We start from the raw sequence: 165,539 nt of genomic DNA, 5'->3' as shown, positions 1-165,539 counted from the left end.
GACCTCTTCAGTTATCGATCATCGCCACGCCGTGACCTCACCAGGCCCACGCCCACTTACGAAACACGGGCTAGTCGACCACTGGGTGTGGGACAGCTGGTACGCGCGGGACGACACCGGCCTCTGGCACGTGTTCTTCCTGCGCGCCTCCCGCGCCCTGCACGACCCGCACCGCCGCCACCGCCGCGCCTCGATCGGCCACGCCGTGTCGACGGACCTGCGCGCGTGGCAACTGGTCGCCGATGCCGTGGTCCCCGCCGACGCGCCGGCCTGGGACGACCTGGCGACCTGGACCGGGTGCACGGTGCGCGGCCCGGACGGGCAGTGGTACCTGTACTACACCGGAGTCTCCCGCGTCGAGGACGGGCTCGTCCAACGGATCGGTCTGGCCGTCTCCGACGACCTGACCACCTGGCACCGACACGGTTCCGAGCCGGTCGTGCAGGCCGACCCGACGTGGTACGAGCTGCTCGACACCGATCTGTGGTACGAGCAGGCGTGGCGTGATCCCTGGGTCTTCCCCGACCCGGACGGCGACGGCTGGCACATGCTCATCACGGCACGCGCCGGCACGGGTGCGGCGGCCACGCGGGGCGTCGTCGGTCACGCCACCTCCCCCGACCTGCTCACCTGGACCGTCCGGCCGCCGCTGTCGACGCCGGCGGGGTTCGGTCATCTGGAGGTCCCCCAGGTCGCGGTCGTCGACGGGCAGCCCCTGCTGCTGTTCTCCGCCGACACGACCGCCAGCGCCCGGCGCGACGACCACCGGATCTGGGTGGCGACCGGGCCGAGCGTCCGCGGCCCGTGGGACATCGGGGCCGCCCGGCCGGTCACCCACCCGCACCTGTACGCGCCCCGGCTGGTCCCCGGACCGACCGGCGACTGGTCTCTCATCGGCTTCCTCGACCACGTCGACGGGACGTTCGTCGGTGAACTCACCGATCCCATCCCGGTGCGCTACCACGCGTCGACCGGGCTGACCGTCGACGCGACGGCGGCGGTCGCCGCGACCTGACGCGCGGACGGTTCTGCGAACCCGGTCGTCGGCGCGGCGGGCATTGATCCCACCCGACGACACAGGTCCGGGCCGGGACGACGTCGCCCCGGCCCGGACCGGTCCGGTACTGCCGCTAGCGCTGGGTCCAGCGCTGGTTGTTGGCCCCGGTGCAGGACCAGAGGAGCACCGTGGTGCCGTTTGCGGTCCCGTTGTTGTTGACGTCGAGGCAGAGGCCGGACTGCGCCCCGCTGATCGTGCCGTTCGAGTTGAGGGTCCACCGCTGGTTGGCCCCGCCGTTGCAGTCCCAGATCTGGACCTTGGTGCCGGCCGTGGCGTTGGTCGGCGCGTCCAGGCACTTGCCGAGCGACTGGAGGGTCTGCCCGTTGGCCGTCCAGCGTTGGTTGGCGGCCCCGTTGCAGTCCCAGATCACCGGCTGGGTGCCGTTGGTGGTGTTGCTCGCCGGGATGTCCAGGCAGCGGTTCGACGCCACGCTGGCGAGCGCGAAGGACGTGCTCGGGGGCGGGGTGGTGGTGGGCGGCGGGGTGGTGTTGCCGCCGCCGCTGACCCGGTACACCACCGTGCCGTGCGCCGGGACGCTGGCCGAGATGGTGCCGGTGCTGGTGGTGGTGGCGTTGCTCCATGCCTCCACCAGGGTGAAGGAGCTGCCGGACTTGCCGACGGCGGCGGCCGTGGTGGAGATCGTCGTCGTGGAGCCGCCCTGGTTGAACAGGGCGACGGCGACGTCACCGTTGGCCAGCCGCTTGGCGAGCACGCGGCGGGTGCCGTCGAACGAGACCTGGCTGCCCTGCAACCCGAGGGTGTCCTGGTTGATGGCGATCAGGTTGGCGTTCTTGAGGATGGTCTGCGTCGCGGAGTTCATGTTGCGCACGTCGTTGCCGGCGATCAGCGGCGACGCCATGATCGCCCACATGGCGAAGTGGCTGCGCATCTCGGTGTCGTTCATGCCGCCCCGGCCGACCTCCATCATGTCCGGGTCGGTGAACGAACCCGGTCGCGCGTAGGGCGCCAGGGGGACGGTGACGTTGATGATGTTCTGGATGCCCATCGGGTAGCCGTTGGTCTGCCCGGTGTCCCACGCGTTGGTGATGTCCTCGGTGGTCCGCCAGATGTTCGCCACGTCGCCCCAGTTGCGCTGCGGGCCGGTCTTGGCGTGGATGCTGTTGGGGTTGATGCTGTAGAGGATCGGCCGGCCGGTCGCAGCCAGCGCGTCACGCATCTTGGCGAACGTGGTGACCTGATCGTTGATGCTGCCGTTCGGCGAGCACCAGTCGTACTTGAGGTAGTCGACGCCCCAGGCGGCGAACTGCCGGGCGTCCTGCGCCTCGTGGCCCTGGCTGCCGGTCGCGCCGGGGTAGCTGTTGAAGTACTGGGCGCAGGTCTTGTCGACAGGCACCTGGTAGAGGCCGAACTTCAGCCCGCGGGCGTGCAGGTAGTCGCCGAGCGCCTTCATCCCGCTGGGAAAGCGGGTCGGGTCGCCCTGGAGGTTGCCGGAGCTGTCGCGGTTCGGGTTGAACCAGCAGTCGTCGACCACGACGTACTGGTAGCCCAGATCGCGCATGCCGTTGCTGACCATCGCGTCGGCCGTCTGCCGGATCAGCCCCTCGTTGATGTTGCACCCGAAGGAGTTCCAACTGTTCCAGCCCATGGGGGGCGTCCGGGCGACGCCGTTCTCCAGTGCCTGTGCCCCCGGGGCGCGCAGGCCCACGAGGGCGGCAGCCACGAGCAGTCCGGCCGCCGCTGCCCGCCCCCAGTGCCAGGCTCGGACGTTTCGCTTCATACGGGAGCATCCCTTCGTGATGCCGTCCACCAGGGACAGCGGCCCGGATGAGGCGGGCGCCATGATGTCTACGAGCCCACTGTTAGCGTTAACAGCCGACGCCGGTCATATTACGGAGCCGTTACGTTGAATTCAACTACTTCCATGTCTTGCCGTACGGCTCCCCTACGACCACAGGGGCGGCACCCGGTCGCGTGACCGGACACCGCCCCTGCCGGCGAGCCGTCAACCGGCCACCGCGCGTCGACGCTCAGGCATCGACGCGACGGTGTCGCAGTCGACGAGCGGGATCGCTAGAACTGCGAGAAGAACCGCCACACCTCACCCTTGGTCCAGGTCGTGATGCCGCTCTCGGCGTACGTGCCGTCCACCGGCCCCGGCATGTGGCCGTTGTCGAACGCCGCCCACTGCACCGGATATCCGGCTCGGCAGCCGGAGTAGGCGGTGGTGATGTGGGTGCGGCTGCCCGAGGCCGGCTCCCGCGGGCTCTGCGCGGTGCAGCCGTTGTTGCGCACGAACGTGTCCCGCAACGACCGCCCCGAGGAGATGTTGAGCACCGAGTCGGTGATGCCGTGCAGACCGAAGTACGCGATGGGCTGGGTGCCGCCGCTGCACCCGCTGAGCTGGGCGCCGCTGAAGACCGCCACCGCCCGGAACACATTCGCCCGCGCACACGCCAGCGCGTAGCTCATGCCCCCGCCGTAGCTGAAGCCGAGCGCGAACCGCTGCGCCGTGTTGACGCAGAGGCTGCCCTCGATCAACCGGATCATGTCGTCGACGAAGGTGATGTCCTCGCCACCGGAGTTGGCCCAGCCGTTGCCGAGACCCTGCGGCGCGACGAGGATCGCCGTGTTGTTCGACTGCTCCTGCTGCCCGTAGTAGGACCACGGCGTTCCGCTCGTGCCACCCGAGTTGACCTCGGCCGCGGTGCCGCCCCGCCAGTGGAACGCGAAGATCAGCCGGTAGCGGGTGCCGTTGTTGTAGTTGGCGGGAACCCGCAGGATGAAGCTGCGGCTCTTGCCGTTGCTCTGGATCGTGTGGGTGCCGCTGGCCAGCGTGGGGCTCTTGCCGCATCCTCCACCGGTGCCGGTGTCACCCGACACCTTGGCCAGTTGCCACTGCTGGTTGGCACCGCCCGTGTCGGCGTACTGGACGACGTTGGCGCCGTCGGCGGTCGAGGCGCCCTGGACCTCCACGGCCTTGCCGCTCTGCCGACCGATCAGCCGCACGTTGCCGGCGTCGGAGTCGGCCAGCCGGAACTGCTGGTTGGAGGCGTTGTTGTCGGTCCACTGCACGATCGCCGCCCCGTCGGCGGTCGACGCGCCGGTGACGTCGAGGACCTTCCCGGAGAGCCGCGACTTCAACCGGTAGAAGCCGCCGCCGGAATCCACGAACTGCCACTGCTGGTTGGTGCCGTTGTTGCGCGTCCACTGGGAGATCCGCGCGCCGTCGTTGGTGGCCTGGCCGTACACGTCCAACGCCTTGCCGCTGTTGCGGTTGACCAGGACGTACCAGGCGTTGGTGTCCACCGTCGCCGCGGCCGCGGGCGTCGCGTTCACCGCGACGAGGGTGCCGGCGGCGAGCACTGTGGCCGCCGCGGCGGCCAGTCCCGACCGCCAGCGACGCCGCAGTGGGGCGGCGGATTGAACCGCACCGTTGGATTCCATGAACTCACTCCCTTGCTGGGGTACACCCGCGGGGACGGGGGGTGACCTGTTCGGGTTAGCGTTAACACAGCCGCTGGTCGATGACCGGCGGCAATGGGTGGGCCCCGGCCAGTCCGCGGCCCGCCGCCGGGACGCCCCGGCCGGGGTGCGGCCGGCCGGGGCGAACCAGTTGTCAGCTGCGCAACTGCCACTGCTGGTTGGTGCCGCCGCTGCAGGCCCAGAGGATGAGCTTGGTGCCGTTCGCCGTCGCGGCGCCGTTGGCGTCCAGGCAGAGGCCCGACTGCACGCCGGTGATCGTGCCGTTGGAGTTGACGTTCCACTGCTGGTTGGTGCCGCCGTTGCAGTCCCAGATCACGACCTTCGTGCCGTTGACCGTGCCCTGGCCGGAGGCGTCCAGGCACTTGCTGCCGTAGACCATCAGCTGCCGGCTCGCGGTCTGGGTCCACCGCTGGTTGGCGGCGCCACTGATGCAGTCCCAGAGCTGGGCCTGCGTGCCGTTTGTGGTGCTGGAGTTGCCGATCTCGGCGCAGCGACCCGACTGGACGCCGACGAGCTGCGCGCCCTGCGGGTTGGGGTCGGGGTTGCCGCCGCTCTGCACGCCTGCGGAGTTGATTACCGTCTGCGCGCCGGACGGCCAGTTGCCGTTCGAGACCGTGGTGTTGCTGTTGACCACGTTGCCGCGGTCGCCGTTCGTCACGTTCGTGCTGCCGTTTGTCGACCAGTTGTTGGTGACAGTGAAGTTGCCCATGTTCTCGGCGTAGAAGTAGTTGGCGGTGGCCCAGGTGCCGGTGGACGAGAACACGTTGTTGCGGGCGGTGTAGTAGCGCGAGCCCTCGTCGAAGTAGAGGCCGAACCAGCCGTTGGTCCGCAGGCAGTAGTTCTGGGTGATGGACCCGCCGGGGTTCGCCGACAGCGTGTAGATGCACCCGCCGTCGGTCATCTGCTGCATGACGTCGTGGACGTAGTTGCCGACGACCTGGTTGTTGGCGGCGGTGGTCGCCGTCGAGTAGCGGGGCTGGTAGTTGTACAGGCCACGGTTCGCGTAGTGCTGGCTACCGCCCGCGTCGTTGGCACCCCAGCCGTAGCCGACCGACATGCCGGTGTACGGCATGTTGTACACCTCGTTGTGCGAGACCAGCGAGGTGTTCACGTAGGTGGTCAGGATCGAGACCACGCCGCGGTACTCCAGGCCGAGATCGTGCACCCGGTTGTTGCTGATCGTGACGTTCCGGTTGACCATCCGCTGGTCGCTGGGGTGGTGGGCGTCGGCGCGCACGCCACCGACCACGACGCCGCCGGCCGAGTTACGGGCGATCTCGGAGCGGGTGACAGTGATGTTGTTGACCCCGAGGCCGACACCGCTGGCGTGGGCGTTGGCGTCGTTGCCGATACCGATGGCCGTCTGCCCCAGATTGACGAACTGGGAGTCGCTGAAGGCGATGGTGTTGGCGGCGGAGACCTGCACGGCGGCCGGCATCTGGGCCCAGCTCGGGCGGGTCGCCTCGAACAGCGGGCAGCCCTCCTGGCAGGAGGTCAACGCGTCGGACGGACGGGCCCAGGTGCCGACGATGTGGGCACCGGTCTGCTGGTCGGCGAAACCGTTGCTGCCGCTCGGGCCGAGCCAGCTGGTGCCGGTGAAGGTGATCCCGCTGAACGAGATGTGGTGCGCCGGCGCGTCCAAGGTGCCGCCGACGTTGACCAGGGACTGCAGCTGCGGCAGCTCCACGCTCACGGAGCTCATGTTCTGCCCGGAGAGGGGGATGTAGTTGAGCTGGCCGCTGCCGGGGTTGAGGTACCACTCTCCCGGGGAGTCGAGGAACTCGTACGCGTTGGCCAGGTAGAACGGTCCGGCCCGGTGCGGGCGGGACAGGGTGTCGAAGCCGAACGTGTTGTTGTTCCAGGCCGGCTGCTGCATGGTCAGGAAGTTGCCGCTGATGCTCTGCACCGGCGAGTACCTGTCGGTGAACGAGCCGACGCTCTCCACCTCGACCCGGTTCTGGTTGCCGACGTTGTTGAGGTAGCTCAGCGCGCTGTTGCTGAACCGCATGCCCGACGTGGTGAAGGTGAAGTCGGACCGGTTCACGGCCGTGCGCGCCCGGGTGGCGATGGCGCCGTTGACGTAGAGCTGACGGCTGTCGAGCCCGGCCGGGACGCTGGCCCGCCAGATGTTCTTGCCGGAGTCGACGAGGGACCAGCCGGTGACCGCCCGGGCGCCGCTGATCGTCGGGCGGGCCGAGGCCGCGGCCCGCCAGATCACCTGGTAGCCGTTGTTACCGGAGTCGGCGGCGGTCAGCCGGAACGGCGCCGCGAGCCGGTACACGCCGTCGGCCAGCTCCACCACGATGTCGCCGGACATGGTGCTGTTGAGCGACCGCACGGCAGTCTGCGCGGCGGTCAACGAGCACGGCTGGGCGGACGTACAGGTGGTGCCGGTGCCGGTGGGGGAGGCGTAGAGGGTGGTGGTCGCCGCGAGGGCCGGGGACGCCGAGGCGGTCACGGCGACCAGAGCGGTCACCGCCGCCGCGGCGCCGCCGGCCAAAAGCCTGCGGGCTGCGGGAAGGAAGCGAACGGACACGGGACGGTCTCCTGACACTGTGGGGGTGGTGGTGGGGGACGCCTCAACGAGGCGGGCTTGGTGGAGGGGCGTTAGCGCTAACACCACTGTCGAGCCGGGTCATGCGACGACCTTCCGCAGATGGTGCAGGCCGTCGAGGGCGAGGCGGTCCTGCGTGGGCGCCAGGGGACGCCAGATCGACGCCGCGGTCGCGATGGTCTCGTTGTCGGCCGTGAACGACTCGATGCAGACCGCACCCCGGTAACCAGTGCCCCGCAGGGCGGTGAAGAAGCGGGGCCAGTCGAAGTGATCCGTGCCCGGGGCGCCACGGTCGGTGCCGCTGACCTGGACGTGCTTGATGTGCGGGCCGGCCAGCGCGAGGGCGGCGTAGGGATCGGCCTCCTCGATGTTCATGTGATACGTGTCGATCATGATGCCGACGTTCGCGGGTAGGCCGTCGATCAGATCGATGGTCTGCTCGATGGTGTTGACCACGCTCGTCTCGTAGCGGTTCAACGCCTCGACACCGATGCTCACGCCGCACTCCCCGGCCCGCTCGGCCACCGGCGTCAGGGCCCGCCGAAAGTCGGTGTAACACGCCGCACGCGCCGCCGGCGACATCCGCCAGGTGCGGCCGACCGCGGCGTACACCGGGCCGCCGACACACGGCGCGCCCACGGCCGCCGCGCTCGCCACACACCCCATGAGGTACGCGACTGTCGACTCGACGACGGCCGGCGGAGCGTCCACCAGATCCCGGCCGGGCGGGGTGACCGCGCAGACACCGGCCGCGACGAGGCCGTGCGCGGCCAGCAGGTCCCGGGTGCGTGCCGGGTCCCAGTCGCCGGGCTGCTCGATCGGCAGCTCGACCGCGTCGAAGCCGAACGAGGCGATCCGCGGGATCAGCTCGGCGAGGGCCTCGTCGTCGACCGGCGAGGCCCACACCCAGGGGTTGACGCCGATGACGTACACCGCGAACCTACTTCCAGCGCTGCGGGTAGCCGGGCAGGTCGGTGCAGCCGCACATCGCGTAGTGCAGCGGCGGCATGCTCGCGTCGAGGTACTGGTCCAGGTTGTCCTGGGTGATCGTCGGCTGCGGCAGCTTCCACGGGTTGGACACCTGGGCACCGTCGAGAATGCTCAGCGCGGCGATGATCGGCGTCCGCCACTGGTACGTCGGGTAGGTAGGCGCGATGGCGGTGAGCTTCTTGTCCTTCCACAGCTTCAGGAAGTCGAGCTGGTCCTCGCCGTTCATCGGCGGGACCGGCTTGCCGGCGTCCTGGAACGCCTCGACCGCCGCCACGGCGACCGCTCCGGCGTCCATCCAGACTCCGTCGATCGTGCCGTACCGCTGGATGTAGTCGTTCACGATCTTCTTGGTCTTGGCGGGGTCGCCGTCGGTGAACTCGACCCCGACGACGTCGACCTTCGCCTTGTCCAGGGCGATCTTCGCAGCCGACCAGCGGGTCTCCAGCACGTCGACGCCGGGCAGGATGCGCAGGGCCAGCAGCTTTCCGCCGGGCTTCATCTTCTGGCTGACGAACTCAGCGCCCACGTGGCCGAAGCCGTAGCCGCCCACCGGGTTGATGAAGGTAACCGGGCAGGTGGTGTTGACCCCCCGGTCGAAGACGACCACCGGAAGGCCCGCCTGGCAGGCGGCCTCGACCGCCGGGGTGAGCGTGGCGGTGGTGTTCGGCGAGACGATGAGGGCGTCGCACTTCTTGCCGAGCAGGTCGTTGATGTCGGCGATCTGCTTCTGGTCCTTGCCCTCGGCGTCGACGTGCACGAACTCGCTGATCCGGCTCTTCTGCGCCTCGACCTCGGCCTGCATCGTCTTGAACCCGACCTGCCGCCAGGGGTTGTTCAGCGCCGCGTTGGAGAAGCAGATCTTGTGCTTGCCGGACTTCTTGAACTTCGCGGTGTCCACCATCTTCGGGTTGAGCACCTGCTCCCACGGCTTGTCGGCCGGGCCCGTCGGGGCGGCGTCGAGCAGCGCCAGCTCGTTGTCGTAGTCGGCCTGCACGAAGAACTTGGACTGCTCCCCGGTGCCCGATCCGGCCTGCGCGGAGGCGCTGCCGGAGGGGGAAGCGGTCGGCTCGTCGGTGGCGCAGCCGGCGAGCACCAGGACACTCACCGCGGCGAGGGCGGTCATGGATCGTCTCATCGAATCACCTTTATCGGGAGGAGGAGGAACGCAGGGACGAGACCGCCACGGCGAGCAGGATGATCACGCCCTGGACGGTGGATCTGAGGGCGCCGGAGACGCCTGTGAAGTTCATCAGCGCGAAGAGCGTCTCGAGGGACAGGGCGCCGAGCATCGCCCCGACGACCGAGCCGCGACCACCGCCGAGGGCGACCCCACCGAGCACGACCGCGGTGATCGCCCCGAACTCCAGGCCGACACCGGCCTGGAACGACACGCCGCTGTACCCGCCCAGGAGGATCGCCGCTACCGCCGCCGCGAGACCGCTGAGCATGAACGCGATCGTCTTGGTACGCGCGACCCGTACGCCGCTCAGCTCGGCGGTGCGCGGATTGTCACCGACGGCGACAAGCGTGCGGCCGAAGTCGGAGCGCGTCAGCACGACGGCGATCGCGGCGACGACGACCAGAACGAGCAGCGCGTACGGGATCCGGCCCAGCAGCGGCACGTCCTCGATGGCCCGCCGACCGAAGCGGCGGAACTCCTCGGAGAGCCCGCCCTTCGGAGCGCCGTCGGACCACAGGTACACGGCGCCGACGAGGATCAGGAACATGCCGAGAGTGGTGATGAAGGACGGCACCCGCAGCAGCGTGGTGACCAGGCCGTTTACCAATCCGACGAGCGCACCACCGGCGAGCAGCAGCACGACCACCGGCCAGGTGCGTGACGGGTCGCTGTCGATGAGCCGCGCGGCGACGACAACCTGTGCCGTGACCAGGGAGCCGACGGAGAGGTCGAACTCCCCGCAGACGATCACGAAGTACTGACCTGCCGCGAGCAGGATGATCGGTGCGGAGCGTCCGAGGAACGACATCAGCGACGGTGGCGCGAGGAAGTCGGGCTGGACGAACGCGACGAGGATCAGCAGAACCGCCAGGAGCGCCACGATCGGCGCGATCCCGTCGGTGCGGATCCGCAGCGGCAGCGGACGACGTTCGGCGACCCGCATGTCAGGACCCCGCCTTTCGCATGGCCCGTCGGGCGTAGACGGCGACCGCGGCGATGATGATCACGCCGCGGATCACCTGCTTGAAGAACGCGTCCACCTCGAGCTGGTTGAAGACCGCGTCGATGCTGGCGAGCAGCAGGACGCCGCCGACCGTGCCGAGGACTCCCCCGCGCCCGCCGGCGAGAGCGGTGCCGCCGAGGACCACCGCGGCGATCGACTCCAGGTCGTAGAGCCCCTCGGTGCCCACCCGTGGGGCGCCGGAGCCGAGTCGACTGGCCAGGTAGACACCGGCCAGGCCGGCGCAGAGGGAACACAGCATGTGAGCCGTGATGAGGACCCGGTCGTTACGGACGCCGGAGAGCCGGGCGACCTCCGGATCGCCGCCGACGGCGACCAGATGATGGCCGAAGCGGGTCCGCGACAGGGCGAACCAGGCCGCCGCGGTCACCGCGAGCAGCAGCAGGAAGGACACCGGGAGCGGACCGATCCGCTGGTAGCCGAGAATCCGCACGAGAGCCGGAGCGCTCTCGCCGGCCGGGCCGTCGTAGCCGTTGTCGAGGTAGCCCTTGAGCAGCAGCCCGACGCCGAGGGTCGCGATGAACGCGTTGATCCGCAGCTTGGTGACAAGAAACCCGTTGAGCAGCCCGACGGCCGCGCTGACCGCGAGCGCCAGCCCGATCGCCGGGAGCACCGCGCCGTCGCTGCCGTTCATCGCCTCTGCCGCCACGAGGGTGCTCAGGCTGATCACGAACGCCACCGACAGGTCGAGCGAACCGCCGAGGATGACCAGGGTCTGCCCGACGGCGACGAGCCCGAGGCCGGCGGCGACGTGCAGCAGGCTCACCGTCGTCGACTGGTTGAAGAGCTGGCCTCCGTCGAGCAGAACGACCAGCCAGCCGATGACGAGAGTGAGGGCCAGGGCCACGAACACACCCGGTACGGCGCGTTTGGCTGGCCGAAGCGACAGGGCGGTCACGCTGAACCCTCTTTCGTTCGCGACTGCGGGGCTCGCAAAACCGGCTCACTCCTCACGCTCACCGCGCCACCTTCCGTTCGCGACTGCGGGGCTCGCAAAACCGGCTCACTCCTCGCGCTCACGCGGCGGCCTCCCGGACGGCGCCGACGGCGAGGGCGACGACGTCCTCCTCGGTCGCGCCGGCCGGCAGCTCGCCCGCGATCCGGCCGTCACGCAGAACGACGATCCGATCGCTCATGCCGAGCAGCTCCGGCAACTCCGACGAGATCATCAGTACGGCAGCCCCGTCGCTGGCGAGGCGGCGGACGAGATCGTGGATGGCCGACTTCGCGCCCACGTCGATGCCCCGGGTCGGCTCGTCGAAGAGCAGGATCCGTGGTGTCAGCGCGAGCCACCGGGCCAGGACGACCTTCTGCTGGTTGCCGCCGGAGAGGAAGCGGATCTCCTGGTCGTCGCCGGCGGCGCGGACCTCCACGGCATCGAGCAGTTCACGCACCCGCGCGGTGCGGGCGGCGCGACCGGACCGCGCCGCGAACACCGCCCGGCTGGCGAGCAGCGCGTTGTCCAGCACCGACTGCCGGGCCACGATGCCCTCACCCTTGCGGTCCTCGGTGACGTACGCGATGCCGGCCCGCATCGCGGCGCGCGGCGAGCGCAGCCGCACCGGTTCGCCGTCGACCTCGACGTCGCCGGTCGTGAACGGGGCCACCCCGAAGAGCGCACGGGCCAGCGCCGACCGGCCGGAACCCTGCAGGCCGCCGACGCCGAGCACCTCGCCGGCGCGCAACTCGAGATCCACCGCGCGCAGTTTCCGGTTGCCCCCGCCCCGGACGGTGAGGCGCACCGGTCCACGGTCGTCGGGGCCCGCCCGGTCGGGGTAGTAGCTGGAGAGCTCGCGGCCGACCATGTGCCGCACCAGCTCGTCCGAGGTGGTCTGCGCGGTGTCCACGGTGGTCACCCGGCGTCCGTCCTTGAGGACGGTGATCCGGCTGGACAGGTCGAAGACCTCCGTGAGCCGGTGCGAGACGTAGAGCAGGCCGATGCCGCGTTCCTGTAGCCGGCGTACCAGCCCGTAGAGCAGCTCGACCTCCTGGTCCGCCAGCGCGGCGGTCGGCTCGTCCATGATGAGCAGCCGCGCGTCCAGGGCGAGCGCCTTGGCAATCTCGACGACCTGTTGCTGGGCGACGCCGAGCCGCCCCACCCGGGAGTCGGCCGGCAGCGCGGTCTCCCCGATCGAGGCCAGCAGGCGTCGGGTGCGCTCCAGCATCTCGCGACGGTCGACCAGCCCGCGCCGGACCGGCTCGTGGCCCAGGTAGACGTTCTCCGCGACGGTGCGCTCGGGCAGCAGGTTGAACTCCTGGTGGATGATGCCGACGCCGGCTCGCTGCGCGTCGCGGGGGCCGTGGAACGCGCGGGGTTGACCTGCGAACTCGACGGTGCCCTCGTCCGGGGTGTACGCACCCGAAACGATCTTCATGAGGGTCGACTTCCCGGCGCCGTTCTCACCGACGACGGCGTGCACCTCGCCCGGGGCCACATCGAGGTCGACATCGCCGAGGACGCGCACGCCCAGAAAGGATTTGCCGATGCCCCGCAGGGCCAGCAGCGGTGCCGGTTGTGGATCTGCCATCCCGATAGCCCTTACACATAGTAGTCATCGACAAGATCCGTACACCGGCCGGTAGGCCGTCGAACGCACTGAGCGACGCACTTTCGCAGGTCCCTGCAGAACTTGCGTTTTTATGGTGCAAACATTTCCTTGACATCGAGGAAACATCACACGTATGAAGATAGATGTTTGGATCCGGCTCCGCAATCCTCGATCTGCGGCGACTGCCAGGCCCGGCACTCGATCGGCTCGGGTGGCGGCTTGGTCGAGTGGAGCCCGGTCACCCCTACTGGGGAGTAACATCAGGCGCTCGACCGTTACATTGACACCGATTGATGGATAGCTCATCCTGACCTCGCAGACCATGGACGAACACACAGCCCACGTCACGCTGCGTGACGTCCTGCGGGGCTGACTGCCGTTTCGGCGGACGGCATGACGACCGCGACCAGCACACCCGCGGCCCCCGCGCGTCCAGGCACAACCTGGCGCGTGTCGGACCCGTGCTCGCAAACGGAGTTGCCCGCCCAGACCTAGGAGACGGCATGCGTCGCCCCACCATGATCGTAGGAATAATCGCCGGCCTGTTACTGGCCCTCGGCCTGGCCCCACCGGCGTCCGCCGCACCGGCCTTCCGTGCCCTGCTGTTCACCAAGACCGTCGGCTACCGGCACGACTCGATCCCGGCCGGAATCTCGATGGTGCAGCAGCAGGCGGCCGCTAACAACTTCGAGGTGGTGGCGACCGAGGACGCGAGCGTCTTCACGCCCGCCAACCTCGCCACCTTCGACGTCATCATCATGCTCCAGACCTCCGGCATGGTCTGGACCTCGGCCGCCCAACGCCAGGCCGTGGAGGGCTACCTCGCCAGCGGCAAGGGCATCGTCGGCATTCACAACGCCCTGGACATGGGCATCGAGGGTGAGTACCCCTGGTGGGACCAGACCCTCAACGGCGGCGCCCACATGCCCGAGCACTCCCCCGGCGTGCTGCCCGGCACCGCCATCGTCGCCGACAAGCAGCACCCGTCGACGACAGGTCTGCCGGACCGCTGGAACCGCAGCGAGGAGTGGTACAACTTCGACTCCAACCCGCGCGGCAACGTGCACGTCCTGGTGACCGCCGACGAGCGCACGTACAACCCGGGCTCGCGGGCGATGGGCCCGGACCACCCGATCTCGTGGTGCCGTAACGCCGGCGGCGGCCGGGTGTGGGCCACCGCGATGGGCCACGCGAGCGAGTCGTACAGCGAGACGAACTTCCGCAACCACGTCCTCGGTGGCATCAAGTGGGCCGCCGGCAACCAGCCCGGCGACTGTGGCGGGACCGTCTGGAGTAACTTCGAGAAGCGCACCCTGGACGACAACACCGCCGACCCGATGGCGCTGGCCGTGCTGCCCGACGGCCGCGTGCTCTACGTCCAGCGCGGCGGACAGATCAAGATCTTCAAGCCGAGCACGAACAGCACCGTCACCGCCGCCACGTTGAGCGTCTACACCGGCGGTGAGGACGGCCTCACCGGCGTCGCGATAGACCCGGCGTTCGCCAGCAACGGGTACGTGTACGTCTACCACTCGCCGGCGAGCAGCACTACCGACGTCAACCGGGTCTCCCGCTACACGCTCACCGGGGACACCCTGAACCTGTCCACCGAGGCCCGGATCATCGACATCCCGGCGTACCGTGACCGGACCTTCGCCGAGCCCGGCCACACCGGCGGCTACATCGAGTTCGGTCCGGACGGCAACCTCTACATCGGCACCGGCGACGACACCCCGCCCAACCTCGACCCCAACTGGCAGGGCTACGCCCCGCTGGACTGGCGGTCGGGCAAGGCCAACCTGGACGCCGCCCGATCGGCCGGCAACACCAACGACCTGCGCGGCAAGCTGCTGCGCATCAAGCCGTCGGCCACCGGTGGCTACACCATCCCGACGGGCAACCTCTACCCCCAGGGCACCGCGCAGACCCGACCCGAGGTCTACGCCATGGGCTTCCGCAACCCGTTCCGCTTCTCGATCGACGCGGCCACCGGCTGGGTCTACCTCGCCGACTACGGCCCCGACCGCAACCCGCCGACGACCAACCGCGGTCCCGAGGGGCTCGTCGAGCTCAACGTGATCAAGGCGGCCGGCAACTACGGCTGGCCGTTCTGCCACGGCAACAACCAGCCGTACGCGCCGTTCAACCCGGACACCGGCGTCGTCGGGGCGAAGTTCAACTGCAACGCCCCGGTCAACAACTCGCCCAACAACACCGGTCTGGTCAACCTCAAGCCGATCGTCTCGCCCAACATCTGGTACGGCTACCCCGCGTCGACGACCTTCCCGGAGCTGGGCTCCGGCGGGTCGGCGCCGATGGGTGGGCCGGTCTACCGCTACAACGCGGCGAACCCGTCGGCGACGAAGTTCCCGGCCTACTACGACGGCGTGCACTTCTTCTACGAGTGGTCGCGCAACTACATCAAGGAGACGCACTTCGACTCGTCGACGGCTGTCACCCGGACCAACTCGTTCCTGCCCGGTGGCAACTTCAACAAGCCGATGGACATGGAGTTCGGCCCGGACGGCTCGCTCTACCTGCTGGAGTGGGGCTCCAACTTCGGCGGCGGCAACAACGACTCCGGGCTCTACCGCATCGACTACATCCAGGGTGGACGCTCACCGATCGCGAAGGCCGTCGGCACGCCCACCAGCGGCAGTTCCCCGCTGACCGTCCAGTTCAGCAGCGCCGGCACGGCGGACCCGGACGCCGGCAACACCCTCAGCTACCAGTGGACCTTCGGTGACGGCGGTACGTCCACGGCAGCCAACCCGGCGCACACCTACACCACCAACGGCAACTACACGGCGCAGCTGAAGGTCACCGACAACACCGGCAGGACCGGCTTCGCCAACGTGCAGATCACCGTCGGCAACACCGCCCCGGTCGTCACCATCAACGTGCCGCCCAACGGCGGCATGCTGAACTTCGGCGACAAGGTCTCGTACACGGTCAGTGTCTCCGACCCCGGCGGCGCGGCCATCGACTGCTCGAAGGTGCTCGTCAACCCGGCTCTCGGCCACGACGACCACGCGCACGAGACCACTGAGTACCCGGGCTGCTCGGGCACCATCTCCACCGACCTGCTCGGCGGACACCCCGAAGGCGCGAACCTGTACTACGTGCTCAACGCCCGCTACACCGACGACGGTGGCTCGGGCGGGGCGGCGCCGCTGACCGGCTACGCGACGGCGATCCTGCAGCCCAAGCACAAGCAGGCCGAGTACTTCAGCAGCCAGTCCGGCGTCCGGGTCGTCGACCAGGCCGCCGCGGAGAGCGGCAAGCGCGTCGGTGACATCTCCAACAACGACTGGGTGGCGTTCAACCCGATGAGCCTGTCGGGCATCAGCAACGTCAGCTACCGGCTGTCGTCGCCGAGCGGTGGAGGTTCCATCGAGCTGCGGGCCGACTCGCCGACCGGCACCCTGCTGGCCACCACGACGGTGCCCAGCACCGGCGGCTGGGACAACTACCAGTCCACGTCCCCGGTTTCCGTGGCGGCCCTGTCCGGGACGCACACGCTCTACATGGTGTTCAAGGGCTCCACGTCCAACTGGTTCGACCTCGACGCGTTCACCTTCGGTGGCAACGGCGTGGGGGTCCCCAGCACCGGCGGTGGCGGGATCGCCGGCCGGACCTGGACCGTCGCGGCGCAGCACAGCGGCAAGCTGATCGACGTCAGCGGCAACTCCACCGCCGACGGCGCCCAGGTCGTGCAGTGGGCGGCCACCGGCGGCAACAACCAGAAGTGGCAGGCGGTGGATGCCGGCAACGGCGCCGTCTACCTCAAGGCGGTGCACAGCGGCAAGTGCCTCGACGTCGTCGGCGGCTCCACCGCACAGGGCGCCTTCCTGCAACACAGCACCTGCACCAACTCCAACCAGCAGAAGTTCACCGTGACGGCGACCGGCACCACAGGTGTCTACACGGTCAAGAGCGCGCTCAGCGGGCTCTGCCTCGATGTCAACGGCGCCTCGACCGCCGACGGGGCCCGGCTGCTGCAGTGGGGCTGCCACAGCGCCACCAACCAGCAGTGGCGGTTCACCGCGGTCTAGCGATCAGGCCGTAGCTCCGAAAGGGCGCCGGCCACCCGATCCAAGAGGATCGGGTGGCCGGCGCACCGCGTTCACCTGCGTGTCGTCAACCGCCGAGCAGCCCGGCGTCGCGCAGCGCCGCCCAGAGCTGGTCCGGCACCTCCGCGTCCGACCGGCGCAGGGTCTCGGTCACCTGGGCGGCGTCGCGCAGGCCGACCACTGTCGAGACCACTGTCGGATGCCGACGGACGAACGCCAGCGCCGCCTGCGGCAGCGTGACGCCGTACGCCGCACAGATCGCCGCGATCCGTCGGGCCCGCTCGATCAGCTCCGGTGGCGCCTGCTCATAGTTGTAGACCGCGTCGGCCGGCGGTTGGTCACGCGCCAGCAGGCCCGAGTTGTAGACCCCGGCGATCACCACGCCGACCCCACGGGCCTGCGCGGCGGGCAACAGGTCGTCGAGCGCGCCCTGTTCGAGAAGGGTGTAGCGGCCGGCGCACATGACCACGTCGATGTCGGTCTCCTCGACGAACCGGGCCAGCATCGCCGACTGGTTCATGCCGGCCCCGATCGCGCCGATGACGCCCTGGTCGCGCAGCTCCACCAGCGCGGGTACCGCCTCGGTCGCCGCCTGCTCCCAGTGCTCGTCCGGGTCGTGCAGGTACACCACGTCCACGCGGTCCAGGCCGGTGCGTTCCAGGCTGGCCTCCAACGACCGGCGTACGCCGTCGCGGCTGAAGTCCCAGACCCGCCGGTGGTCGGCCGGCACGTCGAAGCCCTCCGAGTCACGCTCACCCGCGGTCTCCGGCGAGGGTACGAGCAACCGCCCGACCTTCGTCGACACCACGTACTCGTCGCGGGGCCGGGACCGCAGCGCGGCGCCCAACCGCCGTTCGGACAGGCCGAGGCCGTAGTGCGGCGCGGTGTCGAAGTACCGGATGCCGGCGTCCCAGGCGGTGTCGACGGCCCCGGCGAACTCCTCACCCGACGTCGCCCGGTACAGGCTGCCGCCCTGCGCGGCGCCGAAGCCCAGCGCGGTGAGGCGGACCTCCGGCCGGCGGTGCAGCGCCCGGCCCATCATGACGCCTCCAGCCGGTACGCCCGGTGGGCGGTTTCCCGCCAGATCGCCGCCTGCTCCGCGTCGCCGAGTGACTCCACCAGGTCGGCGAGCACCCTGACCCACCGGGTGTAGGAGCTGGCGAGCAGGCACACCGGCCAGTCCGAGCCGAACATGAGCCGGTCCGGGCCGAACACGGCGAGCGCGTGGTCGACGGCGGGCCGCAGGTCGTCGGCCGTCCAGGACGGCCCGTCCACCTCGGTCACCAGACCGGAGAGCTTCGCGGTGACGTTCGGTTCGGCGGCGAGCGACCGCAGGTGGGCCGGCCAGTCGCCGAGGCCCCCCGCGCCGAGCGCCGGCTTGCCGAGGTGGTCCAGGACGAACGACACCTCGGGCAGGTCGCGGACGAGCCGGGTGGCCGCCGGCAGTTGGTGGTCGCGGACCAGCAGGTCGTAGGCGAGGCCGGCCGCGCCGACCGCCGCGATGCCCCGCCGGACGTCGCGACGGTCGAGGTACGCCGGGTCGGCTTCGGACTGGACGAGGTGGCGGATGCTGACCAACCGCTCCCCGCCACGTGCCGCGCGGAGCCGGTCGATGCGCTCGTCGATGTCGTCGGCGGTGAGGTTCACCCAGCCGACGACCCCGCTGATGAGCGGGTCGTCGGCCGCGATGCCCAGCAGGTGCTCCGTCTCCGCCACGGAGGCGATGGACTGCACGACGACGGTCTCGGTGACCCCGGCGGCCCGTGCCGCCGGGGCGAGATCCGCCGGGGTGAAGTCGTTGTCGATCGCCGCCATCGTGTCCGGGTCGATCCAGGGTTGCGGGTGCCGCGCACGGACCCAGAGGTGGTGGTGCGCGTCGACGATGCCGGGGCGCCCGGCCGGCGAGGTCTGCGTCATCGGCCCAACCAGCCGCCGTCGACGGGTAGGACGGTGCCGTGCACGTAGTCCGAGGCCGCGGCGGCCAGGAACACGGTGGCGCCGGCCAGGTCGTCGGCGCGTCCCCACCGGCCGGCCGGGATCCGGCCCAGGATCGCGTCGTTGCGCGCGGCGTCGTCACGCAGCGCCTGCGTGTTGTCGGTGGCGATGTAGCCGGGCGCGATCGCGTTGACGTTCACCCCTCGGCCCGCCCACTCGTTGGACAGGGCCTTGGTCAGCCCGGCGAGGCCGGACTTCGCCGCGGTGTAGCTCGCGACGTTGATGCCGCCCTGGAAGCTCAGCAGCGAGGCGGTGAAAATGATCTTGCCGCGACCGCGGTCGACCATCTTCCGGCCGATCTCCCGGCTCAACACGAACTGGCTGGACAGGTTCACCTGCAACACCCGGTCCCACATCTCGTCCGGGTGCTCGGCGGCCGGCGCCCGGGCGATAGTGCCACCGTTGTTCACGAGGATGTCCACCGGCGCCACCGCCTCGGCCTCCTCGGCCAGCCGGTACACCGCGGCCCGGTCGCCCAGGTCCGTCCGGAAACCGGTGAACCGGCGACCGGCCGCCTCGACCCTCCGCTGCACCTCACTGCCCTCGGGCTCCAACTGCGCCGACACCCCGATGATGTCCGCGCCGGCCAGCGCCAGGGCCTCGGCCATCCCCAGGCCGATCCCCCGCCGGGCGCCGGTCACCAGCGCGGTACGTCCCGTCAGGTCGAACAGGGCGCTCATCGGCCCTCCTCCCGCCAGTCGAGCAGCACCTTCATGACGCCGCCGCCACCCTCCAGAGCCGTGAACGCGTCGGTGACGCCCTCCACGGAAAGCACTCGGGAGATCAGTTCCTGGGTCGGAATGACGCCCGCGGCGACCAGCCGGATCGCCTCCTCCACGTCCTCGCGCTGGTACAGCCGCGCGCCCAGCAACTCCAACTCCCGCCAGAAGAACCGGTGCAGGTTCACCGGACGCGGCTGCGGGTGGATCGCCACCATGACCAGCCGACCCCGGGTGGTCAGCACGTCCACGGCCGTGCCGACCCCGGCGGCGGAACCGGACACCTCGAACGCGACGTCCGCGCCCGCGCCCCCGGTCCGCTCGTTGACGAGCGCGACCACATCTGTCGGCCCCGGGTCCACGGCCTCGATCCCGACCCCCGACGCGACCCCGCGCCGGAAACCGTCCGGTTCGACGAGCAGGACCTCCGCCCCCCGTGCTCGGGCGACGGCGGCGATGAGGACCCCCACCGGGCCGCCGCCGACGACGACCACGTGCTCTCCGGAGGCCACCTTCGCCCGGCCGACGTCGTGCACCGCGACCGCGACCGGCTCGACGAGCGCCGCCTGGTCCAACGGCAGGTCGTCGGGGAGCGGGAGCACCAACTCGGCCGGCACGGTCCACGACGACTGCATCGCGCCGGGCGAGTCGATGCCGAGGAAGTTCATGGCGTGGCAGATGTGCGAGTTGCCACGGCGGCACGCCGGGCACTGGCCGCAGGCTCGGGTCGGCATCACGGTGACGGGCTGCCCGACGGTCAGGCCGCTGACGCCGTCGCCAAGCGCGGCGACCCGGCCGGACATCTCGTGCCCGATCACCGCCGACGCACCCACCCGCGCGTCCATGTCGCCGTGGAAGATGTGCAGGTCCGTGCCGCAGATCCCGGTGTACGCCACCGCGATCCGCACCTGGCCGGGGCCCGGCGGTTCGGGGGCACGGTCCTCGATCCCGAGATCACGCGCACCCCGGTAGACAACTGCCTTCACTGCTGCTCCGTCTCAACGTCGTTGGTTCGTGCGGTGCCCACGACCATGGGCGCACTGCCGCGCGGCGCACCCGAGGTCCGCGGTCGTGGGCTCACCTGAAGAAGCTGAAGCTGAATGCGGCGGCCCTCGTGCGGGGCGTGTGCCAGGACGGCCAGAGCTGCCTCCCTTGTGTCGGCGACACGGACACCGTAATCATCCGACCAATTTTGGTCCAGTCGTCGGCGCGCTCGGGCGGTCTCAGTGCCGCAGGGGCGCCACGTCGTTCTGCGCACCGACGGCATCGGCGAGCAGGGCCTCGACCCGTACCGGTGGGACGGTGGGCGTCTGGTCGGCCACCGCCAGCAGGCGTTTGCCCGCCCGCTCCGGTCGGACGTTCGGGCTGTGGGCGGCGGGGCTGCCGGCTCGGTGTCCCGCGGCCGCGATCGCCACCTCGTCGATCCGGATGCCCAGGCCGGGCGTGTCGCCGAGGATGAACGCGCCGTCCTCGATGTGCAGGTCGAGGCCGATGCCGGCCGGCGGACGCAGATCCTGTAGCTCGCTGACCAGGTGGTTCGGCACCGAGGTGGCGGCGTGCAGCAGCCCGACCGGGATGTTGCCGATGGGGCTGACCGGCAGGTCGTGGGCATGCGCCAGGGCCGCCACCCGCAGGAAGTGGGTGACACCCCAGACGGCTGCCATCTGGACGATGTCGACAGCGCCCGCCCCGATCAGCGGACGGTACTGCTCCAGGCCGGTGAGGTTCTCGCCGGTCGCGACCGACGCTCGGATGCCCCGGCCGACGGCGGCCAGACCCTCGGCGTCCCAGCGGCGGACCGGCTCCTCGATCCAGATCAGGTCGAGGGTGCGTTCCAGCTCGGCCACGTGCCGGACCGCCTGCTTGCGTGACCACGCCTCGTTGACGTCGAGCATCAGACCGGGCCGCCGGCCGTGACCCGCCTCGGTGAGCACGTCCCGCACCAGGCCGAGCCGGTGCCGGTCCCGCTCGATGTCGAGGCCGCCCTTGAGCTTCGCGGCGCGCAGGCCGTACCCGGCGTAGATCTCGTACTCCGCGACGAGCTCGTCGTCGGTCAGACCGATGTCGAGCCCGGACGCGTAGGCGGGGACACGCCGGTCCCGCCCGCCGAGCAGCCGCCAGAGCGGCTCGCCTGCCAACTGCGCCTTGATGTCCCACAGGGCCGTGTCCAGTGCGCCGATCGTCCCGAACACCGGACCGCCGTGACCGGCCTTGAAGGTGTGCCGGAGCATCCGGTCGTACAGGGTGGTCACCGCGCGGGGATCTTCTCCCTCGATGGCCGGGAAGATCTTCTCGATCTCCACGTGCGGGCCCAAGCCGACGCCGCTGATCCCGCCGTCGGTCTCGACGATGGTGATCGGCACCGTCGTGACGCCGTCGGGGAACACGCCGTTGGCGTCGCCGACGGGCCGGCCCCACTCCTGGACCGTGGTGAGGGTTCGATACCCGGTGATACGCATGTCAGCCTTTCGTGGAACCAGCGGCGACGCCGTCGGCGATCTGGCGCTGAAGGAACAGGTAGACCGCCAGGACGGGGATCGCGGCGATGAGCACCCCGGAGGCGAACGTGGGAATGTCCTCGGAGTACTGCCCCCGCAGCGAGGTCACCCCGACCATCAGGGTGCGGTGGTCGGCCGACGGCATCAGCAGCAGCGAGATCAGCACGTCGTTCCAGCAGAACAGCGTGTTGAGGATGCCGACCGAGAGCAGCGCCGGAGCACCCAGCGGCAGCATGATCCGCCGGTAGACGCCGTACACGGTGTTGCCGTCGATCCGGGCCGCGTCGACGATCTCCGCCGGGATGGTCTTGTAGTAGCTGGTCATCAGGAAGACCGTGAAGGGCAGGAACTGCGCGACGTACGCGAGGATCAGACCCGGGTACGTGTCGACGAGGCCGCTGTCCGCCATGACCCGGGCCAGCGGCACCATGATGACCTGGAAGGGGATGAAGAGCGCCGCGAGGCAGCCGATGAACAGCGCGTTCGAGCCCCGGAAGCGCAGTTGGCTCAGCGCGAAGCCGGCCATCGACCCGAACAGCAGCAGCAGGAACACCGAGCACGCCACCACGACGATCGAGTTGGTCGCGTACCGGCCCATGCCGACGCTTGTCCACGCGGTGGTGATGTTCTCGAAGCGCAGCGAGTCCGCCAGTGAGAACCGGTCGAGAATGTACTCCCGGCGGGTCTTCATGGCGACGTTCGCGGTGAACAGCAGCGGGTAGATCGTCGCGAGCGCGAGGAGTCCCATCGGGATCACGAGCAGCCATCTGCCCAGTCGGACGCGGGACATCAGTCTTCCCTCCCCGCTCGTCGGAGCAGCTTGAGTTGCAACAGCCCGACGACGAGCATGATGACGAAGAGGACGGTGGACGCGGCCGACGCGAGCGCCGGCCGGTTCATCTGCCCCTGCTGGATCCAGATGTAGTACTCCGGCAGGTACGTCGAACCCTCCGGGCCGCCACTGGTCATGACGTAGAGCAGGCCGAACATGGACGTCAGCATCCCGATCATCGTGGTCACGAAGACGAACTGGATGGTGCGGGTGAGGCTGGGGATGATCACGTGCCAGATGACCTGGGTCAGGGACGCGCCATCCACCCGGGCGGCGTCCAGCAGCGCGGAGTCCAGGGTCGCGAAGCCCGCGAGGAACACGACCAGGGCCATGCCGAAGGTCGCCCACACGTGTACGCCGACGACCGCGAACATGGCGACGTCCGGGTCACCGAGCCAGTCCACCGGGCCGATGCCGACCGCGCCGAGAATGCTGTTGACCGGGCCGTCGAACGAGAGCAGCAGGTTGAAGATCGCGCCGACGATGACCGGGGACAACACGGCCGGGAAGAAGTAGACGCTGCGGTAGAACCGGTGGCCGGGGACGCGCAGGTAGATGAAGGTGGCGAGCAGACCCGGGATGGCCACCGCCACCGGCAGGAGCAGCACCAGCAGCCCCACGTTGCGAAGGGCGCCCTGGAACAGCGGGTCCTGCAACAGGTCGACGTAGTTGTCGAAGCCGACCACCGCCCCGTCGCGGTCGCCGTCACCGGTGAAGGAGAAGTTGACGCCGAGCAGCAGCGGGTACAGCCGTAGCAGCACGAGGATCAGGACGGCCGGGGCGACAAGCACGAAGGGCGCGAGCATCTCGGCGCGACGGCCGCCGGCCATGCGCCGGGGAACGGCACGGCGGCCCGACGGCGGTGGTACGGGCGGGACCCCGCCGGCCCGCCCGGCCGAAGCCGAGCGGACCGACGGGAGCGAGTTACCGATCGACACGATCAGCCCGCCGTGTCCGCGGCGGCCATCTGCTTCACGACCGCGTCGACACTGATCGAACCGCTGAGCAGCTGCTGGGAGAGCCTGCCCATCAGGTCGAGCGCCTTCGAGGAGAGCGCCACGTGCGGCGCCGGCTTGCCGGTCTTGAGCGCGCCGACGATCGTGGTGACGGCCGGCCCGGACTGCGACACGTCGATGGTCGTGTCGGCGGTGATCGCGCCGGCGTTGGCGTAGAACGCCTTCAGGGCGTCGGTGGAGGTCAGCGAGCGCACCAGGTCGGCGGCCACCTTCGGGTCCTTGGTCCACTTGGCGACCGCGTAACCGATACCACCGTCGTACGGCAGGCTCGGGGTGGCGCCACTGGTCACCGCCGGGGCCATCATGACGCCGAGCTTCTCCGGCGTGATGAACTCGTTGAAGTCCTTCCAGTGCCCGATGTCGGACATCAGACCGATGATGTGGGCGGCCTTACCGGACTGGAAGACGGCGAAGGCGTCGTTGAACATCGCGGTGGAGTTGGCCCCGTCGTTGTTCAGCTTGGCGGTGCCGGTCTCCTTCCACAGCTCGAAGATCTTCTTCACGTTCGGCGAGTTCCAGTCGCGCTTGCCGGCGATCCAGTTGTCGTACTCCTGCGGGGTGAGGACACCCGACGCCATGGCCGACAGGAAGAACTGGATGCCGATGCCCTCCTTGTTGCCCTGGGCGAAGCACTTGGCGCCTGTCTTCTGGGTGATGGTGGCGCAGTTGGCGACGAACTCCTGCCACGTCGTGGCAGGCTTCGCCGGGTCGAGGCCGGCCCGCTCGTAGAGCGCCTTGTTGTAGTAGATCGGGTGGCCCTGCAGGGTCACCGGAGCGGCGTAGGTCTTGCCGCCCTTGGCGAACGCCTCCCAGCCGGCCAGCCGCTGCCGGTCCTCGGCCACGTACTCGTCGAGCGGCTGGAGCGAGTCCACCCGGTCGCGGATCTGGCCACCACCGTTGAACAGGATGACGTCCGGACCCTTGCCCGACTGGATGGCCGCACCCAGCAACGTGTAGTACTGATCGAACGGCTGGGCCACAAATTCGACCTCGACGTCCTTATGCTTCTTGGCGAAGTCCGCCTTGGCCTTCTCCACGTACTGCGCGGAGCTGGCCTCTCCGGACTTCCAGTCCCACACGACCAGCTTCTTGGCCGAGCCTCCGGACGACGAACCCGAACCTGTCGCGCTTCCACAGCCAGCCAGGGCCAGCCCTGCAACGAGGACCGCGGCCCACACTGCTCGTTGCTTCATCGTTGCTCACCTTCATATGGGGAGTGGCCGAGAACCGGCCGTCGATGCAAGATTGACGAGAACGTAACTCGTATGACGTCTGACGTCAACGGTTGCCCTTACACTGGGGCGGACTCGTGGGCCCGCTCCCGCGGCTACGCGGAGGTGAACGTGACGACATCGAACCAGTCGACCGTCAACGGCACGACGGCACCGACCTGGGCCCGTCGCCCGACCAACCTGGCCCAGGCGATCACCGCCGAGCTGGTGACCCGGATCGTGCAGGGAGTGCACCGCTCGGGCACACCGCTACCCCCCGAGCCGGTGCTCTGCGAGACCTTCTCGGTGAGCCGGACGGTCATCCGGGAAGCGGTCAAGATCCTTCAGGAGAAGGGGCTCGTGCAGGTCCGCCAGGGCAGCGGCACAATGGTCACCTCGCCCTCGGCGTGGGACATGCTCGACGAGCTCGTCCTCGCGGCCACCATCGCCGTGGACGACACCCTGGCGATCCTCGACGATCTGGTGGTCACCCGGCGGGTGTTGGAGTCCGACATGGCCAACGTGGCCGCACGACTCGCCGACCCGGAGACCATCGACCGGCTGCGCGCCCAGGTCGACCGGATGGACGAGCTGGTGGACGACCACGTCACCTACCACGAGCACGACCGCGCCTTCCACGACACCGTGATGCAGGCGTCCGGGAACCGCATCGCCCGGGGCGTCGTCCGGTCCCTGGAGAGTCAGGTAGTCAACACGGCGCGGTACATGGGAAAGACCGAACGGGCCCTGTGCGTGGCATCGAACCAGGGGCATCGGCGCATCTTCGAGCGCATCGCCGCCCACGACCCCGACGGCGCGGCGCAGGCGATGTTCACGCACATCACCGAGGCGTGGCTCGTCCGGCGCAGCGGGCCGGGCAGCCCGACGCGGCTGCAGCGCTGACGACCCGGCACCCAGGCGCTCACGACCTGGCCACGTGCCGCGCCCAACCCGGAGGCGACCGGCCCGCGACGACGACGTGGAAATCCAGATCCGTCCATCGCTTGAGAATGTTAGCGATAACAGACTACCCTCAGGCCGCAGAGGCGAAGGGCACGCTTCACCGCTCCACTCGATCCGCCGAGGTCGATGGAGTCGCGCATGACCAACGCCCGCTGGTGGGTGTCCGGGCCTCCCTCAGGGACGTTGACCACCGCCGTTGAAAAACGGCGGGCCGCCGCGCGCGGGAGCCGTGGTGGACGCCCGATCCCTCCTGCCGTTCCCACGGGACGGCCACCACCGAGGTCCAGAAGCGACAGGCGACGACACGCGGCACCTTGCCGGCGAGACCGGCGAACCGTGCCCGCCCGTCGTGACCCATCCTGGAGGTACCGATGCACCCCGCACCGCCACCACGGACGACGAACCGGCTCCGACGCGGCCTCGCCTGGCTCGTGAGCATGCTGCTCATCTCGACGCTGGCGCCGGCCACGCCCGCCCACGCGGACAACCCCATCGTCCAGCACATCTACACCGCCGACCCGGCTCCCCTGGTGCACGACGGACGGGTCTACCTCTACACCGGCCACGACGAGGACGGCTCGACGTACTTCACCATGAAGGACTGGCGGGTGTGGTCGTCGGCCGACATGGTCAACTGGACCGACCACGGCTCACCCCTGAGCCTCAACACCTTCAGCTGGGCGAGCGCCAACGCCTGGGCCGGCCAGGTCATCGCCCGCAACGGCAAGTTCTACTGGTACGTGCCGGTGACCGCCCGGGCGACCAACTCGATGGCCATCGGCGTCGCGGTCTCCGACAGCCCCACCGGGCCGTTCCGCGACGCCATCGGCCGGCCGCTGGTGGGCAACGGCGAGATCGACCCCACCGTCTTCATCGACGACGACGGCCAGGCGTACCTGTACTGGGGCAACCCGAACCTCTGGTACGTCCGGCTGAACGCGGACATGATCTCCTACAGCGGCAGCGCCACCAAGATCCCGCTCACCACCGCCGGGTTCGGCACCCGGACGGGGAACGCGAGCCGGCCGACCCTCTACGAAGAGGGCCCGTGGGTCTACAAGCGCAACGGCCTGTACTACAACGTGTTCGCGGCGGAGTGCTGCTCCGAGTTCATCGGTTACTCGACCGCACCCGGCCCGACCGGGCCCTGGACCTACCGAGGGACGATCATGCCTCGCCAGGGGGCCAGCTTCACCAACCACGCCGGAGTCATCGACTTCAACGGCGGCTCGTACTTCTTCTACCACAACGGGGCGTTGCCCGGCGGCAGCGGCTACACCCGCTCGGTGGCCGTGGAGAAGTTCACCTACAACACCAACGGCACCTTCCCGACGATCACCATGACCACGACGGGCGCGCCCCAGATCGGCACCCTGAACCCGTACGGGCGGCAGGAGGCCGAGACCATCGCCTGGGGCTCCGGCATCGAGACCGAGCCGGCAAGCGAGGGCGGGATGAACGTCGGGTTCATCGGGAACGGGGACTACATCAAGGTCAAGGGCGTGGGATTCGGTACGGGCGCGACGTCCTTCTCGGCCCGGGTCGCCTCGGCCACGTCCGGTGGCACGATCGAACTGCGCCTCGGCAGCCCCACCGGCACCCGGGTGGGCAGCTGCGCGGTGCCGGGCACCGGCGGATGGCAGACGTGGCAGACCGTCTCCTGCCCGGTCAGCGGCGCGACCGGCACCCAGGACCTCTACCTGCGCTTCACCGGCGGCAGCGGCAACCTGTTCAACCTCAACTGGTGGCAGTTCCAGGCCGGGGGCACCACGACGCCCACCCCGACCCCCACCGCGACGTCGTCGCCCACCCCGACGCCGACGCCCACTCCGACGACGACCCCGACGTCCACTCCCACCCCGACGCCTACGGTCCCGGCCGGGCAGTCCTGCGCGGTGACCAACACGGTGGTCAACACCTGGCAGGGCGGATTCGAGGGGCGGCTGACGGTCACCAACTCCGGGGCCTCCTCGCTGAGCGGATGGCGGGTCACCTTCACCCTTCCCAGTGGGCAGACGGTGTCGCAGGTCTGGAACGGCGCTCTCACCCAGACGGGCAGCCAGGTGACAGTCGCGAACGCCGCCTACAACGGGCAGCTCGCGCCGGGTACGTCGACCACCGCGGGCTACCTGAGCACGAGCGCCACCAGCACCCCTCCGACCATCACCCCGACCTGCTCCCCCGCCTGACAGTCACCCACCCCCAAGAACACCCCCGCCCCACCCCCACCTCGCCCGTCGCCGACGTTGATCATGAAGTTGGTGCCCCTGACACGCCGATAGGGAGCAACGACCTCCTGGTCGACGGGGTGGGGAGGGGGTGGGGTGGGGGGTCCTCCTAGAAGTCGTCGTCGAAGGCCACCGTCCCGGTCACCCCCACCTGGTACGCCGACACCCGCCGCTCGAAGAAGTTGGACAGCTCCTGCACGTCCTGCAACTCCATGAAGGCGAACGGGTTCGCCGACCCGTAGTGCGGTGCGATCCCGAGCTGGACGAGACGGCGGTCGGCGACGTGCTGGAGATACTCCCGCATGTCCGCGAGGGTGAGACCGGGCACGCCCTGACCCACCAGGTCCTCGGCGAACTGGACCTCACACTCGACCGCTTCGGTGAGCATCTGGCGGACCTGGTCGGCGAGATCGTCGTCGAACAGGTCGGGCTCCTCGGCGCGCACGGTGTCCACCACGTCGAACGCGAACGCCATGTGCATCGACTCGTCGCGGAAGACCCAGTTGGTGCCGGAGGCCAGGCCGTGCAGCAGGCCGCGGGAGCGCAGGAAGTAGACGTACGCGAACGCGCCGTAGAAGAACAATCCCTCGATGCAGGCGGCGAAGCAGATGAGGTTGAGCAGGAACGCGCGCCTGTCGTCGGAGGTCCGCAGCTCCCGCAACTCCCCCAGCGAGTCGATCCAGCGGAAGCAGAACTCGGCCTTGCGGCGGATCGAGGGGATGTTCTCGATCGCGGCGAAGGCGGCGAACCGCTCGGTCTCGTCGGGCACGTACGTGTCGAGCAGGTTGAGGTAGAACTGGACGTGCACGGCCTCCTCGAACAGCTGCCGGGACAGGTAGAGGCGGCCCTCCGGGCTGTTGACGTGCTGGTAGAGGTTGAGCACCAGGTTGTTGGCGACGATCGTGTCACCGGTGGCGAAGAACGCCACGAGGCGGCTGACCAGGTGCCGCTCGGCCGGCGACAGCCGGTCCAGGTCGGCGAGGTCGGCGTGCAGGTCGACCTCCTCGACCGTCCAGGTGTTGCGGATCGCGGCACGGAACCGGTCGAAGAAGTGCGGGTAGCGCATCGGGCGGAGGGTGAGATCCATCCCGGGGTCGAGCAGCATGTGTGTGGTCCTCGTGTCGGTGGTGGCGTCGGGAGAGGTCACTGGCACGCCTCACACGACTCGGGGTTCTCCAGCGAGCAGGCCAGCGCCTCGGCGTCGGCGGTGACGGCGACGGGTGCGACGGCGCTGACGGTGGCCTGCTGGATCCGCGTGGCGGGGCGCGAGCGCAGGTAGTACGTGGTCTTCAGCCCGGTCTTCCAGGCGTACAGGTACATCGAGGAGAGCTTGCCGATGGTGGGCGAGGCCAGGAACAGGTTCAGCGACTGGGACTGGTCGATGAACGGCGCGCGGGCGGCGGCCAGGTCGATGAGCGCCCGCTGCGGCAGCTCCCACGCGGTGCGGAACAGCTCCCGCACGTCGGCCGGCAGCTCCGTGACGGCCTGCACCGACCCCTCCGCGCGGCGAATCGCCGAACGGATCTGCTCGGTCCACAGGCCACGCGCCTTCAGCTCGCCGACCAGGGCCGTGTTGACCTGGAGGAACTCCCCGGACAGGGTCTCGCGCTTGAACAGGTTGGACACCTGCGGCTCGACGCACTCGTAACAACCGGCGATCGAGGCGATCGTCGCGGTCGGCGCGACCGCCACCAGCAGGGAGTTGCGCAGCCCGTACGCCCCGACCCGCTCGCGCAGCGCGGCCCAGCGCGCGGTCTGCGTACCCTCGACACCCCACAGGTCGGGCTGGAGCTGGCCCCGCGCGACGCGGGTCTGCGCGTACGCCGGGTGCGCGCCGAAGTCGCGCGCCAGGTCGGCGGAGGTCTCCAGCGCGGTCAGGTACAGCTCCTCGCTGATCCGGGTGGACAGCTCCCGCGCGGCAGGCGAGTCGAACGGCATCCGCAGCGCGAAGAACACGTCCTGCAGGCCCATCAACCCGAGCCCGACCGGCCGCCAGCGGGGGTTGCTCGCCGCCGCCTGCGGAGTCGGGTAGTAGTTGATGTCGATGACGCGGTCGAGGAGCGTCACAGCCGTCCGGACCGTGGCGCGCAGCCGTTCCCAGTCGATGCCGCTCCCGGTCAGGTGGGCGGCCACGTTCACCGAGCCGAGGTTGCACACCGCGGTCTCGGCGTCGCTGGACACCTCGACGATCTCGGTGCACAGGTTGGACAGGTGCACCACGTTGCCCGGCTCGGCGGTCTGGTTGCACAGCCGGTTGGCCGCGTCCTTGAAGGTCATCCACCCGTTGCCGGTCTGGGCCAGGGTCCGCATCATCTTCCCGTACAGCTCCCGCGCAGGCACCTGCCGCACGAAGCGGCCCTGCGCCTCGGCCGCCCGGTACGCGGCGTCGAACCGCTCCCCCCACAGGTCGGGCAGCTCGGGCACCTCGTCCGGGTCGAACAACGACCACACCTCGTCCGCCTCGACCCGGCGCATGAACTCGTCCGGTATCCAGTTGGCCAGGTTCAGGTTGTGGGTACGCCTGGCGTCCTCGCCGGTGTTGTCCCGCAGCTGGAGGAACTCCTCGATGTCCGGGTGCCACGGCTCCAGGTAGACGCAGGCCGCGCCCTTGCGTCGACCGCCCTGGTTGACCGCCGCGACGCTCGCGTCCAGGGTGCGCAGCCACGGCACGATCCCGTTGGACTGGCCGTTGGTGCCGCGGATCAGCGCACCCCGGGACCGGACCCGGGAGTACGCGATGCCGATGCCACCGGCGAACTTGGACAGGTTGGCGACCTGGGCGTAGCGCGCGTAGATCGAGTCCAGCTCGTCGCGCGGCGAGTCGACGAGGTAGCACGAGGACATCTGGGTGTGCCGGGTGCCGGAGTTGAACAGCGTCGGTGAGCTGGGCAGGTAGGCCAGGCTGGACATGAGCCGGTAGAAGTCCACCGCCTCGTCCGGCGTACGGGACAGGCCGCAGGCCACCCGCAGCAGCCAGTACTGCGGGGTCTCCAGCACCAGCCGGCTGGTGGGGTGGCGCAGCAGGTACCGGTCGTAGACCGTGCGCAGGCCGAAGTACTCGAAACGACGGTCGCCGTCGGTGTCGACGGCGTCGTCGAACGTGCCGGCGTGCGCGGCGACGAACGCGGCGGTCTCGTCTCCGATCAGGCCCTCGGCGTGGCCGGCCCGGATCGCCGCGCTGAACGAGGTGACGCCCTGCCGGCGTACCTCCCGCTCGACGTGGCTGGCCAGCAGCCGGGCGGCGAGGCGCGAGTACTGCGGCTCCGTACCGATCATCTCGGCCGCGGTCTGGATGGTCAGCCGGTCCAGCTCGGCCGTCGTCGCGCCGTCGTACAGGCCGCTGATCGTACGGGTCGCCACCCGTAGCGGGTCGACGTCGGGCAGGTCGTCGGCCCAGCGCTCGACCGTGGTGACGAGCCTGCGCACGTCCACCGGCTCGCTGCCGCCGTCGCGTTCGCGGACCTGCGTCGGCGTACGCCCCAGGGCCGTGTCGCCGTCGGCCGGGGTCACCTCGGTAACTGTCACCACTCACTCCTCGCGAGTTTGAGGACCTGATGGCCCTCGGCACGAGGCGACCGACACCGGCGGACGCCATGCCGACGGCGGCGCGGATCCGCAAGGCGTCGGCCGTCCCACGCGGCCTCGGACCACCGCCCACCCGGATGCGGGTACGCGGCGCGCTGGCAGGTCTTCGGACTCGCGGGCACGACCGGGGTCGCCCGGTCTCCTACTGGCCGTCGCTTCCCAGGCCAGATGGCGGCCCAGTGCTGATGACGGCTGTCGTTCCCACTCACCGCTGCGGGGCAGTCCCGGAATTCCACCGGGTTCCCTCTTGCCTCGGCCATCCCTGGAATGAGTGGCCGAACCAGCTGCGGTCGACACCATATATAGGGGCGACAGGGTTTGTCACACCCCACATGTCGGGGCCGGGCGTGTCGCGGCCGCCGGCGACGGCCATCGTCGATCCGGTCGACGCCCGCGGACGAGCGGCCGTGGGCAGCGTCGCGATCGGACTTCGCCGCCGGCTTGACCGAGGAGAACCGGCACCGATACGGTCGACCCACTATCTGCGGCGACGCGAGGGAAGCCGGTGAGAATCCGGCGCGGTCGCGCCACTGTGAGCGGTCCCCGACCCGGGGGCCGCGAGCCAGGACGCTCGGTCGTCCGCAGCCTTGCGATGGGGACGCGTCATCCCCGAGGAGGTTCGTGCACACATGTCCAGTTCCACTTCCAGCCAGCCGCTGGTGCACCCCGCTGTCCCGACCCGTCTCCTGTGGACGGTCCTGGCCACCGTCGCCGTGCTCACCCTGCTGGCCTATCTTGTCGCCTTCGACCAGGGCGCCGTCTCGCGCAGCGGGATGTACCTGCACGAGCTGATGCACGACGGCCGGCACCTGCTCGGTGTCCCGTGCCACTGACCGGCACCGCACCCACGTTCGTCACGGTTCTCCTGCGCGGGCTGCTCGCCGGCCTGGTGGCCGGCCTGCTCGCCGGAACGTTCGCCTTCGTCGTCGGCGAACCCCACGTCGAGGCGGCCATCGCCATCGAGGAGGCGGCGACACACGCCGAACCCGCCGCCGGTGGGCACCAACACGACGAGGACGCCCTGGTCAGCAGGAACGGTCAGCGCGGCGGGCTGTTCCTGGCCACGGCCCTGTTCGGCGCCGCGATGGGTGGCCTGCTGGCCACGGCGTACGTCCTGCTGACCCGGCGGCGGCGGACCCCTGACGACGGACGGTCCGGGCTGCTCCTGGCCGGCGGCGCGCTGCTCGGCGCGGTGATCGTGCCGTTCCTCAAGTACCCGCCGAACCCCCCGGCCGTCGGCGACCCGGCCACCATCAACCAGCGCACGGTCACCTACCTGCTGCTGGTGGTCCTCGGCCTGGTGGCGGTCTGGTCCGGTTCGCTGGGCTACCGGTCGGTCGGCGCACAGGCGCCGGTGTGGCTGCGCGCCGCGGCGGCGGTCGGCGGTTTCCTGCTGGTCACCGGCGTGGCCTACGTGGTGCTGCCGTCGTTCCAGGAGGTACCGGGTGACTTCCCCGCCACGCTGCTGTGGAGCTTCCGGCTCGCCTCCCTCGGCACCCAGGTGGTGCTGTGGACCGGGATCGGCCTGCTCTTCGCAGCTCTGATGCACCGGCAGCGCGCGGTCGCCGACGCACAACCGGCCGGGTGAGCGCCACCAGCCTGCGGCTGGTCGCCCACGGTCACACCGCCGCCCTGCGGCGAGCCCGGTTCGGCGGGGACGACGGACTGGACGAGGGTGGCCGGCGCGCCGCCCTCGCCCTGTCCGGGCTGGCCCGGCGGACGTCGTCGGGCAATACCGACGCCTGCCTGTCCAGCCCCGCGGCGGCGGCCGTCCAGACCGCGTACGCCCTCGGCCTCGCGCCCGCCGTCGAGACGTCGCTTGCCGACTGCGACTACGGCGACTGGACCGGCCGGTCGCTGGAGGAGATCGCCGCCGCGCGGCCTGACGCCCTCCACGAATGGATGTCCACCCCGGACGCCGCGCCGCACGGGGGCGAGTCCGTGGCCGACCTGCGCGAGCGCGTCGGCCGGTGGCTCGACGGCCAGCGCGGCCTCGGCCGACGGGTCACCGCCGTCACCCACCCGCTCGTGATCCGGGTGGCGGTCGTGCACGCCCTGGACCTGCCGCTGGCGACGTACCGGCAGCTGGACGTGGAGCCGCTGGCGATCGTCCGGCTCACCGACCAAGGCCGACGGTGGCAGCTCCGGCTGAGCGCGCCACCGCAACCCGCGGCGGCGACACCGCCGAACGGGTGACGAGGGCCGGGAGCGGCCCCTGTAGAGCTGCCCGACGGACCTGGCGGACGGACCGACGAGCGGATGAGCCCGTGAGCGATATACCGCAGAGGTATGAATATGACTCTGCGGTATATCGGCTGAGGGCGACAGTACGTGCCGGCGTCGCATCGGCCACGCCACAGTGAGGCACGCACCCTGCGCCACACACGCCGGCCGGCGCGTCCCGGGTGGACGCCCCGGGCGTACGACGCTCAGCGACCGCCCGCGGCCAGCTCGGCCAGCATCCCCTCGCAACTGCGGACGACCACCTCCGCGCCCCGGCGCTGGGCCAGCGGGAGGAGCGGGTCCTCGGCCCGGTCCCGCCACCGCCTCTGGGCGTCGGCGGCGACCTCCCAGAGCCGCCGCACTGTCGCCTCGTGCTCGATGCCGAGCCGCGCGGCCAGACCCACCCCGTCACCGCCGACCAGCCGCTGCGCCTCGGCGGCCAACTCGGCGTCGAAACCGAGGCGGGCGTTGCGCAGCGCCACCAGCAGGCGCAGTTCCCGGAACTCGTGTGCGCCCGCCAGGATCTGCTCGATCGCGCCGACCAGCTCGTCGGCGCCCCGCACCGGCTCGGCCCGCACCAGGGCCTCCACGGCCGCCAGCGCCGAGCGTGCCTTGAGGGTGTCGCGACGATCGACGAAACATCGGGTCATCGACTCCCGCAGCTCGGTGAGCCCGCTGCGCCGGATCAGCTCGGCCGACAGGGTCACCCGGGTGTCGAACCCGCCGCGGACCAGGGTCGTCGCGAGCCGGATCCCGAAGAGCCCGATCCGGTCCAGCAGACCGGCGCGCACCTCCGAGTCCAGGTGCACCGGAAGCTCGCCACGGACGAAGCGGTCGGCGGAGAGCAGGTGGGTCTCCAACTCGGCACGGGACACCCCGGCCAGCGTCGCGAGCGCGGCGACGTCGGACTCGTTCAACATCCGGCCCGCGAGACCGACCGTCCCGCTGCACGCCACCACGTTCACGACCAGCGCGCCCACCCGGGGATCGCGGTGGTGCCGGCGGGCCAGCTGGCGGGCGGTGAGCAGCCCGTCGATCCGGCCGCCACCCACCTCGTCCGCCCGGGACAACACCATGATCACGTTCACCGGGGCGGCCTGCCCGACGACACTGTCCCGAGCGGACTCCAACACCCGCAGGTCACTGTCGCGGCCGTCGCGGGTCAGGAACAGCACCGCGTCCGAGTCCCGCAGGACGCGATCCAGCACCGGCGCGTGGCCCTGCTCGTCGACAGCGGCGAGCGCCGGGGTGTCGATGAGCGTCACCTGCCGCAGTGCCCGCGTCGGCCACCGCACCACGATGTCGCGCACCTCCCCGACCCGCCAGCCCAGATCCACCCGCATCCCGGTCGCCGACTTGACCACCGTCAGCTCCTGCGGCGGCTGGCCGACGGGGTAGGCGGTGGCGTGCGGCGAAGGGCCGTCCTCGTACCAGGTGAAGACGCCGTCCGCGCCCTCGACCGGCGCGACCTCCTCCCCCATCAACGCGTTCAGCACCGTCGACTTGCCGGCACGCCACGGGCCGGCCACCGCGATCCGCAGCGGCTGCTCCAACCGCGCCACCTGGTGCCGCAACCGCCCCACCGCCCGCGCGTCGTGCTGGTAGAGGTCCATGGCCCGGTGCAGCAGCCCCCACGCCGCCTCGTCCAACCGCACCCCGACCGTCATGCCCCCGGCTCCAGCAGCACCGGGGTGGCGCGGGTGGCGGTCAACTGCTGGGACTGCTCGTAGAGCGCGGCCAGGCGGGTCATCTTCAGCCGGATCTCCCGCTGCCGCTGCTCGCGCAGGGCGACATCGGTGTCCGCCTCCTGCTTCGCACTGCGAAACGACTGCACGATGGCCTCCTGCAACTCCTCGGTCAGCCCCGTGAAGTGGTCGCGCAGCATCCGCTGCACCTGGCGGGTGGCGTCGCGGCAGTCCCGGACCATCCGGACGAAGAACTCGTCGACATGCCGTTGGATGGCCGTCTTGACGGTCGCCTGCCGGCGGCGCAGCAACTGCTTGCCCTCGTCGCGGATGCTCTTGCCGCCGAAGAGCGCGCCGATGCCGACCGAGACCGGGTTGATCATCGGCATTCCGGCAAGCGTCGTCGCGAGACCGAACATCAGCATGCCGCCGTACGAGCCCTTCATGCCGGTGAACAACTTCTGACCCGTGGTGAACCTGTCGATCCGCGGCCGTTCCAGGTCCGGCAGCCGGTCGCCGAGATCGTCCGGCATCGTCATCGACCAGGGTGGCAGCACGTCGTGGCCGTACCTGTCGAAGGTGGCGGCCACCCGACGTGCGATCCAGTCGCAGCGCTGGACCAGCCACTCGTGGTTGGCCTCCGCGGCCTCGACGAGGCTGCGCTCCAGCCAGTCGGCGAAGGTGTCCCAGGCGGTGAGGGGATCGGCCGTGTCGAACGCCTCGTCCACGGCACGCAGGATCTGCCGGGTCCGGTCGCGCAGGTCGTACTCGATGTCGGAGAGCAGGTCGGCCATCTCGTCGGCGAGCGTGTTCTGCCAACGGGTCGAGCAGCGGCGCAGCTCGTCGACCTCCCGTTGGGCCGCGTGCAGCCGCGAGATCGGTCCGGACTGCTCCTCGGCCTCCTGCGTCGCCAGCTCGGCGCGCAACGGTGCGGCCAGTTGCTCCACCACCGTACGGGCCACCGCCTGCACCGACGCCCGCGCCAGGTGGTCGGCCTTGCCGGTCAGGTCCCGCTGCAGGCGGGCGATGAGCGCCGGAAACCCGGACTCGGCGTTGAGGCCGCGATCGTCGGTCGCCGCCGCGCGCAACCGCAGGGTCGCCGACACCGGGATCAGCGGCGCCGCGACGCCGGCGTCGGCGAGGTGCTGCCGGTTGCGCTCGGCCACCGCACGCCAGTCCGCCACGAGATCGGTCTTGCTCTGCACCACCACCACGTTCGGCTGCGAGCGCGTGACGTGCAGCAGCATGTCCAGCTCGGCGACCGAGAGTTCCCTTGTCGAGTCGGAGACCAGCAGCACGGCGTCCGCGCGGGTGCAGGCGGCCACCTCCGCGGCCCCGCCGAGCGCCGCGACCTGGTCGGTGCCGGGAGTGTCCACAAGCACCAGTCCGGCGGCGAGCATCGCGCGGGGCAGGCCGACCTCGACGTACGCCGGACCGCCGCCCGGCCGACGCCCGACGGTGCCGGACACCCCGGCCGCGACCTGGTCGAGCGCCAGGGGGGTCCGCTCGACGAGCGTCGCGGCCGGGGTGCCCGCGGGCCGTCCCGACACCGGCGGCGCCTGGACCACGACCGCGCAGGCGGCCTCGGCGTGCTGCACCACTGTCGGCAGGAGCGTGGTACGACCGTCGCCGACCGGGCAGGCCGGCGCGTTGATGATCGCGTTGATGAGCTGGCTCTTGCCCTGGTTCGGCTCGCCGACGACCAGGACGCGCAGCTTCGGGTCCAGCAGTTGGGCACGCTTCTGTCGGACCGTCTGGAGCAGGTCGCCGCGACCGTGTGTGTTGCACGTCCGGGCGATCTCGTCCAGTACGTCCAACCAGATCCCCGCCATCACCGCACCAAGTGTGCGGATTTCGGCTCAATTATCAAGAGGGACCGGAAGGGAACCCGGGAAGGGCCGGGCCGCCCGAGGCGACCCGGCCCCCGCTCCCGACGAGAATCCCCGTCAGAGCAGACCGCCGGTGAGGCCCAGCAGCCCGTGGTCCGACGAGGCGGGCCCCCCGTCGTGCACGTCGCCGGTCACACCGTCGGTGACCCCTCCGGTCACGTCACCGACCGTGCCGGTGACACCGGGGAGGAGACTGTCCACGTGGTGCGTGACGCCGCCCACCACGGACGGGACGTCGACCGGCGGCACCACACCGCCGACGGCGCCGTCGGTGAGGCCCAGACCACCCAGGGTGTCGTGGACGCCGAGGGAGCCGACGATGCCGTCGACCTGACCGTGCGCGTCGGAGAGGACACCGCCGGTCAGGTGGCCGTCGAGCAGACCCGGGTCGGCGCTGCCGAGCAGGCCGGTCGGGTCGCCGACCGTGCCGGTCACGTCACCGAGCACCGGGTCGGCGATGCCGTCGACCGGCTGCACCACGTCCGCGTCGAGGGTGTGCGCCACGTCGGCCACACCGGTCAGGTCGGTGTCGAAGCCGCTCGGGCCGACGCCCAGGCCGACGCCCGGAAGCACCGTCACCCCGGCGGCGACGGTCGTCGGGTCGACGGCGATGGCCCCGAGCACACCGGCCTTGACGTCCACTCCTGCGGGCGAACTGGTGACGCTGATCTGCTGCGCCACGCTCTGCAACTGGCCGACCACATCGGTCGTGTCGGTCACCAGCGAATCGAACCCGAGCTGCCCGACGGCCGGGACCAGCGGCGCGAGACCCTGCCCCGGCGCGTAGTCGACCACCAGCGGCACCACGTCCTGCACGTCGGCGGCGGTGATGTCGCTGAGCCCCGCGGCGTGCAGCGCGCCCTCCGGGTCGAGGTCGAAGGCCGACCGCGCGTCCGGGTTGGTCAGCAGGTCGAGCACGAAGTCGTGCAGGGTCTGTTGCGAGTCCATGTGCCGGTTCTCCTCGGATTGGCGTCGGCGACCGTCGTACGTCGACAGTGACGCTATTGCGGGGGGCCGAGGCCGGACATCGGGGCTCGGCCCGCATCCGATCCCGCCGCGTTAGGGCCTTGATCGGCTCCACCGTTAGGGGGACTGGGGGAAACCGTCCCGGCCAGATTAGGGTCCCGACCAGGGAGCGATCTCTGGTACGAACGTAGGAGCCCGCGGGTTTCGCCGGGGGCGGGTCGCCGGGCAGCGCCGACGCCATCGCCACCAGAGGGCCAACTCGCGGAAAGAGAAGAGACGGATGCCGTACGTCCTGGGGATCGACATCGGAAGCACCAACACCGCCGCCGCCGTCGCACGGCGTGACGGCCGGACCTGGACGCGCCCGGAAACCGTCCCGCTGAACGCCGGCTCGCCTCTCGTACCGTCGGTGCTGCACCTCGCCGAGGACGGCGCGCTGCACATCGGCGGGCCCGCCACCGACGACGGCAGCCGCACCACGAGGGACTTCGTCCGCCGCATCGGCGACGACGTGCCCCTGCTGCTCGGGGGCGAGCCGTGCGCGCCGCAGACGCTCACGGCGGAGCTGGCCGCATGGGTGGTGGAGCAGGTGGACGCGGCCGAGGGCGGCCCGGCCGAGGCGGTCGTGCTCAGCCACCCGGCGGGCTGGCAGCCGTACCGGCGGGAGCTGCTGCGCCGGGCTCTCGTCGACCTCGGGCTGCGCGGCGTCACCCTGCTGCCCCGTACGGTCACGGTCGCCGAGAGCCACGCCACCCGCGGATTCGCGGGGACCACTGCCGCCGTCTACGCGCTGGGCGGCGCCAGTTTCGAGGCGGCTCTGGTCCGGCGCACCTCGCGTGGCACCTACGAGAGCTTCGGCACCCCGCAGGGCCTCGACCCGATCGGCGGCGCCGACTTCGACGAACTGCTGGCCGGCCACGTACGCACCGTGCTGTCCCGGGAGCTGGCCGCCACCGGCCGTCGGGAACACCACGCCGCCCTGCGCGGGCTGCCGGCCGAGTGCGACAGGGTCAAGCGGGCGCTGACCGTCGAGCTGGCCGCCGACGTGGTGTTGAGCCTGCCGACCGGCACGGCGCGGATACCGGTGACCCGCGCCCAGTTCGAGGCCATGATCCGCCCGACCGTGCAGGCCACCGTCGACCTCCTCCTGCGCACCGTGCACAGTGCCGGCCTGACACCGACGCAGCTCGACGGCGTCCTGCTCGCCGGCGGTTCGGCCCGCATCCCGCTGGTCACCGAGCTGATCACCGCGGCGCTTCCGATCCCGGTCGAGGTGGAGCCGGACGCGCAGCTGACCGCCGCCACCGGGGCGGCGAGCGCGGCCTGCCAGGTGGTGTCGCCCCGCCCCCGGCCCCCGGCGCCGGTGCGCGACCCGACGCCGGTCAACGGCGTCGGTCGGGCCACCATCCCGGCGTCGCGCCGGCCCCGGGACCGCACCACCGATCCGGGCGATCCGCCACCGCGCCCTCCGGTCCGGATCCTGCCCCTCGACCTGCCAAAGGCGTCCCGCCTGGCACTGACGCTCAGCCGGGGACGCGAAGGATGACCACAATGATCATGAAAAACGTCGTCGAGTCCCGGCTGGTGCTCGGCCGAGCGTCCCAGGCCCTGCTGGACCGGGTCGCCGACGATCCGACCGGCCCGCTCGTCGTCGGTCTGGCCGGTCCGGCGGGCCACGGCAAGACCACGCTGCTCGCCGAGTTGACGCGCGTCCAGCAACGGGCCGGGGGCACCGTGCGGACGGGCGTCCCGGTGCCGGGCGATCCCGTCGACGAGGCCGAGTTGCTGCTTGTCGACGACGCGCACCTGCTCGACGACGAGCGGGTCGGCGTCCTGCTGGGCCTGGTCGCCACCCGTCGGCACCGGCTGGTCGTCGCCCACCGGCCCTGGCCCCGGTCGGCGGCGCTCACCGAGCTGACCGACGCGCTGCGCCGCGACGGGCAGGCCGTGCTGCTCGGCCCGTTCGGTCGCGAGCAGACCGCGGCACACCTCGCCGCCGCGCCCGAGCTGGCCCACCGTGGCGATCTGATCGACTTCGTACACACGCAGACCGGTGGTGTCCCCCGCGACGTCGAGCGGTTGACCCGTGGTCTGCGCGCGGCCCCGAGCCTGACCGGCGTCCCGGCCGAACCGCCCCGGTCCGTGATCGGAGAATTCGCGCCGGAGCTGGAGATCCAGCCCACCGCCGTACGACGGCTACTGCTCGCGGTCGCGGCCGGCGTACCGCTGCCGGTGGCCATGCTCGGCCCGCTGCTCGACCAGGAACCGGAGGCGGTCGACGAGCTGATCGCCACGACCCGGGCGGCGGGGCTGATCGGCGCCGACGGCAGGCTCACCCCTATCGTGCGGCGGGCCGTCACCACGCTCAGCCCGGCCACCGAACGCAGCGAGGTCTGGCGTCGCCTCACCGAGTTGCAGCTCGCCCGGGGCGGCCCGGTGCTACCGCTGGTGCGCTCGCTGCTCGCGGTGGGCGTACTCGCCGACTGCCCGGCCCCGACGCTCGCCGCGGCGGCGCAGGAGGCGCTGGCCGACGAGCCGGCCTTCGCCGCCGACCTGTTCGCCGCCGCCACCGCGGCCGGGCACCCCACGAGCGCCCGGCAGGCTCTCGCCGCCGCGCTCGCCGGCAACCTCGACGACGCGCTGCGCCTCGCGGACCGGCTGCTGGCCGCCACCGACCCGACGGACCGTGCCGACGCCGCAGTGGTGGCCGCGACCGCTCTGGCGCACCGCGGCCACACCGGCCGCAGCGTCGAGCTGTACCGGTGGTCCGGCACCACCTCGTCGGTGGCGTTCGCCACCGTCGGCGGGCTCGCCACCGGCGACCTGACCGCAGCCGGGCCGGAGGTGGACGAGTCCCCCGGCGAACCGCCCACCCTGCACGCCAGCGCCGCCCGGCTGATGGCCGAGGGGGTACGCGAGAGCGTCACCGGCACGCCGAGCGCGGCGCTCTCCGCGCTCGTACAGGCCGCCGCCCTGCTGGAGCCGGACGGTCGGGCGGCGCTCCTGCCGGACAGTCCGGCCGCGCTGGCCGCCCTGACCGCTGTGCACTCCGGCGAGCTGGACATCGCCGAGCGGGTCCTGCTCCGGGCGGAGGCGGCAGGCGTCGGCGGTCCCCTGATGGCCCGCCGCCATCGGCTGTTGCAGGCCTGGATCCTGATGGTCCGGGGCCAGACGGCCGCGGCGGCCGAACGCCTCGCCACGGTGACCGCCGACGAGCGGCCGTTGGAGTCACGTGACCTGCTCTTCGCCGCCGCGCTGCGGATGGGCATCGGCCGGCGCACCAGCGACCTGGCCGCCCTCAAGCGGGGCTGGGGCCAGGCCCTCGAGGCGGTGGTTCGCCATCCCGTCGACCTGTTCACGCTGCTGCCGCTTGGCGAACTCGCCATCGCGGGCGCCCGGCTGGGCGACGCGGCACGACTGGCGCCGTACCTGCGGGAGGGCCGGGAGCTGCTCGAACGACTCGGCGCCCCGACACTGTGGAGCGTCCCGCTGCACTGGAGCGGCTTGCACGCGGCCATCCTGAGCGGTGAGCCGACGGCCGCCGACGACCACGTCGCCGCGCTGCTGGCCGCCGCGGACCACAGCCGCTACGCCGCGGTGGTCGCCGCGGCCGCCGAGAGCTGGGTCGAGGTGCTGCGCGGCGTGGTCGATCCGGTGCGGGTGGAGGCCGCCGCCCGTGGGCTGCACGACAGCGGCTTGTGCTGGGACGGCGCGCGCCTCGCCGGGCAGGCCGCGATCCGCACCTCGGACCGGCGGGCGATGACCACCCTGCTGGAGTGTGCCCGGGTGCTCCAGGGCCGGCCGGCCACCGCCGCCGGTGGGCCACGACCGACAGCCGGCGAGAGCACCCCGCAGGCGACCGACGCCATCGCCGCCCCCACCCAGCAGGGGCTCAGCGACCGGGAGTACGAGGTCGCCGAGCTGGTGCTGGCGGGGCTGACCTACCGGGAGATCGGCGATCGGCTCTTCATCTCGGCGAAGACCGTGGAGCACCACGTGGCCCGTATGCGCAACCGGTTGAACTGCGCCAACCGCGCGGAGCTGCTGGCGCTGCTGCGGACAGTCGTCGCCGACCGGGCCAGCGACACCGCCGGGCAGCCGTGGCCGCAGCGGTCGGCGCGATGAGCCGGCCGAACCACGGGCCGCGGCGGCCCGGGCGGAGCGCGCCGTGACGCGCACCGACGAACGACGGCTGCGGGTCCGGCTCGTCGCCGCGGCGGCGGTGCTGCTCACGCTCTGGTCGTACGCGGCCTACCTGACCGGTCAGGACGCCGTCGACCTGCTGCGGGTGCGGACCCTTGCCGACACCCTGGGCCAGCCCATCGACCGGCTGATCCTCAGCCTGCAGACCGAGCGCCGGCTGACCGCCGAGTCGCTGGCCGGCTCGGCGCGGGCGCGGACCGCGCTGGCCGGGGTCCGAGAGGTCACCGACCGGGCCGCGACGGAGGTTCGAGCTTTCCCGGCCGGCCGCGATCCGCGCCTGCTCAGCGCGGGGGCGGTGCGCGACCGGGCCGAGGCGCTCGTCCGGCGGTTGAACGGGCTCGGCGCCGTCCGGTCCCAGGTGGACGCCGGTTACCTCGACCGCGCCGGGGCGATCGACGGGTACGACCAGCTCGTTGACGCCGCCTTCGACGTGTACGGGCCGGAGTGGGGCGCGTACGAGAGCAGGCTGGCTGTCGAGAACCGCGCGGTGATCGCACTGGCCCGCGCCCGCGAGCTGCTCACCCGGGAGGACACCCTGGTCACCGCCGCCGTCGAGAGCGGTCGGCTCAGCGACGGGGAGCGGCGCCGGCTGGTCGAGCTGGTGACCACCCAGCGGTACGCCCGCGCCGAGGCGGCCGCCGGCCTGCCGGCCGGCGGCCGGGACGCGCACCAGCGGCTCGCGGCGGGCCCGGAGTTCGCGGGTCTGCGCGCCGTGGAGGACACGCTGCTGCGGTCGGACCGGGCTGACGCGCTGCGCGGCATCAGCGCGGCGGCCTGGCGGGCGGCGGCGGACGCCGCGCTCGGCGCGCTGCACGAGCTGGTGACGACCACGGCCCGGGGCAGCGTCGAACGGGCGACGCCGGGCGCCGCGGTGATCGTCGGGCGGACCGGCGCGGTGGTGGGGCTCGGGCTGATCGCCGTGCTGGCGGTGCTGCTTGGCGGGGCCGCCACCGTGCGCCGCCTGACCGACAAGCGGACCCGCTCGGAGTCCCGCCCGAGCCGGCCCGAACCAGACGCTACGGCCCTGCCGGCCCCACCCGCCGACGCGCACCCACCCGGCGACCAGGCCGGCGGTGGCCCGACCGGCGGCGGCCACACGGACGGCGGGACGCTCGAGGACCATCGCCTGGGGGAGCTGTTTCTGCGGGTCACCCGGCGCAACCAGGTCCTGCTCCGCGACCAGCTCGACCTGCTGGACGCGATGCAGCGGCGGGAGCGCAGCGCCGAGGAGGCCGACGAGCTGTTCCAGCTCGACCACCTCACCACCCGCATCCGCCGCAACGTGGAGAAGGTGATCACCCTCGCCGGCGCGACCCCGGCCCGCCGCTGGCGACGCCCGGTCCCCCTGCTCGACGTCACGCGCGGCGCGATCGCCGAGGTGCCGGAATACCACCGCGTCCTGGTCGCGCCGCACTGGCCGTGGTCCCTCGCCGGGCCAGCCGTCACGGACGTCGTGCACCTGCTGGCCGAGCTGATCGAGAACGCCCTGACCTTCTCGGCCACGGACACCACCGTCCGGGTCGCCGGTGAGCACCGGCCGCACGGCTGCGCGGTCGTGGTGGTCGACGACGGTCCCGGCCTCGACGCGACCACGCTGGGCGCGGTCAACCACCTGCTCACCAGCCCGCCGACCCGTCCACCCGCCGACGCCACGGGGTTGCACACCGTCGCCCTGCTGGCCGCCCGCTGCGGCGCCCGGGTCACGGTGCGGCCGAGTCGGCGCGGTGGGACGGCCGCGATCGTGGACCTGCCTGCCGAGCTGGTCACGGTGACCGGCGGCCCGGCCGGGGCGGTCCCCCGGCCCGCGTACTCCCCGGCCCGCAACCGACCCGCCGGGCCCGACGCGCCCGGGGTGGGCGGGGCGGGCGGCGCTGGCGAGCTGCCGATGCGGGTCCGCCAGTCCGGGTCCGCCGGGCCCGCGTCCGGGCCCACCGGCCCAGAACCCGGCAGCACCGGCCCCGACACCATCGAACTGCCGGTCACGAGAGCAACGAGGAGACATCGATGACGCATGCAGTGGTCGCCGCGGACAGCCTGACCGGCGCGCTGGACCGCCTGGTCGACCGGGTACACGGGGCGGAGTTCGCCGTGGTGCTCTCACCGGACGGGCTCCCGCTCGGCGGCTCCCGGCAGGTCGAGGCGAAGCTGGCCGACCAGATCTCCGGCATCGTCGCCGGGCTGCTGGCGTTGGGGCTCGCCGCCACCCGGACCTGCGACGCGGGCGGCCTCCGGCAGATCGTGGTGCAGATGTCGCGGGCGTTCCTGTTCGTCGCCACCATCGGAAACGGGACCATCCTCACCGTCCGGATCGCCGGTGACGAGATCGAGGTGGGCGACATGGCGTACGAGGTCGCGCTCTTCGTGGGGCAGGCCGAGCGGCACCTGCCGATCACCCTGGTCCCTGCCTCCGCGGCGAGAAGCGGGGACTCTGGTGCACAGCGCCGGCTCCAGTGACGAGGCGTGGTACGACGACGACGCCGGCCCGGTGGCGCGTCCGTACACGATGACCGGTGGGCGTACCGCACCCGAGCGGGGCCGGTTCGACCTCATCTCGCTCGTCGTCGCGCGGCGGGCGGCCGCACCGCCCACGGCGCTCTTCCCCGAACAGGCGCGGATCGTCGAGCTGTGTCACCATCCAGTGTCGGTGGCCGAGGTCAGCGCCGAGCTGGACCTGCCCCTGGGCACCGTCCGGGTGCTCCTCGGTGACCTGCTCGACGCGGGTCTGGTCGAGACGCACGAACCGCCGACGCTGGCGGAACTGCCGTCGCAGGAGCTGCTCGAGTCGATACTCGTCGGGCTACGCGCCCTGTGACGGGTCGGGTGCCGCCGCGACCCAGCGGTCGCGGTGGACGTCCGGGGATGAACTGAAGGGGAGAGGCAGTGCCGGCAACACCGCCGCAGCCACGACGTACTGTGGCGATCATTCTGCTGGACCGGATCGTGGCCGCCGCCGCAGCCGTACGGCGGGTGGTCACCGGCCGGGCCGACGTGTCGCGGGCCACCTGGATCGCCGTGCTCGCGGCGCTCGGGGTGGTGGTAGCGACGGTGATCTCCGTCATCGGTGTGGTGCGTACGCCGGAGCGTCTGGCACCGGTGACCCTCGACCCTCCCCCGTCGGTGGACCAGTTGGGCACTCCCGAGGCCGGTACGCCCCGGGGGCAGGCGAAGTCGGCGGCCAGCAGCCCGACCACGTCCGCATCGCCGCCGGTAAGCGCGGCCCCGCCGCCCGCCCCGCCGCCGACAAGCGCGCCGGCCGCGACCCTCTCGTCGGCGCCGCCGACCCCGGCCGCGCTGAGCGCCGCCTTCGCCATCGAGGACAAGGCCCTGCTCAGCTACGGTGCCGCCGTGACCGTCACCAATCCGGGGCCGTCGCCGGTGGCGCGGTGGACGCTGGCCGTCACACTGCCCCGGGAGTCGTTGCGGGTCAGCGCGGTGCAGGGCGCGCAGGCCACGCAGGACGGCGCGGTGTGGACGTTCGTGCCGGACGGGAGCGCCGGGCAGGTGCCGGGCAGCGCCTCGGTCCGGGTGACGTTCCGGGTCAACGGCGCGGCGGTCGGCGCGACGCCCACGGCGTGCACGATCGACGGGGTCGCCTGCGGCGGGCTGCCGGACTGAGCGCGGCCCGGCCCCGGTGGCGCGCGTCGCGCATGCTGGAGGGGTGATTCGCTTCGTCCTGAACGTCCTGTGGCTCGTCTTCGGTGGCGGCCTCGTGCTGGCGATCGGCTACGGCTTCGCCGCGCTGGTCTGCTTCGTCCTGGTCGTCACCATCCCGTTCGGCGTCGCCTCGCTGCGCCTCGCCGTCTACTCGCTGTGGCCCTTCGGTCGCACCCTGGTGCCCAAGCCGGGCGCGGGCGTCGGCTCCGGGCTGGCGAACGTGTTGTGGGTGGTGCTGGCGGGCTGGTGGCTCGCCCTGTCGCACATCCTCGCGGGCATCGCGCTCTGCGTCACGATCATCGGAATCCCCTTCGGCATCGCCAACTTCAAGCTCGTCCCGGCCGCGTTCTGGCCGCTGGGTCGGGAGGTCGTGGACGCGCCGTGAGGTGTCGCCGGGTCGCCCACGCCGTCGCAGGCGACCCGGTCCGGGCCACCGGGGTCGATAGTGGACAATCCCGGGTGTCACCACACCGACGAACCCCTCGACAGGAGCCTGCCATGGCCGGCCCGGACGCCGAACTCACCGCGACGCTGCAGCCCGAGGTGCCGCACGCGGCGCGGATCTGGAACTACTGGATGGGCGGCAAGGACAACTTCCAGTCCGATCGGGCGGCCGGTGACGCGGTGGCCGAGGTCTACCCGGAGATCGTGCTGATGGCGCAGCAGTCCCGGGGCTTTCTGGTGCGGGCCGTGCGGCACCTGGCCGCCGAGGTGGGCATCCGGCAGTTCCTGGACATCGGCACGGGTCTGCCCACCATGCAGAACACCCACGCGGTCGCCCAGGGCGTCACCCCCGACGCGCGGATCGTCTACGTCGACAACGACCCGATGGTCCTCGTGCACGCCCGCGCGCTGCTGGCCAGCACGACCACCGAGGGCGTCACCACGTACGTGCCGGCCGACTACCACGACCCGGAGAGGATCCTCGCCGAGGCGGCGCGGACCCTGGACTTCGACAAGCCGATCGCGGTGATGTTCATGGGTGTGCTGGGGTACGAGCCGGACCTGGAGGTGGTGCGCTCGATCGTCGGGCGGACGATGGACGCGACCCCGTCCGGCAGCCACCTGGTGCTCTGGGACGGCACCAACACCAGCCCGGCGGTGGTCTCCGGCGCGCAGCGGTTGGCCGAGAACGGTGGTGTGCCGTACATCCTGCGCAGCCCGGAGGACCTGGCCGGTTGCTTCTCCGGGCTGACGATGGTGGAGCCCGGCCTCGTGCCGATCCCCCTGTGGCGCCCGGACGACGCCGACGCGGTGGGGATCGACGCCTACGGCGCCGTGGCCCGCAAACCCTGACGGGCGCGGGCCACGGCCGGTTGACCGGTCAGCGGTTGCAGGCCAACGTCAGCCCGTCGGGCACCGCGCTGGTGGTCACGAGCAGACCGAACGTCGTCACGCCACCAGGCGCGACTGTGCCGTTGTAGGAGGCGTTGCGGACCGTGACATCGGCGCCGGCGGTCTCGGCGACGCCGCGCCAGACCGTCTGGATGCGCTCGTCGCCGGCCCACCGCCAGGAGACGCTCCACCGGTCCAGCGTCTGCGTCCCGGTGCTGCGCACCGTGACCGTGGCGACGAAGCCGGTGCCCCAGTGGGAGTCGATGGTGGCCGTCGCCCGGCACGCCGCCAGCGGGGCGGTCCGGACCGTCGCGATCACGTACGGGTCCCGCCGGCCCTCCGCGTCGGTGAACCGGTACCAGTACTCGGTGTCGGGCGTCAGCTTGTCGATGGTGAGCACCCCGTTGCGCTCGGGCCCGGTGACGGCCTGGGCCACCGGCGCCTGCCACTGTTGGGCGTCCTCCCGGCTGGCGAAGAGGCTGACGGTCATCGGCGGGTCGTAGCCGCAGGGCGGGCGGAAAAAGATCGAGTACGACAGCGTCACGCTCGTGGTGGTCACCGCGGTCACCGAGGCACCGATCGGTAGGGCCGGCGGGCAGGTCGGGGTCGGTGACGGCGACAGGGTGGGCGTGGGCGTGACCGCCGGCGCCGGTGCCGGTGCCGGTGCGGCCTCGGCGATGCCTGTCGTGCCGGCCCAGCCGGCCAGCGCCATGGTCGTGGCAGCCAGGAAGATGCGGAGCATCGGTACCTCCGGGGAAACCGTCGCCGTCGCGGTCGAGGATGGGCGACCGACCGTACGGGGCCGGAGTGCGGCGGCCGCCCGACGGCGATCGGCATGCGGCCGCTGACGGGGACTGCCCGGCGCGGATGGGTGTGGCCACCTCGCGCGTCCCCGCATCCGGAGAGGATTGGGCGCGCTGGCTCCCGAGCGCGACCGACCACAGCATCGCATTCGACAAGCATCAATACAAGCTCGTCAGTCGGTGGGGGCCGGCGGCACCGGCTCGTCGGACGCGAACCCGTCGAAAAGCGGCTGCCCGCTCGTCGCCGCAGGGACACGTACCAGGCCCCTGAACCGACGATCATCCATCGTGGCCTGTCAATTCGACGCGGGAGAGCACACCATGCGCGACAGATTCACCACGAACCGGCGAACCCGGGTGGCGAGGGCACTGACCGCGGCTGCCGCCGTGTCGGCGCTGGCGGTCGCCCCACTCGCGGCGCCGGCACCCGCCACCGCCGCCGTCAGCCGGGCCGAGCTGGCCCTGCGCTGGGCGCCCGTCCACTACCAGGACGTCGACGCCACAGGCGCCCACGCCCTGGGCGGTCAGTCCGACTACGTCACCGCCGTGGACTTCGACGGCAACCTGAACGGGCGCGACAACTGGGACCGCGCCGGTGCTTCCGGCACCTCGCTCGCCGCGCACGTGTACTACTCCGTCGTGGAGACGAGCACGCACTGGTACCTCACCTACCTGTTCTTCCACCCCCGGGACTGGACCGACCACCCGTTCTTCGAGACCGAGCACGAGAACGACGGCGAGGGCGTCCTCTTCGCGGTCGAGCGCGACGGCTCCCCGTACGGCGTCCTGCGCGGCGCGGTCACCGTCGCGCACAGCGACTTCTACTCGTACGCGCCGGCCGGCAGCACCTGGACCAGCGGCCGGGAGAGCGTCGACGGCACCCTGCAGTTCCAGACCTCGCCGCACGACTCGTTTGCGCATCCGGTGACCGCGCAGGAGGCGCAGGGGCACGGCCTGAAGGCATATCCGCAGTACGCCATCAACGGCGACGGCCTGGTCTACTACCCGTCCACTGTCGCCGAGACGCCGAGCAGCGGCGACGACCGCGACGTGCGGTACCAACTCGTCGACATCTTCGCCGCCGGGGGTCTGTGGGCGCAGCGGGCCAACGCGAACCTGTTCGCCGGCCTGGGCACGTTCGCCGGCGACACCTCCGGCGACTGCGGCTCGGGCACGTGGAGCTGCTCGGCGAACTCCGCGAACGCGCCGTGGGGCTGGGACGACGGCAACGACGTACCCGCCCGCGGTGAGCTGGCCAGCGATCCGGCGAAGCTGTCCGCCGAGTACTTCACGGTCCCGGCCGGGCTGGCGCGCAGCTACAGCTACAACCCGTACGCCGGGGCCGCCGCCGCGCTGGCCGAGGCGGCCAGGACTGCTGCGCCGACAGTCGACTGACCAGCGGGCGAGGTGCGCGGCCGGTCGGATCGCACCGGCCGCGCACCGGCTCGCGAGCCGTCGTCGGGGCGGGCGCGCGGGTCGCGCCGCGCCACGCCGGCACGTAGCCTGCGCGGATGCGACACACTCTCGCACCGGGCGACGAGACCCTGCACGGCCACTTCTCCCCCGACCTTGCGCCGGCGCTCACCATCGACTCCGGCGACACCGTCACCTACCGCACCCTGGACTGCTGGTGGTCGGCCGGCCCGTACCCCGGCGGGCCGAACCGGGACCGGCCCCGGGCACCGCAGTACCAGCCCGACGACGGGCACGCGTTGATCGGGCCGGTCGCGGTCCGCGGTGCGCGCGCCGGCCAGACCCTGGCGGTACGCATCGACGCGATCGTCCCGGCCACCTGGGGAACGACTGTGGCCGGTGGGTGGCCGAGCGGGTTCAACAAGCGCTACGGCGTCGAGACCGACGGCGTGGTGCACGCCTGGGAGCTGGACCCGGTGGCGCTGACCGGCCGCAACCAGCACGGCCACACGGTGGCGCTGCGCCCGTTCATGGGGGTGCTCGGCATGCCGCCCGCCGAGCCGGGACGGCACTCGACCATCCCGCCCCGGCCCTGCGGCGGCAACCTGGACTGCAAGGAGCTGACCGCCGGCAGCACCCTGCTGCTGCCGATCCCTGTCGACGGGGCGCTGTTCTCGGTCGGGGACGGGCACGCCGCGCAGGGCGACGGCGAGGTCGGCGGTACGGCGATCGAGTGCCCGATGGACGAGGTGACGCTGACCTTCGACGTCCGCGACGACTTCCCGGTCACCGGCCCGGTGGCCCGTACCGCCGACGCCTGGCTGACGCTGGGCGTGGGCGCGTCCCTCGACGAGGCGACGTTCCTGGCGCTTGAGGAGATGCTGACCCTGCTGCAACGGCTGCACGGCCTCAGCCGACCGGACGCGGTGGCGCTGGCAAGCGTCGTCGTCGACGTACGGGTCACCCAGATCGTCAACCAGACGGTCGGCGCGCACGCGGTCCTGCGCGACGACGCGCTGCGCTGAGCCGCGCTCAGCGCAGCTTGCGGGCGGTGAACCTCGCGGGCGGCTCGGCTATCGCATCCTGCGCCGCGATCAGCTGGATCTCCCGGGTGCCCGCCGCGAGTGTCGCCTCGAGGACGGCGAAGACGGAGGAGATGGTGCGCTCCAACGCCGTCGCCGGCGAGCCGGAGGTCCACAGGTGCGCCAGGTACAGCGCCGCGGTGACGTCGCCTCCGCCGTTCGGGTTGATCGGCAGCAGCGGGGTGGTCACCGCCCAGGCACCCTCGTCGGAGACCGCCACCACCTCCAGCGAGCCCGCCGGCACGTCGCCGTGCAGCACGCTGGTGACCAGGACGTGCCGCGGCCCGGTGGCGCGTACGACGTCGACGGCGTCCAGCACCTCCGCCAGCGAGGACGTCGTGCGGCCGGCGAGGAAGTCCAGCTCGAAGTGGTTCGGCGTGATGATGTCGGCGCGTGGCACGACTGTGTCGCGCAGGTACTCCGGGATGCCGGGCCGGACGAACATGCCGCGACCGAGGTCGCCCATCACCGGGTCGCAGCAGTACACCGCGGCCGGGTTGGCGGCCTTGACCTGGGCCACGGCATCCAGGATCACGGCGCCCATCGCCGGATCACCCTGGTAGCCCGACAGCACCGCGTCGGCGGCACCGAGGACCCCCCGATCGGCGATCCCCGCGATCACCTCCGCCACGTCGGCGGCCGGCAGCAACGGCCCACGCCACGCGCCGTACCCGGTGTGGTTGGAGAAGTGGACCGTCAGGACGGGCCAGACTTCGTGCCCGAGTCGCTGGAGGGGGAAGACGGCTGCCGAGTTGCCGACGTGGCCGTAGGCGACCGACGACTGGATGGACAGGATCTGCACCGACCCATCATGGCCGCCGCCGCCGAGGCGGAACGCGCGGCCCGCCGAATCTGTCGGCTGGCCCACTCCGGCCCCGCGGCGGTGACCCTTTCGCACGGCGGGATCGCCGGCCGGCCGCAGCGCGCCGCGCCGCGTCGGGCCGGAGGCCGGTGCACGCGCGGGCGGCCCGGACCGTGGTGGTCCGGGCCGCCCGAGGTCGTACGGTCAGCGGTCGTCAGCCGCCGAGGCTCGCCGCGGCCGAGGCGATCGACGAGGCGAAGTAGCTCACCTGGGTGTAGACGCCCGGGTAGTTGGGTCGGGCGCAGCCGTTGCCCCAGCTGACGATGCCGACCTGGATCCACGCGTTGGTGGCGTCGCGGCGGAACATCGGGCCGCCCGAGTCGCCCTGGCAGGTGTCCGTACCGCCGCTGGAGTAGCCGGCGCAGATCTCCTCGGCGGGGATGAGGTCGCCGCCGTAGTTGGAGTTGCAGGTGGAGTCGCTGACGAACGGCACGGTGGCCTTGAGCAGGTACCGCTGCTGGCCGCCGCCCTCGCGCGCCGCGCCCCAGCCGGCGATGGTGAAGGTGCCGCTGTCGTACGCGGTGGTGGTGGCGATCTTCAACGTGCTCAACCCGGTCACGGGGGTGGCCAGGCGGATCAGCGCCCAGTCCTTTCCGGCGCCGTTGTAGCCGGGAGCGCGGTAGACGTAGTTGGACCGGACGGTGATCCGGCTGGACGACTGGAGGTCGACCGTCCCGAGCGTGGCGGTGATGCTGGTGTTGGTGCCGGTCGAGCCCACGCAGTGCGCCGCGGTGAGCACCAGCCGGGAGCTGTAGAGGGCCCCGCCGCACCCCATCGAGAGCCGCACCATGAACGGGAACTCACCCTGCGCGGCGCGGGTGCCGCCGACGACGTTCGGAGTGACGGGGCTGTCGGCCGCGGCGGCGGGCGCCGCGAGGGTGAGGCTGGCCGCAGCCAGCGCGGCGGCCACCAGGCCGGTGAGGGTACGCCAGCGAACCATGCATTCCTCCGCATCCAGACGGTACGCCTCGTGAGCGCACCTCGATTCGAGATAGCGATCATCATATTGAGACGCATGGATGTTGCGGGTCATCCCCGCTGGGTCGTATCCCCGCGTTATGGGGCCGAGGCGTCGTCGTCGCGCCGGCCACGCCGATCCGCACGACGGCCACGGGCGACGCCGACGGCCAGGAGGCTGACCACCGCGGCAGCCAGTTGCAGCGCGGCGCCAAGCAGATCGACAAGGCTGGAAAGGGCGCTGGTGTCGGGGACAAGGTCCATCGCGGCCTCCGGGTTACGACCCACCATCCGCGCTCCGCGGAGGGTTTCCCCCGGGCCCGGCCGTATCGACGGGCGCCTCAGTCATTATGGCAGCGCCCGACGACCAGGGGAACCGGCAGCCGTGGCCGGCGAGAAGCGCGGTCAGTCCCGCCACTCCTTGGCGAGCAGCTCGTAGGAGCTGACCCGGTCGGCGTGCGCGTGCGTGATCGTGGTGATCAGCAGTTCGTCTGCGGCCGTGACGTCCCGCAGGGTCCGCAGTCGCTCGGTGACCGTGCCCGGCGATCCGACGAACTGCGTGTCGACCCGATCGGCGACGAGTGCGCGGTCGTCCTCGGTCCAGGGCAGCGCGGCGACCTGTTCCGGGCTGGGGAACGGAATCGCGCCCTCGCCACTGCGGATGCTGCGTACCCATGGCCCGTACGGCGCGGCGAGACGGCGCGCGGCCTCGTCGGTCTCGGCCACCACCACGTCGGCGGAGACCATCACGTACGGCTGCGCCAACACCGCCGAGGGGCGGAACGCGGCCCGGTAGCCGGCGACCGCGTCGAGCACGGAGGAGGGGCTGACGTGGTAGTTGGCGGCGAAGGGCAGGCCCAGCGCGCCGGCGAGTTGTGCGCTCTCCCCGCCGCTGCTGCCCAACAGCCACACCCGCAGGTCGGCGCCCTCCCCCGGAACGGCGTGCGCGTCCAGGCCGTCGGCGTCGGTGTAGTCGCCGCGCAGCAGGGCCAGGAGGTCGGCCACCTGGTCGGCGAAGGCCGGCGGTTGCGCGCCCGGCTGGTGCAGCAGCGCGCTGCTCAGGGCGAAGCGTGGGGAGGCGAGCACGCTGGCGTAGGAGAACGGCTGCGGAATCAGCAGTCCGTCGACCACCCGGGCCTCGGCCTGCGGCGGCGGGGCGGCCGCGGCGAGTTCCCGGGCGGCCTCCACCCGCCGCTGGCCGGACCGGCCCAGGCCGAGGTCGATCCTTCCCGGATAGAGGGCGGCGAGGGTGCCGAACTCCTCGACCACCGACAGCGCGGTGCGGTGGCCGACCTGCACCGCGCCAGAGCCGACGCGGAGCACGCTGGTGGCCGCGGCCACCTGTCCGATGAGCACGGCCGGCGCGGAACTGGCCACGCCTGCGGCGAGATGGTGCTCGGCCAGCCAGTAGCGGTGGTAGCCGGACTGCTCGGTCCGACCGGCCAGGTCGACTGTGTTGCGCAACGCGTCGGCGACGGTGCCGCCGGAGGGAACCGGGGAGAGATCGAGAACGGACAGAGGGGTCGCTGACATGGTGGTCCCCGTTTCTGGTCAGGCCGTCGCGCCGGCGGTCACCGGCGCGCGGAAGGGGCGGCTGGGGATCTCCCGGCGCAGCACCGGTGCCACCTCGGCCTGGAAAAGCTCCAGGCTCTCCCGGTGCTGCTTGTCGGTCAGCCCGTCGTGGTCGGCCTGGAGGTGGATGACCTCGTGGCCGAACTGCTCGTGGTAGCGCAGCACCTTGTCGATGATCTGCTGTGGGCTCCCCACAAGCATCGAGCTGCGCTCGATGGCGTCGGACAGGGTGGGGAAGACCGGCGGGACGCCGAGCCGGCGGAACGCGGCGAGCCGGGCGTCGAAGATCGGCCGGTACCTCTCGACCGCCTCCTGCGACGTGCGCGCCACGTGGAACCCCGCGGTGCCGGCGCCGACGAGGGCGTCGGCCGGATCGTGGCCGTAGTGGACCCACCGCTCCCGGTAGTGACGGATCAGCTCGGCGTAGGGCTCGATGGGGTTGGTGACGTTGGCGGAGAAGATCGGGTCGCCGTAGCGGGCGGCGAGGTCGACCGATTCCCTGCTGGTGGCACTGCCGTGCCAGACCCGGATGGGCTGTTGCAGCGGGCGGGGCCAGGTCTCGGCGTCGGTCAGCGACGGGCGGTACGTCCCGGACCACGTCACCTTCTCCTCCCGCCAGAGCCGACGGAACAGCTCGTACCCCTCCCGGTTGCGGTCCCACTGGTCGTCGGCGGTGACGTGGAAGAGCTGGGCCTGCGCGGCGCCGTTGCCCTTGCCGATGATCAGTTCGAGCCGCCCGTCGGAGAGGTGGTCGAGGGTGGCGTAGTCCTCGTAGGCGCGTACCGGGTCGAGCAGGCTGAGGGTGGTGACCGCGGTGAACAGCCGGATCGTGGCGGTCCGGGCCGCGATGTGGCTCAGCACGACCGGCGGCGAGGAGGAGATGAAGGGGCGTTCGTGCCGCTCGCCGACTCCGTACCCGTCGAAGCCGAGTTCCTCGGCGAGAACGGCGGTGTCGACCACCTCCCGGAACCGTTCGGTGGTGCTCCTGCGCTGGCCGGTGACCGGGTCGGGCAAATGGGTGATCAGGGTTATCAGCAGGAACTTCATGCGGCGACCGTCACTTTCGGCGACAGGGTCAGGGGCGGGCGCACCGCCAGGGCGAAGCAGCGCGAGTACGGCAGGGCGTCGTACGGGGCGAAGACCGGGATCGGGTGGTAACCCGCCCGCTCGTACCGGCGGACCGCGTCGGGCTGGCGGTCACCGGTCTGCAGCACGATCCGTGCCGCGCCGAGCTGGCCGGCGGCCTCGCGGACCGCGTCGAGCAGGATCGCGGCGACTCCGTGCCCCCGGTGGGCGGGCAGCACGTACATCCGTTTGAGTTCCAGGTCGGGGCCGTGCCAGCGCAACGCGGCGTGCCCGACCGGCGTGGCGTCGACGGTGTACGCCACACCCGTCCAGGCCACCGAGGTCGGGGCGAGCACCTGGGTGTCCGGCAGGTGGATCGGGTCGTCGGGACGGTCGGCGTACCGGTGGCGCAGTTCCGCGGTCATCGCCGCGCGCAGGGCGGCGGCGTCCGGGTCGCCCCAGCGTCGCCGGCACACGGCGACCGGCGGGGTCACGCCGCACCGACCGGGTTGACCGGGCGGGCGGGGCCGAGGCCGAGGTGGTCACGCAGGGTGGTGCCGGCGTACTCGGCGCGGAACACGCCGCGCTCCTGCAACAGCGGGACGACCTGGTCGACGAACTCGTCGAGACCGGCCGGGGTCAGGTGCGGCACCAGGATGAAACCGTCGGCGGCGTCGGACTGCACGAAGTGGTTCATCCGTTCGGCGACCTGCCTCGCGGTGCCGACGAACGACTGCCGGCCGGTGACCTCGATGATCAGGTCGCGGATGCCAAGCCCCTTCTCCTCGGCCAGGGCCCGCCACTGCCGGGCGGTGGCGACCGGGTCGGGGTACATGCCGGCCCGGCCCCTGCTGATGGTGCCGGCCGTGACGTCCGGGTCCTCGGCGGGCAGCGGGCCGTCGGGGTCGTACCCGGACAGGTCCCGGTTCCACAGCTGCTCCAGCAGCAGGATCGCGGTCTGCGGGCTGACCTGCTGGCGGCGGATGTGGTGGGCGCGTTCCTGCGCCTCGGCGTCGGTGTCGCCGAGGACGAATGTCACCCCTGGAATGATCTTCAACTGGTCGGGGTGACGGCCGTACCAGGCCAGCCGGGACTTCACGTCCCGGTAGAACTCCTGGCCGGCCTCCAGGGTGCCGTGTCGGGAGAAGATCGCATCGGCGCTGGACGCGGCGAACTCGCGCCCGTCGGGAGAGTCGCCGGCCTGCAGGATCACCGGGTGCACCTGCGGGCTGCGCGGAACGGTGAAGTGCCCGGCGATGTCGAACTGGTCGCCGTGGTGGGCGAAGGCGCCCGGATCGGCGTCGGCGACGTACCGGCCACCGTCGCGGTCCCCCACGATCGCCTCCGCCGGCCACGACTCCCACAGCGTCCGGGCGGTACGCACGAACTCGGCGGCCCGCTCGTAGCGCAGCGACCGGTCGAGGTAGCCGCCCCGGCGGAAGTTCTCCCCGGTGAACGCGTCGGAGGTGGTGACGACGTTCCAGGCGGCCCGCCCGCCAGAGAGGTGGTCGAGGCTGGCCAACTGGCGGGCCAGCTCGTACGGCTCCCGGAAGGTGGTGTTGAGCGTGCCGGCCAAGCCCAGGTGGGTGGTGACCGCGGCGAGGGCGGCGAGCAGGGTCAACGTGTCCGGGCGGCCGACCACGTCCAGGTCGTGGATGCGGCCCCGCTGTTCGCGCAGCCGCAGCCCCTCGGCGAGGAAGAAGAAGTCGAACTTGCCGCGCTCGGCCGTGCGGGCCAGGTGGACGAAGGAGGAGAAGTCGATGTGGCTGCCGGAGCCCGGATCGCTCCAGACGGTGGTGTTGTTCACGCCGGGAAAGTGCGCGGCCAGGATGATCTGCTTGGGCATGGCGGTCTCCAGACTCAGGCGGTCGCGGTGGCGGCGTAGCGGCTGGCCGGTCGGGTCAGGCCGAGCAGGCCACGCAGCGTCCCGCCCGGATAGCCGGTGCGGAACAGACCCCGTTCGCGCAGCGCCGGCACCAGTGCCCGGGTGATCGCGGTCAGATCGTCGGGGAGGACTGCCGGCCGCAGCCGGAAACCGTCCACTCCGGCCCGGTGCCACTCGACCAGCAGGTCGACCAACTGCCCCGGGGTACCGGAGAAGAAGGCCGCGTCCGACGTGAACTCCGCGCCGAGCAGGTCGTCGAGGCGGGTCCTGCGCTGGCGGGCCAGCGCCGGCGTCTCGTCGAGCAGCACGACCAGGTCGGCGAGGACGCGCAGCGGTGGCTCGCTGCGACCGACGGTCTCCTCGGCCGCCCGGACCTCCCCGACGATGGCGGCAGCGTGCTCGGGGTCGGTAGGGGTGACGAAGACGACGTCGGCGTGCCGGGCGGCGAAGGCGTACGGCACCGACGAGTGGGCCAGCGCGGCGACCACCGGCTGTCCCTGTGGTGACCGGGGCACGATGGAGGGCCCCTTGACCGAGAACCACCGCCCGGTGAAGTCGACGTAGTGCAGCCGGTCCCGGTCCACGAAGCGGCCGGTCGCCACGTCCCGGATCTCGGCGTCGTCCTGCCAACTGTCCCAGAGTCGGCGGACCACCTCCACCGCGTCGCCGGCCTCGGCGATGAGGTCCCCGATGAGCCGTAGCGTCTCCGGTTCGTCGAGCCGGGACGGGTCCAGCACGGGGATCTCGCGGCGGCCGAAGTGCCCGGCTTCGGCTCGCCGGGCCGAGACCCGGGGCCGCCAACCGGCCCGCCCACCGCTGATGTGGTCAAGCGTGGCCACGGCCGTCGACAGGTGGAACGGTTCGGTGTGGGTGGTGCTGGTGGTCGGGACCAGCCCGATGTGCCGCGTCAACGGGGCAACCCGCGCGGCGATCTGCACCGCGTCGAGACGCCCCCGGAGCTGATCGGCGCGGCCGTCCGGGCCGTCGGGCCGCGACGACTGAAGGTCGAGGCTGTCCTCGATGGTCAGCAGGTCCAGGGTGGCCTTCTCGGCCTCGCCGGCGAGCGCCGCCCAGTAGCGGGCGGTCAACGGCGCGGACGCTCCGGCGCGCGAGAGCCGCCAGGCGGCCGGGTGCCAGCCCAGGCCGTCCAGTGCCACGGCCAGATGCAGGGTCTTCTCGGTCATGGGCGTACCTCCTGCGGTCGGCCGGCCGTGACGAGCGTGGGCAACGCGTCGAGCAGGGACCGGGTGTAGTCATGTCGGGGGTAGGTGAAGACGTCGCCGACCGGTCCCTGCTCGACCACCGCGCCGTCGTGCATGACCAGCACGCGGTCGCTGAGGTGGTGGACCACGCCCAGGTCGTGGGAGATGAAGAGCAGAGCCGTGCCGTCGGTGGCCCGCAGATCGGCCAGCAGGTCGAGGACCTGGGCCTGGACCGAGACGTCGAGCGCGGAGACCGGTTCGTCGCACACGATCAGGGTGGGTCGCGGGGCGATCGCGCGGGCGATGGCGACCCGCTGCCGCTGCCCGCCGGAGAGCTGCCGGGGGTGCCGGTCGAGCAGGTCCGGTCCGAGGCCGACGCGACGCAGCAGGTCGACGACACGGTCGCGGCGATCGCCGCGACCGACGTCGGGGTCGAGGTTCTCCCCGACGACCTGGGCGACGCGGTAGCGCGGGTCGAAGGAGCTCAGGGGGTCCTGGGAGATCAGTTGCAGCCGGCGGCGCAACGGGCGACGGACCCGCTCGGGCACCTGCGACCACGGCGCCCCCTCGAAGGTGACGGTGCCGGAGTCGGCGGCCAGGAGACCGGCGACGATCCGGGCCACGGTGCTCTTACCCGACCCGGACTCCCCCACCAGCCCCAACGTCTCGCCCCGCGCGATGGAGAAGGAGACGTCACGCACGACCGTGTGCTCGCCGTACCTCCTGGTCAGCCCGACCGCGTCGAGCAGCGTGTCGTCCGGGCGGACGTCGGGACGGGCGGGCAGCGCCTCCCGGCGCGCGACGCCGCCGTCGCGCCCGACCGCGGCGGCCGCGAGTCGGTGCCCGCGCGACGACGCCGAGGGCACCGCCGCCAGCAACTGCCTGGTGTACGGATGCGCCGGCGACCGCAGCAGCCGTGCGGTGGGGCCGTGCTCGACGATCCGACCGTCGCGCATGACGAGCACCCGGTCGGCGACCTGGGCGACCACCGCCAGGTCATGGCTGATCAGCAGCAGGCTGACCCCGGCGGCCCGTCGCTCGGCGAGCAGCCGCAGGATCTGCGCCTGCACGGTGACGTCCAGCGCGGTGGTCGGCTCGTCGGCGATCAGCAGGGCCGGTTCCCCGGCGATCGCCGAGGCGATAAGCGCCCGCTGTCGCAGCCCGCCGGAGAGTTGGTGCGGATACTGCCGGGCACGGCGCTCCGGCTCCGGGAGGTGGACCTCGTCGAGCAGGTGAGTGACCCGGCCGGCCCGTTCGCGGCGGCCGACGATGCCGTGGGTGGTGAGCACCTCGCCGATCTCGGCCCCCACGGTGCGCAGCGGGTCGAGGGAGACCAACGCGTCCTGCAGGACGAGCCCGGCCAGCCGTCCGCGTACCCGCCGCCAGTCCCGTGCGCGGTGGCCACGGACATCCTCGCCGGCGAGGTCGAGCCGGGCGGCGCGGACTGTCGCGCCGGGGCCGGCGAGGCCGACGAGGGTACGGGCGGTGACGCTCTTGCCGGACCCGGACTCGCCGACGATGGCCACGCACTCACCGCGCTCGACGGTGAGGCTGATCCCCCGGACCGCCGCGACCCGCCCGGTGGGGGTGTCGAAGTCGACGTGCAGGTCCTCGACCGCGAGCAGGGGGGCCATCAGCGCTGCCGCCCGTCGAAGCGGGTCTGCCAGTGTCGGCCGACGACTGTCAACGCCACCACTGTCGCGGTGACCGCGACGCCGGGCAGGACGGTGATCCACCAGGCCACCTGGAGGTAGTTGCGTCCCTCGGAGAGCATCGCGCCCCACTCCGGCGACGGTGGCTGTGGACCCATGCCGAGGAAGCTGAGCCCCGCGGCGATCATGATCGCTTCGCCGAGCCCGATCACCGCGAGAACCGGCACCGGGCCGATCACGTTGGGCAGGACGTGCCGCGCCACCAGCCGGGGTCGGGACAGACCGAAGGTGACTGCCTCTTCGACGTACGCGGCGCGGCGGACGAGCAGTGTCTGACCACGTACCACCCGGGCGTGGTGCGGCAGGGTGGCGACGCCGATGGCGATGATCAGGCTGACGGTGCCCGGCCCGGCGACGGCGATGAACAGCAGCGCCAGGAGCAGGATCGGAAAGGCCGAGATGGCGTCGAAGGCGCGGCTGAGGGTCTCGTCGGCGAGCCGGTGGGTGAGGCCGGCGAGCAGACCGAGCAGCACACCGCCGGTGACCGCGATGGCCGTGCCCGCCAATCCGATGGTGAGCGAGTGCCCGGCGCCGTGCACGACGCGGGTCCACACGTCACGTCCGAGGTGGTCGGTGCCGAGCCAGTGCGCGGCGCTCGGCGCTTCGAGCACCCCCAGCGGGTCCGCGGCCAGCGGGTCACCGGGCGCCAGGACCGCCGGCCAGACCGCGGCGACCACGAGCAGGATCAGGTACGCCCCGGCGGCGAGCAGCCCGGGTCGCCACCGGCGCCGGCGGACGGTCGGGGCGGGCGTGGCGGACGGGTGGGGGGTGTGCGCCTCGGTGGTTGTCGGGGCCAGGGTGACTGTCATCGGGTCAGCTCCTTCTCAGGCGCGGGTCGACCAGCAGGTACGTCAGGTCCGCGATGGTGTTGACCGCGACGTAGACGGCGGCGGACAGGGTGACCACCGCCAGCACCACCGGCATGTCCTTGCTGGTCACCGCCGTGAGGGTGACCTGGCCGAGGCCGGGTCGGCCGAAGACCTGCTCGACGATGACCGCGCCGCCGAGCAGGATGCCGAAGAGCCAGCCGGCCAGGGTGACGGCCGGCAGCAGCGCGTGCCGCAACGCGTGGCGCAGGAGCACCGTTCGTTCCCGTACGCCCCGGGACCGGGCGGTCAGCACGAACGGCTCGTCGAGCGCCCGGTCGAGCCCGTCGCGGAGCACCTGGGCGAGCAGTCCGGCGATGGGCAGCGCCAGGGTGACAGCGGGCAGCACCAGCGCGCCGACGCCCCGGTCGCCGGAGACCGGAAAGAGTCCGAGCCGGAACGACAGCACGCTGAGCAGCACGATGCCGATCAGGAAGGACGGGGTGGAGACCAGCAGCAGTTCGACGCCGGAGCTGGCCCGCCGCAGCCAGGGACGGCGGTCCCCGGCGGTCGCGACGGCGAGGACGAGGGCGAGCAGCACCCCGAGGCCCGCGGCGGCGAGGGCGAGGGTGAGGGTGGGTGCGAGCTGTTCGCCGATCACCTCGACGACGGGCCGTTGCAGCAGGTAGGAGCGGCCCAGGTCGCCGCCGGCGAGCCGCCGCAGGTAGTCGAGGTACTGGACGACTGCGGGCCGGTCCAGGCTCCACTCGGCGATGATCTCGGCGCGGATCTGGGGGGTGTCCGCCCCGTCGCCGACGATCGTGTCCACTGTGTCTCCGGGCGCGACAAGCAGGGCCAGGTACGCGGCGGTGGCGGCGGCCCAGAGGACTACCAGTCCGGCGGCTAGCCGGCGAGCCGCCGCGCGCAGGGGTGAGCTCAACATGTCACCTGCCGATCCACAGGTCGTACGCGCTGGCGGGAACCCCGGCGGTGGGCTCGAAGCGGACCCCGCCGACGCTGGTGCTGGCCGCGATCTGGTCGGCCGGCGCGTAGAGCGGTAGCACCAGGGCCTGCTCGGCGACGACCCGCTGCTGGAGCTGCGCGTAGATGCCGGCCCGCTTCGTCGCGTCGCCGGTGGCCTGACCGGATTCCAGGAGCTGGTCGATGCGAGGATCGTTGGCCCGGGTGCGGTTGATGCCGCCCTTCGAGTGCAGCAGCAGGTTCAGCGCGGCTCCGGCGTCGGTGTCGGCCCGCGAGTTGTCGAAGACCTCGTACTCGTTGCGCTCGAACGCCTGGGTGGCGGTGCCCTGGTCGACAAGTGCGATCTTCAGGTCGATGCCGGCGCTCTGCTTCACGGCGGCCTGCACAGCCTGGGCGAGGACATCGCGGCGGTCGCGGACGTACGGGGCGGCCTGCACCAGCCGTACGGTCAGCCGCCGGCCGTCGCGCACGCGGAAGCCGTCCGCGTCACGCGTCGACCAGCCGGCCTGGTCGAGCAGGGCGTTGGCCTTGGCGACGTCGCCGCCGTACCCGCCGTCGAGGCTCTTGTCGTAGAGCGGGCTGGACGGGCTGACCACGCTCCAGGCGCGGGTGGCGGTGTCGCGGTAGACCGACCGAAGCACGGTGTCGACGTCGACGGCCTCCCGGAACGCCTGCCGGACCCGCAGGTCGTTGAAGGGCGCGTGCGAGGTGTTGAAGTAGTACGAGTAGGCGGAGCCGGAATTCAGCTCCCGGGTGAGGCGCAGCGTCCGGTTGGCGGTGACCAGGGGCTGGTCGGTGGCGGGCACGCCCTCGACGAGCTGCACCTGGCGGGAGGTGAGGGCGCCGACGCGGACCGCCGACTCCTTGAGGAACCGGTAGGTGATCTCGTCGAGGTAGGCGGGGCCGGTGTGGGTAGCGGTCGGCGGCGCCCAGTCGTAGCGGGGGTTGCGGCGGTAGTGCAACTCCTGGCCGGGGACGTAGCGGTCCAGCACGAACGGTCCGGTGCCGACGACGTCGACGCCGCCGGCCTTGAGGTTCTTCGCCTCGCGCAGCGACTTCGGCGAGACCTGGGCGCCCTGCGGGGAGGCGAGGAAGTCGAGGATGAGCACGTCGGGGGTGGTGAGGGTGAGTCGTACGGTGCGCGGGTCGACCACCTCGACGGCCTTGAGGTTGCGCAGCTGCACGGCGGCGACGCCAGGCGCGTACCCGGGCTCGCGGAGTTTGTCGATGTTGGCCTTGACGGCTGCCGCGTCCAGCGGCGTCCCGTCGGTGAAGGTCACCCCGTCGCGCAGCGTCAGGGTGTACGACAAACCGTCCGCGGCGGCCTGCCAGCCGGTGGCCAGCCAGGGCACCAGCTTCCCCTGCTTGTCGTACGTGAGCAGGGACTCGAAGGTGTTCCAGACCAGGAGGCGGGCCTTGGCCTGGGCGTACTGGTGGGGGTTGAGGGTGATCGGCTCGGTCTCCACGGCCCAGGTGAGAGTGCCCCCGGAACGGGGCTCGCCGGCCGCCTCGGCGGCGGGGGCGGTGCCGGTGGAGCAGCCGGCGAGGACGGCGAGCAGCGGGGCGAGGGTGGCGGCGGCGATGGTTCGCAGACGGCGCGCGGGCATGGCGGGGTCTCCTGTCCAGGCAGGCGGATTCGGGTACGCCGACACCCGGCCCTCGAACGCATGGCGGGCCGGTCAGGGGTGTCGGTGCGGATGGCGCGGCGGTCGGCTCGGCGGTGAGCCCCACCTCGGCGGCCGGGGTGGCGGGCCGGGTACGGGCGAGGGTGCCGGGTCAGGCCAGACAGGAACTCGACCACACCCGACCGAAGTCGATGTGGCCGCGGATCGTCAGCCGCAGCTCGCTGGACATGAGCTGAGTCCACCGGCAGCGCCCGGGTGGTGTCAACGAATCGGTCGATGGATGTCGGCTATCGCACGTGGCAGCGTCGATTCGTTGACGCAATGCCTACTAAAGCTATAGGATTTACAGGGATTGTGTCCGGTGGGCCGGCCCGGACCCGCACGCAAGCCGGGACCGGCCCACCGGGCAGCCGTCCGACGTCGGGTTCAGTCCAGATCGAGCAGGATCTTTCCCGGCACCCGACGCTCCCGCAGCGCGCCGACCGCCTCCCCGAGGCGCTGCCACGAGCCACGCCAGCCGATGGGCGCCCGCAGCACTCCCCGAGCCACGAGGTCCACCAGCAGCGCCAGATCCGCCGCCGGCGCCGACGTGTCGCCGAAGGACCGCAGTGTTCGCGCGGCACCCGGGGCGAAGGTCGAGTTCACCGGGAAGACGGCCGGCGCACCGGATGCCCAGCCGATGCTGTGCAGCACCCCACCGGGCGCCAGCAGACCCCACGCGGTCACCAACTGGGCGCCGCCCACGGTCTCCAGCACCACGTCGACGGGCGCGACGCCGCCATCGAGGCCGACGATCACCTCGTCGGCGCCGAGCGCGGCCAGTCCCTCGCCCCGCGCCGCCGAGCCGACCGCCGCGAGCACGTACGCGCCGGCGTGCCGGCCGAGCTGGACCGCCACCCGGCCCACTCCTCCGGACGCGCCGGTGACCAGCACCCGGCGGCCGCGCAGCGGGCCGGACGCCCGCAGCGTGCGCAACGCGGTGAGGCCGACCATCGGCAGCGCGGCCACCTCGGCCAGGTCGACGGCGGGGGGAACCACCGCGACGCTGTCCACCTCGAACACCGCGCGCTGCGCCCAGGCGCCCGGCCCGAAGGCGAGCACGCGGTCACCCGCGCGGGGCCCGGAGCCGTCCTCGGGGCCGCGCAGCACGTGACCGGCGGCGTCGTGGCCGAGCACGCTGCCGACCGGCCAGGCGTCGACGTGGCGGACCTCGCCGGCGTTGACGGCTGCGTGCCGCACCTCGACGAGCACCTGCCCCGGCCCGGGTACGGGGTCGGGAACCTCCGCCACCCGGAACCCGTCGACAGCGTCCGGTGCGGCGACGATGGCACGCATGGCATCCTCCCGGGTCGTGGTCGGGCCGGCGCTCCGGTCAACTCGCGGCCGGTCCGGGCATTCGTGGCCCCGCCTCCGTCAGGCGGCGACGCGACGGGCCGGGCCGTCCGCGGTGTCCGCGAGACCTGCGTAGCGGCCTCGGTGATAGAGCAACGGCGAGCCCACGTCGGCGTGGCGGAGCAGTTCCGGTTCGGCCAACACCACGACGTGGTCGCCGACGGGCACCCGATCGACGACCCGGCACAGGAGCCAGGCCAGGGTGCCGTCGAGAATCGGCACCCCCTGCGGACCCGGCCGCCACCGGGTGGGCGCGGCGAACCTGTCGATGCCGCTGGTGGCGAAGGTCCGGGCCAGCTCGGGCTGGTCGTGGGAGAGCAGGTGCACCGCCACGTGTCGGGCCCGCGCCAGCGTCGGCCAGCTCGACGAGCCGAGGTTCAGACAGAACGAGACGATCGGTGGCGTCAGCGACACCGAGGTGAACGAGGTCGCGGTGAAGCCGACCGGCGGTGCGCCGGGGGCGGTGACCACCGTGACGGTGCTGGCCTGGTGGCGCAGCAACGTCCGCAGCGCGTCGGCGTCGGCGTCGGTCGGGTCGTCGGTGGACGACGTCATGGCGTTCCTCCCGAGGGATGGGTCCAGGCGGCAGGGGCGGCCCGCTCAGGCCGGGCTGGGCGCCGCCGGACAGAGCTGCGCCGCGACCCTCATCAGGTCGACGACTCGGCGGGAGGTGAACAGCCGAACAAGCAGCATGAATCGATTTTCCTATCAGACAGGTAGGATTTCAAGTCCCGGGCGCGGACATCCCGCCGCTGGACGTCCCGCCTCACCGTGGGACGGACTCCTGGGCAGCCAGGACGACCAGCTCGTCGGCGCGGGCCACCAGCGGCGCCTTCGCACCGTCGAGCCACACGAGATAGCCCACCGGCGGACCGGACGAACCCCAACGGGCGCCGACAATCGTGGCCGTCCCCGTTCCGTTCGACTGGTCGAGCAGGCGTACCCGGGTGCCCGGAGCATGCCCGTCGTCGGCCACGATCAGCAGCGTGTCGAGGATCTGGCGCACACCGGTGACGGGCAACCCCGCCACGTACGGCTCGCCCGCCGGCCCCACCCGTGGGGTCATCATCGCCCGCAGGAGCGCCGCGTACCGGATCGCCTCCTCGCGGACCGGCCAGTCCGGGCCGCCCTCGGCGCGGACCAGCGCCTTCTCGATCATCGACCAGAGCGACACCGGCTCCCTGTCGAGCAGGCGGCGGGCCTCGCGGTCGACCTCGGCGCAGGCCGTGTCGAGGGCGGTGTCCTCGCCCAACTCCGCGATCCAGACCAGATCCCCCACGTCGGGCAGCAGCCCCGGCGACTCGGCCGCGACCACGAGGTAGAGCATCGCGAGCAGTTCCGTGCGACCGTCGCCGTGATAGAGCGCGCCCACCCCGGTGCCCGCACGTCCCCGACTGGGCGGGAAACGGTCGACGAGGTGCTGGGCACGGCCGGTCGGCAGGGCCGCGGCCCGCCGCGTGTCCGTCACCCGCTCCTCGAACGAGCGCCGCTCACGGCGTTCGACGAGCAGTTGGCGGTGCGGGTCGGAGCCGACCGGATAGATCGTCCGACCGAATGTGGCGAGGGTCTCGCCGGGCCGCAGCCCGAGCGACTCGAGGTGCCGGGCGGCCACCGAGTAGGCGACGCCGGCACGGGCCGCCTGTTCCCGGATGGCGCGCTTACGGGCACGTCCCGGGGTCGGGGTGCGGTGGGGGTGGTGATCAGACATGGCGCCTCCGGTGCAGCCCCACGCACCTCACCGAACGGGCGGCGTGACGGACACACCGATGGTCGACACGACGGCGCGGAGTCGGCGACTCTTGGCCCCAAACATGTGGTCGGGCGTGGGCCACCACATCGGGCTCGGGCAGGCGCTCTGCCATGGCCAGCATATCGCCACCCCGGGCCGTCGGTCGCCCCGCCGGCAGCCCCGGTCCCGGTGTCAGCCCGTGTCGACGGGGGTGTCGGTGCCGTGTCGGCGCGGTGTCAGGCGACCGGCGCACGCTATGCGGCATGACAACCGACCTGGTGATCGAGGCCGAGGGCCTCGTCAAGACATTCGGGAAGACGAGGGCGTTGCAGGGCGTGGACCTCGCCGTACCCCGAGGGACCGTGCTCGGCGTGCTCGGCCCCAACGGCGCGGGCAAGACCACCGCCGTCCGCATCCTCTCCACGCTGCTCACCCCGGACTCCGGCAGCGCCCGCATCGGCGGCTTCGACGTCGTCCGCGACGCCGAGCGGGTCCGGCAGAGCATCGGCCTCACCGGCCAGTACGCCTCGGTCGACGAGGACCTGACCGGGCGGCAGAACCTGGAGCTGTTCGGCACGCTGCTGGAGCTCGGTCGCGCCGGCGCCCGCCGACGGGCCGCCGAACTGCTGGACTGGTTCGACCTGACCGACGCCGCGAACCGGCAGGCCAAGACCTACTCCGGGGGCATGCGGCGGCGGCTGGACCTGGCCGCCAGCCTCGTCGGCTCCCCCGACGTGATCTTCCTGGACGAGCCGACGACCGGGCTGGACCCGGCCAAGCGCGAGGACATGTGGGACGTGGTCCGGACGCTTGTCACCAACGGCTCGACCGTGCTGCTCACCACCCAGTACCTGGAGGAGGCCGACGCGCTCGCCGACGCGATCACGGTGATCGACCACGGGCGGGTCATCGCCCACGACACCCCCGAAGGGCTCAAGCGGGTGGTCGGCGGGCAGACGCTTGAGGTCCGGCCGTCCAACCTCGCGGACCTGCCGAGGATCGCCACGATCCTGTCCGAGGTCGGCTCCGGCGCGCAGGCCGACGAGATCCGCAAGGGCGTGCTCGCGGTGCCGGTCACCGACGACACGGCCCTGACCGAGAGCGTCGCGCGGTTCGCCGCCGTCGGCATCTCCGTCACCGAACTCTCCCTGCACCTGCCGAGCCTCGACGAGGTGTTCTTCACCCTCACCGGGCGTACGGCATCCGAGGACGACACCACTTCGCGCGTGGAGGTAGCGGCATGAGCACCCTGGTCGGCACACCACCCGCCACGAACCCCGTCCTGTCGACGGCCGCGGTGAACCCGCGACCGTTCCGGCTCGTACGGCACTCGTTGGCACTCGCCAAGCGCAGTCTCATCAAGACCTGGCGGACGCCCGAGGCACTTATCGACGTCACGCTGCAACCGGTGCTGTTCCTCATCATCTTCGTCTACGTCTTCGGCGGCGCGGTCGCCGGATCCACCCACGACTACCTGCAGTTCCTGCTGCCCGGAATCCTGGCGCAGACCATCGCCACCGGGGCCATCGCGATCGGCGTCAACCTCAACACCGACATCGCCAAGGGCATCTTCGACCGGTTCCGGTCCCTGCCGATCCCCCGCTCCGCGCCGCTGGTGGGCGCGGTCCTGGGCGACGTCGTCCGGTACGTGATCGTCACAGTCTCGACCCTCGCCATCGGTTACCTGATGGGTTTCCGGATCGACACCGACCCGTTCCGGGCGATCGCCGGATGCCTGCTCGCGGTGCTGTTCGCGCTCTGCCTGAGCTGGCTGCCCGTCTACGTGTCGATGAAGGTGCGCACCCCCGGCGCCGTGCAGGGCCTGATGTTCGCGCTGATCATGCCGTTGAGCTTCGCGTCCAACGTGTTCGTCGGCGCGGACACCCTGCCCGGCTGGATGCAGGCCTTCGTGGACGTCAATCCGATGACCCACCTGGTGGCGTCGGTACGCGGGCTGTTCCTCGGCACCCCGCTCGACACGCACGTGTGGTGGACCCTCGCCTGGTGCGCCGGCTTCGTGGCGGTGTTCATGCCACTGGCGCTGCGCGCGTACCGCAAGAAGATCTGATCTAGACGAGCAGGTCCTCCATCAGTTCGCGGATCCGGGTGACGGCTGCGGCCACCGGCCGCTCGCGCCACGCGGCCAGCAACGACTCACGCTGCTCCTCGTTCCCGAGGGCGGCGTCGAGTCGTTCGCTGCGTCCGCTGGTCGGGAAGAAGAGCTCCATGTGCGTGCCGAGCCGCTTCGCGAGCGCGGACAGCTCGCGGGTGGTCTCGATGTCGTCCCGGTACGCGGCGAGTTCCGCGCCGCCCGACGCCCACGCCCCGATGACCGGCAGGTCCTTCGAGGTGAGCGCGTCGTCGCGGGCGAGCGCCAGCAACGCGGCCGCCTGGGCGGCGGCGTCGATGCTCGACGCCGGCCGCGCGTCGGCCACCCGCAGGTACAGGACCGCCACCGAGGTACGGAGCATCACCCGCGGCTGCGGTGGCGGTCCGGTCCAGCCGGCGAGGGCACGGTTCACCGCGTCGGCGTGGGCGAGCACGTCGTCGTAGCGTTCGCGCTGCCAGGCGAGGTGCGCCAGGCCGAGAAGCGCCTGCGCGACGTCCATCTGCTCGGCCTGGCCCGGTGTCGCCGTCTCACCGAGTCGCCGTTCCGCCTCGACGTCACCGGCCAGGGCGAGCTGCACGTCCAGCCGCACCCGGATCGACCGCGCGTCCTGCTGGGCGCCGACCAGCTCCATGTGTCGGACGCTGCGCGCCAGCCACTCGGCCGACCGCCCCTCCCGGCCGGGCAGCAGGAACTGCCCGACGGCGCCCGCGGCCATCGCCATGCCCCAGTGGTCGCCCGCGATCTCGAAGCGGTGGTACGCCTGCTCGGCGTCGTCGATCGACGCCTCCGCCAGGCCGCCGTTCTCCCGTACCGCCGCGCGGGCGATCAGGCCGAGCGCCTGCACGTACGGGTCCGGGTGCGCGATCATCTCGGTCGCGCTCTTCAGGCTCTGGTCCAGGTCGGACTTGTCGAAGCCGGGCAACGCCACAGCGAACGCGGTCAACCGCGGCGACACCTCGGCGGGCCGTTGCGCGAGCAGCGTCCGCAGGGCACGCCGAGCGAGCACGGCGGGCCGCAGGTCGGCGCTGATGCCGCTGTTCACGCTTATCAACACACACGTCCACGCGAGCCGGTCGCCGTGCGGCAACGGTCGGCCGCTGTCCCGGCCCCGCAGGATCGCCGAGCGCCGACGCCGCTGCGGATCGTCGACGTGCAGCAGGCCGCGCGCCCACACGAGGACCTCCAGGTGCAGGCCGCGCACCGTCCAGAGGTGCAGCAGCGCGGTGGCGACGTCGATGACGGCCGGCTCGTCGTCCTGCTCCACCGCCCACCGCAGGCCGGCGACCAGGTTGTCCTGTTCGACGGCGCAGCGGTCGAGCGCCTCGACCTGGCCGGGGCCCACGAGGCGACCGGCCAGCCCGACCGCCTCGTCCCGGGCCCAGCCGAGGAGACCGGCCATCGCCGCGGCCCGGTCACCGGACGCGTCCAGACGGGCCTCGCCGTACTCGCGGACGGTCTCCAGCATCCGGTAGCGGGGCGGACCGTCCCCCTCGACCAGGGTCAGCAGGGACTGCTCGACGAGCCGTGCCAGCCCTCGCCGTACGTCCGGGGTCTGCGCGACCGCGGCGGCGAGGTCCGCGGTGAACGGCGCGGGGATGACCGCGACCCGCTCGAGCAGCGTGCGGTCGTCGGGGGCGAGCAGTTCCCGGCTCCAGTCGACCATCGCCCACAGGCTCGCGTGGCGTTCCGGCAGGCCCCGCAGCGCGTCGTCGAGCAGCGCGAACCGGTCGGTGAGACCGGCGAGCACGTCGTCGATCGGCATGTGCCGCAGTCGCGCGGCGGCCAGTTCGAGGGCCAGCGGCAGGTTGTCGAGCCGGTTGCACAGTGCGAGAGCGCGCGTGGTGTCCCAGGTCGGCACCGCGCCGCCGGCCCGCGCCCGGGACTCGATCAGTTCGAGCGCGTCGGAGTCCGGCAGGGCGGTCAGTCGGTGCACCCACTCGCCGGCGAGGCCCAGCGGCGCACGACTGGTCGCGAGCACCGCTACCTCCGGCGCGCTCACCGCGAGCAGGTCGGCGACCACGACTGCCACCGCGTCGAGAACGTGTTCGCAGTTGTCCAGCACGACCAGCCCGTCGAGGTCCGGCGCCAGGGCCCGTAACCGCTCCTCGGGGCTGAGCACCCGCCGTTCGAGGCCCAGGTTGCCGCCGGTCGTCGAGGTGTCCGCGCCACCGAGCGCCGCGAGCACCGTGGGCAGCACCTCGTCGGGCGAGCGCAGACCGGCCAGCTCGACCACGCGTACCGCCTGCCCGGCCGCCGCCGTGCGCCGTGTGACCTCGGCCGCGAGGCGGGTCTTGCCCGCGCCTCCGGACGCCACGATCGTCACGAGGGCGGACTCGTCGAGCGCCGCGTCCAGGGCCTCGACGTCGCGCTCGCGGCCGACGAGGGCGGTCATCGGCCGACGCCACGCGGCGGGCAGGGCGACCCGCACCGGCGGGCGGGGTGGCGCGACGACGGCCGGCGCGGTGAGCTCGCCACGCAGCAGCGCCAGGTGCGCCTGGCTGAGCACGGGTGACGGGTCGGTGCCGTAGCGCTCGGCCAGGTCGTCACGGAGGCGTTCGACCACCTCCAACGCCTCGGCCTCCCGCCCCTGCGCGGCGAGCACGCGCACGAGCAGGGCCGCGGACGGCTCGTCCGGGGGCGTCCGGGCGACGAGCCGGCGCAGGTCGGTCTCGTCGTACGGCCCGGCACCGGCGAGCGCCGCCTCGGCGCGCAGCGCGGCGACGTCGGTGAACAGGCGGGCGTCCTCGGCGGTGACGATCTCCGGGACCTCGGGGAACAGGGCACGGGCCCGGTCGGCCGAGTCGCGGGCCGTCCGCGCGTCACCGGCCCGCAGGGCGGCACGCCCCCGATCGACGAGCGCCCGCGCCTCGACGGCGTCGACGCTTACCTCGTCGGCGGGCAGGCGGTATCCCCCGGGCACGGCCACCACGGGCAGCCCGAGACGGCGTACGCGGGACACGAGCGCCTGCACGGCGCCTGTCGCGTCGTCGGGCGGCGTCCCGTCCCACACCGCGTCCACGAGCAGGCTTGTGGAGACCGCCCGGCCACGCGCGTCGACGAGCGCGCGGAGCACCGCCGCCAACCGCTCGCCCCGGACCGGCCGGCCGTCGACGGCGAGGGGGCCGAGGATGGTGATCTGCACGCCACCAGCATCCCCCACGCCAACCACGGCACCGAGCAGGGTGTCCGACGGCGCGAGGGTCATCCCGGGCGGGCGGCGCGGCGCGGGATGCGTCCGGGACGGCGTGGTGCGTACAGTTTCGGGTCGGACTTGGGGTGGGCCGGCGGAATCCGGCACAGGAAACGGGACGAGACAACGACGCATGACAGTGGACAAGATCGCCCAAAACGGTCAGGACGGCATTGACCGGAACCGGCTGGAGACCTGTCTCAGCGTCTTCGAGGCGTTGGAGGCCCTTCCTCCCGACCACCCCGACGTGGTGCGGGTGCAGCGCGCCACCGCGAAGCTCTACAAGGTGATCAAGCAGCGGCGACGCGAGGAGCGGCGCGACGCCGTCCTGGCTGCCGACCGGGCGGTGACGGAGGCCACGGCCACCGGCGCGCCCGGCCGGATCGACGACGAGACCCAGGGCATCCCACTCGCCTCCCCCACCACCGGCACGACTGCGGGGTTCCTGCACAACCCGCGCGGCTGCTACGTCTGCAAGCAGCGCTACCGCGAGGTGGACGCCTTCTACCACCAGCTCTGCCCGTCCTGCGCCGCGCTGAACCGGGAGCGCCGCGACGCGCGTACCGACCTGACCGGCCGGCGCGCGCTGCTCACCGGCGGCCGGGCCAAGATCGGCATGTACATCGCGCTGCGGCTGCTGCGCGACGGCGCGCACACGACTGTGACCACGCGGTTCCCGCACGACGCGGTCCGCCGCTTCGCCGCGATGCCCGACAGTGGGGACTGGCTGCACCGCCTGCGGATCGTCGGGATCGACCTGCGCGACCCCGCCCAGGTGATCGCCCTCGCCGACTCGGTCAGCAGCCAGGGCCCCCTCGACATCCTGATCAACAACGCGGCGCAGACCGTCCGCCGCTCGCCCGGGGCGTACGCCCAGCTCGTCGCCGCGGAGGCCGCGGCGCTGCCGGACGGTCCCCTGCCGGAGCTGATCACGTTCGCCAAGCCGACCGCTCCGGGTGGCCCGGCGGGGAGCCTGACCGCCGGCACGGAGTCGACTGCCCTCACCCCGCACGCGCTCACCGCGTTGGCATTGACGAGCGGCTCCGCCTCGCCGGAGCGGATCGCGGCGTCCACAGCCATCGACGCCGGCGGCCTCGTGCCGGACCTCGACTCGGTGAACAGCTGGGTGCAGCGGGTGCAGGAGGTCGACCCGGTCGAGCTGCTCGAGGTGCAGCTGTGCAACGTCACCGCCCCCTTCGTGCTTGTCAGCCGACTGCGCCCGGCGATGGCCGCCGCACCGGCACGCCGCAAGTACGTGGTGAACGTCTCGGCGATGGAGGGCCAGTTCGGCCGTGGCTACAAGGGGCCCGGGCACCCGCACACCAACATGGCCAAGGCCGCGCTGAACATGCTGACCCGCACCAGCGCCCAGGAGATGCTTACCGACGGCATCCTGATGACAAGCGTCGACACCGGTTGGATCACCGACGAGCGGCCCCACCCGACGAAGATGCGGCTGGCCGACGAGGGGTTCCACGCCCCGCTCGACCTCGTCGACGGCGCGGCCCGAGTGTACGACCCGATCGTCCGCGGCGAGCTGGGCGAGGACCTGTACGGCTGTTTCCTGAAGGACTACGCGCCCTGCGCCTGGTGAACGACACTCGACGAGGAGAAACGCATGTCATCTGACCAGTGGCCGACGCTGGACGAGCTCCAGCGCGAGGAGGACGCGTTGGAGCTCGCGGGCCTGACCGAGACCGACGCGTACGAGTTGGGTGTGCGGGCCGTCACCGCCGCCGCGGAACGGAGGCTCCCGATCTCCGTAGGCGTCTGGCGGACCGGACGGCAGTTGTTCCACTGTGGCCTTCCGGGCTCGACGGCGGACAACGACGGGTGGCTGCGCCGCAAGGGGCGCGTGGTGATGCGGTTCGAGCACTCGTCGCTCTACATGGCCCGGCTCTGCCAGGACAAGCAGACGACGCTCACCGAGAAGTTCGGCCTACCGGCCGCACGCTACGCCGCGGCCGGAGGCGCCGTGCCACTGCGCGTCCGTGGCACCGGCGTCGTGGGCTGGATGGGCGTCTCCGGGCTCCCGCAGCTGGACGACCACCGCTTCGTCGTCGACATCCTGCGCGGGACTGCGGGCTAGCCGGCTCGGCGGTTCGCGCGCAGGGCGCCCAGGATCACGCCGGGGTTGGCAAGCGACAGCGGATGCTCCCGCAGGGAGACGACCTCGTTGAACCGGCGGGCGATCGCCACGTCCGTGACTGTCGCCGTGAGGATCTGCCGGCTGACCCAGCTGGAGACCCGGTAGCCGCGCGGGTAGGGCCCGTCGACGTGCGGCAGCGCCAGGTCGGCGGAGGTCGAGGTCGACCAGGCGGCGTCGACCACTACCTTCTGCAGGTCGAGGAAGTGGCGGGCGGGAGCGCTCAGGTCCGGATCGGAGAGAAGGTACGCCGACAGGCAGGCCGCGTGCAGGGCCGCCGCCGTCATCCCCTGCCCGTACACCGGGTTGAACGACGCGACGGCGTCACCGACGCTTACCAGCCGCGCCGGGAACCGCCGCAGCGCGTGGAAGTCCCGCCGGCGGCTGTCGGCGTGGTGGTAGGTCTGGACGTCGCCGAGCATCTCCTGCCCGGCGACCTCGCCGAACTCCGGCGGGAACTGCTCCCGCAGCCGTCTGACGAAGTCGTCGGCGGTGCGTCCCGGCCGGTCCTTCCCGTAGCCGGCCATCATCGCCATCCACCGGCCGTCCTCGATGGCGAAGAAGGCGGCGCCGGCGACGTCCGTCATGGTCCGCGGGGTGTGCAGGGCCAGGACGACTGTCGCCTCCGGAGTCTGCTCGGGGCGGCGGAACAGGGCTGTCGCGTAGTTGAGGTGCACGGCCATCCGACGGGTGGTGGGCCGTTCCCAGCCGGCCTGCTCCAGCCAGTCGGAGAGCCGGCTGGACCGACCCATGGCGTCCACCACCAGGTCGGCGACCTCGACGCCGGGCACCTGATCGACCTCGCACCGAACACCGGTGACCGCGTCGCCGTCGAACACGAGACCCGTGGCACGGCCGGTGACCGTCTTGACGTTTGGCAGCCGGAGCACCTGCTGGCGGATCAGCCCCTCCAGGAGGGGCCGGCTGCCCGCCAGGCTGTCGTCGTCGTCCGGTACGACAACCTTCCGCCTGCCGTCGAGGTAGCTGCGCCGGGCGGCGGGCGGCGCCTCGATCGCCCCGTGGGCCAGCGCCTGCTGACGGAAGCCGGGGAACAGCTGCTCGAGCTGGAGCAGGCCGCCGGGCAGCAGCGCGTGCAGCTGCGTCCCCTGTGGCACGCCGGGCCGGGCGCCGCTCAGGTGCGGGTCGTCCCGGTCGAGGAGGACCACGCTCTGCGCGTGGTCGGACAGGACCCGGGCGGCCAGGAGGCCGGCGACACTGCCGCCGACCACCACCGCCTTACCCAGGCGAGGGGTCGGCTGGTCGGGGGGTCGCACGGCGTTCAGCGCGGCGAAGACCCGAACCGGGGAGAGGGACATCGTGCTCTCCAAGGGGTACGAGGTGTGGCACCGATCGTTGCACAGCGGCGACCGTCGACCCGACACGTCCGCCCGGGTGTCAGACACCAACCATGGCGCTGGACGCGGTCGACGTTCGGCTGAGCGAGGCTGGCGCGCCCGCCTCGGTCCTGTCAGCATCACCGGCATGCCTGTCGCACGTCGTACCCTGCTCGGAGCTGGCCTCGCCGCCGCGACCGGCGCCCTCACCGGCTGCGGTGACAGCGGCGGCCCGGGCCTGGGCGTGGCCGACCCCGGCGACGCGGCGACCGCCACCGACGCCGCGGGAAACCGGGTGGGGTTCGGCGCGGCCGGGAACACCCAGGCGTCGGGCACTCCGGGCGCCTCCCCGTCGGCCGGCGGCGGAGCCACGGCGGCCAACCAGGCCCGGTACGCCCCGCAGTTGACGGCCCTGCTGCGGCGTCACCTGCCCGCCTCGCCGCAGACCGTCCAGCATCGCGGCTTTCCCGGCGCCGTCGCCGTCGTGCTTGTCGACGGGCGGACGGCTGTGCACACCGCCGTCGGGGAGGCGCTGCGCTACGCGGCCGGCCCGAAACTCCTCGCGGCGAGCCAACGCGTCGCGATGCGCCCCGACTCCGTGTTCGACCTCGCCTCGGTCACCAAGGTCTACACCGCGATCCTGCTGCTGCAGCAGGTCGAGAAGGGTCGCGTCGAGCTGGGCGCGCCGGTCCGCGACTACCTGCCCGCCTTCACCGGCGCCGGCAAGGACGGCGTCACCGTCGAGATGCTGCTCACCCACACCAGCGGTCTCCCGGTGGGGGCAAAGGTCACCGGGCTGCCCGACAACACCGCGCGCTGGAACGCCGTCCTCACCACCCCGCTGGTCTCCGGCGCCGTGCCCGGGAAGACGTTCCGCTATTCCAGCGTGGGGCTCATGGTCGCCGGCAAGATCGTCGAGAAGGTCACCGGCAGACGCCTCGACCAGGCGCTCAAGGCCAACCTCACAGGTCCGCTCGGCCTGCGCGACACCGGCTTCAACCCCACGACCTGGCTGTCCGGCGCCGCGCGGGCCACCCGGATGGTCGCGACCGACGCCAGGTCGTCCCGGGGCCTGCTGCGCGGAACCGTGCACGACGACGTCGCGAACCACCTCGGCGGTGTCGCCGGCCACGCGGGGGTCTTCGCCAGCGCGACCGACCTCGCCGCCATCGGCCAGATGCTCCTGGACGGCGGCACCTACCGGGGCAGACGGGTCCTCGCCGCCGGCACCGTGCGCAGGATGCTCACCAACCACAACGCGGGTAAGCCGGCCGTCGACCCCGAGCGCCCCCACCGCACGGCCGCCCACGGTCTCGGCGTGGTGCTCGACCAGCCCTGGTTCATGGGCCGGCTCGCGTCCGCGCGCACCTTCGGCCACACCGGTTTCGCCGGCCCCTCGTTCCTCGTCGACCCGGACCGCAGGCTCGTGCTCGCCCTGCTCACCAACCGGGCCCACCCCAACTGGTCCTGGGCGAATCCCGATCCCGCCCGCGCCGCCGTCGGCGACTTCCTGGCCGCCGCGGTCTCCTGATCGGCGGCGGTGGCCGTCAGCCCGCGACGACGGCCGGTTCCCGGTCGCGGCGACGTCCGGCGGCGAAGCTGACGATTCCCAGGCCCAGCCCGACGACCGCCAGGACCAGGCCCACCCGGGCCGGCGCGAGATAGCCGAGCCCGGCGCCGATGGCGACGCTGCCCAGCGCCGCGCCGAGGCTGTTGGCGATGTTCATGGCGGACTGGTTGAGTGCCGCGCCCATCAGTTGGGCCCCGGGCGCGACAGTGATCAGGCGTGCCTGCAGGACCGGACCGAGGTAGAGGCTCGTCGCGCCGACCAGGAAAGCGCCCACGAACAGACCCACCCGGTTCGACGCGACGAGGCTGAACACACCGATGCTGACGATCATGGCGACGAAGCCGATCATCATGCTGCGGCGCAGGTCCCGGTCGGCGAGCCAGCCGCCCAGGGCGTTGCCGACGGTCATGCCGAGACCCACCGCAACGAGCACCCACGGCACGGTCGCGGCGGAGAGACCTGCGACGTCGGTGGTGACCGGCGCGATGTAGGAGTCGACAGCGAAGAACCCGGCGAAGCCGATCGCCCCGGTGGCGGCGACCAGCCACACCTGCGAGGTCCGCAGCGAGCGCAGTTCGGCGGCCGGCGAGCCGTCCGCCGCCGCGGCGACCTCCGGGACGACCGCCAGCACCGCGAGCAGCGTGAGCAGGAAAACCCCGGCGATCACCAGGTACGCCGCACGCCAGCCGACCGCCTGCCCGAGCCGGGTGATCAGCGGTACGCCCACCACGTTGCTCACGGTCAGCCCGCCGAGCACGGTGGCGAAGCCCCGAGCCTCGTTGCCGGGGCCCATCAGGGTCGCCGCGAGCAGGCCGGCCGCGCCGAAGTACGCGCCGTGGGGCAGCGCCGCCACGAACCGCGCCACCAGCACCAGTTCGAACGTCGGCGCCGTGGCGGACGCGATGGTGCCGACGACGAAGAGGACCAGCAGCCCGAGGACGAGCCTGCGGCGGGGCAGGCGCGCGCTGAGGGCGGCGATCAGCGGGGCGCCCACGACAACGCCCAGGGCGTACGCGGTGATCATCCAACCGGCGTGGGCGACCGCTTCCGACGACGATCGGGCGTACTCCTGCGGGAGCAGCCCGCGTGCCATCTCGGGCAGCAGACCCATCGCCACGAACTCCGTCAGGCCGACCGCCACTCCGCCCAGGGCCAGGGCCGCCAACGCCGCCAGGCGCTGGCCTCTGCTCAGTCCGTTCACCGAGCGAATTTAGCAACAGCGTTGCGTAATAGGGTGGTGAGATGACGCGCACCACAGCCGACGTGACGTTCCTGCGCGGCTACAACCAGGCGCTTGTCATGGCCGTGGGGCGCGCCGTACGGACGTTCGAGCGCTCCACGGTCGTCCACGCCACCGGCCTGACACCACAGGCGGTCTCCAAGGTCATCGCCCGCCTGACCGCCGACGGGCTGATCCGTTCCGCCGGCGTCCGCCGCCCGGGCATCGGCAAGCCCGCCGTCGTCTATGAGCTGGTCCCCGACAGCCGGTACGCGATCGGCGCGCACGTCGCCCGGCGCACCCTGCGGCTGGTCCTGGTCGACCTGGCCGGCACCGTGCACCACTCCATGGTCAGCCCTCTGCCCGCCGACTTCACCCCCGAGCAACTCCTCGACGCCCTGTCCGTCGGCATCGAGGCGATCACCGCCGGCACCGAGCTGCGCAGCCGGCTGACCGGCGTGGGCATCGGCATGATCGGCCCACTGGACCACGCCCACGGGTTGGTCCGGGACGCGCACGGGCTGCGGCACTGGCACGACGTCCCGCTTCGGGAGCTGGCCGAGGCTCACGTGGGCCTGCCGGTGCACCTCGACAAGGACGTGACCGCCGGGATCACCGCCGAGGCGTGGCGGCACGGCGCGACGTTCGGCGACGCGGCGCTCATCATGGTCGAGTCCGGCATCGGCTGTGGCTTCTGGCTGGGCGGCACCGCCCACCGGGGCGCGCACACAAACGCCGGGGAGTTCGGGCACACGGTGGTGGCCCTGGACGGGCCCCGCTGCGTCTGCGGACGCCTCGGCTGCCTGGAGGTCGTGCACCTGCGTGCCATCGAGGCGGGCGACATCCCCCGCGCGGCACGCGTCCTGGCCGTCGGCGTCGTCAACCTGCTCCAGACCCTCGACCTCGCCCACGTGGTGCTGGCCGGCGCGGATCTGCTGCGCCACGCGGACGTCTACCTTCCCGCGGTCGAGGGGGCCGTCCGCACCGACGTCCCGCGCGCGGACTGGCTGGCCCCGATGGTGACGCTGTCCGGCCTGGGCGCGGACGTCATCGCCGCCGGCGCCGCGATGCAGGTGCTCGACCAGCTCTACGGCATCCCGGACCTCACCCCCGGCACCCCGCCCGCGATCGTCCGACAGCCCGTCGCCGGGGCGCACTGAGCACGGAGGCGATCACTGCGGGGTGGTGTCCGCATAAACGCAGCCGTTGGCCGGGGCCTCGCTGGAGCTGATCACCGCGTCGAGTCGGGCCCTGACCTGGACGAGTTGGTCGATCTGCCGGTCGATGCGGTCGCGTTCGGCGTTCAGCAGGGCACGGGACTGCGGGGTGTTGACCTTCGCGTCGACGCAGGGCAGCAGATCGTGGATCGTCCTGCTGGACAGACCTGCGGCGTACAGCGTCTGGATGAGCTGGACGCGGTCGACCGCCCCCTCGTCGTAGTGGCGCTGGCCACCGCCGCTCCGGGCGGGGATCAGCAGCGCCTGCTCCTCGTAGTAGCGCAGGGCGCGCACCGACACACCCGTACTGCTGGCGAGTTCCCCGATCCGCACGACCCCTCCCCCATGGCCGGTGACCCCTGCCACACGACCTTGTCTCTCACGTCGACGTCAGGTTCCAGCGTAGGTCGCGTACCGAGTCACGTCGAATCACAGCGGGGGACACCATGCAGATCTCAGGCTCGATCGCGCTGGTCACCGGTGCCAACCGTGGCATCGGCCGGCACTTCACCCGACAACTGCTCGAACGCGGCGCGGCCAAGGTGTACTCCACGGCCCGCGACCTGGCCGACGACCCGAGCGCCTTCTACGGCCGCACCGAACAGTAATGGCCCTCCCCGCCAGGAGCGGAGGCTCTCGCCCGGCCCGCCATGCCGAGGTGCTCATGAGCGGTATACCTCAGAGGCATATTCATACCTCTGAGGTATACCGCTCACTACCGCATCCGTCCCGACCGAGGTAACCGACTGTCACCGCCGGCCGCCGGCCGCTGGCTGCGCCCACCGCCGCGGCCAGGGGTCAGGATCTACTCCTCTAGAGCTTCGCGGCGCCGGCCGCCGTGGCCTCCTGCACCGCCGAGGTACGACGGGTCTCCGCCCGCTGGTCGCCGGCGTCGTCCCGGTCGGCGTCGGCCATCCGAGCCGCCCGGTTGGCGCTCGGCGCGACCTGGTCGCCTGTCACTCCGCCGCGGATGCGGTTGTTCGCGGCCACCTGGGCGGCCGGGTTGTTGCCCGTCACCGTCAATCCACCGTTGATAATGTTGTCGTCGACGCTCACACCACCGGTGGTGCTGGTGACGCTGACGTCCGCGCCCCAGTAGCCGCCGGAGGCGCAGCTGTCGAGGGCGCCGTTCGGGCCAAGTTGGACGCCACCGAGGTTGCCGGCGAACGTGGCCCGACCCCGGACGGCGCTGCCGCACACGACACTGCCGGTGGCGCTGTTGAGCACCGAGAGGGTGCCGTCGACGAACGAGTCGTGCACGTCGGTGTAGTAGGTGCCGGTGCTGCTGACGTTGCGTTCCACCTGCGTACCCCGGTCGAGCCGGACCTCACCGGCGCCGACGGTGACGGTCCCGGCGATCGTCGCCGCCTCGGCGAACAGGAAACTGTCGATTGTCGTCGTGCCCTTCGGCCGCACGGTCACGGCCCCGGTCCGGGCGTCGGAGAGGTAGATCCCGTACCCGCCGGCGGCCAACACCACCTGGCCGTCGACGCTCGTCTCGGTGGCGTCGAGGTAGCCGTCGGCGGCGACGCGTACCTCACCGCTGACCCGGCCACCGGTGACCACCAGGTTGGCGCCTGCGGCGACCGTGACGTTGCCGGTGATCGTGGTACCGGTCAGCGCGCAGGACTCACCGGCCGGAACGAGCAGGTCGTTGGGCACGGTCACCGCACCGCCGGTGCCGATGCAGTGGGTGACCAGGTCGGCGTGGGCGGTGGGTGCCACGGCCAGCACCGAGGCGGCGATGACTGCGGTCACGGTGGCCAGCTTGGCGGCGGTACGTCCGGGCATCGTGGTACTCCCTGTCGATGAGATTCGGGTGCTCATGCGCCGACGTCCGATCGGGCCGCGGCCCGGACGATGGCGCCCTGCTGCCGCTTGTTGAGCGTTCCGCCGCTCACCAGCGCGGCGGTTACCGCCTCGACGTGCCGGACGAAGTCGGCGTGGCCGGGGTAGTCGGCGTGTTCGTCGATCAGATCGTTGATCGTGCAACCGTCGCCGGTGTCGACGTTGGCCACGCCGGTGTCGTCGCCGTCGATGACCACAGTGCCCCGTGTGTCGGACGCGGGGCAGGCGTCGGTGCCGTCGGCCACCACAGTGAACGTCGCCGACTGCTCGGCTGCGGCGTTCCCCGCGGTGTCGGTCGCCCGGTACCGCAGGGTGTGCGCGCCGACGGTGCGGACGCTTACCGGGCCGGCGTACGCGGTCCAGGCGCCGGTGTCGAGCGCGTACTCGACCGACGCCACGCCCGACCCCGTGTCGGTCGCGGTGACGGTGACTGTCGCGACGCCGACGTACGCGCCGTCGGCGTCCCGCTCGCCGGTGACCGTGGCGGCCACGGCGGGCGGGGTGTCGTCCTCCTCCGGCGGGGCGACGACTGTGAAGTGGGCCATCTGCTCGGCCGAGGTGTTGCCGGCGACGTCGGTCGCCCGGTAGTGCAGCATGTGCATCCCTACCGCGGTCACCACGACCGGGCTCGTGTACGCGGCGAAGGCGCCGTCATCCAGCGCGTACTCGATGGTGGCGACCCCGGAGCCGGCGTCGGTGGCGGTAAGCGTGGCGGTGGCCGTACCCACGTAGTTGCCGTCGCCGTCGCGGTCGCCGGCCAGCGCGGCCGTGACCACCGGCGCGGTGGTGTCCTCCTCGGTCGGCTCGACGATCCGGAACGACACCGAGCCGACCGCGCTGGTGTTGCCGGCCTGGTCGGTGGCGCGGAACTGCACCGAGTGATCGCCGACCGCGCTCACCTGCACCGGCTGGGCGTACGGCTGGAAGCTGGTGTCGTCGACCTGGTACTCGACGGTCTCCACGCCCGAGCCGGCGTCGGTGGCCGTGACGGTCACCGACGCCGTACCGACGTAGTTGCCGTCCTGGTCCTGGTCGCCCGACACGGCGGCGGTGACCGTCGGCGGCGTGGTGTCGTCGCCTCCCCCGCCGTCGGTGACGACCAGTTCGCCGACCATCTGGCTGTGGCCGGGGATCGCGCAGAAGTAGCGGTACCGGCCCGGGGTCAGCGTGACAGTCGCCTGGTGGCGGCCGTCGTTGGCGTCGAACGGGCTGGCCAGGATGTTGACCGTGACGTCGTGGTTGTAGCCCTCGGTGCTGGTGTCGAAGGTCAGGGTGTGCGGCATCCCTGTGGTGTTGCCGGTGGCCGCGCTGTTCTCCCAGACGATCGTCGCCGCGCCGGCCACCGCTGTGGTGGGCACGGACTTGTAGCGGGTGGTGTTGTCGTCGGCGGTCCAGGTCAGCACCTGGTCCGCGGCGGCGCGCGGGGCAGCGGAGGCCTGTGGCGCGGCCAGCGGCGTGAGCGTGAGCAGGAGCGCCGCCACGGCGGCCGTGAGTCGTCGGATCATGGTCTCTCCTAGAGTTCCCGCACGCGGATGTTGCGGAACTCGGTCAGGTCGTTGTCACCGTGGTTCTGCAGGCCGATGAAGCCGGACAGGAACTGCCGCAGGTCGGTCGGCGGGTCGCCGGCCCGGGAGGACTGCTTGCCCGGCGTGTTGTCGAACTCGTTGATCACCACGCCGTTGCGGATCATCGTGTAGTGCTGCCCGACCACCCGGATCTCGTAGTCGTTCCACACGTTCTTCGGCGTGACGCCGGCCTGGGCGAGCGGCACCGGGTCGAAGTTGTAGACCGAGCCGGTCTTCTGCGGCTCGCCGGTCTCCCCGTCGTAGATCTGGATCTCGTGTCCGCAGTAGATCGCCATCCAGGCCGGCGAGGTCCGGGCCGACCCGACCGTGCCGCAGCTGCCCGGCGGCCGCTGCTCCAGCGGGGTACGCAGGTCGGGGAACCGGATGAAGACACCAGTGTTGGCGCGGCCGGTGCCCGGCGCGATGTCCCGGAACTGCACCTTCAGCGAGAAGTCCGCAAGCTCCCTGGTGTGCCAGAGCATGCCCAGGCCGCCGCTGGAACGCAGCGCTCCGTCCGGCTGGATGCTGAACGACCCTGTCGGCGCCTGCTGCCAACCGCGCAGCGACTCGGCGGTGCCGTCGTAGAGCGGCTCGTATCCGGTGCGCCCGTCCCGGCCGATGTCGGACGCTGCCGCCAGGCGGGTGAGCGTGCCCGCCTCGCGGGCGTTGAGCAGGCCGTCGTCCTGCAACGCGCCTGTCACCGCGCTCACGTGCCGGACGAAGGCGTTGTGGTCGGGCCAGGTGCTCTCGTCGTCGATCAGGTCGTTGATCGTGCAGCCCTGCCCGACCGTACGGCTGGGCACCGCGGTGTCCGTGTCGTCGAGCCACACCGTGTCCCGGGAGTCCGGCACCGCGCAGCCGACCGTGACAGTGGTCTGCACCGTGGCCGTCTCGCCGTCGGCGTACGTGACGGTGAGCTTCGCGGTGTAGGTGCCGACAGTGGCGTACGTGTGGCGGGGGTCCGCCTCGGTGGACGAGGCGCCGTCGCCGAACTCCCACCGGTGGCTCACGCCGCCGGACCGGGAGCCGGTGAAGGCGACAGTCAACGGCTTGTTCTGCACGGCCACGGAGGTCGCCGCCGGTGCCGGGGTGGGCGCCCCGCCGGTGTAGGTGATCCGGATGAGCTTCTGGTTGGGGTGCAGGCTGAAGAACCCGCCTCCGTAGTCGAGCAGGTAGAGCGCGCCGTCCGGGCCGAACTTGGCGTCCATCCAGCTCTGCAGCCGGGTGTCGCCGTTGCCGCTGGGGATGATGGCGCGCAGCGACTCCGCGTACACCGGCGGGGTGGCCGTCGGCACGCCTGCGGGGTCGACGGTGACGGCGACCCGGTTGGCGGCGTTCGACTGGTCGCCGATGAACCACTTCTCGTCCCAGTACGCCGGCCACGCCACCGTGCTGCTCGGGTCGACCCGGTCGCGGTGGTAGGTGGGGCCGGACATGATGGCCTGCCCGCCGCCGCGCAGGTACGGCTGGGTGTAGGTGGCGTCGGCAGCGACGTAGGTGGGCAGGCCGCTTCCGTCGGTGCGCTTCGGGAACACCGGGCCGCCGCCGTCCGGCGAATACCAGATCATGTTGTCCCGGGCCGCCGGGATGTCCACCTGTCCGGTGTTGCGCGGCGAGGTGTTCTTCAGGTCGCCGCAGTCGTACCAGCCGGTCAGTACGCTCGCGTCGGTGCTGCTCCGGTCCCGGTACGGCTGCCGGTTGCCCATGCAGTACGGCCAACCCTGGTTGCCGGCCGAGGTGATGATGGTGGCCGTCTCGTACTTGGCGGGGCCCAGGGTGGGGCTTGGCGACGCGGCGTCCGGGCCGACCCAGCCGGCGGTCAGCCACTGGTGCTCCGGGTCGACCTGGAGGCGGGCGATGTTGCGCACGCCCATCACGTAGATCTCCGGGCGGGTCTTCTCGGTGCCCGGCGGGAAGAGGTTGCCCTCCGGGATGGTGTACGTGCCGTCGGCCTCCGGGTGAATCCGGATGATCTTGCCGGCGAGGTCGTTGGTGTTGCCCGCCGTGCGACGGGCGTCCTGGAACGAGATGCCCTGGTACTCCTGCGTCCAGTTGTTGCCGGAGTAGCCCTGCGACCCCTCCGAGGAGTTGTTGTCGCCGGAGCCGACGTACAGGTTGCCCTTCGCGTCGAACGCCATCCCGCCGCCGGCGTGGCAGCAGCTGTGGATCTGCACCGGGAACTTCAGCAGGTCCTTGCGGGTGGCCTGGTCGATGGTCTGCTTCTCGCGGTCGTAGGTGAACCGGGAGACGGTGCGCTGCCCGACCCGCTGCACCCGGTCGATCGACTCGTGCGGCATCCAGTAGACGTAGAGCCACCCGTTGTCGGCGAACGCGGGGTCGGGCACGATGCCGAGCAGACCCTCCTCGTTCTTCACCAACTCGGAGCCGCTGCCCCGGTTGCCCATCACCTCCAGGGTGGTGAGCAGCTTGACCTGCTTGGTCCGTGGGTCCCAGGAGTGGATGGTGCCGCAGCCCAGGCCGACCTTCGGGTCGTTCCAGTCCGCGATCGGGCCGCTCGGGCAGGCCGCCTTGCCGACGTAGAAGACGGTGCCGTCCGGGGCGATGGTCAGCCCGTGCGGCTCGCCGATCTGGTCCAGCTGACCGGTCTGGTTCGCAGCGGTGAGTCGCTCCACCTTGTAGTTCGCGGCGATCGTCGCCTGGCAGTCGCCGCGTACGCGACCGGTGGTCCAGTTCAGCGCCCCGGCCAGGTGCGCGCGGAACGCCTCCTCACCGTAGCTGCCCTCGGTGTGACCCATGCCCGTGTAGAACGACCTGCCACCGTCGTAGTCCCGGCACCAGGACACCGGGTGGAACGGGCCGTTGGCGCCCGGTCCCGGGTCGTAGTGCCGCTCCTCGACCTGGGCGAGCGTGTGCACGCTGCCGATCGGGTTCGGGTCCCAGTTGTCCCAGCGGTCCGACCGGGTGAGCGTCAGGGGCAGCGACGCCGTGGCCGGGTGCTTCCGGTCCAGGATGTCGACCACCGCGCGGTTCACGGGGGTCGGCGGCGGCGCGGTGGCCGCGCCGGTGAACAGGCGCAGGTCGGCGAGCTGGATCAGCGGCTCACCGCTGTTGGCGGTGATGTTCAGCCGGTAGCGGGTGAACTCCTGCGGCGTGGCGATGTCGAACCGCCGGGTCTGGAACCGCTCCGCGAAGGTCTGGTTGGTGCGCCGGTCCAGATCGGACCAGCTCTGGCCGTCGGTGGAGCCCTGCAGAGTCCAGTCCTTCGGGTCCCGTCCGACGAAGTCGTTTGCCGACGTCAGCGCGTACCCGGTGATCCGTTTGGGCGCGGCCAGCTGGTACGCCACCCACGCCGTCGGGGTGCGGACCAGCCACTTGGTGTTGGCGTCGCCGTCGGTCAGCTTCTCCTTGCTCTCGGTCGGCGGATTCTCGCCGCTGGCGGTCACCGCGGCCACCGGCTCGGCGACCGGGATGGCACCCGCCGGGCGGGTGCCGATCAGGCCTGTGAACCAGGTGGAGTCGACCTGCGCGCGGGCGGCGTCGGCGATGCCGACGAAGCCGCCGCCGGCCTTCATGTAGCCCTGCAGCGCCGACTCCTGGTCGCGGTTGAGCGCGGCGCCCGTCGCGGAGAGAAACACCACGCTGCGGTACGCGGACAGCCCGGTCTGCGTGAAAACGCCCGGATCCGTGGTGGCTGTGACATCGATGTCATGACTGACCGCAAGCTGTCGGATGGTGTCGACGGCGCGCGACACCGGGTCCTGCTGCTCGGCGACCGGCCCGTGGAACACGAGCACGGCGGTCCTGGGTGCCTGTGCCGCCGGGGCGGCGGTCGCGGGTCGCGGCGCGGCGGTCGCCGCCGTGGCGGTTGCCGCGCCCGGAATCAGTGTGGCGAAGGCCGCTACCGCGGCGAGGGCTCGTCGTACGTCTCTGGTCATCCCCGTCCCCACTTTCGGTCAGCTTCCGTGCGTGTGGGTGTGGCCCTGGAACCGGTGGATCGCCTCCTCGGCGCCGGGGGGCATGCTGCCGTCGGCGTTGCGCACCAGGAAGATCCCGGCCATGCCGCCGTCGGAGTGGTTCTGCACGTGGCAGTGGTACATCCAGGCGCCGGGGCCGACGCCCTCGCCGGCCAGCACCTGGAACCCGAACGAGCTGCCCGGGTTGAGGTCCTTGTTGTCGATGACCAGGCTCGGGTCGGCCGGTCCCTCCAGCATTCCGGTGCGGTTGTCCGCCCAGCGGTGGGCGTGCAGGTGGAAGGTGTGGAACAGGTTGCCGTGGCCGATGGCGAGCCACTCCACCCGCTGGCCCAGGGTCGCCTCGAACATCGGCGTGTCCGGGGCCATCCGGTTGTTGATCGTCATGTCGTGGAACACGACTGTGAACTGCTTCTCCGGCAGGATGTCACCACGGCGGCGGACGATCAGTGCCCCGTACAGGCCCTTCGCGACTCCGGCTGTGCCGTGGTCGGTACCCATGGCGTGATCGTGGTAGTGCCAGTAGCCGGCGCTGCCCGGCATGTACCGGCGGCCCGCCGCGGCCACCATCTCGTGGGAGCGCCAGACGTACGTCCGGGTCTCGCCGGGATTGTTGAAGGAGGCGTTGAGCGGGCTGCCGTCGGAGTCGGTGCTGTAGTCCACCCCGTGCGGGTGGATGGACAGCCGCTGGTCGGTGGTGTTGACCAGGGTGATCTCCAGGGTGTCACCCTCGTAGATCTCCAGTACGGGCCCCGGCACGGTGGCCTGGCCGGGGGCGAGGCCGTACCCGAACAGCCCGCCGGGCAGCTGCTCGGCGTAGATGGTGACCTTCTTGGTCACTCCGGCGGCGGCCCGGGCCGGGCTGCCTCCGAACGCGCCGCCGAGCGTGGGGGCGGACGCGCCCAACGCTCCGGCGGCGAGCGCCCCGGTCGCGATCAGTGATCGGCGGGACAGATGGCGCTGGGAGCCAACGGCGTGATCGTCCATGGGTCTCCGTTCCCGACCGGGCGAAGACACGACGAGTGCAGGGTGCATCGACCGCCGAGCACAAGGCGGCAGCACGACTGAGGTGAGGATCGTCGCGGACTTCGCTCGGAAGACTCAGAACTTTCGATGGATGAACCCAACTTATGTAATCCATCGACGAAAGTACAGGTCTGATTGCAGGAAGATTACCGCGGGATCACAACGTACGTCGATTGACCAGGCGCTGTGGCGTGGTCAGACGGTGTGGCGGCCGTCGGCCGGCAGGCCTGGGGCCTCGGGCGGCTCCGGCGACTGGTCGGGCTGACCGAGCCGCTCCACCCGGGTCGGGTCGAGGACCCGGGCGAGGAACGCGCGGGTCCGTTCGTGCTTCGGCGCGCCCAGCACCTCCTGCGGCGGCCCCTGCTCGACCACGACGCCACCGTCCATGAACACGACCCGGTCCGCGACGTCCCGGGCGAACGCCATCTCGTGGGTGACCACCATCATCGTCATGCCGTCCTCGGCCAGCTTGCGCATGACGGTGAGCACGTCGCCGACCAGCTCCGGGTCGAGCGCCGAGGTCGGCTCGTCGAAGAGCATCAGCTTCGGCTCCATCGACAACGACCGGGCGATCGCGGCCCGCTGCTGCTGCCCGCCGGAGAGCTGCGCCGGGTATGCGTCGGCCTTGTCGCTCAGGCCGACACGCTCCAGGTTGGCCCGCGCGATCCGCTCGGCCTCGGCGCGTCCGCGTCGCAGCACCCGCCGCTGGGCGACGGTGAGGTTGTTCAGCACGGTCAGGTGTGGAAACAGGTTGAACGACTGGAACACCATGCCGATGCCCCGGCGTACGGCGTCGATCTCGACGTCCGGGTCGGTCATCTCGACGCCGTTCACCCAGATCGTGCCGGCGGTCGGCTCCTCGAGGAGGTCGACGCAGCGCAGCAGCGTCGACTTGCCGGAGCCGGACGGCCCGATCACGCAGACGACCTCGCCCTGGCCGACCTCGAAGTCGATGCCCTTGAGCACCTCGAGCGCCCCGAAGGACTTGTGCAGATCGCGGATCTCGACCGCGGGACGGGACGGGATGGTCGTCATGCGGGTCACCGGGCCTTGGCGTAGCGGAGTTCGAGGCGGCGCACCACCTGGGACAGGGGCAGGGTGATGACCAGGTACGCGAGGCCGGCCACCAGCAGCGGCGTGGCGTTCACCCGGTCGTTGAGCATGTCCCGGCCGAACTTGGTGACCTCGATGGTCGATGCCGTCACGCCCAGAACGTAGGCCAGCGACGAGTCCTTGGTGAGCAGGATGAGCTCGTTCGTCAGCGGCGGGATGACGATCCGGAACGCCTGCGGGATGACGATGGTGCGCATGGCCGTGACGTGCGACATGCCGAGGGTGCGGGCCGCCTCCATCTGCCCCTTCGGCACGGCCTGGATGCCGGCCCGGATGGTCTCGGCCATGTACGCGGCGGCGGTCAGGCCGAGACCGATGGCGATCGAGCCGAACACACCGCCGGGAATCTCCCGCTCCGGGAAGGCGATGGGGATGCCGTACCCGACGAGGAAGAGCACCAGCAGCGCCGGCAGACCCCGGAACAGCTCGATGTACGCGGTCGCCAGCCAGCGGTACGGCGCCACCCGGGACAGCCGCATCAGCGCGAGGATGGTGCCGAAGACGAGGCCGAAGGCGAACGCGCCCACCGTGTAGAGGATCGTGTTGCGCAGCGCCACGGTGATGATCGTCGGGAACATCGACTCGATGATGTCGACGCGGAAGAACGCGTCGGCCAACCGGCCCCAGTCCGCTGCTGCGAGAACCGCGACGATGATCGCGACGAAGACCAGGTACTGGATGCCGAGGGACAGTCGTTCCCGCTGGCGGCGTCGCAGCTTCACGTCGGCTCGTTGCCTTCCCGGAGTGTGTCGACGGGGAGGGCGCACAGCACGCGCGCCCTCCCCCACTGAGCTTCGATCAGGCGCTCGGCCGCTTGCCGATCCACTTTTCGTAGATCGCGTCGTACGAGCCGTCCTGCTTGGCCTTGGCCAGCGTCTCGTTGATCTTCTTGAGCAGTTCCGGGTTGCCGTCCTTCTTCACCGAGAACCCGTACTGCTCGCCGGTGTCGAACTCGGCGGTCACCTGGAACCCGCCCGGGTTCTTCTTCAGGTACTCGCTCCACACCGGCAGGTCGTTGATGGCGGCCTCGACCTGGCCGTTGGCGAGCGCCTGCTGCTCGGCGGCGAGGTCCTCGAACTCGACGAGCTGCAGACCCTTCTCCTTCTCGAACTTCTTGGCGTAGTCACGGCCGGTGGTGGCCGCCTGCACGCCCACCTTCTTGCCCCGCAGGTCGTCGAGCGTCTTGTAGGTCTTGCCGCTCTTCACAAGCATCGCCTGGGTGGCGTCGAAGTACGGGTCGGAGAAGTTCATCACCTTCTGCCGTTCGGCGGTGATGGTCATCCCGGCGGCGGCCGCGTCGCACTTGCCGGTGTTCAGGTCCTGACCGGACTTGATCCCCTCGAACGGCGTGTCGATGATCGTCTGCTCGACGCCCAGCTCCTTGGCCACGAGGTCCATCACGTCGACGTCGAACCCGGTGACCTTGCCGCTGGCGTCCTTCGACTGGAACGGCGGGTACGGCAGGTGGGTGCAGACGGTGAGCTTGCCGGCCTCGACCAGCTTGACCCCGCTCGCCTGGACCTCGCTGTCGTCCTTCTTGGCGCATCCCGCGCTCAACGCCAGAGCGGCGACCGCCGCGACGAGGCCGGCCTGACGGACTGCGCTACGGACTCTCACGAGTGTGTCCCTCCGGTGCGGCTCCCGCCGTGACGGGCAGCCAGGTTGGTGCGAAGACGTGTGACAGGGGACGGTACCTGATTCGACGAACGGTACCCAGGTCACGCGGCGTAGTCGCAGTGCTGCGGCGACCATCACAGTCCGTGAACCCGACGGCCGGTCACGAACAGGGGCGAACGGCATTTGAGTATCCGGCGCACCTCGAACGAGTAGGCCGTCGGGTCGGCCGCCGCTGCGCCACCACAGAAGCTGGTAGACGATCAGTGGTACGACGTCTTCGGAATGGGTGATCAGAACTGACCATCGAGCCGGGTACACCGAGGCGATCCCGGGTGGGAGGGCACGACTGAGGATGGACACCTACCCCATGACACCTCAGATGGCCTTCGCGCAGTTCGTCCGCCAGGCCGTCGACGACGCCCGCGAGGAGCACGGTTGGACCGTCGGCGACATCGCGCACCACACCGGCGTCAGCCGCTCGACGCTGTTCCGCTGGCTCGCCGGTGACTGGCAGCGCTACCCCGAACTGGCGAAGGTCCGTAGCCTCTGCGCCACCCTCGGCCTCTCCATCGCCGCCGCGATCCGGCCGCTCGCCATGCCGAACGCCGCCGTGACGCCACGGGCGCTGGCGGAGGTCGAGGCGGACATGGGCACCATCCGCCGACGGTTGCTCGACGACACGGTCCCCGCCGCGGACAAGCGGCAGATCCGGGAACTTCTCCGCCGCCTCGCGGGCCGGGATCTCCCGGTCGAGGCGGCGTCGCCGTCCACGACCGGTTCCCGCGTCACCTCGCCCTCCCCGTCGCAGGCCGGAGCGTCGCGCCGATAGCCCGAGCGGGCCGGCTGTCGCAGTCTCAGCGCGCGGCGCGGCGCGGCCTCAGCGCGCGGCGCGGCCCGGCCGGCCCGGGCCGGTGCCGGAGCGTCGGGAACCGATGCGGGGCGCCCGCACCACAGGGGAACTGCCGGCCCCGGGGCGAAAGTCCCGTGCCGCGGCGGCCACCATCTCGTCGGGGTCGCGTTCGAGCGTCTGCCGGACGTGCGACGGAACGATCTCGGACGTGGCCATCGCCAGCCGCACCTGCACCGAACGGTCGTCGACCAGACCCGCGAGATCCTCCTCGCCCAGCTCCAGCGCGCGGACGAGCGCGGCCCGCACGTCGACCGACGGGTCGGTGGCCAGGGCGCTGCGCTGCGTGGCGGTGGTCCGCGGGTTGCGGGCGAGCCCCTTGCGGACGCGGACGGTGCGGTCGGCCAGCAGTGCGACGATGACGTCGGGATCGTGGGTGTGGGTGGCGAGCCGTTCGCGGACCTCGGGTGAGACGTCGTCGACCAGTCGGGCGGCCAGCTCGGGCTCCAGGTCGCGGCTCTCGGCGAGCAGGCCCCGAAGCTCCTTGTCGGGGGCGGCCGCCATCACCCGGCGGACCGACTCGTCGCAGGCCGGGTTGCCGCCGACGGCCCAGCGGACCCACCGGTCCGGGTCCTTGACCAGGCGCAGGAGATTGCCGACCGAGGTCGCGGGATTGCGCGCCACAGCCTCCCGGACCTGACGATCATGGTCGCGGGTCAACGACCGCAGCGCCTGCGCGGGCGCGTCCGGCCGGGCCGCTACCGCCTTGCGGACCGCGACCGACGCGTCGGACGCCAGGTCGATGAGGGTCATCTGTGGCGTTGTGGGGTCGTGTGCGACGGCGAGCCGCGCGTCCGCCCCACCACCGGTCGGACGGTCGGCAGTGGTTTCCGACCCGTTGTCCCGGTCGGCCCCGCCGACGTGCTGCTGCTTGCCCATGGCGCAATCATGGCACGCGCCGAATCGGGCCCCACGCGGTGAGCGCCGGCGCCGCCCCTGGTCCGCGCCGCCGGGTCAGTCTCGGCGCGGGGCCACCAGACCCGACTCGTACGCGACGACAACGAGTTGGGCGCGGTCACGGACGTGCAGCTTGGCCATGGCCCGGTTGATGTGGGTCTTGGCGGTCAACGGGCTGATCACCATGCGCGCGGCGATCTCGTCGTTCGAGAGGCCCTGGGCGACCAGGACGACGGCCTCGCGTTCCCGGGTGGTCAACTCCCGCAGGCCGGTCGGGGCCCGCAGGTGGCGCGGCTCGGCGACGTACCTGTCGATGAGCCGGCGGGTGATCGACGGAGCGAGCAGCGCGTCGCCCCGCGCGGCGACGCGTACGGCGTGCAGGAAGTCCTCCGGCTCGATGTCCTTCACGAGGAATCCGGCGGCGCCGGCGCGCAGCGCGTGGAAGACGTGTTCGTCGAGGCCGTAGTTGGTCAGGATGACCACGTGCACCCCGGCCAGGGCCGGGTCGGCGGCGATGAGTCGGGTCGCCTCGATGCCGTCCAGCACCGGCATCTGGATGTCGATGAGCGCGATGTCGGGCAGGTGACGCCGGGCGAGGGCCACCCCCTCACGACCGTCGGCGGCCTCGGCCACCACCTCGATGTCGTCCTCGATGTCGAGGAGCGCGCGGAAGCCACTGCGCAGGAGCGCCTGGTCGTCGACCAGCAGGACGCGGATCACGCGGGCGGGCCGACGGGGAGTTCCGCGTGGACGGTGAAGCCGCCCTCGTCGCGCGGGGCCGCGTGGAGGCGACCGCCCAGGGCGGTGACCCGTTCCCGCATCCCGAGCAGCCCGACTCCGGGCGTCGGCGCGGCGGCCAGCGTGGCCGTACCGTCGTCGTCCACGCGGATCGCGAGGGCGTCCGGCCGGTAGTCGACACGGACCGACGCGGTGGCCGCGGCGGCGTGCCGAGCCACGTTTGTGAGCGACTCCTGCACGATCCGGTAGGCGGTCCGGTCCACGGCGGCCGGCACGGCCTGCCGTTCGCCCTCGACCGTCAGCGTCGTGTCCAGCCCGGCCAGCCGGGCCCGCTCCACCAGCTCGGGTAGGTGTTCGAGGCCGCGCGGCGGGTTCCTGCCGTCGTCGCGCAGGGCCTCCAGGGTCGCGCGCAACTCCCGGCTCGCCTCCCGGCCGGCCTCCCGGATCGCCAGCAGCGCCTCCGGCACCGCCTCGCCACGCCGGCGGGCCAGGTGCACAGCCACCTCGGCCTGCACCTTGATGATCGAGATCTGGTGGGTGAGGGAGTCGTGCAGCTCCCGCGCGATGTGCAGCCGCTCCTCGTCGGCGCGGCGTCGCGCGGTCTCCTCCCGGGTGCGCTCGGCCTCGTCCGCCCGCCGCTCGGCCTGCCGCAACGCCTCACCCGCGGCGCCGGCGGCGATCAGCCACGCCACCTCGAGCGCGCCCCGGGCCCGGGCGAACGCCTCCCCGGGGGGCAGGTCCTGCGGCGGTGCGAGGGCGGCGAGGGGAAGAGCGACGAGCATCAGCACGGCGGCGGCGACAGTGATGACGCGATGGCCCGCCCGCACGCCTGTGTACACAGCGAACAGGAAGGCGACGGCAGGTACGTCGAATCCGACCGCCTGGTAGCCCACCGCGCACAAACCGGTGACGGCCAGGACGGCAATGGGCGCCCGGCGACGCGCCGCCAACGCCAGACCGCTTGCCGCCAGCAGCGGATAGCCCAGCAGGTCGCTGTCGATCGTGGACTGGTCCGCGGAGAGCCCGGCGACCAGCAGCACCGCCGTCACACCGACGGCGATCGCCCAGTCCCGCACACCGGCACGCCCTGTGCTCATGCGCGCACCCTAGCCCGAGGTGCACAGCCGGCGACTCCTGCGCGCGAACGACAGCCGCCTACCGCGTCCGCGGTAGACGGGCGGCGCCTGCGCCGTGCGCGGCAGTCGACTACGCCGGCGGCGGCAGCGGGAAGAGCCTCCATCCGTTGGACGACCGGCGGTCGAACCGGCGACAGGATCGAGCACAACCACCGAGACGTACGACGAAGGAGACACACATGTTCACGTCGAGAAGCCTCAAGCCGGCACGCCTGCTGTGCACCGCTGCCGCGTCCGCCCTGCTGGGAGGATTCGGTCTCGCCGCGCCGGCCGCCGCGTACACCTCGTCGGCGCCGTTGGCGGCAAGCGTGACCACCATGAGCGCCGGCCGACTCGGGGCGAGCGTGGCCTCCCTGCTGGGTCTGGCCGGGGTGATCGTCGGCGCGCTGGCCCTGGCCCGCCCCAGCAGTCGCGTCGGCACCGGCAGCGGGCTGCTCGGCGCGACAGTGGCGTTGGCGGCGGGACTGGTCGGGGTGGCCCTCGGCGCGCTGGTGGTGGCGACCTCCGACAGCGGAATCGGCACCGGCAACGGACGCGGTGGGGCGTACGTGGCCCTCGTGGTGGGGTTGGCCGCCCTGGGCCTCGGCGGGCTGGCGCTGAGCCGCACTCGTAGCTGAGGGCGGGTCAGCGGCGGAACGCCAGGTAGAGGCCCAGGGCGAAGTTCACGACCAGGATGACGGCCCCCACGACGGCCACCCAGCGCTGCCACCTCGTCCACCGGACCGTCCTGCGCGAATCGACGAGGCCCGCCTCCTCTATGCGGACGGCCGCGATCCTGTCCCGCTCAAGGGCGTCCCGGCGCCCCGAGGCCACGTTGGCGCTCAGGATGGCGGCGTTGGCGCGAAGCTCCTCGGTGAGAGCCTGCAACGCCCGGGTCATCGAGTCGATCGACCCGTTGATGTGGCGCAGGTGGTCGTCGTGCCCCTGCAGACGCTGCTCGATCCGCCCGGCACCCACGCCGCGTTCGTAGGCGGCGGCCGCGCTCTCGCCGCTCTCCGTCACGGTCGTCGCGCCGCTGGTGACGGTGGGGCACCGGCCGCGCATTCGCGAGCGACAGTCACCCGGGCTGGTCGGGTCGGGGTTGTGGCGTCTCTGCGATGCACGGTCGGTACCTCCTACTGGCCGAGACTGCGCCGACCGGCTCGCCTGCTCCCTCTGTCGACGGTGCCGCGGCTTCCACTCGGCGGACTCCCGGGCAGGTTTCCGCCGTCGCCTCGCTGCACCAGTCGTACCACTCGCGGGCCGAGAAATCACCTGTCGAGATCCGACAAAGCCGCAGGTCAGAGCCATGAACCTCGACCTGCGGCAGAGCGCTCGTCGTCAGGCGCGCGGCGCACCCGCCCGGCGGAAGCCCAGGATCACTACCGCACCGACCGCCAGGTGCATCAGCACGAGAGCGACAGTGGTGCCGGCCGAGGCGTCGACCAGGGATGCCGGCACGAGCGACAGCACGAGCACGGCGACGGCGATCGCGGTCCAGATCGTCGTGGCGCGCGCCGAGAAGCGCTCGAGCACCGCGAGCAGGCCCCAGCCGAGCAGGGCGGCGAGCGCGGACGTCACGATCACGGCGAGCACCGTGACGTCCTGGGGGCCGGCGCCCTGGTCGACGGTGAGCGACGCGCCGGCGACGGTGGCGATCAGCCACACGACCACGGCGGCGAGCACGGCGACCGCGAGGGCGATGGATCGGTTGCGCAGGCGCGGGGTGCCGTCGACGGCACGGGGGGTGGAGGTTTCCGTGGACATGAGACGACTCCTTTGTGGAGGGGAAAGGCTGTCGAGATCGAACCGTAGCAGAAAGTTCCGGTCTTTACTATCTCGTTCTTAACTTCCCACCAGGCGGAGAGATACTCTGCTCCGAGATAGTTCGAGTCACGGACTAGTTGCTAGGCTGCCGTCATGACGACCGGCACCTCCGGCCCCGACGGCGCGACGCCCGACCTGATGTTCCTGATGTCCTGGGCCACCCACGCGCTGGCACAGGAGCACGCCGCCGCCCTCTCCGGCCTGGGCATCTCGACGCGGGCCTACTGCGTGCTCGATCGCGGCAGCACCGGCGAGTTCACCCAGAGCCAGCTCGGCGACATGTGCGGCATCGACAAGACGACGATGGTCGTCACCCTCGACGAGCTCGAACGTGCCGGCCTGGTCGAACGCCGCACCTCGGCGACCGACAGACGCGCCCGCATCGTCACCGTCACGCCCGACGGCGAGCGGCTGGTCGCCGAGGCGCGGCGGATCGTCGCGCGGCTGCAGGGCGACATCCTCGACACGGTTCCGTCGCGCGACCGGAGGATCTTCCTGGACGTGCTCGGTCGACTCGTCGACGGCCGGCTGTCGACGTTCGTGCAGACCGACCGCCCGGCCCGTCGGCGGTCCTCCCGGGCAGCCTGACCCCCGCTGCGCCGACCGGCCGGCTAGCAATGGTGATCGACCGGTTCGGTACGGCGGCAGGCCCTAGACTCGCAGGTGGCGTCGAGCGGGGGAGCATGTCCAGGTGAGTTCGGACCAGCTCCTCGTCACACTGGACCGGGGCAGTTCGGTGCCGTTGCAGCAGCAGCTCTGCGACCAGATCAGCGAGTCCGTGCGGGCCGGCCGACTGCGCCCCGGCGACACGGTGCCGCCCAGCCGCGAGCTGGCGCACCAGCTCGGAGTCTCCCGGACGGTGATCACCCGGGCGTACGAGCTGCTGCGGGCCAACGGGGTGCTCACCTCGCGGCGCGGTTCCGGCACGCGGGTCAGCGCCGCCCTCACCGACGCGCCGCCGCCGGCCCAGCGCGCCGCCCGCGCGCACCTGCGGCCCGAACCCCCACTGCCCACCGACGCCGGCAGTCCGCTGTGGAAGCCGTGGGAACCGGCACCGATGCACCGGCCGGACGGGACGTACGACTTCCGGCACGGCACCCCGGCGCTGGCCAGCTTTCCCGTGGCCCGGTGGCGGCAGTCGCTCGCCGACGCGGTGAGCCGGGCCGACGCGGTGGCCCTGGGCTACGGCCCGGCCGAGGGCGCACCGGCGTTGCGTGCCCAGATCACCGCGCTGCTGCGGCGCAGTCGCGCCCTGGACGCCACCCGGGAGAACACGGTGGTGACCAGCGGTGCCACCCAGGCCATGGACATCCTGGTCCGGCTGCTCGTCGGCCCCGACGACGTGGTGATCATCGAGGACCCGAGCCACACGGTGCTGCGGCAGATCTTCGGCTACTCGCGGGCCGCCGTGGTGCCGGTCGGCGTCGACGAGGAGGGCCTGCGGGTCGACGAGATCGAGTGCCGGGTCCGCGCGCACGGCCTCGACCCCGCGCGGGTACGCCTGGTCTACGTCACCCCGTCGCACCAGTTCCCGACCGGATTCATCATGTCCGAGCGGCGGCGACGAGCGCTGCTGCGCTGGGCCCGCGAACACGGGGCCACGGTGCTGGAGGACGACTACCACAACGAGTTCACCTTCGCGCAGGAGCGGTTGCCGTCGCTCGCCGCCGACCCGCAGGACGCGGACGTGGTCTACGTCGGCAGCTTCAGCAAGACCCTCTTCCCCTCACTGCGCATCGGGTACGCGGTGCTGCCGCCACACCTCGTCCGGTCGTTCCTGGGCGTCAAGTGGATCACCGACCGGCTGACCCCGACGCTGACCCAGGAGGCGCTGGCCGACTTCATCTCCTCCGGCGCGTACGCCCGCCACATCGGACGGATGGACCGCCTCTACCGGCAGCGGCGCGCCCGGCTGTTGGAGGCGCTGTACGAGCACTTCGGCGCGGGGGTGCGGATCTCCGGCACGGCGGCCGGGCTGCACGTACTGGTGACCCTGGGCGGCGCGCCCGACGTCGGCGAGGCCGAGATCGTGCGCGCCGCCGCCGCGCGGGGCGTGCGGGTCTATCCGGCCTCGGGCTACTTCGTCACCCGCCCGCCGACCGAGCCGACGTTCCTGATCGGGTACGCGGCGCTGCCCACCGCCCGGATCACCGAGGGAGTGGCGCTGCTGGCCGCCGCGGTGCGGGACGTGACGGCTCGGTGAATCGGGGCCGGTGGAACCGGGCGCGCTGGGCGTACGGGACGGTGCAGTCGAAGACCGCCTTCGCCGTGCGCCCGTCGGCCGACAGCGACGGGGAGTAGCCGGTGTGCTGGCTCGGGTCGAGCGGGAAACCCTCCCGGTCCGGCAGCACCAGCAGGTCCTGGTCGGCCTGGAAGCGGGTGACCATCGCCCACCACAGGTCCTGGTCGGACTCGATGTCGACGTCCTCGCCCACGCACAGCACCAGCTTGGCCATCCGGAACTGCTCCAGTACCGCCTCGGCGGCGGCGCGTACCGCGAGGTCGTCCTCCGGGCCGCGCTTGGCCGGCCACTGGAGCACCACCATGAGCTGGCCGCCGCCCGCCGTGTGGCAGTGCGCCGCCAGGGCCGGCGTCCCCCGACGACGCAGCAGGTCCAGCACCGCGGCCTCCATCCCGAAGCCGAGCAGTACCGACTGCTCGTGCCCGGGCCCCGAGACCGCCTGCAGGATCGGGCTCTCCCGGGCGGTGATCGCGGTGATGCGGATCAGCGGCAACGAGGGGTGCGCCCGACCCTGGTAGCCGAGGAACTCCGGCGTGGCCACCGACCCGTGCGCGCTCTCCGGCACCCGGTCGGCCCGCAACTCGCCCTCGATGACGTACTCGGCGTGCGCGATGAACTCGGCGTCCACGGTGGCGCAGGGCAGCAGTTCCACCGGCTGACCGGCGAGCGCGCCGGCCACCGCCAGCTCGTCGACCTCGGGCGGGACCAGCGAGGTCGGGCAGCAGGAGGACAGCAGCACCGCCGGGCTCAGCCCGAGGTGGATCGCGATCGGCAACGGGCGCCCCCGGCGCAGAGCGGCCTGGTGCGCGAGCTCCAGGTCCCGTCCGGGCACCATCCAGATGGTCAGCGTGTCGGGCCCCTGCACGCACATCCGGTGCACGGACAGGTTGCGGACCCCGGTGTCCGGGTCGGTGGCGAGCACCGCGCCGAGGGTCAGGTACGGCCCGGCGTCCTCGTCGGTGAGCACCGGCACCGGCAGCGCCGTCAGGTCCACCGGCAGCGTCTCGCGCGGCCAGCGGGACGCGTCGGGGGCGGGCACCGGCGGACAGGGGGCGGCCACCGCGTCGAGCAGCCGGTGCGGCAGCTCGGCCGGCGTGCAGCCGAGCAGGCCGGCGGCACGTCGGCGGGTGCCGTAGAGGCCCATCAGCACCGCCCGGGTCGGGCCGTGGTCGGGGCGCACCCGGTCGAACAGCACCGCTGGGCCGGCGCCGGTGGGCGGAGCGGCCGGGGCACCCGCCCAGCGGGCGTAGTGCGCGGAGACGCCGTAGCGGGCGGGCAGCTCCGTGGCGACGCGGACCAGCTCGCCCGGGAGCGGGTCGAGGCTGGCCAGGGCGTGCCGCAGGTCGACGGGCGGGCGGTGGCTCATCACTTCTCCGCCGATGCCGCGGCGGCGCGGCGGGCCGCCAGCATCTCGAGCTGCATCCGGGTCAGCTCGTCGATGAGCGCACGGTAGGTGCCGACCGCGACCTCGGGCGGAATGCCCTGGCGGGAGGCCAGGTCGTGCACCCGGCCGAGCACCTGCCGTGCCCGCTCGGGCGACCGGACGGTCGCCTCGTCGGTCTTGTGGGCTGTCAACTCCTGCACCACCCGGGTCCGCTCGGCCAGCAGGGCGACGATGCGCTGGTCCAGCGCGTCGATGGCGACCCGCAGCTCGGCGATCCGGGCCGGGCCGTCGACGCCGCCGGTCGGCGAGGAGCCGGCCGACGGCGCGATCAGGTGCTCGTCGCTCACGGCTGCGGAACCTCGTCGACCACGAAGACGACCGTGGGCTCGGCGTCGCTGCCCTGGGACCGGTGCTCCTCGTCGTCGGGGATGACGAAGCCCATGCCGGGGCGGCACGGCACCGACCGGTCCCGGAAGTGGATGGTGAACTCGCCCTGCAGGACGTAGCCGGTGTGCCCGCGCAGGCACCAGTGGTGCTCGTCGAAGCCCGGCGGCAGCTCCAGCAGGCGCAGGCGCTGACCGCCGACGTACGAGATCTTGACGCGCCCCTCGGCGCCCGGCTTGTCCCACCTCTCCCACTCGGTGGCCGGGAAGTCGATGCCGACCGGCGCGGCTACCTGCTCAGTGGACATTCTCGATATCTCCTCTGGTGTGGGCGGTTTCGGCGCGGCGGGGCCGCGGAACGCGTTCGTTGCGGTCGCGGCGCGGGAGGACCGGCCCACCGTCGACCCGCTGGTGCTGCTTGAGCAGCTGCACCATGTCGAGCATCCGGTGCACCATCCGCTCCAGCGCGTCGACGCCCTCGACGTCGGTCAGGCCGGGAGCGCCTGTGGTGTTGCGCAACAGGACGGGGAACCCGCTGCCCACCAGGATCATCCGGTTGAGCAGCAGGTTGTTGACGATCTGGTTGTGCACCGAGGAGTCGCTGTACCGACGCCCGGTCACGATGATGCCGCCGACCTTGTCGGCAAGCGGCCGGGTGAAACGCAGGTAGCCGACGCCCGCCCGCTCGATGAAGACCTGCATGAGGTGGGCGAGGCCGAAGCCGTGCACCGGAGCCGCGTAGATCAGCCCGTCGGCGCTGGCCATCTGCTCCACCAGGGCGGGGACGTCGTCGTCCACCTGGCAGGGCAGCGTACGGCTGTTGCAGTCACCGCACGGGCTGCACGGCGAGATGCGGTGCTCCCGTAGGGCAATGGTGCGCAGGATCGCGCCGCGCTCGGCGATCAGCTTGCCCGCGTACGCGATGGCGTGGTCGGTGTTGCCACCGGCCCGTTCCGATCCGTTGATGGCGAGGATGGTCGCTGCTTCGCTGTGCAATGGCACCCCCGGTGCTCGTCGCGAGGGGTGAGCGCCGCAGCGGCGCCCACCCTCTGCGAGGTCAGTCCGTCAGTTTCCCGGCGAAGTAGTCGATGTAGGCCTGCATGTCGAAGTGGCCGTGCCCGGAGAGGGAGAAGACGATCGCCTTCGACTCGCCCGTCTCCCGGCAGCTCAGCGCCTCGTCCACCGCCACGCGGACGGCGTGGGTGGATTCCGGCGCCGGCACGATCCCCTCGCTGCGGGCGAACAGCACCCCCGCCTCGAAGCAGGCGGTCTGCGGCACCGCCCGCGCCTCGATCAAGTCGATGTCCCGCAGCGCGCTGACGATCGGGGCCATGCCGTGGTAGCGCAGACCACCGGCGTGGATCGCCGGCGGGTGGAAGTCGTGGCCCAGGGTGTGCATCTTGGCCAGCGGCGTGAGCCCGGCGGTGTCGCCGAAGTCGTAGTCGTAGCTGCCCTGGGTAAGCGACGGGCAGGAGGCCGGCTCCGCCGCGATGAACCGCACCGTCGGACCACCGCCGAACTGGCGTCGCACGAACGGCAGGGCCAGCCCGGCGAAGTTGGAGCCGCCGCCGGCCGCGCCGACCACGATGTCCGGGTAGTCGTCGGCCATCGCGAGCTGGAGCAGCGCCTCCTGCCCGATGATCGTCTGGTGCATCAGCACCAGGTTGAGCACCGAGCCGAGGGCGTACTTGGCGGCGCCGCCGCTGGACATCGCCGCCTCCACCGCCTCGGAGATGGCCAGGCCGAGGCTGCCGGTGGAGTCCGGGTCGGCGGCGAGGGCCGCCCGGCCCGCCTCGGTACGGTCGCTCGGGCTCGCGGTGACCGAAGCGCCGAACGTCTCCATCAGTCCCCGACGGTACGGCTTCTGGTCGTAGCTGATCCGCACCATGAAGACCTCGCAGTCGAGGCCGAAGTACGCACAGGCCATCGAGAGCGAGCTGCCCCACTGGCCGGCGCCGGTCTCGGTGGTGAGCCGCTGCACGCCGTCGAGCTTGCTGTAGTACGCCTGCGGCACGGCGGTGTTCGGCTTGTGGCTGCCGGCGGGGCTGACCCCCTCGTACTTGAAGTAGATCCGGGCCGGCGTGTCGAGGGCCTGCTCCAGGCGACGGGCGCGCACGAGCGGGCTGGGCCGCCACTGCCGGTAGATGTCGAGCACCGCCCCGGGGATGTCCACGTCCCGCTCGGTGGTGAACTCCTGCTCGATCATGCCGGTGGCGAAGAGCGGTTCGAGGTCCGCCGCGGTGATGGGTTCCCGGGTGCCGGGGTGCAGCATCGGGGGCAGCCCCTTGGGCAGGTCGGGAACCACGTTGTACCAGGTCGTCGGGATGTCGCTCTCGGGCAGCACGAACTTCGTCGCGGTCATGGCCTCTTCCGATGCGGGGTGGGGTGTCAGGGACTTGCGGTGGCCGGTTCGGCGAGTGCCGGCGCGGGCCGGACGGCCGGTCGGATCCGCAGCACTGCGAACGCGACCATGCCGACCACCGGGGTCAGCAGGAGCAGCAGGAGGACGGGGTGGTGTCCCTGGGTCTGCCAGACGAAGCCGAGACCCATCGGCACGACGAGCCGGGCGGAGCTGAGCACGAAGGCGTTCAGGGCCATGAAGCCGCTGACGCGGTGCTCCGCCACGTGGTCGGCGATGTAGGTGGGCACCACCACCGACGCGATGATCTCGCCGAGGGTCCAGACCACTGTGGAGAGCAGCACGGCGGGCAGCGAGAACGCGAACACCAGGACGGCCATCCCGGTCGACCAGAGCAGGCCCGCCACGATCAGCAGGACCCGGGTCGAGTACGCCTTGATCCGCTTCTCGATCAGCAGGCTGGCGCTGACCACGACGACGCTGTTGATGGTGTAGACCGCGCCGACCAGCGCCACCGACGAGTGCAGGACTGTGGTGACCGCGAGGGGCAGCGTGTACTCCAGGCCGATCAGCGGCGCGACGTAGCAGAACGAGACGAGCACCAGCACCGCCACGTCGATGTCGCGCAGCAGTCCGGCACGGCCGGTGCTCGCTGTCGTCGACGCCGTCGGGGCACGCCTGGTGTCCGCCGGCACGAAGAGCCAGATGGTGGCCGCCGCGAGCAGCCCGAGCAGGATGTTCCCGGCGAACATCAGCTGGTAGGAGAACGCCGCCGCGAACCCGCCGAGCAGCGGACCCACCCCCATGCCGAGGTTGTTGGCGAGATAGCTGACCGTGTACGCGAAGGGCCGCTCACCGGGCTCGGTCAGGTCGGCGATAAGCGTGTTCGCGGCCGGGGAGAACATTCCCATCCCGACCAGCGCGACGAAGAGCAGCGCCGCGTACGTCCAGGTGGGGCCGTCGAGCAGGGCGAGACCCAGGTAACCGACCGCGTTGAGCAGCAGGCTCGACACCAGCGCGGCGCGTCGGCCGGCGCGGGCGCAGATCGGGCCGCTGAGCAGGCTGCCGGCGAGCAGTCCGGTGCTGCCCACGGAGATCAGCACCCCCGCCTCGCCGGTGCTGAGGTGCCGGCTCTGCACGAGGTAGACCGCGAGCAGCGGGAACACGAACATGCCGGCCCGGTTGATGAACGAGGCGTAGACAAGCATCCGCAGCGGACGCGGCAGGGCCCGGAACCGGGTCAGCCACATGACGGCTCCCCCACCGGCTCGGTACGCACCTCGAAGGAGTCCCGGATGACCTTGAACCGGGCGCGGACGTCGTCGAAGTCCCGGCCCTCGCAGACGTACCAGCCGAGCACGTCGTTGGAGGCGGTCGGCACGGCGAGCACGTCGCCCACGGACTTCCACACGTCCGCGTCGCGCACCGAGTCGAGCGCCCGCAGCTCGTCGGCAGTGGTGATCGCGGTGATCCGGCCGTACCTGTCGGAGCAGAGGTATTCGGTGCCGATCTCCGGGCCGAGGGTGGTCGCCGGCACGTGCTGCGGGTCCAGTTCCAGGCGGCACCACTCCCCCGCCACGTTGATACCCCGGCCGGCCTGGATGGCGGGGACGATCGAGCCGCCGCCGGCCCGTGCGGCCGCCTCGCCGAAGACCACCTCGCCGTCGTCGCGGAGGAAGAACTCCACGTGCGCCACGCCAGTACGCATCCCGAAGCCGCGCAGGACCGTGGCGCTGGCGGCCAGGATGCGCCGCTCCGCCGAGGTCAGGTCGTGCTTGCGGGAGACCGTGCCGCCGGGCTCGTCGCGGAACTCCAGGACGGAGTACGTGTAGCGGGAGAGCTGCTCGAAGACGACCTCGCCGTCGCGCAGCAGGGAGTCGACGTGGTACTCGGCGCCCCGGACGTACTCCTCCACCCGGTAGTCGTGCCTGTCGTCGGCGATCAGCGGCCACACCCGGGCCAGGTCCTCGGCGGAGTCCACCCGGTGGGTGTCGCCGCAGGCCCAGCCGGCGTACGGCTTGATCACCACCGGCCAGCCCACCTCGGCGGCGAACTCGGCGACCGCCCCGACCGTCTCGGGGCGACACGAGCGGGCCACCGGCACGCCCAGCTCGACGGCCCGGCGGTGCATCACGTTCTTGTCCCGGAAGGTCAGGGCCTCCTCCGGGTCGAGCCCCTCGATGCCGTGGTCGCGCCGGCAGTACGCGGCGGTCAGCACGTCACCCTCGAAGAGCGGGAAGATGCGCCGCACCGGGTGCGTGGCGACGATCGTCGCGACGACCGAACGGACGGCAGCGGTGTCGTCGAGGTCGGCGTGGTAGCAGGGCAGGTCGGCGGCCTCGGCGGCCGGCTGCCCGGTCGGCAGCAGCGCCACGGTGGCCACGCCCCGCTCGGCGGCGGCGGCCACCACGCTGCGGAACTGGGCCGCGTACCGGCCGGCCGCCGGTCGGTAGATGACCAGGATCGCGCGGTTCACGATCGGCTCCCACTGTCGCTGCCGACCGGGCCCGCGGTGCGCAGGACGGCGCTTGTCGTCGCGCCGTCGAGCACCGCCTCCTGCCGTGCGCCGTCGGACAGGTCGTCCAGGGCGGCGGCGAGCCGGGCCAGCGCGTCGACCACCTCCGCGCGCCCGCCGGGGTGGGCCGACTCGACGGTGAGCAGCAGCCGGTGCCGGCCCGCGTCGGTGCGGACCAGGTGCCCCTGCCGCCAGTTCCAGCGTCGGGAGTGGGCTCGCCCGTCCGCGTCGGCGTAGACGACCTCGCCCGGTTCGGGCCGCTCGGGCGCGTCGGGCACGCCGAGGGGCAGGAACGTCTCGGTGCCGTCGGCCGGGCGGACGACCAGGTCGGTGATGCCGTCGACCGCGCACGAGGCCACCGGCAGCGCCGCGTCGAGCGAGACGGCGTTGCAGAGGTCGACCAGGGCGTTGATCCGGGGCAGCCGGTCGCCCTTGGCGACCCGCCGGGCGATCGACTCGGCGGCGCAGGGGAACCGGTTCGGGTTCACCCCGACCGTCCGGTACGCCTCCCGCCACGCGGCGATGCCCGGCAACTCGGCCACCCCCGCCTTGTCCAGGCCGGCCGCGTGCAGCGCGTCCTCGGCGGCGGTCAGCAGCGCCGACACGGTGGGAGGCGCCGGGCCGACCTCGACCGCCGGCACGGCGAGCACGCCGAGCACGTAGTCCGGCACTGCGGTCAGCACCCGGTCGTCGATGCGGACGGTGAGGGTGTCCGCACCGTCGCTGAGCTGGGTCATCGTGATCCTCGTGAGGTTCGGGTCCGATTGTCGGTCCGACCGTACGCAGCGCGACGACCACCGGGTGTGGCCAATCCGGGGTGATCCGGTGAGGCCAATCCGGCGGTCGCCGGCCTGTCGTCGCGACTGTCGGCACGGGCCCGCGCGCCGAGCAGTGTGGTGCCCACCGCCAGCACGCAGAGCGCGGCGCCGACCGGCCCGAGCAGGTCGAGGGCGTCCGCGCCGCCGTGGCGCAGCAGCCGGTTGCCCAGGAAGCCGCCGAGGGCGATGCCCACGAACGTGGCCGAGGAGTTGAGGGACAGCAGCAGCGGCCCGGAGGTCGGCGCGACACTGAAGAGCCGGTGCTGCTGGGCCGGCTGCGTGGCCATCGCGGTGATGCCCCACGCCGCCATGGCGAGCGCGGCCGGCAGCAGCGCCTGCCGGGTCAGCGGCAGCGTGACAAGCACCAGGGCGAGCCCGGTGATCGCGACCACGAGCACCGGCAGGCCACCCCACCGGTCGGTGGCCCGCCCGCCGAGCACCGTCCCGGCGACCGCCGGCACACCGAAGACCAGCAGCAGCACCGCGAGCAGGGTTCCGTCGCCGTCGGTGGCCGGCGCGAGCAGCGCCCCGACGTACGTCAGGGCGAGGTAGCCGCCGGTCATGAACAGCGCGGTGGTGAGCACCGCCAACCCGACGCGGCCCTCCCGCGCCGGGGCGAGCCGGGCGGCAAGCGACGGGCCGGGCGGCAGCGCCAGCCTCGGCAGGCCGACGAGCACCGCCAGCGCGCAGAAGGCGCCGAGGGCGGCGAGCAGCCAGAAGGTGGCCCGCCACTGCAGGTCGGCGGCGAGCCAGGTGCCGAACGGCACCCCGACCACTGTGGCCGCGGAGAGGCCGCCGAGCACCACCGCCATGGCCCGGCCACGCCGCTCGGGTGGCGCCGAGGCGGCCGCCGACGCGGTGGCGGCCGGCACGTAGAGCGCCGCGCTGACCGCCGTGAGGACGCGGGCCAGCAGCAGCAGCGGCAGGTCCGGCGCGAGCGCGGAGGCGACGTTGCCCACTGTGAACCCGACAAGCGAGACCACCAGCACGGTACGCCGCGCAACCCGGCCGGTCAGCGCGCCGAGCACCGGGGCGGCGAGGGCGTACGCGAGGGCGAAGACGGTGCTCACCCAGCCGGCCGAGGCGACGCTCACCCGCAGCGTACGGGCCACCTCGGGTAGGACCCCCGCGACGACGAAGGTGTCGGTGCCGATGGCGAACGCCCCGACGGCGAGCAGCGGGACGACAGGCACGGACCGCCGCATCACGCCACCCCCGCCGGCTGTGCGGCGCGGTAGCGGACGGCGTCCCCGGCGACCACCCGGCCGCCCAGCAGCACCAGCTCGATCGCGTCCGGCCGGCCCAGCACCGTGATGTCCTCGGCCGGGTCGCCGTCGGTGACCACCAGGTCGGCCAGCCGGCCCGGCTGCACCGTGCCCGCCTCGTCGCCGCGCCCGGCCAGCCGCGCGCCGTTGGCGGTGGCCCAGGTCAGCACCACAGGCGCCGGGATGCCGGCCATCGTCACGTACGTCTCCAGCTCCTCGGCGTAGCGGCCGTGCGGGGTCCACGCGAACCCGAAGTCGTCACCCGCCACGATGGGGATGCCCATGTCCACCATCAGCGGCAGGATGCGCAGGGTGTTCTCCACCTCGGCCTGGAACTCGAGCGTCTCCAGGTACTCCGGGGTCTTGCCGTGCTGGGTGCCGGTGGTGAGCAGCCGGTACGGCTGGTGCAGGCTCGGCACCACGAAGATGCCCCGCTCGGCGATCGCCTCCAGGGCCGCGTCGTCGGCGTACGTGGCGTGGTCGATCACGTCGACCCCGGCGGCGATGGCGTTGCGGATGCCACCCAGCCCGCGCGAGTGGGCCCGGATCCGGACTCCCCGCTCGTGTGCCGCCCGCGCCGCGATCACCAGCTCCTCGGCCGTGAACAGCAGCTCGTGCGAGCGCCCGTTGGGGAACGTGTCGTCGCCTGTGGAGAAGACCTTGATGATCTCCGCGCCCTGTTTGACCTCGGTGTCGACGTACTCGATCAGCTCTTCCGGGGTGTCGGCCAGCCGCATGAGGTCGCTCGGGATGCGTTGCTTGACCGCCGGGTTGCGGCGCTCCGGCGGGCCGGACACCATCAGGTCCCGGCTGCACGGGGTGATGCGCGGACCGGGTAGCTGCCCGGCGTCGATCGCCCGGCGCAGCGCCATGTCGATGCCGGAGACCGAGCCGGCGCCGACGAACGCGGTGTAGCCCAGCCGCAGCATCGCCGCCGCGTTGGCGGCGGCGCCGAGGGTGACCTCCGGGATCGTGTACTTGAAGAGCATCTCCCGGCCGTCGAGCACGTTCAGGTACGCGATGTGGGTGTGGCCGAGCGTCATGCCCGGCATGACCGTCCGGCCGTCGAGGTCCAGGACGTCGATGTCCGGGTCGTGCAGGGGCGCCTGCGCCTCGGGCAGGACGGCCACGATGCGCTCGCCGTCGAGCAGCACGCTGTGGTGCGGTCGGGAGTGCACCCCCAGTCCTTCCTGGACAGTGGCGCGGTGCAGCAGCATTCGTCGGGACACGGGGTGTCTCTCCGGTTCTCTCGGTGTCTGGTGTCAGCGGCGGCCGAACAGGGTCCACACGATCTCGGCGCCCGGGCGGCGGGCCACCCACCGCAGGCCGTGGCCGTCGACCCCGGGCGCGTTTGTCACGGCGAGGTCGGCGCCGCCTGCCGCGAGGATCTCGGCGGCGTGCTGGGTGGAGTCGGCGTCGACCCACCGGACCTCCCGGTCCCGCAGGCCCGGTGGCGCGAGGTCGGTGAAGATCCGCCGCACCTCCCAGAGGGCTGCCACGGCGAGCTGGCCACCGGACAGGTCCGGCTCGCGGGCCGGGTGGGCCGCGATGCCGTACTCCGGGGTGGCCTGCGCGAAGTAGGCCTCCAACCGCAGGTCGCGGTGCCAGTGGAAGCGGGTGAGCCCCTGATAGGCGCTCGGCACGAGGGCCTGGTCGACCCGCCGGTCCACGAGCGCCGCGAGCACCGCGTCGAAGGTGTCGGACAACTCGACGCGCAGCCCGTGCCGCTCGGCGAGGAACACGGCGGTCAGGTGGCTGGACGTTCCGGGCGGGCCGAGCGTGGCCAGCGTGGTGCCGGGCCGGCTCGCCCAGCCGTCCACCACGCTGCGCCAGCGCCGCCCGTACGCCTCGGCGAGCGGCCCGGGCAGCGCCGGCACCCGCTCGTCGGCGACGGTCTCAGGTGGTGTAGCCACGGTTGCCCGCCATCCGCTGCGCCACCTGGGTCTCGTGGTCGGCCTCGACCCGTCGGTCGACGATCCGGGCGGCCTTCCAGCTCACGAAGGCGCCGGTGCTGACGATCGGGTCGAGCCCGTCGGTCAGCTCCACCTCGACGGGTACGCCGAGCGCGGCGGCGGCCCGCTCCCGGACGCCGTCGCTCACCCCGGCGGGGTCGTCGACAAGTTCCTTGAGCAGTTCCAGGCGGACGGTCAGCCGGTCACCGCCGACGGCCGGGTCGTGGTCGATCACCACCTGGTAGCCGCCCGAGCCGGTGACCCCGGAGAGGACCGCCATCTCGATCTGGCCGGCGGTGAAGCGCCGCCCGCCCAGCTCGATGCGGTCCAGGGTGCGGCCGACGATCTGTACGAGGTCGCCGGCCATCTCGCAGTCGCAGTCGGACGCCTCGACGATCACCGCGTCGCCGGTACGGTAGCGAACGAGCGGCTTCATCCCGTCGACAAGCATGGTGACGGTGAGTTCCCCGCTGCCGCGCGGGCCGTGCGACGCGCCCGTCTCCGGGTCCACCACCTCGATCAGGTAGTTGGTCTGGGAGAGGTGCATCCGCTTGTTGCGGCAGGCGGTGGCGATGACGAACGCCTCCTGCGAGCCGTACAGGATGTTGTAGACGTCCGCGCCCCAGACGGACTCCAGGTTGCGGGCCAGCGCCGGGGTACACATCTCGCCGGTGACGAAGAGCAGCTTGACGGAGAAGTCCTCGCGCAGCCGATAGCCGTAGTGCTCGGCCGCCTTGGCGAGCATCATGGCCACGCCCGGCGTGCAGCAGACGACCTCCAGCTCCAGGTCCTTCATGAGCTGCAATGCCTTGGCGAAGCCGATCACCGGCGAGTACGGCCAGATCTTCGCGTTGAGCGAGCCGACGTTGCGGGCGATGTCACCGAGGGTGTCGCCGAACGAGTGCACCTCGGTCGGACCCATCAGCCCGATCCGCGGCGCGTGGTCGCCGAAGTGGTGACGGAAGATCGACGCCCAGGACTCGGTGACGTGGGCGTTGCTGGCCACCACCTCCCGGCCGTCGCGCGGGCACGGGGTCGCGCGGCCCGTCGTGCCCGTCGTCTCGTAGAAGAAGACCCCGTCGGCCAGCGGCCGGCTGAGCACGTCGAGCATCTCCTCGCGCAGGTGCGTCTTCGTCGTGAAGGGCAGCCGGTCGAGGGTCGCCGGGGTGATCGTGGCGAGGTCGACGTCGGCCAGGTGTCGGGCGTAGAACGGCGAGCCGGTACTCACCTGGTCGAGCACCGTGCGCAGTTGGCGTTCCCGCCAGGCGTCCAGGTCGGCGGGAGTGAGGGTGCGGTCGTAGAAGGACTTGTGCAGGGCCAGGTAGTCGACGGCGAAGTCAGCCGCCGGTCCGGTGGTCGGAAGCCACATGGTCGGGATCCTCTCCAGGGTGCGCCGCTGCGGTGCGAATCGGTGGGCGGGCGGTGCCGCGACGTCAGTGCAGGCCGCCGTTGACGTCCAGCACCGTGGCGGTGACGTAGCTGCTGGCCGGGTCGGCGAGCCAGGCGACGGCCGCGGCGATCTCGGCAGGTGTGCCGAACCGGCCGACGGGGATCCGGGCCCGGTAGTCGTCTCGACGCGGTGCCGGGATCCGGGCGGCCATCGGCGTCTCGACCAGGCCGGGAGCGACCGCGTTGACCCGGATCCGGTGCTCGGCGAGCGCCCGGCCGAGGCTGTGGGTGAGCGCGATGCACGCGCCCTTCGACGCCCCGTACGCCGCGTCCGGGCTGCCGGACTGGCCGCTGATCGAGGCGACGTTCACCACCGTGCCCGGCCGATCGGCGCTGATCAGGGCGCGGGCGAACGCCTGCGTGCAGAAGAAGGCCGCGCCCACGTTGACGTCGAACACCTGCGCGTACGTCTTCGGGTCGTAGTCGAGGAACGCTCGGGCGTGGTAGACGCCTGCGTTGTTCACCAGCACCGTGGGCAGCCCGTACCGCTCGCGGACGCCCGCGAAGAGCTGCTCCACCTGCTCCGGCACGGCCACGTCGGCGACGAGCGAGGCGTACGCCGTCGGATCCCCGGCCGGGTCGACGTCCACGCCGAGCACCCGGTGCCCGGACGCGGTCAGGGCCGCCGTCACCGCACGCCCGATGCCGCCCGCCGCGCCTGTCACCACGGCGAGGGGCGCCGACCGGTCGGTCATGACGCTCCCGCCGTCAGCGCCGCCGACGCGCCGCGCAGGAAGTTGTCGAACAGCCGCAGCCCGTCCTCGGTGAGCACACTCTCCGGGTGGAACTGCACCCCCTCGACCGCGAGGGCCCGGTGTCGTACCCCCATCACGTAGCCGTCGTCGGACGACCGCGCGGTGACGTGCAGGGCCAGTGGCGCCGGGTCCGCGACGATGAGCGAGTGGTAGCGGGTCACGGTGAGCGGGGCTGGCGCGCCGTCGAAGACCCCCCGACCGTCGTGCGTGACGACGCTTGTCTTGCCGTGCATCAGGTGCTTGGCGACCGCGATCGTCCCGCCGTAGGCGAGACCGATGGCCTGGTGGCCGAGGCAGACGCCGAGCAGCGGGACCTGGCCGGCGAAGGCGCGCACCAGCTCCACGTGCCCGGACTCGGCGGGATGACCCGGCCCCGGGCCGAGCACCACCGCGTCCGGCCGCAGGGCCGCGAGCTCGTCGCTGGTCCGCGTCCGGGAGCGGACCACAGTGGTCCGCGCGCCGAGCGTCCGCAGGTACTGGTCGATGATGTGGGTGAAGCTGTCGTACGCGTCGACGAGCAGGACCTTCACGACAGCAGCTCCGCACCGGTGAGAGCCCAGTAGGTGGCGCTCATCTTGGCCAGCGTCTCCCGCCACTCGTCACCGGGTGTGGAGTCGGCCACCACACCGGCGGACGCCTGGGTGCGGTAGCGGCGGCCGTCGTGCACGGCGGTGCGGATGCAGAGCGCGAGGACCGCGTACCCGCGGACGTCCACCAGCCCGACGGCGCCCGCGTAGACGCCCCGGGGCTCGTCCTCCAGGCCGTCGATGATCTCCATCGCCCGCAGCTTCGGCGCGCCGGTCATGGTGCCGGCCGGGAAGGTGGCGCAGATCGCCGCCCACACGTCGGCGTCGTCGGCGAGCTGGCCGGAGACTGTGGAGACCAGGTGGTGCACGTACGCGAACGGCTCGACGTCGAACATGGCGTCGACACTGAGGGTGCCGGGCACGCAGACCCGGCCGATGTCGTTGCGGCACAGGTCGACGAGCATGACGTGCTCGGCGCGTTCCTTCTCGCTGGCCGCCAGCTCGGCCACCCGCCGACGGTCGGTCTCCGGATCGGCGGCCCGGGGCGCGGTTCCGGCGATCGGCCGCATCAACAGCCGGCCCTGTTCGATGCGCAGGAACAGTTCCGGGCTGGCCCCGATGACGGTCCGGCCGGCCCACGGGGTCAGGTACATGTACGGCGACGGGTTGCGGTGGCGCAGCCGCCGGTAGACCTCCAGCGGCGTGAGCGTGGTCTCCACGTCGATCCGGTGGCCGATCTGGATCTGGTAGCTGTCCCCGACCTCGATGTGGCGCAGGCACTGCTTCACCCGGGCGGCGAACGTCTCCTCGTCGACGGTGTCCCGGACGAGGCTGGGCGGCGGGGCGGCCGGGATCTCCGGATCAGTGACCGGCAACTCCGGCAGCCTGAGCGCACCGTCCTCCGTTGGCAGGTGCGGGCCGCTGGCGGAGAGCTGGCGCACCGTGCCGGCCCGCAGATCCCACCAGACGGTGTGCCGGAACAGCGCGAGGGTGCAGCGGGGGATGTCGTCGACCACCCGGTCGACGGAGAGCTCGTCCATGTCCCGCGCGGCCTCGTACGCGAGGGTGGTGAGGAACCCGAAGGCGAAGCTGTCGGCGGGGACTGTGGTGCGTACCGCGAACGCCCGCTGCACGGCCCGGACGGCGGCCCAGACCTCGGGTGGCCCGGCGACCGGCCAGACCCGCTGGGTGCCGAGGTGCCGGACCGGCTCGCCCAGGACGGCGGTCAGGACGGCGGCCAGGGCGTCGCCGAGCGCGCCGTCGGCGGTCACCTCCAGCCGGTCGGCGATGAACCGCACCTCGGCGAGAAGGCCCCAGCCGACGGCTGCGGCATAACGGTCCTGAGCGGGACCGTCCAGACTTTCGAAGAGATACAGATCGTTGTCAGCGCAACTTTCCGCGAGTGCCGTATAGAGCGACAATGGATCGACCGACGGCAGTGTGAGAGATGTCACCTCGATGGGAATTGAGTCGGCCAATGGTGTACGGGTGGCCGCCACCGAATGCGACCTGATGGGCCACGTGACGAGCTCGGTTGACAATAGGGACACTTGCGGAACCCCCTCTGAACAGCCCGATTTCCGCGCCATCGTTGGCGCGGACCCCGCCGACGACGCGGCAGGTCGGACCCTTCCCCCCAGACGAAGGACTCGCACGACCACGCTGACACCGGCAGTGGAGACGTCCGCATTGGACATTCTCGGAACGTACGCCCTGATTCGCCGGTCAGTGAGTGGTTGCGCGCCCGGCCAACACTTTCCACAGGCACGGATCATGCTGTCCATACCACTTCGACTATCTCGGAGCGGACCACTTGTCCCTGAATCTAAGCCTGTCAATTGACGCTCAATCACGTGAAACGCTTGCGGTGCAGCTCCGTAACGCATTCCGTACGCAGATCGAGGAGGGGGCGCTGCGTCCCGGCACCCGCGTGCCGTCGAGCCGGCAGCTCGCCGCCGATCTCGGGGTGTCCCGCAGTGTGGTCGTCGAGGCGTACGAACAGCTCTGCGCCGAGGGCTACCTCGTCTCCCAGCACGGCTCGGGCACGTCCGTGGCCGCCGCGGCACGTACCGATGTCGGCTCCGCGCTCACCCCTGACGACCGCACGCCCGCCGCACCCGTCTGCGACCTGCGCACCGGCGGCCTGCACGACTCCACCTTCCCCCGCCAGGACTGGATCCGAGCGGTGAGCGCGGTGGTCACCTCGGCCGGCCGCCGCGAGCTGGGCTACGCCCCACCGTCGGGCCTGCCGGTCGTCCGGCACACCCTCGCCGGCTACCTCGGCCGGGTACGTGGCGTACGTACCCGACCCGAACACCTCATGATCACTTCAGGTTTCGCGCAGGGGCTCGCGCTGCTCTGCCGAGAGCTCCGCGACCGGGGCCACGACACCCTGGGGGTGGAGGACCCGGGGCACCCTGGCGAGTGGGAGTTCGTCGCCGAGGCCGGACTGCGTCCGGTGGGCATCCCGGTTGACGGCGACGGCATCCGGGTCGACGCGCTGGCCGCGAGCGGGGTCCGCGCCGCGCTCGTCACCCCGGCGAGCCAGTTCCCGACCGGAGCCACGCTCAGCGCACAGCGCCGGGCGCACCTCGTCGCCTGGGCCGAGGAGGTGGACGGCTACCTCATCGAGGACGACTTCGACGCCGCCCTCGTCGGCCCGGCGCAGCGGATGCCGGCGCTACAGAGCCTCGCACCGGACCGGGTCGTCTACGCCGGCAGCGCCAGCAAGGTCCTCGCCCCGGCGCTGCGCCTCGGCTGGCTGGCCACACCACCCGACCTCACCGCGGGCGTGGAGCGGGTCCGCGCCGGCTGGGACATCGGCTGCTCCGGACTGGAGCAACTCGCCTTCGCCCGGCTGATCGACACCGGCGCCTTCGACAGGCACCTGCGCCGCCTCGGCGCCGACGTCCAGAAACGCCGTCAGGCGGTTCAGCAGTTCGTCGCCCGCCACCTGCCCGACGTCAGCGTCCTCGGCCAGCACGGCGGGCTCCAGGCGTACCTGGTGCTGCCCGCGCGGTGCGCCGAGGAGCCGTTGGTGCAGGCGGCCCGCCGTCGGTCGGTACTGGTCCGCGGTGGCCGCTTCTACGCCCTGCGCGCGGACGACAGGCCGCCGGCGCTGGTCGTCGGCTACTCCGGGGTACGCGGCCCCGAGCTGGTCCGGGGCCTGAGCGGGATCGCGGCGGCGTACCGGGAGACGACCGGCCGCGGTGGTTGATCAGTCGTCGCGCCCGGCCGGGGTCGGCTCGCGCACCATGAACACGTCGATCGGATCCTCGGTCTCGACGGTGAAGCCGTGCCGCTCGTAGAACCGCCGTGCCGGGCTGCCCCGCAGCACCACGGCCCGCAGCTCGGCCACGGCCTCGACGTCCGCCGCCGACGCCTGCCGAACCGTCCAGTCCCCCATGATCGCCAGGCTACGCGGGGCCTGCCCGCCCGCTGGCGTCGCGTCAGCTGGTGGCCCGGACCGCCTCGATGATCGACTCGGCGACCTCTCCCGGCCGGGCCACCGTCATCGCATGCGAGCCGCCGACGACCTCGCGCTGGCCGCGCGGGGCGGCCCGCTCGGCCATGAACCGGTGCGCGGCCGCCGGGATGTTCTTGTCGGCGTCGCCGAAGACGAACCAGCTCGGCAGGGATCGCCAGGCAGGGTCGCCGGTGAGCCCGTCGCCCAGGGCCTGCTCGGTGATCGGCCGCTGGGTCCGGGCCATCAGCGCGGCGACGTCGGCCGACGAGTCCGCGGCGAACTGCCCGTGATAGGCGTCCTGGCCGATCGCCATCTCGTTGCCGCCGGACGACAGCGGATACTGCACCAGGGTGTCGGCGAGCGTGCTGCCGGGGAACTTCCCGGACAGCGACAACCCCGACTCACCGGTGTCCGGGGCGAAGGCGTTGACGTACACGAGGGCCCGCACCGAGGTCTCGCCCGCCGCGGCCTGCGTGATGACCATGCCGCCGTAGGAATGACCGACGAGAACGACGGGGCCGCCGGTCCCGCGAGCCACATCCCGCACGTACGCGGCGTCGCCCGCGACACTGCGCAGTGGGTTGGCGGCGGCCACCACGTTGTACGCGGCGCCCAACCGCTCGATCACGCCGTTCCAACTCGACGAGTCGGCGAACGCGCCGTGCACGAGGACGATGGTGGGCTCCGGATCGGGCATGACACGCACTCCCTTGCTCCGTGACAGTGTTCATCCGCCGGCCGCGCCGACGGGGCTGATTACCCGTTCCGTGGCCGCGAAACGTCAGGTCCCACCGCGGGCGCCCCTCGGCGTCCGGAACATCTTGACACTCGTCGATGTTAGCGCCAACACTTAGGGCCGTTACCTGGGCGCAACGCCCTCGTCATAATCCCGACCCGCGGGCGCTGCTTCCCAGCGGGTGCCGCGGGTCGATCGCCGCTCCCGCGGCCGGTCGACTCTCGCGCACAGACGTCACGGAGGACAGATGCCGCTGCGACTCCACCGCACCGAGGCGGCCACCCGTCGACCCGCCGGCGCCTGGCGTACCGGTCGCGGAGGCTCCCGAGGCCCACGAGCGGCCCTGGCGGCGGCGCTGATGGTGTTCGCCGTGGCGGCGGGCCTGCCGATGGCCGGGCCCGCGCAGGCCGCGCCCGCCGTCACCTACAGCAACCCGCTGGCGAACCAGCGGGCCGACCCGCACATCTTCCGGCACACCGACGGCTACTACTACCTGACCGCGACAGTGCCGCAGTACGACCGGATCGTGCTGCGTCGGGCGACCACCCTGCAGGGGTTGGCGACGGCGGCGGAGACGACGATCTGGACCCGGCACACCAGCGGAGAGATGGGCGCCCACATCTGGGCGCCGGAGATCCACTTCATAAACAACAGGTGGTACGTCTACTTCGCGGCGGGCCGGACCGACGACGTGTGGCGCATCCGGATGTACGTGCTGGAGAACGCCAACGCCAACCCGCTTACCGGTTCCTGGACCGAACGTGGCCGGATCACGACACCCTGGGACACCTTCAGCCTGGACGCCTCGACCTTCGTGGCCAACGGGGTGCGCTACCTGACCTGGGCGCAGCAGGAGCCGGGCATCTCCACCAACTCGAACGTCTACCTCGCCCGGATGGGTGCCAACCCGTGGCAGATCACCGGCACGGTGACCCGGCTCGTCGTGCCGACGTACGACTGGGAGACCCGCGGCTACCGGGTCGCCGAGGGGCCCGCCGTGATCCAGCGCGGGGGCCGTCTCTTCCTGACCTACTCGGCCAGCGCGACGGACGCCAACTACTGCCTCGGGATGTTGAGCGCCTCCGCCAACGCGAACCTGCTCGACGCCGCCGCCTGGAGCAAGAGCCCCAACCCGGTGTTCACCACCAACGCGGCCACCGGCCAGTACGGCCCCGGCCACAACTCGTTCACCGTCTCCGAGGACGGGCAGAGCGACATCCTCGTCTACCACGACCGCAACTACCGCGACATCAGCGGTGACCCGCTCAACGACCCGAACCGGCGGACCAGGCTGCAGAAGCTGTACTGGAACGCCGACGGCAGCCCCAACTTCGGCATCCCGGTGCCCGACGGGGCAACCCCGGTCCGACTGCGGTCGCACGACCTGGCCACCAGCTACATCCGGCACTACGACTACCGGGCCCGGGTCGAGCCGAACGTCGCCAACCTCGCCGACTCCCAGTTCCGCATCGTCGGCGGCCTCGCCGGCGCAGGATCGGTGTCGCTGGAGTCGACGAACTTCCCGGGCTACTACCTGCGTCACTACGGCTTCGCCCTGTCGATCGCGCGCAACGACGGCTCGTCGGTCTTCTCCAGCGACGCGAGCTTCCAGCGCCGAGCGGGCCTGGCCGACAGCACGGGGCTCTCCCTGGAGTCGCAGAACTATCCGGGCCGGTACGTGCGCCACCGCGACGGTCTGCTCTATCTGGAAGCGGTCGGTACGAGCGTCGAGCGTGCCTCCGCCACCTTCCACCTGGAATAGCCGCCCATCGCGGACCGGCACGTGGTCGGTCCGTCCCCTACCCCGACACCGTCGGCCGCCGGTCATCGCGACCCGCCGACGCCGATTGGAGCACCCGATGACCTGGCGACCCACCATTGCCGTACTGGCCGGTCTGTGTCTCGCGACCGCCGCCGCCCCGCTGCCCGCCGGTGCCGCCGCCGGTCCTGTGAGCGCTCACACCACGGCCGCCGCCGCGCTCGCCGGCCCGCCCGGCACACCGCCCGGCGCCTGCCCGACGGGAGCCGTTTACGGCTCGCCGCTGCCGTCGGGCTCCCTGACCGCGACGAAGATCCGGAGTGGATTCAACTTCCTCGAAGGGCCCGTCTGGGTCGCCGACGGTGGCTACCTGCTCTTCTCCGACATGGCCAACGGCACCGGGCCCTACAACGTCCAGCCGTCCACGATCCGCCGGTTCACCCCGCCGTCGACCTTCGACACGTTCATCGCCAACGCCGGCAGCAACGGTCTGGCGCTCAGCGCCGACGGCCAGCAGATCATCGCGGCGACCCACGACCAGCGGAGCGTGTCCGCGTACCGGTTGAGCGACCGCAGCCGCAGCACCGTCGCGGCGAACTACCAGGGCCGGGCGTTCAACTCGCCCAACGACGTCGCGGTCCGATCCGATGGCGTCACCTACTTCACCGACCCCAACTTCCAGCGCGGCAACCGACCGGACCAGATGAACGGGCGTACCAGCGTCTTCCGGGTCTCCAACGGCCAGGTATCCCTTGTGGACAACCAGCTGCGCCAGCCCAACGGCATCGCGCTCTCGCCGGACGGCGCCACGCTGTACGTGGGCGCCTACTCCGAGAACAAGATCTACAAGTACGTCGTCCAGCCCGACGGCAGCATCGGCGCGCGCAGCGTCTTCGTGAACTACATCGGCGGTCCGGACGGTGTGACGATCGACTGCGCCGGCAACGTGTACTGGGCCGCGGGCGGGGACTCCCTGGTCCACGTCTACTCCCCCACGGGCGCCCAGCTCGGCACGATCCGGCCCGGCTTCTCCGGTACGACGAACGTGGCCTTCGGCGGGCCCGACCGGCAGACGCTCTACATCACCTCGGGTCCGTGGGGCGACTCCGGCCTGTACAGCGTGCGGCTCAACGTCCCGGGCTATCCGTACTGAGGACATCAGCCAGACAGGGTGACGAGGAATCGCCTGGCGCGGGCGGTGGGCGCAGCCGGGCGCGACGGTGACAGTCGGTCACCTCCGTGGGGGCGGACGAGGCCGTGAGCGGTATACCTCAGAGTCATATTCATACCTCTGAGGTATACCGCTCACCAGCACATCGCCACGGCTCAGGCCGCAACGCGACGGCTGGGAGCCATTCTTCGCCACGTCACCGGGCCGGACCGGTCTCCCAGACCGGCCGCTGGGGGTCGTCGTTGCGTACGATGATGTCGACGTTCTCGGTCGGACGGACCATCGCGTTGTAGAGCTGCTGCGCGGGGATGTAGCGCTCACGCCAGCGCCGTTCGACCTCGACCCGGGACGGCACCCGACGCTCGCGGAGGACGGCACGATCCACTGTCGCGTCGAGCGCGGTCGACACGAAGACACGCAGGTCCCACCGATCGATCAGCTCCGGGCGCATGAGGAAGACGCCGTCGAAGAGCAGCACCGCGTCGGCCGGGGCGGTCGTGACCGGCGGGGACACCACGGCGTCCGCGGTGTGGTCGTAGACGGCGGGTTGGAAGCGTCGGTCTCCGCCCGGGCCGAGCGGGTCCAGCAGAACCCGATTCAGCGACCCGTGGTCGTGGGCGTCGAAGTAGCAGCCTTCGGCCGAGTACTCGCCGCGCGGATAGCGCTGCGCCCGGGGGAAGAGGAAGTCGTCGATCGTGGCACGGATGACGTGACGGCCCAGGTCGCGCAGGATGCCGGCCAGTTCGTCGGCGAGTGTGGTCTTGCCGGCGGCGGGTGGTCCGTCGATGGCGACCCGCGTCGGGTGTGCGACGGCGACGGCTCCGACCGCGCCGGCCAGGCGGCCGAGCATCTCGCCCCGGGTGCCATGTGCCATGCCACCCCGCTCATCCGCGCTGCGCACCGGAGTGAGTTTAGACTCACGTTCCGTGCCGATGTCTGGAGAAGCCCGCCGATGAGAGGCCGCTACGACAACCTCACGCGGATCCGCACACTGGACCCGCAGCGCGACTACCTGGACATCTACCAGACCATGCTGCGCCACGAGTTCCCGTGGGACATGAAGCTCGGGCTCAACCTCGCCTTCAACAGGTCCTTCTCCATCCCCGCCATCGCCGCCGTGCACACCGCCACCGGCGAGCTGACCGACCGCACGCAGAAGCGTATCGACGACACCGGCCTGCTGATGTACGAGATGGTGCTCAACGGCTTCGACAAACCCCGTGGCCGCGACGCGCTGCGGCGCGTCAACCAGATCCACCGCCCGTACGACATCGGCAACGACGACTTCCGCTACGTCCTCGGCTGCCTGGTGGTGATCCCGATGCGGTGGTTGCAGACGTACGGCTGGCGTCCGCCCTGCTGCCACGAGCGGCAGGCGACGTACCTGTTCTACCGGGAGCTCGGCCGACGGATGGGCATCACTGACATCCCCGGGTCGTACGCCGAGTTCGAGACCTGGTTCGACGCCCACGACGCGGCGCACCTCCAACCCAACGACGAGGCGGCGGCCATCGAGCGGGCCACCCGCATGCTGATGCTCACCCGGCTCCCCCGGCTGCTCTCGCCCCTGGGAAACGCGCTGGTCAGCGCCATGTACGACGCGCCGCTGCGACGCGCGACGCGGGTCGACACGCCGCCGTGGCCGGTCCGGGCCGGCCTGCACGCGGCGCTGAGGACGCGCTCGCGGCTGCAACGGTGGTGCGGATCGCCGCGCATGACCCCGCTGTTCGCCGAGGGCATCAGCGCCAGGAGCTACCCCGACGGGTACGAGATCAGCCAACTAGGCCCGCACCACGATCGCGCCCCCGAATAGCGGGCAACGGTAGACCGATGCGAGCGCCTTCCGCCGAGACCGAGACCGTCATCCCTGGAAGAAGCCGCCACCGCAGCAGGCCACGATGTAGACCAGGACGGAGACCACGATCCAGACCACGTCGGCGCTCTGGTTGCCGGCGGCCTGCCGCGCGGTCCACGGGGGGACGACAGGCGGCACCTGTGGTGCGCCTCCGGTCGACCTCGACGGCCCCGGGAGGGCGGACGCTCCAGGGGCGTACGCCGAGGGCGGCCACGCCGGCCAGTACTCCCGGTTGGCGGCCTTGAGCAGCAGGTAGAGGACCGTGCAGACCAGCCACCCGTACTGGAGGGCGGTGTCGGCACGCTGTCGCGCGGGGAGCGCGATCAGGGCGAGCCCGACGGTGAGCGCTGCGGCGAGGGCGGCCACCCGGGCCGTCCAGGGGTGCCGGACGAACAGGGCCAGCAGGAGCAGCGGAACGAGCAGGATGGCGATGCGGGCCACCGGGGTGCCGGAGCCGCCGAGCTGGAGATCGCCGGCTTCGCCGAGTCGGTTCAGGAAACCGTCCGCCCCGAGGCCGACGAGGACCGTCACCAGGCTGACCGCCGCGATCAGCATCTTCACCTGGAGCAGGCGACGGCGGGTGCGACGTTCGTCGCCGGGGTGCCGGTAGCCGCCCGGGCCGTACCGTCGCCGCCGCACCAGTTCGTCGACACTGGCGACGATGACGACGAACAGCTGGGCGTACAGGAAGCTCCACAGCGAGACCACCCAGCCGTACCCGCCGTCGTGGCCGCTGCCGGCGTAGGTGACGCCGATCAGGGCGCTGGCCACCACCGTGGACGCGAAGCCGAGCGGCCAGGCCACCGGAGGTACGCCGGCGATGCCGCGGTTGCCGACGATCAGCAGCAGCAGGAGTGGGGGCAGGCCGACGAAGGCTACCGACGACCACTGCACGGCCAGCGAGGCCGTGCCGTTCGAGTCGAACCGGGTCAGCCAGGTGAAGGCGGCCGTCGCCGTCAGCCAGCCGAGGACCGCGATCAGCAGCGCGAGCCAGGGGACGCGTCGTCGGAGCAGATCGAAGGCACGCTCGATGCTGCCGAAGATCAGATCCATCTGACGCCCCGTCGACCGTCCCGCCCGTGCCTAGCCGAGCACAGTAAAGCAGCCGCGGGTGGGAACGGTTGACCCGCCGAAGGCGGGCGGTGGCGCCCTCGGATCGGGTTCCGTGTTCGTCCCAGGGTCTGAAATCCTATTTACCCAGTAGGAATAGTTGGTTAGCGTGAGAGCCGTGATCAGCCAGCTGAATCCCCTCGACGGCACCGCGGTGGCGGTGTCCCGGGGATGTTGCCGTGGCTGGACCACCGCGCGCGGCTGCTGCCGCTGACCACGCGTTCCTGACTTCTCCCTGTCGCCACGCCGTCGCCTCGACGACGAGCCGCAGCGTGTCCGCGACCCCATCAACGGCCGCTCGACGCCGCGCCGGGTCCCCGCCTGCCCGGGGACGGCGCGCGCCCTGGTCGTTCCCGCCCAGGAGGACCGTCATGACCGTCACCGCCGAACCAGCCACCACCATCGATCCGGACACCTTCCGTACCCTGCTGCGCCGGCAGGCCGCATCGGTCACGGTGATCACCGCTGCGGGAGACCCGCCGGTCGGGTTTACCGCCACGTCGTTCACGTCGGTGTCCCTGCGCCCGCCACTTGTGTCGTTCTGCCTCGCCCGGTCGTCGTCGAGTTGGCCCACCGTCGCGGGCGCGGAGCACGTCGCGGTGCACCTGCTCGGCGCCGGCCAGCAGGAGGTCGCGCGCACGTTCGCCACCAGCGGCATCGACCGCTTCGCCGCGCACTCCGGCTGGCGGCCCGGCCCGTACGGGGTGCCACTGCTCGACCAGCCGGTCGCCTGGCTGCTGTGCCGGGTGACCGAGCGGGTGCTCGCCGGGGACCACGCGATCGTGCTGGCCGAACCGGTGACCAGTGGTCACGGCGACGGCGCCCCGCTGCTCTACCACATGGGGCGGTACGCCGCCCTGCAACCGTCCACGAAGGAGTCGTAAGTGAAGTCGTCACGCCATGTCGATCGCCGCGCGTTCCTGTCGGCCACCCTCGGCGCCGTCGCGCTGGGCCTGACCGCCTGCGCCGGCGAGGAGACGCCGAAGGCCGCGCTGGCCGCCGGCGCGCCGCTACCGGAATCCGTGCCGAAGGGCACGAAGCTGGTCGTGGGCGACAAGGAACACCAGAAGGCACTGGAGTTCTCCGGCGAGGTGGAGAAGTTCACGTTCCAGGTGGAGTTCGCCAACATCAGCGGCGGTCCGCAGACCCTGGAGGCGTTCCGTGCGAAGGCCCTGGACATCGGGGCCGTCGCGGACATCCCACCGATCCACTCCCACTGGACCGGCATACCCACGAAGATCGTCGCCTCCAAGTTTCGCCAGGACCCGCTGAACCACGCCATCTACCGGCTGGGCGTCGCCCCCGGGGTCGCCGTCACCACGCTCGCCGACATCCGCGGCAAGAAGATCGCGTACAGCCCCGGGCAGGCGCAGGGCGCGCTGGTGCTGCGGGTCCTGCACCAGGCCGGGTTGAGCAAGCGGGACGTCAAGCTCGTCGAGCTGCCCAGCACCGACGACACATACGCGACGGCGCTCGCCAGCCGCCAGGTCGAGGTCGCGCCCCTCGGCGGTGTGCAGATCCGGCGGTACGCGGCGAAGTACACCCGCGACGGCGCCACCACGATCCCGCACGGCCTGCGCGACGACCCCGGTCACCTGTATGCACCTGTCACCGTGCTCGCCGACCCGGCGAAGGCCGCCGCGATCCGGGAGTACGTGGGGGCGTGGGCACGGGCCTGGCGGTGGCGGGAGGCCAACCCGGACGAGTGGATCGAGCGGTACTACGTCAAGGACCAGGGCCTCACCGCCGACGACGGCAGGTGGTTGGTGGAGAACGCTGGCGTGGCCGACATCCCGACGACCTGGACCGAGGCCGTCGCCCGGCACCAGGAGACGATCGACCTGCTGGCGAAGGAGACAGGCAACAAGCCACTGCGGGCCGGGGACCTGTACGACAGGCGGTACGAGTCCGTCGCCGCCGAGGCGCTCGCCCCCGGAGGCGCCCGATGACCGCCTCCCTGCTCACCCGACCCCACACCACGACGGCCACCCCCACGCGCAAGCCGAGGCGCCGGCTCAGGCCGGGCCGCCCCATTCCGTTCGGGGCGGCGCTCGGCCCGCTGCTGTTGCTGGCCGGATGGACGGCCGGCTCGGCGACCGGCTGGCTCGACCCGCGTACCTTCTCGGCCCCGTGGACCGTGGTGACGACTGCCGGTGACCTCATCGCGGACGGCCGCCTGCAGGACAACCTCGCCGTGTCGGCCCAGCGGGCCGTGCTCGGCCTGGTCTTCGGCACCGTGATCGGCACGCTGCTGGCCCTGGTCGCGGGTCTGAGCAGGTGGGGTGAGGCGATCCTCGACGGCCCGATCCAGATCAAGCGGGCCATCCCGGCCCTCGCGCTGGTGCCGCTGCTCATCCTCTGGCTCGGCATCGGTGAGCAGATGAAGGTCACCACGATCATGCTCGGCGTGCTGGTGCCCGTCTACATCCACACCCACAACGGGCTGCGCAGCATCGACAGCCGCTACGTCGAGCTGGGCGACTCGCTGCGCCTGTCGCGGGCCGTCTTCCTGCGCCGCATCGTGTTGCCCGGCGCGCTCCCCGGCTTCCTGCTCGGCATGCGGTTCGCGGTCGTGGGCGCCTGGTTGGCCCTCGTGGTGGTCGAGCAGATCAACTCGACAAGCGGCATCGGCTACATGATGGACCTGGCCCGCCAGTACGGCCAGACCGACGTGATCATCGTCGGGCTCGTCCTGTACGGGCTGCTCGGGCTGCTGTCCGACGGTCTCGTCCGACTCGTGCAGAGGAGGACGCTGTCGTGGCGACGCACGCTGGCGGACTGACCGGGACCCGTCCGGTACGGGTGCAGGGGCTGGTCCGGGGCTTCGGCGACCGGACCGTGCTGAACGACCTCGACGTGGAGATCGGCGCCGGGGAGTTCGTGGCGCTGCTGGGGCGCAGCGGCTCGGGCAAGAGCACGCTGCTGCGGGCCCTCGCCGGCCTGGACGACGACCGGACCGGTGCGGGTGTCGTCGACGTACCGGAGAACTCCTCGGTCGTCTTCCAGGACGCCCGGCTGCTGCCGTGGCAGCGCGTCCTGGACAACGTCGTCCTCGGCCTGCGCGGGCCGGACGCACCCGGTCGCGGCCGCGCGGCCCTCGCCGAGGTCGGGCTCGCCGGCCGCGAACGGGCCTGGCCCAGCGAGCTCTCCGGTGGCGAGCAGCAGCGGGTGGCACTGGCCCGGGCCCTGGTGTCCGAGCCGGAGCTGCTGCTCGCCGACGAACCGTTCGGCGCGCTGGACGCGCTGACCCGGCTGCGCATGCACGGCCTGCTGCGCGAGCTGTGCACCCGACACCGGCCTGCGGTGCTGCTCGTCACGCACGACGTCGACGAGGCCGTCACGCTCGCCGACCGGGTGCTGCTGCTCGACGCGGGCCGCATCGCGATCGACCTCGCCATCGACCTGCCGACGCCGCGCTCGCACCGGCAGCCGCAGTTCCTCGCCTACCGGGAGTCCCTGTTGCGGGCGCTCGGCGTCGACCCGACGGAAGGATGACCATGCTGCACCTCAACGCGTTCCTGATGGGTGTCGGCCACCACGAGGCGGCCTGGCGGCTGCCGCAGAGCGATCCGTTCGCGCAGACCGACGTCACGCACTTCACGCGCCTGGCCCGCATCGCCGAGCGCGGCAAACTCGACTCGCTCTTCCTCGCCGACAGCCCGGTGCTGTGGAACAGCATCGGCCGGCGGCCGGGCGGCACCCTCGAACCGACAGTGCTGCTCACCGCCCTGGCCGGCGCGACCAGCCACATCGGGTTGATCGCGACCGCCTCGACGACGTACAACGAGCCGTTCAACCTGGCCCGCCGGTTCGCATCGCTGGACCACGTCAGCGGCGGCCGGGCCGGCTGGAACATCGTCACCACGGCCGGTGAACAGGCGGCCCGCAACTTCAACCTGGACGCGCTGCCCGCCCACCGGGAGCGGTACGAGCGGGCGGCCGAGTTCATCGAGGTGTCGCGCAAGCTCTGGGACAGCTGGGACGACCGCGCGCCGCTCGGTGACAAGGAGGCCGGGCGGTGGGGCGACGACGACCTGCTCTATCCGCCGGAGCACGTGGGACGGCACTTCCGGGTCGCCGGCGCGCTCAACGTCCCCCGCTCACCGCAGGGCTACCCGCTGCTGGTGCAGGCCGGGTCGTCCGAGGACGGCAAGGGGTTGGCCGCCCGCTACGCCGAGGCCGTCTTCACCGCCCAGCAGACCCTCGCCGAGGCGCAGACCTTCTACCGCGACCTCAAGCAACGCGCCGCCCAGGCGGGCCGCGATCCGCAGACCATCAAGATCCTGCCCGGCATCGTGCCGGCGATCGGGTCCACCGAGGCGGAGGCCCGCGCGCTGGAGGACGAGCTGGACCGGCTGATCAAACCCGAGTACGCCCGGCAGCAGCTCGCCACCACCCTGCGGGTCACGCCGGAGGACCTCGACCTGGACAGGGAACTCCCCGCCGACCTGCCCAGCGAGGACGAGATCGAGGGCGCGAAGAGCCGGTACACGCTGATCGTCACCCTGGCCCGGCGGGAGCGGCTGACCGTACGCCAGTTGATCGGTCGGCTCGGCGGCGGGCGCGGTCACCGCACCTTCGCCGGCACTCCCGAGCAGGTCGCCGACGCCATCGAGGAGTGGTACCGCGCCGGCGCGGCGGACGGCTTCAACATCATGCCGCCGGTGCTGCCGTCCGGGCTGGAGGTCTTCGTCGACCACGTCGTGCCCCTCCTGCAACGGCGAGGGCTGTTCCGTACCGAGTACACCGGCACGACCCTGCGGGATCACTACGGCCTGCCCCGCCCGGCCAACCAGCACGCGCGGCAACTCGCCGCGACCGCCCGCTGAATTCCCTGGAGAGGACGACCGATGGTGGACCACAGGCCCTTCGGGCACACCGGCGTACGCGTCAGCGCGCTCACACTGGGCGCGATGAACTTCGGTCAACGGGGCAACCCGGACCACGAGGACAGCATCCGGATCATCCACCGGGCACTCGACGAGGGCATCACCTCGATCGACACCGCGGACGTCTACTCCGACGGCGAGTCGGAGGAGATCGTGGGCAAGGCGCTCGCCGGTGGGCGACGCGAGGACGTCTTCCTCGCCACCAAGTTCCACGGCCAGGTCGGCGACAATCCGCAGCATCGGGGCAACTCCCGCCGCTGGATCGTCCGCGCGGTGGACAACAGCCTGCGCCGCCTGCGTACCGACTGGATCGACCTGTACCAGGCGCACCGCCCGGAGCCGGGCACGGACTTCGACGAGACGCTCGGCGCCCTCACCGACCTCGTGCGTCAGGGCAAGATCCGCTACCTCGGCACCTCCACGTTCGAGCCGTCGGCCATCGTGGAGGGCCAGTGGATCGCGCAGCGATGCGGCCGGGAGCGGGTGGTGAGCGAACAGCCCCCGTACTCGATCCTGGCCCGTGGTGTGGAACGCGAGGTCCTGCCCGTGGCCCAGCGCCACGGGCTGGCGGTGATCCCGTGGAGCCCACTGGCCGGTGGCTGGCTGTCGGGTCGCTACCACGCGGGGCTCGACGCCCCGATCTCCCGCCGGGCCGACCGGCTCCCGGCCCGGTTCGATCCGCGACTGCCGGCAAACGCGGCCAAGCTGGTCGCCGTCGAGAAGCTGGCAGCCCTCGCCGACGAGGCGGGGCTGTCCCTGATCCACCTGGCGATCGCGTTCGTCCTGGAGCACCCGGCGGTCACGTCGGCGATCATCGGGCCCCGCACCCTGGCGCACCTGGAGTCCCAGCTCGGCGCCACGAAGGTGACGCTGTCCGCGGACGTGCTGGACCGCATCGACGCCATCGTCGCGCCCGGCACCACGCTCAACCCGGCCGACGCCGGCTACCAACCGCCCGCGCTCACCGACCCGGCGTACCGCCGTCGCGGCGGATTGTCGACGCCGCAGGCCCGGGTGACCCCGTGAGCGACGGACCGGCACAAACCACGCCGACCCCGCACCGAACCTTCGAGAGGAAAACCCCCACCATGGCCCTGCTCACCCGCAACGGCTGGCGCCGCGGCGCGGCCGGGATCGCCGTCGCCGCGCTGACCGCCGGCATCTCCCTCGCCGCGCCGGCCACCGCCGCCACCGCCGCGATCGACACCACAATCGAGTGGTACGACGTCACCGCTACCGCCGTCGCGACCGGCACCCGACCGCAGGTGACGAACAACCGCGCGTGGGCGATCAGCTGGCTCGCCGCGGCCCGCGCGGTCCGCACCGCGCCCGCCTCGCCTGCCTACCAGGACGCCGCGCTGGCGTCCGCCGTGCACACCGCCCTGAGCGCCCTGATCCCGGACGCCACGCCCACGCTCGACGCGGCGCTGCGCACCACGCTCGACCGGATCCCCGACGGCCGCGCCAAGGACCGTGGGCACGCCGCCGGCCAGCGCGAAGCCCTCTCGCTGGTCGCCGAGCGGTCCGGCGACGGGCTCGACCCCGCCTCCGTCAACACGCCCTACCCCGCTCCCCCGGCCGCACCGGGGATCTGGCAGCCCACCCCACCGAGCTTCACGGCCGCCCAACAGGCCGGAAACCGGTTCGCCACGCCGTTCCTGCTCGACCGCACGGACCGGTACCGCCTCGGGCCGCCGCCGACGCTGGGATCGGCGCGCTACCGCGCCGACATCGCCGAGGTCCGGGCCTACGGCGCGGCCGACAGCACCGTACGCACGCCACGGCAGACCGACACGGCGACGTTCTGGCTCGGCTCCTCGCTGACCCTCTACACAGGCATCCTGCGCGCCGCGCTCGCCCAGTCCACCCGGTCGACCGCCGGGCGGGCGGCTCTCGTGGCCGTCTTCCACGTCGCCCTCGTCGACACCCAGATCGCGACCTCCGACACCAAGTACGCCTACCTGCGCTGGCGGCCGGTCACCGCGATCCGGGCCGACGGCGACCCCGGCTGGACGCCGCTGCACGACACCCCCGCGCATCCGGACTACCCCAGCGGGCACAACACCTACGCCGGGGCCGCCGAGGGGGTGCTCACCGCCCTGACCGGGGCGCGGGCACGGGTGGCGTACACCATCTCCAGCCCCACCCAACCCGGCGTCACCCGCACCTACACCGACTGGCATCGGCCCACGCAGGAGAACGTCGACGCCCGCGTGTGGTCGGGCATCCACACCCGTACGGCCGATGAGGCCGGCGTCCGGCTCGGCCGGGACGTCGCCGCGCACACCGTCCGCACCGCGGCCCGGCTGTTCGCCTGACCCTGCTCACCGGCGGGGCGGCACGTCGCCGCCCCGCCGGCCACGCCCGGTTCCACCTCCAGGAAGGCCGTCGCCGATGAGCGCTCAGTTCCTCTGGTACATCCCGAATCAGGTCGAGCCCGGCCATCGCGGCGACGACGTCGTCGAGCACCACAACAGTCTGCAAACCCTCACCAGCCACGCCCGAGCCCTGGAGGAGCACGGGTGGGGCGGCGCGCTCCTCGGCACCGGCTGGGGACGACCCGACACCTTCACCGTCGCCACCGCGCTTGCCGCCCGGACGACGACGTTCCAGCCGCTGATCGCGATCCGGCCCGGCTACTGGCGGCCCGCCAACTTCGCCTCCGCCGCCGCGACACTCGATCACCTCAGCGGCGGCCGCGTCCTGATCAACATCGTCTCGGGCAAGGACAACCTGGCGGCGTACGGCGACAGCGAGGGCGACCAGGCCCACCGCTACGCCCGCACCCGCGAGTTCCTCCAGCTCGTGCGCAGACTCTGGACCGAGGAGAACGTCACTTACCGGGGCGAGCACTTCCACGTCACCGGTTCCACAGTGGCGCTGCGGCCGGTCGTCCGCGGCGATCGCCGGCACCCCCGGCTCTACTTCGGTGGCGCCTCCCCCGCCGCCGAGGAGGTGGCCGCCACCGAGGCCGACGTCCAACTCTTCTGGGGTGAGCCGCTCGACGGCGTTGCCGAACGGATCGAGCGCCTCCGACTGCTCGGCGAGAAGCTGGGGCGCGAGCACGCCCCACTGGAGTTCGGGCTGCGGATCACCACAGTGGTGCGTGACACCACCGAACAGGCGTGGGCCGACGCCGAGGCCAAGGTGGCGCAGATGGCGGCGGGCCACGGCGTCGCCGGGCGGGACCGGACCTGGCGGGCCGCCGTCGGTCAGCAGCGGCTGCTCGACCTCGCCGCCCGCGGTGACGTGCTCGACGACAACCTCTACACCGCGCCCGGCAGGTACGGCGGCGGCGGCGCGGGCACCACCTGGCTGGTCGGCTCCGCCGAGGATGTGGCGAGGTCGCTGCGGAAGTACCAGGCGCTGGGCGTCACACACTTCGTGCTCTCCGACACTCCCTACCTTCCGGAGATCAGACGCCAGGGCGACCACCTGCTGCCGCTGCTGCGCGACTGAGCCGGGCTGCCCGCAGGACGGCGTGCGTTGGACGCGGTGGGGGACGACGGGATCACTGTCACCCCACCACCGCCGCGTCCGACGCACCGGCCGGCTCGCGCACAGCGGCGAAGCGCAGCCGGTGGTAATCGGCGTACCAGCGGCCGTCGCGCAGCAGCGTCGGCGCGGCCAACTCGTTGATCCGCGCCAGGACGCCGTCGCGCCGGTCCGCCGGCACATGGCCGATCAGGGACGCGCCGAACATGGCGACCCAGTCGGCGACGCCGCGCGGGCAGTCGGTCAGCTCGGTGGGCCGAGCAAAGTAGTCCATCCGCAGCACCTGGAAGCCGTGCTCCTCCAGCAGAGTGGCGTACTGCCCGGGGCTCGGGAAGTACCAGGGCATCCCCGCGCCCTCGGTCAGGCCCAGCTCGGCAAGGGCGGTGCGGACGGCGGTGAGGATCCCGGCCACGTTGTGTGCGCCGCCGAACTCGGCGACGAAACGCCCGCCCGGACGCAGCGCGCGACGGACCGCGGCGACGACCTCCGCCGGACGGGTCATCCAGTGCAGCGCGGCGTTGGAGAACACCGCGTCGACCTGCTCGTCGATCCGGAAGTCGTGGCCGTCCGCGAGCAGCACGCCCGATCCCAACCGGCCGGTGGCCGCGGCGACCATTGCGGGGTCACCGTCGACAGCGATAACCCGGGCGCCGCGCGCCGCGATCGTGGCGGCCAGCTCACCGGTGCCGCACCCCAGGTCGAGGACGGTCTCGCCGGGCCGCGGGGCGAGCAGCTCGACGACACCGCCGGCCAGCGCGGACACGTAACCGAACTGACTGTCGTAGCGGTCGGCGTCCCACCCGGCTGAGGGCTGGGACTCGCGGACGGAGTGCTGGGTCATCGCATCATCCTCGATCGATCTGCTGAAAGGCGCTGCCCGGCCATCGCCCACACCCCCTGGATGTCGGCGTCGAGCCGGGCGAGCGTGAACCGGCTTCACCTCGTTCCGGTCACGGTAGGCCCACCGGCCGCGCCGGCGCGCGGACGCGTCAGGGTGGCTGAACGTGAATCTCGCCTGAGCCGACAGTTCTCCACCTAGGTTCGGTGCGCAGGACGCCGTCGAACCGGGGAGAGACGTGGACAGCTATCCGGCGATCGAGGATCACGGACTCATCGGCGACCTGCAGACCGCCGCGCTGGTGACGTGTGACGGCACTGTCGACTGGTTCTGCGCGCCGCGCTTCGACTCGCCGAGCATCTTCGCCGCCCTGCTGGACAAGGACAAGGGCGGCTACTTCCGGATCGCGCCACACGACGTCCGGTACGTCACCAAACAGCTCTACCTCCCCGGCACGCCCATCCTGATCACCCGGTTCATCAGCGCCGACGGCGTGGCCGAGGTGATGGACTTCATGCCTGTCACCGGCGAGCGGGCCACCGACGCGCACCGCCTGGTCCGCATCGTCACCATGGTCCGGGGCAGCATGCGTTTCCGGGTGGAGTGCCGGCCGCGGTTCGACTACGCCCGCGAAGAGCATCAGCTGGAGCGCCACCGCAACGGCTACGTCTTTCGCGGCCGTACGGCATCGCTGACCTTCAACCCGGTCGACCCCACGCGGCGGTTGATCTCCGAACACGGCGACATCCGCCTGGAGGGCGGCGACCTCGTCGCCTACGGCACCCTGAACGAGGGCGACACGGGCGGGGTGGTCCTGGAGACGGGCGCCACCGAGCCACGGGTCATCCCGGCGGAAGAGATCCAGGGCATGTTCGAGTGGACCCGGGACTACTGGCGGCGCTGGCTGGAACGCTCCCGCTACACCGGCCGCTGGCGGGAGATGGTCGAACGCTCCGCCATCACGCTCAAACTCATGACGTACGCCCCCACCGGCGCGATGATCGCCGCACCCACCGCCGCGCTGCCCGAACTGGTGGGCGGGACCCGCAACTGGGACTACCGCTACACCTGGGTCCGCGACACGTCGTTCTCGGTGCACGCGCTGCTCGGCCTCGGCTTCACCGAGGAGGTCAGCCGGTACATGGACTGGTTGGACGAGCGGATCCGCGAGGCCGGCGACCTTCAGGATCCACTGAAGATCATGTACCGGGTGGACGGCTCCTCCGACCTGCACGAGGAGATCCTCGACCACCTGGAGGGCTACCGCGGCTCGTCGCCTGTGCGGATCGGCAACGGCGCGGCCGACCAACTTCAGCTCGACATCCACGGCGAGGCGCTCTACGCCATGCATCTTGCCGACGAGCAGGGCATCCGCGTCTCGCACCAGGTGTGGAAGAGCACCGTCCGACTCGTCGACTGGCTCTGCACCCACTGGGACCAGGCCGACGCCGGCATCTGGGAGAGCCGTCACCACCCCCGCAACTACACCTTCGGGCGGGTGATGTCCTGGGTCGCGCTGGACCGGGCCGTCCGCCTCGCCATGCGGACCGGCCGGCCCGGTGACATCGCCGGCTGGACGGCGCAACGCAACCGCATCTACGACCAGGTCATGGCCCGCGGCTACGACCGGGGTCGCGGCACCTTCGTGCAGGCGTACGGCGAGACCGTGCTGGACGCGGCATTGCTCGCGATGCCGTCGGTGGGCTTCGTCACGCCGAGTGACCCACTGTGGCAGTCGACCCTGCACGCGATCGAGCGCGAGCTGGTCTCCGACAGCCTCGTCCACAGGTACGACCCGGTCCACTCCCCCGACGGCCTCCCCGGCCACGAGGGCACCTTCAACATGTGCACCTTCTGGTACGTCGAGGCGCTGGCCCGTTCCGGCCGCCTCGACGACGCCCGACTCACGTTCGAGAAGATGTTCACCTTCAGCAACCACCTCGGCCTCTACGCGGAGGAGATCGCCGCGACCGGGGAGCAGATCGGCAACTACCCCCAGGCGTTCAGCCACCTCTCGTTGATCAACTCAGCGCTGACGCTCAACGACCTGCTCGACACCGAGGCCGACGCCCGCAGGCGCCGGTAGCACGAGCACCGTGGCCGGCGTGACCTCTCAGGCGACGGCGAGGGCCATTCGGCGGACCGCCTCGGTGATCAGCTCAGGCGCGGTGGCCAGGTTCAGCCGGACGTGGCCGCCACCGCCGGTGCCGAAGGTCGTGCCGGAGTTGAGCGCCACCCGGCCACGGTCGAGGAACACGGCGGCGGGGTCGTCGCCGAGGCCCAGGGCGCGGCAGTCGAGCCAGGCGAGATACGTGGCCTGACCGGGCTGGTAGCGGATGGCCGGCAGGTGCTCGGCGAGCAGTGCGGCGAGGAGCCGACGGTTGTCGTCCAGGCCGTCCAACAGGGCGTCGAGCCACTCGCCGCCGTCGCGGAAGGCGGCGGTGTGGGCGATCACGCCGAGGTGGCTGGTGCCGATGCTGACCCCGACCGGGACGCGGCTGAGCTCCCCGGCCGCGGCCGGGCCGGCAACGAGGAGTCCACCGCGCAGGCCGGCCAGGTTCCACCCCTTGGAGGCGGACATCAGCGACAGGCCGTTCTCCGCGCCGGGCACCGAGAGGTACGGCACGAACCGCGCACCGCCGGCCACCACCGGCGCGTGGATCTCGTCGGCGACCACCCGCACTCCGTGCCGTTGGGCCAGACCCGCGACGGCTGTCAACTCGTCCGCGCTGTGCACGACGCCTGTCGGGTTGTGCGGGCTGCACAGCAGGTACGCCGCCGGCCGTCCACCGGCGCGAGCCCGCCGGAACGCGTCCTGAAGCGTGCCGAAGTCGATCCGCAGGTCCTCGCCGAGCGACGCCTCCACGATCCGGCGGTCGGCGTGCGCCAGGGCCTCGTAGAACGGCGGGTAGACCGGGCAGTTGACGACCACCGCGTCCCCCGGCTCGGTGACCAGTCGCAGCGCCTCGACGACGCCGTGCATCACGTCGGGCACCAGCGCGGTGCGCTCCACGGCCAGCCCGTCCCAACCCCACCGCCGCCTGGCGAACTCCGCCAGGGCCTGCGGGTACGCGGTGCCGGCGGTGTAACCGGTGTCGCCGCGCGCGACGGCGTCGGTGATCGCGCGCGCCACCGGCTCGGCCAGCGGCACGTCCATCTCGGCCACCCAGAGCGGCAGCACGTCGTCGGGGTACTCCCGCCACTTGAGGCTCGTCCGTTGCCGAAGCTGGTCGATCGTGAGCTGGCGAAGGGGATTCACCGCGTTTCGGGCACCACTCAGCACACCACTCATGGCCGAAGCCTATTCGGCGAACCCGCCCCGCGCCGGACCCCCTCCACGGGTAAACCAGGCGCTAGCGTCCACGTCCCACAACCGCGATGCCACGTTCGCCCTGCGTGAGAAATCAGGCTGCCGGCTGTTTGTCACGAACGACCTTGGGTAGGCGCGCCCGATGAGCGGGCCAGACACGAACCTGAGCACTCGGTCGGACACCAGCCGCGCCGTGGCGTTCAGCGATGCCATCTTCGCCATCATCATCACGCTGCTGGTCCTGGACCTCCGGGTGCCCGACGTTCCACCCGGCCGCCTCCTGTCCGGCCTGCTCGACCAGTGGCCGTCGTACGTCGCGTATCTCGCGTCCTACTCGTACGTGGCCGTCGTCTGGCTCAACCACAAGGCGGCGTTCAATCGCATTCGGGAGGCCGATCGCGGCCTGCACTGGGTGAACCTGTTCGTGCTGTTCAGCACGGCGCTGCTGCCGTTTCCGACGATCGTCGTGTCGCACGCGCTGCAGGAACACAACAACACCGACCAGCGGGTGGCCATCGCCTTCTACGCGCTGATCGGCGCGTTGCTGTGTGCGACGTGGCTGGCGTTCTACCATTATCTGGCCCGGAACCCCGATCTGCTGAAGGACCAGGGCAGGGGCGGCTTCTTTCACGTCGAGCGGTTCCGTGCCCTCGCCGGGGTCGTCCTGTACGTGCTCGCGGGGCTGGTCGGCTACCTGGTGGCGCCCTTGATCGGGCTGGTCATCTTCCTCCTCCTACCCGTCTTCTACGCCATCACCAGCGCCGGCCTGTACCAGTTTCCAGTGGCCCGCCGGATCACCCACCGCCCTCCGCCAACCGACTGAGGACGAGCAGATCACCGTTCCACCCCGTGAACGCCCGGTACCTACAGCATCTCGAGTGGTTGGGGGCCGGCCGGCGGTGGGAACGCCGTGTCGAGTGCCGCCAGGTCCTCCTCGGTCAGCTGCACGTGCCGCGCTTCGGCGTTCTCCCGGGTGTGCTCGGCCTTGGACGACCGGGGGATGGCCGCGACCATCTCCTGGCGCAGCAGCCAGGCGAGCGCGACCTGGGCGGCCGTGGCCTCGTGCCGGGCGGCGACCTCCGTGACCTGGGGGTGGCCGAGCAGTCGACCCTGTTCGATCGGCGAGTACGCCATCACCGGGATGTGGTGCTCGCGTAGCCACGGCAGCAGGTCGTACTCGGGACCGCGGCGGGTGAGGTTGTAGAGGATCTGATTCGTCGCGCAGGCGCTTCCTCCCGCATCCAGGAGGTCGTTCATGTCCGAGAGATCAAAGTTGCTGACGCCCCACTGCCCGATGTCGCCGGCGTCGACGAGTTCGGCGAACGCCTCGATCGTCTCCGCGAGTGGATGCGAGCCGCGCCAGTGCAGCAGGTAGAGGTCGATGTGGTCGACGCCGAGTCGTTGCAGGCTACGACGGCAGGCCTCCACCGCCCCCCGTCGACTGGCGTTGGACGGCACCACCTTGTCGACGAGAAAGACGTCGGCGCGTCGTCCGGCGATCGCCTCGCCGACGAGTTCCTCGGAAGCGCCGTCACCGTACATCTCCGCGGTGTCGATCATGGTCATGCCCAGGTCGAGCCCGGTGCGCAGGGCGGTCATCTCGTCCTGTCGTCTCTCGGGGCGGTCGCCGAGGTACCAGGTTCCCTGGCCCAGCGCGGGCATGGTCTGACCGGAGGGCAGCTCGATCGCGCCGATAGCGAGAGTCATGTCGACCTTTCCGGAGGCTCGAATGCCGTCAGGTGCCTGCGTTACCCGCTGGGACAGGCAGAACACCCTCACAGCCGCCACCTTTCGCGCGCCGCGCGGGCCGCGCGCAGCTGATGCAGTCCCAGCGCGGGCAGGGACACTACCGCCACTCGGCGTCGGGCCGAGGTCTGCGCGACGAGCGGCATCCGCGCGGCGTGCAGCGGCAGGTCGGTCAGGCAGATCGCGATGTCCCACTGGTCGTCGGCACGCCGTTGGGCAAGATCGTCGAGCAGCGCCTCAGCGCCGCCGTCGCGGCGCGGCGCCACCTCGCCCCAGCCTTCCCGGACCGTCCACCGCACGTCCGCGTCCACCCGGTCGGCGAGCCGGGCGGCCAACTCGGCGGTGAGCGGCGCGGCCACCCGGGCCGGGTGGTCGGGTGGGGTGGCCACCAGTCCGACGACGATCTCCGGGTGGTGCTGTTCACTGTGGGTCATCGGTGCTCCTCACCGCTCGCCGGGCTCGTCGATCACGGTCACCGACGCTGGCCGTGGCAGAGGCCGTGAACCCGAGCAGCGCCTAACCGCGACCGTCGGGGTGCAGCAGAACCTTGGTCCAGCCGTCGTTGCGGGCATCGAAGTTCTGGTACCCCATTGGCGCCTCGTCCAACGTGAGCTCGTGGGACACCAGGAACGAGGGCTTGGCCTTGCCTGACGCGATGAGATTCATCAGCTGCCGGTTGTATGCCTTCACGTTGCACTGCCCGGTGCCCATGCTCTGCCCCTTGAACCAGAACATGCCGTAGTCGAACGGCACCTTGCCCTGCTTCTGCAGCGGGTCCGGCGACCCGGGGTCCGCCGTGATGTACACACCGACCACTCCGATCGTTCCCCCGAACCGCACGGAATGCACGAGGTTGTTCAACGTCAGCCCCGACTTCTCCTGGCCCTGCGGATCGTGCGCCTGGTAACCGACGGCCTCGCAGCCGCGGTCCGCGCCCATCCCGTTGGTCTGCTCCAGGATCTGGTCGACAGGTGACGCCTTCGAGTCGTCGATCGGGATGGCCCCGATCTGCTCCGCAAGACGCAGGCGGTCCGGATGGCGGTCGACCACCATCACCTTGTTGGCGCCCTTGATGATCGCGGAGTAGGCGGCGAGCAGGCCGACCGGTCCGGCACCGTAGACCGCCACGTTGTCGCCGGGCCGTACGCAGGCGAGTTCGGTCGCGTGCCAGCCGGTCGGGAAGATGTCGGACAGCATGACGTAGTCCTTCTGCCTGCCCATGTCCCGAGCATCCGGCGGCAGGACCAGGCAGTTGAAGTCCGCCCACGGCACCCGCAACAACTCCGCCTGACCGCCGCTGTAGGGACCCATGTCGGCATAGCCGTACGCCGCGCCCGCCATCCCGGGCGCCGGGTTGGCCACCAGACAGAACGCGGTCAGACCCTGGTTGCAGTTGGCACAGGACCCACACGAGACGTTGAACGGCAGGCACACCATGTCGCCGACCTTGACCAGATCGACCCCTTCGCCGACCTCGATCACTTCGCCCATGTTCTCGTGGCCGAGCACCCGGCCGGGCTCCATGTCGGTGCGTCCGTCGTACATGTGCAGGTCGGAGCCGCAGATGTTCGTCGTCGTAATCCGGACCAGGACATCCGTCGGTCGCTCGATCTTCGCGTCCGGAACCTCCTTGACGCTGACCGTCCTGGGTCCCTCGTACACGACAGCCTTCATGTCTTCCCCCGTGAAGATTCCGCTCACCACGTGAGCACTGCCCTTGCTGGCGTTCACATCCTCGCAGACCGATCCGACCGTTAAGACCGATTTACACCACGCGGACCAGCCCATCCAGTTGGCGTAAATGAGCGACTGACGTTCCCGATATCGGCCTCTTTGGACCGGGTCCGATGACACCCTGTACCGGTGAACGGCCACTGATGCGTACCGCGTTGATCGTGTTGGCTGCGCTGGCGGCGGCCGTGCTCGTGGACCTGGCCGTCGGCGTGCTGATCCGCCGAGCGGCCCGTGGCCGCTACAGGTGGCTGCTGGAACCGTTGCGGAACGCCTGCCGCCGCCCGGCGGCCGCGGTCCTGCTGGCCGGCGCGCTGCACTACGCGCTGCCGCCCGGACCCGCCGATTGGCAGCGTCATCTGCGGCACGCCAGCCTGCTGGTGCTGATCGCCGCCAGCGCGTGGCTGCTGATCAGAACGTTGAGCGTCATCGAGACGGTGTCGTTCAGCAAGCTGCCGAGCGATCTGGTCACCAGCCGGCGCATCAGACGGGCCCGCACCCAGATCCGCCCCGTGCGGCGGCTCACCGTCGCCGTGGTCACGATCGTCGCGATCGGCCTGATCCTGATCACCTTCCGGCCGGTACGCCTCTTCGGCATCTCGGTGCTCACGTCGGCGGGCGTGGTCGGCGCGCTGATCGGCCTTTCCGCCCGAACGGCGCTCGGCAACGCGTTCGCCGGCGTCCAGGTCGCCTTCGCCGACGGTCTGCACGTCGGTGACGTGCTGGTGGTGGACGGCGAGTGGGGCCGGGTCGAGGAGGTGAAGCTGACCAACGTGGTGATCCGACTCTGGGACGAGCGGATGCTCATCCTGCCGACCACCTACTTCACCGAGCGGCCGTTTCAGAACTGGACCCGGAACGAGTCCAGAGTCGTCGGCAAGGTCCAGATCCATGTCGACCACACCGCCGACCTGGATGACCTGCGCCGGGAGGCGCGCCGGCTGGTCGAGTCCTCACCGCTGTGGGATCGCGGCCAGTGGGTGCTCCAGATGGTCGACTCCACTCCGCAGACGGTGGTCGTCCAGGTGCAGGCCTCGGCGGCCGACGGCGCCAGCGCCTGGGACCTGCGCTGCGACCTGCGCGAGGGACTGGTTCGCTACCTGCGCGACAGTCATCCGCAGTGGCTGCCCCGCGCCCGCAACCAGTACCAGCCCTGACCGACGCCGCATCACCCGAGTACGAGGGTGAGGCCCTCTTCGGCCGCCAGCACCGGACCGTCGAACTCCGACTGCGCGGCGGCCACTGGGGCCGCCCGGTCGTTGCCCGGCCAGAAGTGGGTGAGCAGCAGCCGGCGGGCGCCGGCCCTGCGAGCCCAGTGACCGGCCTCGGTGGACGTCATCAGATTGCGGGTGGGTCGGTCGGTCTCGCCGGCATGGTCGGTGGCCTCGACGATGAACAGATCGGCGTCGCGGCCGAGGTCGGCCAGCACGGGGGTCGGGCCGGCGTCCCCGGAGTAGGCCACGGCTGTCCCGTCGGCCTCGATGCGAACGCCCGCGTTGGGCACGTAATGCGGGAGTGAGAGCCCGGTCAGGTCGAAGGGCCCCACCCGGTAGGCGCCGGGCAGCGGATGCAGGTCGAAGACCGCGTACAGGTCGACGTCCGGCTCCAGGGCGCCGAGCCGATCGAGCACGCCCGGCGGGCAGTGCAACGGCAGCCGTGGCCGATCGACGGCGCCGTAGAACCGCATCCGGAACAGCCCGTGCAGGTCGACGCAGTGATCGGGGTGTTCATGGGTGATGACGACGGCGTCGACCTCGCCGTCCGGCCAGTGCCCGAGCAGCCGTGGCAGCGTGGCGTAGCCCAGGTCGATCACCAGGCGGTAGTCGTCCCAGTCCACGGCGAAACCGCTACAGGCACGGCCCGGCTCGGGAAAGGCACCGGAACTACCCAGCACGGTGACCCGTCGCATTCGGACAGAATGCCAGACCGGCGGCCTCCCGTCCGGCCCGTCGCATTCGAACGCGAAGTGCCGGATGAGCGCCTGGCACGCGCGTGGCGGCTTCCCGGCGTTTCAGTCTGTTGAGCGATATACCTCTGAGTCATAGATATGACTCACAGGTATATCGCTCAACGCAGTAACGCCTCCGGTCGGATTGTCGCGGCCCGCGCCCAACCGGAGAGAGCGCAGTCGGCAGCATCGGCCGGGTGTGCGGCGGGCGGCGGGCGGGTACGCCTGGCGTGGCGCGGCGATAGGGTGGCGCGGTGTTCTCCGTCGGCACGCGTGACTCGATCCGCGAGCGGTTGCTCAGCTCAGCCGAAGGTGACCCCGCCGTCGTCGGGGCCGCCATCACCGGATCCCAGGCCGTCGACGGTGGCGACCGATGGTCCGACGTCGACCTCGCGTTCGGCATCGACGGACCGCTGGATGCGGCGATGCACCGCTGGACGGACCTGCTCTACCGCGACTTCGCCGCAGTTCATCACTGGGACGTGCCGTCCGGCTCGACTGTGTATCGGGTGTTCCTGCTTCCCGACACGCTCGAAGTGGACCTCGGGTTCACTCCGGCCGCGGAGTTCGGGCCGCACGGCCCGACCTGGCGCACCGTCTTCGGGCAACCCGCAGCGGCGAAGGAAGCGCCGACCCCCTCTCTGCGGACCCTTGCCGGGTTGGGATGGCACCATGCCCTGCACGCGTGGACATCCATCAAGCGTCACCGCTGGTGGCAGGCCGAGCAGTGGATCAGCGCCCTACGCGGCCAGGTTCTCGCCCTGGCCTGCCTGCGCCTCGGCCATCCCACCAGCTACGCGAAGGGCGTACACCTGCTTCCCCCGGAGGTGACCGCGCCGCTGGACGCCACTCTGGTCCGTGCGCTCGACGACGCCGAACTCACCCGCGCCCTCGCCGCCGCCACGGCGGCGCTGATCGCGGAACTCACGCTTGCGGATGCGACTCTGGCAGCCCGACTCGCCGCCACCCTCGGCGACCGTACGCCTCCAGCAGGGTGCGCAGCCCAGGCCAGCGTCGACCCCATCCGTCAAGACCGACCGTTCTACCCGCCCGGCCGCTAGGATGGGGGTATGACGCGCGACAAACCCGACACTCGGCCCTCCGAGGCGCGGGCCCGGCTTCTCGCCACGGCGACCAGGATCTTCTACTCGGAGGGCATCCATTCCGTCGGCATTGACCGGATCATCTCCGAGGCGAAAGTGACCCGCGCGACCTTTTACCGACACTTTCCCAGCAAGGACGATCTCATCCTCGCCTACCTGCGTGAGGTCCATAAAATGGAGCGCGACGCGTTCGACGTGGCCATCGCCGACAACTCGTCGCCCGTCGACCCACTCCTGGCCATTGCCGGCTCCATCGCGCAGAACATCCAGTCCCCCGGGTTCCGTGGATGTGCCTTCCTGAACGCCGCGGCAGAATATCCCGGAGTCGAACATCCCGTACGCCAGGAGATCCTCGCCCACCGGCAATGGTTCCTCGACACGCTCAGCACGCTGATGGCGCAGGTCGACCAGGAAACGGCCGACCCCGCCGCGCGCCATTTCGTCATGCTCCGCGACGGTGCCATGGCCGCCGGATGCCTCTTCGACCCCGCGCTGGTGTCCGAGACCTTCCTCCGCGGCGTCGAAGGACTTCTCCGGGTCAATACCGAGCGCCAGTCGACCGAATCCGCCGGCTAGCACTACGCATCTCCACGTGGCCGCAGCTTCGCCACTGCCGCGTGGTCACGCCTCGGAGTCGCTGACATCGGATGCCTCCCGCCCGATCGGCGAGGCGGGAATCTCCGGTGGCCGTCCCCGGCTCCGCAGCGCGTCGAGGAACGCGACCAGGGCCAGCACTCCGGCCACCACGCTCAACCCGACCATCGGCGTCCACCGCGCCAACGCCGGCGTGCTCAGCAGCAGGGCCGCCAATCCGATGATGCGGGAGCGGGAGAGCCGGCCGAAGACCTCGTGCTCCAGCCGCAGGCGGGCGACCAGGAAGAGCATCGGACCGCCCGCCACGAACAGGAGCCAACCGGGCCGCGGCTGCCCGAACGGATGATCGATCACCAGCTCGTAGCCGACCGCAGTGACGAGCACGCTGAGCACGATCAGCAGATGCGTCCGTTCCGACACCGCGCCCAGCCGGCCCGGCATGGACGCCCGATCCAACGCGTCGGTCAGCAGCAGACCGGCCCGGTGGAAGTAGATCCGCCAGAGCAGCGCGCTGGTGGCGAACGCGACAGTGAAGGCGCACGCGCGCTCGACGGAATAGTCCGTACCGCTGAAGACCACGCCGATGACCAGAATCGACTCACCGAGCGCGATGAGAAACACCTGCTGGTAGCGGTCGGCGAGATGCGTTCCCGCGATCCGCCAGCGGCCCACCTTCGAGGCGCCGAGCCATGGCAGCGGCCAGCCCAGGGTCCAGGCAAGGTAGTCGACGGCGAGCGCGGCGCCCCACAGCCACAGGCGCAGTCGATCCGGACCCAGCGCGCCGGCCAGCCACAGCGGCGCGCTCGCCGACGCCCACACGGCAAGCCGGAACGGCACCAGCCGTCGCGGGTGGCCCCGCAGCGCGGCCGCGACCACAAGCGGCCGCACCACCATCACCATCAGGTACGCGACCGCGAACGGCAGCGCTCGCTCCTCCATGGCGCGTGGCAACGTCACCGCCATGATCAGGCCGGCGAACATGGTGCCGACCACGACTGCCTGAATGAGCGGCTGCTCTGGTTCGTAGCGACTCGTGATCCAGGCGGTGTGCGACCAGATCAGCCAGAGTGCCAGAAAGAGCAGCACAGTACGTCCGAACCCGGTGACGAGCGCCCAGCCAGCGTCATCGCCCAGGCCGGCGAACCGTTGCGAGACCCGGGTGAGGGCGACCACGAACGCCAGATCGAAGAACAGCTCCAGGAACGTCGCCCGGCCCGAACTGGTGAGAGGACGCAGCAGTTCGGCACCCCGATCCGCCGCCATCGTCCGCCTCCGTCCGCCCCCTGTCACCAACGAGTCGGCCGGCAGTGGAGTTGCGTCAGCCCATATCCCCCCGCAAGACACCTGGTGTGAGCGGCCGCGACTGGGCGAGCAGGCCATGGCGCCCGCAGATCAGATAGGGACCGGACTGTCAATGAGCGAATCGCGATTTTATTGAGGCCACGAGCGAGCCGGAACTGCAAGATATTGAGATTGCCGTCTCTGCTGGCGGAATTCCTGGCCGACGAGGGAAACACGTCTCTATGCTTGCCGCCGACCGCACTGCGGCTCGTCCGGGCCGAGGGACACCAATACGAGGATTTGCGAATGCGCCGGAAGTCTGCCCCGAGCAACGGCACTGCCAGCGTCAGCGACGTGACAGCGGAAGGCCAACCACCGGCCTCCACGACGGAGGACGTCGCGCGCCGATCCGCGGTAGCCGAGGAACAGGCGTTTCTCGACGTGGCCACGGCCCGCCGCGACAGGCTTGTCGAGCACCTGCAGGTCGAGCTTGCGGCAGAGGCCCTGGACGCGTTGGAGCAGGCCCGCCAGCGGATGCTCCGCCAGCAGTACGACGAGCTCCGGCATGCGGGGGGAGGGCTGGTCTTCGGCCGCCTCGACGGTCTTGATGGCACCGTGCGCCACGTGGGCCGTGTCGGTCTCCGCGACGACGCCGAGGACGGTGAGCCACTGCTTGTGGATTGGCGGGCTCCCGCAGCTCGGCCGTTCTACACCGCGACTGCTGTCGACCCACAGGGCCAGGCACGGCGCCGGCACATACGTACCACGGGATCCGCAGTCGTCGGCGTGGACGACGAGCCACTGGACGGAACCGCGACTGCGGAACTCGTCGGCGAGGGCGCTCTCCTGGCCGCCCTCGACCAGCGGCGCACCGGCCGCATGTCGACCGCGATCTCCACTCTGCAACGCGAGCAGGACGAGATCATCCGGGCGGAGGCGACCGGTCCGCTGATCGTTCAGGGCGGTCCCGGCACCGGCAAGACCGTGGTCGCTCTGCACCGCGTGGCGTACCTGCTGTTCACGTACCGAAAGATGGCCGAGCAGGCGGTCCTGGTCCTAGGCCCCTCGCCGCGGTTCCTCCAGTACATCGCCCAGGTGCTGCCCGCGCTCGGTGAGACCGCCGTCGTCTCGGCGACATGTGACACCCTGCTGGCCGACGTTCAGGTGGGCCGCGACGAGAGCCGGCGCCTCGCCGAGATCAAGGGCCGCGCCCTCTGGCAGCCCGCGCTCGAAAGCTACGTCGCGTCACTGCTCCCCCGCCCGCGCGAGCTGAAGATGCGCTGGGAGGGCGAGTTCTACGTCATCCCCGCCGCAACTGTGGCGCAGGCGCTCGCGTCGGCGGTGCAGGGACGCCCGTACCACCGCGCCCGCGCAGCGTTCGCCGAGCAGGTGCACCACCTCCTCGCCGATGTCGTCGCCGAGCAGCGCGAGGCGCTGATGGACGAGATGGAGGAGGGCTTCGAGGACATCCTCGCCCGCGTCGACAGGGGCATGGGGCACGATCCCCACTCCACCCGGAGGTCCACCGGCAGCGACATCGACGGCCTGCTGTCCGAGGAGGAGATCGACCAGCTGCGCGGCCGGATCGCCGAGAACGCCGCCATCGCCCGGTTCATCGAGGCATGGTGGCCCACCCTCCACCCCGAAACCCTGCTAGACGATCTCCTGACCGACCGCACCCTGCTGGGCCGCTTCGCCCCGCAGCTGTCCCCCGAAGAGATCACCGCCGTCGCCGCCGAGCCCGCCGGATGGGCACCAAGCGACATCCCTCTGCTCGACGCGCTCGCCGAGCTGCTCGGCGAGGTCGACGCCCCGCAACCGCAGGGCGAGTTCGTCGCCGACCGCGCGCGCCGGCAGCGTGGCTGGGTGTACGGCCACGTCGTCATCGACGAGGCGCAGGAGCTGTCCGAGATGCAGTGGCAGATGGTGCTCCGGCGCTGTCCCAGTCGCTCCATCACCGCCGTCGGCGACATCGACCAGGCGGAGGCGGCCCACCGGCACACCAGCTGGGCACAGGCGGTGCAGGCCGCTTTCGGAGATCGTTGGACCGCAGCGGAACTCACCATCTGCTACCGGACCCCGCGTGAGGTCATGGACCTCACCGGACCGGTCCTCGCGAAGGCTGGCAGCCACAACACACCACCGCGGGCGGTACGCTCCGCCGGCATCGCCCCCTGGGAACGCACGGTCGCACCCGCTGAGCTTGTCGGTGCTGCCGCCGAAGCGGTGCGACAGCTACGGCAACGGTGGCACGGCGGCACCGTCGGCGTCATCGCGCCCGCCGACCGCATCGCCGAACTCCGCGCCGTGCTGAGTGATGTGCCAGTGCTCACCGCGACCCAGTCCAAGGGATTGGAATGGGACGCGACGCTCCTCATCGACCCCCAGGGGATCGCTGCCGAGCCGCGCGGCTGGAACGGCCTCTACGTCGCGCTCACCCGATGCACCCAGGAACTCGGGCAGCTGACCCTCGCGCCGCGCTAGTCACCCAGCCGAGCGTCCTGCGAGCACCCGGTCCCCGGTTTTGTTTGGCTAGCTTGGCTGGCATGGGACCATAATGATCATGTGGGCGAGGACTCTGAGGTAGCGATCGCCGCGGTACGACGCTACGCCGCCGTTTTGCGGCGCATCCGCTCGCGCTTGTTCGATGCCTACCCCGATCTCGGCGACGTCACGGGCCTGATGACGGCGGTGCGGCACACGAAGATGCTCCCGCGCGAGGGCACGTCGAGCACAGGCGTGAAGTACTCCGTCCACGGCGCCGGTTGTCTCATGATTGATGAACAGGGTCGGGCGGTCGACGTCGACCTGGTCGGTGGTGTCGAGGCGTTCGACGCCTGGCGGATCAGATGGTTCCTCGACGAACAGCCGGACGCCCGACCCTCGATCGAGGAGCTGCGCACAGCCTGCGCTCACCTCGCCCACACCGGCGAACTGCTGGAGGTGCAGGCAGGCAGCTGGTACGCCCTCCCCGATCGTTGAGCATCGGGCGGCTGAACGCTAGCTCGGAAGGTGCCTCACCTCAGCGGTCGGGCGACAGGAACCATTGCCCCGCCACCTCCCACCGACGGCACGAGAGGGAACAGCGTAGGGCGCGTGCAAAGCGCTGACGCCGACAGCATCGCCGGGTTCGGATCCATCGGCCACTTCACAGGTCGGACCACCAGCGCGCCGCCCGGAGCCGGCACCGCCGGACGCATCCGCAGTTGCGGGTCTCTGCGGTGGAGATCAGGTTCTGTCGCGGAGACGGCGAGCTTCGATGTCGCGCAGCACATCGGGGTCCCACTGGCCGGCGTTCCAGTCTTCGCTTGTCGGAGTGGGCGAGAGCGGCCACGCCGGATCTTGCCCGGCAACCGGCGAGTAGTGCCCGGCGACGACTCGGTCGACGTGGGCCATCAGCCGCAGGACTCGCGCCCGGCTGTGCAACATGCCCCCGATCAGCGCGGCAGCTCCAAGGGTGCGTAGGGCCGCCTGACCGAACAGGACGGCCGGGGCGGTTCGGTCGGTGGCCAACCAGGCGATGACGGCGCTGAGGATGAGGCACGAGGTGAAAACGCGCGTGCCCCAGTGCCGGCTGTACGAGCGGCCCGACGAGCCGTGCAACTGGGCGAGCTGGCGGGTGCCGCGGCCCCAGATCAGCCCGCTGACAACCAGGCCGATGATGGCGGCGAACAGGGTCAGGTTGGCCAGGACGAAGCCGATCGCTGCGGCAGTGCCGGACGCTGTCAAAGGCCGGGCGCTGTCGCTCCGGATGCTGCCGAAGACTGCCGCGGCGATCGCGGCCAGGACGTAGAGGATGGCGAACCCGATTGTGAACCAGGCCGCGACGTTCCAGCCTGCTGTCCTGGGTTCGGGTGGAGGTGTTGTAGACCGGCACGTGTGGCCTTGGCCGAGGTGTTCGAGTTCGGCTCCGCATGTCGTGCAGTGCAAAGTGTTCTCCTGACCGGCGCGGCCGAGACTTCGCTAGGCCAAAGGATCCACAGGCTTGGCGCGTAGAGGATCATGCCCGCTCGGTGCCGATCGGGCGACCCCGCCTCCCCTTGTCGTAGAGGACCGCTGTGCCGCGATCGCGGGCCGAAGACAGGTCGCCTACTGCGGCGGCAGGCTTGGCAGATAGAAGTGTGGCAGGGGCCGGCTCAGCATTCGCCCGGGGCTCTCCCCGGTCAGACGACGAAAATCGTTGATGAAATGGCTCTGGTCGTAGTAGCCGGCGGCCAACGCGACGGGGGCAACGCTTCCTGGCGCACCCAGCAGCATCGTCCGGATCACTCGTTGGAATCGAGCCAGCCGCTGGAACTCCTTGGGCGACACTCCGGCGGCGGCTGCGAACCCCCGACGGAGGTGCCTGGCGCTGATGCCCAGCGTCGGCGCCAGGTCCTGCAGAGACGTCGAGGCCGGGTGACGGTACAGCTGTTGGACCGCAACCATGATGCGCGGGTCTGTACGGCGGATCGGCTGGCGTTGTAGCAGTCGTTCGGCCCTGGCCGCCTGTTCCGTGAAGTCATCGGCGCCGTCGAGAACAGACGCGAGCTGGCGGCCGACCGGCCCCAGAAGGTCACCGATGTCGACTACCCGATCGATCAGGTCTTCCACTGGAATATCGGTCAGATGGGCAAGAGCGCCGGCTCGCAGGCGGACGGCGGTGAAGGCAACGATTCCGTCAGACGTCAGACGCCACCGCCTCCGGCGCATACACAGCAGGTGGGCCCGGGGTAGCAGGACCGAACCTTCGGTGTCGTGCGCGGTGATCGGCGCGCCTCGGTGGACGATCAACTCCGCGCCGGTGCCCGGAAGGAGCGCCGGCAACTCACTCGGTGCGCCTTCCCAGGTCCAGATCCGATCGACGTACCGTGCGAGCTGCCGCCCAACCGGCACAAAAGCCCTGCGCACGATACGGATCGTAGCTGGTTCACCGGGCTCGGTCGGTTTCTGCTCCGTCGCGATGGGCCATCGAACAAGGTCCGGAGCGCGCCAGCACGCAGTCGATGGCCGATTTTTCCTATCGGTTCGCCTGGCAGACGACAACCATGACCGTCATGACGGTTGTATTCGCCACCCTGAAAGCGCGTCCGGAGCGCGTGGACCAGGTACGGAACGAGCTTCTGGAACTCAAGCGGTTGACGAATGTGGAGCCGGGTGCGCTCGGCTACGCGGTCTACGGTGGGGCCGACGGGGTCTTCGTGGTCTTCGAACGTTACGTCGACCAGGCCGCCTGCGATGCCCACTTCGCCGCCCCGTACGTGAACGCGTTCTTCGCCCGCGTTCCGGAACTGCTGACCGACGAGCCGCAGGTCCAGTTCGTCGACGAAGTGACCACGTCCAGTCGATCGTGACGCGATTTCCAACGCACAAGGAGGTGAGCGGGATGCAGGACCGTGTGCTGGGCGAGGGCCTCGTCGTTTCCGCTGTGGGTCTGGGCTGTATGGGGATGACCTTCGGCTACGGCACCGTCGCGCGCGAGCGGGCTGTCGCCACGATAGAGCGGGCGCTGGAACGCGGGATCACGTTCTTTGATACCTCCGACCACTATGGCTCCGGCACCAATGAGTCGCTGGTCGGCGAGGCACTCGCCGGTCGGTGGGGTGAGGTGCGGATCGCCACGAAGTTCGGGTCGATGCCGGTCCTCGATCCGGGACGTGTTCCCGACGGCAGGCCCGAGCAGGTGCGTCTCGCGGTGGAGGGTTCACTGCGCCGGCTGGGCGTGGACACCATCGACCTCTACTATCTGCACCGGGTAGATCCACTTGTGCCGATCGAGGAGACCGTCGGCGCAATGGCCGAACTGGTGGTGCAGGGCAAGATCCGGCACCTGGGTCTCAGCGAGGCCTCGGCGGAAACAACCCGTCGCGCCCATGCGACACACCCGATCACGGCAGTCCAGAGCGAGTACTCGCTGTGGAGTCGCGACGTCGAGGCTGAGGTGCTGCCCACGTTGTGGGAGCTCGGTATCGGGTTCGTGCCGTACAGCCCGCTGGGCAGGGGCTTCCTGACGGACGCGATCACGTCGGTGGAGCAGCTCGCGGCGGACGACTTCCGGAGGGTCAGTCCTCGTTTCCAGGGTGACAACTTCCTCCACAACCGCCGCCTGTTGGATCCGTTGCGCAGCGTCGCCACACGCGTCGGTGCGACGCCGGCTCAAGTCGCGCTGGCCTGGGTGATGACGATGTGCCCCGCGGCCGTGCCGATTCCCGGCACCACCAGGCCCGAGCGGGTCGACGAGAACGTGAACGCGCTGCGGGTGAAGCTCAGCGACGCGGACCTGGCCGACCTGGACTCCACCTTTCCACCTGGAGCGTCCGCCGGAACGCGCTGGCCCGAGCACATGATGGGCCTACTGAACGGCTGACGATGGCGGCGCGCCCACCGGCGTCCGTCGTGACCGCACTCGGTCAGTCACCCATCTCCGCCAGAGGCGGGTGGACCGCTCTGTTTCCGCACCGCTGCCGCGCAGCTGAGCAGGGCCCTGGCCAACTCTTCGGCCCGGTCCGCCGACAACCACAACGACCCATGGGGCACATCGTCATCAGGACCAGCCAACCCAGCCGTCAGGGTCTCTGCTGGCACTTCGACGTCGAGGCGAACGAAATGATGCCCTCTGCTGTAGCCGACGAAGGCATCCAGATACCGGTCATCATCGAATGTCACCGCTGCATGCTGCCACAGCCGGTCGCCATGCAACGGATCTTCGACGTTGAGGCGTGGTCACCCGGGGTCCCGGCCCACCCGATACCGGCCTGACACAGGGCCGTACCCCACGCTGCGCTGTCGTGACCGGGGCGAGGCACGGGACCGCGCCCCGCCCCGGATTGGATCAGAGTTCCCGGTAGTAGACGGCGACCGGCAGTGGCGTGCAACCCAGTGTTTCGTACAGGGCTCGGGCGGGCGCATGGAATTCGTCGCCGCCCGTGCCGATCGTGACGACGTCGGTGCCGAGTTCCCGCATCGCGGCGAACGCGTGCTCGCACAGTACGGTGCCCGCGCCGAGCCGGCGGTGCTGCGCGGACACGGCGAGGATCGTGACGCTGCCATTTCGGTGCTCAGGCTCCACAGCCCAGGCCACGTAGCCGGCGATGGCGCCGTCGATCTCGGCGACCGCGACGTACCGGTGCTCGGCGGGGTCGTGGAGTTCGGCGACCTGCTTGACGTAGTCGTCGCGCCACCTGCCGTGCTGGTTGGCGAAGACGACCTCACCCACGAGAGGGCGGAAGGAGTCTTCGTAGAACGGCCCGAACGTCTCGATTGTCAGTTCGGTGAGCCGGGTCAGGTCATGCTGAAGAAACGAACGGATACGCATATGAGTGTGCCTCTCGAGCTGAGGTTCTGAAAGCCAACAAACCGGGCATCAGATGGCCAGCAAGCGGCCGGAACGACGGCGAGCCGACCCTCAGCGGCGGGTGCGCCAGGCGGCGAAGCAACTCATGGTCGGAATCCTACCGAGCGGTGCAATCGCACCCAGTGGCCGTCAGAATCGCTGTGCCGGGGCGTCAGGCGGCTGCTCACCGCGTCGGGCGGACCGGACCGGGGCGATGCGGGGTCGGCCGACCCGAAACACCGCGAGCGGAAGGCCTGCGATCCGCTCGGCGAGCCGAGCGGCGGTCGCGGGGCAGTCGATGAGCTGGCTGAGCGGATGGACCGCCAGGCCGTGCCGTGCGAGAGCCAGCCACGTCCGCAGCAGACGTCGGCCCGCGCTGATCCGGTCTTCGTCGGCGGCGGCGAGGAGGACCAGGGCGCTGCCGTCGTAGCGCAACAGGCCGCGGCCGCTGGCGGCCAGCAGCGCCGGCAGGCCCAGCCGGCGGGTGACCGGGTACGCGCGCAGCGCGGCGGACAGCACGCGCGCTTCGGTCCGGGACAGGCTGAGCGCGCGGTCCGTGAGTCCGTCGAGGTGATAGCGAGGATGGCGTGGGCTCAGGCGCAGCCAGTCCCGCAGCTCGGTTGCGACGGCGGGTGTGCCGAACATCCACCTGTCGGCGACGACCAGGTCCGATACGAGATCCCGGGCCGGGACGTGGGCGATACCCGGCTCGAGATCGGCGAGGACGGCGTCGTCGACGTACCCGGGTGCGTATGGACCACGGGCGACCCGGCGGGCCTCGATGTCGGCGATCGTGAACGGAGTCGTGTACCGATGTGCCGCGGGGACCAGTCGTGGACCGGGTGCCACGGTCACGGTGAGGCCGAGTTCGGCGGAGACGATGAGGCAGGTCTCGACGAACGCGCCGATGCCGAGGGCCAGGTCGCGTCCGGTCGGGTCGGAGTCGGGCAGGCGGCAGGCGGGTTCGACGTCGATACTGATCTCGTCTGCGTGGTACTCCGGTCGCCACGGCTGCGTGTTGTGCGCGCTCGGTGCCCGGCGGCAGATCGCCTCGGTGGCCCGCAACTGCTCGACCCAGCTCACACTGCTCCTCGCTCGTAGAAGGCGTACCCGTGCAGTGGCCGTCCGCCCGCGCGCCGGTACTGAGCGGCCGAGGCGACGTTCGTCCGCTCGACGAAGGTGCTGCGCAGCGTTCGGTAGCCGTTGCGGGCGAGGTTGCGATGCAACTCCCGGGACAGCAGCGTCAGGTACCCGTTGCCCTGCTCATCGGGCACCGTGCCCTTGATGATGAGGACCGCGTCCCGCCGGTATCGACCGCGGGTGGCGAGAAGCCGAAGCTGATTGAGTACGCCGAGACGGCCGCCGACGCGCATGAGGTATTCGGAGATGTCCGGCACGGTGACGACGAACGCGACGGGTCGGCCGGCCTTCTCCAGCCAGAGGAGCAGCCCCTCGTCGAGCAGGAACGCCAGGCCGTCGGTCTGTTCCGCCAGTTGCTCGGCGGAGATGTCGGTGTAGTAGCCCAACTGCGCGAAGCTCGCGTTGAGCATTTCGCGCAGGATCGGTAGTTGGCTGCGCAGGTGCCATCGGGAGCCGTGCCTGATGACGAGCCGTTCGGCGGCGATCCGGGCATCGTCGAAGGCGAACCCGTGGTCGGTCCCGGCCGGAGGACCGGCGGCCTGCCGAGCAGCAGTGGCCGTACCGTCGAGGTCGACGAGCCAGGTGTCGGCCTCGAAGCGACGGTGGAAGCCGTGCCGCTCGTACATGTCCGGGTAGTAGGCGGGGTTCCACGCCGAGTCCACGAAGCCACGCTCGGCGAAGCCGGAGGTGATCACGCCGCCGGTCTGGTTGGGCAGCAGGGCCACCGGCCCGAACAGTTGTCGACCGTCGGCCCGGCTCTCGACCGCGTCCATGATGGTGGTGAAGACGTCGTCGTCATCGACGAACTCGGTGTGCCCGAACAGCTGCCGCGGGCCGACCTTGGCGTCGAAGGGCGCGCTGCGGTGCATGCTGGTGCGTCCCACGACCTCGCCGCTTCGGTCGCGGACCACGAACAGCTCGGCGGCGCCGCGGTGGGCCGCGATGACCGATGACAACAGGGGTACGTACCTGTCGCGCGGGTGGAGCCGGAGCGGAAAGTCGACGAATGCCGCCAGGTCGGCCCGCGACTGCACGGGATCCAGTCTCATGAGCGGTGCACCGGCGGGCCGGACGTCTCACGCGAGAGCGGGGTGAAGGTCGGTATGTGGGCCATGCCGTCGGACTCGGCGCGCCAGATGCCGTTGCTGTAGCCCTCGGGCTCGGCGTTGTAGAGGCGGATGTAACCGCCTGTCGCGTTCTTCGTGCCGTGATCGGTCACCCAGCACATGAGGTCACGGTGATGGCGGCTGCGGGCGAACGTCAGGAGCGCGTCCCGGTCGCTGAAGAAGGCGATGGTGCCGAGTGTGAACGGGAACTGGTAGTAGACGGTGTGCCACCGGTACCCGTCCATCCGCCGCATCTGTCGGACCATCCTGAACCAGGTCCGGGTGAGCGTGAGGATCGAGCGCGGCCCCCGGTAACGGGTGGCGCCGACGAACATGGCTGTCGCCTGGCCCACCGCCGGCGCGGCGGAGAAGTCGGTGGTCCTCATGCCGGCACGCCCTTCACCAGGTAGACGTTCTTGATCTTCGAGGCCGCGTCCGCGAACGGGCCGGTGCCGTAGTCGTGGACCTCCACCCGCAGGTCCGCCGCCGACGGGTCCTCGGCGAGGGACTCGGCGAAGTCCCGGCTGACCTCGGCGAGGTGGCGCAACACTCCCGCGCGGCAGGTGTCGGTGAGGGTTCGCCGCTGCGCCGGGTCGAGCGTCAGGCCCTCGCGGAGTTGCAGGTTGACGACAGGTCGACTCTCCAGGTCGGCCTGCTCGGTCACCGCGAGGCAGAAGCTCTGCAGCAGGTGCGCCTGGGGGTTGCCGGCGTAGAGGCCGTACTCGACGTCCTGCGGGTAGATGTTGGCGCCCATGTACGAGATGGTGCTGTCCTTGCGGCCGTACAGGAACAGCAGTGGTAGACGCATCCGGTCGACCTGCCAGGCGCGGTCCGCGGCGGCCCGCGCGGCGGGGTCGGCGATCGCGGCCAGGACATCCGGGTACGAGATCAACCGGCCCTCGTCGCCGATGTTGTAGCGGACGCGGGGATTGAGCACCGCCGTCGAGTTGATGGTGCAGAGCACTTCGTTGTCCGCTGTGGTCTCCAGGTACGTCTCCAGCGGGTTGTACTGGAAGACCATCGGGAGCCGGTGCTCGTCGGCGCCGAGCAGGGCGGTCCGCAGTGCGGCGTCGGTACGCAGTTGTCGGCGGACCCAGACGCTGAAGTCGCTCTCCCCGGCCATGCCGATGGTCAGGTCGCTGGCCCCGTAGCCGGAGCGCACCTTGACGAAGCGTTCCTCCAGGTAGTCGCGTAGCGCCTCGGTCATGCCCTCACCGCCGACAAGTCCACTGATGCGGTACTCGGCCCAGGGGAAGCCCTCGGCGTCGAGCTTGTCGCGTAGGTGCTTCAAGAACGGCGGGTAGGCGGTGACGATGTAGTCGAAACCGGGGCCGAAGTACAGCAGGGTGTCGACGATCTTGCGCAGGTCGGGGCCCGTGTTCTTGACCATCGCGATCGCCGACATGGCGATGCCGGTGTTGGTCCCGGTGGCCCAGGCGCCCATCGAGTACGCGTTGATGACGAACCGCCGCTTCGACGGGAACACCATTGTCGCGTAGCCGGCCAGGTTCTTGTGCACCGAGCGCAGCTCGCGGCGGCTGCGGATCCAGTTGAACGGCTGGCCGGACGAGCCCGACGACTCGTCGACCACGCTGCCGGCGATCTCGATCTCCCCGTGCCGACAACGCTGCGCCTCCGGGTACGCCTGCACGTACGACCGTTTGTCGGTGGGCGGGTATGACGACAGATCGAACCAGCGGAACCGCCAATGGTGGCGGCGGAGAAAATCGCCGTACGCGGGAACGTCGATCGCGGCGAACTGGCAGGTCATCCAGGCGTGCAGCCGGGCGAAGCGCCCCATGTAGGGACGATACTGGCGTGCGGTGAGCCGCCACACCGCCGGATGGATCCGGTAGAGGGTGTAGAGCCAGGTCAGGGCGAAGCTCGAGGCCCGCAGGGTCCACCGACGCAGGAATGTCACCACGCGGCAACACTATTGGTCGGTCGAGCCGGCCACCTGATGGCGGGTACTCAGCTGTCCTGAGTATGCGAACGAGGCGTTGGATCCGCTCGAGAGGCGGCCGGGCCGTCTCGGCGTTGTCCGCGAGTACCACGACGTCGGCACACCCCGACGCCAGCGAGGCAACCGAGCAGTTCCCGGCGCTGCTGACCACCCCGATGGAGGCTTCTCGCATCTCGACACGAAGGCCGTCGACGAACAGGAGCTTGAACGCGTCGCCAGACCGCGGAACGCACCCTCCAGATGGCGTACGGCGGGCGCGACTGGTCGCACAACGGCGCGAGTCAAAACTCCATAGACAAACTTAAGATCTAGCCAGCGTTTCCACTGGTCATGGCTTTCGTCCGTTGGGACCGCCGGATTCGGACCGGCAACCCCTTGACCCCCAGACCTCGCCGAGGTGGTCGGGTGAGGTTCGCCCCGCTGCGCGGCAGCCGGATCGATGTCGTACTGGCTTTATGCGGTTCCGTCGGTTGCCGTCCTTCGCTGCTGCACTCCGGACCTCCGCCTGAGTCGGCACACTCCCGTGCCAAGCCTGCCATCACGCCTGATGACGACGGGATCGGAGCCCTTTACAACTGGGCCCGATGATCTTCGCGTCGCCTGAACGACCGCATAGCCGGAAGCTCACCCGAGGGCATCCGATTGCTTGACCGTCGGCCACACTTATGGCGTGACGACGACAATCGTGCCAATGGCTTCCGCCCACCCGGCGTTTGATCAGGTAGCTGCCCTGTTCGACGACTACCGGGCGCACTACGGCCACCCGTCATCGCCTGAAAGCACCCGCTCCTGGCTGCACGACCAGCTCGCACAGCACCGGATGTCCACAGCCGCCGCCATCCGAGCCGATCACGTCTGCGGATTCATAACTGCCACGATCATGCCGGCATCGCTCAGGCTGGGCAGCGCGTGGTCCATCCGCGACCTCTACGTGGCCCCGCACCACCGCCGTGGCGGTATCGCAAACGCCCTCCTGCAGCACATCATCCACAGTGCCCGTGCTGCTGGCGCGCAGCGCGTGTCACTCCAGACCGAGACCGACAACATCCCGGCTCTGACTCTCTACACCGAAGTCGGCTTCCAGCCCGTCACCGGCCTGGAACTACTCAACCTCACCCTCGATCCGACCGACCAGGAGCCAGAAGACACGCTTTAGTAGCGCTTCGACGGCAAGGGCAGCCCTTCGAGGTGTGCAGTAAGGCAGATCACCAATGTCCGCCGTCGGTGGCGAAGGCTCGGGCCGACAACGACCTCGCCTGGGTCCCCACACCTTCTGCAAGACCGTGGCACCCAGACCGACACGGAAAGCGCCCCAGCACAGCTCGGGCACTCGAGCGAGGAGGTCACCCACGTACTACATCGCCAAGCCCGCCCAAGCCCTGGACGTCTCGGACATCCTCGAACGCCTCGGCCCCGACCACGGGAGGCGGCAACATCCCGCACCCGCCCGCATAGCGTGTGGTCCCCCTTCGCCGGCAGCCGGTGTCCGACTCCGCTGACGCGTTACGCGGTGGCTTCACTTGATGGGTTACACGGGCCTTGAGCATGCCGGACGCGGCCTGCGAGGCTGACCGCCCACGGCGATGGCGTGCCGCGTTCGTACAGGACTAGGGGATGGTGCAGAATCTGAACGTGTTCAACAACGGACCGGCCGGCACCTGGTTGCTGATCGGGCTGGTCGGATCGGTGCTGCTTCGTGGAGCCCTGTGGGTGCTCACGATCTTGAATCTCACGCCGCTCCTTGGACCGGTCCACTTGCTGCTTATCTCGACAGTCGGCCACACCCTCGGCACGGGGATCTGGCTCGGCGACATCGTCGCGTCATTCCTGTTCGCCATTGCGACCGGCGTTGCGTGTCAGGGACTGCGCGGCGACCGCGTGTGGGCATACCGGCTGGGGCGCGGGCTAGTCCGCTTCTACGTTGCTGTGAACGCGGGGACCGCTACTGTCTGTGCCGTGCTGATGTGGGACTGGGGCCTGCCTGCCAGGGGGCTGCTGGTCTTCCCGTTCGTCCTGTACATCGTCTCGATCGTCGTCGCGATCGTGACCGCTCGCCAACTGGAGGCGCACACCGCGGGGCGACGATGGTCGAGGATTGCGTGCACCAGCGATAGTCGACTGCCGGTTACGCAGTGTGGTAGCAGTTCCAGAGAGGCGCCGTCGACTCACCCTTCAAGGGAAGCTGACGCGTAACGGATCGACTGGACCCATTTCCATGGCCGGCATCCGCTGTCCCGACTCAGGGCGTAGCGGGCAACCCGGCGCGGCACAGTTCAAGAGCGTCTCGAGCACCACGCAGGGCTGCGATCACATTGGGCGAGGGTCGCACGTGCACTTCAGGAAAATCGAGACCGGCCGATCCGTTGGTGATCGGGTAGGCCAGTTGCTCACGCCCGAGTCGGAATTGGGCGTCGATGCCGGTGCGGTTGCCGCGCGGGTCCTGGCGATGCCAGCGGCCCGCGAGGTATACGGCAACGAGGCCGTGCAGGAAGGGCTCTCTTCCGTCGGTCAGCTGTTGGTAGCACAACCCGGCCGGAACGCCGGCGGCCCGGGCCACGGCCACCAGCAGGTGCGACTTGGCATAGCAGAGGCCGACACCGGCACTGAGCACCTCGCCAGCGGTGACGGTGATCCGCGGATCCTGGGCGTCCACGGAGTGCCGGATCCGGTCACGAACCCATGTGAAGGCGGCCCGCGTGAAGTCGACGTCGTCCGAATGCGCCGCGCGTAGTTCACCAGCTAACGCCCGCACTGCCGGATGGTCCACCTCGACGACCATGTCACCGCCCAGGTACTCCATCGGTTCGCCCGCGACCAGTTGCATAGCTGCCCTTTCCCTGCCGCTTGTTCAGGCGGGTTCGAGGCTGCTCCATCGCGCCATGACCCACCGCGTCACGGTAACGGCGCTATCCCACCGCCGCGACGCTTCGCCTGTCACCCTCATTCCCGGACACAGCTGATCCGGTCTGTTGCACGCCAGCGCCCGTTGCGGTTCGAATCGCGGTCCTGATGTCTTCGAGCAGCGTGCGCGCGTCGGTGCTGTCGCTGGTGATGGTATGCGGGGTGACAACGAAGTCGAGGTCACCCTCCCAGGGCTGGTGGAAACAATCATGATCGAGACGCACGAGAAGGCCGGTCCCACCCACACGGGCGGTACGCGCCACGGCGGTCGCGGCATGACCTCGCTCGCGCAGCACGTCCACGAAATGGGCACCGATCAGACCACTGCCAACTGGAGAATTCGCGCGCTGAGGCGTCCACAATGGAGCGTACCGATTGCCAAGGGGCGTTCGACGGCCGTCGGAATCAGGCTGAGCCCGGGGACCTGGTTGGGCTGTCCTCGAGCTGGGCGGGAGCGGCCTTGGATGGACCGGTCGTTGGGGCGTACCGCTGCTGTGTCGCCCAGAGCGCGAGCAGGCGCAGGTTGTCGTGTGAGCTGCTGCCGGGATCCGTGGTGTAGATGAAGAGCGTCTGGTCGTCGTCGCCGGGTAGTGCCAGCGCCTCGTATCGGATGGTCATCGGTCCCACGGCGGGGTGAACCATGTGCTTGGTGCCGTGGGTCCGCTCGTGCACCCGGTGGTTGTGCCACCACGTACGAAACTGCGGGCTCTTGATGGTCAGCTCGCCGACGAGTTCGTTGAGCTGCGGGTCGTCGGGGTTCCGGCCGGCGTAGAGGCGCAGCGTGCCCACGACGTCAGCCGCCACGGTGGCCCATTCGGGGTAGACCTCGCGGGCACCGGGGTCGAGGAGGACCCAGCGCGTGTAGTTGCGCTCTTGGGGTGGCAGTCGGGTCCAGTCGGTGAGGAGGGCGCGGGCCAGCAGGTTCGACGCGAGGATGTCGGTGCGGCGCCCGACGATGAAGGCCGGGTGGTCGACCATCGAGGCGATCATCTGGTGCATCGCCGGCCGGACCCGCTGGCCCGGCACCTGCCCGGTGCGGTTCCGGGCCGGCCGGGCCAGGTCGACAAGGTGAGCCCGGGCGGCCGCGTCGAGTTGAAAGGCACGGCCCAACGCGTCGACGACCGACTCCGACGGACTGCTGTGGCGGCCCTGTTCGAGTCGGATGTAGTAGTCGACGCTCACCCCGGCGAGCTGGGCCACCTCCTCCCGGCGCAGGCCGCGGACGCGTCGCCCCGACAGCGGGAGGATTCCCGCTGCCTCCGGCGTCGTGTCAGCTCGGCATTTCCGCAGGAAGCCGGCCAGTTCTGTGCGTCGAACCATGTCGCCAATGATGCCGCGCGGGGCGGGTCGCGCCCAGGGGCTGGGTGGGCATGTCGTTCCCAGGTACGGCTGGGCCTGGCCAGAGGTGTTCGGCTCGTCCGCCCGGCAGCAGCATGAAATGCGTTTCCGGCAGGGCACAGCGCTGCCACTTCAGTCACAAGGAGAACACCGATGTCGTACCCCACCACCCGACCCGCCACCTGGTTCGTCACGGGCACCTCCCGGGGCCTCGGCCGGGAGTTGGTCAAGCAGCTCCTCGATCGCGGTGACAACGTCGCGGCGACGACCAGGTCGGCTGAGCGCCTCGCCGCCGCCCTGGGATCCGTGGACCGGGCCCGGCTGCTGCCACTTGAGCTGAACCTCGCGGACGAGCCGGCGGTCGCGGCGGCGATCCGCTCCACCACCGACCGTTTCGGCGCGATCGACGTGGTCGTGAACAACGCCGGCTACGGCTTCCTCGCCGCCATCGAGGAGGTCACCGACGCCGACGTCCGGCAGATGTTCGACGTGCAGATCTTTGGGCTCTGGAACGTTCTTCGTGCGGCGCTGCCGTCCCTGCGCGCCCAGCGCAGCGGTCACATCATCAACATCTCCTCGATCCTCGGTCTGACCTCCTTCCCGGGCTGGGGTCTCTACTGCGCCGGAAAGTACGCCCTGGAAGGGCTGACCGAGTCACTGGCCGCGGAAGTCGGCGATTTCGGCGTGCAGGTCAACCTCGTGGAGCCCGGTTACATGCAGACCGACTTTCTGCGTACGCACTCGCTTGGCCTGCCGCCGACCACCGTGTCCGGTTACAAGTCGATCCGGGAAATGACCGAGGCGCACCTGGCGATGCCGGGCACCCAGCTCGGTGACCCCGCCCGAGCCGCAACCGCCATCATCGAGGTGGCGGTCTCGGGTAAGGCACCTCTGCACCAACTGCTCGGCTCGGACTCCTACTCGCTGGTCAAGGCCCGGATCGATGCGCTGACCTCCGACGTGGAGGCGGGCCGCGAGCTGGCGTACACGACGGACATCCCGCAGCACAGCTAAGGGTTCCGTTGCCTCCTGGCATCGCCCGGCCTGGTCTCACCGTCCAGGCCGGGCCCGCCGCTGTTCAGCCGGTGACGGATGACGGCCGGCTCTTCGTCGGTCCTCGCGGTGGCCGGATCAGCACGGCGGGACTGCGCGACGCGACGCACTGGGATGAGGTGGTCGGCGCACTGGGCTTCGAGTACCTGAGGCGGCACGACCTGCGGCACATCGTGGTGCTACTTCGGTACGCGCAGCGCTTGCCACAGCGTGCGGTAGAAGTCGGTGTAGGTCCGCTCGACGTGTGTGGCGAACCGTCTCGTTTCCTCGTGCCTGGCGGGGAGCTGGTTGATGGGCACGCTCATCGCGGCGTGGTGCTCGATGTGCAGGTTGTTGCCGTTGGTGTACCAGGTACTCAACCAGCTACCACGAATCGATCGGGTGTTGTGCAGAACGTCTGTGGTCTCGGTGTCGCAGAGAATGTGCTCGGGCAGTTCAACGAGGAAGTGCATCGGTACGGCGGCGACGACCGGCAGCACCCAGAGCAGCAACACGTACTCACCGAGACCGGCGAGAGCCAGACCGATGGCGGTGAGAACCGCAACCCCCTGGACCAGGTGCTCCTGCACGACATGACGCCGCATCTTCGGGCTGATGTCACCGAACTCGTAGTTCCACCGGCCGGCCGCGCTGCGGACGACGTCCCGGAGCACGACCAGAACGCGGTGGTAGTCGAGCGAACCGCGGAGCAGCGTGGCGAGCGTCAGCGGTTGGCGCGTGTCGAACCCGAAGAACTCGGTGTCCTGTGGGGTACCCAGGAAGCGGTGGTGCTGCAGGTGCCGTACCCGGTAGTGGCTGTAGACGACGAACAGTGGCAGGCCGAGTGGCACCCCGACCAGGCGGTGAGGCCAGGCCCTGCGGAACGCGGAGTGGTGCAGTGCCTGGTGTTGAAGCTCGACCGCGTGGGTGTACATGGCAGCCAGCAGCAGCACGCCCGCGACGGTCGCGACCGGCTCCGGACGCAGGGCCAGGGTGGCCCCGGCCGCGGTGATCAGGGCCAGGACGCCGAGCTTGCCGAGGAAGACGCGCTCGTCGGCGCCTGTGGTGCGGGCGCGGGCGAACAGCAGGGTGGGCGCGGGGATGGGGGTGGACGCGGGCGCGGCGGTGAGCGTCATGGTTGTTCCCTCGGGGGCGGGTGTGGGTGGGATCAGCGGCCGCTGAGCAGGACGACGTGGGTTCCGGTCAACGCGGTGCTGCGGGCGTGCGCGAGCAGCCCGGCCAGGGCGACCGAGCCGGCGGCGGTGGGCTGGGCTCCGTACTCGGCGAGCAGGTGCCGCGCGGTGAGCAGTTCGTCGTCGGTGGCCGCGTGCACGGCCCCGCCGCTGGCCCTGATCGCGTCGAGCGCCTCGGGGCCCTGTAGTGCGTGCCAGTTGACGAGCGGCTGGTTGTGGTCGGTCGTGGTGACGCTGTCCGGGTCGAGCATTCGGTACGGTCCCGGCCAGCTCGTGACCAGCGGGTTGTTGCCGGCCGAGCCGACGCCGTGCAGCGGCACGTCCCACCCCAGCCGGCCCAGAGCCTTGTGTACGGCGATGACCGTGGTGCCGTTGCCGACCGGGATCCACAGCGCCGCAGGCGGTTCGGCCAGCTCGGCGTGCAGGGCGTGGGCGACGGTGCCGTGGCCGGTGAACACCGCCTCGACGTAGGGGCCGTCGACGTTGCCGTCGATCGCGCCGTCGAGGGTGGCCAGTCGCCGGGACTCGTCGACCGCGTCCTCGTAGCTGCCGTCGATCAGGTGCACGTCCGCGCCGGCCGAACGCATGAAGGCGCCGCCGTCGCTCCAGCCGGTGGGCAGCACGACGGTGCAGGGCATGCCGATGGCGCCGCAGGCCATCGCCATCGCGCGTCCGTAGTTGCCGCAGGTGGCGATGACGATGCGCCGTCGACCTTCGGCGATCGCCCGGGCGACGACCTGGCGTGCGGCCGGTTCCTTGTGGCTTCCGGACGCGTACCGGGTCTCGTCCTTGACGAGGATCCGGGCACCGGGCACGAGGTCCTGCGCGTCGATCAGGGGGGTTCCGTACGCGTCGATGGGGTGCTCGACGTAGGTGTCGACGGACATGCGTTGGCCTTTCGCGAGGGTGGAGGTCAGCGGGGGGTGGACAGGGCGGCGTCGGCCGCGCGCTGCAGGTCGTCGCGGGAGCCGATCTCGGCCGGTGGGAGGGCGTCGGGCAGGTCGTCCTCGAGCAGGCGCAGCCGACGGTCGAGCCAGCCCCGCACGGCCCACGCGAGTTGCAGCAGGCCGCTGACGGTCACCAGCAGGGCGAGCCCGCGGCCGGGGCCGGTGCCGAGCACCTCACCGACGCTGCCGGCGAGGGCGCCGCCGGGCTCAAGCAGCGGCTGGACGTACCGTTCGGCGAGAGGGCCGACCACCAGGTAGCCGATCGGCATCGTGAGCATCATCAGCGAGATGAAGATCGACAGGACGCGGCCCTGCAACTCGAAGCCGACCTTCGTCTGCACGACGGCGATCCAGTGCCCCTCGGCGAGCGACTCACCGAAGGTCAGCAGGAACATGCCCACGATCACCCACACCGGGCCGGTGCCGAGCCCGACGACTGTCATCGCGATGCTCGCCAGGCCCATGAAGAGGATGAGGCCGTGGGCGCGGCGGACGGTCCCGCCCCAGACGCCCATGACGACACTGCCGGCGAGCCCTCCGATGCCCCCGGCGCCCAGTGCCAGACCGAGCACCGCCGGACTCTGTTCGATGAGCAGCATCGGGGTGATGACGGCGAAGCCGAGCGTGTAGAAGGCATGGTCGACGATGAAGAACCGCAACGCGGCCCGCAGGCCGGGGCGGCGGATGATGTAGCGCCAGCCGTTGGCGATCTCGGTGCGGAAGGTCTCCTCCCGCCGGTGGAACATCAGGTTCGGAAACCGCACGAGCAGGAGGGACAGCACGCCGGCGACGAAGGTGGCGGTGTCGATGAGCAGCACGCCGGAAACGCCGATCGAGGCGATCAGGCCGGCGCCGAGCAGCGGGGCGAACACGGTGCCGACCGAGACGCCGAGCTGGCTGATGCCGTTGGCGTGTCCGAGGAACCGCTTGGGCACCAGTTGGGCGACGGCCGCGAGGTAGGCGGGCCGTTGGAACGCGCCAGCCATCGAGGTGACCGACACTGCCAGGTAGATCTGCCAGAGCTGCAGGCCGCCACCGGCGAACACCGCCACCGCAAGCGCCACCATTGACAGGCCCGCGACGGTGTCGCTGGCCAGCATCACCCGTCGCCGGTCCCAGCGGTCGGCGACGGCGCCGGCGATCGGCCCGACGAAGATGCCGGGCAGCAGGCCGATCGCGTTGACGACGGCGAAGTCGGTGAGGGATCCGGTGCGTTGGAAGACCCAGATGCTGAGTACGAGAGCGCTGAGCCCACTGCCGATCATCGAGAGGAACTGGCCGGCGGCGACCGTCGCGAAGCGCGCGAGGCTTGGTGCGGGTCCCGACCCGTGGTTCTGGTGCACCGGTTCGGTCGTCGTGCCGCCCGCGAACGCCACGAGCTCGGCGGCAAGCGGCTGCGCGTGCGACCTGACGAAGAAGTGCCCGGCCTTGGGCAGGACCGCGAGATGCACACCGCCCTCGCCGAAGTGCTCCCACTCGTGGAAGCGCTCCTGGTAGTGCTCGGTCACCCGGTCGCGCGAGCCCACGACGGCCAGCACGGGAGCCTTCAGTCTGGTGGTCTGCCCTCCGTATGCGGTGGTGAAGAACTCCTCGGCGTCGCGGGCGTCATGCCGGACGTTGCGCAGCACGAACGCCTGCTGCTGCGGGTCGTCCACGTCGGTGAAGCCGCCGCGGCCCCGCAGGTAGGCCAGGTACTCGCGGTCCGAGGTGAGCGCGTCGGTCGGCACGAACCGGTAGAACCAGTCGAAGATCCGTCCCGGCAGCCGGGCCGTCGGGAAGCCCGCACCGAGCGCCACGCCCGCGAGTTCGACGCCCGACTCCTCGGCGCGCTGTGCGATCTGCATGGTGACGGCGACGCCGAGGCAGTGGCCGTACAGCAGCACCGGGCCGCTGACCTCCTGTAGCTCGGCGAGTACCCGTTCGGCCACCTCGGCCGAGGGCAGCAGCGGCTCGTCGGGGCGGGCGTAGTCGTGCCCGGGCAGCTCCACGGCCAGCAGCGCCCAGGTGGACGGCAGCGCGTCGGCAAGCGGCTGGTAGGCGACCGCGCTGCCACCCGAGTACGGGACGCCGACGACTGTCATGCCACCGGCGGCGAGGTCCGCGTCGCGCGGGGTGAGCCGGTGCAGCATCCGCCGCTCGGCGGGCGGATTCTCCACACGGCTGTCCAGCAGTGCCGCGAGTCGACGTACGGTCGGTTGCTGGTAGAGGTCGAGCAGCGTGGGCGCCGGCGTGATCTGCCGGACCACCCTCAGCGCCGCGAACGAGTCCCCGCCGAGGGCGAAGAAGCTGTCGTCGAGACCGATGTCGACCACACCGAGCACGGCGGACCACGCCTCGGCGATCGCCCTCTCCCGTGGTGTCTCCGGCGCGGGGCCGGTGACTGTGGCACCGGTCTGCGGCGGCGCGGGCAGACGGCGCCTGTCGAGTTTGCCGTTGGGTGTCAACGGCAGCGCGCTGAGGGTCAGCACGCGGGCGGGGACCATGTGCACGGGCAGGGCGCGGCCCAGAGCGTCGCGGAGCGTCGCCTCGTCGGCCTCCTCACCGGTCGCCGTGACCGCGTACCCGATCAGCCGGGCGATACCCGAGGGCGGGGTGTGCACGGCGACAGCGCACGACGCGACGCCCGGCAGTGCGCCCAGCGCGGCCTCCACCTCACCCAGTTCGATCCGGTAACCGTTGACCTTGACCTGGTCGTCGAGGCGGCCGAGGAAGTCGACTGTGCCGTCGGCGTGGAAGCGGGCGGCGTCGCCGGTGCGGTACATGCGGGCCCCGGGTTCGGGGGCGTAAGGGTCGTCGACGAAACGTTCGGCGGTCAGCTCGGGCCGCCTGTGGTACCCGGGGGCGACACCGGCCCCGCCCAGATACAGCTCGCCGACGACACCCGCGGGTACCGGCTCGCCGTGGGCGTCCAGCACGTACACGCGGTTGCGGGGAAACGGGCGCCCGATCGGCAGCGGTGCCTCGGCGGGCAGGTGCGCCGCGGAGGCGTCGAACCAGACGTTGTCGACTGTCACCTCGGTCACGCCGTACGCGTTGACCACCCGGCCGTGCGGCCCGACCAGGCGGCGGGCCAGCTCGTACTCGTGCACGTGCCACTTCTCGCCGCCGCCGATGAGCATCCGCAGCCAGGAGAGGCCCGCGCCGGTGTGGTCGGCGTGTGCGAGCAGCCCGCGCAGCACGGCCGGGACCAGTTCGGTGCACTCGACCCGTTCGGCGCGCATCAGGTCGTACAGGTCGGCCGGGTCGAGCAGCGTCTCGCGGGGCACGACGACCAGCCGCCCGCCGGTGGTGTGGGCCCGCAGCGTCTCCCCGACGAACATGTCGAAGGAGAAGCTCGCCGCCTGCTGGTACGTCCACTCCGGACGCAGGTCGTAGGCGCGTTGCCACATGTCGGCCGCGTGCACCAGGTTGCGGTGTGTCACGACGACGCCCTTGGCCTTGCCTGTGGAGCCAGAGGTGTAGATGACGTACGCCGGGTCGTCCGCCGCGGCGGCCGGCGGCAGGTCGCTGCCGTCCTCCGGTAGCGGGTCCCGCAGGTACGCGGCGTCGATCAGCACGGTGGCACCGCTGTCGGCGAGCATGTAGTCGAGGCGTTCGCG

The 165,539-nt window shown here is 71.3% G+C and carries 141 protein-coding genes, 4 pseudogenes and 2 riboswitches (1 of these 147 only partly in view); of the genes and pseudogenes, 53 read left to right on the top strand and 92 right to left on the bottom strand.

The genetic code is table 11. The annotated features are described in order from the left end of the window. Nucleotides 1-85 precede the first annotated feature (85 nt). Nucleotides 86-1,015 (top strand): family 43 glycosylhydrolase, encoded by a 930-nt coding sequence (locus tag ACLQ26_RS21030; protein WP_425746050.1) that lies wholly within the window; start codon nucleotides 86-88, stop codon nucleotides 1,013-1,015. A gap of 115 nt (nucleotides 1,016-1,130) precedes the next feature. On the opposite strand, the gene ACLQ26_RS21025 is transcribed toward ACLQ26_RS21030, so the two are convergent. The 8 genes and pseudogenes from ACLQ26_RS21025 to ACLQ26_RS20990 all read right to left on the bottom strand — a co-directional run bounded on the left by ACLQ26_RS21025 (nucleotide 1,131) and on the right by ACLQ26_RS20990 (nucleotide 12,774). Further along, nucleotides 1,131-2,795 (bottom strand): glycoside hydrolase family 27 protein, encoded by a 1,665-nt coding sequence (locus ACLQ26_RS21025; protein WP_425746049.1) that lies wholly within the window; start codon nucleotides 2,793-2,795, stop codon nucleotides 1,131-1,133. A gap of 296 nt (nucleotides 2,796-3,091) precedes the next feature. Next, a pseudogene (locus ACLQ26_RS21020) lies at nucleotides 3,092-4,462 on the bottom strand (RICIN domain-containing protein); the annotation flags it as partial. Between the two features lie 172 nt (nucleotides 4,463-4,634). Further along, complete coding sequence (locus ACLQ26_RS21015) at nucleotides 4,635-7,037, bottom strand: RICIN domain-containing protein (protein ID WP_425746048.1); 2,403 nt, start codon at nucleotides 7,035-7,037, stop codon at nucleotides 4,635-4,637. A 99-nt stretch (nucleotides 7,038-7,136) separates the two neighbouring features. Continuing rightward, nucleotides 7,137-7,988, bottom strand: a complete 852-nt coding sequence (locus ACLQ26_RS21010) for a sugar phosphate isomerase/epimerase family protein (protein ID WP_425746047.1) — start codon at nucleotides 7,986-7,988, stop codon at nucleotides 7,137-7,139. 7 nt (nucleotides 7,989-7,995) lie between these two features. Further along, nucleotides 7,996-9,180, bottom strand: a complete 1,185-nt coding sequence (locus ACLQ26_RS21005; protein ID WP_363687167.1) for a substrate-binding domain-containing protein — start codon at nucleotides 9,178-9,180, stop codon at nucleotides 7,996-7,998. A 10-nt stretch (nucleotides 9,181-9,190) separates the two neighbouring features. Beyond that, complete coding sequence (locus ACLQ26_RS21000; protein ID WP_393298376.1) at nucleotides 9,191-10,168, bottom strand: ABC transporter permease; 978 nt, start codon at nucleotides 10,166-10,168, stop codon at nucleotides 9,191-9,193. A gap of 1 nt (nucleotide 10,169) precedes the next feature. Then, a complete protein-coding gene (locus ACLQ26_RS20995) occupies nucleotides 10,170-11,144 on the bottom strand; it encodes an ABC transporter permease (RefSeq protein ID WP_425746046.1) in 975 nt (324 codons plus the stop codon). A gap of 118 nt (nucleotides 11,145-11,262) precedes the next feature. Next, nucleotides 11,263-12,774 carry a sugar ABC transporter ATP-binding protein gene (locus ACLQ26_RS20990; RefSeq protein ID WP_425746045.1) on the bottom strand — a complete coding sequence of 504 codons (1,512 nt, stop codon included), beginning with the start codon at nucleotides 12,772-12,774 and terminating at the stop codon, nucleotides 11,263-11,265. A gap of 524 nt (nucleotides 12,775-13,298) precedes the next feature. On the opposite strand from ACLQ26_RS20990, the gene ACLQ26_RS20985 reads away from it, so the two are divergent. Next, entirely contained in the window at nucleotides 13,299-16,850 is a 3,552-nt protein-coding gene (locus tag ACLQ26_RS20985) for a ThuA domain-containing protein (protein ID WP_425746044.1), read from the top strand. 85 nt (nucleotides 16,851-16,935) lie between these two features. On the opposite strand, the gene ACLQ26_RS20980 is transcribed toward ACLQ26_RS20985, so the two are convergent. The 8 genes from ACLQ26_RS20980 to ACLQ26_RS20945 form a co-directional block, all read right to left on the bottom strand. Continuing rightward, a complete protein-coding gene (locus tag ACLQ26_RS20980) occupies nucleotides 16,936-17,910 on the bottom strand; it encodes an aldo/keto reductase (RefSeq protein ID WP_425746043.1) in 975 nt (324 codons plus the stop codon). Continuing rightward, nucleotides 17,907-18,785 carry an amidohydrolase family protein gene (locus ACLQ26_RS20975; protein ID WP_425746042.1) on the bottom strand — a complete coding sequence of 293 codons (879 nt, stop codon included), beginning with the start codon at nucleotides 18,783-18,785 and terminating at the stop codon, nucleotides 17,907-17,909. Before ACLQ26_RS20975 ends, ACLQ26_RS20980 begins: the two co-directional genes overlap by 4 nt. Then, complete coding sequence (locus tag ACLQ26_RS20970; protein WP_425746041.1) at nucleotides 18,782-19,543, bottom strand: SDR family NAD(P)-dependent oxidoreductase; 762 nt, start codon at nucleotides 19,541-19,543, stop codon at nucleotides 18,782-18,784. Before ACLQ26_RS20970 ends, ACLQ26_RS20975 begins: the two co-directional genes overlap by 4 nt. After that, entirely contained in the window at nucleotides 19,540-20,568 is a 1,029-nt protein-coding gene (locus ACLQ26_RS20965) for a zinc-dependent alcohol dehydrogenase (protein ID WP_425746040.1), read from the bottom strand. The genes ACLQ26_RS20970 and ACLQ26_RS20965 overlap by 4 nt, the downstream gene beginning before the upstream one ends. 237 nt (nucleotides 20,569-20,805) lie before the next feature. Further along, nucleotides 20,806-22,041 (bottom strand): mandelate racemase/muconate lactonizing enzyme family protein, encoded by a 1,236-nt coding sequence (locus tag ACLQ26_RS20960; RefSeq protein WP_425746039.1) that lies wholly within the window; start codon nucleotides 22,039-22,041, stop codon nucleotides 20,806-20,808. Between the two features lies 1 nt (nucleotide 22,042). Continuing rightward, entirely contained in the window at nucleotides 22,043-22,870 is an 828-nt protein-coding gene (locus ACLQ26_RS20955; RefSeq protein ID WP_363687186.1) for a carbohydrate ABC transporter permease, read from the bottom strand. Then, nucleotides 22,870-23,742, bottom strand: a complete 873-nt coding sequence (locus ACLQ26_RS20950; RefSeq protein ID WP_425746038.1) for a carbohydrate ABC transporter permease — start codon at nucleotides 23,740-23,742, stop codon at nucleotides 22,870-22,872. Before ACLQ26_RS20950 ends, ACLQ26_RS20955 begins: the two co-directional genes overlap by 1 nt. 110 nt (nucleotides 23,743-23,852) lie before the next feature. Further along, nucleotides 23,853-25,121 carry an ABC transporter substrate-binding protein gene (locus ACLQ26_RS20945; protein WP_425746037.1) on the bottom strand — a complete coding sequence of 423 codons (1,269 nt, stop codon included), beginning with the start codon at nucleotides 25,119-25,121 and terminating at the stop codon, nucleotides 23,853-23,855. A 150-nt stretch (nucleotides 25,122-25,271) separates the two neighbouring features. On the opposite strand from ACLQ26_RS20945, the gene ACLQ26_RS20940 reads away from it, so the two are divergent. Together ACLQ26_RS20940 and ACLQ26_RS20935 are read left to right on the top strand one after the other, a co-directional pair. Next, on the top strand, nucleotides 25,272-26,042 hold the full coding sequence (locus ACLQ26_RS20940) for a FadR/GntR family transcriptional regulator (protein WP_425746036.1): 771 nt from the start codon (nucleotides 25,272-25,274) through the stop codon (nucleotides 26,040-26,042). 431 nt (nucleotides 26,043-26,473) lie between these two features. After that, nucleotides 26,474-28,291 (top strand): family 43 glycosylhydrolase, encoded by a 1,818-nt coding sequence (locus tag ACLQ26_RS20935; RefSeq protein WP_425746035.1) that lies wholly within the window; start codon nucleotides 26,474-26,476, stop codon nucleotides 28,289-28,291. A gap of 148 nt (nucleotides 28,292-28,439) precedes the next feature. Here ACLQ26_RS20935 and ACLQ26_RS20930 read toward each other — a convergent pair whose 3' ends face one another. Next, a complete protein-coding gene (locus ACLQ26_RS20930; RefSeq protein ID WP_425746034.1) occupies nucleotides 28,440-29,435 on the bottom strand; it encodes a ribonucleotide-diphosphate reductase subunit beta in 996 nt (331 codons plus the stop codon). A 38-nt stretch (nucleotides 29,436-29,473) separates the two neighbouring features. After that, nucleotides 29,474-31,840 (bottom strand): ribonucleoside-diphosphate reductase subunit alpha, encoded by a 2,367-nt coding sequence (locus ACLQ26_RS20925; protein ID WP_425746056.1) that lies wholly within the window; start codon nucleotides 31,838-31,840, stop codon nucleotides 29,474-29,476. 155 nt (nucleotides 31,841-31,995) lie between these two features. Continuing rightward, nucleotides 31,996-32,215: riboswitch (cobalamin riboswitch) on the bottom strand. 154 nt (nucleotides 32,216-32,369) lie between these two features. Next, a riboswitch (cobalamin riboswitch) is annotated at nucleotides 32,370-32,509 on the top strand. A 35-nt stretch (nucleotides 32,510-32,544) separates the two neighbouring features. Between ACLQ26_RS20925 and ACLQ26_RS20920 the strand changes: the two genes are divergently transcribed. Genes ACLQ26_RS20920 through ACLQ26_RS20910 form a run of 3 tightly spaced genes read left to right on the top strand, consistent with a single transcriptional unit; the run spans nucleotide 32,545 to nucleotide 34,111 of the window. Continuing rightward, nucleotides 32,545-32,748 (top strand): CbtB domain-containing protein, encoded by a 204-nt coding sequence (locus ACLQ26_RS20920; protein ID WP_393298340.1) that lies wholly within the window; start codon nucleotides 32,545-32,547, stop codon nucleotides 32,746-32,748. Next, complete coding sequence (locus ACLQ26_RS20915) at nucleotides 32,739-33,503, top strand: CbtA family protein (protein ID WP_425746033.1); 765 nt, start codon at nucleotides 32,739-32,741, stop codon at nucleotides 33,501-33,503. Before ACLQ26_RS20920 ends, ACLQ26_RS20915 begins: the two co-directional genes overlap by 10 nt. Further along, on the top strand, nucleotides 33,500-34,111 hold the full coding sequence (locus tag ACLQ26_RS20910) for a histidine phosphatase family protein (RefSeq protein ID WP_425746032.1): 612 nt from the start codon (nucleotides 33,500-33,502) through the stop codon (nucleotides 34,109-34,111). Before ACLQ26_RS20915 ends, ACLQ26_RS20910 begins: the two co-directional genes overlap by 4 nt. A gap of 233 nt (nucleotides 34,112-34,344) precedes the next feature. Here the strand turns inward: ACLQ26_RS20910 and ACLQ26_RS20905 are convergent, their stop codons facing one another. The 3 genes from ACLQ26_RS20905 to ACLQ26_RS20895 form a co-directional block, all read right to left on the bottom strand. Further along, nucleotides 34,345-35,805 carry a hypothetical protein gene (locus ACLQ26_RS20905; RefSeq protein ID WP_425746031.1) on the bottom strand — a complete coding sequence of 487 codons (1,461 nt, stop codon included), beginning with the start codon at nucleotides 35,803-35,805 and terminating at the stop codon, nucleotides 34,345-34,347. Then, nucleotides 35,802-37,655 (bottom strand): dynamin family protein, encoded by a 1,854-nt coding sequence (locus tag ACLQ26_RS20900; protein WP_425746055.1) that lies wholly within the window; start codon nucleotides 37,653-37,655, stop codon nucleotides 35,802-35,804. Before ACLQ26_RS20900 ends, ACLQ26_RS20905 begins: the two co-directional genes overlap by 4 nt. A 114-nt stretch (nucleotides 37,656-37,769) precedes the next feature. Beyond that, nucleotides 37,770-38,660, bottom strand: a complete 891-nt coding sequence (locus ACLQ26_RS20895) for an IniB N-terminal domain-containing protein (RefSeq protein WP_425746030.1) — start codon at nucleotides 38,658-38,660, stop codon at nucleotides 37,770-37,772. Nucleotides 38,661-38,958: 298 nt separating this feature from the next. On the opposite strand from ACLQ26_RS20895, the gene ACLQ26_RS20890 reads away from it, so the two are divergent. The 8 genes from ACLQ26_RS20890 (at nucleotide 38,959) to ACLQ26_RS20855 (ending at nucleotide 47,831) form a co-directional block, all read left to right on the top strand. After that, nucleotides 38,959-40,224, top strand: a complete 1,266-nt coding sequence (locus ACLQ26_RS20890; RefSeq protein ID WP_425746029.1) for an Hsp70 family protein — start codon at nucleotides 38,959-38,961, stop codon at nucleotides 40,222-40,224. 5 nt (nucleotides 40,225-40,229) lie between these two features. After that, nucleotides 40,230-42,803: a LuxR C-terminal-related transcriptional regulator gene (locus tag ACLQ26_RS20885; RefSeq protein WP_425746028.1), complete on the top strand. Its 2,574-nt coding sequence runs from the start codon at nucleotides 40,230-40,232 to the stop codon at nucleotides 42,801-42,803. Between the two features lie 43 nt (nucleotides 42,804-42,846). Then, nucleotides 42,847-44,889 carry a nitrate- and nitrite sensing domain-containing protein gene (locus ACLQ26_RS20880; RefSeq protein WP_425746027.1) on the top strand — a complete coding sequence of 681 codons (2,043 nt, stop codon included), beginning with the start codon at nucleotides 42,847-42,849 and terminating at the stop codon, nucleotides 44,887-44,889. Next, entirely contained in the window at nucleotides 44,886-45,335 is a 450-nt protein-coding gene (locus tag ACLQ26_RS20875; RefSeq protein ID WP_425746026.1) for a roadblock/LC7 domain-containing protein, read from the top strand. Before ACLQ26_RS20880 ends, ACLQ26_RS20875 begins: the two co-directional genes overlap by 4 nt. Further along, nucleotides 45,313-45,693 carry a DUF742 domain-containing protein gene (locus tag ACLQ26_RS20870; RefSeq protein WP_425746025.1) on the top strand — a complete coding sequence of 127 codons (381 nt, stop codon included), beginning with the start codon at nucleotides 45,313-45,315 and terminating at the stop codon, nucleotides 45,691-45,693. The genes ACLQ26_RS20875 and ACLQ26_RS20870 overlap by 23 nt, the downstream gene beginning before the upstream one ends. A 101-nt stretch (nucleotides 45,694-45,794) precedes the next feature. Continuing rightward, complete coding sequence (locus tag ACLQ26_RS20865) at nucleotides 45,795-46,496, top strand: cellulose binding domain-containing protein (protein WP_425746024.1); 702 nt, start codon at nucleotides 45,795-45,797, stop codon at nucleotides 46,494-46,496. A 43-nt stretch (nucleotides 46,497-46,539) separates the two neighbouring features. Then, nucleotides 46,540-46,920 (top strand): YccF domain-containing protein, encoded by a 381-nt coding sequence (locus ACLQ26_RS20860; RefSeq protein WP_393051800.1) that lies wholly within the window; start codon nucleotides 46,540-46,542, stop codon nucleotides 46,918-46,920. 113 nt (nucleotides 46,921-47,033) lie between these two features. After that, nucleotides 47,034-47,831 carry an SAM-dependent methyltransferase gene (locus ACLQ26_RS20855; protein WP_425746023.1) on the top strand — a complete coding sequence of 266 codons (798 nt, stop codon included), beginning with the start codon at nucleotides 47,034-47,036 and terminating at the stop codon, nucleotides 47,829-47,831. Nucleotides 47,832-47,859: 28 nt separating this feature from the next. On the opposite strand, the gene ACLQ26_RS20850 is transcribed toward ACLQ26_RS20855, so the two are convergent. After that, the gene (locus ACLQ26_RS20850) at nucleotides 47,860-48,612 is read right to left on the bottom strand and encodes a cellulose binding domain-containing protein (RefSeq protein ID WP_425746022.1); all 753 of its coding nucleotides are present in this window, start codon (nucleotides 48,610-48,612) and stop codon (nucleotides 47,860-47,862) included. A gap of 382 nt (nucleotides 48,613-48,994) precedes the next feature. Between ACLQ26_RS20850 and ACLQ26_RS20845 the strand changes: the two genes are divergently transcribed. Both ACLQ26_RS20845 and ACLQ26_RS20840 read left to right on the top strand, forming a co-directional pair. After that, on the top strand, nucleotides 48,995-50,068 hold the full coding sequence (locus ACLQ26_RS20845; RefSeq protein ID WP_425746021.1) for a hypothetical protein: 1,074 nt from the start codon (nucleotides 48,995-48,997) through the stop codon (nucleotides 50,066-50,068). Between the two features lie 116 nt (nucleotides 50,069-50,184). Next, nucleotides 50,185-51,111, top strand: coding sequence for an acetamidase/formamidase family protein (locus ACLQ26_RS20840; protein WP_425746020.1), 927 nt, complete (start codon nucleotides 50,185-50,187; stop codon nucleotides 51,109-51,111). 7 nt (nucleotides 51,112-51,118) lie between these two features. Here the strand turns inward: ACLQ26_RS20840 and pdxY are convergent, their stop codons facing one another. The 15 genes from pdxY to ACLQ26_RS20765 all read right to left on the bottom strand — a co-directional run bounded on the left by pdxY (nucleotide 51,119) and on the right by ACLQ26_RS20765 (nucleotide 66,935). Further along, nucleotides 51,119-51,970 carry a pyridoxal kinase PdxY gene (gene pdxY, locus ACLQ26_RS20835; RefSeq protein ID WP_425746019.1) on the bottom strand — a complete coding sequence of 284 codons (852 nt, stop codon included), beginning with the start codon at nucleotides 51,968-51,970 and terminating at the stop codon, nucleotides 51,119-51,121. A 214-nt stretch (nucleotides 51,971-52,184) separates the two neighbouring features. Then, a complete protein-coding gene (locus ACLQ26_RS20830) occupies nucleotides 52,185-52,970 on the bottom strand; it encodes a S1 family peptidase (RefSeq protein ID WP_393298289.1) in 786 nt (261 codons plus the stop codon). A 116-nt stretch (nucleotides 52,971-53,086) separates the two neighbouring features. After that, the gene (locus ACLQ26_RS20825) at nucleotides 53,087-53,278 is read right to left on the bottom strand and encodes a hypothetical protein (RefSeq protein WP_425746018.1); all 192 of its coding nucleotides are present in this window, start codon (nucleotides 53,276-53,278) and stop codon (nucleotides 53,087-53,089) included. A gap of 114 nt (nucleotides 53,279-53,392) precedes the next feature. Beyond that, entirely contained in the window at nucleotides 53,393-54,520 is a 1,128-nt protein-coding gene (locus ACLQ26_RS20820) for an LLM class flavin-dependent oxidoreductase (RefSeq protein WP_425746017.1), read from the bottom strand. An 18-nt stretch (nucleotides 54,521-54,538) separates the two neighbouring features. After that, nucleotides 54,539-55,606: an LLM class flavin-dependent oxidoreductase gene (locus ACLQ26_RS20815; protein ID WP_425746016.1), complete on the bottom strand. Its 1,068-nt coding sequence runs from the start codon at nucleotides 55,604-55,606 to the stop codon at nucleotides 54,539-54,541. Further along, entirely contained in the window at nucleotides 55,603-56,118 is a 516-nt protein-coding gene (locus ACLQ26_RS20810) for a GNAT family N-acetyltransferase (RefSeq protein ID WP_425746015.1), read from the bottom strand. The genes ACLQ26_RS20815 and ACLQ26_RS20810 overlap by 4 nt, the downstream gene beginning before the upstream one ends. Next, the gene (locus tag ACLQ26_RS20805; RefSeq protein WP_425746014.1) at nucleotides 56,115-57,470 is read right to left on the bottom strand and encodes an NtaA/DmoA family FMN-dependent monooxygenase; all 1,356 of its coding nucleotides are present in this window, start codon (nucleotides 57,468-57,470) and stop codon (nucleotides 56,115-56,117) included. The genes ACLQ26_RS20810 and ACLQ26_RS20805 overlap by 4 nt, the downstream gene beginning before the upstream one ends. A 14-nt stretch (nucleotides 57,471-57,484) precedes the next feature. Further along, a complete protein-coding gene (locus ACLQ26_RS20800; RefSeq protein WP_425746013.1) occupies nucleotides 57,485-58,693 on the bottom strand; it encodes an LLM class flavin-dependent oxidoreductase in 1,209 nt (402 codons plus the stop codon). After that, nucleotides 58,690-60,345: a dipeptide ABC transporter ATP-binding protein gene (locus ACLQ26_RS20795; protein WP_425746012.1), complete on the bottom strand. Its 1,656-nt coding sequence runs from the start codon at nucleotides 60,343-60,345 to the stop codon at nucleotides 58,690-58,692. The genes ACLQ26_RS20800 and ACLQ26_RS20795 overlap by 4 nt, the downstream gene beginning before the upstream one ends. Next, the gene (locus ACLQ26_RS20790; protein WP_425746011.1) at nucleotides 60,345-61,232 is read right to left on the bottom strand and encodes an ABC transporter permease; all 888 of its coding nucleotides are present in this window, start codon (nucleotides 61,230-61,232) and stop codon (nucleotides 60,345-60,347) included. Before ACLQ26_RS20790 ends, ACLQ26_RS20795 begins: the two co-directional genes overlap by 1 nt. Nucleotides 61,233-61,236: 4 nt before the next feature. Next, the gene (locus ACLQ26_RS20785) at nucleotides 61,237-62,172 is read right to left on the bottom strand and encodes an ABC transporter permease (protein ID WP_425746010.1); all 936 of its coding nucleotides are present in this window, start codon (nucleotides 62,170-62,172) and stop codon (nucleotides 61,237-61,239) included. 1 nt (nucleotide 62,173) lies between these two features. After that, nucleotides 62,174-63,817, bottom strand: a complete 1,644-nt coding sequence (locus tag ACLQ26_RS20780) for an ABC transporter substrate-binding protein (protein ID WP_425746009.1) — start codon at nucleotides 63,815-63,817, stop codon at nucleotides 62,174-62,176. Between the two features lie 444 nt (nucleotides 63,818-64,261). Then, on the bottom strand, nucleotides 64,262-65,170 hold the full coding sequence (locus ACLQ26_RS20775; protein WP_425746008.1) for a zinc-binding dehydrogenase: 909 nt from the start codon (nucleotides 65,168-65,170) through the stop codon (nucleotides 64,262-64,264). Between the two features lie 78 nt (nucleotides 65,171-65,248). Next, nucleotides 65,249-65,782, bottom strand: a complete 534-nt coding sequence (locus tag ACLQ26_RS20770) for a flavin reductase family protein (RefSeq protein WP_425746007.1) — start codon at nucleotides 65,780-65,782, stop codon at nucleotides 65,249-65,251. Between the two features lie 211 nt (nucleotides 65,783-65,993). After that, on the bottom strand, nucleotides 65,994-66,935 hold the full coding sequence (locus ACLQ26_RS20765) for a hypothetical protein (protein WP_425746006.1): 942 nt from the start codon (nucleotides 66,933-66,935) through the stop codon (nucleotides 65,994-65,996). A 284-nt stretch (nucleotides 66,936-67,219) separates the two neighbouring features. Between ACLQ26_RS20765 and ACLQ26_RS20760 the strand changes: the two genes are divergently transcribed. Continuing rightward, a complete protein-coding gene (locus ACLQ26_RS20760; protein ID WP_425746005.1) occupies nucleotides 67,220-68,200 on the top strand; it encodes an ATP-binding cassette domain-containing protein in 981 nt (326 codons plus the stop codon). After that, complete coding sequence (locus tag ACLQ26_RS20755; protein WP_425746004.1) at nucleotides 68,197-69,024, top strand: ABC transporter permease; 828 nt, start codon at nucleotides 68,197-68,199, stop codon at nucleotides 69,022-69,024. The genes ACLQ26_RS20760 and ACLQ26_RS20755 overlap by 4 nt, the downstream gene beginning before the upstream one ends. A 1-nt stretch (nucleotide 69,025) precedes the next feature. On the opposite strand, the gene ACLQ26_RS20750 is transcribed toward ACLQ26_RS20755, so the two are convergent. Next, entirely contained in the window at nucleotides 69,026-72,208 is a 3,183-nt protein-coding gene (locus ACLQ26_RS20750; RefSeq protein ID WP_425746003.1) for a BTAD domain-containing putative transcriptional regulator, read from the bottom strand. A gap of 181 nt (nucleotides 72,209-72,389) precedes the next feature. Here ACLQ26_RS20750 and ACLQ26_RS20745 point away from each other — a divergent pair, with 181 nt between their 5' ends. Further along, nucleotides 72,390-73,850 carry an SDR family NAD(P)-dependent oxidoreductase gene (locus ACLQ26_RS20745; protein WP_425746002.1) on the top strand — a complete coding sequence of 487 codons (1,461 nt, stop codon included), beginning with the start codon at nucleotides 72,390-72,392 and terminating at the stop codon, nucleotides 73,848-73,850. 24 nt (nucleotides 73,851-73,874) lie between these two features. Beyond that, entirely contained in the window at nucleotides 73,875-74,345 is a 471-nt protein-coding gene (locus ACLQ26_RS20740; protein WP_425746001.1) for a heme-degrading domain-containing protein, read from the top strand. Here ACLQ26_RS20740 and ACLQ26_RS20735 read toward each other — a convergent pair. After that, nucleotides 74,342-75,718, bottom strand: a complete 1,377-nt coding sequence (locus tag ACLQ26_RS20735) for an FAD-dependent oxidoreductase (protein WP_425746000.1) — start codon at nucleotides 75,716-75,718, stop codon at nucleotides 74,342-74,344. The two genes, ACLQ26_RS20740 and ACLQ26_RS20735, sit on opposite strands and share 4 nt — an antisense overlap. A 166-nt stretch (nucleotides 75,719-75,884) precedes the next feature. Between ACLQ26_RS20735 and ACLQ26_RS20730 the strand changes: the two genes are divergently transcribed. Beyond that, a complete protein-coding gene (locus ACLQ26_RS20730; RefSeq protein WP_425745999.1) occupies nucleotides 75,885-77,267 on the top strand; it encodes a serine hydrolase domain-containing protein in 1,383 nt (460 codons plus the stop codon). Nucleotides 77,268-77,283: 16 nt separating this feature from the next. Here the strand turns inward: ACLQ26_RS20730 and ACLQ26_RS20725 are convergent, their stop codons facing one another. Continuing rightward, on the bottom strand, nucleotides 77,284-78,507 hold the full coding sequence (locus ACLQ26_RS20725; RefSeq protein ID WP_425745998.1) for an MFS transporter: 1,224 nt from the start codon (nucleotides 78,505-78,507) through the stop codon (nucleotides 77,284-77,286). A 41-nt stretch (nucleotides 78,508-78,548) separates the two neighbouring features. Between ACLQ26_RS20725 and ACLQ26_RS20720 the strand changes: the two genes are divergently transcribed. Then, nucleotides 78,549-79,685: an ROK family protein gene (locus tag ACLQ26_RS20720; RefSeq protein WP_425745997.1), complete on the top strand. Its 1,137-nt coding sequence runs from the start codon at nucleotides 78,549-78,551 to the stop codon at nucleotides 79,683-79,685. Nucleotides 79,686-79,697: 12 nt separating this feature from the next. Here the strand turns inward: ACLQ26_RS20720 and ACLQ26_RS20715 are convergent, their stop codons facing one another. Next, the gene (locus ACLQ26_RS20715; protein ID WP_425745996.1) at nucleotides 79,698-80,075 is read right to left on the bottom strand and encodes a MerR family transcriptional regulator; all 378 of its coding nucleotides are present in this window, start codon (nucleotides 80,073-80,075) and stop codon (nucleotides 79,698-79,700) included. A gap of 113 nt (nucleotides 80,076-80,188) precedes the next feature. Here ACLQ26_RS20715 and ACLQ26_RS20710 point away from each other — a divergent pair. After that, nucleotides 80,189-80,305 (top strand): annotated as a pseudogene (locus tag ACLQ26_RS20710) (short-chain dehydrogenase); the annotation flags it as partial. A gap of 250 nt (nucleotides 80,306-80,555) precedes the next feature. Here ACLQ26_RS20710 and ACLQ26_RS20705 read toward each other — a convergent pair. From ACLQ26_RS20705 to ACLQ26_RS20675, 7 genes are all read right to left on the bottom strand, one after another. Continuing rightward, nucleotides 80,556-81,533 carry a hypothetical protein gene (locus ACLQ26_RS20705; protein ID WP_425745995.1) on the bottom strand — a complete coding sequence of 326 codons (978 nt, stop codon included), beginning with the start codon at nucleotides 81,531-81,533 and terminating at the stop codon, nucleotides 80,556-80,558. A gap of 32 nt (nucleotides 81,534-81,565) precedes the next feature. Further along, nucleotides 81,566-83,095, bottom strand: coding sequence for an OmpL47-type beta-barrel domain-containing protein (locus ACLQ26_RS20700; protein ID WP_425745994.1), 1,530 nt, complete (start codon nucleotides 83,093-83,095; stop codon nucleotides 81,566-81,568). Between the two features lie 8 nt (nucleotides 83,096-83,103). Then, nucleotides 83,104-87,051 carry a ThuA domain-containing protein gene (locus ACLQ26_RS20695; RefSeq protein ID WP_425745993.1) on the bottom strand — a complete coding sequence of 1,316 codons (3,948 nt, stop codon included), beginning with the start codon at nucleotides 87,049-87,051 and terminating at the stop codon, nucleotides 83,104-83,106. An 18-nt stretch (nucleotides 87,052-87,069) separates the two neighbouring features. Next, nucleotides 87,070-88,074 (bottom strand): multicopper oxidase domain-containing protein, encoded by a 1,005-nt coding sequence (locus tag ACLQ26_RS20690; protein ID WP_425745992.1) that lies wholly within the window; start codon nucleotides 88,072-88,074, stop codon nucleotides 87,070-87,072. A gap of 234 nt (nucleotides 88,075-88,308) precedes the next feature. Then, nucleotides 88,309-89,148: an amino acid ABC transporter ATP-binding protein gene (locus ACLQ26_RS20685; RefSeq protein WP_425745991.1), complete on the bottom strand. Its 840-nt coding sequence runs from the start codon at nucleotides 89,146-89,148 to the stop codon at nucleotides 88,309-88,311. Nucleotides 89,149-89,153: 5 nt separating this feature from the next. Beyond that, nucleotides 89,154-89,948, bottom strand: coding sequence for an amino acid ABC transporter permease (locus ACLQ26_RS20680; RefSeq protein WP_266241319.1), 795 nt, complete (start codon nucleotides 89,946-89,948; stop codon nucleotides 89,154-89,156). A 76-nt stretch (nucleotides 89,949-90,024) separates the two neighbouring features. After that, nucleotides 90,025-90,843: a basic amino acid ABC transporter substrate-binding protein gene (locus ACLQ26_RS20675; protein ID WP_425745990.1), complete on the bottom strand. Its 819-nt coding sequence runs from the start codon at nucleotides 90,841-90,843 to the stop codon at nucleotides 90,025-90,027. Between the two features lie 352 nt (nucleotides 90,844-91,195). Here ACLQ26_RS20675 and ACLQ26_RS20670 point away from each other — a divergent pair. Then, nucleotides 91,196-91,588 (top strand): annotated as a pseudogene (locus tag ACLQ26_RS20670) (helix-turn-helix domain-containing protein); the annotation flags it as partial. 132 nt (nucleotides 91,589-91,720) lie between these two features. Here ACLQ26_RS20670 and ACLQ26_RS20665 read toward each other — a convergent pair. The 3 genes from ACLQ26_RS20665 to ACLQ26_RS20655 form a co-directional block, all read right to left on the bottom strand. Then, nucleotides 91,721-92,629, bottom strand: coding sequence for a hypothetical protein (locus ACLQ26_RS20665; RefSeq protein ID WP_425745989.1), 909 nt, complete (start codon nucleotides 92,627-92,629; stop codon nucleotides 91,721-91,723). Nucleotides 92,630-92,704: 75 nt separating this feature from the next. Next, nucleotides 92,705-93,367, bottom strand: coding sequence for a response regulator (locus tag ACLQ26_RS20660; protein ID WP_425745988.1), 663 nt, complete (start codon nucleotides 93,365-93,367; stop codon nucleotides 92,705-92,707). Continuing rightward, complete coding sequence (locus tag ACLQ26_RS20655; RefSeq protein ID WP_425745987.1) at nucleotides 93,364-94,482, bottom strand: sensor histidine kinase; 1,119 nt, start codon at nucleotides 94,480-94,482, stop codon at nucleotides 93,364-93,366. Before ACLQ26_RS20655 ends, ACLQ26_RS20660 begins: the two co-directional genes overlap by 4 nt. A gap of 218 nt (nucleotides 94,483-94,700) precedes the next feature. On the opposite strand from ACLQ26_RS20655, the gene ACLQ26_RS20650 reads away from it, so the two are divergent. Continuing rightward, a complete protein-coding gene (locus ACLQ26_RS20650; RefSeq protein ID WP_425745986.1) occupies nucleotides 94,701-95,138 on the top strand; it encodes a DUF6223 family protein in 438 nt (145 codons plus the stop codon). Between the two features lie 7 nt (nucleotides 95,139-95,145). On the opposite strand, the gene ACLQ26_RS20645 is transcribed toward ACLQ26_RS20650, so the two are convergent. Both ACLQ26_RS20645 and ACLQ26_RS20640 read right to left on the bottom strand, forming a co-directional pair. After that, nucleotides 95,146-95,565, bottom strand: coding sequence for a hypothetical protein (locus ACLQ26_RS20645; RefSeq protein WP_425745985.1), 420 nt, complete (start codon nucleotides 95,563-95,565; stop codon nucleotides 95,146-95,148). A 276-nt stretch (nucleotides 95,566-95,841) separates the two neighbouring features. Continuing rightward, nucleotides 95,842-96,267, bottom strand: coding sequence for a DUF6069 family protein (locus ACLQ26_RS20640; protein ID WP_425745984.1), 426 nt, complete (start codon nucleotides 96,265-96,267; stop codon nucleotides 95,842-95,844). A gap of 153 nt (nucleotides 96,268-96,420) precedes the next feature. Between ACLQ26_RS20640 and ACLQ26_RS20635 the strand changes: the two genes are divergently transcribed. Together ACLQ26_RS20635 and ACLQ26_RS20630 are read left to right on the top strand one after the other, a co-directional pair. After that, nucleotides 96,421-96,915 (top strand): MarR family winged helix-turn-helix transcriptional regulator, encoded by a 495-nt coding sequence (locus ACLQ26_RS20635; RefSeq protein ID WP_425745983.1) that lies wholly within the window; start codon nucleotides 96,421-96,423, stop codon nucleotides 96,913-96,915. Nucleotides 96,916-97,018: 103 nt separating this feature from the next. Next, nucleotides 97,019-98,530 (top strand): PLP-dependent aminotransferase family protein, encoded by a 1,512-nt coding sequence (locus ACLQ26_RS20630; RefSeq protein WP_425745982.1) that lies wholly within the window; start codon nucleotides 97,019-97,021, stop codon nucleotides 98,528-98,530. On the opposite strand, the gene ACLQ26_RS20625 is transcribed toward ACLQ26_RS20630, so the two are convergent. The 15 genes from ACLQ26_RS20625 to ACLQ26_RS20555 form a co-directional block, all read right to left on the bottom strand. Further along, nucleotides 98,475-99,935 (bottom strand): UbiD family decarboxylase, encoded by a 1,461-nt coding sequence (locus ACLQ26_RS20625; protein ID WP_425745981.1) that lies wholly within the window; start codon nucleotides 99,933-99,935, stop codon nucleotides 98,475-98,477. The genes ACLQ26_RS20630 and ACLQ26_RS20625 overlap by 56 nt on opposite strands. Further along, nucleotides 99,935-100,300, bottom strand: a complete 366-nt coding sequence (locus ACLQ26_RS20620) for a chorismate mutase (protein ID WP_425745980.1) — start codon at nucleotides 100,298-100,300, stop codon at nucleotides 99,935-99,937. Before ACLQ26_RS20620 ends, ACLQ26_RS20625 begins: the two co-directional genes overlap by 1 nt. Continuing rightward, complete coding sequence (locus tag ACLQ26_RS20615; protein WP_007459010.1) at nucleotides 100,297-100,644, bottom strand: cupin domain-containing protein; 348 nt, start codon at nucleotides 100,642-100,644, stop codon at nucleotides 100,297-100,299. The genes ACLQ26_RS20620 and ACLQ26_RS20615 overlap by 4 nt, the downstream gene beginning before the upstream one ends. Continuing rightward, nucleotides 100,634-101,338 (bottom strand): flavodoxin family protein, encoded by a 705-nt coding sequence (locus ACLQ26_RS20610; protein ID WP_007459009.1) that lies wholly within the window; start codon nucleotides 101,336-101,338, stop codon nucleotides 100,634-100,636. The genes ACLQ26_RS20615 and ACLQ26_RS20610 overlap by 11 nt, the downstream gene beginning before the upstream one ends. 55 nt (nucleotides 101,339-101,393) lie before the next feature. Beyond that, a complete protein-coding gene (locus tag ACLQ26_RS20605; protein WP_425745979.1) occupies nucleotides 101,394-102,698 on the bottom strand; it encodes a TrpB-like pyridoxal phosphate-dependent enzyme in 1,305 nt (434 codons plus the stop codon). 26 nt (nucleotides 102,699-102,724) lie between these two features. Further along, nucleotides 102,725-103,945, bottom strand: coding sequence for an MFS transporter (locus tag ACLQ26_RS20600; RefSeq protein ID WP_425745978.1), 1,221 nt, complete (start codon nucleotides 103,943-103,945; stop codon nucleotides 102,725-102,727). Beyond that, a complete protein-coding gene (locus ACLQ26_RS20595; RefSeq protein ID WP_425745977.1) occupies nucleotides 103,936-105,171 on the bottom strand; it encodes an ATP-grasp domain-containing protein in 1,236 nt (411 codons plus the stop codon). Before ACLQ26_RS20595 ends, ACLQ26_RS20600 begins: the two co-directional genes overlap by 10 nt. After that, complete coding sequence (locus tag ACLQ26_RS20590; protein WP_425745976.1) at nucleotides 105,168-105,947, bottom strand: B3/B4 domain-containing protein; 780 nt, start codon at nucleotides 105,945-105,947, stop codon at nucleotides 105,168-105,170. The genes ACLQ26_RS20595 and ACLQ26_RS20590 overlap by 4 nt, the downstream gene beginning before the upstream one ends. After that, nucleotides 105,944-107,233, bottom strand: a complete 1,290-nt coding sequence (locus ACLQ26_RS20585; RefSeq protein WP_425745975.1) for an MFS transporter — start codon at nucleotides 107,231-107,233, stop codon at nucleotides 105,944-105,946. The genes ACLQ26_RS20590 and ACLQ26_RS20585 overlap by 4 nt, the downstream gene beginning before the upstream one ends. Then, nucleotides 107,233-108,522 carry an amidohydrolase family protein gene (locus ACLQ26_RS20580; RefSeq protein WP_425745974.1) on the bottom strand — a complete coding sequence of 430 codons (1,290 nt, stop codon included), beginning with the start codon at nucleotides 108,520-108,522 and terminating at the stop codon, nucleotides 107,233-107,235. Before ACLQ26_RS20580 ends, ACLQ26_RS20585 begins: the two co-directional genes overlap by 1 nt. Nucleotides 108,523-108,555: 33 nt before the next feature. Further along, complete coding sequence (locus tag ACLQ26_RS20575) at nucleotides 108,556-109,206, bottom strand: prephenate dehydratase (protein ID WP_425745973.1); 651 nt, start codon at nucleotides 109,204-109,206, stop codon at nucleotides 108,556-108,558. Next, nucleotides 109,190-110,614, bottom strand: coding sequence for a phenylacetate--CoA ligase family protein (locus ACLQ26_RS20570; protein ID WP_425745972.1), 1,425 nt, complete (start codon nucleotides 110,612-110,614; stop codon nucleotides 109,190-109,192). The genes ACLQ26_RS20575 and ACLQ26_RS20570 overlap by 17 nt, the downstream gene beginning before the upstream one ends. Nucleotides 110,615-110,678: 64 nt before the next feature. Continuing rightward, on the bottom strand, nucleotides 110,679-111,389 hold the full coding sequence (locus tag ACLQ26_RS20565; RefSeq protein ID WP_425745971.1) for an SDR family NAD(P)-dependent oxidoreductase: 711 nt from the start codon (nucleotides 111,387-111,389) through the stop codon (nucleotides 110,679-110,681). Continuing rightward, nucleotides 111,386-111,979, bottom strand: coding sequence for an anthranilate synthase component II (locus tag ACLQ26_RS20560; RefSeq protein WP_425745970.1), 594 nt, complete (start codon nucleotides 111,977-111,979; stop codon nucleotides 111,386-111,388). The genes ACLQ26_RS20565 and ACLQ26_RS20560 overlap by 4 nt, the downstream gene beginning before the upstream one ends. Then, nucleotides 111,976-113,274, bottom strand: a complete 1,299-nt coding sequence (locus ACLQ26_RS20555; protein WP_425745969.1) for an anthranilate synthase component I family protein — start codon at nucleotides 113,272-113,274, stop codon at nucleotides 111,976-111,978. The genes ACLQ26_RS20560 and ACLQ26_RS20555 overlap by 4 nt, the downstream gene beginning before the upstream one ends. A 569-nt stretch (nucleotides 113,275-113,843) precedes the next feature. Between ACLQ26_RS20555 and ACLQ26_RS20550 the strand changes: the two genes are divergently transcribed. Then, a complete protein-coding gene (locus ACLQ26_RS20550) occupies nucleotides 113,844-115,193 on the top strand; it encodes a PLP-dependent aminotransferase family protein (protein ID WP_425745968.1) in 1,350 nt (449 codons plus the stop codon). On the opposite strand, the gene ACLQ26_RS20545 is transcribed toward ACLQ26_RS20550, so the two are convergent. Beyond that, nucleotides 115,194-115,382: a hypothetical protein gene (locus ACLQ26_RS20545; protein WP_425745967.1), complete on the bottom strand. Its 189-nt coding sequence runs from the start codon at nucleotides 115,380-115,382 to the stop codon at nucleotides 115,194-115,196. It abuts the gene before it with no gap. 43 nt (nucleotides 115,383-115,425) lie between these two features. After that, nucleotides 115,426-116,139, bottom strand: coding sequence for an alpha/beta fold hydrolase (locus tag ACLQ26_RS20540; protein ID WP_425745966.1), 714 nt, complete (start codon nucleotides 116,137-116,139; stop codon nucleotides 115,426-115,428). Nucleotides 116,140-116,425: 286 nt separating this feature from the next. Between ACLQ26_RS20540 and ACLQ26_RS20535 the strand changes: the two genes are divergently transcribed. Both ACLQ26_RS20535 and ACLQ26_RS20530 read left to right on the top strand, forming a co-directional pair. After that, a complete protein-coding gene (locus ACLQ26_RS20535; RefSeq protein WP_425745965.1) occupies nucleotides 116,426-117,940 on the top strand; it encodes a family 43 glycosylhydrolase in 1,515 nt (504 codons plus the stop codon). A gap of 97 nt (nucleotides 117,941-118,037) precedes the next feature. Further along, nucleotides 118,038-119,090: an SMP-30/gluconolactonase/LRE family protein gene (locus tag ACLQ26_RS20530; protein WP_425745964.1), complete on the top strand. Its 1,053-nt coding sequence runs from the start codon at nucleotides 118,038-118,040 to the stop codon at nucleotides 119,088-119,090. A 214-nt stretch (nucleotides 119,091-119,304) separates the two neighbouring features. On the opposite strand, the gene ACLQ26_RS20525 is transcribed toward ACLQ26_RS20530, so the two are convergent. After that, entirely contained in the window at nucleotides 119,305-119,982 is a 678-nt protein-coding gene (locus ACLQ26_RS20525) for a uridylate kinase (protein ID WP_425746054.1), read from the bottom strand. Nucleotides 119,983-120,060: 78 nt separating this feature from the next. On the opposite strand from ACLQ26_RS20525, the gene ACLQ26_RS20520 reads away from it, so the two are divergent. After that, a complete protein-coding gene (locus ACLQ26_RS20520; RefSeq protein ID WP_425745963.1) occupies nucleotides 120,061-120,921 on the top strand; it encodes an oxygenase MpaB family protein in 861 nt (286 codons plus the stop codon). Between the two features lie 48 nt (nucleotides 120,922-120,969). On the opposite strand, the gene ACLQ26_RS20515 is transcribed toward ACLQ26_RS20520, so the two are convergent. After that, nucleotides 120,970-122,016, bottom strand: a complete 1,047-nt coding sequence (locus ACLQ26_RS20515; protein ID WP_425745962.1) for a hypothetical protein — start codon at nucleotides 122,014-122,016, stop codon at nucleotides 120,970-120,972. 428 nt (nucleotides 122,017-122,444) lie between these two features. On the opposite strand from ACLQ26_RS20515, the gene ACLQ26_RS20510 reads away from it, so the two are divergent. The 8 genes from ACLQ26_RS20510 to ACLQ26_RS20475 all read left to right on the top strand — a co-directional run bounded on the left by ACLQ26_RS20510 (nucleotide 122,445) and on the right by ACLQ26_RS20475 (nucleotide 130,421). Next, on the top strand, nucleotides 122,445-122,957 hold the full coding sequence (locus ACLQ26_RS20510; RefSeq protein WP_425745961.1) for a flavin reductase family protein: 513 nt from the start codon (nucleotides 122,445-122,447) through the stop codon (nucleotides 122,955-122,957). Next, complete coding sequence (locus ACLQ26_RS20505) at nucleotides 122,958-124,022, top strand: ABC transporter substrate-binding protein (RefSeq protein WP_425745960.1); 1,065 nt, start codon at nucleotides 122,958-122,960, stop codon at nucleotides 124,020-124,022. Continuing rightward, nucleotides 124,019-124,855, top strand: a complete 837-nt coding sequence (locus ACLQ26_RS20500; RefSeq protein WP_425745959.1) for an ABC transporter permease — start codon at nucleotides 124,019-124,021, stop codon at nucleotides 124,853-124,855. Before ACLQ26_RS20505 ends, ACLQ26_RS20500 begins: the two co-directional genes overlap by 4 nt. Further along, entirely contained in the window at nucleotides 124,831-125,568 is a 738-nt protein-coding gene (locus ACLQ26_RS20495) for an ABC transporter ATP-binding protein (protein WP_425745958.1), read from the top strand. The genes ACLQ26_RS20500 and ACLQ26_RS20495 overlap by 25 nt, the downstream gene beginning before the upstream one ends. A 2-nt stretch (nucleotides 125,569-125,570) precedes the next feature. Then, entirely contained in the window at nucleotides 125,571-126,902 is a 1,332-nt protein-coding gene (locus ACLQ26_RS20490; RefSeq protein WP_425745957.1) for an LLM class flavin-dependent oxidoreductase, read from the top strand. Nucleotides 126,903-126,923: 21 nt separating this feature from the next. Continuing rightward, nucleotides 126,924-127,988, top strand: a complete 1,065-nt coding sequence (locus ACLQ26_RS20485; RefSeq protein ID WP_425745956.1) for an aldo/keto reductase — start codon at nucleotides 126,924-126,926, stop codon at nucleotides 127,986-127,988. Beyond that, nucleotides 127,985-129,280 carry a vanadium-dependent haloperoxidase gene (locus ACLQ26_RS20480; protein WP_425745955.1) on the top strand — a complete coding sequence of 432 codons (1,296 nt, stop codon included), beginning with the start codon at nucleotides 127,985-127,987 and terminating at the stop codon, nucleotides 129,278-129,280. The genes ACLQ26_RS20485 and ACLQ26_RS20480 overlap by 4 nt, the downstream gene beginning before the upstream one ends. A 76-nt stretch (nucleotides 129,281-129,356) precedes the next feature. Next, a complete protein-coding gene (locus ACLQ26_RS20475) occupies nucleotides 129,357-130,421 on the top strand; it encodes an LLM class flavin-dependent oxidoreductase (RefSeq protein ID WP_425745954.1) in 1,065 nt (354 codons plus the stop codon). A 58-nt stretch (nucleotides 130,422-130,479) separates the two neighbouring features. On the opposite strand, the gene ACLQ26_RS20470 is transcribed toward ACLQ26_RS20475, so the two are convergent. Next, the gene (locus tag ACLQ26_RS20470) at nucleotides 130,480-131,298 is read right to left on the bottom strand and encodes a class I SAM-dependent methyltransferase (protein WP_425745953.1); all 819 of its coding nucleotides are present in this window, start codon (nucleotides 131,296-131,298) and stop codon (nucleotides 130,480-130,482) included. 235 nt (nucleotides 131,299-131,533) lie between these two features. On the opposite strand from ACLQ26_RS20470, the gene ACLQ26_RS20465 reads away from it, so the two are divergent. Next, on the top strand, nucleotides 131,534-133,381 hold the full coding sequence (locus ACLQ26_RS20465; RefSeq protein WP_425745952.1) for a glycoside hydrolase family 15 protein: 1,848 nt from the start codon (nucleotides 131,534-131,536) through the stop codon (nucleotides 133,379-133,381). Between the two features lie 27 nt (nucleotides 133,382-133,408). On the opposite strand, the gene ACLQ26_RS20460 is transcribed toward ACLQ26_RS20465, so the two are convergent. Beyond that, nucleotides 133,409-134,587 carry a MalY/PatB family protein gene (locus ACLQ26_RS20460; protein WP_425745951.1) on the bottom strand — a complete coding sequence of 393 codons (1,179 nt, stop codon included), beginning with the start codon at nucleotides 134,585-134,587 and terminating at the stop codon, nucleotides 133,409-133,411. Between the two features lie 160 nt (nucleotides 134,588-134,747). On the opposite strand from ACLQ26_RS20460, the gene ACLQ26_RS20455 reads away from it, so the two are divergent. Then, complete coding sequence (locus ACLQ26_RS20455; RefSeq protein WP_425745950.1) at nucleotides 134,748-135,428, top strand: TMEM175 family protein; 681 nt, start codon at nucleotides 134,748-134,750, stop codon at nucleotides 135,426-135,428. Between the two features lie 41 nt (nucleotides 135,429-135,469). Here the strand turns inward: ACLQ26_RS20455 and ACLQ26_RS20450 are convergent, their stop codons facing one another. From ACLQ26_RS20450 to ACLQ26_RS20440, 3 genes are all read right to left on the bottom strand, one after another. Further along, on the bottom strand, nucleotides 135,470-136,312 hold the full coding sequence (locus ACLQ26_RS20450; protein WP_425745949.1) for an aldo/keto reductase: 843 nt from the start codon (nucleotides 136,310-136,312) through the stop codon (nucleotides 135,470-135,472). A gap of 68 nt (nucleotides 136,313-136,380) precedes the next feature. Beyond that, nucleotides 136,381-136,785 carry a hypothetical protein gene (locus ACLQ26_RS20445; RefSeq protein ID WP_425745948.1) on the bottom strand — a complete coding sequence of 135 codons (405 nt, stop codon included), beginning with the start codon at nucleotides 136,783-136,785 and terminating at the stop codon, nucleotides 136,381-136,383. Between the two features lie 82 nt (nucleotides 136,786-136,867). Further along, nucleotides 136,868-138,226, bottom strand: a complete 1,359-nt coding sequence (locus tag ACLQ26_RS20440; RefSeq protein WP_425745947.1) for a glutathione-independent formaldehyde dehydrogenase — start codon at nucleotides 138,224-138,226, stop codon at nucleotides 136,868-136,870. 2 nt (nucleotides 138,227-138,228) lie between these two features. Between ACLQ26_RS20440 and ACLQ26_RS20435 the strand changes: the two genes are divergently transcribed. After that, a complete protein-coding gene (locus ACLQ26_RS20435; protein WP_425745946.1) occupies nucleotides 138,229-139,239 on the top strand; it encodes a mechanosensitive ion channel family protein in 1,011 nt (336 codons plus the stop codon). An 11-nt stretch (nucleotides 139,240-139,250) separates the two neighbouring features. Here ACLQ26_RS20435 and ACLQ26_RS20430 read toward each other — a convergent pair whose 3' ends face one another. Next, nucleotides 139,251-139,991 (bottom strand): MBL fold metallo-hydrolase, encoded by a 741-nt coding sequence (locus ACLQ26_RS20430; protein WP_425745945.1) that lies wholly within the window; start codon nucleotides 139,989-139,991, stop codon nucleotides 139,251-139,253. Between the two features lie 293 nt (nucleotides 139,992-140,284). On the opposite strand from ACLQ26_RS20430, the gene ACLQ26_RS20425 reads away from it, so the two are divergent. Both ACLQ26_RS20425 and ACLQ26_RS20420 read left to right on the top strand, forming a co-directional pair. Beyond that, nucleotides 140,285-141,091 (top strand): hypothetical protein, encoded by an 807-nt coding sequence (locus ACLQ26_RS20425; RefSeq protein ID WP_425745944.1) that lies wholly within the window; start codon nucleotides 140,285-140,287, stop codon nucleotides 141,089-141,091. A 9-nt stretch (nucleotides 141,092-141,100) separates the two neighbouring features. Continuing rightward, on the top strand, nucleotides 141,101-141,709 hold the full coding sequence (locus tag ACLQ26_RS20420) for a TetR/AcrR family transcriptional regulator (RefSeq protein ID WP_425745943.1): 609 nt from the start codon (nucleotides 141,101-141,103) through the stop codon (nucleotides 141,707-141,709). 45 nt (nucleotides 141,710-141,754) lie between these two features. Here the strand turns inward: ACLQ26_RS20420 and ACLQ26_RS20415 are convergent, their stop codons facing one another. Continuing rightward, complete coding sequence (locus ACLQ26_RS20415) at nucleotides 141,755-142,990, bottom strand: low temperature requirement protein A (protein ID WP_425745942.1); 1,236 nt, start codon at nucleotides 142,988-142,990, stop codon at nucleotides 141,755-141,757. A 210-nt stretch (nucleotides 142,991-143,200) separates the two neighbouring features. On the opposite strand from ACLQ26_RS20415, the gene ACLQ26_RS20410 reads away from it, so the two are divergent. Next, complete coding sequence (locus ACLQ26_RS20410) at nucleotides 143,201-145,492, top strand: HelD family protein (protein ID WP_425745941.1); 2,292 nt, start codon at nucleotides 143,201-143,203, stop codon at nucleotides 145,490-145,492. A gap of 81 nt (nucleotides 145,493-145,573) precedes the next feature. After that, on the top strand, nucleotides 145,574-145,990 hold the full coding sequence (locus tag ACLQ26_RS20405) for a DUF6896 domain-containing protein (protein ID WP_425745940.1): 417 nt from the start codon (nucleotides 145,574-145,576) through the stop codon (nucleotides 145,988-145,990). A gap of 246 nt (nucleotides 145,991-146,236) precedes the next feature. Here ACLQ26_RS20405 and ACLQ26_RS20400 read toward each other — a convergent pair whose 3' ends face one another. Both ACLQ26_RS20400 and ACLQ26_RS20395 read right to left on the bottom strand, forming a co-directional pair. Next, nucleotides 146,237-146,938, bottom strand: a complete 702-nt coding sequence (locus ACLQ26_RS20400; protein WP_425745939.1) for a hypothetical protein — start codon at nucleotides 146,936-146,938, stop codon at nucleotides 146,237-146,239. Between the two features lie 159 nt (nucleotides 146,939-147,097). Next, the gene (locus ACLQ26_RS20395) at nucleotides 147,098-147,898 is read right to left on the bottom strand and encodes a helix-turn-helix domain-containing protein (RefSeq protein ID WP_425745938.1); all 801 of its coding nucleotides are present in this window, start codon (nucleotides 147,896-147,898) and stop codon (nucleotides 147,098-147,100) included. A gap of 95 nt (nucleotides 147,899-147,993) precedes the next feature. Between ACLQ26_RS20395 and ACLQ26_RS20390 the strand changes: the two genes are divergently transcribed. Both ACLQ26_RS20390 and ACLQ26_RS20385 read left to right on the top strand, forming a co-directional pair. Beyond that, the gene (locus tag ACLQ26_RS20390) at nucleotides 147,994-148,341 is read left to right on the top strand and encodes a putative quinol monooxygenase (protein WP_425745937.1); all 348 of its coding nucleotides are present in this window, start codon (nucleotides 147,994-147,996) and stop codon (nucleotides 148,339-148,341) included. Nucleotides 148,342-148,373: 32 nt separating this feature from the next. Then, nucleotides 148,374-149,354 carry an aldo/keto reductase gene (locus tag ACLQ26_RS20385; RefSeq protein WP_425745936.1) on the top strand — a complete coding sequence of 327 codons (981 nt, stop codon included), beginning with the start codon at nucleotides 148,374-148,376 and terminating at the stop codon, nucleotides 149,352-149,354. 465 nt (nucleotides 149,355-149,819) lie between these two features. Here ACLQ26_RS20385 and ACLQ26_RS20380 read toward each other — a convergent pair whose 3' ends face one another. The 5 genes from ACLQ26_RS20380 to ACLQ26_RS20360 form a co-directional block, all read right to left on the bottom strand. Then, nucleotides 149,820-150,302, bottom strand: coding sequence for a GNAT family N-acetyltransferase (locus ACLQ26_RS20380; protein ID WP_425745935.1), 483 nt, complete (start codon nucleotides 150,300-150,302; stop codon nucleotides 149,820-149,822). A gap of 168 nt (nucleotides 150,303-150,470) precedes the next feature. Then, on the bottom strand, nucleotides 150,471-151,403 hold the full coding sequence (locus tag ACLQ26_RS20375) for a hypothetical protein (protein ID WP_425745934.1): 933 nt from the start codon (nucleotides 151,401-151,403) through the stop codon (nucleotides 150,471-150,473). Continuing rightward, on the bottom strand, nucleotides 151,400-152,509 hold the full coding sequence (locus tag ACLQ26_RS20370; protein WP_425745933.1) for a hypothetical protein: 1,110 nt from the start codon (nucleotides 152,507-152,509) through the stop codon (nucleotides 151,400-151,402). Before ACLQ26_RS20370 ends, ACLQ26_RS20375 begins: the two co-directional genes overlap by 4 nt. Then, the gene (locus ACLQ26_RS20365; RefSeq protein WP_425745932.1) at nucleotides 152,506-152,952 is read right to left on the bottom strand and encodes a DUF4188 domain-containing protein; all 447 of its coding nucleotides are present in this window, start codon (nucleotides 152,950-152,952) and stop codon (nucleotides 152,506-152,508) included. The genes ACLQ26_RS20370 and ACLQ26_RS20365 overlap by 4 nt, the downstream gene beginning before the upstream one ends. After that, nucleotides 152,949-154,490, bottom strand: coding sequence for a phenylacetate--CoA ligase family protein (locus ACLQ26_RS20360; protein WP_425745931.1), 1,542 nt, complete (start codon nucleotides 154,488-154,490; stop codon nucleotides 152,949-152,951). Before ACLQ26_RS20360 ends, ACLQ26_RS20365 begins: the two co-directional genes overlap by 4 nt. 709 nt (nucleotides 154,491-155,199) lie before the next feature. Here ACLQ26_RS20360 and ACLQ26_RS20355 point away from each other — a divergent pair. Both ACLQ26_RS20355 and ACLQ26_RS20350 read left to right on the top strand, forming a co-directional pair. Continuing rightward, on the top strand, nucleotides 155,200-155,685 hold the full coding sequence (locus tag ACLQ26_RS20355; protein ID WP_425745930.1) for a GNAT family N-acetyltransferase: 486 nt from the start codon (nucleotides 155,200-155,202) through the stop codon (nucleotides 155,683-155,685). A gap of 458 nt (nucleotides 155,686-156,143) precedes the next feature. Beyond that, nucleotides 156,144-156,722: a hypothetical protein gene (locus ACLQ26_RS20350; protein WP_425745929.1), complete on the top strand. Its 579-nt coding sequence runs from the start codon at nucleotides 156,144-156,146 to the stop codon at nucleotides 156,720-156,722. A 46-nt stretch (nucleotides 156,723-156,768) separates the two neighbouring features. Here ACLQ26_RS20350 and ACLQ26_RS20345 read toward each other — a convergent pair whose 3' ends face one another. From ACLQ26_RS20345 to ACLQ26_RS20335, 3 genes are all read right to left on the bottom strand, one after another. Further along, nucleotides 156,769-157,353 (bottom strand): transglutaminase-like domain-containing protein, encoded by a 585-nt coding sequence (locus ACLQ26_RS20345; RefSeq protein WP_425745928.1) that lies wholly within the window; start codon nucleotides 157,351-157,353, stop codon nucleotides 156,769-156,771. Nucleotides 157,354-157,435: 82 nt separating this feature from the next. Further along, nucleotides 157,436-157,732, bottom strand: coding sequence for a hypothetical protein (locus ACLQ26_RS20340; protein WP_425745927.1), 297 nt, complete (start codon nucleotides 157,730-157,732; stop codon nucleotides 157,436-157,438). Nucleotides 157,733-157,835: 103 nt separating this feature from the next. Next, nucleotides 157,836-158,750 carry a helix-turn-helix transcriptional regulator gene (locus ACLQ26_RS20335; protein WP_425745925.1) on the bottom strand — a complete coding sequence of 305 codons (915 nt, stop codon included), beginning with the start codon at nucleotides 158,748-158,750 and terminating at the stop codon, nucleotides 157,836-157,838. A gap of 171 nt (nucleotides 158,751-158,921) precedes the next feature. Here ACLQ26_RS20335 and ACLQ26_RS20330 point away from each other — a divergent pair, with 171 nt between their 5' ends. Beyond that, complete coding sequence (locus tag ACLQ26_RS20330) at nucleotides 158,922-159,782, top strand: SDR family NAD(P)-dependent oxidoreductase (RefSeq protein WP_425745924.1); 861 nt, start codon at nucleotides 158,922-158,924, stop codon at nucleotides 159,780-159,782. Nucleotides 159,783-159,862: 80 nt separating this feature from the next. After that, nucleotides 159,863-159,991, top strand: a pseudogene (locus ACLQ26_RS20325) (site-specific integrase); the annotation flags it as partial. A gap of 9 nt (nucleotides 159,992-160,000) precedes the next feature. Here ACLQ26_RS20325 and ACLQ26_RS20320 read toward each other — a convergent pair. The 3 genes in view from ACLQ26_RS20320 to ACLQ26_RS20310 are tightly spaced (at most 32 nt apart) and all read right to left on the bottom strand, a layout consistent with a single transcriptional unit that may run on beyond the window. Continuing rightward, complete coding sequence (locus tag ACLQ26_RS20320) at nucleotides 160,001-160,936, bottom strand: fatty acid desaturase family protein (protein ID WP_425745922.1); 936 nt, start codon at nucleotides 160,934-160,936, stop codon at nucleotides 160,001-160,003. A gap of 32 nt (nucleotides 160,937-160,968) precedes the next feature. Beyond that, nucleotides 160,969-161,880 carry a pyridoxal-phosphate dependent enzyme gene (locus tag ACLQ26_RS20315; RefSeq protein WP_425745921.1) on the bottom strand — a complete coding sequence of 304 codons (912 nt, stop codon included), beginning with the start codon at nucleotides 161,878-161,880 and terminating at the stop codon, nucleotides 160,969-160,971. Nucleotides 161,881-161,906: 26 nt separating this feature from the next. After that, nucleotides 161,907-165,539, bottom strand: the 3' portion of a protein-coding gene (locus ACLQ26_RS20310; RefSeq protein ID WP_425745919.1) for an amino acid adenylation domain-containing protein. The gene runs 3,309 nt beyond the window's last position; 3,633 of the gene's 6,942 nt are visible here — the last part of the coding sequence; the start codon falls outside the window, past its right edge; it ends in the stop codon at nucleotides 161,907-161,909.

The organism is Micromonospora sp. DT43 (genome assembly GCF_049841645.1).
In the GTDB taxonomy this organism is placed as follows: domain Bacteria; phylum Actinomycetota; class Actinomycetes; order Mycobacteriales; family Micromonosporaceae; genus Micromonospora.
This window is presented reverse-complemented; position numbering and strand designations above follow the sequence as displayed.

Bases quoted from the DNA above. Each gene is read 5' to 3' on its own strand.
- ACLQ26_RS21025 (WP_425746049.1), bottom strand. From the start codon at position 2,795: ATGAAGCGAAACGTCCGAGCCTGGCACTGGGGGCGGGCAGCGGCGGCC.
- ACLQ26_RS21005 (WP_363687167.1), bottom strand. From the start codon at position 9,180: ATGAGACGATCCATGACCGCCCTCGCCGCGGTGAGTGTCCTGGTGCTC.
- ACLQ26_RS21000 (WP_393298376.1), bottom strand. From the start codon at position 10,168: ATGCGGGTCGCCGAACGTCGTCCGCTGCCGCTGCGGATCCGCACCGAC.
- ACLQ26_RS20990 (WP_425746045.1), bottom strand. From the start codon at position 12,774: ATGGCAGATCCACAACCGGCACCGCTGCTGGCCCTGCGGGGCATCGGC.
- ACLQ26_RS20985 (WP_425746044.1), top strand. From the start codon at position 13,299: ATGCGTCGCCCCACCATGATCGTAGGAATAATCGCCGGCCTGTTACTG.
- ACLQ26_RS20980 (WP_425746043.1), bottom strand. From the start codon at position 17,910: ATGATGGGCCGGGCGCTGCACCGCCGGCCGGAGGTCCGCCTCACCGCG.
- ACLQ26_RS20975 (WP_425746042.1), bottom strand. From the start codon at position 18,785: ATGACGCAGACCTCGCCGGCCGGGCGCCCCGGCATCGTCGACGCGCAC.
- ACLQ26_RS20970 (WP_425746041.1), bottom strand. From the start codon at position 19,543: ATGAGCGCCCTGTTCGACCTGACGGGACGTACCGCGCTGGTGACCGGC.
- ACLQ26_RS20960 (WP_425746039.1), bottom strand. From the start codon at position 22,041: ATGCGTATCACCGGGTATCGAACCCTCACCACGGTCCAGGAGTGGGGC.
- ACLQ26_RS20955 (WP_363687186.1), bottom strand. From the start codon at position 22,870: ATGTCCCGCGTCCGACTGGGCAGATGGCTGCTCGTGATCCCGATGGGA.
- ACLQ26_RS20950 (WP_425746038.1), bottom strand. From the start codon at position 23,742: ATGGCCGGCGGCCGTCGCGCCGAGATGCTCGCGCCCTTCGTGCTTGTC.
- ACLQ26_RS20945 (WP_425746037.1), bottom strand. From the start codon at position 25,121: ATGAAGCAACGAGCAGTGTGGGCCGCGGTCCTCGTTGCAGGGCTGGCC.
- ACLQ26_RS20935 (WP_425746035.1), top strand. From the start codon at position 26,474: ATGCACCCCGCACCGCCACCACGGACGACGAACCGGCTCCGACGCGGC.
- ACLQ26_RS20930 (WP_425746034.1), bottom strand. From the start codon at position 29,435: ATGCTGCTCGACCCCGGGATGGATCTCACCCTCCGCCCGATGCGCTAC.
- ACLQ26_RS20920 (WP_393298340.1), top strand. From the start codon at position 32,545: ATGTCCAGTTCCACTTCCAGCCAGCCGCTGGTGCACCCCGCTGTCCCG.
- ACLQ26_RS20905 (WP_425746031.1), bottom strand. From the start codon at position 35,805: ATGACGGTCGGGGTGCGGTTGGACGAGGCGGCGTGGGGGCTGCTGCAC.
- ACLQ26_RS20900 (WP_425746055.1), bottom strand. From the start codon at position 37,655: ATGGCGGGGATCTGGTTGGACGTACTGGACGAGATCGCCCGGACGTGC.
- ACLQ26_RS20895 (WP_425746030.1), bottom strand. From the start codon at position 38,660: ATGGACTCGCAACAGACCCTGCACGACTTCGTGCTCGACCTGCTGACC.
- ACLQ26_RS20890 (WP_425746029.1), top strand. From the start codon at position 38,959: ATGCCGTACGTCCTGGGGATCGACATCGGAAGCACCAACACCGCCGCC.
- ACLQ26_RS20885 (WP_425746028.1), top strand. From the start codon at position 40,230: ATGATCATGAAAAACGTCGTCGAGTCCCGGCTGGTGCTCGGCCGAGCG.
- ACLQ26_RS20875 (WP_425746026.1), top strand. From the start codon at position 44,886: ATGACGCATGCAGTGGTCGCCGCGGACAGCCTGACCGGCGCGCTGGAC.
- ACLQ26_RS20855 (WP_425746023.1), top strand. From the start codon at position 47,034: ATGGCCGGCCCGGACGCCGAACTCACCGCGACGCTGCAGCCCGAGGTG.
- ACLQ26_RS20850 (WP_425746022.1), bottom strand. From the start codon at position 48,612: ATGCTCCGCATCTTCCTGGCTGCCACGACCATGGCGCTGGCCGGCTGG.
- ACLQ26_RS20845 (WP_425746021.1), top strand. From the start codon at position 48,995: ATGCGCGACAGATTCACCACGAACCGGCGAACCCGGGTGGCGAGGGCA.
- ACLQ26_RS20840 (WP_425746020.1), top strand. From the start codon at position 50,185: ATGCGACACACTCTCGCACCGGGCGACGAGACCCTGCACGGCCACTTC.
- ACLQ26_RS20830 (WP_393298289.1), bottom strand. From the start codon at position 52,970: ATGGTTCGCTGGCGTACCCTCACCGGCCTGGTGGCCGCCGCGCTGGCT.
- ACLQ26_RS20825 (WP_425746018.1), bottom strand. From the start codon at position 53,278: ATGGTGGGTCGTAACCCGGAGGCCGCGATGGACCTTGTCCCCGACACC.
- ACLQ26_RS20820 (WP_425746017.1), bottom strand. From the start codon at position 54,520: ATGTCAGCGACCCCTCTGTCCGTTCTCGATCTCTCCCCGGTTCCCTCC.
- ACLQ26_RS20815 (WP_425746016.1), bottom strand. From the start codon at position 55,606: ATGAAGTTCCTGCTGATAACCCTGATCACCCATTTGCCCGACCCGGTC.
- ACLQ26_RS20805 (WP_425746014.1), bottom strand. From the start codon at position 57,470: ATGCCCAAGCAGATCATCCTGGCCGCGCACTTTCCCGGCGTGAACAAC.
- ACLQ26_RS20800 (WP_425746013.1), bottom strand. From the start codon at position 58,693: ATGACCGAGAAGACCCTGCATCTGGCCGTGGCACTGGACGGCCTGGGC.
- ACLQ26_RS20795 (WP_425746012.1), bottom strand. From the start codon at position 60,345: ATGGCCCCCCTGCTCGCGGTCGAGGACCTGCACGTCGACTTCGACACC.
- ACLQ26_RS20790 (WP_425746011.1), bottom strand. From the start codon at position 61,232: ATGACAGTCACCCTGGCCCCGACAACCACCGAGGCGCACACCCCCCAC.
- ACLQ26_RS20785 (WP_425746010.1), bottom strand. From the start codon at position 62,172: ATGTTGAGCTCACCCCTGCGCGCGGCGGCTCGCCGGCTAGCCGCCGGA.
- ACLQ26_RS20780 (WP_425746009.1), bottom strand. From the start codon at position 63,817: ATGCCCGCGCGCCGTCTGCGAACCATCGCCGCCGCCACCCTCGCCCCG.
- ACLQ26_RS20775 (WP_425746008.1), bottom strand. From the start codon at position 65,170: ATGCGTGCCATCGTCGCCGCACCGGACGCTGTCGACGGGTTCCGGGTG.
- ACLQ26_RS20770 (WP_425746007.1), bottom strand. From the start codon at position 65,782: ATGACGTCGTCCACCGACGACCCGACCGACGCCGACGCCGACGCGCTG.
- ACLQ26_RS20765 (WP_425746006.1), bottom strand. From the start codon at position 66,935: ATGTCTGATCACCACCCCCACCGCACCCCGACCCCGGGACGTGCCCGT.
- ACLQ26_RS20760 (WP_425746005.1), top strand. From the start codon at position 67,220: ATGACAACCGACCTGGTGATCGAGGCCGAGGGCCTCGTCAAGACATTC.
- ACLQ26_RS20755 (WP_425746004.1), top strand. From the start codon at position 68,197: ATGAGCACCCTGGTCGGCACACCACCCGCCACGAACCCCGTCCTGTCG.
- ACLQ26_RS20745 (WP_425746002.1), top strand. From the start codon at position 72,390: ATGACAGTGGACAAGATCGCCCAAAACGGTCAGGACGGCATTGACCGG.
- ACLQ26_RS20740 (WP_425746001.1), top strand. From the start codon at position 73,875: ATGTCATCTGACCAGTGGCCGACGCTGGACGAGCTCCAGCGCGAGGAG.
- ACLQ26_RS20735 (WP_425746000.1), bottom strand. From the start codon at position 75,718: ATGTCCCTCTCCCCGGTTCGGGTCTTCGCCGCGCTGAACGCCGTGCGA.
- ACLQ26_RS20730 (WP_425745999.1), top strand. From the start codon at position 75,885: ATGCCTGTCGCACGTCGTACCCTGCTCGGAGCTGGCCTCGCCGCCGCG.
- ACLQ26_RS20720 (WP_425745997.1), top strand. From the start codon at position 78,549: ATGACGCGCACCACAGCCGACGTGACGTTCCTGCGCGGCTACAACCAG.
- ACLQ26_RS20705 (WP_425745995.1), bottom strand. From the start codon at position 81,533: ATGCCCGGACGTACCGCCGCCAAGCTGGCCACCGTGACCGCAGTCATC.
- ACLQ26_RS20700 (WP_425745994.1), bottom strand. From the start codon at position 83,095: ATGATCCGACGACTCACGGCCGCCGTGGCGGCGCTCCTGCTCACGCTC.
- ACLQ26_RS20695 (WP_425745993.1), bottom strand. From the start codon at position 87,051: ATGACCAGAGACGTACGACGAGCCCTCGCCGCGGTAGCGGCCTTCGCC.
- ACLQ26_RS20690 (WP_425745992.1), bottom strand. From the start codon at position 88,074: ATGGACGATCACGCCGTTGGCTCCCAGCGCCATCTGTCCCGCCGATCA.
- ACLQ26_RS20685 (WP_425745991.1), bottom strand. From the start codon at position 89,148: ATGACGACCATCCCGTCCCGTCCCGCGGTCGAGATCCGCGATCTGCAC.
- ACLQ26_RS20665 (WP_425745989.1), bottom strand. From the start codon at position 92,629: ATGGGCAAGCAGCAGCACGTCGGCGGGGCCGACCGGGACAACGGGTCG.
- ACLQ26_RS20655 (WP_425745987.1), bottom strand. From the start codon at position 94,482: ATGAGCACAGGGCGTGCCGGTGTGCGGGACTGGGCGATCGCCGTCGGT.
- ACLQ26_RS20650 (WP_425745986.1), top strand. From the start codon at position 94,701: ATGTTCACGTCGAGAAGCCTCAAGCCGGCACGCCTGCTGTGCACCGCT.
- ACLQ26_RS20645 (WP_425745985.1), bottom strand. From the start codon at position 95,565: ATGCGCGGCCGGTGCCCCACCGTCACCAGCGGCGCGACGACCGTGACG.
- ACLQ26_RS20640 (WP_425745984.1), bottom strand. From the start codon at position 96,267: ATGTCCACGGAAACCTCCACCCCCCGTGCCGTCGACGGCACCCCGCGC.
- ACLQ26_RS20635 (WP_425745983.1), top strand. From the start codon at position 96,421: ATGACGACCGGCACCTCCGGCCCCGACGGCGCGACGCCCGACCTGATG.
- ACLQ26_RS20625 (WP_425745981.1), bottom strand. From the start codon at position 99,935: ATGAGCCACCGCCCGCCCGTCGACCTGCGGCACGCCCTGGCCAGCCTC.
- ACLQ26_RS20615 (WP_007459010.1), bottom strand. From the start codon at position 100,644: ATGTCCACTGAGCAGGTAGCCGCGCCGGTCGGCATCGACTTCCCGGCC.
- ACLQ26_RS20605 (WP_425745979.1), bottom strand. From the start codon at position 102,698: ATGACCGCGACGAAGTTCGTGCTGCCCGAGAGCGACATCCCGACGACC.
- ACLQ26_RS20600 (WP_425745978.1), bottom strand. From the start codon at position 103,945: ATGTGGCTGACCCGGTTCCGGGCCCTGCCGCGTCCGCTGCGGATGCTT.
- ACLQ26_RS20590 (WP_425745976.1), bottom strand. From the start codon at position 105,947: ATGACCCAGCTCAGCGACGGTGCGGACACCCTCACCGTCCGCATCGAC.
- ACLQ26_RS20585 (WP_425745975.1), bottom strand. From the start codon at position 107,233: ATGCGGCGGTCCGTGCCTGTCGTCCCGCTGCTCGCCGTCGGGGCGTTC.
- ACLQ26_RS20570 (WP_425745972.1), bottom strand. From the start codon at position 110,614: ATGTGGCTTCCGACCACCGGACCGGCGGCTGACTTCGCCGTCGACTAC.
- ACLQ26_RS20565 (WP_425745971.1), bottom strand. From the start codon at position 111,389: ATGACCGACCGGTCGGCGCCCCTCGCCGTGGTGACAGGCGCGGCGGGC.
- ACLQ26_RS20545 (WP_425745967.1), bottom strand. From the start codon at position 115,382: ATGGGGGACTGGACGGTTCGGCAGGCGTCGGCGGCGGACGTCGAGGCC.
- ACLQ26_RS20540 (WP_425745966.1), bottom strand. From the start codon at position 116,139: ATGCCCGATCCGGAGCCCACCATCGTCCTCGTGCACGGCGCGTTCGCC.
- ACLQ26_RS20535 (WP_425745965.1), top strand. From the start codon at position 116,426: ATGCCGCTGCGACTCCACCGCACCGAGGCGGCCACCCGTCGACCCGCC.
- ACLQ26_RS20530 (WP_425745964.1), top strand. From the start codon at position 118,038: ATGACCTGGCGACCCACCATTGCCGTACTGGCCGGTCTGTGTCTCGCG.
- ACLQ26_RS20525 (WP_425746054.1), bottom strand. From the start codon at position 119,982: ATGGCACATGGCACCCGGGGCGAGATGCTCGGCCGCCTGGCCGGCGCG.
- ACLQ26_RS20520 (WP_425745963.1), top strand. From the start codon at position 120,061: ATGAGAGGCCGCTACGACAACCTCACGCGGATCCGCACACTGGACCCG.
- ACLQ26_RS20515 (WP_425745962.1), bottom strand. From the start codon at position 122,016: ATGGATCTGATCTTCGGCAGCATCGAGCGTGCCTTCGATCTGCTCCGA.
- ACLQ26_RS20510 (WP_425745961.1), top strand. From the start codon at position 122,445: ATGACCGTCACCGCCGAACCAGCCACCACCATCGATCCGGACACCTTC.
- ACLQ26_RS20500 (WP_425745959.1), top strand. From the start codon at position 124,019: ATGACCGCCTCCCTGCTCACCCGACCCCACACCACGACGGCCACCCCC.
- ACLQ26_RS20490 (WP_425745957.1), top strand. From the start codon at position 125,571: ATGCTGCACCTCAACGCGTTCCTGATGGGTGTCGGCCACCACGAGGCG.
- ACLQ26_RS20485 (WP_425745956.1), top strand. From the start codon at position 126,924: ATGGTGGACCACAGGCCCTTCGGGCACACCGGCGTACGCGTCAGCGCG.
- ACLQ26_RS20475 (WP_425745954.1), top strand. From the start codon at position 129,357: ATGAGCGCTCAGTTCCTCTGGTACATCCCGAATCAGGTCGAGCCCGGC.
- ACLQ26_RS20470 (WP_425745953.1), bottom strand. From the start codon at position 131,298: ATGACCCAGCACTCCGTCCGCGAGTCCCAGCCCTCAGCCGGGTGGGAC.
- ACLQ26_RS20460 (WP_425745951.1), bottom strand. From the start codon at position 134,587: ATGAGTGGTGTGCTGAGTGGTGCCCGAAACGCGGTGAATCCCCTTCGC.
- ACLQ26_RS20455 (WP_425745950.1), top strand. From the start codon at position 134,748: ATGAGCGGGCCAGACACGAACCTGAGCACTCGGTCGGACACCAGCCGC.
- ACLQ26_RS20450 (WP_425745949.1), bottom strand. From the start codon at position 136,312: ATGACTCTCGCTATCGGCGCGATCGAGCTGCCCTCCGGTCAGACCATG.
- ACLQ26_RS20445 (WP_425745948.1), bottom strand. From the start codon at position 136,785: ATGACCCACAGTGAACAGCACCACCCGGAGATCGTCGTCGGACTGGTG.
- ACLQ26_RS20435 (WP_425745946.1), top strand. From the start codon at position 138,229: ATGCGTACCGCGTTGATCGTGTTGGCTGCGCTGGCGGCGGCCGTGCTC.
- ACLQ26_RS20430 (WP_425745945.1), bottom strand. From the start codon at position 139,991: ATGCGACGGGTCACCGTGCTGGGTAGTTCCGGTGCCTTTCCCGAGCCG.
- ACLQ26_RS20420 (WP_425745943.1), top strand. From the start codon at position 141,101: ATGACGCGCGACAAACCCGACACTCGGCCCTCCGAGGCGCGGGCCCGG.
- ACLQ26_RS20415 (WP_425745942.1), bottom strand. From the start codon at position 142,990: ATGGCGGCGGATCGGGGTGCCGAACTGCTGCGTCCTCTCACCAGTTCG.
- ACLQ26_RS20390 (WP_425745937.1), top strand. From the start codon at position 147,994: ATGGCCGATTTTTCCTATCGGTTCGCCTGGCAGACGACAACCATGACC.
- ACLQ26_RS20385 (WP_425745936.1), top strand. From the start codon at position 148,374: ATGCAGGACCGTGTGCTGGGCGAGGGCCTCGTCGTTTCCGCTGTGGGT.
- ACLQ26_RS20380 (WP_425745935.1), bottom strand. From the start codon at position 150,302: ATGCGTATCCGTTCGTTTCTTCAGCATGACCTGACCCGGCTCACCGAA.
- ACLQ26_RS20370 (WP_425745933.1), bottom strand. From the start codon at position 152,509: ATGAGACTGGATCCCGTGCAGTCGCGGGCCGACCTGGCGGCATTCGTC.
- ACLQ26_RS20365 (WP_425745932.1), bottom strand. From the start codon at position 152,952: ATGAGGACCACCGACTTCTCCGCCGCGCCGGCGGTGGGCCAGGCGACA.
- ACLQ26_RS20350 (WP_425745929.1), top strand. From the start codon at position 156,144: ATGGTGCAGAATCTGAACGTGTTCAACAACGGACCGGCCGGCACCTGG.
- ACLQ26_RS20345 (WP_425745928.1), bottom strand. From the start codon at position 157,353: ATGCAACTGGTCGCGGGCGAACCGATGGAGTACCTGGGCGGTGACATG.
- ACLQ26_RS20335 (WP_425745925.1), bottom strand. From the start codon at position 158,750: ATGGTTCGACGCACAGAACTGGCCGGCTTCCTGCGGAAATGCCGAGCT.
- ACLQ26_RS20330 (WP_425745924.1), top strand. From the start codon at position 158,922: ATGTCGTACCCCACCACCCGACCCGCCACCTGGTTCGTCACGGGCACC.
- ACLQ26_RS20320 (WP_425745922.1), bottom strand. From the start codon at position 160,936: ATGACGCTCACCGCCGCGCCCGCGTCCACCCCCATCCCCGCGCCCACC.
- ACLQ26_RS20315 (WP_425745921.1), bottom strand. From the start codon at position 161,880: ATGTCCGTCGACACCTACGTCGAGCACCCCATCGACGCGTACGGAACC.